This window comes from Glaciimonas sp. CA11.2 (genome assembly GCF_034314045.1).
Classification (GTDB): domain Bacteria; phylum Pseudomonadota; class Gammaproteobacteria; order Burkholderiales; family Burkholderiaceae_D; genus Glaciimonas.
The window spans coordinates 4552807-4783492 of the sequence record NZ_JAVIWL010000001.1; the positions used below are offsets into that span (position 1 = coordinate 4552807).

The following is a 230686-nucleotide window of genomic DNA, read 5'->3' on the forward strand; positions in this document are numbered from 1 at the left end:
TTGGTCGTAAGTCATGGTCTTGCGCATCGCTGCCGGCTCGCGGTTGAGCACCGCCGAGAAGCTGTCGACGACCGCTTTGGTGGTTGCGTTGTCCATCTTGGCGAGCACCACAAAGCCGGTCGTGCGCTCGACCAGCGTGCCCACCGATGAGCGGTTGCCGGCACCCTTGATCAAGTCCCCTTCCCAATGGCCGGGAATGAGGCGGTCCTCGACCTCTGGAGGCCGGATGTGGATGCTCTGCATATCTGGGATCTGACCCCGGCGATCGGTGCCACGGCTGCGTGGCTTACGGACCTGGTTGTGGTGACGCAGGCAGGCAATCAGCTCACGCTTGAGTTCGCCGCGTGGGTGCAAGTAGATGGCGTTGTAGATGGTCTCGTGGGACACAGATTTCTCAGAATTGTCGGGCCAAAGGGCCCTGAGTTTGCGCGCTATTTGCTGCGGCGACCAGAGGAGTTTTAGCTGATGCCGGACGACCTGGAACAAGGCCCCGTCCGCGTGCAGTTTGGGAAGACGTCGCGGCAGGACACGACGCGCCTGGCATTGTGCGTGGGCCAGATTGGCATCGTAGACGCCGGCACCGCTGGTGCGTTTGAGTTCGCGGCTAATCGTGCTGGCTGAACGGCAAAGGCGTTTAGCAATGGATCGGGTGGAGCACAGGTCGTCGCGCATGGTCATGACGACGGCGCGTTCCTGAGTAGTTAAATGTTTGTAAATTTTCGCCATGGCGGCACCTTACAGCAGAAGGTGTTGCACTTGGTCTTTGAGAACGCCAAGGTATGGCAGAAATAAGCTCTTTGATTCATTTGTTTGATCAGATACTCGAAGAAAACAATCATGCGAACTTACATTAGGATCAACTTAGTGCCGATTACATCCGCTTCCTCATTGAGCAATATCTCGCTTCAACAATTTTCCGCTAATACCCCAGTTAGCGAAGGACGTTCAAACGCCCTGTTTATAAAAGCACTGGTTTCAGTCACGAATTCCCCAGTGATTCTTAATGCATATCAAACGCCCTCAGACGGAACGCAGGTAGATTGTCCAAGGATCGCAAACTATCCAGATTCTAGTATGGCCCGCTACGTTTGGGAGGTCGAAGTGAGTAACAGCGCACCACGCATCGTCACAAAAAAAATACTTAGTGAACTTTTGATGGCCGACAAAGCGATTCGGTTGACCCAGGTAGCCTTACCTTTTGGATCAACAAACCAAGTTGCCGACGTATGGCGAACGAATGCAGAGAATATTCTGAGGCGACGTATCAGGTTGTTAGCGGAAGATGGACAATCACTAAAAGCTATCGTCACATCGGGCGTAGGCAATTGTTCAGAGCACTCAAAGGTAACCGCCGCGTTATTACTATCGGAGCCCACGAAAAGTCCCCTATTTCGAGTCGCCGCTGAAGGGATGGATCATAATTTTGTGCTCATTGGAGACCAGCGTGAAATTGATTCCAGTGAGGTGGTCGTCGCGGATTCGTGGGTCAAATTCCCTATCGCCCATACCCTTGATGAGGGGAAATTTTCTCCAGGGAATGTACTTGAGCAATTCGCTCCGACCTCCAAACCGGATCCGCGTTTCACCATTGACCAATCCTGTTTTACTAAGCTACCCGCAGACTCTGGCGGCGACAAAAAAGCCAAGGAATATCTTACGGAAAAAAGGGAATCAGGTGGTGTTATGTATCAATATTGGACATCATCTGCATCGGTCGGCAGAAATGTTCGTACTGAGGGATCCCCAAAAACCTATTCGTTCGATAGATTTCCTCGGCAGCAAATAGACGAAATGACGGAAACTTTCAACGCCTACTATGAATGGTATCCCAAGGAGGAGGATGATTCTGAATAGCGATCACAACATAATATAATAAGGCAGAACGCGCCCTGCACAGCATAAAAGATATGAACCTGATTGAAAAAATTGATCTAATACGAATAAAAAAGAATTTCAACAACATTCTCCGTATTGACAAACAAATCAACTGCCAATCAGCCACCGACGGTTACTGATTGGCAGTTGACTCGCTGCAGCGTAGACTACGCCCTCTGTCTGCTTTAAGACATCCGTCGCTTAAGCCCCACAATTACCATGATTTCTTCCCCACATTCAAGCATCCCAGCAGTCGTCATTATTGGCGGTGGCCCGGCCGGGCTGATGGCGGCGGAAACATTGTCTTCCAACGGTGTTCCGGTAGCCGTTTATGATGCGATGCCATCAGTCGGTCGCAAATTTTTGCTAGCTGGCAAAGGCGGTATGAACATTACGCACTCCGAGCCTTACACGGATTTTTTATTACGTTACGGCTCCCATGCGAACGACATGGGGCCGCTGCTTCAGGAATTTGGCCCCGATGCCGTACGCAAATGGGTGAAGAATTTAGGCATTGAGACCTTTATCGGATCGTCCGGACGCGTGTTCCCTTCCGACATGAAAGCTGCACCGCTGCTACGCGCCTGGTTGCATCGTCTGCGTTTAGCGGGTGTGCGATTTCACATGCGGCATCGTTGGACAGGCTGGAATGCTGAAGGTGATTGTTCGTTTTCAACACCAGATGGTGTCCTGACGGTCAGAGCCAATGTAATATTATTGGCACTTGGCGGAGGAAGTTGGGCACGCATGGGTTCTGACGGTGCGTGGGTTCCATTATTGGCTAGCCGAAAAATCTCCGTTTCGCCGTTATTGCCGTCGAACTGCGGCTTCAATGTTGAGTGGAGTGATTATTTTAAAGAGCGATTTGCTGGTCACCATTTAAAATCAGTCGCTATCGCGCTACCGGATTTGAACGACGACGTACATCAAACACCTCCTTCGAACAATCAAAATATACCTTTCTATAAACAAGGGGAGTTCGTGATCAGTGCTGACGGCGTCGAAGGTAGCCTGATCTACGCCATTTCTGCACGTTTGCGCGATCACATTGGACGCCACGGCAGCGTCAGGTTCCATCTGGATTTATTGCCAGACTGGTCCCATGAGCGCGTCCTTACAGAAGTGACACACCCTCGCGGTTCCCGATCATGGTCAAGTCATTTACAAAGTCGACTTGGACTCAAAGGGGTAAAAGTCGGCTTACTAAGAGAGTGCGCATCAACGGCATTTACTGATGCAACCAAACTCGCGCTTGCCATTAAAGCACTCCCCATATCGTTGGTATCAGCAAGGCCGATTGATGAGGCAATCAGCAGTGCCGGCGGCGTTATGTTTAATGAAGTTGATAAGAACATGATGTTACGAGCTATTCCAGGCGTATTTTGCGCTGGTGAAATGCTTGACTGGGAAGCGCCTACTGGTGGTTATTTGTTAACCGCATGTTTTGCATCCGGTCGAAAAGCAGGCCTCGGTGTGCTGGACTGGCTAAAAAAGTAGCGTCGTAAATGATGCGCGAGAGAAGACAATACTCGCAGAAGGTTTGTTCGGACCGGTCTTGCTGATTGCGCGGCTTACGCTTTTTCTCAATTAAATATGTTGTATCTGAATCAGAATCGTAGTCAGAGCCAATCGTCAACGGCATACCCATTTGCGCTTGAAAACGTTTAAAATTCAATAGGTTGCAAACAACGTTTCGCATAATTGAAATAAATAAATTGCAACAATCCTATCAAGCCGCGATGGCAAGAGTAACGGTAAAAGCGCTTTGTATTGAAAGAGAAAAATGTTTAACGCAGTAAACAATAGATTAATTGATGTGCGAGTGATAACCGGATGACTGTAGAAAAGTTAAAAATTTCCCCCGGCACTGCCCAGTATCTCAGCATAAAAGCAGATTATCCGACCACGCTCGTTTTCTTCCGCATGGGCGATTTTTACGAGCTGTTCTTTGAAGACGCAGAAAAAGCCTCGCGCTTACTTGGTATCACGCTGACCTCTCGCGGTACTTACAATGGCGCACCGATCAAGATGTGTGGCATCCCCTTTCACGCCGCCGACCAATATCTGGCCAAGCTGGTCAAAGTCGGTGAATCAGTCGCACTTGCCGAACAAATCGGTGATCCAGCGACGAGCAAAGGGATCGTCGAGCGTAAAGTATTACGCGTCGTAACGCCTGGCACACTCACAGACTCAAACCTGCTGCCAGAAAAATTGGAACAACCGTTATTGGCCCTTTCCTTTACCCAACACAAGCAACGTAAGACCGCAACAGTTGGATTAGCCTGGCTTACCATGGCTAGTGGCGCGCTAAAAATGATGGAATTCAGCGGCGATATTAAAGCGCTGGAGATACGCCTTAAACAAGAACTGGAACGCATCGCAGCGGCAGAGATCTTGATGGGCGAACTTGTCAGCCCTTTATTAAACACTTTGCACGGCCAGACGTTGATTAATAAAGCGACGACTGTGCCGGACTGGCACTTCGATATTCCAAATGGTGAAAAAGCGTTGCTTGACCAACTGGCTGTCAGCACATTAAGCGGCTTTGGCGCCGAAGGTCTAAGCACCGCTGTCGGCGCCGCTGGCGCACTACTACGCTACGCACAGTCAACACAGGGAAAAGGCTTGCAGCACGTCCGCGCCTTGACCGTAGAAACTGAAAATGAATTCATTGGTCTGGATGCTGCCACCCGCCGTAATCTGGAGCTCACTGAAACCATCCGTGGCGAGGATTCTGCGTCCGGTGCACCAACCCTATTTTCATTATTGGATCATTGCCGCACCGCAATGGGATCCCGACTGTTGCGTCATTGGCTACACCATGCCAAACGTGCGCAATCCGTAGCGCAAGGACGGCACGTGGCGATTGGCGCGCTGCTCGCCGCCGAGACCGGAAAAGACTTGTCAACCACACTCGCTGAAGTCCCTGATATCGAGCGCATTACCACACGCATCGCACTGCTTTCTGCGCGACCACGTGACCTAGCCGGGCTGCGGGATGGTTTGCAGCAATTGGAAGCGATCCGCGTCAATGTCGCGCTTTGTGACGGTGTTAGCGAGGGTGATGTTAGTAAAAATGGGGCGCACGCAGTCGAGCAGACCGAATATCCAATACCGTTGTTACGCACGCTATATCAGGCATTAGCAACCCCGGTGGCATGCCTCACATTGATGCAGCGTGCAGTGGCCGCCGAACCAGCAACCATGGTCCGCGATGGCGGCGTCATTGCCGCCGGATTTGATGCAGAGCTAGATGAGTTGCGAGGATTATCCGAAAATGCCGGACAGTTTTTGATCGATCTGGAAACCCGTGAACGCGCACGTACCGGCATTGCCAACCTACGTGTTGAATATAACAAAGTACATGGTTTTTATATCGAAGTGACACATGGTCAAACCGACAAAGTGCCAGATGACTATCGCCGCCGTCAAACACTGAAAAACGCAGAGCGTTACATTACTCCCGAATTGAAAGCGTTTGAAGATAAGGCATTGTCTGCTCAAGAGCGCGCACTCATTCGAGAAAAAGTATTATATGAACAATTATTACTCGATCTGGCACCACACATAGCAACATTACAAACGATCGCTCAAGCGCTGGCCCAAATCGACACCTTGGTAGCATTAGCGTCGCATGCAGCACGTCACGATTGGTGCGCGCCACAATTGACTACCGAACCGGCGATCCAGATCGAGCAAGGCCGGCATCCGGTAGTTGAAAAGCAAATTGAACACTTTATTGCCAACGATTGCATGCTGTCTGCAGAGCATAAATTGCTATTGATTACTGGCCCTAATATGGGCGGCAAATCAACCTTTATGCGGCAAGTCGCGCTCATTACTTTGCTGGCCTATGTCGGCAGTTATGTCCCTGCCACCAACGCAATAATAGGTCCGATAGATCGCATATTCACGCGTATTGGTGCAGCTGATGATTTAGCAGGCGGCCGCTCTACCTTTATGGTCGAAATGACCGAATCCGCAGCCATCCTTAATGGCGCAAGTGAAAGTTCACTGGTTTTGATGGATGAGGTCGGACGCGGCACATCGACGTTTGATGGACTGGCGCTGGCTTGGGCGATCGCCAAACAATTAATTGACGTAACCCGCTGTTTTACGCTCTTCGCCACCCATTACTTTGAACTAACCCAATTGCCCGATATCCACGCTACAGCAGCGAACGTGCATCTGTCTGCGGTTGAGCATAAAGACAGCATTGTATTTTTACACGCTGTCCAGCCCGGCCCTGCATCGCAGAGTTACGGCTTGCAAGTGGCGCAACTGGCGGGCGTGCCAACGGCAGTCATCAAAGCCGCCCGCAAGCATCTGGCACTTCTGGAATCGCAGTCGGTCCAGGCCACGCCGCAATTCGACTTGTTTTCAAATGCGCCAGCGAATTATCAGGATAGTGGCGACGAAGCGCTTGATTCAATTCAGGTTCAGGATCAATCACTGGAAAGTGAATTGCTTGATGCGCTAGCGGTCATTGACCCAGACACCTTAACCCCGCGCCAGGCATTGGATCACTTATATCACCTGAAGCATTTGAGCAAAGCAGGGCCCAATGCTGCGTCATCCGAGAAAACACCACCAACTGCCCAAGCGGTCAGAGTCGCATGAACGAGGTGTGCTTGTGGGCTAGAACAATGTCCGGTCCTGTGCCAGTAGCACGATCCCAAAGCATGGCCAGTACGGGGATCGTCGCGGCGTTTATACTTACTATCGGCTGGTTATCTGGCGCTGCTCTTGCTACCGACCAGGGAGAAACCAGCAGCTTTAGTTTTGGCGTTATTGGTCATCCATTCCGAAGCACTTCTGATGAAGTCGCAGTGCGCACGGCTATTAGCCAGACTGATGACGAAAATCTGGCATTCGTTGTCACCAATGGCATAAAATCGGAAAAAGAGCCTTGCTCAGATAAACTGTACCAAGAACGTAAGGCGCTCTTGAATAGCGCAAAAAATGGCATGATCGTTTCACCCTCCGCTAGCGATTGGGTCGCATGCAAAAATGAAATCGGACGCTCTACTTCGTTTGAACGTCTCAACCGACTCCGTGAATTATTTTTTTCGGATGATTTTTCGTTAGGTGAAACCAGAATCCCGCTGAACCGCCAATCCACGTCACCAAAGTTTCGCACATACGTTGAAAATGCACGTTGGGAGATTGGTAATGTAACGTTTGCCACCGTCAATTTGCCTGCACGAAATAACCACTATACGTCTGAAGGCGGCCGCAACAGCGAATTTGAAGATCGTTTAATTGCTAACAAGGAATGGTTGCAACGAATCTTGAACATTGCTGAGCAAAATAAATCAGATGGTATAGTTTTATTTTGTGACGGTGATCCACTCGCCGTGCAGCGAAGACGCGTATTTGATTTTAATGTAAAGCGCGATGGCTTTGTTGAGATGCGTCACGCCATTACCGCACTGGCAACTAAATTTTCGGGTAAGGTCTTAATTATTCACGGACCCCCTTCCAACAGCGCGCCATCCACTACTGACGTTGTCTGGAAAAAGAATCTTGGCGATATGGAAATAGCATCCTCGTGGGCGAAAGTAACGGTAGACACGCGCAATCCGCACTATTTTGCCATCGACAAAACCCGCAACTAACGATAAAAAATGGGTATTTAAATCATTTTTTTATTTTTCTTGCAACGCAGTAACAATTGCAAGAGGAATAGTAATAAATAATATTGAATAAATAATATTGAATAAATAATATTGAATAAATAATATTGAATAAATAATATTGAATAAATAATATTGAAAATTTTATGTTATTTAATTGACATAACATAATCAATATCAAAAAATAAATATCAAAAACCGTAAGCGCTGAATGATTCAACGCTTACGGCTTTTTTATTGATGGCTGCCAATAGCAATCGCCAAATGCGTACTATCTTAATGAATCGGGTGGCTACGGAATTCGTCCGCAGACTCATCATCCAAATCATCATGATGACCATGACCGTGTGCGCCATGGACGTGTTGATGAACAATTTCCTCGTCCGTTGCTTCGCGCACTTCTCCTACTGTCAGATCGAAACGCAGCGCGATGCCAGCTAGTGGATGGTTACCATCCAGCACAACTTTATCATCGGCAATATCAGTCACTGTGAAAACTAACGCTTGCTCATCGTCATCTTCGCCGTCTGGCGTTCCTTCAAACTGCATGCCCACTTCTAGTGGTGTTGGTAGACGGTTGCGTGCTTCGATCTTTACCAGATTCGAATCATATTCACCAAAGGCATCATCCGGCTCCACCTGCAATTCAACATTGTAGCCAACTTCCTTGCCATCCAGCGCTTCCTCAATCTTCGGCAGTGTGCCTTCGTAACCACCATGCAAATAGATCATCGGCTGGCTACTCTCTTCGATCAAGTTGCCTTGAGCATCTGACAATTTGTAGTGGACCGTCACTACGGTATTCTTGGCAATCTTCATGATCATTCCTTTCATATAATATGCGCTCAGATTATACCCGCCGAATTCATCAGGTCTGCGTAACGAGAAAAATTTATCCGAAGGGCTTGATACTGATAAAGCCACCCTGCAAGTCGTTAAGACAATTTACTGAGTATTGATTAACAAAAATAGTGCAAATAACAGAAAATTGTCGAAGTCTGCGACCAAGTGTTCTTTAAGAAACATTTTTCACCGTGCCAAATCAGTTAATCGATAAACTTGGAAGTATTTGCGTACGGTGTAGCAGGTGGAGTATGGAACCCTATCCAACCCGATATAATGCAGCCTATGAAAAATTTTACGTTGTTGGGCGGCCTTTCGCCTGCGCAATTTTTGCGCGATTACTGGCACAAAAAACCTTTATTGATTCGCCAGGCTTTGCCGGACTTCAAACCACTGCTGTCCTCAGCAACATTATTTGAAATGGCATCGCGAGATGACGTCGAATCGCGTCTAATCAGCCATTTTAAGCAAGAGTGGAAAGTTGAAAATGGGCCGTTTAGCACCTTGCCGGAGGCCGATAAAAAGGATTGGACTCTGCTTGTTCAAGGCGTCAATTTGCACGACGATACAGTCGATGCCTTACTCCGACAGTTTCGCTTCATTCCCGATACACGCCTTGATGATCTGATGATCAGCTATGCAACTGATACGGGCGGTGTCGGGCCACATTTTGATTCTTACGATGTCTTTTTACTGCAAGCGCATGGACAACGTCGCTGGAAAATCGGCGCAGCACAAGATTTGACACTGGTCGAAGGAAGTCCACTAAAAATTCTTAAAAACTTCGCACCAGAACAAGAATTTGTACTTGAACCTGGCGACATGCTCTATTTGCCACCGCAATATGCCCACGAAGGCAATGCAATCGGCGAATGCATGACTTATTCAATAGGATTTCGTGCACCAGCGTTTCAAGAGCTTGGGGAAGCCTTTTTGCAGTTCATGGCTGAATCTATCGACCTACCCGGCCGATACGCCGACGCCGACCTGGCTCCCACCAAACATCCAGCAGAAATTAGCCGCAACATGCTATCGCAGGTTTCGGAGGCACTTAATAAAGTGCGCTTTACCGACGATGACATCGCGATTTTTATGGGCGAGTATTTGTCGGATCCAAAAGCGACCGTATTTTTTGAATCTCCAAAACGCCCTTTGACACTATCGCGGTTCACGGCATCGATCGCCAAACGGGGCGTAAGCCTGTCGCGCAAGACACAAATGCTTTATCGTGGCAAACATGTGTTTATTAATGGCGAGTCGTTCGCTGCCGGTCGCGAAGATAAAGGCTCTTTATGTGCGTTGGCTGATCAGCGTAAATTGGATGGCGATGCGGCTAGTATGGTTTCAACCGACGTACTTGAGGCGCTATATACTTGGTACGAGGACGGCTGGATTACATTGGGCTAGTTTGAAAATAACAATTCCAATAATGAATTATTATTATTTAAACAATGCCGTATAACAAAATTTTCAGAGAAACCACTAGTTTCCCTATGGAAATCTAATAAACGTTAATTAAAGGGCAAAAGGAGTGAATTAAAGGATGTTAGTTTGATACAAATGCTTACTAAAAAGAAAACCTACAGTATCATATTTGACAAAATCCGCTATAATTCGCAGCTGGAAAGTTTTTATTGTTGTAATGCACGTATTTAGTGCAAAGCACTGCAAAAGCATCCTTAGAGCGATAATTACCGGTAATTATTCATCGCACAAAATTTTGATTACTACTGAAGGAATATCCATGAAAAAAACACTATTGATCGCTTCCCTGTTGGCTTTGGCTTTGGCTGCTTGCGGTAAAAAAGACGAAGCTCCTGCTGTTGATACAGCTGCTTCGATGACTGCTCCTGCTGCTTCGACACCTGACGCTGCTGCTGCTCCTGCTGCTTCGACACCTGACGCTGCTGCTCCTGCTGCTTCGACACCTGACGCTGCTGCTCCTGCTGCTTCGACACCTGACGCTGCTGCCGCTCCTGCTGCATCCAAGTAATATTTGGTTGCTTTAAAAAAAGCCGACCTTAGGGTCGGCTTTTTTGTTGTAATAATACAAAAATATGCTGCATTCAACATCACTGGATTCAATTTTCTTATCCTATTTGTAACCATATGTAATAGGGCTTAGTAAGACTTAAGTCAAAACCTGCTCGGCTACAAACCTCTATGGATACTCTTCATTTTTAACAAATGTCGATCCAATCGAATCCGTCTTCCTGACAGGCAATCGTTAATTCAATATCTTGATTTTTTCTGCCGCGATTAAGCGCTGCCAGTGCGAGTTCGCGAGTGTTATTACGCAGACTTAAATGCGCGCCGATTACTTTACGCAAAACCGACTGATCTAACGCAGCCAAGATGTCTGCAGCAACATCATTTGAAAGATGCCCATACTCACCGCCGATACGACGCTTAAGTGAAGGTGGGTAAGCTGAATCGAGAAGCATCTGACTATCATGATTGCACTCTAAAACAAGTGCGTGACAACCGTTTAGAGCGCGAATCAAGTGATTTGTGGATTTTCCAGCATCGGTTAACACGCCAAGCCGTAATGTGCCATCACTAGCAACGTATTGCACCGGCTCTCTGGCGTCATGAGGAACGGTATAGGGCGTCAATTCCAAATCTCCGATAGTCAGAACTTCACCATCGCGACAAAAATGCATCTCAACCGCACTACGCGTTTTAAGTGATTTTGAGATGGCAGCAAAGGTGCCATGCGTCAGCCATACGGGTAATGCATAACGGCGAGCTAGTTTGAAGACACCACCAATATGATCCTGATGCTCATGTGTGACAACAATAGCAGATAAATCAGTGGGATCGAGACCTAACCTAGCCAAACGACGTTCGGTCTCTTTAATGCCAAAGCCACAATCCAACATAACGTTGGTTGTGGCTTTGGTTTCAGTAGAAGGGGTAGCAGAAGCGCTGGAAATCAATAAGGCATTACCTTCGCTACCGCTTCCGAGGCTGGCAAATTTCAACGACTAATCCTAAGATGCAATTGCCTCGCAGCACTAACTGCGACACAATTGCAAAAACAACACTACAAACAATTACTTAAGTTGCTCGTTCAACAAAGTCAGGATTTTGTCTCCCGCTGGCGACGTTTCTGGTTGACCTGCGTTATTCTGCACTGCAACCTGACTCGCCGAACCGGAAGCCTTTACAACGACCCGATAGCGGGCAGCCTTTTTATCGTCCTTCTTAGAACTTGTGAACATTTTTGAGAAGAAACCAGCTGATTTCTTGTCTTTAGCCTCTTCATCTTGATCGACGTATCGGACAAAATAGACACCTTGCGTGCGATCACGATCTTCTACTGTGAAGCCGACGCGATCAAGCGCCAAACCAACACGTCGCCAAGCGCGATCAGAACTTTCGTCTACTTCAACGTAACTCGTCCCGAGAGCACCCTTTACAAGCTTAGAACGCGCTTGTAACGACGGTGAATTAGCCACCGCCGCTTTTGCCTTCACCTGATCCGCACCGAGGCGAGACATCAAACGCGACAAAAACTCAGCTTCTAACTGTGGATCTTCTGGGCGCGAAGTCCAGATACTCGTTTCTTTTGAAGCGCCAGTAAGCACCTCTTCCGCGCCGCGATGACTGATATAAACTTCGGTCGTACCGTTTGGCCCACGTTCAAGGCGCGTACGGAACTTGTCACGTTCCCCCGTCGAATAGATTGAATCGAATACTTTACCCAGCGTATTACGCAGAAAATCTTGTGGTATCTTGGCCCGATTTTCGGCCCAATCGGTTTCCATTACGCCAGTATCAGGATTTTCGGTATTGATCAAAAATCCTGAATCTTGCCAAAAGTCTTTAATCTTTGGCCACAACTTCTCTGGAGTAGTTTGCACCACTAACCAGCGCTGCGAGCCATCACGTTCGATATGCATATCCGGCGCACCGTTAGGCGCAATCACGGCAACATCAGCTGCGGGTTTAATACCTTGTTGAAGGTTATAACCTGAAGCAGTGGCTGTTCCTTGATTTGAATCTGGAATAGCATAGCGATTTTCCCGCTGCAATTGCGTCAAATCAGGTGGAATATCAAGCTTTGGCGTTTTTACTTTATCAGCGCTTTTGTAATCGATACGATCCGGCTCCATCATTGAATTGATAGAGGAGCAACCTGCCAAGCTGGTTAATGCCAGAGTGAAAACAAGATTACGTTGAATAGCACTGCGTGATGTCGAAGGAATGTTCTTGCGAATAGTCATGTGAATACAGAATGAATGGAACGAGAAAAATTCTAGAGAAAACGCCTGTCAGCGCAGCTTATTTTAATACACCTGATTCGCGCAATGCTGCTCGGACAGGTGCGTGAAATTCCGGTGACAACGGCACCAGAGGCAAACGTATTCCTGAAGGGATCATTCCCATTTCGCACAATGCCCATTTAGCCGCAATCGGATTTGGCTCAATAAATAATTGAACGTGCAACGGCAGCAACTTATTATTTATCCGAATGGCTTCAGCTACGTCACCTTTGATCGCTGCGACACACAACAAATGCATATCCCGAGGCGCGACGTTAGCAGTGACTGAAATATTACCTTTGCCACCGCAGAACATAAGTGCCATCGCGGTCGCATCATCGCCGGAATATACGGCAAAATCTGCCGGTGCCAAACGCAGTAAATCAGTAACACGTGCAATATTACCAGTCGCATCTTTAACCCCGATGATGCCGGGAATTTGCGCCAGACGCAAAATCGTTTCATTGCTCATATCCGCTACCGTACGGCCTGGTACGTTATACAGAATGACCGGCAGATCAACAGATTCCGCAATTTTCTTAAAATGCTGATACATGCCTTCTTGCGTCGGCTTATTGTAATAAGGCACAACTTGCAAAGAGGCATCTGCACCAACCTCTTTGGCATAGCGCGTCAAATTGATTGCCTCAGCGGTAGAGTTGCCACCAGTGCCAGCAATGATCGGAATACGTTTTGCAGCATGCTCCACTGCAACTTTGATTAATTCACAATGCTCTGCTTCCGGGAGCGTTGGCGATTCACCTGAAGTGCCGACGATAACAATGGCGTCAGTACCTTCGGCGATGTGCCAATCTATCAGATTACGTAAACCTGGCAAATCAAGGCTGCCGTCCGAATGCATGGGAGTGATGATTGCAACGATGCTACCTTGGATCATGATAGTCAATACGAAAGAGATAAAAACCTGATTGTAGCGGATCGCCGCCAATATGGGGAAATTCCACCTGCAATTCAAATCAAATAACAAATTAAATTACTAAATTGATACCTAAGTAATTTAACGCTTAAAATCTATCTTTGAAATTATTGAAAATACAGAATCAAAAAACAAGCTTGGCTCAGATAATATTTTAATCTAGCCGTAGACCGCTAACGGAACTAGCAGTTCCTTTTATCGCGAAAATCCGCTGAATCATGGCTGGCTTAGGTCGCTCAACAAAACCTTCCTCAAACGCGACAACATGCCAGACATTCTCGCTATCAGCCTCCAACCACCGCAACAATTCTCCATGTTCCAGCAAAAAATCGGGGTTACTGGGTCTGCCAAACTGTTGATTACCTTCAGCAAAGGTCTCGTATAACAAGATGCCTTGATTGGCAATGCTATCAAGCATTAAGGCAACTAGCGGTCGATATAAATAGTTCGTCACCACCACACCAGAGAACCGCGCCGGTTGAAACAATTCGGCAAGCGCATCGTCGTCGCCAGTTTCTAAATCAATCTGGTATGTGGCAATTTGTGTTGCCGCAATACCGGCGAGCAGGTTCGGATTACGATCAACCGCCAACATATCCTTGCCCGACGTCGCCAAAAATAGACTGTGGCGCCCTTCACCGCAAGCCAAATCGAGAACCTGTCCGGCTGGAATGGCTGACGCAAAACGACTAACCCAGCTGGATACAGGCAACGCTGTGATCGTCATCGGTTTAACAATCATCGTGTCAGGCACCCATACATGATTAGACAAATAAGGAGACTATCAATCAACTGTAGCTCAAACCCATCGCCTCACGCACGTCGCGCATCGTATCTTGCGCCAATTTGCGGGCATGATCTGCGCCATCGGCAACAATGGCGCGCACCAGCGAAGGATCATCCAGATACTGTTGCGCTCGCTCGTGCATAGGCTCTTGCTCGCGGACGATGGCATCAATCACCGGTTGCTTGCACTCCAGACAACCAATGCCAGCCGAGCGACAGCCTTTTGCCGCCCACTCCTGCGTGGCAGTATCGGAATACACCAAATGAAACTGCCAAACAGGGCACTTGGCCGGCTCACCCGGATCAGTGCGTCGCACGCGTGCCGGATCAGTTGGCATCGTGCGCACCTTCTTGGTAACGACGTCTTTGTCATCGCGCAAGGCGATCGAGTTGCCATAGCTTTTCGACATTTTTTGGCCATCCAGGCCTGGCAAGCGAGACGCATCCGTCAACAGCGCTTGAGGCTCGGAAAGAATCAATTTGCGACTTCCTTCCAGAAATCCAAATAGACGTTCACGATCAATCATTGACAGATTTTGCGCATCGTCCAGCATCGCTTTGGCTTGCTCGAGAGCCTCTTCGCTCCCCTTCTGCTGAAAATCAACGCGCAGTTCGTTGTATAACTTGGCGCGTTTGCTACCTAATTTTTTGACGGCATCTTGCGCTTTTTCTTCAAAGCCTTTTTCTTTGCCATATAGATGATTGAAGCGACGGGCGATCTCTCGCATCATTTCGATGTGGGGGACCTGATCGTCACCGACCGGCACTTGCGTGGCACGATAAATCAGCACGTCAGCTGCTTGCAACAACGGGTAACCAAGAAAACCGTAGGTAGCCAGATCGCGATCAGCGAGCTTTTCTTGCTGATCCTTATAAGTCGGAACACGTTCCAACCACCCAAGTGGCGTCGCCATTGATAGCAGTAAATGCAACTCGGCGTGCTCCGGCACTTTCGACTGAATAAACAATGTCGATTGTGAGGGATCAACACCCGCAGCAAGCCAATCAATCAACATATCCCACGTGCTTGTTTCGATCTGGCTTGGATCGTCATAGTGAGTGGTCAGCGCGTGCCAGTCAGCGACAAAAAACAAACAAGGCAGTTCGGATTGCAACCGAACCCAGTTTTTCAAAGCGCCGTGATAATGGCCAAGATGCAATGCGCCAGTGGGGCGCATGCCAGATACAACGCGATCAGGATACATAGTTAATGTGAGATGTCAGAGTAGCAAGATGAAAGGGGAATGCTGTGTCAACGCAACAGCATCAGTAGCGGTGTCACGATCCATTGTAGAACAGTCGACGCGATATGCATCAATGGCGTAATCCACACGACGTACAAAGTAGGTTGATCGCCAAATTGCGGTAACTTGATCAATAACAAAGCTAATACGATAAAGAAACCATATGGCTCAATCTTGGCAAGTTTAAACGCGTATGTATGCGGCAACAAACTAAACAGAATACGACCGCCATCCAACGGCGGCAGCGGAAACAAATTAAGCGCAAATAACACCAGATTTATCCGGATACCGGCTTGTGCCATCATTACAAAGAAATCCTTGGCTTCCGATCCAGAGGCAGCCAACCCGATCCATAACAACATCCAACCGAGTGCCATTACCAAATTTGCGGCTGGCCCGGCCAAGGCCACCCATGCCATGTCACGTTTAGGTTTGCGCAACTGACCAAAATTGACCGGTACAGGTTTTGCATAGCCAAAGAGGAATGCGCCACCAGTGGAAAAATACATTAACAACGGAATCAGTACAGTGCCAAAAGGATCAATGTGCTTGACAGGATTGAGACTCATGCGACCCAACATGTAAGCTGTGGAATCACCAAAATACTTCGCTGCATAAGCATGTGCCGCTTCGTGCAAGGTAATGGCGAAAAGCATGGGTAACGCTAGTACGGCAATAGTTTGAATTAGTTCATTCATTAGCAGAAGTTTAACAGAGAGGCCCAAAAGCCCGGCAAATTCGGAACAAATGACCAGTTAAAATCATTCGCTAAAAAAGAGTAACACGAATTAATTGTATTTTGGCATGACTATAAGCCAAACATCTGGATATCGCCGCGTCCCTGACGAATTAGCATTGGCTCATCTGCGGTCAAATCAATCACCGTAGTTGGCTCAAAACTACACGCGCCACTATCGACAACCAATTCCACCTGTTTCTCCAGTTGATCGCGAATCTCATCGGCTTCAGTCAACGGCAATCCGCTACCCGGCAGAATCAGCGTAGTACCAATTAATGGCTGACCTAACTCTTCCAATAAAGCTTGCACGACCACATTTTCAGGCACACGCAAGCCGATCGTTTTGCGTGATGGATGGCTCAACCGGCGTGGCACTTCCTTTGATGCGCCCAAAATAAAAGTATAAGGCCCGGGCGTGCCACTTTTTAAAAGACGAAATTGCCGATTATCAATCTTGGCATATTCCGAAATTTCGCTCAGATCTTTACATAACAGCGTCAAGTGGTGTTTGTCATCCACGCCGCGAATCCGGCGCAATCGCTCGACCGCATCTTTATTATCCAACTGACACACCAAGGCATAACAGCAGTCGGTTGGCAACGCAACGATTCCGCCGGATTGAATAATTTGGACCGCTTGTTTAATCAACCGAAGTTGGGGGTTATCGGGATGAATGTGAAAAAACTGGCTCATAGTTCTAACTCTCTAAATATAAAAACGGCGATAGTCAATAGACTACCGCCGCCCTGCTACATCCCTTCAACGGTGGTTTTACACCCTATTTTGAATGATTACAGTGCTGTAACGTGAGGATTACGTAACGCTGCAATCCGTTGTTCGATCGGTGGATGGCTTGAAAATAGCGCCATAAATCCAGGCTTGTCGTTAATACCCATCGCTGCCATCGATTCCGGCAACGAAGCTGCCTGGCCGCCACCGAGACGAGCCAGTGCGTGTTGCATTGGCAGACTACTGCCCATTAATTTAGCCGAACCGGCATCAGCCCGAAACTCCCTGTGGCGCGAGAACCAGGCTACGATCATTGAAGCACCAATTCCCAACACCACTTGCGTAACGATCACGGAGATCATGTAACCAATACCGGGACCATCATTGTTACCACGTGACATGGCGCGATCAACCGCGTAACCAATGACACGGGACAAAAACACGACGAAAGTGTTCAAAACGCCTTGGATGAGTGTCATCGTCACCATGTCACCGTTCGCAATGTGCGCGATTTCATGCCCAAGCACCGCCTCAACTTCTTCTTTCGTCATGCTTTCAAGCAGGCCGGTCGAAACCGCCACCAATGCAGAGTTTTTAAAAGCCCCAGTCGCAAATGCGTTAGGCTCGCCTTGGAATACTGCGACCTCCGGCATACCGATCCCTGCGCGTTGTGCCAACTTGCCGACCGTGTCGACCAACCAGACCTCGGTAGAGTTGGACGGCGAAACAATCACGTGCGCACCGGTAGAGCGTTTCGCCATCCACTTGCTGATCAATAGCGAAAAAATTGAACCTGCGAAGCCAACTATCAGCGAAAATACCATTAATTTTGGTATATCGAGGCCACTGCGCGTCAGAAAACGGTCCACGCCCAGCAACGATAGGACGACGCTCAACACCAGCATTACTGCAATATTTGTGGCGAGGAACAGGAAAATACGTTTCATGCGCAGGACTCCTAAGTGATGGATGTAACATAAATGAGACTGTTATTACTAATTTCAAGGTACGGCGCTTTGACAACGACCTTATAACAACGTTCTCTATTTTTAACACTCCAGCCTTAGTTTTCCCCAAATACGCGATTTTGCCAGAAAATTTTATGGGGAATCGGCCTAAACGCGGCCGAAACATGTTTGCACTCTCGCAGAAATATCGGTTCTTGTCTGACGAATTGAATGGGTAATCCGTTAGGCAAGACGCGGGCCCGTTTAATTTTGTTCTTGTAAAGCCCAATCGTGCCAGACCGGTATCACATTATCAGGCAATGGCGGCAAGGCGCCAAGATCGACACGGGATTCGCCAGGACTATGAAAATCTGACCCGCGTGATGCTAGAAAACCGTAGGTCGCGGCCACTTTTGCATATTCAACATATTGATCTGGCGAGTGACTTCCGGTGTTAACCTCTATCGCCGTACCACCCAATTGCTTAAATTCATCGAAGAACGCACCAAATGCGACATCACTCAGATGATAGCGCCCCGGATGGGCGACGATTGCAATGCCGCCGGCACCGCGAATCCAGTTAACCGCCTGCGCCAGACTAGCCCAACGATGCGGCACGTAACCTGGTTTACCTTCAGTCAAATAATTGCGAAAGACTTCGTGGGTATCGGCGCAACGTCCAATTTCCACCAGATAGCGCGCAAAATGGGTCCGGGAAATCAAATCCGGATTGCCCACATGCTTCAGTGCTCCCTCAAATGCATACGGAATACCGATTGCCGCTAATTGAGCAGCCATGTCACGCGCACGCCGCTCACGTCCACCACGCGTTGCGGCCAGACCGTCGAGCAGCGCCTGATTGGTTTCGTCGATTTTTAGCCCAACGATATGAATCGTGTGACCGGCCCACGTAATCGAAATTTCGACGCCTGTCACAAACTGCAGATTGAGCACGCGCGCGGCGGCCCGCGCTTCGGCTATCCCACTCACCTCATCGTGATCGGTTAAGGCCCAGACGTCAACGCCGTTAGCTTTGGCACGCGCAGCCACCGCCGTCGGCGTTAACATTCCGTCGGAAATATTCGAGTGACAATGGAGATCTACATTCAGCATTAAGAAACAGTTCAAAAGTCGCTATCAATCTATGATTGTACGCGCGATACGCCCCCTTTGCTGCGGCTGCACAATAATATGACTTACGCAAACTGTTCCAAGCAAGGCGTGCCGACGAAGACAGTACGCGCCAACACGGCTAGGAAAGCACAACCCCGCTGGGAACAGTTTGCGTAAGTCCTATTTGGGACATATTGATGTCGGCGTTTATCGATTTGGCGATCAAATCTTCACAAACCGGACTAGCTTGATTTATACTCTTCCCGTCCCCAATAAAAAGGGGAACGGGTTTAGTCGCTCGACATGTACAAGGCGCACGAACGGCTCAATGCCGCTTCTTAAGTGTGGCTCTTCCTTCGCTTGTCCTCAATGGGCGGTGGTGGTGGGGATACCTTCGGGTATGCCGGTAACCTTGTACGCTGGTCGACTAACCCCGCCATTTGCCGCCCACCCGTTTAGTCGCGGGCGCGGTGTAACCGTACAAGGAAAAAATAATGCGAAGCACGATCACGTCCAAACCTCCCCGCTTCCAAACCTTCGAAGGCCAAACTAATCTGTCTAACGCATTAGTAGCGTTCGTTGGTGTATTCGAGCCAAAATCATGAACAAGCAAACCAATCCTCCACAATCGCCGACTTCTGAAATCGAAGCATTTCATAAATCATTTTCCTGGTTGCTTCCTCAACATCGCGGTGATCGACATGCACAATTTTATGCCCTGACGGTCGATGTTTGCCAAGGTATAAAAACATGTATTGATCTGGCCCACTTCAGTAACACTGATCGAGACAACGGGACGATGCCAACGCTGGATATTATGGACACCGAACACTTGTTGCGCCTCGCTATTTCGTCGTCTCATATGCTGGCGGAAATGGCAGCGGGTCGGATTGATCGGATCAATGACACCACGGTTTTTATGCGTGGCGACGACAAACCTTCATGATGGATGATCTTTAGCATTCGCGTGATTTTGTGAGGGATAGACATTCCGATACTTATCACGCGCTCTCGATGCATCCGAGCGATCAGGATTCATTCAGATGCAACGAGCATAGGAAGCGCTATTGGCTCAGCCAAAAATTCCTCGATCGTCGCGGCCAGCAATTGGGGCTGATCGTGATGCATCATATGTCCCGCATCGGCGATTGAGACAAAGCGAACGTCATTAATGCACGCCATGCGCCGGTCAATTTCTGCGCGTATCGCTTCCTTGCCACCCCAAGACTGCCAAATAGCCGTCTCTGCGGCCTCCACACACAACACCGGTGCGGTGATGCGCCGCCAACAAGCCAGTAACTCTTCGACTTTCGGTAATACTGGATTCACAAGCCTGTGAGCCGGATCGCCTGCAATTTCCCATTTCCCAGGACTGGTCTCAGAGGCCCAATAACCAGAAAGAAAATCGGCACGCGCATTCGTTAGCCGTGGATTATTCTTTTTTAAACGCGCAGCAACTGCCGCCTGCGTGGGGTAAGTCTGCATGGTGGGCTTGAGCTGTAACGCATCAAGCCAGTTAGCGTAACGCAGAGGTGCCTGTTCTGGCTGCGTTACGCCAAGACCGAATCCCTCCAGATTAATTAATTTACGAATCCGCTGTGGTCGCACGCCAGCATATAGTCCTGCGACGTTTCCACCCATGCTATGACCGAGCAAGTTGACCGGTTCATCTCCCGCATAATGCAGCAAAATAGCGTCAAGGTCCGCCAGATAATCTGGAAACCAATACACATCGGCCGGCCCGTATTGGGTTAGACCAAAGCCGCGCCAGTCGGGTGCGATGACTTGCCAATCTTGCGCAAGTTGATCAACGACAAATTGAAAAGATGCTGAGACATCCATCCAGCCATGCAACATAAATAACAACGGTGCATCGGGTGATCCCCATCGCCGAATGTGATAACGAAGGCCGCGAATGTGAATGAAATCCGATTGGGAAGTCTTCATGGTTGAGTCATTGTTTGATTCCTGCTACTTTAATCGTATGTTTGATGGATGGATGTGCTGTTGAATTATAGACTTATTCACAACTACTTAAACTGAGCTAGTAATAATGGCTACTTCGATTGGTGCTCATGGAAGAAATTGATCAATATCAAAGGAAGAACGTCGACCCAGATCATCAAATTTTCCCGCCAGCCAGATACCTGCTTGTTGACGACCAGCATCGCGCAATGCGTTGATAAAAGATGCCTTTATGTTGAGTTTGCTGGAGACACTTAAATGGCTCATCAAATCGTCTGCATCGATTAAATGCATATTGAGATTTTTGAGACGCTGCTCAAGTTTACCGCTGGCCTCCGGATCATCCTCAATATTGCGTCTGGCAAGCGCAATACCACCTAATTCAGTAAAAAAGGCGGAACTAAAACTGATTTCCGTCAGCCTCTGCCCGATTTCATCGGAGGTGGTTGGCGTTTTGGGACGTCGGAAAGGATGCAACAAAACGACCATAATATCTGGCGAGGTGCATAGATGCAGTAACGGAAAAATAGGCGGATTAGCGGTAAGCCCACCATCCCAATATGCTTCACCATCGATCTTTATCGCATGATGCATGGACGGCAGGCAAGCAGACGCCAACAATGCGTCCAGACTGAGGTCGTGATTGCGAAATATTTTTAATGTGCCGGAGCTGACTTGTGTCGCGGCTACAAACAGTTTGATCGTTCCATGCGAACGCAGTCGATCAAAATCAATCTGCTTTACCAGAATGTCGCGAAGTGGATTAAGATCAAAAGGATTAAATTGATACGGGGAAAATAACCGCATCATTGAAAAAAAGCCCTTCATGACGGCAGTCGAGGACGCTTGTCGGGCAATTGCTCTGTCGCTTAACGCATGATGCGGCATGAAGGTGAAAAGGTCGTTAGTGCTGACACTATCCCAAAAGTCGGATAAAGCCTGACGCGCACCATCCCGACCTCCAACAGCGAAACCATGACTCATCACGACCGCATTCATAGCCCCCGCACTGGCACCGCTGACGCCCTCAATTTCGACCCTTCCATCTTCAAGCAGTCGATCCAATACTCCCCATGTGAAGGCCCCGTGCGATCCTCCTCCCTGCAATGCCAATGTGACAGTTTTGTTTTGCATGATTTAAGGATCCTTGAGTAGTCTTATTAGGTAAACTATTGGTTAATAGCGATTATTGCAAGGCACTATTCTGAGTTCGTCCATATCCAATCGCACCAATCGCTCGCCATGTTTATCAGCGGCACGCAGTATACTAAGATCCTTTTATATCTATAGCCGTTTCCGGACAGACAAGATCATGATGACTTTACCAGTATGCCCAAAATGCAATTCCGAATTTACCTACGAGGATGGTGCGCTTTACATCTGTCCGGAATGTGCACATGAATGGCCGGCAAATGCCAACGCGGAGTCGATAGAAGAGAATGACAAAGTCTACCGTGACTCGGCAGGAAATATTTTACAAGACGGTGACACGGTGAGCATCATCAAGGATTTAAAACTAAAAGGCTCCGGTGGAACACTCAAGATGGGAACCAAAGTAAAGAATATTCGCCTGGTCGATAGCGACCATGACATCGACTGCAAAATTGATGGTTTTGGTGCCATGAGTCTAAAATCAGAGTTTGTTAAAAAGGTGTAAGTTTGTGACGCGTGGACGAACTAACCGTCAGCAAGTTTGGCCCATGATTAACGCTCAAATTATCATAAGCAGGATTTTTAATATAGCTCTTACGAACTAACCCGTTGAAGATCATGGTCAATTGACGCCTGATTAAAGCCAAATGATCTATAACAAGGTCAATCAATCAAAGCCTTTAGAATCCGATAGAGCATTTATATTACACATCTACCGGGGCGTCTGCCGCTTTTCTGATTAACATAAAATATGTCGTCAAACGTGTCCTAAAATGCATCAAATGTAGACTTTCTGACTTACTGGATAATTTAGGAAAATAGGCTATGTCGGGAATCATTGTTTCACAACAACGAAACATCACATAAATAGCTAAAAGAACACAAAAAAAGCCTATATAAACATGATTTTACTTTCTGTTTAAGTAGCTTAACGGAAACACTATACAATCTTTAACAGCTTATATGCAGAGTTGTGTTGTTCACCTGGTATAGAAATTTTCGGAAAGAAAAATCATGGAACAAAAGGTGCCACGCCGTACAAGGGAAAAAATTCTGGAACTGTCGTTACGGCTTTTCAACGAATTCGGTGAACCCAATATCACGACCACTATCATTGCCGACGAGATGAAAATTTCGCCAGGAAATTTGTACTATCACTTCCGCAATAAAGACGACATCGTCAATTCGATTTTCGTGACGTTCGAGGAAGAAATGAGTCGTATGCTGACCGTACCGCCAGGCGGTAGGCCGACCATGCAGAACGTCTGGAAGTATCTCCATTTAATGTTCGAACTGATTTGGCGCTATCGATTTTTTTATCGTGATCTAAGCGATTTATTGTCACGTAACCGCACTTTAGAACTCCAGTTCAAAGTGATCTTCGGCCATAAAATTAAGGTAGTAAAACAACTTTGCCAAGGCTTACAGCAAGAGAACACCCTCGCAGTCAACGCTATTGAAATCGATACTCTCTCGACCAACATGGTCGTCACCGCCAGTTACTGGTTGTCCTATCAATATGTATTGAATCCACGTAAATATACCGAGCAAGCGGTTGTCGAAAAAGCACTCGCCAGCGGTTGTTATCAGGTTCTGTCTTTAATGCATCCGTATTTGCGTGGTGAAACCCTTCAGCAATTTGAAGAGCTCACCGCGAAATATTTGAAGGAAAATGGTGACGTTCCCCCACCTTCTTAATAAAAAAATAGTCTCTCTTTTACTAACGATCAAAAAATGACATCACTTCGGATTAAATCACTTTGCATTTATTGCGGCTCTTCACCGGGATCATCTCCTCTTTACGCACAAGCAGCGCGTTCGCTTGCGCAACAAATGGTCGATGACAATATTGCGTTGGTATATGGCGGTGGCAACGTGGGATTGATGGGCGTCATCGCTGACGAAGTAATACGGCTTGGAGGCGTTGCCACCGGCGTCATTCCAATGGCCTTGATGGAGAAAGAACTTGGACACACAGGCCTGACAAAACTACACATTGTCAAAGACATGCACGAACGCAAGGCGATGATGGCAGAGTTATCCGATGGTTTTATCGCGATGCCGGGCGGAATTGGTACGCTGGAAGAATTATTTGAGGTCTTTACTTGGGCGCAACTAGGCTTTCATCAAAAACCGATCGGTCTGTTAAATGTAACCGGCTTTTACGATGGCCTCATCGCATTTATTCAGCATATGGTATCCCAACGCTTTCTTAAAGCAGAACAGGCAGACATGCTCATCAATGCACCTGATGGCGCTGCATTGTTGGCGCGTTTTAAGGCATTTGTTCCAACCAATGTGCCAAAGTGGTTGGACCGCACGACGATTTAGTCACCGCTTCCAATGATCAAAAAGAGTGCACGCTGATTGCGAAAATTATCAAGGCAAACGGCAAAGATTCATCCATAAAAAAAGCCACGAAACCTTATTGGTCTTGTGGCTTTCAGCCTCATAGCATGAAGACAGTTTTCAGCATAAATAGTGAAAAGACGATTAGTGATCCAATGCCTGCTTAAAATCAGCCACTAAATCTTCCGTATCTTCAATCCCAATCGATACCCGAATCAACGACTCTGAAATTCCCATCCGCGCACGTGCTTCAGGGCCCATTTCATAAAAAATTGTATGCGCAACAGGCAACACCAAGGTGCGATTATCACCTAAATGTGTCGCAGAAATACCCAATTTCATACGATTCAGATATTCAAAACAATCAATCTCAGGCTTCAACTCAAAGCTAAGCAAGTAACCAAAGGAGCGAAACAATTCACTTGCAAGGGCATGTTGCGGGTGAGATTTCAAGCCTGGATAATGCACCACTGCAACCCGTGGATCGGCCTCCAACATTTGGGCCACGGCTAGTGCGTTCGCGCTACTGCGGTCCATTCGCAGTGCCATGGTTTCCGCACCGACGGCGATGTGATGGGCTGCTTCCGGACCAATTGCAGCACCGAAATCACGTAAACTCTTTGCCCTGACTTGCGCCATTCCCCACTGCGCCGGGGGGAGTTTTTTATAGCTGGCCAGTATGTTCGGATATTGACTCCAGTCGAATAAACCAGTGTCAGTTAATGCGCCACCTAAAGCGTTACCATGACCACCGATCGATTTGGTCAACGAGTTAACCACCAGACTCGCTCCAACGATCTTTGGCTGAAACAGGTACGGCGAAGTCATCGTGTTATCAACGACAAACAGAATCCCCCGAGCACGGCATAGCTCGCCGATGAGCTTTAAATCTGCAATCTGGGTACGTGGATTGGCGACTGTTTCAACGAACACCAGGCGCGTATTAGCGGTCAGCGCGGCTTCAACCTGCGCAACAGCGGTGACGTCAACCATCGAAACATCAATGCCCTGCCCTTGAATCGTTTGCCATACGCTAGCAGTATTGCCGAACAAAAATGCCGTCGATACCACATGATCACCCGCACGCAGCAAGCTTTGCGCAACAGCGCCAATCGCCGCCATGCCAGTGGCGAAACAGATGGTGGCGAAACCACCTTCCATTAAGTTGACTTTATCTTCCAACGCAGCGACGGTAGGATTGCCCTGCCGACCATAGCGATAACCTTGTGCTCTGCCTTGAAAAACTTCGGCTAACTGACGCGCATCCTGGTAGCCGTAGGTCACTGAAGTATGTACCGGCTTATGTAAAGAACCATGCTCTATGGTTTTTTGCCGATCCCCATGAACCACCGTAGTGGTAAACCCATAGGCATTTTTTTGCTCTGTTTTAGTCATGATCTACAACCATTTCCAGTTTATTCTCGTCACCAACATGGACAAACAACATCTGTCCGCCCATTGCGAACAGATTTTTTGTCTGTATTAGTCGAAATTGGCAAGATTCAGTTGGGAACGCACACCATCTTCGATTTCCGCTTTTGGATTGTTACGCACAAATTCAATATGATCCAAATAGTCACGAGAGATATCGCCAGTAATGTAGTGACCGTCGAAACAGGAAGCCTCGAAATTTTTCAGCGCTGGATTGACATCTGAAATTGACCGCTTGAGTGCGTCAATATCCTGATACACCAAAGCATCCGCAGTAATTTCGCGACAAACTTCTTCGTCTGTACGACCATAAGCGATCAACTCGCCACGGGTCGGCATATCAATGCCATACACGTTTGGAAACTTTACCGGTGGCGCTGCTGAAGCAAAAATGACGCGCTTTGCACCAGAATCACGTGCCATTTGTACGATTTCGCGACTAGTAGTACCGCGCACAATAGAGTCATCGACCAACAGCACAGTTTTGCCTTTAAATTCAGACCCGATGGCATTGAGCTTTTGGCGCACCGACTTCTTGCGAATCGCTTGTCCGGGCATCAAAAAGGTACGTCCAATGTATCTATTTTTGATGAAACCTTCACGGTATTCAATGTTCAGTTTGAGTGCCAGTTGAATCGCCGCAGGGCGCGATGAATCAGGAATCGGCATAACCACATCAATATCACCGCTGGAAAATTCGCGTTTGATCTTGTCGGCCAGGTATTCGCCCATTTTCAGACGGGTCGCATAAACTGATGCACCATCAATGATCGAATCGGGACGTGCGAGATAGACGAACTCAAAGGCGCATGGATTTAAGGTTGGATTGTCTGCACATTGTTGATTGTACAAGTTTCCTTCTATATCGATAAATATCGCCTCACCCGGCACGACGTCACGCAAGAAGCGGAACCCCAAGCCTTCCAGCGCGACTGATTCGCTGGCGATGACGTATTCAGTGCCTTTTTCTGTCTCATTGATCCCTATACATAATGGACGAATGCCATAAGGATCGCGGAATGCCAACAGGCCATGCCCGGCAATTTGGGCTACTACCGCATAAGAACCACGAACCCGTTGATGAACAATAGCAACGGCTTTAAACAGCGCGTCTGGGTCAAGAGAGTATCCGATAGTCGCTTGCTGTATTTCATGCGCAAGCACGTTCAGCAAAACTTCCGTGTCAGAATCGGTGTTGATATGACGACGGTCATTTTTGAACATCTCAATTTTGAGTTGTTCAGCGTTAGTCAAATTGCCGTTATGGGCCAAAATGATACCAAACGGCGCATTGACGTAAAACGGTTGCGCTTCTTCCGCGCTGGCGCTGCCAGCAGTTGGATAGCGCACTTGACCGATGCCGAAATTACCTGGCAAAGACCGCATGTTTCTGGTCCGGAAAACATCCCGCACGAGGCCGTTGGCCTTGTGCATAAAAAATCCGTTACCGTGATTAGTTGCGATTCCCGCTGCATCCTGACCACGATGCTGCAACAGCAGCAATGCATCGTAAATCAATTGATTGGCGGGGTTGTGAGAGGCGATGCCGACTATGCCACACATGGTGGACTCCTAAACAAAACATTTCGAGGAAGCAATACAAGCTATGCAAATAATACAAATAATACAAATTACAAATTCAAAATTGGTGTTTAAAATTTTACGTGCTGCGCAAATGCGACAGGCAAAAACGGTAAAGCAGTCATCGCAGTCTTTTCGGCATACGGGCTAAATATAGCGTCCCGCCAAAATAATTGTTTCGGAATCGCCGTGGTGCCGCAGACCAATACTACTGCCAATATGATTACCAAACCTTTGACCAGGCCAAACAGGCCACCTAAACTGCGATCTGCAATGCTAAGACCACTCGCATGGATCACGCCATCCAATGCCATGCTTAACAGCATCATGAGAAATCTGACGCCTATAAACAAGGCTATAAAGGCAACAATCAAGCGCGTCACCGTACCAGGAATGACCTCGGGTAGTAATGCTGCCAGACTTTCGCCATATGCGTTGGCAACGAAGAGGGCAATTGCCCAACTTGCAAGAGACAGGATTTCTTTAACCAATCCACGTAAAGTGCTAATGAGTACTGAACAAATCAGGACGAACAATATCAGATAATCAAAAATCGTCACGCTGCCTCTAAACCGGTTCAAAGATCGTTAGCCCGTAAATATATCGGGCATTTTGCGGTACCTTTCTGGTCAATCAATTGCAACCCTCATCTGTGTCGATCAACGGGGCGATCAATCGCACCAACATCATTCTCGCAAACGGATTTCAGGTCACTCTCACAGAGCAGCCTATATGAGGTTGCTTTGCATCAAATTCAAGCTGGTAACAAGCTGCCTGACAATCCCAACGGCACTAACTTTGCACGCGCCTTTTCGGCCTCTTCTTTGCTGGAAAATGGCCCAACCCGGATCCTGATTCGCTCTCCGGCAGCGGTCTTGACCTTTTGCGTGTAAGACCGAATGCCTGCATCGGTTAACTTTCCTTGCAACTCATCTACTTTTTCTTGCGACGCTAAGGCCGCTACTTGAATCACAAATTTGCCCTGTTTCTTTTCGGCTGAAGGAGCCGCGTTGCCGCCGTTTAAAATCGCTGCCGCACGCGCAGAATCGTCCTGTGATTCGTTTATTGTAGGGTGATCCTCTGCCCTTGCGTCTAGTTTAGGTTCCGGACGTGACTTTCGCTCATCCTTTGCTTCAACTTTTGGCTTGGTTTCTACTTTAGGCTTGGCGACAATTTTTGCTTCAGGCTTAGCCTCTGAAGTTACTGGCGCTACTGGCGCGACGTCAGCGTTATCGGCTGAAGGCAAAGACGGCATCACAGGCGATACACTCGTAATGGCACCCTTGTCCGAAACTTGCGGTTGACTTAAAGCAGAAATCGGCGCGCTTGCAGGTGTACTCGCTGGATCAATAATTTCCTCCTGCTTATCCAGCCCGCCGATCGTACCGGTCATACCAGACGAAGCAGATGATTTGGATGAAGTCGTAGCACGATTTGCCGGAGCATCCGCTGCGACTACTGCCGCAGGTTTGTCGCGTGAAGGAATCTGGATCGAAATATCGTCGGCTAGCGGTTTCGGTTCGGAATCCAATACCATCGGCAACACAATGACTACCGCCAACACTAAAGCTACTGCACCAACTAAACGACGTCGCGCACGTTTTTTTTCCGGCAGAACCGGATCGGCCGGATCATTGCTCTGATTACTGGAAATTTTGCGTTTCCTACTTGCACGGATGGCACTGGTGTCATCTTCAGCGCGCGAATGATAGGCGCTCTGCTCAGAGCTAGGCTGTTGTTTATTTTTACGGAAGAAAGAGAACAAACCCATGCGATATCTATTTAATTTTAAAAAGCAATACTAAAATATGGACTGAGTTTGCACCACACGTTGCAGCGCATATTGTCAGTGAAATCCGGATTTCCTTGCCTTCATTACATCAGCAACTGTCAGGAAAGATCCGAAAACCACAATTCTATCATTCTCGCCTGCTCTACTCAGTGCATTTGCATAGGCTTCTGCGGGAGTACTGAAATTTTGAATGGTAGATTCTGCTTTTGGCCCTTCTTGCGCTTCGACTCCAGCATCTTGCAAGCATTGCCGAATTTGCTCTGCTGTCGCGGCACGCGGTAACGGCAAATCAGTGACACACCAATGATCAATTCTGCTTTTTAACTGGGAAACGATACCTTGGATATCCTTATCGAGCATCACACCAAATATGCCAAAGGTGTAAGGATGAAAGCCCATGTTCTCTAGATTCTGACCCAATGTAGCGGCTGCGTGAGGATTGTGTGCCACGTCTAATACCACGAGTGGTTGTCCTGGCATCACTTGAAAACGCGCCGGCAACTCCACAGTCACAAGTCCGGTTCGCACCTCTTGGGCACTAACTGGTAATTGGTAACGTAAAGCCTCCAATGCTGCTAATGCTGCGGATGCATTCAACAATTGATTGGCACCGCGAAGGCTTGGATAGCCTAGAGAGTTGCGACGCTGGGTGCGTCCACCATAGTTCCACTGCTGCTTATCCCCAGTGTAGTTAAAATCACGACCCAGTAACCAAAGATCAGCGCCGATTGCAATGGCATGGTCAATAAGTGATTGAGGCGGCACTGGATCACTACAAATAGCGGTTTTTCCAGCCCGGAAAATACCCGCCTTCTCAAAACCTATTTTTTCCCGGGTATCACCAAGGTAATCAGTGTGATCGATATCAATGCTGGTCACAATGGCGATATCTGCATCAATCACATTGACAGCATCCAGACGCCCGCCCAGACCAACTTCCAATATCACCACCTCTAGATCGGCAGAGGCAAGCAAATGCATAATGGCAAGGGTCGTAAATTCAAAATACGTTAGCGAAACATCTCCACGTTGCGCTTCAACAGCTTCAAAACTGGCAATCAGCACATCGTCAGAGGCTGACTCGCCGTTTAACTGCGCGCGTTCATTGAATTTCAAGAAATGTGGCTTGATGTACAGCCCTACTTTGTAGCCAGCGCGTAATAGCATTGACTCCAACATCGCACATGTTGAGCCTTTTCCGTTGGTTCCAGCGACCATGATGACAGGACAAGAAAACCTGAGGTTGAGTCGTTCTTTTACGAGCTTGACACGATCCAAGCCCATATCAATGGTTTTAAAGTGGCGCGACTCGAGCAGTTCAAGCCAATCGTCTAACGTGGTGGGATGGCTTGCTGCGAGTGGAGAAGTTAACGATGTAGGCATAAATTAGTCATTTAACAAAACAATAGCCCGAACAGAAAGCGATTCGGGCTATCAGATTTTGAGTAATATCAATCAGGCAATTTCTGTAACCAAATGTCGATCATCAGCTCAGATCAAAAAAAACACATCAAGCGAGCGTTTCGGCTGGTTGATTCTGCAATAAGGCTAGCAAACGCGCGATCTCTTCGCGCATCTTGCGTCGATCGACGATCATATCGACTGCGCCTTTAGTGACTAGAAACTCAGACCGCTGAAATCCTTCAGGCAGTTTTTCGCGCACAGTATTTTCGATCACGCGTGGACCAGCAAAACCAATTAACGCTTTCGGCTCCGCGATCACAACATCACCCATAAATGCAAATGACGCAGATACCCCACCCATGGTCGGATCAGTTAAGACGCTTATATACGGTAATTTCTTTTCCGACAATTTAGTTAGCATTGCTGTCGTTTTTGCCATTTGCAATAACGACAACAAACCCTCTTGCATACGCGCTCCACCGGTCGCTGTAATGCAGATAAACGGTACTTTTTGCTCAAGCGCAGCTTGTGCACCGCGAACAAACCGCTCACCGACAACAGAGCCCATTGAGCCACCCATAAACTCAAACTCAAAACAGGCGACCACAACAGGCAACGTCATAATAGCGCCACCCAACACGATAAGTGCGTCGGTTTCACCGGTAGCTTCCATCGCCGCTTTGAGGCGATCCGGATATTTTTTACTATCTTTAAATTTAAGCGTATCAATAGGCAATGTTTCCTGGCCAATTTCATAGCGTCCACCAGCATCCAGAAGCGCATCCAGACGGTCACGCGCGCGAATACGCAAATGATGGCTGCACTTTGGGCAGACATGAATGTTGGATTCCAGGTCAGTCCGGTATAACACCGCTTCACAGGAAGGGCATTTAACCCACAGTCCTTCCGGGATCGATTTGCGGGTTGCCGAGTCACTGCGCTGGATACGGGGCGGGAGTAGTTTTTCAAGCCAACTCATAGAGCGACCTCCTTCATATTTTTTACTTGCCGAATTGTACCTTCAACCAAAAAACAGCGATAGTAAATCGCTGTTTCTACACAAACTTAGTGATTGAAGATTAAATGCCAATTTAGCAAATTTTTGTTAACGCCATTAACCAGGCCTGCGCGAGTACGACGGAAATTATTCGTCCAAAGCTTTCCGAATACCGCTGATAAATGTTTGCACCGCTGCAACAGCATGCTCACGCGGGGTATTTTCAAGTTCCTGAATAATGCGACTTCCGATGACAACTGCATCCGCTACTTGCGCCACTGCTTTAGCGGTAGCTGCATCGCGAATACCAAAACCGACACCAATAGGCAACTTAACGTGCTTGCGAATTGCTTCGATGCGCTTCGTGACTTCAGCGATATCGATATTAGCCGAACCCGTCACGCCCTTAAGCGATACGCAATACGCGAAACCACCGCCAACTTCGGCAACCTGCTTGATCCGCTCTTCAGTAGAAGTCGGCGCGAGCAGGAAGATAGGATCCATGCCATTGAGGCGCATCTTATGCGCAAACTCTTCACACTCCTCGGGTGGATAATCGACAACGATGGTGCCATCAATGCCCGCTTCTTTTGCAGCACTAATAAAAACATCCACGCCCATCCGTTCGAGGGGATTAGCGTATCCCATCAACACGACTGGCGTATGGGTATTGGTCTGCCGAAAAACCCGTACATACCCTAACACGTCATGCAGGCTGACATTGAATTTAAGCGCGCGTTCGCATGCCCGCTGGATAACAGGGCCTTCGGCCATTGGATCAGAAAATGGGACACCCAACTCAAGAATGTCGGCACCGCCAGCGACCAGAGCGTGCATCAATGGTACGGTCAACTCTGGATCTGGATCACCAGCGGTGATAAACGGGATCAGACCCTTTTTGTTATTTGCGGCCAGTGCGGCCAACGTAGTCTGGATTCGTGACATGGTTGTCTTAGAAAAATTTTCGTGAGCTATTGATTAAATTAAGCAGAACAAGCTCGGCCTAACAAGTTGTTTGAGATAAATCGCTTAAAATCTATCCATCGAAATACATTCAGTCTGCGTTCGGCAAATCATGATCATGTAGATCAGAGCGTATCGCCACCAACGGGTTTCCCCATGGTGGCGATTTTGTATTAACGCTATGCCGACTTCAACCGCTCAGCCACAGTATGCATATCCTTGTCACCACGACCAGACAAGTTTGCCAAAATAATTTTATCTCTCGGCAAAGTCGCTGCAAGTTTGGCAGCGTAGGCTAACGCATGACTGGATTCCAGAGCGGGAATAATTCCCTCAATAAGGCAACAGGTGTGAAATGCATCAAGCGCCTCATCGTCAGTGATCGTCTCATAGGTCGCACGACCACAGTCCTTCAACCATGCGTGCTCAGGACCAACGCCCGGATAGTCCAGGCCGGCAGAAACCGAATGCGTTTCAATAACTTGACCGTTCGCATCTTGGAGCAAATATGTTCGGTTGCCATGCAAAACACCGGGTGAACCAGCAGTCAATGAGGCTGAGTGCTTGCGGCTTGCCAATCCTTCACCCGCCGCTTCAACACCGATCAAACGGACGTCATGATGGTCTATATAAGGATAGAAAATACCCATTGCATTTGAACCGCCGCCGACGCACGCGACCACATAATCCGGTTGGCGACCGATCATTTCCGGCATCTGTATCAGGCACTCTTCACCAATGACAGACTGAAAATCACGAACCATCATCGGATAAGGATGTGGTCCTGCAACAGTGCCGATGATATAGAACGTATCCTCAACATTCGTCACCCAATCTCGCATCGCTTCATTGAGCGCATCTTTCAATGTCTTTGATCCTGATTCAACAGGCACGACTGTGGCACCTAGCAGATTCATTCGGTAGACATTTTGTTTTTGACGCTTGATGTCTTCACTACCCATATAAACCACACATTCCAAGCCAAAACGGGCACAGATCGTAGCTGTTGCGACACCATGCTGTCCCGCACCGGTTTCCGCGATCACGCGAGGTTTACCCATGCGCTTGGCCAGCAATGCTTGTCCGATCACATTGTTAATTTTGTGGGCGCCTGTATGGTTCAAGTCTTCGCGCTTGAAATAAATTTGTGCACCGCCCATTTGCTCAGACCAGCGTTTAGCGTGATATATCGGACTTGGGCGACCAACGAAATGTTTCAGTTCACTTTCATATTCAGCAACAAATTCCGGTTGATACTGGTAGTGCGCATAAGCTTCCGTCAATTCTTTGAGGGCAAGTGTCAAGGTTTCTGACACAAAGCTGCCGCCATACATACCAAAGTGACCCCTTGCATCAGGCAAATTGTAATGTGCAGCTTGCTGTAAGGTCGCGGTGGCGGGTGGTTGGCGCTCAGCAAAGTGCTCAAGCGGATTTAATTCTTTCATCTTTTTCTTTCTGAAAATGGCTGATTGACTGCTGATTGACTTTTATTGAGGGCATTTAGTCACCTCAAAGTGCGCAAAAAATACTGAGCACTATCAATAGATCTCGTCTTAAACCGTAGCCAACAATCTGCAGTTAATACTGCTGGCAAATATAGCACCCACAATGCACTAAAGATAATAGGACTCGCCGCACCATGCACCGCAGAATTCGCGCGGTTCAGTGGATTGCGAACAAAACTTACTCAGGCACTGTATCTGCTTGACGTACGGCTTCGATAAAAGCACGGATCTTTGCGGGATCCTTTACGCCCTTTTCTTGTTCGACACCACTGCTGATATCGACCGCAAAAGGACGAACACGTACCACCGCGTCAGTCGCGTTTTGTACGCTCAAGCCACCACTTAAAACGACCTGAGGCGCGAGTTCTTTTGGGATGAGAGACCAATCAAAAACCTTTCCGCTACCACCATAACCATCTACCAAGGTATCGAGCAACAAACCGGCAAATAGCCGACCATCAGATCGATATGTACGATTGTACTCTATCAAATCGCTGGCGACTGTTGCAGCACCTACACGCATTGCGCGCAAAAAAGGGCGATTGACACGTTTAGCTGCTTCATTGCATTGCAAAACCGATTCGTCACCATGAAATTGCAACAAAGACAACGGGGCCACATCAACTGTCGCAGCGACCTCATCGGCCGTCGCATTGACGAATAATCCTACCGCAGTAACGAACGGTGGCAATGTAGCAATTAGTTGCGCTGCTCGTTGAGGCGAAACAAAACGTGGACTTTTTGCATAAAAAACAAAGCCTATAGCATCCGCGCCAGCAGAAACCGCTGCCGCAACATCTTGCTCACGTGTCAAACCGCAAATTTTGATTCGGGTACGCTGGATCATGTTTATAGAGGTAATAATATGAGTAAAAATAGATACGAATCATCTATTTCGCAGAGATTCACACAAAACTTAGCAAAGGAGTGCTTTAGGCATCCACTTTATTCACTCTGAGCTCCAATGACGAACCTCCGCAAATAACGTCAATATTGGCCATAAATATTGATCTGTTTTGACTATATACGGATTATAACCAAGGTAATATTTTACTTTGTTGCTGCGGTAGTTTCCATTTTTGGTCGTATTCAACTTTCGCCAAATATAAGCCGTCCGGCATAAACGTTGGCGCGGCCCGACTCCGATCTTGCTGTAAAAGTAAGTCCGCTATCCATTCAGGGGACTGTTTTCCGATGCCAACGAAAATTAATGAGCCGATCATATTACGCACCATATGATGCAAAAATGCATTTGCGCGTAGGGTGAAGACAACCAGATCACCACTGCGGGCAATATTTACCTCATGCATAGTACGAACAGGAGAACGTGCCTGGCATTCGATGGCTCGAAAAGCTGAAAAGTCGTGCGTGCCAACAAAGTGCTCTGCGGCCGCCTGCATTAACGCCAGATCAAGTGGGCGAAAAGCCCACCCCACCTTATTCACCAACAAGGGCGATCGAATTGGATGGTTGTAAAGTAAGTAATGATAAGTACGCGCAGTTGCGCTAAAGCGTGCATGAAATTGTTGGTCACCATCAACGTGGTCGGTTACTTCAGCATGCGGTACTTCGCAAGCCCAACGTACCGCGATGGATGGCGGTAAAAAAGCATTCAATCCACGTACCCAAGACGATGCGTCTCGCGCCAATGGGGTATCAAAATGCACCACCTGTTCAAGCGCATGAACACCTGAATCAGTACGCCCAGCGCAAATGGTCGAAACTTTACCCTGCGTGAATTTTTGCAAGGCAAGCTCTAACCGATCCTGAACGGTCTTGCCGCTAGGTTGCGTTTGCCACCCCTGCCAAGGAGTGCCATCATATTGCACGCCGAGAACGATTCGCCTCACACCAACTCCACTTAAAAAATATCGCCATTAAAAGACAAAAAAGGCCATAACAATTTGGACTAGGAACCCATCGCAAAAAAAAACACTGCGTTTAAACACAAACGGGCGCCAGCATAACGCTGCGCCCGTTAATTGCCAAATATTATTAGCACTTCAAATTAAAAAATGCTCACCAACATTTTTACGTAAGCTTTACCAATAACGCTTTCGCCGTTGCTATCTGCCCCACATCACCGCCCTTTAATACCTCTTCTAGTAATTCGCGCGCGCCTTCACTATCACCAATTTCCTGATAAGCAGCAGCAAGATCAAGCTTAGTCGCCATTTCCGTGTTGTTCATAACAAGAGGAGCCTTCAATATTTCCTCTGACAAACTATGCTTATCAGCCACATTGACAAGATCAAGATCCATAGCTGAAAACTCGAACTCCAGGGGAGCAGCCATCACGAAGGTTGATGCTACATTCGATAGTGGAATAACAGGCTCCAGAAGAGTTGGAACCCCACCTGATACCTCTACAGTCGGGTCTGATGGAATATGTTTATACTGTACGCCAGTTTCAGCAGACGAACCCGTGACGCTAAAATCAGAGCCTGTCAACGCTTTGTTTTCAAGATCAAAATCCAGAGATTCCAGAATCGCCTTAGCGGATTCAGGTGTCGTCATCGTGATCGCCGAATGATGGCTCTTATCGACAGGGTCATCTAGGGGCGCAAAGTCAAAATCCAGATCTGGCTTGTCGTCTGGTTCCAATATATCTTTAAGTGGATCAGCATCTACATGCGACGGAGTGAGTAATATCGGAACTGCCACCTCCTCGACATCCAGTATTCGACTTTGTGTATTCAAAGGTCCAGGAATAACTCGCGGCGCATTAAATTCAAGTCCTTCCATTGGTTGCGTAGGAGCAGTTATCGATGCTGCTTTACTAACTACTTGCTCTGGCAAATCTCCTCGCCCATACAATGGATTAGTAGGGTCTATCGTCACTCCTAACGCCGCCGCTTGCTGCCAATCCTCCCCCTTCCCGACTGTTAGACTGTAGAGTTCGCTAGCTAGTATTTCGAAGGCCCGCACATCCTTACGCGCCGCATAAATTTCTAATAATTTAACGCGAATCGCATCACGCGTTGGCTGTCCGCGTAACGCTTCTTTTAAAATTTCTTCTGCCTGCAAGTCACGTCCATAAGCGATATAAACGTCCGCTTCAGCTACAGGATCGACATTCGTATCAAGATCGCTAACCGAAGGTACGAAATTAGAATTAAATACGCTATTTTTAGTATCAGTGCTCTGCCCTCCAGCCGCACCAAATAATGTGCTCGACTTGATCCCCGAGGTGCCCTGCGACCTTCCACCATTAGCTAAAAACACCTGCTGCTTGTTGCGACGCAGTCTGCTGATACCAAGGGCTGCTAATAGCAATGCCAACACGCCGACACCAGGTAATAGCAAAGGATTATCCGCTAAACCGCTTAAGGTGCTGGACTCAGGAGAGGGTGTTGCCAACTTCGGAATCTGCTTGGGCTGAGTAGGCTTGGGTGGCGAAGCGTCAGCTACCGCCGCAACTGATAACACAGGAGTAATAGAAGGTGCATTAGGGGCGACACCTGCCACAGTGGGCATCATCGAAGACGGTGTTGACCCAACTACGAGGGCAGCTTGAGGAGATGCACCAACAGATGGGGCAGCCGAAGCTTTTCCAGAGCTATCCGCTTGCTTTTGCAACTCCTCTAAATTCTTATTTTTTTGATCTATGACTTTTTGTAAGTCGTTAATATTTTTTTCTAGTTCCTTGACCCGAGTATTTGCTTCAACGTTTGTTTTTTCATGGGCAACTTGCTCTTCAGTCGCTGCAACCAATTTCGCATCCGCTTTAGAGGTGCCGCCAGCGCGTGATAGTTTCAGTTTGTCTTTGGCGTCGTTCGTAGGATTTGCCGGCTCTTCCACTTTCGCAGTGATTTTACCGCCACCACTCTGTTTTGCCTCATCGCCAGCACGCGGCGTTGCCGTGAGCAACTGACCAGCCAGCGTATTGCGATATCCGTTAAAGTCTTTCGACATTGCCAGAATTACACTTCTAGCTTCTGCTGAAGAAACGGTACGTGCGTTGTCCGCATCGGGAATTGAGAGAATCTGACCGCTACGCAAACGATTAATATTTTTATTGATAAATGCATTTTGATTGCCGCGATACAGGGCGACCAACATTTGATCAATTGACACGCCGTCCGGCAAGTTGGTATCCGCAATTTGATAAAGCGTATCGCCTTTCTTTACCCGGTAATCTCCAGCGCGTTTTTTATCACCCGTAGCAGCGGGAGCTGATGTTTTGGCTGTGCGAGATTCAGTGTGATCAGGTTGAGCTATTTTTTTTCACTATAACGTGGAAACGAGCGATCATTTCTCGCGCCGGGCAAAAACGCGGCAGCGTCCGCACCAGATGGCGCAGACGCTATTGTGGGACCCACTGCTGATGGGCGAACTGGTACAGTAATTTGTGCACTTTGCGCCACGTGAGAACTGGCGGGATCGAGCAAGACGTTATATTCCCGCACAACGCGCGTATTCGTGCCGCCCAACTCCATTAACACTGCAACAAATGGCTCGTTAATTGGTTGCGTAGAAGTTACGCGTACGAATTTACGCACTCCACGCTGATCTATCGAAAATTGGAGAGATAATAATGCGGGATTAAAATCGATATTGGCCTGTTTGTATGCATCAGCAGACGCTAATTTTGCAACTAATTGCGACTCCTCATCCTTGGCCACGGAAGTTAATTCAATCTCAGCACGCAGTGGTTGGCCTAGCGACGACAAGATCGTTAACTTACCAAACCCAGCGGCATGTGCTCCGGCCATCATTACCATGGAAGAAATGACTGCTGATGTAATTGTCTTTAAACCAACGGACATTAATTTGCTCGATGAATGTAAACTCTTGTTTAGTGGCATTGAAGACATTCCGTTGGCGTAAGTTAGAAGACAAATCTTGCGTTTTATCAATGTTATTTCCTGAGTTTTAAAACATTAATATTGCCCAAAAAGTCGAGCTAGGCCGATTCATTAGATATTTAGTAGATTACCAGTCTGGCAACAAATCACGAATAGTATTGGTCGCATTAAAATTACCAATAAAACAATGCCATGAAAATCTATCGTTGGACAGGGATGAACATCAACAATTGTATTATTCCGTCCTTAAGCCGCCTCTTGTAGACAACAAAAAGACGGAAGTCGCAATTGAACTAGTTCGCTTTTTTATTTATCCAACACAATTCGCAGCATGCGGCGCAGAGGCTCTGCAGCTCCCCACAGTAATTGATCACCAACAGTAAATGCCGAAAGATAATCACCACCCATTTCCAGTTTGCGTAAGCGGCCAACTGGAATCGTTAAGCTACCGGTGACTGCAGCTGGCGTCAGGTCACGCATTGAGGCCTCACGACTATTCTCGACAACCTTTACCCATTGATTGTTACTAGCGATGATGTCGTTAATTTCGTCAAGCGGCACATCTTTCTTCAATTTGATGGTGAGAGCTTGCGAGTGGCAACGCATGGCACCGACACGGATACATAACCCATCAACCGGAATAGGTTTTTTCCCACTGCTAAATCCTTCACCACGGCCGAGAATTTTATTCGTTTCTGCGCCGGCTTTCCACTCTTCTTTAGACATTCCGTTACCGAGATCCTTATCGATCCATGGAATTAGATTTCCGGCAAGGGGTACGCCGAACTGCTTGGTTTCGTCTGCAGAAAAACTATGCTGCTTAGCCAATACTTTACGGTCAATTTCAAGAATCGCTGCCGCAGGATTGTCGAGCAATGATTTGACTTCTGCATTGATTGCACCAAATTGGGTCAACAATTCACGCATATGTTGCGCGCCACCACCAGATGCTGCCTGATAAGTCATCGAGGTCATCCAGTCAATCAAATCATGCTGAAACAATCCACCCAGGCCCATCATCATGCAGGAGACGGTACAGTTGCCGCCTACGTAGTTTTTAATACCCCGCGTCAGTCCATCTTTAATGACATTCAAATTGACAGGATCCAACACGATGATGGCATCGTCTTTCATCCGCAAAGTTGATGCTGCATCAATCCAGTAACCGCTCCATCCGGACGCACGAAGTTTTGGGAAAATATCACTAGTGTAGTCACCGCCTTGACACGTAATAATGATCTCGCATTTTTTTAACGCCTCAATGTCATTAGCATCTTTTAATGTTGTTTCATTTTTTGCCAATGCAGGCGCAGGTCCGCCTGAATTTGAAGTTGAAAAAAATACCGGTTCAATATGGGCGAAATCGCCCTCTTCCTGCATTCGCTGCATCAGGACCGAACCAACCATGCCACGCCAACCGACTAAACCAACCAGCTTCATCATCATTCCCTAAAACATGAACGGGGAAACGCCCGTAACGTCAATAAATACTAAGAAAACATAAAATACAATGAAAACACAAAAGAAGGGTTCTACACCTTCTTAGTCGCGTAACTTAAGCCAAAGCCTTACATACGGCTTGACCCATTTCAGTTGTACTGACTTTTGTTGTCCCCGCTTCGTAAATATCACTCGTCCTCAAACCTTGCGCCAGGACCTTCTTTACTGCCGCCTCAACGCGATCAGCCTGTTCTGCCTTATTCAAGGAAAACCGCAGCATCATCGCAGCCGATAAAATGGTAGCTAATGGATTAGCAATGCCCTTACCTGCAATATCAGGCGCTGAGCCGTGTGAAGGCTCGTATAAACCTTTGTTATTGGCATCCAATGAAGCGGATGGCAACATGCCAATTGAACCGGTCAGCATCGCCGCTGCGTCCGACAGAATGTCTCCGAACATGTTGCCCGTGACAATGACATCGAATTTTTTTGGTGCGCGGACCAATTGCATCGCTGCATTGTCCACATACATATGCTCAAGCGCGACGTCCGGATATTCTTTATGGACGTCCGTTACAATGTCACGCCAAAACTGAAAGGTTTCAAGAACGTTCGCTTTATCGACACTTGTTAAACGCTTATCGCGTTTTTGTGCCGTCTGAAAGGCAACGTGCGCAATCCGACGAATTTCTGTCTCAGCATAGCGCATCGTATCAAAACCTTCGCGCTCGCCTTTGAATGCACCATCAGGGGCCGTACGTACGCCGCGCGGTTGACCAAAATAAATATCGCCGGTCAATTCACGAATGATCAAGATATTTAAACCTGATACGACTTCGGGCTTCAGCGTTGAAGCACCGGCTAATTCTGGGTATAAAATCGCAGGACGAAGATTGGCAAACAACCCTAAGTTCTTACGCAAACCAAGAATTGCCTGCTCAGGACGCAACGAACGTTCTAGTGAGTCGTACTGATAATCACCCACTGCGCCGAATAAAATGGCATCCGCCTCTTTTGCTAATTTAAGTGTGCCTTCTGGAAGAGGATGGCCGTGTGCGGCATAACCAGCTCCGCCAACAGAGGCTGTTTCCATTTCGAAACTTTCACCAAGTACCTTAAGAACATTCACCGCTTGCTCTATGATTTCAGGACCAATACCATCGCCCGGTAAAATTGCAATTTTCATGTTTTGTATTTAAATAAGTTCAAAGAAACGTTGAAATAATAACGCGCAGTCGATGGATATATTTTTATCGCCCTAGCCATTCAGGATAGTCGCCAAGCGCAAGCCAAAAAAACCATCTACATAAGATACTACTGTGCATATTTAGAATCATTGCATAAACGCAACTGCATCAAATCGTATTGGCTAACCATGGTTGCTCAAACAAATGACGATCTTCAAATTCGTGAATTTTGTCGGCCTGACGCAGTGTCAGTCCAATGTCATCCAGGCCATTTAGTAGACAATACTTACGAAACTCGCCCACTTCAAACGGATAGCTCACGCTACCGTTCGAGGTCGTCACTAATTGTTTTTCGAGATCGATAATCAGGCGGTAACCAGGAAACGCCTTCACTTCATCAAACAGGCCGTCAATCTGCGTTTCCGGCAAAACAATTGGTAGCAAACCGTTTTTGTAGCAATTATTGAAGAAAATATCGGCAAAACTTGGTGCGATTACAACGCGGAAACCATATTGATCCAGCGCCCACGGCGCATGTTCACGCGACGACCCACAGCCGAAGTTCTTGCGCGTTAAGAGAATCGAAGCGCCTTGATAGCGCTCCTGGTTCAGTACGAAGTCCGGATTAAGCGGTCGTTTTGAATTATCCACTCCTGGCTCGCCATGATTCAGATAGCGCCATTCATCGAACAAGTTCGGCCCAAATCCGGTACGCAAAATAGATTTCAAAAATTGCTTCGGTATGATGGCATCGGTATCGACATTAGCACGGTCCAACGGTGCCACCAAACCATCCAGTACAGTAAATTTATTCATCACATTTATTCCAAATAAAGCGCTTCAAGCTAGCGACAAAGAGACAATAACAACGTAAAACACAGTGCAATTAAACACATAATCGCTACTGAAAATTACTTGCCTTGCATTTTTTCGCCCACATGTTCGACATCTTGGCCGAAACCGTGAAATGTATTACAACCAGCCATTGAAGTAGAAATAGCAGCAAGAAGACATAAAGCAATAATTTTTTTCATATTTACGAAATCAAAGGTACAAATAAACGTTCTATAGGGATCGTACATCAACAAAATGACCTGCGATTCCCGCTGCAGCGGCCATTGCCGGACTTACCAGATGTGTACGCCCACCATTACCCTGGCGACCTTCAAAATTGCGGTTTGAAGTTGATGCACATCGCTCACCTGGCTCAAGGCGATCGGCGTTCATGGCCAGACACATTGAACATCCTGGCTCGCGCCACTCAAAACCAGCATCTTTAAAAATTTTATCCAGGCCTTCGCGCTCAGCCTGTTCCTTAACCAGACCAGAGCCGGGAACAACCATCGCCAGCTTCACATTTGATGCACGGAATTTGCCGCGAACCACTACCGCTGCTGCACGCAAATCTTCAATACGAGAATTAGTACATGAGCCAATAAACACTTTGTCGATGCGAATATCTTCCATCGCGGTATTTGGCTTCAGCGCCATGTAAGCCAACGCCTTTTCCATGCCATCGCGTTTGGTCGGATCTTTTTCTTTATCGGGATCCGGCACGCGGCCATCAATCGGCACCACCATCTCTGGTGAAGTGCCCCAAGTCACTTGCGGCTTAATTTCGGCAGCATTCAGTGTAACCACCATGTCAAATTTGGCGCCGACATCAGAGTGCAGCGTACGCCAGTAACTAATAGCCCGCTCCCAATGTGGTCCAACTGGTGACAATGGTCGCCCTTTGACATAGTTGATAGTGGTGTCGTCCACGGCAATCATGCCAGCACGCGCACCTGCCTCAATCGCCATATTACAAACTGTCATTCGGCCTTCCATCGACAAAGAACGAATTGCTGAACCACCAAATTCAATCGCATAACCAGTTCCACCAGCAGTACCGATCTGGCCAATTACCGCTAGTACCAGATCTTTAGCAGTGACGCCGTTCGGTATCACACCGTCGATTTGTATAAGCATCGATTTGGATTTTTTGGTCAATAGCGTCTGAGTTGCCAATACGTGCTCTACTTCAGACGTCCCAATACCTTGGGCCAGACAGCCAAATGCGCCATGCGTTGATGTATGCGAATCGCCGCAGACAACTGTCATCCCCGGCAAGGTGGCACCTTGCTCAGGTCCAATCACATGGACGATACCTTGACGTAAATCGTTCATGGCAAAATAAGTCAGGCCATATTTTTTGGCATTGGCATCCAAAGTCTCGACCTGAAGACGCGAAACTGGATCAACGATCCCATGGGCGCGATCAGTAGTGGGAACATTGTGATCGGCCACAACTAGATTAGCAGGAACTCGCCAAGGCGTGCGCCCGGCTAGCTTAAGTCCGTCAAAAGCTTGAGGACTCGTCACCTCATGCAGTAAGTGACGATCGATGTAAAGAATTACCGTGCCATCTTGTTCAGCATGGACCACGTGAGATTCCCATAATTTGTCGTAGAGCGTTTTTAGCATGATCAATCGCGTATCTGGACGCGCTAAACAGTGAAATTAGCCTATGATTATGCCATAGTTGGGGAGTTCAAATTTAGCTGAAAAGCGCCACGGTGTCATAAAAACATCACTCATGTGCGGAAACCGTTTGTAAATAGAAAATTCTGCGGGTGATGTTTGAAATTTTTAAATTTTTTCAAACCATCCGGCAAAATCTTATTTATTGACTATTTTATAATTATTTTTTTGATATTAAATACAGTAACTACCGATCTCATCACTCGATAAATACAAATAATTCGTTCCTTTTGCATTATCACGACTGAAACATCATTATTGAACACCCTTCCTCACTCAAGAGGAGGAGTTTATTGAAAAAGTTCAAAGCGATTCGAGAGAAAATACAAATAAGCTCAAGCGCAGCTTCCTTCTAGGTCGACAGGAAGCTGCGTCAAAAACGAACTGTTAGCTTACGAAAGTCAATTCGGCGTGATAGCCGGGCTGAACCCACAATGTGTTGCGGTACTGACTTTTGAGCGTCGTAAAGGCATCTTTGCCGATCATCTCACCTGCGCGCACCGCGTCAAATGTTCCGTTGATGAAGTCTGCCAGATGTTTAGGCCATTCATAATGCCCGTTCGCACCCGCTGTCACTGCAAATGATTTTTGCGAGTGATGTCCTTCGGGATCGGTAAGCGAAATAAGAATATGGCTACCTACCGCCAAGTCACCGGTTGAGATAATCGCGCTAACCGTTTTCCAGGTTGGAGCGTCCCCGGTAGCCGGCTTAATTGTCACCGTTATTTTCGCATCTTTGGATTGCGACCAAATCATGTTGAGGTACTGGCTATATTGCGGTGCAAACGAACCATCTTTTTGTTCGACACCAGCGCGGAACAACGTGGTGTTATTGAGTTGATCAGCCACGTACTTAGGCCAGCGATAATGGGTATTACTACCGCTCGGCAAAGTGATGTCGATGCTCGTTGGTTTAACGTTCGGCTTAGTCGCAGTAACGGTCACCGTACTGCCGACAGGCAAATCGCCGGTTGCATTGATCTGGCCAGCTTTAATCCAGGAAAGACTAGCCGCCGGTTCCCCGATACTTTTTGAGACCCGTCCTGTATTAGCAGCGTCGCCTCGTGCCTTCGGCCATGGGCCCTTAGCCAGAGATGTGCCATCGCCCTTGATCGCCACAATGCAAGTATCATCGCAGGCAATCGCGTAAAGAGTGCCGTCTTTGCCTATCGTTAATTGAGAGGCGTTACGATTTTCAGATGATTTCCATTTTTGCTCGCCCGTTGCAGCGTCAATCGCATACAGCGCTTCTGTTGTGCCAACGTAGAGAAGTCCCCCAGCGCTAACTGCAGGCGTTGCGGTAACGCGTTCTTTATAATGATAGGTTGTACTTTCTCCAAATGGAAAAGTCCAGCGCGGGACGTGGGAATTATCGTCCAATGTGAGTGCAGAAAGCGCGTAACGTGTTCCGTTGACTGCGGAGTCGGCGAAATAAATCGAGGAGCCAGCGATCACCGGCTCCGTTAACAAGCCCCCCATATATCGTCTATCGGACTTAAAGCTATAAAGTAAATGAGCCGGTTGATCAGGATACTCTGCATTAAGAGAGTAAAGACCATATTCTGTTTGCGTAGAGTTATAGTTGGCCTGCTTGTATCCAAGTGTATAAATTACACCGTTGTCACCCACTGCCGACTGCAGCGAGCGCATAGGTAATCTGACTCCCTTAGATGCATCACCATTTTCTGCGACGGTAAAGTTGGCGCCGTTGAAATGCCCTTGTTCCTGAGTAGAAATATGCGCTACACCGGCTGCATCAATGACAGGAGAAAAAACCTCAAAATATTCGTTAAACTGCGGTTTAGTACAACCGACACCTTTTAATTGTTTTTGCCATTTTATCAAACCATCGTTAAAACCAACGCCTAAAAATTCATGTTCAGATACGGAACTTGATACCGCATTGCATCGATTGAAATAAAGCGTCCCATCCTCTCCCAATGCCGCTGTGTCTACATGCTGGGTTGACATCTTGGACAAAGGCTCAAGTGGGGTCGTCCTTAATACATTTCCAGTACGCGTGTCCACAAATATCAGCAAACTACTATCAAATAGTCTTGCTACGACCGTGTTATCTTTAACAATTAACCCTGTAAAGCTTCTGTACCGATTGTGATAATAAGGGACTTCCAAATTGTGGCCGGTAGGATATTCGGTCAAATAATCTAGACTCCACTTAAGCTTAAATTGATCTTCTACATCGCTGAACCCGAGCATACCGATGTGTCTTGCTTTAGCGCTATGATTGGTTCGGCCAGCATATACATCACCCCCTGCATCTAATGCCAAGTCAAAGAACTTATCTCCCGGTGGCTGGTATTTCCATTTAAGTTGTGCCACATCAGACCCCGCTGTTTCGGCGGACATAGCTGCTTGTGCAGAGGTGAAAAATAGCGCGCTAACGGCTGCACATATTATTAATTTTGGCAATACTTGTTTCATTGGATTCTTCTTTTCTATTATTAACTCAGCGAATCAGATGAAAGCGATACCAATTCATCCGGCTAGCCAAATCGATACAACGTGGGGCAAAAAAATTTAATATTATCTAATGTTAATTAATTAAATATTAAATATATGTATTATTACAACAATCAATCGATATTTTATAAAATTGCATTATTGATTATTGGTAAAATTAATTATTTTAAAAATTGTTGAAGTGATATGAATGCTATTGTTACCGTTTATAAAGATAGATTCTAATTTATTTCTATATTGATCGCAAACACCATTAATCTTTACATCAATGAAAAAATGTAATTAAGAAAATAATTATTTATTTATTACATAACTATTAATAAAATTACAAAGATAATTCTTAGTTCTAAAGGGTTGCATCGATAAGAAAAATCTGTATTTAATATTTGTACTTAATTCTAATTAAGGGCATGCCTAAATTGATTAAAATAATATCTAGCCCTTACTATTAAACATTAATGACGGTGATCTTTATGTTCCCATAATAATCATAAAAATATAAGATGTCGGATAGAGTATCCATCTGAGATATATCTTGGAATTGTTATTTTCAGCGCCTAAGAAAAATCTAATATTTATATAGATTTTTCTATTTTTCTAAAGTGTTGAGGTGCAGAACCTCAACAACTTAAGTGACAAGCGTTTTGAGGGAAATTTATCGCATACGCGACTTGGCTACCATCTAAAAATTGCCAAATGGTATTGATGCGCCTGCACATCGTTTGCGTAGGCATGGTCACGGCTTACTTGTTAGGCGCTCAAACGCACAAGGCCAACGTCGCAAAATATGTCAATAGACTTCGAAGACGCCGCACCACGGTGACTTAACAGCAATGATTGCTTGTCCTAAGCCCCTCGCATTGCAGTCGCGATAATTTATTTTGGATTCTCTTGTTCAGGAGGTGAGATATTTGTCAGTCCAACTTGAGAATTGAGCTGAAAAAGTTCAGCGTCGTTAGCGCAGGCCAGCTTCTGCATACCCGTTCGTTTCTGATTGCTGATGGTTTTGCTGCTGCGTCGAAAATGATCGGCAATTGCCTGGACCGACATACCGCCCAAAAACATGCGGAGAACTTCCAGTTCTTTTTTTGAGAGCAAGGCGATTTTATCAACTTCGGGACGAGTGCTTTGTTCGGCAAGACTCGCAGTGAGACTGCGGCTTAAATATTTATAGCCGTTGCCCACACGTTTAATCGCTAACGGTATTTCGTTCAGATCGCTACTTTTGTTGAGCAGACCGTGCACGCCAAGCTGCACAATCTTGCTCAGCAACGCTGGATTGGTCAACACCGTCAAGACGATTAAGGTAACCTTGGGAAAGCGACTTTTTAGACGACTCAGCATTTCCATACCGTCACCGAAAGCGCCGCCAGGCATCGCGTAATCAGTCAATACCATATCGACTTGTTGGCTGTTGAGTATCGCAAATAATTCAGTCGAATTAGCGGCGGTACCAACCAGATTCACGTTTGAGAGACCTTGCAAAAGTGACTGCACTCCCAACAAAACGACTGGGTGATCGTCTGCTAACACCAATTTTACTTGTCGAACATGCATGCGCTTATCCCGTGAAATGTGTCACTTTCGCACTTCATCATATCGGCAATAATGTCGCCAACTATTCAAGTAGATTATAGCGCGTAGTTACACAAGAGAAACAAAAACGCATAACACATACAAAAAAAAATTAATTAAACATGCAAACACTAATGAATATTCTCCTCAAAAAGCCGGACTTGCGATCTACATTACGTCTAGACTAATTCCACTCATTTGTCCCATCTATTGCTTGCAAACCGCCGGTGACGCTGGCGCTACAGCGCTTCCCCTTGCAGTAAACTTCCAATCGGAATACTGAGATTTTCCATCAAAATCCTTACGACCTTTAGAAAAACCATTTTGTTTGAACGGCTCCATTTGGCTTTTACTAAAGACGCCCATGATATGGTCGCTTTCGTTCATGATTAAACCCCATCCACCATTGCCAATTGTTTCAATATCATCCTGGCTACTGGATTGTCCCTCTGTGCGCATGTGCATCGGATCAGGAAACATTTTCCGCAAATGTCGCATTACCCGCAAATCCCGACGATCTTCAAGCAATACATCCAGATTTGGCGGATAGCAACCACGCACTGGTCCACTTTCGTAGTAACTCTTAATCGCTTGGGCGATCTGATCTCCGTTGAATAGCAAATCTGCCTCTTTCTCTCTCATCAAACGCACTGACAAATCACCCGACAGTTTTAGTGCCATGATGCTCATAACGGCCACAATGATGAGCACCGAGAGATAGGCAAATCCCGGTTGTTTACCATTCCGCATAGGCCCCTCCTCCGAGGGAGGTACCTGGCGCACCACTACGAACCTCCTGAATTTCTGAGTCTTCGTTCAGTTCAGTCAACCAGGTATCACGGCGTCCTGTAACAGGGTCAAGCGGGACCTCTTTTAAATAACGCCGACTGACCAGATCTTCGAGCGCCTGAGGCCCTGCAGTGAGATCTTGACGATAGTTGTCAATTGCTTCGCGCAGACCGCGAATGTTATGTTGCAGTACCACCTCTTTGGCACGCTCAGTTTGTTTGAAATATTTCGGCGCTACTAACGTCATCAGCGTGGCAATAATCGCCATCACCACTAATAACTCTATTAAGGTAAATCCTTTTTTACCATTGGTTATACGGAATGCCATTGAGACCCTCTTTTGTATTCATTGACGACATGGGTATTCTGGCCGATCGTGACCACCGATTCTGGTCTATCGTGACCGACCATTCTGGCGCATCGTGACCGCTCATTCCGGTCTATCGTGACCGATTTCAAGCCCGACCAGAATCGGCGGTCACGATAGCAGAATCATCGGTCACGATACCGGAATGGTGTCGTACAGCACCGTGATGATGTTACGCATAGAGCAACCGAACGGGTACGCTTCCAGTTTGTCTGGAGACAACGTGCCCGTACAAAGGATCACTATGCGTAAGATAAAAGACGTATTACGTTTAAAACTGGATGCCAAACTATCGCACCAGCAGATTGCCGCAGCACTGGGGATTTCAAAAGGAGTCGTCACCAAGTATGTCGGCCTGGCCGCCGTTGCCGGTTTGGACTGGTCGGCGGTGCAAGATGTAGACGACACCGAGTTGGCGCACCGGCTTTTGGTCACGCCAGAACGGACCCGAGACCATGTCCAGCCAGATTACGCCAGGCTGCATCACGAACTGCGGCGCAAGGGGATGACGCTGATGTTGCTATGGGAAGAGTATCGTGCCGATTATGCCCAGCACCAGACCTATGCCTACTCACAGTTCTGCGTGAATTACCGGCAGTTTGCCAAACAGCTCAAACGCTCTATGCGCCAGATTCACCGGGCTGGCGAGAAACTGTTCATTGATTATGCTGGTCCGACTATCGGTCTCACTGATGGTAGCCGTGCCCACATCTTCGTCGCTGCTCTGGGCGCATCGAGCTACACCTATGCCTGTGCTACGCCGCGTGAGACGATGGCCGACTGGCTCACTTCGACAGCGCGTGCGCTGCGCTTCTTCGGCGGGGTACCGCAGTTGATTGTTCCCGATAATCCGAAGGCTATGATCGCCGACGCCAATCGCTACGAACCACGCAGTAACGACACCGTACGCGATTTTGCGCGCCACTACGGCACCTCCATCTTGCCAGCCCGTCCGCGTCATCCTCAGGATAAAGCGAAGGCCGAATCAGCAGTGCAGATCGTCGAGCGCTGGATCATGGCGCGTCTGCGACATCAGCAATTTAGCAGCGTCCACGAGGTCGATGTCGCCATCGCACCGCTGCTGAGCGTACTTAACGATAAGCCGTTTCAGAAGCTACCCGGTAGTCGCGCCAGTGCGTTTGCCCAACTCGATGTCCCGGCGCTACGGCCTTTGCCATTGCAATGTTATGAGATGGCGCATTTCAAGACTGTCAGGGTGCATAACGATTACCACGTTGAGATCGGCCGCCATCACTACAGTGTGCCGCAAGCCCTGGTCGGTCAGGTGCTGGAAGCCCGGATGACAGCGACGACAGTGGAAATCCTGCATCGCGGTCAACGTGTCGCCAGTCATCCGCGCAACAGTGGCGAAGGCGGGTTCACCACCGACACCCTGCATATGCCGGTGGCGCATCGTGCGCAATTGGAATGGACGCCACAGCGACTGATTCACTGGGGACAGACCATCGGTACGGCGACAGCGGAGGCGGTGACGCGTCTGATGGCCGAGAACAGACATCCCGAGCACGGCTACCGTGCCTGTCTTGGTCTGCTGTCATTGGCCAAGCGCTACGGCAAGCCACGTCTTGAAGCAGGATGCATGCTGGCCTTACAGCTCGGTGCCTGCCAATACCGCCACGTCCGTGACATTCTCAAAAATAACCGTGATCGCACACCGTGTGCCCCAGTTGGCGATTGGGTCAGTCCTGACCATGCCCATGTGCGTGGCCCTGATTACTATCAATGAGGATGTCAACGATGATGATGCATACCACTCTGGCCCAATTGCGGACCTTAAAACTCGATGGCTTAGCGACCGGACTGGAGGAACAATTGACGCAGGCCAGTATGGCGGCGATGAGTTTCGAGGAACGTCTGGCACTCTTGGTTGATCGCGAAGTCCATTGCCGCAATGACCGCAAGCTCCTGCGCCTGCTTAAGAACGCCCACCTGAAATACGCACAAGCGGCGATTGAAGACATTGATGCCCGCTCGGGGCGTGGCATCGACCGCCGTGAAGTGATGAGTCTGGCGCTGGGAGATTGGGTCAGTGCTGGCCACAGCATTCTCATTACCGGACCGACCGGTGCTGGCAAATCGTGGCTGGCCTGCGCACTGGCACAGTACGCCTGTCGGCGCGGATACTCTGCTGTTTATCAACGCGTACCCCGTCTACAGGAAGAACTACGCATCCGGCACGGCAGCGGCAGCTTTGGGAAATGGCTGCTCCAACTCGCCAAGATCGATGTCTTGGTACTTGATGACTGGGGCATGGGCGCGATCGACAGCACGACCCGTTCCGACTTGCTGGAGATGATTGACGACCGGGCGGCAAACAGAGCGACGATTATTACCAGTCAACTTCCTGTTGACCATTGGCATGCCTGGATTGGCGACGCCACTATTGCCGACGCCATCCTGGACCGCATTCTGCAGCGCAATCATCGGCTGACACTGACCGGCGATTCACTGCGTGGCGCAGAACGACCTAAAACCAGCAAAAAGGAGAAAACTATCGACCCATCGTGACCGCAGACATTACAATTTAACCGCGTAACAACATCGCAGGCGCAGCGGTCACGATCGGCCAGAATGAGCGGTCACGTTGACCAGAATACGCAACGACACATCGAAGACATCGGCGCCGGCTTGCGGCGCATCGAAAGCACTATCGTAACTACGTAGTTGCCAGGTTTCAGCTGCCGACGTATCAGGACAATTGCAGGTAGGATCACGTGGCAATCTTCGCAAAAAATATCGCTTTCCACCGTTAATATTTTTTTTATCTGCGACTCCGGTCTGGAGCACTTCCAAATCTGGTGGGTAACCGGTAGCACCTACTACTTTTGCTATATCACCGTCATCTGATGCCTGTTTGTAGGCGTCGATAGCACTGCGAATTTTACGTAATCCGTCCTTGAGAGTTTGCTCTTGGCTACGCCGCGCCATTAGCTCTGTCATTGGCAATAACGCTGCTGCTAGAGATGCGAGTATTGCGAGCGACACCATGAGTTCTATCAATGTGAAGCCGTTCGATTTAGTAATTTCTACGGTAGCGCCAGCACCATTCTTCACACGCCTTAACCTAACCGTCATGTTAAATCCGGCTTCAATTCTCTATTCGCCAAGTAGGAAGACATGCCTGCCACAGTCGCTTTAGCTAAGGATTGAGGATTTGCAGCTGGCTGGGAATACCCGACTGTATTTGGCCTCAAAGGCGGCGGCACTGAAGCGGGCACTCCCTTATCAACCGGAACTCCTTGATCAATTGGCAACTCAAGGTCGGGTAGCTCCTCAGTCTCTTTTTCCTCTCGGCGAGTCTGCTCCTCGACCTGTGGTGTTGAAACCGAAGCGGTACCACCACCAGCCGTCAAACGCGCGCCTTCCGTATTGCGCAATATCAGACTATCCTGGCTTACACGTGATTCAGTACCAGAAATGAAGGTAGTTACATGTGCTCCTGGCAATTCAAGTTTACGTTCGATGCGTGGCGTAATGACCAACACCAGTTCTGATTTTGAATTATTACCTTCACGGCTGCCAAACAGACGGTCAAGTAACGGGAGTTGACTAAGGCCGGGCAAACCGGATTTATTATCTTCGCCTATACGATTTATTAACCCGGCCAGAATTTGTGTTTCATTATCTTTGGCGGTTAACGTCGTCTTTGTCTTACGCTGATTTATTCGATAATACTTTGCGCCTTTTGGGGAGACTTCTGAAGCGCCCAGGCTTGATACCGTCAAGTCAATATCGACACTAATCTCGCCATCAAGACTGATCGTCGGCAAGACGTCAAATTTAAGACCGACATCCAACATTTCGACTTTTTCTGAGGTCGCGCCAGAGTCTGTCATCAGGTTGGTGATGACTGGGATTTTCTGACCAATCTCAATTTGTGCTTTCTTACCATTTTTGACCCGAATTTTAGGATTCGCTAACACTTGCATATGTGTCGCTTTCTGCAACATGTTTAGTGTCAAGCCCTTTTTTCCACCTAGATCGACAAACAGATTATTTTTGGTCAAGCTCGACAACACATTCAATGGAATATTGGTACTTCCATCAACACCGCCGTTAATTCCGACACCAATCGACCCTGGATATTGAACACCCAGATTGAGCAAATCATTGCTGCTAATTTCAAGTACCTGCACATCTAAGGTGACTTCAGCCTCTGGGCGATCAAGCGCCTGCACTAAGCGACTCGCGAGTTCCAGGGTTTCTGGAGCGTCACGAACAACAATGGCGTTGATCCGCTCATCGATATAAATGTCTCTGGTTTTTAAGGTCATTTTCAACGCGCTACTAACCGATTTTGCATTCGCATGACTCAGAAAGAAGGTCTTTACTGCCATGTCCCTATATTCCTTGTCCTTGCTGGCGCTAGCTGGATAAATCAGTAACGTGTTGTGATTCAACACCTTTTTCCGCAATCGATTGGTCGCAAGTAATAAATTGATAGCATCTTCCGCTGTCGTTTTCTTAGCCGAAATGCTGGCGGTTGCAGACTTCGATACGTCGGCGTCAAAGATAAAGTTAACCCCGGCAAGCTTAGAAATAGTATCGAAAATACTAATTAGGTTATGCGAACGGAATGTCAACGATATAGGCTTCTGTAGCGAAGTACCTAGCGCTGGGGATAGCGTTTTAGATTCTGCAACACGGCGCATCAAAGTATCGCGTAATTTGATTGCATCGGGCAATGCAGGATTCTCTTCCAATACTTTCCAGATTAGCTGAAGTGCATCATCTGGGCGGCTTTCTGCAATAAGGCGCGCTTCAATCAGAGATTCTTTTAAATGTTTACGGCTGCCAATCTGGTCGATAGCCTGACGTGCCCGCATATTTCCGGTATCGTATTTCAGGACTGTCTCAAAGCGCTCAAGCGCGGTCTTTTCATCATCCGCTGCAAGTGCGCGCTCTCCTTCTTGATAATAACGTCCGACTAGTTTATCGACCTGTTTAAACATGGCACTATCAAGACGCATGTCCTCAGGATTTTCTTTTTTTGCCTTTTGCAAAACATCGATTGCTTCTTCCAAATGACCTTGATTTGACAGCTCTTGGGTCGTTTGAACGGCGCGAGGCACAGCACATCCCGTTACTATCGACGCAACCGCCACCATCAAAAAACTTTTTGCCATACGGCATTTTAAATTTGACATAATTAATTTCCTGTTCCGCTTAGGGCTTTGTCGAGATCGACTATTTGTTCAAGCTTCAACGGTAAATAAGTAAAAGTGATGCGTTCGTTTTCAATTTTTTCGAGGCGGTAATTACCGTCAATTACATCGCCGATAGCCGGACTTGCCAACTTATCGCAACCACGACAAAGAATGATGGTTTGATCGCCTTTGGTAAGAATGATCTTGCGTTGGGGGCCGTCGACCCATATGCCGCTAACTCGAAATGGAAAAGGAGGAGCGCGTACCGGTACCGGCGCCAGCGCCTCGTTTTTTGTACCCAAGCTTGCCGCTTTATCCGAAACGGGCGAGATGGCAGGGGCGATTAAAGGTCTACCTTGATAAGGAAACAAATTCCGCTTCTCTACCACGGCCAGTTGTGGTGCTGTTTGCTTCTTTTCGACCGAATGCACTTGGCTAACTTTGACGGAATGAGCGCGAACAGCTGTGGATTCGTCTGTTGTCGAATCAGTCCACATCGCGTAACCACAAGCGGCGATAGTAAGCGGCAGAACTATGCGTAAATAGAAGGGAATCTTCATTTGGGCCTCCCTGAAAGGGCGTTCTTTGCCACTTCCTTAGATTTACTTGCTTCCAGAGCGACATCCTTAGCGACAGACAATCGCATTTCGATTGCAAGCATCTCGTCCGACGGCATTTTTCTGGTCAGAGAAAATGTTTCAACTCGGCCACTTGGCATCGTAGATAACTCTTCCATCATTTCTCTGAATTGCGGGTAACTCCCGACTGTCGGCAGGTTGATCAAAATACGCCCTTCTCGCTGGACATCTTTTCCGCGCTGCATCTGCTGATACTTCACCTCCGGCGCATCCAATTTAAATTTTCTCGCGAGTTCCAAAATATCTTCTTCTCTGACTAAAAAATTGGTTGTTGGCTGAGAAGTAACGAGCAAATTACTTTTTATTTCTTTTGCACGGGCCGCCTGAAGCGCAGTATTTTTGGTCAATGCATCATTTACACGACTGATCGATGGCAACAGGAAGGCCGCATGCATAACAAGCCAGACGACCAATAATGCACAAGCAATCAAACCAGGCAATCCAATGGCCCCAGCGATGCGATACCACTCCCATTGAAAGCGCATCAACATTTTATTTATCCGTATTGTTTGGATATTCATTTCCACCCCAATGCCACACTTGCATCCAATAGCCAATCCTGATCATTCGACGCATTTTGTCCGTGTCGCTGTAAAAAAACGTTATTCCCAAATTGTTGCTTGAGACGCTCCACAAAACTGAATAACCCCTCGCGTGACTTAGCATTAATATGCAATTGCATACTGCCTTTGGTCAGATCCGTTTCCACACGTAACAGACTGATATCATCTGTCCATGCTGCCTCGAGTCGTGTAAGCACAGCGATCGCAGGTTCAGGTGGCGAGGCGCCCTGTGGCATTTTTTTTGCCAACTCTAATTTGATGGCTTTTTTTTCCTTATCAGCGCTGCGCTGCAAAGCCGCCAGACGTGTATCTTCAATATTTAGCTTCGCGGTTTGTAGTCTCAACTCCCCAACGTCTTGCAGCAGCAGATATCCAGCCGTAAAGGCAATAATCAAGGCGACAACGATGAATACAGGACGGAAGCGATCAGTGGCGATGACAGGAACCGCATTTCGTTTAAATAGACGCATGCGTGCTCTCCTGCGATACGATTACTTCAATTTGAGATGAGTGCGTAACTGCACGTGTGGGTGCAATCACTGGCAATTCTGAAGTCACCGTATAATCACTTGAGTAGACATTCTCGGGAAAAAAGTTTGCCAATATGGAAGCCGACAAGATGCAAAGTGCAGGTTCCTGGCCTACTCCCGGCAAAGTGAAGGCATTGCGCCAAATGCCATCTTGCCTGAACGCAAATTCATAGCTCTCCGATTGACGCACAACAAATACTGCGTCTGTATGCAACACGCCAGGATGACGGTTGATAGTGTCGGACAACAATGTTTGTATACGCTGTAGCCTTATTTTTTGCTGTTTACAAACGACGATAATTTCGTCCACGATGTCGCGACGAATAGCGCTGGCAATTGCAGGACAGCCGAACTTTTCCTGTGATATCTCGCAATACCAATCGGAGCGAATGATGCCGTAATGTTGCTCTAACATTGACTCCGCATATGCGAGACGATCTGCAGGAGAGATAATTTCATCTTGCCATGGCAAAATCATATGGTTCACATAAGGATAACTAAGCGCTATCTCGATCACGTCGAGCATTGGTAATTTACTACGTGGTAAAGTAGCAATCAACGTATCAAAGGTCGCACAACACTCTTCAGAATTGCTGGAAGACGACAACGCAAGTTTATGCGTTTGCGCTATTGGATTATCTGATAGACGTATAGCGACTTCTGCGCCGATTACGGCAATATATTTATTCCATCGCAATGACACGTTGCACCTCCGATAATGTCGTTTTTCCTTCGATTACAGCGGCTATCGCCACGTCGCTCATTGAAACAAATCCCTCTGATTTGGCGATAGCCTTCAGTGCTCGCATCGGGACTTTTTGCATCACGGCATCCTTAAAACTCTCGCTGCAACGTAGAATTTCCGCCAATGCGATACGGCCATGAAAGCCGGTAAAACGACATGCATCACATCCCGCACCAACCATAAAATGTGCGGTATCAGTTCCATTTGGAAAGCGATCCGGATTCAATTTTTCTATCTCCTGACGCTCAGTGTCGGAAACCGGATGAGAACATGTCGGGCAATTACGTCGGACCAAGCGCTGCGCCACGACACCGTTCAACGCCTCAAGCAAGCTCGCTGGCTCAACGCCCATATAAAGAAAACGTTCAAGCACACTAAAAACACCATTGGCGTGGACTGAAGACAGCACTAAATGTCCTGTTAGTGCTGCCTGTACAGCGATACCCGCAGTTTCCGTATCGCGTATTTCACCGACTAAAATAATGTCGGGATCATGCCGCAAGATTGAACGAAGACCTTTCGCAAACGTTAGTCCCTTCTTGTCGTTCACAGGAATTTGCAACACGCCTTGTAATTGGTACTCAACCGGATCCTCAATCGTAATGAGCTTCTCTTCGCCGCTATTGAGTTCCGAAAGCGTGGCATACAATGTAGTCGATTTTCCGCTACCGGTAGGACCGGTTACTAACACCATACCGTGTGGAATTTTCACCAGACTACGAATGCGATCCAAGGTATGGATATCAAAGCCAAGCGTCTCAAGTTTGATGGCCTGATTCTGACTGGATTTATCCAATACGCGTAATACGGCATCTTCGCCATGAATACTTGGCATCACCGATACACGGAAATCAATATTCCGAGACTGTATGCATACCTTGAAACGACCGTCCTGAGGAATTCTACGTTCGCCGATATCCATCCCACCCAGCACCTTGATACGCGAAATCGTCTGTTCTGCAAAATCGCTTCCCTGCACTTGCGTAATCGCTTGCAATACACCATCAATACGATATTTCACCACAAGGCCATCATCAATACTTTCCAGGTGAATATCACTTGCGCGTGATTGCAGCGCGTCGAAAAGCGTTGAGTTGAGTAGCTTTACGACCGGGCTTTGATCCTGTGAAATAGTGCTTAATGAAATTTCGGTTACGTCATCAGTCTGACGCTCAGATTGTTCCTGTTGAAACTGGTCTATAGCGCGTTCCTGCGCCTCTACCATCTTTAGCCGTTGTTTTACTGCATCTGGTATGGTGACCGCTAACACAGCAGTGTGTTGTTGACCCAAGAGTTGGATCCAGTGCTGTCCCCAATTTCGAGCGGAGATGGAACCAGGGCGTCCCATCACCAGATACAAAAGTCCATCAACACGAATAGGCAAAATCTGCTTATCCAATACAACCGCCAATGGCATGATGTCGAAATCACAATCAGCAGCCAGCACGATATCGCTCGAGATTGAGCGCAACCCAATAAGAGCGGCGATCTCGTCGATTCGCTCTGGCTGTGTATTTAGCATGTGTTCGATGGCGGCGTCACCATGTTCTGCCATGGAAGCAGATAGCCAGGCCGGCATATCGATATCCTTGCCAAGGTTATTGGTCATGTTATCGATAATGTTATCGATCATATTCTCAGTCATATTGTTGGTCATGAAACGCTTCCCGCCAACTCAAAGATCGGCATATACAAGGCGGTTTCAAATACCAAGCGCAACACTGGGTTAATTAACAGTGTCAGTCGGATGTTGTAGCAACGCGATGTGCTGAGTATAAACGACGAGTGGCGACTCATAATCGAGCCTTGCTCTTGGACGCGTATTGAGCGACAAGGCGATGGCGTCGAGTTCGTCCTGAGAGTAGATCGACAGGTCCGAACCCTTGGGCATGTATTGGCGCAACAAGCCGTTGGTATTTTCATTTGACCCGCGCTGCCAAGGGCTGTGCGGGTCGGCGAAATAGATCTGAACACCGGTGCGCTCGGTGAGGATTTTGTGGCCGTGCATCTCGCGCCCTTGGTCGTAAGTCATGGTCTTGCGCATCGCTGCCGGCTCGCGGTTGAGCACCGCCGAGAAGCTGTCGACGACCGCTTTGGTGGTTGCGTTGTCCATCTTGGCGAGCACCACAAAGCCGGTCGTGCGCTCGACCAGCGTGCCCACCGATGAGCGGTTGCCGGCACCCTTGATCAAGTCCCCTTCCCAATGGCCGGGAATGAGGCGGTCCTCGACCTCTGGAGGCCGGATGTGGATGCTCTGCATATCTGGGATCTGACCCCGGCGATCGGTGCCACGGCTGCGTGGCTTACGGACCTGGTTGTGGTGACGCAGGCAGGCAATCAGCTCACGCTTGAGTTCGCCGCGTGGGTGCAAGTAGATGGCGTTGTAGATGGTCTCGTGGGACACAGATTTCTCAGAATTGTCGGGCCAAAGGGCCCTGAGTTTGCGCGCTATTTGCTGCGGCGACCAGAGGAGTTTTAGCTGATGCCGGACGACCTGGAACAAGGCCCCGTCCGCGTGCAGTTTGGGAAGACGTCGCGGCAGGACACGACGCGCCTGGCATTGTGCGTGGGCCAGATTGGCATCGTAGACGCCGGCACCGCTGGTGCGTTTGAGTTCGCGGCTAATCGTGCTGGCTGAACGGCAAAGGCGTTTAGCAATGGATCGGGTGGAGCACAGGTCGTCGCGCATGGTCATGACGACGGCGCGTTCCTGAGTAGTTAAATGTTTGTAAATTTTCGCCATGGCGGCACCTTACAGCAGAAGGTGTTGCACTTGGTCTTTGAGAACGCCCAATAAAAAGACGATGGTCCCGATCAAGCCGCCCACAATGAGCATCAAAATCGGTTCAAATACTTTGCTAAACAACTCTATGGCGCGGGCCAGCGCTTCGTCATGGAACTGTGCAATACGTTCACACATACCAGCCAGGTCGCCACTTTTTTCGCCGACGCGTAGCAAACGGGCCGCAACAGGAGTCGTCAAATTGGCGTCTACCAATGCACCGGCAACTCCGCGCCCTTCTTGAACGTGTTGAAGAACTTGTTGCAAATCAGACTGACGGTCTGCAGGAAGTAACTTTCCGGTCAACGTCAATGCATCAACTACTTGCATGCCACCGAGTAATAACAAACCGAATGTCCGATAGAAACGCGCCAGAACAAACAACACACGTTGTTCGTTAAGACGATTAACGCTCCAGACCATTTTCCATAGTCCAGCCTTCACTGTTTTAGTGCGCAAAGCTAATACGCCGGCGATAACGCTGGCAACAAGGGTGAGAAGAAGTTCTCCCCCGTGCTCGGTGACCATTCCAGCCCACCACACCATCAATTGTGCCGTGCCATTGAGATCCTTCATGCCACTGAAGACGGTGGCAAATCTCGGTATGACGAACACGACCAAAAATCCTAAAATCAATGCACCGACCGATACCACGATGAGCGGATACATCAGCGCGCTCCAGACTTTCTTTTTCAAAGCAGCAATCTGTACTTCGTAATGATGAAATCGACGCAACGCCTGTGGTAATTGACCGCTATGCTCGGACGACGCAACACTGGCAATTAGTAATGTTGGGAAAATCTCGCTCTGTTGCTCCATCGCCTGTGAAAGTGGCTGCCCCCGATATAAATACGTTAACAGTCCATCTAGTACTTCCTTATGCTCTTCATTTGCCGACTTCTCTGCCAAAGCTTCGATTGCTTCAACTAATGCCAGGCCCGCGTCAAGAAGCGCGATCAGTTCCTGAATAAACAGACCAAGTAGAAATTTAGTGCGACGTTTTGCGCGTAGTCGGACTTCCTTAACGCGCAAGACATGTCCCTGTTTTGCACATTGATTGCTGGCATCATTGGCATCTTTGGCCTGTATTAATTGATGCTCTGCATTGCCGCCACGCATGACGAGTACGTCGAACTGCTTCATTGCGTAGCCGTATTAAGCTGCACAAACGAGCGGGTGGATTTTCCTGAAAGAACCTTGGCAACGTGAGTTCGTTTTTTTGTCTGCATTTTTAACGCTCGATATTGTCCAGCTACTTTCTTGATATATCGGTTGCGCGCATGTTTTCGATGTATGCTTGTTCCAGCGTTATAAGCCCCAACTGCAGTCCAGTTATAGCCAACGCGTTGAACAAATTCTGCCAAAATCCACGCACCCACCATCACCGAAGTACAAGGCTCCGCGATCAAACGTTTTTCGGTAATACCGAATGTAGCAAGTCGCGGGAAATGCAACTTATTAATTTGCATTAAGCCTACGTCATAGGAGCCATCATTGTTATAGTTACGAGCAGCAGCATTCATACCCGACTCCACATGCGCCATAGCCTGAAGCAATATTGGGTCAATGTTGTAGCGAGCGCCAGCTTCGTCCCAACATGCGGCTTGCGACGAAGTTGAAACCGCCAGACACATAGTGACCGCAATCAAAGATATTTTCATAACTCAAAATCCCCTCGTAATATCTTTATTTTTTCCTGAGCCACCCAGCTGTCCATCAGCGCCCAAAGACAAAATTTCAACTTCATGCGTAGCATCGGCATCACGCGCTGGGTTATGCCAGACGTATGCGTTTTCCCATGGATCCTTCGGCAAACCACTATTTAAATACGGCCCCTTCCAATTATTTTCACCAGCTGGCTGTTCTATCAAGGCTTCTAATCCTTGCTCTTCAGTTGGGTAGATGCCCGTATCAAGCCGGTACTGACCAAGTACATCGGCAAGCGTTTTCATTTGTGCCGCTGCTGCACTTTCTTTAGCTTGTTCGATTTTTCCAAATAACTTTGGCCCGACATACCCAGCTAACAACGCGGTAATCAATAGAACCACCAGTAATTCGAGTAACGTAAAGCCACGTTCAGATTGGGATTTTGGGTTCATCATTTGTATTTCCTTGGTTAGAGTTGGGGCTGTTGCGCCGATACGGACTTCATTACTGATTTATATAGTTACTTAGCTGACCGCTGACTTCGTTACTGAAATCGACGAATACGCCACAACTTACGTCTGATTTTGAGGTGATTTGATAACATCTATATTTTTTTCATTACTTGCTCTAATTTTTTTTCAATCGTTTCGGCAGAAATAAAACCACTAATGCGGGAGCCATCGGGGAAAATCAGAACTGGCGTTCCACGAATATCGAAACGCCGCCCGACATCGAGAAGTTCTTGTAATGTTGAAGCGCAAAGGGGATTTTTTACAGGCGCCTTGCCATGCAACATCCATTCCCCCCAAACGGCAGAAGGATTTTTTGCGCATAAAATATTGTTTCCCTTTTCTCTTGAATTTTCAGACAAAAAAGGAAAAATAAATGTATGTACGGTCACGTTGTGGAGCTTCGCCAGTTCTGCTTCCAAACGTTTGCAATAGCTGCAGTTAGGATCTGAAAAAACCGTAACATGACGCTCACCCAAACCTTCAACTCGCTTAAATGATTTTTCCATTGGTAAGCTATTCCATAGATTATTATTTATAGCTTGATCACCAACGGATGGGATCGATTGAACCGACAATCTATTCCGACTTTTTTCAAGTAGTCCATACTGGGCTGAAGCCTGCAAACCGATTGCGCGCTTGCTATCGCTTTTTTTCAGTGCTCCAAAATTCCCCAGCTGTTTTGTATCATCATGCTGCAAGCCAACAGCGACGTTCGATCCCATTGCATACGGCATCACGCTAAACAGAAAAATTGCTGACACGGTGATAAGTCGATTGATGCGCATTTTGTAAGGCTCCTGTTGAGGTGAGCGATGATGAGGATGAGTGCTTCTACATCAAACTCGTTTTGCTCTGATTAAGTTGATGAGATGCAGTTTTACAGAGAAGCGATATTGGGAACATGGGATTTATCCCAAATGTGGATAGTATTTATAAAGTTGATTGCCTGTTCGCTGCATAGAATAGATACCATTTCCATATCCCAGCCAAAAACCACGCTTCCTTTATGAGCGCCATTTACTTCAAAAAAAAGCCAGAAAATACCTTCGAATATTCAACGCTTATTTTTTGTGAAAATCAGGTGTACAAGGAAGGATAAAAATTTGCGAATGGTTCTTGATTCGTCACTACTTAAACAACCTTAAGCACTCACAAGCAGCACCAAGCAACAGACAGAAAGTGGTTTTTGTATTGACGAGAAGAAAAAATGTATCGTCATCTATAGATGTCCAACTCTAGAAAATTGATGCTATTTTTTTCGTTTAAACTTTTCATTACAAGCTCTTCATCCTGTCTTCAAAAACAGTTAAGAGGATAGTAAATTGCGCGACAAAAAACAATGCGAATACTCTGGAATCTATCTAAGAATATTCTATAAAATCGACATTCAATTTTCAAAATAATTAAATTAACTTTTACTTTGTGATATCAGAGGGCGATTGAAAATTTGTATTTCGTTCTCATCCATTCCTATTTTCATCTCTAAAAGTTGTGTTCTTATCGAGGTTTCCACCATCTTTCTCAATAAGATTTTTCTGCTAAAGAATTAGAAAAGTCTTAACCATATCTAGTACTTATCCCGTGTTTTAAATTGGTAAAAGTGTCCACACTGTGTAGTACCAAATCTATAAAACGGATAGGAACCTCTCAGCGTTGTCAGCGGGCGGTTTTGATAAATGCTATTTAAACCAGAGTAACTGTGCGCAATACTTGTCTTGACGGTTCGGCGTCTTCGCTAATGCCGGCAGACATCGTCGCGAGTCACTTATCAACCATTCATCCCAATATGACGAATTGTTTCAAACTCACGCCGATTGCCTTAGTTTTGGGCGCTCTCTTTATGGCTAACGTTCACGCCCAATCGATAGATCATGCAATCATTGCAAACCTGACTATCCCCCTTCCAGAAGTCGTTGTAACCGCACCGCAAATGTCGGCACCGCTCATCGTCGTTACCGATCCAAAAGCACCGCGCCAACCCGTTCCCGCACATGATGGAGCTGATTACCTAAAAACGATTCCAGGATTTTCTGTAGTGCGCAAAGGTGGCACTGATGGTGATCCTGTCTTCCGTGGTATGGCGGGATCACGGCTGAATATTGCAATGGATGGACAGCAAATTTTAGGTGGTTGCGGTGGTCGCATGGATCCACCGACCGCCTATATATTTCCAGCGGAATATGACCGCATTACCTTGATTAAAGGACCGCAAACGGTTCTTTATGGCCCCACTAGTTCTGCAGGAACTGTATTGTTCGAACGTAGTACCGAGCGTGTAGCGCCAGGATTGAAACTCAACTCCAGTATTATGGTGGGTAGTTTTGGGCGTCATGACGAGGTCTCTTCCGCCCGTTATAGCCTGTCCGGATTTTATGCTGAAGCAGGCGCGACCCGATCACATTCCGATGACTATCGCGATGGCGAAGGACATCCTGTACATTCGTCTTATACCCGCTGGAGTAGTCGTGCAGCGTTTGGGTGGACGCCCGATGACAATACCTTGCTGGAGCTATCTATTGCCAAAAGTGACGGTCAGGCCGCCTACGCTGACCGTGGGATGGATGGTGCGCGATTCGCTCGCTCGACTATAGGACTCAAGTTCCAAAAGCGTAACTTGTCACCAATGGTCAAAAAAGTGGAAGCCCAAATTTACCGAAATTACATTGACCACGTAATGGATAACTACAGTCTTCGCTCCCCTACAGCGGGTAGTATGTTGAAGGCAATGAATCCGGACCGCACCACACAAGGCGGCCGCGTCGCCATCACGCTCAATCTGAGTGATACGACGCAACTAGTAACCGGTTTTGATATGCAAGGCAATGTGCATACATCACGCATGGGGATGGGAATGAATCCTGGGAGCGTGTCGTATCAGGACAGTCCACGGGTGCCCGATGCACGTTTTCAGAATATTGGTTTGTTTGGCGAGCTAACGCAACATCTCGGAAAAAGCGAAAATAGCCGCATTATTACCGGGTTGCGCACAGATTTTTGGCAGGCCAGAGATGAACGAAAATCGACCACCAGTTCGGGTAATCTCACACGCCGAAATGACACGTTACGCAGTGGTTTTACACGCTATGAGCACGACCTTACGGGAAGTCCAACGACGCTTTATGCGGGTGTTGGAATCGCAGAGCGATTTCCTGACTATTGGGAGTTGATTTCAAAGCAAAGTGTGGATAGTGTGAGCGCTTTTGGTACCAGGCCAGAAAAAACGACTCAACTTGATATTGGTGTCCTATATCATTCAGGCCCATGGAATCTAACCGCTTCAGCCTTTTATAGCCATGTAAATGATTTTATCCTGATTGAGTCAAACGTGAATAAGGGAGCAAAGACCGGCATCTCCATTACACGTAATATAAAGGCGTCGACGTGGGGCGGTGAAATCGGCGCAACGTATGCGATCAATCAACTATGGAAACTCGATGGTTCGATTAACGGGGTTCGCGGTAATAACCTGACCGACAAGACACCCTTAGCACAAATGCCACCATTGGAAAGTAAATTTGGTCTTACCTTTGACAATCACACCTGGTCTCTAGCTTCTATGGTGCGCTCAGTCGCCTCCCAGAAACGTTTTGATCTTCATAAAGGTAACATCGCGGGACAAGATTTGGGGGCTAGTTCTGGGTTCACCATATTTTCGATTAATGCTGGCTGGAAGCCTCGCAAAGATGTATTGATTACATCCGGCGTCGATAATATAACCAACAAAGTGTACGCCGAACATCTTAGTCGCAGTGGCACGCCATTGCCCGGTTATGACCAAACCACACGCATCAACGAACCCGGTCGAATGATTTGGGTGAAGGCGCAATTTGAAATAAAATAAACTTGCCAATGACGCCATATAAGCGGCGTTAAGCGGGAGAACATATTTCCCACAAAAGGTGCCGACATTGTCCGCACCTTTTTTGTATCATCACTTCCTTTGGTGTAGAGCAGTAACACTAAAACGTACGGCTTGAATCATCAAGCCCAACTCAAATACAGACAATTCTTAACCGGTTAAGCGTTTTTCTTATTTAATCCCCGCATTTATCAGGTGTTGTGCGTTAGTTAAAAACTGGAAAATGAATCCCATCAACAGTAGGAATGCAGTGCCACTGAGCACGCAGCATCAACTCACTATTGAGATTCAGAATTCATGCAGTACTAACGATTTTTTACATACACTAACAAAGGGTATTAACCTATATGTCTACATCCACATCAACAAAAACAATCGGTAAACTATCGCTCGGTTTAACACTGGTACTTGGTTCGCTGGTCGCTCAGCAAGCATCAGCACATGGTTACATCGAATCGCCAATGAGCCGGTCGCTGTCTTGCTACCAAGGCGTCAACGCCAACTGCATCGCTCCCTACGAACCACAAGGTGTTGAATTCGGCGGTGGCGGCGGTGCTTTCGGCGTTCTGCCACCCGGCAACGAGGCTTTCCCGTTCAACGCTCCCGCTGACGGCGATATTGCAGCAGGCGGCCTCACCAGCAAATACGGTAACCTGAACGAACAGACAGCAACGCGCTGGCATAAAACCAAGGTCAAAGCGGGTAAAAATACGTTCAAGTGGAAATATACGGCAGATCATATTACCGCTTACTGGCAGTTCTTTATCACTAAAAAAGATTGGAACCCCAATATGCCTTTGTCACGCAGTTCGTTTGAAGCAACGCCAATCGGCCAACAAATACATAACGGCACCAAACCGAATAATGGCATCATGAATTCTTCGCATAGTGTTGATATTCCGACCGATCATAGCGGCTATCATGTGGTGCTGGCTACATGGAAGACATCAGATACTTCCGCTACGTTCTATCAAGTAGTCGATGTCGATATTCAGAATGATATGATCGCACCATCAAAGTGGTCAGAAATTGGATCAATTCAACCGAGTCAAACCGATTTAAAAACGGACACGGTCATCACCGCTCGCGTGATGGTTGCTGGTCAGGAGGATGTTTCAAAACAAACCGTACTCACCATTCAGAGCGACGAAGAAGGTAAGAGTACCCAATGGCCACATCAATTAGCCACCAAAATCAACGCCGACAATCTGGGTTACAAAGCAGGCCAATTGAATAAAGATGATGAAGTGAAACCAGCCTATGGCCCAAACACTGCTTACGTCCAAAAAGACAGCAATGTTTCAGGTCTGATCATTGATATTCAGCGCGCAAATCCTATTTTCTCGATGGAAGTCAGCGGCGTAAAATCGACGTACAAAATCGAAAACGGCAAAGTCACACTCCATTTTGACGTGAAAGCTCTGGGCGATTCCAGTAAGGTGCAAAACATTGTCTACAACGCGCAAAAAGAAGAAGTCGCTCGTGGCGAAGCAGATATAAACGACGGCTCAGAACACTTTACGATAGATATCGATAAAGCTGTAGCCGGTAGCTACGATCTGGTGACTATTGGTAAAGCAAAATCGGGCGCGCTGGTGCAAAAAACATCGAACTTCAAAATGGTAGGAGGCGATGTAGCTGACCCGACTCCACCGGTTGTTGATCCAATTCCGCCAGTCGTTGATCCGATTCCTCCTGTAAATGTCGACTATGACTTTACGTACCCGAATGATCGCACAGCGTATAAACCAGGTAACAAGGTATTACAACCGAAGGATGGCAATGTTTATGCATGTAAGCCGGTTCCTCATGGTCTGTGGTGCAAACAGTCTCCACAGCATTATGCTCCGGGAACTGGTAGTGACTGGTCGGATGCGTGGACGAAGGTTAGCAAGTAAATCATTATCTACAAACGAATTTTGGCTATCCGGTGCCAACGAACAAAATAGGTACCGGACCAGATACTAATAAAAACGCCTCGGATTACGGGGCGTTTTTTTGAGTAGTCAGGAAAAATTAATTCGACTTTACAAGGGATTTTATAGTTCTGGCGATACTTTCTTAATTATCCATAGCAGCGTTACTCAGTGATTTTGTACCGGTATGTTTGTTGAGTTTTTTTTCAGTGCAATCGATATCGCGATTTTTGGGATAAACCCTATTTTCAATGAGAGTCGATAAGAATATTCTTTGTTTCAACAAGTCAGGACCAATCCTTATCGCATGGCAAACTACTCTCCGTTAAATATCGACGTTGAGGAACGGTGAAGATGTTCTGTGGACAATCTGAATAAACGGAGCTTTTTTCATGCCTATCAACATTATTATCGTCGAAGATTCCACTTTAGTCCGCAAGGGGTTGGTCTCCATAATCAGCAATTTTTCAGCTCCAAATGCATCGCCTCAGACATCTACTGAACAAACATCCTATAACGTGGTCGCAGATGTGGCATCGCCTAAGGAGTTATTGGAGGCGCTGAAGACGCATAACCCGGATCTGCTCCTACTAGATTATTCATTACAGACTGACAGTACCGATCCGCATCCGCTCCACGCACTCGACGGTCATAACTTGATCAAGCATATCCGCAAGAATTACAGCACCAACATACTTGTGGTGTCGCATCATCATTCGCCAATTATCATCTGCGCGGCATTGGAAGCAGGCGCGAATGGCTACATCAGTAAAAGCGCCAACGAAGAAGTACTGTGGCAAGCAATTCAGGCTGTTATCAAAGGCGATACGTTTGTTGAGCATCACTTGTTGAAAGCGATGCTGTATCGCAATCCTGAAACTGCTGTTATTAGTCCTAAAGAAATAGAAGTACTGCGCTTGATGGGCAAAGGTAGTCGTCTCACTGATATTGCTCAATGCATGAGTCTCAGCATCAAAACGGTGAGTGCGCACAAACTGCGTGCAATGGAAAAATTAAGTATACGCAATGATTCTGAGCTATACCGAGTGATTGCCGGGATGGCGCTTTGAGTGACCCGGTTTTTATCGAGAGCATGCGAATTTATTTTTGGTAAAAGAGATTTTTTACCGTGACAAGATGCACCTCCGATTCGACGTTTTTGTACGAATCAATCACATTTCCCCATTTTAAAAAATAATTTTTTAGGTGAGCGTGAAACGGCGTTTTAGTCACTTTGCGTTTTTAACTCTTCTTTACACCTGACAACACTATTTATAAGGTTATTTATGGCAACGATTATTAATCATTTTTCACAGAGAAATCAGCAGCACAATCGTTATGACGTCTTTACGCGACGGGTACATTGGATTGCTGCGGGCTTGATCATTTATACAATGATTGCTGGTTACTCGCTACATTTTTTGATCGACACACCGTATTTTTCATTTTTTTCGGTATTGAATATGTCTATTGGAACTGTCGTGATACCGCTTACGGTTGTAAGGTATTTATGGAAATTCTTTAGACCGTCAGTTCCCTACCCGGCCGACCTTTCAGGTCCCAAGAAAAATATTGCACATCTGGCGCATGAAATGTTTTACCTGGTAATTTTTGTCATGTTATTAAGCGGCGTTTTAATGCTGACACATAGTTACAGATTTTTTTGGTTAATCGACATTCCCAACCCTATCAACGACGCATCGATTAACGGATTCTTTTTTGACGTACATCGTGCTTCCTGCGCTGGCGTAGCAGTAATGTTAATTCTGCACCTTGCGGCAGTAGCGAAACATCAACTCATCGACAAACGTAACATTATTAGCCGGATGCTTTGATTGCCTGTAGATTTAGGTCAATGAATGATGGGACGGCTTTAGTACTTAATCCTCATCCGGATTGATATCTTCTCGAATTTGTTCAAGCATTTCCAACAGGATAGGTGCAAGTCGGAACGCCTCTTCTTGCCACTCGTACTCTGCACTTTCTTCGATCGCGCGGCACAGCGAGATGGCAGGTCGCATATCGAGGGCCGCCATACCGCCGTGAATCCGATGCGCGATTGCCCCAAGGTGATCAAGATCAGCTAAGGCAATAGCGACAGCCAACAGTGCCATATCCTCCGTCATACTATTAACCGCAGCTTTTAACATTTCCGGCTGCCACATCTGTGATGCGACCACAGACGCTTCCGCGATCGCTTTATCACGATCGGATTCGTCGATCACCATAGCGTTAGACACGATATGTGGCAGTGCCTTGCCCAAGCCAATAAATCGCTCCAACAGCTTTTCCAAATCATCCATCGCAAACGGTTTAATCATATAGCCGTTCATCCCGGCGGCCTGCCCGCGTTCGCGTTCGCCCGCTAACAGGCTTGCAGTAACGGCAATGATAGGGCAAAGCACTTCATGTGCACGCAAAGCCAGTGCCAACTCATAACCGTTCATTTCTGGCATATTCAGATCAGTCAAAATCAGATCAAAATGTTGACCGTCCTGAATCTGTCGTAATGCTTCCCGGCCACTCTCGGCTGCGCTGATACGGCAACCAAAAAACGTTAATTGTTTTTCCAAAAGAAGTCTGTTAATTGCCTGATCATCAACAATCAACACATGCGCATCAGTTTTACGAGGGCTTCCCATCATTGCTGGCTGGATTGCTTCCTCCGCGGCTTTGCGCCCAGCCACCATCAATAAAGCATTTATTACGGCTGATCCGGAAAGAGGATTGGCATAACCTTGATTACCCTTCAAAAAGGGCTGATAGGGCAAAGATAAGTCTAGAAACACAACCCCCTGGTGCGCCGCTTCTTCAAATTCACCGGTTTCGCTATGCCCTTCAACGCCATGCCCTGCCGTATCGACAGTCACATCAATTCGCGCTGAATACGGCTCTCTATTGTCAGGATCATCACGCAGTTCAAGGATTACACCGGATTTCGACGTTATTACCGAGGATAAATGTGTTCCGTGTTCCAGGCTGGTATTAATTGCGAATGTAAGACCGCTCAAACTCTCATCAACCGCTATTCGTTTAGCTTGGCTTAATGTAATCGTCACAACGAAAGTCGCACCTTGACCAGGCTCAGAATCTAAAGCAATCGTACCGCCCATCGCAGCGACGAATTTTTTACAGATAAAAAGGCCCAAACCCGTACCAGAAAACTGCTGTCTCGCCACCGGTCCGCTAGCCTGACCAAATGGTTGAAAAATACGTTCCGCATCTTCTTCGTCAATACCCGGTCCGGTATCACGGACAGAAAGGCCTATGCGTGATCCATTCGGTCCCGTCGTAAGTAATTGCCCTATTACCGTGACATTTCCGTGCATCGTAAATTTCACCGCATTATTGATCAAGTTATTAAGCACTTGTGTCAACTTAAGGGAATCACCCCACCACAAGCCCTCGAGTGCAGGATCAATGAAGCAATTCAGTTGCAAATTCTTTAACGATGCTCGCGACCAAAATCCCTGCACCACTGTCTCCAACTCTTTCGCTAAGTCGAACTCTTGACGATCTAGCTCATCGGCTTCCGTTTCACCCTTGGTGAAATCTAAGGCGTCATTTAATACGTCTTTGAGCGTTCTGGCAGAACCATCCATTGTGTGGGACAACTGGCGTTGTTCATCATCGAGTCGAGTTTTGGCCATTAGCTCGATTGAAGCCAGCATTCCATATAAAGGCGTGCGGATTTCATGACTGATTGTTGCCAGAAAAAGGCTTTTCGAAGCGCTAACCGATTCGGCAACAAGCTTGGCTTCTGCCAGCGTTTGCTCCGTACGTTCGCGATCAGTCATATCGCTCAGCACACAAATATATACTGGCTCATCCTCGTGCATTGCTGAAGCAATGCCGATTTGGTAAAAATGTCCGTGCTGTGCATCCTCTAAAAGTAACGTGCTGTGCTGCTCTTGTTTTCCTAGTTGCTCCAGAGACGCTAAGATCGGCAACACATCGCCAGATATTAATTGATCAGTCGCATCAAATAACCGCCACCGCTCAAGCGGAACAAACTGCCCGTTACGCAATACGACACTGCCGTCACGCACCCTTAAAACTGCCAATCCCACAGGCGATGTTTCAATGATAGTCCGATTAAAATTTTCACTGTCAGCCAGTCGTTTTGCCTGCCTTTCTGCAGGACCTATTACTGCACGTTTGATGCGCTGCGTGCCAAGCAGAACTCCGGTAACGGCCAATAAAAACAATAAAATTCCGACCACGATCAGCATCATTTTTTCACGCAGCATCGTCCACAAACTGACTGCATACACCACACGCCATTCGATATTTGGTACCGCGTAGCTCACTTGGAGCATGGCATCTTTCATCCGAAACTGTAAAGAGCTACGGTGAATTTTGTAATCTTGCTCGCTATCCAGATTTCGATAAAATGCGACTTCCTCGGTAGTCGGTTTACGGCCATCAATCAACATCAATCGACCTGTGTAGGCATAAATCAATACGAGTCCAGATCTTTTTTGGAAAGCAGTCCCAGTGACCTTCGTGCGGATTAATACAGTATCCGGTGAAACGTCGGTCGAAGCGTAACCAAGAACAGTGCCATGACTATCTCGATACGGCATGAAGCAGGTAAATACCGTACGCCCAGAAAAAGGGTCGGTCATCGATTTCGTCCAATAAATACCATCCGCATTGTGCGAATCTGGATAATCGCGCAATATGCGCTCAAACTCCTCGCGCTTCTGAAGCAAAAATAACGCAATTTTTTGGGTATCTGGCTGCGACTTCAATCCTGACCGGGTGAACATTGCAAGAGAGCCATCAGCATTCATTAAGACTGATTGGTCACTACTTACCCGATAACCCCAAAAGACCTTATGAAAATCCGCGAGACGCCATCCAAGCGCCTGCCATTCTCTCAGTTGCAATTCGTGCTGTGGCTCAAGGAAAGTTGATGGACCCGCCCCGATAGGACGGCGAAGTATCCAAAATTCCTCAACCAGTGGAGAGGTCTGACCGGGAACCGATAAGCGTGCAGTCGGGTCAACCGGCTTTTTACAAGGCGACGTCATGCCACAAATATAATCTGGCACCACCTCCGAAAACTTACCAATGAAATATTCCTGTCGCGATATTTGCCGCAACAGATCTGCATAATTTTCATGCGCCCATTCACTCCGGTCCCATAGCATAAACAGAAGCAAAAAACCGATAAAAAGGGCAAGCAAAAGCGACAATAAAGCGATGATCAAATAGGTTCGCGCTTGCAAAAATCTGCGTGAAATCGTCGTTATGCGGTCTGATAAAGCAGAGTAAGCCATAAGCGCCTGTCGAGGTATTCCATCGCAGCATAGCATCGCCCACTAAGAATAATCTTTTTATCTCGGAATATTCTCAGACGTTTACAGTTATTTCCACATCAAAAAGAGATGTCTCTTAATTCAATTGCCACCAATTATTGAGATAATTCTATCTGTGTCGCGGGATTTCAAGGCTCTCAAAAATATGTTCACGCGATCGCCGCCATTTTTGTGTGGAATAGAAAGATAAGGGAAATATTATGTTTGAAACCCAGCAGCAATTTGAAAATATCCACACCAACGAGACATGCGACATCATAGTCGCAGACGATCATCCCATTTTGTTACATGGGGTTGAAAAAATATTGGCAACAACCAAAAACGTCCGTATTGTAGCAACCGCGCAAACGGTGTCAGACACGTTCAAAGTGCTTGAGATTTATCCATGTGACATTCTGATATGCGATTATTCTTTCTATGGCGATGAGTTCCCTGATGGCTTACCAATGATTAAAAAGATCCGACAGATATACCCTGATCTTAAAATTATCATCCTTTCTGCTCGGGATGATCTGGGAACAGCCCGTAATACGCTGGAATGTGGCGTATATGGATTCGTCCGTAAAAATAGTGACATGCGTAACGTGATCAACGCTGTGCATGAAGTCAGATCCGGCAATAAATTTACTGACTCTGCCACCACGCAGGACATGTTAAAAAATCTCTTATCTTTAGGAAGAAACGAACGCTCACCAGCAGTCGGACGTGTCTCATACACACCTAAAGAAATTGAAACTATACGTCTACTCCAACGCGGGTTGACTCTTACGGAGATCGCGGAGTTGACGAGTCGCAGCGTCAAAACAGTCAGTGCACATAAACAGTTGTTGATGAAAAAGCTCGGCACCAAAAGTAACATTGAGTTTTTCCATACGCTCAGTAATGAACAACTGATGTCCTCCATCACCTCGCAATGATCAAACATGACGAGAACAAACCGTTCTCGACACATTGTTCACAACCAGGCTCACCCAATGGAACCAGCTCCGTTCAACTTTTAGGTCAATACTATCAATGGATACTCTACGGCGGTGCCACGCTGTTTACCTTTGTCGCGCTAGTGGCAGGGTTAATCGCAGTGGCAATGTACACAGAAAATTTTGTCCACGCGCAACGACTTCTATTCGATGACGAACAGCGTCAGGTAGAAATCAGGGTCATTACAGCAAATGCAAAAATGCGCCAAGCTATTGTAAGGCAAGAGTTTTTGCATAAGCAACGGCAATCGGACGTGGCGGGAAAAGCAACAGCTAATTTAATTCCGCTCGAACGATTTAGTTTTATTCAACATACGGCGCGCAACATAGCCATCAATGCAGCGATTGATGCCGCCGTTGACACCGCGGTCAGCAAGTCGGACATCACATCGGGCACGCAACCTGCCGTGACTTCCGAAATTGCGGCTAATGCCGTTAACAACGGCCCCGCCAAAGCATCAACAGAAATGCTGGTGCTAACCGCGTTGAACGTTGCCAAACCGTCTGCAAAACTGGCAACGCTTCTGACACAATTTTACGATGTCTCACCTAATGTCGTCATGAATACCTTACCGGCGGTTGAGGGTTCGTACGTCATGCTTTATGATAAAAAGAAAACTTTTTTGGGCTTGCATGCACCGCAGACGGAGATGTCGGCTAAATCGCTTCAATCTTCACATCGAAATCCAATGGAGATTCGCGCCGCAATTGTTAAGGCCGTCGCACCTGTTGAGGCCGCACTGCAGACAATACCAGCCGCAAAACTACGCGCAGGTAAGACCATCTGGATCGCGCCCTATAAAGACCCTTTAAGCGGAAAACTGATCATCAGCCGGGCGGCCGTGACCTTTCATGGCGATAGCGCTTTTTCAGTGCTGGTCATTAGCACACCGGTTGATCTGTTCGACCAACACTTCCTATTGCAACCGCTACCAGCAGGTTTTGGCGTAATTGCGTCAAACGGAATCGTACTTTCAGGGGCGGTCAGCGATGATGCTGGCAAACAGTCGCCCTATCAACAAAAGACATCATCATCCAGAATTGAAAAATATAGCGATACTTTGAAAGCTTTTTTCGACGGACGCGCCACGCTTGTCACCTTAAGCCACCCTATCAGAGACACTGGCTGGACTATGGTATACACATTCAACTGGCGTATGTTGTGGGACGTACTTCACCACAAAATTTATTTTGCGCTCGGCGTCGCCTTAATGCTCAGTATCATTTTATGGACTGCCGTCTTTTTCTTCAATCGCCTGGCATTCATTCCCGTCATTCGAGAAGCGCTACGAGTGCATGACAGCGAAGCGTTTAACCGCGCTATGATGGGCGTGGCGCCATTGGGATTTTTTGTACTAAATTATCCGACAGGAGAACTCATACTGGCCAATGAACAAGCACGACATATCGCCAGTCAAAGTCACGCCTTCGATGAGATAACGTCGTTCCATCAACGCCTGATGGCATGCTATAAAAATCAAGGTCAGTCAGGTGCAGGCGATCAGACACTTGCCCATGATGTATTAGAGTTGTCCGCAGCGGACGGAACATGCACCTTTGCGCTGGCGGCTTTTACCCGCACACGTTACTTGCGCAATGACGTGCTGTTATGCTGTCTTAGCGACATCACCTCCCAGAAATGTGCGGAACGTGCTCTGCAGCGTGCAAAGATAGAAGCCGACCAAGCAAATAAGGCCAAATCCATGTTTTTGGCATTAATAAGCCATGAGATAAGGACGCCTTTGCATGGCGCCACTGGCCATTTGGAGTTGCTGGAAATGGCGCCTTTAGCATCATCAGAAAGAGAACTCGTGCAAACGATCCGTGGTTCGTTTGAATCGCTCCTGCGCATCATTAATGACATATTGGATATCTCAAGAATTGAGGCTGGCAAATTATCTCTGGAAATTGCGCCTTTCAATCTACGTGACGCAGTGGCGTCATGTACGCACTTGTGGACACCTGCCCTCGAATCCAAATCTGTTGACTTTCAATGTCGAATCACATCTACGGTTCCGGAGAATCTGGTCGGTGATGCTGGGCGAATCGCGCAAATTTTAAATAATTTACTATCAAATGCAGTGAAATTCACACATGTTGGTAACATTATTCTCGACATTTCCGGCTCATCGCATCCGGATGGATATACGTTGCAGATCGGTATTCGAGATTCTGGCATCGGCATTGCGACTGAGGATCAAAAACGGCTATTTACACCCTTCAGCCAGGCGAACTCTAGTATCGCACGCGAGTTCGGTGGCACCGGTCTGGGTTTATCATTGTGTAAGCAGTTAATCGATGCGATGCAGGGAAAAATCACCATTCAGAGCGAATACGGTGCGGGGACCATTGTTCTGGTGACGCTAGTGCTGGGCCATGCGGCCGTTAATGCTATCTCACAACCAATCGATCTCAGCGCCCTTAAACATTGGCGCATAGGTAATGCTATACCCATTACCGCGATTCGCTATATGCCGTCGATCTCGCTGTCCCAAATCCATGCACAGCCTCAGGAGCCGATCCCATCGACTGTGTTACGGGTACTCGTGGTAGAAGATGATCCTGTCAGTAAAAAATTGCTGGAGAGGCAACTATACTCATTGGGACAGAGTAATGTCGATTTTGTCGATAATGGGAAACTGGCATTAGCGCTGGCAACCTCAGCGCCGAGCGACTATCCGTATGACTTGATATTGACCGATATGAACTTACCGCACATGAGCGGGTACGAACTCATTTCATCTTTACGGCAGCATGGATTGGATACGCCAATTATTGTCACCAGCGCAAGTGGTGAAAATGATCAGACAGTGGTTATTCGGCCTCAAATTGACGCTTATCTGACCAAGCCGATTTCTTTGGTTGATTTAAAAAATGCTCTGGCACGCTATTTTTTTATTAATAGTTCATACGCCCCACAATCTACTGGGACGAAAAGAGGCACTTCTGCTTTCGAGGCATCTATTAATCAAGCCGAGACTTTGGCAGCCACCTTCAACGACAACCTTGGTTCATCTATAGTCGATGATGACATTGCTAAGATTTTTTTGGACACGTACCGACAAGATTTACGTTCACTACTACTTGCCTTCCAGAATAGGGAGTTTGGAGCCCTCGATGGGGCTTTGCATCGGCTCAAAGGCGCACTATTGGCAATACAAGAAGATGGCTTAGCCCAACTATCGGAACAAATATGCCATGACAGTCATCGCAATCCTTGTGTCCCAACGGTAATTGATTTGCGAAAATTCGTGAAAAATCTGCTGAAAGTCGTCCGCAATCTTCGTACGTCCCTAAACGCGAATGATCTGAAAAATGAATGAGTTACACCAACCGTCCTGGGCATTACTGAACATTAATGAGGCCCAATCAGACTTAGTCAGCCTCGTATCCATCTGAGAGCAGGCCATAGGGCGGAAGGCAGCAAGAGTCGAACTTACGAGGGAACGGCTGACGCCCCCTACCGGGTTTGAAGCCCGGCCGCACCACCGGATGCGGTTGCCTTCCAAGAAAACTGTACGCTGCGGAATGGATTATTTCCCATTGCCGCTTGTTCCGTATTGCTCAATAGGTACAGCTCATTAAGCACTACTTAACAGGTATCGCTGGATACCAATACTCTTTAATACTATTCAAAGATACTATTCAAAAATACCACCTGAAGAATCCAAAAACCGTTACAACATAACGTCGCTTCCCCACAAAGCGTTTGGCCGCAGGATGTGCGTGTCTTTCAAGCGCCGAGTATAGCCGACCCGATCAAAAAATTCCAATAATTGAATGGCCCGTTTTCGCCCGATACCGGTCGCATCCCGAAACGCGGCAGCGCTGACTAGCCGTGCTTTTGCACCGGTTGAAGCGACGCAGCCTGCTTCATCGATATCGTTTGCAAGCACTGCGACTATCCTCGCCAGGTCATCAATCTTTGAGGGATGATAAAACAGATCCTTCACAATTTGACTTACTTCAGCCCGCTTTGCTAGCTTACATAAAAGATCGCGGACCTCCGCTTCGCCAGCGCCATGCTCACGCGCCAGATCGCGCACCCAAGGCGGACTAAATCCTGCGGCCTCAAGTGAGGCTAGCAACTGAATCGCTAACGCTAGCTCATCTGCGCGCAGTTCCACGGTATGCTCAGGCAAATGCAACCATGGACCTTGTTGTACCAACATTCCGGTCGCACATAACGATGCCACCAGCGCACGCCAAAGCGACTCATCCATATCTGGTTCAACGATACGTCTTAAACGGCCAATTTGCGGACCAATATCATCGGGTGTACTCGCGTGAAAAGTCCGCAATCCTTCGATCGTGCGCGCAGCAAGTGCATCCCAGGCAGCCCGTGAAATAAGTACTGCATCACCATCCCTGATCGAAATCGATCGCGTATCGATGGGAAGAACTAGCCGCTCGGGTGGCAACTGTGATAACCGCACCAGCCCAGAACGATAAAGACCAAGCGGATTGCAGTCAAGAAGCGCGGCGCTATCGCCAGAGTCCACAAAAGCAGCAAGTGCATCGCGCCATGCATGACGTGCAGCACTGCGCCGCTTGGTCGCAGGTCCGAATGGATCAAGTACACGACCGCCGCCAATGGTGCGGGATGCTTGTGCGTTACGGATCACAAAGCGATCGCCCGGCACCGCGTGGAGAGGCGCATCAAACACAAGCTGCACCCTACTCTCCTGCCCCGGCACTATCACATCGCCATCAAGCAGCACCACGTGCGCGGTGCGATGTGCGGCACCGAGGTGGACATGCACGGGAGACCAGGACTTAAGAGAAAGTCCGGCATCGGACAATAAGCGCAGCGCACCATCAATACGCTCGGAACACTCAGCCAGTGCTGGTGACAAAATCCAGTCGCCACGACTGATCTGCTCACGTGGAACACCCACTAGATTCAACGCTAATCGCTGACCGGCATGACCGCTTGCTGATGGACGATTTTGCGCGTGAATACTGCGCACCCGCACACGTTCGCCGCTCGGCGCCAGTATCAAAGTATCGTCAACAGCCACGTGTCCAGCCAAGGCGGTTCCAGCGATGATTGTTCCGTGTCCAGCCAACGTAAAGACACGATCTATCGCTAATCGGAACAAGCGCTCGTCCGGCATGGAGGAAGTCGCGAGCGTGGCATCGGCAATTTGCGAAATATTTGCGTTAGTTTGGTTAGTTGCAAGGTTAACAGCTGTACCGTTCACATTATTTGCACTGAGCGTCAAGTAGGCAAGTAGCGCCGCTACGCCTGGATCGCCAGCAATATGTGCCTGAGTGCGAAAAATCTGCGCACCAGAAAATGGCGTTGATGCAAGAAGCACGTTGATATCCTGCTCGACAGCAGCCATGCGATCGCTATCGACACGATCAATTTTGGTCAGCGCTACCGCACCCCGCTTAACGCCCAGCATGGCCAATATCGCCAGATGTTCACGTGTTTGCGGCATGATGCCATCGTCGGCGGCGATCACCAACAAAGCAAAATCAATTCCACTAGCGCCTGCGGCCATGGTGTGAATCAATTTTTCATGACCAGGAACATCAATCAGGCCCAGAACCTCACCATTGGGCAAAGGCAAATAAGCATACCCAAGCTCAATCGAGATCCCGCGTTCTTTTTCTTCTTTCAGGCGGTCAGTATCCACACCCGTCAAAGCACGCGTCAAGGTCGTCTTACCGTGATCGATATGTCCTGCGGTACCAACAATCATGATGCTAGTACTAGCGTGGATAGTTGCGCAATGAACTGTGCTTCGTCCGCAGTTTCAAGACAACGCAGGTCCAACCACAACGTATCATTGGCGATGCGCCCAATCACTGGACGCGGCAAGTTACGCAGCATCTTTTCAATTTTTCCTAGCCCGCGGCCACGCCGCTGCGGCGCATTAATACGTAGCGAGAGGCCATAACTTGGCAGCAAATCAACCGGTAACGCACCGCTTCCGATCTGGCTAAATAATGGTTCGGCGGTCACGACAACTGTCGGTCCCAATGCCTGCTGAACTATCGGCATGAGATTTTCAGCTTGTAACCGCATCGCTGACTGCTGACGCGTCAACAAACGCAAGGTTGTCAGTCGCTCAGGCAGAAGCTCAGGGTTACGATATAGAGCAAGCACGGGCTCCAGCGCAGCTAATGTCAGTTTTCCAACCCGTAGCGCACGCTTGAGAGGATGACGTTTGATTTTTTTGATGAGGTCGGCGCGCCCCACAATCAAGCCAGCCTGTGGACCACCAAGCAATTTGTCGCCACTAAAGGTCACCAGATCGGCACCGGCTTCAATGGTCTCGCGTACCGTTGTCTCGTGCGGCAATCCATATTGAGAAAGATCAACTAGCGTACCGCTTCCCAAGTCGACCACGGTCGGTACACCATGCGTTTTGGTCAGTTCGGCGAGTTGCGCTACTTCGACACTTTTAGTAAATCCCTGAATTGCATAGTTGCTGCAATGGACCTTCATCAGTAACGCGCTACGCGGGCCAATCGCATCCGAATAGTCAGATACATGGGTGCGATTAGTGGTTCCGACTTCGTGCAGTTTTGCGCCCGCACGCATCATGATGTCCGGAATACGGAACGAACCACCAATTTCGACCAATTCCCCGCGCGAAACAATGACCTCGCGGCGAGGAGCCAGCGCACTCAACATCAGCAAAACGGCGGCGGCATTGTTATTAACAACCGTAGCCGCTTCAGCCCCGGTTAACTCACAGAGCAAGTCTTCGACCAAATCATCGCGGTCGCCGCGCTTTCCGGTCGCCAGATCAAACTCCAGATTCATCGGAGAACTTAATGCTGCAACCACCGCATCAATCGCCACATCTGGTAACAATGCTCGGCCCATATTGGTATGCAATACCGTGCCAGTAAGATTGAATAGCTGTTTCATTGACGGAATCGCAGCCGTCGCCAAACGCTCAGCAAGTACCGAGGTGAGGCCAGCGAATGGGTTTTCTCTATCTTGCAGCTTTGGCCGATTAACCGCGGTACTAGCATCCGCAGCAGCGCTCGCCACGCCGCGCACGATTTCCGCCCGCAACTCGGCAAGCAACGCGCGCAGCGCCGCCAGAGTTTGCGTGCGACCATATTTTTCGATCAACGGAACACTGGATGCATCCGCAAGAACACTTTCGACGGAAGGCAAGCGAGCTGCAAAAACGACCTCGCCACCGGCAACCGATGTGGCCGCTGAAGTTGCTAGTAATCCCGCCGCCGATCGCAGGTCTGTCATGCGGGGCCGCTAAACCACAGTAACGGATTCATGCTTGCCCGCGTATAGCCGGCTTCGGTGACCAACACATCCAGCGTCAAACTGGCCAGATCGTCTGCCAAAGGCTCAACTTCGTAGTCGTGCTCCTGATTGACGATTTTGCGATAGGTGTGACAATCGTCGCAGGTCTCGGCCCGAATAACCTTTTGAGGATTGTTCGCCTTATTAGCCTTGATCGACGTTGAGATATTCTTCGACCCGGTAGCAGTGTTTGAAGTATCAATGTCCGCATCGCCAAGTGCGTCCAGGCCTTGATAGGCGATGTGAGCATTTTTTTCGCAATGGGAACACTTCACACGCACCATGTGCCATTCACTCGCACAAAGCTCACAATGCAGATAACGGTAACCCTGCGATTGACCGCCGATACGCACCACGCTGGCTACTGGATGCGAACCGCAAACAGGACATAACGCAGCCGTTTCCAACGTCGGCACGTCCTTCAGCGATAACTTGCTGGCACTATGGCTCCACAACACTTGTAACGCGGCAGCAATAAATGGTGCTTGGGCTGGATCGACATCTTCCGTACGTTGGGCTAAGACAGCATCCGCCAATGTATCCAGTGATGTCTGATCAAGCGCCTGCAAAGCTGCCAATACAGGACCCAATTGAGGCCGCGTCGATACGACTGGCGCCAAAAAGGCCAGCAATCGCTGGAAAATCAACTGCCATACAACAGGTCTTGGACCAGACGCTGGCAATGGTGGCATCGCGTGCTGAAGCCCGATATCGAGTACCTCCCGATCAGGCAATGCTGCATCCGCATCGGTCAGCGATACAAATACCGCGTTCTGCGCTTCGACCAACTCTGCCATCAACAGTAAATAGCCACTTAACTCTGCACTAACCGGCGTGCCTGTTATTTCATTCGCTGCCAACTTGCGCAAACGTGCCGCGCGCGCTTTAAACACGCCTTCCGCGGACGGCAAGCATAAGCGTGGGATCGTAATGTGATCGAGGGATTCAATTTCCCCGCGTTCAAGAATTCGCTGCACTGAAACTCCCTGTAAATAATACTGTAGAACCTGATCACGATATTACCGCGCAGGCGGGATTGATGTCAGCATACCACTCAACATCACCCTTTGATCTCATGCAAGCTTATCGGCGGCAGACGCACCCAACTGACGCCACGTCGGCGTAGTTGAGCGCAATATCCATTTGCACATACTGAGGATACATTAACAGTTCAAATTGAAAAATCAACGTAAGTCGATATCAATCACCATAACACCTCACATCATGGTTGCTTTTTGACGCTTTCCTTAAACCAACGCGGGTGATGCTTTTTTGCCCAGCCGTAGGTGACCGTACCACGCACCATTGCACCCATCGAACCCTTGATCCAGAAACCTGCATAGATGTGAATGATGATACCAATGATCAGAACAAACGCACAAACAGCGTGCAATAACGCTGCTGCACGAATGACTGGGATCGGAAAGTAAAATGCAAAATACGCGCGCCAAATCACGATTCCGGATGCCAGCAAGCCTAGCATGCACACCACCAGTGTGAAGAATAACAACTTCTGCCCAGCGTTATAGCGACCGATTTCGGGCAGCTTGTCCTCGCGATTGGCGAGGACATCGTCAATTTGCTTCAACCACTGGACATCACCCTCTTCAAAGAAGTTGTGATGCCAAAAGCGCAATACAAGGAAGGCAAATGATACAAACATGACAACGCCAACAAAGGGATGCAGAATCCGCGTCCACTGCCCGCCTCCGAACAGTTCAGTCAGCCAAAACATGGCTGGATGAAACAGGGCCAATCCGGAAAGAGCCAGCAAAACGAACGTAATCGCTGTGATCCAGTGATTACTGCGTTCGTTGGGTGTGTAACGAAGGATCAGAGGCGTGGGCGTCTTGTGATCTTTCAACTCGTTCAACTCGGGATTCATCTTGGCTCTCCTTGCTGCTGCTCTTCCTGTATTTTACGAGCGGCTTCCTGGGCCTCGCGCTCTTCTTCCTCAGTCACTTCGGCAGGGCCGACGCGCGTGTAGTGGAAGAAACCTGACAACGCAGCCAGTGCGAGACCGGCAACAGCCAACGGTTTGGCGATACCCTTCCATAACGACACCATCGGACTAATGCGCGGATTGTTGGGCAGACCATGATAAAGAGACGGTTGATCCGCATGATGCAATACATACATCACATGCGTACCACCGACGCCAGCAGGATCGTACAAACCGGCCTTGTCGAAACCACGCGACTTCAGATCTTCAATGCGCTCTTCCGCATGCTGCTTCATGTCTTCTTTTGTACCGAACACAATGGCACCAGTCGGACAGGTTTTGACGCATGCAGGCTCTTGACCGACCGCAACACGGTCAGAACATAAAGTGCATTTATAAGCACGATGGTCCTGCTTCGAAATGCGCGGCACATCAAACGGACATCCCGCAATACAGTAGCCGCAACCGATACAATTTTCCTGATGAAAATCGACGATACCGTTGGTGTATTGCACGATGGCGCCAGGTGCCGGGCAAGCTTTCAGACAGCCCGGATCCTCGCAGTGCATACAGCCATCTTTACGAATTAGCCACTCAAGATTTGCATCCTGATTTTCATATTCCGAAAACCGCATCACGGTCCACGATTTATCGGTCAGATCACGCGGATTATCGTAAGTACCGCTCGTATCGCCAATTTCATCGCGCAGATCATTCCATTCCATACATGCGGTCTGACATGCTTTGCAACCGATGCATTTAGAGACATCGATCAGCTTTGCGACAGTTCCTGTGACGGGTTCCCGCACCGACGGCGGCTGTACCGTCGTCGCCGACAAGCGCCGGATATCAAGTGATTGCATTGACATCTTTAGTCTCCTCTTTCAGCACACGCTAGTAGTTTGCTCATGCTTTTTCCACTTTCACCAGGAAAGATTTGAATTCCGGCGTCTGGGAATTCGCATCACCGACTGACGGTGTCAGGGTATTGATCAGATATCCGGGCTTTGCAAGACCCGTAAATCCCCAGTGAATCGGGAGTCCGACTGTGTGCATCTTTTTGCCTTCAATCATCAAGGATTTGATACGTTTGGTCACTACAGCTTTGGCAATAATGTGTCCTCGCTTCGAACTGACGCGCACGCGCTCACCTGCTACGACGCCTACTTCTTTCGCCAGGTCTTCACCAATTTCGACAAATTGCTCGGGCTGAATAATCGCATTCAGCTTGGCATGCTTAGTCCAGTAATGGAAATGCTCGGTCAATCGGTAACTGGTTGCAATATGCGGATAATCCTCATGTTTTCCCAATTGCGCACGGTCCTGTGGAAAGACCCGTGCAGCCGGATTGCTGGTCGCCAACGGATTTTTCGGGTGCATCGGGTTATAGCCGAGCGGATTTTCAAATGGCTCGTAATGTTCTGGGAAAGGACCTTCCGCCATCGCACCTCGGGCAAAGAACCGCGCCACGCCCTCACCTAACATAATAAACGGACCCATCCCGTTTTCCGGTGGTTCGTCAGCCTTGAAGTCAGGGATATCAGGACCATTCCAAGCGGTGCCATTCCAGCCAATAAGTTTACGTTTGGCGTCAAATGGCTTGCCCTTCACATCGCAAGAAGCACGGTTGTACAACACCCGACGATTGAGCGGCCAAGCCCAAGCCCAGTTAAGGGTCTGGCCAATCCCGGTAGGATCGGTGTTATCACGGCGCGCCATCTGATTGCCCGCCTGCGTCCACGCACCGCAGAATATCCAGCAACCACTAGTCGTCGAGCCATCGTCACGCAACATGGCGAACGACGGCAATTGCTCGCCTTTCTTCGCCAGTAGCTTGGTCGGATCTTTTAGATCATACAAATCGACCAGCGCTTTACCGTTAAATTCCTTGGCCAGTTCTTCCGGCGTCGGACTTTCAGGATTAGCATAATTCCATGTCAGATTCACAATCGGGTCAGGAAACTTGCCGCCATCGCGTTTATACATCGTGCGCATGCGCAAAAATATGCCAGACATAATGTCCAGATCGCTGCGGGCTAAACCCGGTGGTTCCGATCCCTGCCAATGCCATTGCAACCAGCGCGCTGAACTGACCAGCGATCCACGCTCTTCCGCGAAACAGGTAGTTGGCAAACGGAACACTTCAGTTTGGATTTTAGCCGGATCGACGTCATGGAATTCGCCGTGTGGTTTCCAGAACTCAGCCGTTTCCACCGCAAGCGGATCCATCACCACTAGCCACTTCAGTTTAGACAGGGCTTCAGTAACTTTTTGCTTGCTCGGCGCAGAAGCAAGCATGTTAAAGCCCTGCGCGATGTAGCCGTTCATCTTGCCCTGATGCATCAACTCAATGGCCTGCAATAAGTCGTACGGCTTATCAAGCTTAGGCAAGTAATCGTAAGCCCAGTTATTTTCCGCAGTAGCGGCGTCGCCCCACCAGGTCTTCATAAAACTGACATGAAAACTGCGGTAGTTTTTCCAATAACTTAACTGATTAGGACGCAACGGTTTCGTCGCACGGGCAGCAATATAAGCGTCAAAATCCTGTTCTTTCTCGCCGGGCAACGTCATGTAGCCTGGCAAAAGGTTCGACATTAACCCCAAATCGGTCAGACCCTGGATGTTAGAGTGACCACGTAACGCATTCATTCCGCCGCCAGCGATACCGATATTTCCCAGTAATAGCTGGACCATTGCACCGGTACGAATAATTTGTGCGCCGGTCGAGTGATGCGTCCATCCCAAAGCGTACAAAATAGTACCTGCGCGATCCGGGGTGGCGGTCGAAGCCAATGCTTCGGCTACTTTATGAAATTTATCCGATGGCACACCGCAAATACGCTCCACCATTTCTGGTGTATAGCGCGAGTAGTGCGTTTTCATCAATTGATAAACGCAACGTGGATGCTGCAAGGTGGTATCGATTTTGGCAAAGCCATCGCTACCCATCTCGTAATCCCACGTGCTTTTGTCCGGATACCCGCCAGCCTTTTCGCTGTAACCGGAATACAAACCATCTTTGAACGCAAAATCATCACGCACAATGAACGGCATGTCGGTGTAATTGCGAACGTACTCGTGCTGAATCTTATCGTTCACCAACAAATAGTTGATGATTGCGCCAAGGAACACAATATCCGTACCGGTCCGGGTCGGGACATGATAGTCCGCCACTGACGCGGTGCGGGTGAAACGCGGGTCAACCACGATCAATCGCGCCTTGTTATGCGCTTTAGCTTCTGTTACCCATTTGAATCCGCAAGGGTGTGCTTCAGCGGCATTGCCGCCCATTACCAGGATCACATCGGCATTCTTGATGTCGACCCAATGATTCGTCATCGCACCACGGCCAAACGTCGGGGCAAGACCTGCCACCGTCGGTCCGTGTCAAACGCGTGCTTGATTGTCGAACGTTAACATTCCCAAACTACGAATTGTCTTGTGCGTCAAATAACCAACTTCGTTACTTCCCGCTGATGCTGCCAACATACCGGTGGTCAACCAACGATTGACGGTCGCACCTGCGGCATTTTTTTCAATAAAGTTTTCATCGCGATCTTTCTTCATCAGACCAGCGATTTTATCTAGCGCGTCGTTCCATGATATTTTCTGCCATTTGTCGTCGCCAGGAGCGCGATACTCTGGTGCAAGCAACCGACTCGGGCTATGAATAAAGTCAATCAGGCTTGCGCCCTTTGGGCATAACGTGCCGCGATTGACCGGATGATCCGGATCGCCTTCAATATGCAGAATGCTCGAGGAGACATTTTTTGCTCCGTCGCCCAGACCGTACATCAGAATGCCGCAGCCAACCGAACAGTACGGACATGTATTACGCGTTTCCGTGGTGCGAGAAAGCTTATATTGTCGAACTTCCGCCAACGCCGCAATTGGCGCAAAGCCAAGCAAAGCGAGACTGGAACCCGCCAGCGTCGAGCCAGTAACTTTAAGAAACTGGCGCCTTGATAGTTGAACCATGGTGAATGCCTCTAAATGGTTTCAAAAAAAAAATATGTACACAGGAAATATAAAAAAATATATCACGCTTTCACGGAACAGCGCGGGTCTTACGATAAATTGAAAAAGTGCGCTTTTATCCACGCGACAACGTAGGAAAAAATGCTATAAAGCAATGTTTTCCAAGAAAAATGTTTTCTTTTATGGAACAAACTGACAACAGAAAAGATTGCAAAAAGGTTGTCTGGAGGAATAACGTCACGCAGTACTGCACATTCCCCATTGATCTCTCAAATTGGGTGGAGCGCATTATATCCCTACAAGCCAAAGTAAGTATTTTTTCAACGTAAACGCCGAATTCGTTTGTTAGTTGCAGAGTACAACGCCTAAATTGCGGCTATCGCCCCGCTGTTTGTCGTTTTTTTAAACTATTTAATTAAACCCCTGTCTATTTTAACAATTCCCAACAAATTCACGACGGTTACGCCAATGTGCGTCCGTCGAGCTCTGTTAGTCACTCTTCGTTTTTAAATCTTCGCCTATTAGCGCCATTCAACCCATCAAGGAGCAGCTAAATGTCCTCAACATTTTCAGAAGTCGACGAGGCGTGTGTTAATACAATCCGTTTCCTGGCGGTCGATGCCGTGCAACTTGCCAATAGCGGTCATCCCGGCTTGCCACTCGATGCGGCACCGATGGCGTATGTTCTCTGGTCACAATTTCTCAAGCATCATCCAGCCAATCCCGATTGGTTCGACCGGGATCGTTTTGTCCTTTCGGCAGGGCATGGATCGGCACTCCTGTATAGCCTGATTCATTTGACCGGCTACGATCTACCGCTTGAACAAATGAAAAGGTTTCGCCAATGGGCCAGTTCCACGCCCGGCCACCCTGAACGCGGCGTCACGCCAGGCGTCGAGATGACAACCGGACCCCTCGGTCAAGGCTTTGGCAATGCCGTCGGCATGGCAATGGCCGAAGCACATTTCGCAGCTCACTATAACCGCGACGGCTATGAAGTCATCAACCACTACACCTATGGAATTGTGAGTGACGGCGACCTGATGGAAGGCGTGACATCCGAGGCTGCCTCTTTGGCTGGTCATCTGCAATTAGGCAAATTAATCTATTTGTATGATGACAACAACATGACGCTGTCCGCCAGCACCGAGATGACCTTCAGCGAGGATCGGGCGCAGCGCTTTGAGGCCTATGGCTGGCATACGCAGATCATTGCGGACGGCAACGACCTTTCAGCTATCGCGCAAGCACTCGCTAACGCTCGCTCAGAAACCCATCGTCCCTCCTTGATACTGGTGCGCACTCATCTTGGTTATGGCTCGCCCAACAAACAAGACACCTTTGAGGCGCATGGTTCTCCACTCGGCACCGAAGAAGTCCGCCTGACCAAACGTAATCTGGGCTGGCCCGAGGAACCAGCGTTCTACGTTCCCGATGCCGCCCGCGCACACTTTAAAGAAATAAATGATCGCGGCGAAAAGCGTGAAGCTGATTGGAACGCGACAATATCAGCCTATACAAAACAGTTTCCCGACCTAGCACAAGAATTACACCAACGTATGTCGGGCGGCGCAGGACAGCTTCCCGACGGCTGGGATGCCGCTATTCCACAGTTCCCCGCAGATGAGAAAGGAATGGCCACCCGGATCGCATCGGGCCAGGTAATGAACGCGATTGCTACACACTTTCCGGCATTGATTGGCGGCTCGGCAGATTTGGATCCATCGACCATGACGGCATTAAAAGGCTTCGGAGATTTTCAACCAGGTGGCGTCAGCGCTCGCGACCGACAGGGTTCGAACGGCGGGGGTTGGAGTCCTGATGGTCGCAATCTGCACTTTGGTGTGCGCGAACATGCCATGGGCGCGATCATGAATGGTATGGCAGGACATGGCGGCACAGTGCCATTTGGTGCGACATTTCTAGTTTTCTCCGATTACATGCGGCCATCGATACGCCTTGCCGCGCTATCAGAGTTGCAGGTAGTTTTCGTCTTTACCCACGATAGCATCGCGCTAGGCGAAGATGGGCCGACCCATCAGCCGGTGGAACAGCTTGCCAGCTTGCGTGCCATACCGCGGCTAATCGTGATTCGTCCAGCCGACGCGAACGAAACGGCTCACGCATGGCGCGTTGCAATCCAGTCAACTGATCGGCCCGTGGCACTCGTATTAACCAGACAGAATTTGCCAACACTCGACCGGATCCGGTTTGCTGCTGCCGAAGGCCTGCAACGCGGCGCTTACATTCTGGCCGATGCGCCTGACGGCCATCCCGACTTAATCCTGATCGCTAGCGGTTCGGAAGTAAAACTGATCATTGCCGCGCGGGAAGAATTGATGAAACAAAACATTCAGGCACGCGTGGTGTCGATGCCCAGTTGGGAGTTATTCGACGCCCAACCGCAGGAATACCGCGATACCGTCTTCCCGCCATCAAAGCCAAGACAACCAAGACTCGCGGTGGAGGCTGGCGTGGCACAGGGTTGGCATCGCTACATCGGTGATGACGGCGATATCATCTCGGTAGACAAGTTTGGTGCATCCGCAGCCGGAGACGTGGTGCTGCGAGAGTATGGTTTTACCGTCGAAAACGTCTGCCAGCGGGCCTTGGCTCTACTTCAACGTTAAGCCGGATTGCAATCTGTATGACCAGGATGGAAATGTGAAGCTAACCTCGCAAAGACGGGAAGCGTCAATTCACTTGTCCGAAAAAATCAATTCCCCATGTTGATAATCCAGCGCATTGATCAGATCACCAATACACTCAACCGTCAAATTCGCCGCCGGATAATTGACGATGTTTTCGGGGTCCAGAGCGTAATGACCTTGCCGCGGAAAGATAGTCGTTAATTGATTTTTCATGACGTTTTTCATGGCTGCCAGAATTCGTAATTTATCATCGATCATGACATAGTGCTGGGCCGGATAACGTCGTTGAAGGTCTTCCAGCATTTCCTCTTTATGAATATAGATCAGCACGCGACCATCGACAGCATCCCATAATCCTGAGCGTTGAATTTTGCGCGGCTGAAAAACCACGTCGCCATCCGAAAGAATGACAGTCGGTCCCCATTGCCCAACGTGGGCGATAGTCTCCAGCGCATTCGGATATAGGCGCGTGGCAAATGGATAGTCCACCAGAAATGCCGACATTTGTAAAAGACGCGGGTCATTCATACCGCCTGTTCGATAGCGTTGCAATGCCCCCAAATAGTCTGCGTATCCCAACTCGGTTCGCAACTCTTCAAAGATTTGCCAATAGCGGATACGGTTTGCTGCACCGAACTCTGCCTCCAGATGCGTTTGGAGATCAAACTGCACGCGGTCATTATCGAGCAACGTATTGTCGCAATCGAACAGGAAAACAATCTCACTTGGCGTTGTCATGGCAGCATGTCCTTAGATGTTGGGTTATGCCATTGATCGCTACCGGTCATCATTTTTTGCGCTGCATCCGGCCCCCATGTGTTCGACTCATAGACATCTATTGGTGCGGCATTGTGACTATTTTGTTCCGTCGCACTCTCCAAAACAGGATCAACGACGCGCCAGGCGGCCTCGACCATATCACCCCGTGTGAACAAGCCCGCATTGCCTTGAAGCGCATCGCCCAGTAGCCTTTCATACGGCGTCATTTCATCACCTGGATGGTGATGCGCGACCAATGCTGTCGCTGTGCCAATCATCGCTTCGCCGGGTAGTTTGGTCCTCGCTCCTAATGCGATCTTCATATCAGGGCCGAGTCGAAAAATGAAATAATTTGGGTGATTTGACCCAGTTTTGTCGAAGACAGTTTTCGCCGGTGATTTAAGTTCGATCATCACTTCAGTGCACGTCACCGGCAATTCCTTACCAGCGCGAATATAAAACGGCACGCCCGCCCAGCGCGGATTATCGATATGCAAACGCAGGGCTGCAAACGTCTCAACCTGAGAGTTCGGCGCCACGCCTGGCTCATCCAGGTATCCGCGGAACTGCCCTTTTATTACTTCCGACGGTTCTAATGGACGCATCGCGCATAATACCCGCAGCTTTTCATCGCGGATGGCATCCTGCGCAGAATCGGCGCTGACGTCTTTCACTTCAGTTAGGTCGTTTTCCGGCACTTCCATCGTCAACAACGCCAACACTTGAAGCATGTGATTTTGCACCACGTCGCGGATGGCTCCTACTTCTTCGTAAAAAGCACCACGACCCTGGACGCCGAATTGTTCGGCCATCGTGATTTGGACGCTGGCCACATAATCGCCATGCCAGATCGGCTCAACAAATGTATTAGAAAATCTAAAATACAGCAGATTTTCGACCGGCTCTTTACCCAGATAATGATCAATTCGGAAAATGGCCTCCTCAGCAAAGGAAGCCAGTAATGTCCGGTTGAGTGCTTGCGCTGACGCAAGATCGCGTCCAAATGGTTTTTCGATGATCACACGCGCATTATTAGCGCCGCCCGATTTGGCAAGCCCTTCAGTAACCGGCCCGAACATACTTGGCGGCACCGCAAGATAGTAGAGCGGCCGCACCGCTTTACCCAACACCTTACGTAGTTGAGTGTACGTCGCGTCGTCTTGGTAATCGCCGCTGATATACTGAAGGCGGGCCGATAGTTTTGCGAAGGCATCGGCATCGAAACTGCCATTTTTTTCTATACTGTCACGCGCGCGTTCACGTAATTGATCGTCAGTCCAGTCGGACTTAGCTACGCCGATAATCGGAAGGTCGAGATGACCATGCTTAATCATCGCTTGCAAGGCAGGAAAAATCTGCTTGTAGGCAAGATCACCAGTAGCACCGAAAAAAACAAACGCGTCAGAATGCGATACTGTCATCATTCCTCCTGCCGCTTATTCGACACGATTTTTGTGATGCCACGCTTGGCGGCGGATGTCTCTGCGGCGGTCGATGGCTTTTCAATATGGCCGCCGAACCCCTGTCGCATCGCCGACAACACCTTATCGGCAAAATCGGCTTCGCCACGCGAACTGAAGCGCTCAAAAAGAGCGGCACTCAGTATCGGGGCCGGCACGGCTTCATCAACCGCTGCAGTAATCGTCCATCGCCCTTCCCCAGAATCAGAGACCCGACCGGCATAATTTTCTAGTGCAGGATCAGCGACGAGTGCACTTGCCGTCAGATCCAATAACCACGAGCCGATAACGCTTCCACGACGCCATAATTCGGCGATCTCAGGAAGATCTATCTCATATTGATAATATTCGGGATTGCGTAGCGGTGTAGTCTCGGCGTCGACATCGCCCTTTTGCAGCCCAACGTTCGCGTGCCGCAGAATATTCAAGCCTTCTGCGTACGCGCCCATGATGCCGTACTCGACACCGTTGTGGACCATCTTGACGAAGTGGCCCGCGCCTTGCGGCCCGCAGTGCAAATAACCTTGTGCCGCAGTGCTGTTTGCATTGTCGCGCCCAGGTGTGGGAGAGGCAGCAGCCGAACCCGGCGCGAGCGTCGCAAAGATCGGATCAAGATGGATGACGATTTCTTTTTCGCCACCAATCATCAAACAATAGCCACGATCTAAACCGGCCACACCACCGCTGGTCCCAACATCCACATAATGAATCTGTTGTGATGTCAACTCTTTCCCGCGTCGGATATCGTCATGGTAGTAGGAATTGCCGCCATCAATGATAATGTCACCGGCATCGAGTAAAGGCGCTAATAACGCAAGATCCTGATCGACCAAAGCCGCCGGAACCATCAACCAGATAACCCTTGGCTTCTGTAATTTGGCGACCAGATCGTCAAGCGACGATGCCCCGCTGATGCCAGGGCTTAAAAGATTGTTGATCGCCTCTTCCCTGACATCGTATACCACGCATTCGTGATCACCTTTTTGCAGCCGCCGCACCATATTGGCGCCCATGCGTCCCAACCCAATCATGCCAAGTTGCATTGTGAACCTCCTTATTTAAAGGACCGTTCAGCGGAATCTGCAGGTATTTTATGATCGATGGGCGATGGTTGATGTCCACTCTTCAACCAACCTGCCTAATCGGCTACCGATTGCCCCGCTGGCAAATCCAAATTGGCTAATGTTTCAAGAAAAGTATTGCACCACCAATGTACGTCCTGTTCTTTGATGCGACGTAGCAATACTTCGTGTCGATTCTGACGTTCCTCCAGAGGCATTTGCAAGGCTTGTTGAATGACTTGCGCAGTGTGCTCAATATCATAGGGATTGACCATCAAGGCTTCTTTAAGTTGCTCTGCCGCTCCGGCAAATCGCGACAAAACCAATACCCCCGGATCTGAGGGATCCTGGGCGGCAATAAATTCCTTTGCGACCAGATTCATGCCGTCGCGCAACGGTGTGACCAGGCCAACACGACTGGCGCGATATAAGCCAGGCAACCGTTTGCGCGCAACCGTACGATGGATGTAACGAATCGGCATCCAGTCCAACTCACCAAAATCACCGTTAATGGAACCGCACAAATTTTCCATTTCCGTGCGAATATTGGCATAAGCATCAACATCCTCCCGACTTGGCGACGCAATTTGAATCAACGTCGCGCTGTTCTTATTCTCAGGAAATCGTGTAAGTAGTTCGCGGAATGCGCGAATACGTTGTGGCAGTCCCTTGGAATAATCCAGTCGATCAACGCCGACCAATAATTGGCGGCGAGAATATTCCTCTCGCAATCCGCGGAACATTTGATTACCTTCTTTGGTTTCCGCCATACGAGTCAGCTCACCGACATCGATACCAATCGGAAATGAGCCCGCTTGTACCGTACGATCAAAGGCGCGGTAACGTCCATCGGACAACACTTCTGCGTGTGCTTCACTTTGCACATAGTGGGAAAAATTTAAAAGATCGGCGTCACTTTGGAAACCCAACAGATCATAAGCAAAGAGCGTACGCATCAACCATTCCTGATGCGGAATTGCCGCCGTAATAAGTGGTGGTGGCATGGGAATATGCAGAAAAAATCCCATACGATTGCGGCATCCCATAGCGCGTAAATTTGCCGCTAGAGGAATAAGATGATAATCGTGTACCCAGATTTGATCGTCCGGTTTCAGCAATGGCAGCAACTTGCGCGCAAACAATTCGTTTACCCGACGATAGCCCTCTGCGAAACCCGGTTCATAATTCCCCAGATCCAGCCGATAATGAAACACTGGCCACAACACACCGTTAGCGTATCCAAGATAATACGCATCGTGATCCTTACGACTCAAATCAACCGTCACCAGCGTGATATTGCCTGCTTCCTCTGTATGGAGCTTACCTTCCCCCTGAACTCCGCCCTCAGCTTCTTCGATTATTTTTCCGCTCCAGCCAAACCAGAGAGCGCCAGTTTGTTTCATACTTTCCCCGAGCGCTACCGCTAGGCCTCCAGCAGCAGGCTTACGCGGATCGGCAACCCGATTTGAAACAATAACGAGACGTGACATAGTTTTCCTTAGAGGCTTAAATTGCAGTATCCCATGGAGCAGAAAGCCGCACAGCACAGTTAATCAGTCCTACCATTGAGTAGGTCTGAGGAAAATTTCCCCACATTTCACCAGTAACCGGATGCGTATCTTCAGACAGCAATCCCAAATGATTGCGCGCCTTCAGCATCGTTTCAAAAATTTCACGCGCCCGCTCTTTACGGCCAATCCGCGCCAACGCGTCAATCCTCCAAAACGTGCAAATATTGAATGCAGTTTCAGGTTTCCCAAAATCGTCCGGTGCCTCGTAACGGCGCATATAAGGACCATCGCACAAAGAGCGCTCCAAAGCGTCAACGGTAGCGATAAATCGCGGATCCATCGGATCGATAAAATTCACTTCGGCCATCAGCAAAACGCTGGCATCCAAATCACGTCCGCCCAGACTTTCGGCAAAAGCCTGCCGTTCTTCGCTCCACGCATCGCGCAATAGGTGTTCACGAATAATCGTGGCACGCGCCTCCCAATGTGCAGCGCGCTCGGTCAAACCAAGCGCATGCGCGATTTTGGACAGTCGGTCGCAGGCGGCCCAACTCATCAATACCGACGAGGTATGTACCCGCGCACGGGAGCGTAATTCCCACATGCCGGCGTCAGGCTCGGCATAGACTTTAAAGGCTTGTTCGCCAACTGCCTCAAGATTGATAAACTCGGCAATACCTGCGCGATTGAACAGGCGCTGATCGAGAAATGCCTGAGTCGCCCCCAAAATGATATTGCCGTAAACATCGTGTTGATAATGTTCCTGCGCCTGATTGCCAACACGAACGGGTGTATGACCACGATATCCTGGCAAATGATCGACGATCAACTCTGGCAGCATCTCTTCCAGCCCGATTCCGTACAACGGCTGAATATGACCACCTTTAGAACGCGCCACAACGTTGGTCAGCCAGCGCATGTAATCTTCCATCGTGCCAACTTCGGACAAACTGTTTAGCGCGCGCACGACAAAAAATGCATCGCGCAGCCAGCAATACCGATAATCCCAGTTACGACTGCTTCCTGGTGCCTCGGGAACGCTGGTCGTCATGGCTGCGATGATCGCACCAGTATCCTCATATAACGACATTTTGAGCGTGATCGCCGCCCGAATAACAACGTCCTGCCATTCCAATGGCACAGCAAGGCGTCGGCTCCATGTACGCCAATAACGAATCGTTTCTTTTTCGAACATGCGCGCAGTATCTTCGATCCCTTCCGCCAATGTCTCGTCAGGGCCAAGCAGGAAGTTTGCGGTTTGATCCAGTACAAAAAACGATTCTGTCAGGATGTAACTGAGTGAAGTGTCGGTATTGAGGCGCAGTGTGGTTGCGGCCCCGACATAACGTATGTGATGACTACCTTGCGTGACGGTGGGTATCTGCCTTCCCCAGTCAAAACGTGGTCGGAGCCTCACTCTAATGCGTACTGCGCTATCTAACGGACGCACGCGACGAACTAACATGAGTGGTCGATACATGCGATCCCGACTCATAAAACGCGGCGCTACGTCCGTGATTTCGATGCCGCGCCCGTCAGTATCGAATAATCGGGTGTGCAACACAGCGGTATTTGGTTCGTAGAATTGCTCGGATCGGGCAAAATTCTCGATTTCAATACTCCACAAACTGCCATTCTCGGATTCATCAAGCAAAGCGTTAAACACCGGGTCACCGTCAAAGCGTGGGAGACAACACCACACCATGCGCCCCATCTCATCTACCAATGCGCTTAACGCGCAATTTCCAACAACCCCGCAAGCAAGCGTCGATGTACTGCGTTTTGGATCATTGATGGGCGCTGATGATTCAGCATAATTTTTTGTCATATCAACATCCTTTGGATAATATCTGAGCCAATTGCGCAACACTGGCCAGCTCGGCACGCAATGCGCGGGGTGACGCGATGCGATAACGTGCGACGCTGGCGCCTTCGCCTATTTTGATTCCTATCCCGCCCACTTGTTGTACATAGGCAAAGCCAATCTCGTCAGTTGTATCATCGCCGGCAAACACCGGACGCGTGCCAGCAAAAGGCGACTCGGTCAAAAAATCGCGAATGGCAGTGCCTTTGGTGATGGTTGCAGGTTTCACCTCAAACACCATTTTTCCATGCAACAAAACCATGCCAGGACAATCGCGAAGCGCAAAGAGCAGTTCTGATTCACAGAGCGCCTCAAGCTCGGGGGCTTGACGATAATGCAATGCAAGAGTCCCGCGTTTTTGCTCCACACGCAACCCTGAATAACTCGCGGCGAGACGCACCGCGCAGGCCTGAACGGCAGAAAATGTGGGAGTAGTCGCGTAATGTAAAACGCCGTCAGCATCGCGACGTTCTATGCCGTGTACACCTGCGACTGGTAATATTAACGGTGCGAGCATCGCATCAATCTGCGAAATAGGACGGCCTGACACAATCGCCAAGCGTCCATCGAGATGATCACGGATATGCTGTATGGAATCAATTAATTCTGGTATGACAACGACTTCTTCTGGCGTGGGCGCCAGATCGACAAGGGTGCCGTCGAAGTCGAGAAAAAGAGCGCATGCGCCCAGATTGCCTAAGTTAAATGTTGATTGCGTATCTATAAGTTCCGTAGGATCTGCGTTTTTCATTTCTGGATGATCCCAGTGAATAGAGCGAAAATGGTAACCCTTGTAACGTGGTTGCGGTTAAATGGAATTGCCTGAAGCTGCGCTGAACTGCGCGAAGCAAATTGCTATTTTCGTTAAAAAACCACATCGGCGATGCTTGTTCGCTAAAAAAATATGCAAATTACATCACTTCAGTTCGAGCAGCTTTTTGATAGTTTAGTTCACAATTATTTTGGAACGGCTGCTAACAGCGGATAAAAAGAGAAAGACAAAGAGAAAAAACATTGCTGGCCCTTGGTCTAGCCAGACACTTGCCGATTGAGAAGCTACTTCATTAAATAGAGTGCCAGCGAACAGAAAGCGCTAACCACATTTGCGAACTACGATGCCATAAGGATACCGCAGGAAGCAACAAAGTGCTGGCCACTCACTATTTAAGATAAATCGATTAGGCGTGCGGTAGAAGTGCGCGCCAACAATCTCGGTAGTCTGCCAATCCAGCCAGTTCCGTCGAAAGCGGCGTCGACTTGGTTACCGTTCCGTCAACAATATCCAGCGTAGAAGGCCAATGTTGCAACATCCATCCGCCGCACGTCGTACCGCTGGAATCCTCTGAAAAAGACACTGCTTGTTGTGGGCGTAATATCCCAAGCAAGGCCGAGAAGAAGGGGTTATCAGTAAAACTGCCCTCCACCACTATCGGCCCCGCAGATTTCAGCGCGTCCAAACAATAATCCGTCATCAGCACGCAATACAGCGTAGCAAGCGCATAGCGCTCTTCATCTGACTGTGGCAAGGTTCCGCAGATGGTGCCGTTCTGCCCCGAAAAAGGGCCGCCGGACTCCGCAAAACAAGGCAGCGCCAACGTATTTTGGTTGAGCAGATGCTGCAAGTCATGGAGGCTGCATAATGTCGGTTCTGAACCAGCAATTGCAGAAAATTCGCGGCCGCCCATAAAGCGCATACAGGCCACGGGATCGCCTAACGCGTTGACATTGGCCAGCATGTCGGATCGCTCATTCAAACCATCAAGCGACGCACCCAAGGCGGCAACAATAACCCACGTGCCAGTTGATAACACCGATCGTTGCGTTGTATCCCCCACTGCTCCAAAATACCGCAACAGCGATGCATTGCTATCATGGATGCCACACAGAATCTTGCAATCGGTCGGCAAGCCAGTCCGCGATGCCAAATCGCCATGCAATGGGCCGAGTGCGGTCCATGCATCACGCATCGGCGGAAAGCGTTTTTCCCAACCTAACCGCCTAACCAGCGAGGAATAACCACCCGCTAACGGTTGCCACAAATCAGTGTGACATCCAAGCGACGTTATTTCGCTTGCTGCGATACCAGACAATCGCCACGCCCAATATTGCGGATAATTCAGGATGTAGCGTGCGCGAGCAAACTCAGCCGGATAGCGACGTGATAACCAAAATAGTTGACGCCCCAGATTTAATCCTGCGCCCAGATTAGGTGAAAACGTTTCGGAAAAAGGCGGTCGTACGCTCTCGTAGTGCCAATCACATTCCTGCGGCAACACAGACTCATAATCCAGCACCGGCAACACCAATCCAACGGCGTCGACTAGCGCAGCGGTAGCACCATGGGTAACGGGGACGATAGCGAGAATATGTGCGGTGTGGGAAAATACTTGCAACGTATTGAGCAACCAATCCCAGATGCGCTCAGTGTCATGGTGCGGATAAGGCCCACTATGGACGATGGCATTGGCACAACGTTGCTCAGCGAGTGTCTTGCCGCTGGCATCCAGCAACGTCAATTTGACATTGGTTTTGCCGATGTCCAAAACAACGGTTGCGTTGTTGATGCGCTTAAAAGGCTTGATGAGATTGTCGGAAGGCATAGTTCAGGACAATAAAGATGCTGTAATCGCGCATACAAGCATTGGATAACAATACTATCAACTCAGGCCAGATCGAGTCATGGCGGCGTTTGTATTCGCGGACATTTCCAACCTTGAACTGCATTTTGAAGGCAATTATTTCCATCGATTGTTAGTAATTTTATTTGCGCAGCAAGCGCGGCAATGCAATGGTGATCAGCAGCAGCAGGCCGACAACGATTGTCATAATAATCCCAGGAATATTGGCTAATGCCAACCCGTACGTGACCATACCAAGTGTCAACACGGCTAGAAACACGCCGCCAATACTACCCGCGCCACCAGCGATACTGACGCCACCCAAGATCACCATAGTAATGATTTCAAGCTCCCATCCAAGCGCAATGTTGGGGCGCGTGCTGCCAATCCGTCCAGTCAACAAAAAACCTGACAGACCAGCCATTGCGCCCGTCAACATAAACAACGCCAAACGGTAACGATTCACAGCGATCCCAGAAAATCGTGCGGCAACCGGATTATTACCGATAGCGTACATTTTCCGTCCCCAACTGGTGGCATGTAGCAGGACCGCAAACACTATCGCGAAAACAAGTAACACCACAAACTCACGCGGAATCACCTCGAAGAAATATCCTTGTCCCCAATCCACCAACAATTGCGGATAACCGGTAAATGCCTGATCACCCAAAATTACACTGGACAAGCCGCGAAACAGAGATACAGTCCCGATCGTGACCACAATGGAGGGCAACGCAAAGCGGGTAACCAAAAATCCATTTAACAATCCACACGCTGTGCCAGTCGCAATAGCGACAAACAGCAATCCCGGCGCTGGCATGCCATAGTGATGCGCAAGACCCATTGCCACTGACGACAAGGCGAGTATGCCCGAGACTGAAATATCAATCTCCCGACAGATGATGAGCAACGCCATCGGCAATGCAATCAACGCCTTCTCACTAAAATTAAACGTACTATCTGCGAGGTTATAAAAATCAAAGAAGTGCGGCAACAGAAAGCTATTCGCAACAAATACCACAACAAACAGGATCGCTAACAGCGTTTCCCAGCGCGCCATTACGCCGCCTATCCTAAAGCCTTGTCGGTCCTGGATGGTGTAACGGGATGTCGCTGTCGAAGGCAATGGCGCCGTGTTCATCGTACTCACACTGTTTCCCTTACTGTCGATTGGCCGGATTGAACGGATGGAGGCGGTTGCCGGGAAGGATCAAGCGACTGCAGCGACAATATCTGTCTACCGTTTTTGGTATTGCCACGGGCATTGATCACCACGGCGGTCAGAATCACGATACCGGTCAATGCGCTCTGCCAGAACGGCGATATCTTTACAATCGGCAAAGCGTTATTGATCACCGATAGGAATAAGGCACCCAACACCGCACCGGCGACACTACCGACACCGCCCGCAATACTGATACCACCAATTACACACGCTGCAATAACGGTGAACTCAAATCCATAAGCGATTTCGGTATACGCTACGGCATAGCGCGCAACCCACAAATATCCGCACAGACCGGCCATCATGCCCGAGAGTCCGTACGTCCAAAGTAAGCGTTGAGAAATCGCAATACCGACGTAGCGCGCAGCCACCGGTTGATTGCCGATGGCATATAAGTCTCTTCCAAAATGTGTGTAGCGGGCAATAAACCACATGACGATAATCGCAATCGCTGCCAACCAAACCAGATGCGAGACACCAAGAAAATGGGTCAGTGGAAACGCGATAAACGCTGCGGGCATTTGCCGCGACGACACCCATGCACCGCCGGAAAGCACGAATACTAGGCCACGATAGACGCTCATCGTGCCTAAAGTAACGACAATCGGCGGTAGATTCAGATAACCAATCAGCCAACCGTTAATCAAGCCCAGAAACAGACCAATACCAAGTGCCACCAGAATGATCACTGCCACCGACAAATCAGGGAATTTGGACGCCAACAGTGCCGTCATCATTCCCGATAGCGCAAGATTTGACGCAATCGACAAATCAATACCACGCGTGACAATGACGAACATCTGGGTCAACGCCAGCATCACCAATAACGTGCTATCGGTCAGCAGATTAGACATGCTCGAGGCACTCAGGAATATCGGCGCACGCAACCCGACCACACCAATCAGTAACAAGATCAGCAACGCCAGCAGCGCTTCACGATTTTTTAGTAAGCGCATACAGTTTCCTCTGCGGAATACGCACTACCGGATGCAGTGGCAACCACGTTTTCGGGTGTCGCTTGGGCCCTCGTAAATATTTTTTTGATGTGACCTTGGTGCATGACCACAATTCGATCAGCCATACCCAGTACTTCCGGCAATTCAGACGAGACCAGAATCACCGATAATCCCTTCGACACCAGTTCACTGATAAAAGTATGGACCGCTGCTTTAGAACCAATATCAATCCCCTTGGTCGGCTCATCCAGAATAATCACCTTTGGATCGGTCGCGAGCCATTTTGCCAGCACCACTTTTTGTTGATTGCCACCGGATAGTTCCGATACCATTTGGGTAAAATGCCCCGCCTTCAATTCCAGCTGTTCGCTAAAATGACGTGCAATAGCCGTTTCTTTGGCACGTCGACCCGACAGAAAAAAACCAATTTTGGATAGGATCGGCAATGTGATGTTGTGGACAATTGGAAGCGATAAATGTGCGCCCTGATGCTGCCGATCCTCCGGTACATAGGCGATTCCATGGGCAATAGCGTCGCTGGTGGAATGGATAGTAATCGCCTTTCCGTGCAGCTTCACCGTACCGGTAACCTCAGGCGTCAGTCCAAATAGCGCCTGCATGACTTCAGAGCGCCCGGCACCCACCAGACCATAAAAACCGACAATTTCACCTTGTTGCACCGAAAAGTTCACTCCGTTAAATTCGGTCGGATGACAAAAATTTTCCACCTCAAGTATTGTCGGACCTAGCGCAACTTCAACTTTTGGAAAGACCTGATGAATCTCACGGCCGACCATCAACGCCACCAATTCCGGCTCGGCAATATCGGCAAGCGCGCCCGCAGCCACAAAATGGCCGTCACGTAATACCGTGTAACGATCAGCCACTGCGAAAATCTCATCAAACTTATGGGAGATAAAAATAACCGCCGTTCCGGCATCGCGCAATTGCCGGATGATCCGATACAGTTCGTGAATTTCGCGTTGCGACAATGACGCAGTGGGCTCATCCATAATGACTACACGCGCGTTTTGCGAGAGTGCACGGGCGATTTCAACGAAATGGCGTTGTGCAACGCTCAAATCTTTAACGCGAGCGCGCACCGGCAAAGTGACTTCCAGACGTGCGAATAATTTTTCCGCTTCTGCCTCAATGAAAGCCCAATTAATCCGGGGTGGGAATCCATGTTGCGGCTGACGACCAATAAAGATATTTTCCGCCACAGTGAGTTCATCGAACATGACGGTTTCCTGATGAACCGCTGTGATACCTGCATGCATCGCCGCCTGGGGATTGGCAAACGAAACCAGTTTTCCAGACAGATGGATCGTGCCGCCATCGGCTTGGTAAATCCCGGTCAACGTCTTCACCAGCGTCGATTTTCCAGCACCATTTTCACCAATCAGCGCCATCACGTCTCCGGCGCGGACCGTTAGTCCTACATCATCCAGCGCAACAACGCCATGAAAACGTTTGCAGATACCGGATAACGTCAGCACCGGCGGTGTATCGGACGACGTCAGATCGGATCGCGTCAGATCGGATCGCGCCAGATCGGATGGCGCGGGATAAGTGTTTGGCGCAGCGTTCAAGGGCATATTCATTTCATAAATAATAGGGAACAAGCGCCGCGCCTGATGCAACTATGCGAGCGTTTCGAGCAGCGCAAGACAATCAAACCTCATCCTGTGAACGTAGTTGCAGCTAATACTGCAACCACTGTTCAGAAACCCCTACACTACGACGTTATTGCATAATATTGATGCGCACGGCAAAATCGATAAGCCCGATTTGATTGTCAAAATATTTTGGCAAACTTGTCGACGTTATCTTTATCGTAGGTAAATGGCGGCGCTAACGCAGCTTCATTGTTAACATCAAGCGTAATCTTACCCATCCGTCCGACCGCGATACTCGCACCCGGTTTAGAAACGGCTTTTCCCTTGACGAAATCGTAAGCAGCATAGGTCGCCGCATAACCGAGATCAATTGGGTTCCAGATCGCAAAGCTTTTCACCGCCCCACTCTTCACATGACCAGCCATTTCAGACGGCAAACCGAGTCCTGTGACAAATACCTTGCCAACCAAATGTTCATCCACCACGGCTTTACTGGCTGCATTGATACCAACGGTAGTCGGGGCAATAATCGCCTTCAGATTTGGATTGCTACGCAACAAGCCAATTGCTTCTCGATAGCTCTTGTCTGATTGGTCATCGCCATAGACGGTCGCAACCAGCTTTATCTTCGCGTACTCGGGTTTCGCCAAGACCTTTTTCATTTCGCCAATCCAAATATTCTGGTTGGTTGCCTGAGCGGTGGCCGACAGAATTGCCACTTCACCGGCTCCGCCAATCGCGTCAGACGCCATCTGAATTTGTTTCAAACCGATCAATTGCGCATTGGATGGATTGAGTTGCATCAACCGCCCATCTTTTGCGATACCGCTATCAAAAGAAACCACTTTGATACCGCGTTGCATCGCTTTTTTAGTAATCGGCACCAGCGCGTTGGCATCATTGGCTGAGATCACGATAGCGCTTACTTTTTGGCTGATCAGAGAGTTGATGATCTCAATCTGGCCTTCCGCTGTTGGCGTGGTTGGGCCGGTATAAATAATCTCAACATCCCCAAGTTCTTTCGCGGCCTCTTTTGCGCCCTCATGGGCAGCGTCAAAAAAACCATTGCCGAGGCTCTTTACCACCATCGCGATCTTTATTTTTTCGGCCGCCTGGACGCTGTTCACCAAGCCGCCGATCATGCCGACGGTCAACGCGGCGAGCAATATTTTTTTTAGTTTCATTGCGATGTCTCCTGTGATAAATACGACTGTGGACCGAATGTCTTCCAGCCTTGTTAAATCAATGTTTTTTGGGGCAATTTTGTTGAATCAATCCTGCATTGCATTCATCGGTACTTTTTCCGGCGTCACGGTAATCACCTTCACACCCGCCTGTTCCAGCATCTGGATCGCGGCATCTGACGCGCCCGTATCGGTGATGACGCAAGCCACGCGGTTAAGACCGCATAAGATCAATCCTGCTTTGCGTGCAAACTTTGAACTGTCGGCCAGTACAATCAATTCTTCGGTCTGACTGATCAGGCGCTTTTCGGCCTGAATCAAAAGTGGATCGACCTCCATCAAACCCAGCATCGACAATCCGTAGACGCCCATGAACATTTTTGCCGCGTAGTGATGTTGGGTAATATCGTTATCGAATGGACTAAGGATGACGTTTTGCTCACGGTAGACCTTGCCGCCCGGCAGAATGATTTCATTTTCGCTCGACATTAATAGGCGCTCTGCCATCAAAAACGAATTAGTCAAAATTTTCAGGCGTTTTTCGGCAAGAAATTCCACCATCATGTAAGTCGTTGTGCCGCCATTGATAATGATGGTTTCGCCAGCGGCGCACATGTTTGTGGCATATCTGGCGATAGCGCGTTTTTCTGCGGAAAAACGTTCTATATTGTTTTGAAAGGTTTCGCCAGACAAGGCAAATGCACGTTTTTTTTGCGGCAGATTCTCTGCCCCGCCACGGGTTCGGGTCAACAGATTACGTTCAGCAAGCCAGGCGATATCGCGCCGCACGGTCGCTGGCGACGAATTCAGCCAATCAACCAATTGCTCTACGCTGACCGTGTTGTGCTCGGCGAGTAACTTCAGCAAGCCTTTACGGCGCTTGTGGTTCACCATTCACGCACCATCGCTGATCGGCCACAGCGCATCAGCGCATTTTGGTATCGCCAACTTATTCACCACTTTGTCTCCTGTTTGGACTCATCTCTTTTGATTGCTACATCAAGTTGCAATCAACAGGACGATCTCTTTGTCGGTAAAACAGACTAAGCATTTGAGAAATGTCTGTCAATCACCAATCAATCAACTCGATGATTATTTACACTTCAGTCAAACCATTGATTACATTCCCGACAACTTCATGCCAACATCAATCAACATCGTGATTAATTCAACTTCAATCACCATTTTGAGCGCCAAAAGATTGACAGTGATTAGTGCCTGCTTTCTACTAGTCGTCATTGCTCATCCCCTTTGCATTTTTAAAAAATCGATGTGATCAGAGCCTAATACATTAATAAATAGGCGTTACGCAGAACAGTCCCTTCAACGAGCTTGCGAACGCTGCCGACGCAGACAGTACGCGAGTACCAAGCCACGTTGGCGGCCAAGAAAGCACAACGTTGCTGGGGCGACTTTGCGTAACGCCTAAAGTAATAACAATAGATGATGGAGACTGTATGACTGAATTGATTGCCACCACGCCGCAAGGCCCGATCACCCCGATGTGGGATGATGCCACCGCTGCGACGCTCAGCGCGCCCGAACTCCTGTTATACCGCTCGAACCTGCTTGGTTCTGACATGCGCATTACCAACTTTGGCGGTGGCAATACCTCCGCCAAGATTGATATGACTGACCACCTTACCGGCGAGCAAGCCGAGGTTTTGTGGGTCAAAGGATCGGGCGGCGATTTGGGAAGTATCAAGCTGGACGGATTTTCCACACTCTATATGGACAAACTGCGTTCTCTCAAAAATCGTTATCGTGGCTTGGCGCTGGAAGATGAGATGGTCGCCTATTTGCCGCATTGCACCTTTAACCTGAATCCACGTGCGGCCAGTATCGATACGCCATTACATGCCTACATCGACAAAAAACATGTTGATCATATGCATCCGGATTCTGTGATTGCGATTGCCGCCTGTGCCAATAGCCGAGCACTGACTCTCAAAGTCTTCGAGGGTGATTTGGGTTGGTTGCCATGGCAGCGGCCCGGTTATGATCTCGGGCTAAAGCTAGAGGCGTTATCAAAAGAACAGCCGCACCTAAAAGGGATCGTTCTGGAAGGACATGGTTTATTTACGTGGGGCGATACATCTAAATCCTGCTACGAGATTACCTTAGCCATCATCAAACGCGCAGAAGACTGGTTGGCAGCCAACAGCAAACAACCGGCTTTTGGCGGTAGTAAGTTCACGCCACTTGTGGCCTCCGAACGTGCCGATCTGGCAGCGCGTCTGATGCCGCTTTTGCGCGGCAAGATTAGTCAGGATGAATATAAATTAGGCCATTTTGACGATAGCCGGACTGTGCTCGATTTTGTGTGTAGCACTGATTTGTTGCCGTTAGCAGCGCTCGGAACGTCATGCCCGGATCATTTTTTGCGCACCAAAATCCGCCCGTTTGTGGTCGATTTTGACCCAGTCAATCCCAATTTTGAGCGATTATTGGCTGGTCTGGACGATGCATTGTGCGCCTATCGTGCCGAATACCTCGCCTATTACGCCCGCTGCAAACGCGATAATAGTCCGGCAATACGCGATGCCAACCCAATCATTTATTTGATTCCTGGGGTTGGTATGCTGTCCTTCGCCAAAGACAAAGCCACAGCCCGCATCGCTGGGGAATTTTATGTCAATGCCATCAACGTCATGCGCGGCGCAAATGGGGTCGACACTTATGTCGGCTTGCCAGAGCAGGAAGCCTTCGATATCGAGTATTGGTTACTGGAAGAAGCCAAGCTGCAACGCATGCCCAAACCAAAAAGTCTCGCGGGACGCATTGCACTGGTCACGGGTGGTGGCGGCGGAATCGGTCAGGCGGTTGCGCGCCAGCTGTTACAAGAAGGCGCTTGCGTCATGCTGACCGATATCGATGCCGAGGCGCTGACACAAGCCGAACAAACACTGATCAAGGTCGCCGGACGCGATTACGTCGCTAGTATCTGCGCGAATATCACTAGCGAGCAAGATATTGATATCATCCTCAGCAGCACGGCGCTCCGCTTTGGCGGCATTGATCTGCTGATCTCTAACGCGGGAATCGCTTCATCCGCGCCGCTAGAAGACACTACGCTGGAAATGTGGGAGCGCAATCAATCGATTCTGGTGACAGGCTACTTTCTGGTTAGTCGCAGCGCTTTCCGCATGATGAAAGAACAAAAATTAGGCGGCAGCATGGTATTTGTCGCCAGCAAAAACGGCTTAGTGGCATCCGCTGGCGCATCGGCATATTGCACCGCCAAAGCAGGTGAAATCCATCTGGCGCGTTGTATTGCACTGGAAGGCGCTGCGCATGGTATCCGTGTCAATGTCGTCAATCCTGACGCCGTGATCCGTGGCTCGCGGATCTGGGATGGAAAATGGAAAGAAGAGCGTGCCGCCTCGAACAAAATTGAATCAGGCGATGTGGAAGAATTCTATCGACAACGCAGTATGCTTAAACGCAGCGTCCTACCCGAAGATATCGCCGAAGCAGTGTATTTTTTGGCCAGCGATAAATCGGCCAAGAGTACCGGCAACATCATTAACGTTGACGCGGGAAATGCGGCGGCGTTTACACGATAAGGTAATAAGGCGAATGCGCCCGAATCGCCAGCATATTAAATATACATAACCAGCAGCAGGCGCTAATAATTGTTGCCTCGGTGCTGAAAATCAGGAGACATGATGAATGCAATGATCGATACCGGCCGGATTGCCGAACACAATACCAACATACAAAATAATCTTCAAGCTGACTATGAAGCACTCGGTGGCATGCTGGCACGGCGCGGACAAGACATTGAAAAATTGACCGCATTAGCCCAAACTTTTGCAGTCGCGTTACCGAGTTGGGGCGTAGGCACCGGCGGTACGCGTTTCGCACGTTTTCCAGGAATTGGCGAGCCGCGAAACGTGTTCGAAAAGATGGAAGACTGCGCGGTGATCCATCAATTAACGCACGCTACACCGACTGTATCACTGCATTTTCCCTGGGATAAAACGACTGATCCTGCGGCTCTGCGAGAAATCGCAAGCGGATATGGCTTAGGTTTTGACACCGTTAATTCGAATACATTTCAGGATCAGGCCGGGCAAGCGCATTCGTACAAAAATGGCAGTCTGACAGCAAACAATCCTGCCGCACGCGCTCAAGCGATTGCACACAATATCGACTGCATTACGTTAGGGCGGGCCCTCGGTTCTAACGCGCTTACAGTCTGGATCGGTGATGGCGCAAACTTTCCCGGCCAGCACAATCTACGCGGCGCGCTCGAACGCTATCTGGATAGCATGCGCGAAATCTACAGCGCATTGCCATCCGACTGGTTGGTCTATATTGAGCACAAATTATTTGAACCGGCTTTCTACGCCACCACTATCGCCGATTGGGGTACTAGTTTTGCATGCGCGACCGAACTGGGACCGAAGGCAAAATGCCTTGTCGATCTGGGTCACCACGCGCCCAATACCAATATCGAAATGATCGTTGCCCGCCTTGCACAGTTTGGCAAATTGGGTGGTTTCCATTTTAACGATAGCAAATACGGCGATGACGATCTGGACTCGGGCAGCATCAATCCCTTCCAATTATTTTTGATCTTCAACGAGTTGGCGGATGTTGCGCAACGCGAGGGGGCATCGTTTAAACCATCGTATATGCTCGACCAGTCACACAACGTAACCGATCCGATTGAAAGTTTGATGAGCAGCGCCATTGAAGTACAGCGGGCGTTTATTCAATCTGCCATCGTTGACCGCACGGCGTTGCAGCATTATCAGGAGCAAAACGACGTACTCCAATCGGCACAAACCTTGAAACATGCATTCCGTACCGACGTCAGTCCTATTCTGGCAATGGCACGGTTCCGCTCGGGCGCGACAATCGACCCCATCGGCTGCTACCGTTCAACCGGATATCGCGCACAAAAAGGCCAACAACGACCACCGAAGGCAGGGATCAGTAGTAGCGGTATTATTTGAGGCTCTAGAATTCAATCCCGGCATCAGGTTCCCAGGTTCGCAACCCCGCAGCGCCTCTAATGTCCTGCCTCAGCGTATAAAACCAGGCGCGCGGTAACGTCCACGAGGAAAGCTAAAGGTCGGTCAACGGTTTGTTACTCTAACCTGAAGCCAACTTTGATCGTTACCTGATAATGAGAAATCTTGCCATCCACAATATGACCTCGGGTTTCAACGACTTCGAACCAGTCCATATGTTTAACCGTCAGCGCCGCCTTGGTAATCGCATCACGTATTGCATCATCGCTACCAGTTTTTGAGGTCCCGACCAACTCGACCAGTTTGTACGTATGGGTAGACATGGTAATTTCCTGTATTGACTATGGTTGAGTTGGGATATGACATTCGCTCGCATATCGCTTTAGCTTCCATCATAGTAGTCAAATGATTCATTTTCCATAAAAATCATAAAACTTAATAGTTCCTCAAACTTTCGCCGCGCCGATACTTCACCAGCCTTACTAGCAGACAGGCCTAACCATTTACTTCGCGCTCTTTATCCCATCCCTCTATTCGCTGAACAGCGTTCGCATCGCCACCTCTCAAACCAACCGGTCGGCTAACGACTGGGGGTAACCCGCCATACGACATTGCCAACGTCATCAGCGACCAAAAGCGCGCCCGTGCGGTCGACCGCCACGCCAACCGGGCGGCCCATCGCATCACCCTGCGCAGTTACAAAACCGGTAAGAACGTCTTCAGGTGGACCAGCAGGATTTCCGTCAATAAAGGGGACAAAAATCACTTTGTAACCGCTCCTGGGCTTGCGATTCCAAGAGCCGTGCTGGCCGATAAACGCTCCGCCAAAAAAATGCTTCGGCAATAAATTACCTTCATAGAAAGCAAGCCCAAGGCTGGCCGTATGCGCACCTAGCGCATAATCTGGCGCAATCGCTTTATCCACCATATCAGGCCGCGGCGGCTTCACTCTCGTATCCACATGCTGGCCATAATAACTATAAGGCCATCCATAAAAACCGCCGTCCTTCACCGAAGTCATATAGTCCGGCACCAGATCGCTGCCAAGTTCATCGCGTTCGTTGACCGCCGTCCACAGAGCACCACTGTGTGGTTGCCAAGCTAGACCATTCGGATTGCGTAAGCCCGAGGCGAAGATGCGCGAGCGACCTGTTTTGGCATCAACTTCCAGGATGGCGGCGCGGTTGACCTCGTTTTCAAGTCCGTTTTCGGCAACATTGCTATTCGAGCCAACCGTTACATATAGATGCGAACCATCCCGACTTGCGATCACGTTTTTTGTCCAGTGATGATTGATCGGCCCTCCGGGTAAATCAATCACTTTTACACCTGGCACCGTAATTTGTGTTTCGCCAGTGCGATAGGGAAAGCGCCATAGGGCATCAGTCGTAGCAACATACAAATCGGTGCCAACCAATGTCATGCCAAAGGGAGAATTCAATCCTTGCAGGAACACCGTTTTTGTGGCGACCACGCCGTCGCCATTTGTATCGCGCAACAGGGTGATGCGATTAGCGCTCGGTACGCCAGCACCTGCCCGTTTCATGACAAGCCTCATGATCCAACCCTTAATACCTTTGCTATCGTCGGGCTTGGGCGGAGCGTTGGTTTCTGCCACCAGCACATCACCATTGGGGAGTACATACAACCAACGCGGATGATCAAGGCCGGTGGCAAGTGCTTTCACTGCAAGGCCAGCGCCGGCCTGCGGTACTAGGCCAGCAGGCCAACCCGTAGCTGGCGCTATATTGACGGTGGGCAATAGCGTCACATGCGGTGCCGGGATTGTCGGATGTGGCCCCATATCCGCCTGTTCCGGCAATGTCGCCACCTCGCCACAAGCGCTAAGATGCATGACTAAAACACAAATGGTCGAGGGTGCAATAAAAGGATAGCGCATGTAAAGTCTCCAGGTATCTGTAGATTCTATCAAAAAATATTTTACTGCAAGGTTTGCATGTATGCGGTCAGTATTTCGATGAAAAACGCGATAAACCTGTAAGACAGGACCTGATGTACAAGGAGAGCGAGGAGGTCTATATCGATCCGGCTCTTTGTTCCGCCTGCATTACTACGCCAAACGGTCATAAAAACGTTATAACCTGGACCCGATAAAGAGCGCACAATAAGGACCATGACTTAGTTGCAATAATGCTGAAATCTCATCTGTTGGAGGCGTTTATGTTCAATAAAATCCTGGTCACTTACAACGGCACGCCAGACAGTCGCTCGGCCTTATACGAATGTATTCAACTCCATCCGCCTGCTTCGACTGAAGTCCATTTGCTGGCCGTCATCGAACTGTCGGCGCATGGAATGGCGGGAGGTTATTGCCCGGAAGTGGCTTTTGCAAACAGGACTCAGGTCATTAAAGAAGAATTGGAAGCGGGTAAAGCATTAATGGTCGCCGCTGGACTGCGTGTGGCAACTCACCTTCAGACTGGCGAACCGATTGATGTGATCGGCTCAATGGCAGAAGCGTTAAAAGTCGATCTTGTGATCGTCGGGCACTCTCGCCGCAAAGCGTTTTCCGCCCGTTGGTGGCGCGGATCGACGGATGCTTTGCTCGTCGAACGGGTCAAATGCAACGTGTTAGTGGCTGTTCAAAGCGCCCTATAAAACCCTAAAGCACATTTTTATTTTTATTTTAAAATTAGGTTGTGACGCTCGAATGACTTAGCTTTAAGTTAGAGCAATAAACCCGAAACACTAAAGCCAAATCATAAGGCTTATTTTTTCTTTCAGCGATACCATCATGGACCATCGCTGTGCGTCTCAAACGTCGGTTAACGTCCACTTCAACCCACTAGGTGAATGAACTTATCCTTTGCCTTAACTTTAGGCGCCGCGCGCTATATCTGCAATGATTTCATATGACCGAAGCCGTGCGGCATGATCGAAAACGTCCGAGACGATCATCAATTCGTCCGCACCAGTCATTGAAATTAACCTTTCCAACCCTTCGCGTACAGTCTGTTTCGAGCCGACAACCGAAAAAGCCAGCATATGCGATGCTTGCGCTTTCTCTGCACCTGACCAATAAGTCTCAATATCATCGATTGGTGGCTTGCTCAAACCTCGGGCACCGCGAAACATGTCGGTAAAAGACATTTGTTGCGTCGTCGCCAGACGCTGCGCTTCGGCGTCGGTCTCGGCGGCAATAATATTGATACCCACCATCGCATGCGGCGATGCCTGTTGAGCAGACGCATGAAATTGCGCCCGATAAGCTTGGAGCGCGGCCTCAAGTGAATCCGGCGCAAAATGCGATGCGAATGCATATGGCAAACCCAGTTTGGCAGCAAGTCTGGCACCAAATGTGCTCGATCCCAAAATCCAGAGAGGCACTTCTGTGCCTACGCCTGGTACCGCGACAATGCGTTGGCCCGGTTCAGCTGGCGCGAGAAAAGCCTGAAGTTCGAGTACATCCTGCGGGAATTCTTCAGCGCTCGCAGAATCGCGGCGCAGCGCACGCGTAGTAATCTGATCAGTGCCCGGCGCCCTTCCCAGTCCCAGATCAATGCGCCCCGGAAATAATGATGCAAGCGTTCCAAACTGTTCGGCAATAAGGAGTGGAGCGTGGTTTGGTAGCATGACGCCACCAGCGCCCACGCGAATCGTGCTGGTTCCAGCGGCAACGTGCGCAATCGCGACAGCTGTTGCAGCACTGGCAATACCAATCATATTGTGATGTTCGGCCATCCAAAATCGGCGGTAGCCCCAACCTTCAGCGTGGCGTGCGAGATCTCGCGCATTGTCGAGCGCGGTGCGGGCGGTGCTACCTTGCGTAATACGGACCAAATCGAGGATCGAAATGGGGATCATGGGTGTGTCCTTATCTAACTGCTTATGCGGTCTTTGAGTATAACCTTTCTGCCGATTTTGATTTGGCGGAGGCCAGTCTTATGGGCTGATAGCGCGGCAGATCAAGTCAGCGCTTACACTTAAAAAAGAGGTTGGTTCAAAACACTTACAAAAGTGTCATGCGACATCGCTCGAGTAATGGAATTGGGTAAAGAATGACGTCCACGCCGCTTTCAACCTGTGATATCCGCGCTATTTGCGTCTGATGTTCTAGCGCGAGGACATCCATTGAGGATTAGGCTGAAGTTGCGCTCCTCCCTTAAAAACTCGATGCCGTCAAAATTACTTCATCGACGCCCATTTCAAGCTCTTTAAGGGCTACCGCTCGAATTAAGGGTTTGTTATCCAAAAAGGCGCTGACCAATTGGTCTCGAGTGAGACTACTTGCCGGATTTTTTGTTAAATGCCGTAACGCCTCGGCTAGCACCGTACATGTCACTGTTCCTCCCTCAAATGGCACAGCGAACGTAATCTCGGTATTTTTTCCATTAACTAGCATATAGCCCGCTTCTTGAAAAATTTCTATTCACTCATCAAAAGCAACCTGAATTATGGATTCGATCGCCTGAACGCATACAAGACAAATACAACTATCGTATTTAAATATTAAGTGAACGTAGAGAGGTCAAGTTGGATGTCCGCTTTAGCGTTTTCGAGGGCTGCATGGTTTGCAGTGCCGTGAGTGGGCAGTCCTTCCGCAATATTTGCCCGAGTCCACGATATTTTTGTTTCACCATCTTTACTGATTGAATATTCAGCTGCCCAAACGTCACCAATAGGCACAGCACGCGTATGTATCTCATAACCTTCGTAGTTAGTGGTTGTAATGGCGCTCATATCGCTCTCCTTAAAAGAAAAATACACTCGTTTGTATTTTTTTAGATAACGTAGTTATCAAACAATTATTTTCAACAGTATTTACTATTACCATAAGGAGAATACTCGCAATACGCAAAGCCTCTCAAACTAGTGTCAATTATGGATTCCCTTAGAATAAGGCCTGCCAAAAGAAAACATCTTTCAATAAATTTTAATTGGGACTTGCCCAAATCCATTCCGAATATTCAACAATAAAGAGAATCAAACCTAGTCTAAACACGTTTGAGATGTAACAATATAGGGCTGTTTTATTTCATTTTGAAGAGGGCTGGATCCGCTTTTTTATGAATCTAGCTTATTGGCAGAGACAGGATTACCGGCGCACTGTGAACGGCTGGCGCCAGGCAAAATGCGGGTTTCATCGTCAAGCATGACTAAACTACGGAAAAGTATGAAAGAAAACGGCCAGAGCAAAGCCATACTGGGCGCCATCCTAGGAGGAATAACAGGATTGGTTTTAATTTCAAGCGCGGTTGCACAAGACTCGACCACGTCTGATGTTGATGAGTTTCCTCAGCGCATAATGGGTGATTTAGGCGTAGGTGTGTACGAGGCACCCAGCGAAATACACGGAGAAATACGTGGTAAACGTAGTTCAACCCTGATATTGCCGTACGCCTATCTTGACTATGGCCGGTTATTTGCGCGGGTCGATACCTTCGGCATAAAAACGGTCAAAATGGGGTATGGCTATCTGGAACTCACTGGTCGTGTCAGTTTTGATGGTTTTAAAACTTCCAACTCAACGCTAAGAGGTTTGACCGAACGCAAAAATGGGATTCCCTTAGGTATTGGCACTTTTCAGGAAACTCCGGTTGGTGCGTTCTTTCTGAACGCTTTTTACGACGTCAACAAATCGCATGGCACGTTGCTGGAAGCCATCTATGCAGGTGAAATAAAGGCTGGCCCGGTTAACTTTTACCCACAAATCGGTGCTGAATATCGCAGTGCAAATTTCGTTAATTATTACTACGGCATTACACCAGCCGAATCTGCCGCTAATAAACGTTACGCTGCCTATCAAGGCAAAGGCACAACAAATCCACTCGTGGCACTACAGGTCGAAATTCCTATTAATGCAACCTGGGTTGTCAACGTATACGGGCGCTATAAGTGGCTCGGCAATGGCATCACCAACAGTCCCATCGTCGACAAGAGGACGGCTCAAAGTTACTTTGTATCACTAGCTTATCGATTTAAGTAATTGCAAAATATAAAGGCAACTTAATCGCGTAGTTTTAAAACGCACAAGGCGGTTTATCAGATCGCATTCCTTTAGATAGGTTGACGAAAGCGGCACTCCGCTTAAGTCAGCTATCATCAATAGTAGAAAGTAAGCCTCTATTTTTAAAGCTCCCTTTCAACATTAGCAGTCTTTTTTTGGAGAACGATCATGACTAAGCAAATAATTGGTGTAATTGGATTGGCCGTAATGGGTCGTAATCTTGCACTAAATATTGAAAGCCGAGGCCATTCGGTCTCCGTCTATAACCGTAGTGCTGAAAAAACTGATTCGCTGGTCGCAGAATTTCCAGACCGCAATCTTGTTGCAACGTATTCTCTCAAAGAGTTCATCGATTCGCTCGAGAAGCCGCGCCGCGTCCTGTTAATGGTCAAAGCCGGTTCGGCGACTGATGAGACGATTGCTGCCGTCAAGCCGTTATTGGATAACGGCGACATCCTGATCGATGGTGGGAACACGCATTTTACCGATACCATTCGGCGCAACGACGATCTGGCCAAATCGGGTATTCACTTTATTGGCACCGGCGTATCCGGTGGCGAGGAAGGTGCGCTTAAAGGCCCCGCCATTATGCCGGGCGGGCAGCGCGAAGCTTACGATCTGGTCGCACCGATACTGACCGAAATCGCTGCCAAAGCGGCGGACGGCGTGCCCTGCGTAGGCTATATCGGCCCCAATGGCGCCGGACATTTTGTGAAGATGGTCCACAATGGGATTGAGTATGGCGACATGCAACTCATCGCAGAAAGTTACGCGGTCTTAAAAAACGTCATTGGCCTATCGAATCAAGAGCTAAGCCAGGTATATTCAGACTGGAACAAGGGTGAACTCAATAGTTACCTGATAGAAATCACTTCCCAGATTTTTGCAAAAAAAGACACCGATACCGATAAAGATTTGGTAGACGTCATCCTGGATCGGGCTGCACAAAAAGGCACCGGAAAATGGACCAGCCAAAATGCGCTGGATTTAGGCGCGCCGCTACCTCTTATCACTGAAGCAGTTTTTGCGCGCGTCTTATCGTCGCTCAAAGACGAACGAGTAGCAGCAAGCAAAAAACTGTCAGGACCGCTGCAACAAACCTATAACGGTGATCGCAAAGCACTGATTGACGCTGTGCAACGTGCGCTGTATTTCAGCAAAATCATTTCATACGCACAGGGCTTTGCACAGTTGCGTGCAGCATCGAATGAATACAAATGGGATCTGGACTACGGGAACATCGCTAAAATTTTCCGTGCCGGTTGCATCATCCGCGCCAGTTTTTTGCAAAAAATTATGGAGGCGTACGCTACTAACAAACAGTTGGCTAATCTGCTGCTGGATGACTACTTTTCCGAGATCGCAGAAAAATACCAATCCGCACTGCGCGAGGTTGTGATCGCTGCACTCAACGCTGGTGTGCCGGTCCCCGCGTTCTCGTCCGCGATTGCTTATTTTGATGCGTATCGAACCGAACGGCTTCCGGCCAATCTAATTCAGGCACAACGCGACTTTTTTGGCGCGCACACGTTCGAGCGGATTGATAAAAAGGGCAGCTTTCACGCTAGTTGGCCTTAATACACAAGAACGCACCAACGGTGACCTGTCGTCTCTTTATTTTTATTTGGTTTGTTTGCAATCGGCACAACTATGATTTAACTCATCGAACAAAACCTGTTTTCGGCCCATTAATCTGGCGCATTAATGTGCACCTTAATGCGCCTGTACAGGTTAAATAACGAAAGAAATGTATGCCAGTGATAAAAAAAGCAGCGGAAGAAAAAAAACAGCAACAATTAACAGAAATGGTGAAGTTCGCACACGACAGACTTCCACCCGACGTTTTTGCTACGATGCAGCCCTTTATGGCAAATTACTATTCTCAAGTTGGTGAGGAACAGGTACAAAGTCGCAATATCAGTGATCTGTATGGTGCTGTAATGTCCCACTGGCAATTTGCACGACATTTTAAAACAGGCGCGCCCCGCGTGCGTATTTATAATCCCCAAATCGATGAGCACGGCTGGGAATCAGCCCATAGCGTCATCGAAATCGTCAACGACGACATGCCCTTTCTGGTGGACTCGGTAACCACCGAAATTAATCGCCTTGGACTCACGTTGCACGCTGCCATCCATCCGGTATTCCGTGTCTGGCGTGATGCTTCCGGCCAGGTCGAAAGAATTCAGGCTGCTACTGACATCAGCGCAAAAATCGATGAGCAACACAACGCACCAAAGCTGGAATCCTACATACATTTTGAGATTGACCGGTGTACCGAGCCTCATAAGCTTGAAGAAATTTTAACTGGCGTCAAAAAGGTACTAAGTGATGTACGGGCAGCAGTTGAAGATTGGCACGGCATGATGACCAGCGCCACGGCCGCAGTCACTGAACTAAATGATCAGCCCGGCAAGGATGACACGCAACAGGCCGAAATCGACGAAGGCCGCGCTTTTCTGGAATGGATGATCAATGATCACTTCACGTTTCTAGGCTGCCGCGATTATGAGCTAGTCATCAACGCTGGTGAAAATTATTTGCAGGCAGTTGCGGGCTCAGGTCTCGGAATATTGCGCGATTCACTGCGGGATACCACGCGGTCGTCGGATAGCGCTGACATGACTAAATTACCAAGCGGCGCGCAAGCGATTATCGACTCTCCTTCCCCTGTTTTTATCACCAAAGCTGATTCTCGCGCTACCGTGCATCGCCCCGGCTATCTGGATTACGTCGGTGTCAAACGGTACGATACTGGAGGCAAAGTGATCGGCGAACGGCGCTTTGTCGGCCTTTATACCTCAACCGCGTACATGGTTACTACTAGCGATATCCCGATCATACGGCGCAAGGTGGCGAAGGTGCGGGAGCGTGCAAGCTTTGTACCAAAGGGGCATCTGGCAAAAACGCTTACGACTATACTTGAACAATATCCACGCGACGAATTGTTTCAAGTTGATGAAGACAATTTGTACGATACCGCCATAGGTATTCTCCGGCTTGAAGAGCGCCAGCGCACACGCCTATTTGTACGCCGCGACGCATTCGGCCGTTACGTATCCTGCTTGGTGTACGTGCCGCGTGACAAATTCAATACAGAACTACGCGTCCGTATCCAAACTTTATTGCTCGACGCATTCAATGGCTTGAGTATCGAATTCACTCCATTGTTGTCCGATTCCGTATTGGCACGTATCCAGTTCACAGTGCGTACCGAAGCTGGTACGGTAACTAATACTGATATTAGCGAACTTGAAACCAAGATTGTGCAAGCCACACGCCGCTGGCAGGACGATCTAGCCGATGCATTGCTGGAAAACCGTGGTGAGGAACATGGCAACCGATTATTGCGCCGTTATGCGGCTTCATTTCCGGCTGGCTTCCGTGAGGATTATGCAGCGCGTGCCACAGTGCGAGATATCGAATTAATGGAACTGGCACAACAGCGGGCCGGACTGGCGATGAATCTATATCGCCCTATCGAAGCTGCTGCTTCGTCCTTACGCCTGAAGATATACCACTCCGGCAAACCAATCGCCCTCTCGCAGAGCTTACCGATGCTGGAACATATGGGTGTTAAGGTGCAGGAAGAACGCCCTTATCGGATTGAAGTGCAAGATGCGGCTCCCGTATGGATTCATGATTTTGGTATGCAAACTGCAGATGGCGGGGAGGTCGAGATCGACCGCATCAAAGACATATTTGAAGATGCATTCGCCCATGTATGGAATGGCGAAGCCGATAATGACGACCTGAACCGACTGGTATTCGGCGCCCAACTCAATTGGCGCGAAGTGACGATATTACGTGCTTACGCACGCTATTTACGTCAGGTCGGCTCAACCTTTAGCAATGCGTACATCGAACAAGCTTTGACCGGCAATCCGTCGATTGCCCGCAAATTGGTAGAGCTGTTTATCGCGCGCTTCGATCCCGCAGCTAACATTAAGGGTGGTCGCCCTGACCAAGTCCGCATAGATACCCTTTTGCAGCAGACCGAAGAGGCGATGGATCAGGTTCCTAACCTGGATGAAGACCGCATTCTAAGACAATTTTTAGGGGTCATTCAAGCGACGTTACGCACCAATTATTTTCAGCGCGACGTCAATGGTAAACCGAAACCATACTTATCATTCAAGTTCGACCCAGCCAAGGTCCCGGGACTACCGGCTCCGAAGCCGATGTTCGAAATTTGGGTCTATTCGCCGCGTTTCGAGGGCGTCCATTTAAGAGGTGGCAAAGTGGCCCGCGGTGGATTGCGCTGGTCGGATCGACGCGAAGACTTCAGGACCGAAGTATTGGGACTGGTGAAAGCGCAAATGGTGAAGAACGCGGTCATTGTGCCAGTTGGATCAAAAGGTGGGTTCGTACTGAAAAATGCGCCGCCAGCCTCGGACCGCGAAGCCTATTTAAAAGAAGGTATCGCCTGCTATCAGAATTTTTTACGCGGCTTGCTTGATCTGACCGATAATTTAGTTGGTGGCAAAGTCGTACCACCCACGGACGTCGTACGGTATGACGCGGATGATCCTTATCTGGTCGTTGCCGCAGATAAAGGCACGGCGACTTTTTCCGATTTCGCCAATGCTATTTCTGCCGAATATGGATTCTGGCTCACTGACGCGTTTGCCTCCGGCGGCTCCGTGGGTTACGACCATAAAAAAATGGGCATTACGGCCCGCGGTGCGTGGGAAGCGGTCAAACGCCACTTCCGCGAAATTGGTGTCAACACGCAAGAACAGGATTTTACTGTTGCCGGGATCGGGGATATGTCGGGGGATGTGTTTGGTAACGGAATGCTGTTATCCAATCACATTAAACTCGTGGCTGCTTTCGATCATCGTCATATATTTCTCGACCCTAACCCGGATACTGCTGCAAGCTTTGCCGAACGCGCACGCTTATTCGTCTTGCCGCGCTCCAGTTGGGCAGACTATGATGCCAAATTGCTGTCCGTCGGCGGGGGCATTTATCCCCGGTCGTTGAAGACCGTTCCGCTCTCGCCGGAAGTCCGCGCTGCACTTGGGGTTACCGCTACCGAGTTGGCACCTACCGATTTAATACATGCCATTCTGGTCGCTCCGGTAGACATGCTGTACAACGGCGGTATCGGCACTTATGTCAAAGCCGGTTACGAATCCCACGCACAGGTCGGTGATCGTGCCAATGACGCCATCAGGGTTAACGGCGCGCAACTACAATGCAAAGTGGTGGCTGAGGGCGGCAACTTGGGACTAACCCAATTCGGGCGCATCGAATTCGCCCAAAAAGGTGGACGGATCTGCACCGATGCCATCGACAATTCCGCTGGTGTTGATTGCTCAGACCATGAAGTCAATATCAAGATTTTGCTGGGACTAGTGGTGACCGAAGGCGAGATGACCGAGAAGCAACGCAACAAATTGCTCGCCGAGATGACCGACGAGGTGGGCAAACAGGTGTTGACCGACAACTACTACCAAACCCAGGCCCTGTCTGTCGCCGGTCGTTGCGCCGCATCACTACTTGAACCGGAAGCACGTCTGATCCGTTATCTTGAGCGCGCAGGACGACTTGACCGTACGGTCGAATTTTTACCCTCGGAGGAGGCTATCGCCGAGCGCAAGACTGCCAAGCAAGGACTAACCACGCCTGAACGTGCTGTGCTGATGGCCTACAACAAAATGTGGTTGTACGAAACCACGCTGGCCTCGGATTTACTGGATGATCAGTTTATTAGTCGCGCACTGGCACAATACTTTCCGCAACCATTGCGCGAACGTTATCCTGACGTGATGTCGCGTCATCCGCTGGCACGCGAAATCATTGCGACTTACGTGGTGAATACGTTCACCAACCGGGTCGGGACCACTTTTGTGCATCAACTTAGCGAGGAAAGTGGCGCCAGTCCAACCGATGTGATCAGAGCCTCCATCATCGCGCGCGACGTTTTTGGTTTCGAGGACATCTGGAGCGATATCGACGCACTGGACAATGTCGTACCCGACGCGCTGCAAGCTCAAATGTTTATTGCGGTCGGCCGCCTTATCGAGCAAGCCAGCTTCTGGTTCTTGCATCGTCATGCCACCGCAGAGACGATTGAAGCCATGGTCGCCCGTTTCCGCCCTGCCGCGGATCAGCTTGGCCCTATATTGGTTTCATTGCTGACAGCCACAGATGCAGAAGCGCTAAAAGCGAAACAAGCGGCATTGATGCAAGCAGGCGTATCGGAAACGCTGGCGCGGCGCGTAGCAAGTGCTGAGCTGATCGGTGCCGTACTCGATATAGCAGAAGTGGCTACCGTGACGGGTCGTAGTCTGGAGCTTGTGGCGCAAGTTTATTTCGCCCTCGACCTCAATCTTAACTTCGGATGGATGCGAGAGCGTGCGGCCACACTACCGGTCGATACGCATTGGCAGACACTTGCCCGCACCGCTTTGCAAAGTGATTTAACCACGCTGCAACGCGCCCTGACGGCAAATGTTATCCAACTCTCGCCTACTCTCGACCAATCCCCGGAAATGGTCGAAGTCTGGCAATCTGCCAATCGTCCACAATTAGAGCGCTACCGTCGCCTGTTGATCGATTTTCAGTTGGGGGGAAATGTCGATTTGGCGATGCTTTCTGTAGCAGCGCGCGAGATGCGAGCGATAGAAACGAAATAAGGCTGTCCACAAAAAAACAAAGACTGCCAAAAGCAGTCTTTGTTGAATGTTCCCCATCATCAGGATATCTTCTTCACCCTTTCACACTTTCACGCTAAATAGCTCCCGGCGATCAACCTTTTTCAGCGCCAGAATGAGGATGTATAAAAGATCGCCTTCGATCTCACACTAATCTTCTTCCATTGCCGCCGAGTAAGTCCCCAAAACTGCTGCACTATTCAAGCGGGCGCGTCGGTACAGCGCCTGTTGCGCGACCTCCTTATTCGCAAGTTCGCCTGCCCACGCCTGAATCGCCGTCGATTGCAGCGCTCGACCGTAAGAAAAGCTGACATTCCAAGGGTGCTTTATCTGAGCATTCATCGCATTAAGATTCGCTGTCGCGGCTGCGTCCGTTTGGCCGCCTGAAAGAAAGTTAATACCCGGCACTGCTGCCGGGACGGTACGGCGAAAACAGGTCAGCGTTGCCTGAGCAATTTGCTGTGGCGACGCTTGCACTTTACAGAGTGAACCCGGCACCACCATATTCGGCTTCAAAATCATCAATTCAAGCATGACCCGCTGGGCATGCAGAGCGTGAAATACGGTGTGTAAAACACGTTCAGTAATACTGCCACATGTCTCCAGCGTATGATCGCCGTCCATCAATATTTCTGGCTCAACAATCGGTACCAAACCGGCTGACTGGCAAATGGCCGCATACCGCGCCAAAACATAGGCGTTGGCGGCAATCCCTTGCGCCGACGGAAGCCCTTCATCGATCGTTAATACGGCCCGCCATTTAGCAAATCGCGCACCTAAATGCTTGTAGTCATTTAGGCGCTTCGCCAAGCCATCCAAACCTTCCGTGATTTTTTCTTCGGGAAACCCGGGTAATGAAACCGTACCGATGTCGACCTTAATACCGGGTATCATGCCCTGTGTTTTTAATAAGTCCGGCAGTGGAACGCCGACGGTATTTTTTTGCTTCAGCGTCTCGTCGAAAAGAATCACGCCACTGATGAACTCACTTAACCCAGGCGTAGAAAACAATAGCTCCCGATAATCGCGTCGACTTTCTTGCGTGGAAACCACGTTCACGGCTTTAAAACGCTTCTCGATAGTACCAACACTCTCATCAGCGGCGAGAATCCCTTTACCCGGCGCGATGAGTGCTGCGACCGTGCTTTCAAGATCGTGTTCAAGAATCGACATACTGCCTCCAGTAATTTTATCAGCCGTGTTCTTCACTTATAAAATACGTTAACGTTGCAATGTAATCTGAGTGTGGCCTGAAATTAAAATCAATTTATCGCATCGACCAATGTAAGCTTGCTTACGGTTACTCTCCGGGCGCGACACCTTTTATATTGGCCAAAATAGTAAAGATATCCATCGGCACCGGGAAAATAATAGTCGAACTTTTATCTCCGGCAATAGCAGTTAATGTTTGCAGATAACGCAACTGCATGGCTTGTGGCTGTTGCGCCAGCATTTGCGCCGCTTGCAGGAGTTTTTCCGAGGCTTGTAACTCGCCTTCCGCATGGATAATTTTAGCTCGCCGTTCGCGTTCGGCCTCAGCTTGGCGTGCAATGGCGCGAATCATCGTTTCATTGATATCTACGTGCTTTATCTCGACAGTTGACACCTTGATGCCCCATGCATCGGTTTGCGTGTCCAGCACTTTCTGGATGTCGAGGTTGAGCCTTTCGCGTTCGGATAACAGTTCATCCAATTCGTGCTTACCAAGCACCGAACGTAACGTTGTCTGCGCTAATTGACTAGTGGCGTCGAGAAACTTGACCACCTGAATTACCGACTTCTCTGGATCAACGATACGAAAATACACCACCGCATTAACCTTTACGGAAACGTTATCACGCGTGATGACATCCTGCGGTGGCACATCAAACACCACCGTGCGTAAATCTACCCTCACCATTTGCTGGACTACCGGAATCAGTAATACTAACCCTGGCCCCTTCACTTTCCAAAACCGTCCCAACATAAAAATCACACCGCGTTCATACTCACGCATGATGCGCACTGACGTAACGAGCAATACCGCGACGATCAGAAATACAATGCCACCGAATCCAAATCCGAGTGTCATATCAACTCTCCTGGTTCCACCTCATTGATCGGCACCACCGCCAATATCAGGCCAGTGCGGGAAACCACCCGCACCCGCTGCCCTTTCGCCAGTGTCACCATGCTTTGCGCCCGCCATTGCTCGCTGCGAACCCGCGCCCAACCTTCACTAATGACGCCATCAGATTGCATATCATTGAGCATGATTCCGGTACTGCCCAGCAATTGTTCCGCTCCGCTGACCACCGGCCGTCGTCGTGATTTCAGCACCGCGTTAGAGACGAAATAGACAAATAACGTGGCGACAATGGCCAACGCGACAATCAAAGACAACGGAATGCCAAAACCTGGTTGATCCGTGTCGATCAACATCGTAGCGCCGAATCCGAACGCAATCAGGCCACCGATTCCGACGACGCCAAACGTAGGAAGGAATACTTCCGCCACCAAAAATCCCAGGCCAAGCAGAATGAGTCCCAACCCGGCGTAATTTACCGGCAACATTTGTAAGGCGAATAAACCAAGCAATAAACAAATGGCACCGATCACACCCGGCAGTACGATTCCTGGATTAGTGAACTCAAAAATCAACCCGAAAATTCCCACCATCAATAACATGAGCGCTGTTCCTGGATCGGTGAGAACAGCCAGAAATCGCGTTCTGTCATCCAGCTTTATCGTCTTAATGTCCGCACCGACGGTATGCAAAACGTGATTACCATCAGCAGTACTGACCTGGCGCCCATCCAACTTGTGTAACAGATCCGGCACATCCTGAGCGATGAGGTCGATCACTTTTTGCGTCAGTGCTTCATTCGAGGACAGACTGACCGCCTCGCGCACCGCACGCTCCGCCCATACCGCATTGCGACCACGCAGTTGCGCCAGACCGCGGATATACGCTGCTGCATCATGCATTTGCTTTCGATGCAACGTACTTTCATTATCGGACGGCAACTCCGTCTTAGCCGTACCGGCCCCTAAATTACCAGCGTCTTGTTTGGATTTTTGCTGTTGCGGTGGTCGCGTACGGTCCGGTATACCAACCTGAATCGGGCTGGCTGCACCAAGATTTGTACCGGGTGCCATCGCTGCAATATGACTGGCATAGAGAATAAAAGTCCCTGCACTTGCCGCACGTGCCCCGCCGGGCGCAACAAAACTCGCAACTGGCACTGGCGAAGCCAGTATCGTCTGAATAATCTGCCGCATCGATATATCAAGGCCGCCGGGTGTATCCATTTGCAGGACAATTAATTGCGCACCGGATTTTTGCGCTAGCAGAATGTGTCGATCAATAAAATCCGCACTTGCCGGTCCGATCGCTCCATTGACCGGAATCACCACCACAGCAGACGTCGCAGCAGACGTCGCAGCAACGCCGCAATGAAGGGCAAAGCCGAAACCAATAACGAGAATCGTTTTCAGAAACTTCAGCATAATGACGCGAAGTATTGTTGAAAGATTGTTAGAAAATGGTTTGTATGTAAGCTGTTATAAGACCATCTAAAACAAAAAAATATCCCCAAACCTGCGATTTATTATCAAAAAAACAAAATTTATACAGAGAGAAGTTAGTTTCTGCTCCATTTTTATGCATGCCGCTTGTTGCTTGTCCTAACATTCAAGGCACGCATAAAGGTCAGCAATCCCTGACAACGGTAAGTTATGTGGCTAGTGGCTAGTGGCTGGAGGCTGGCCGTTAGCCAAGCCAACGAAAAAAAGATTACGCTATCGGCTCTGAAACGCATCCGTGGTGGACGGGTCTTAACATCCCCAACCCACGGAATACCTAAAATTTGCGGTTACGTTGCCATTTTGCAATTTTCATTGCAGCAGTAGCGGAAATCCAACGTTAAGACGCGTCTTTTGGAATAGAAGAAAATATCCCCTCCGATTGTGCATCTGCATGATAAGACGAGCGCACCATCGGCCCCGACGCCACGCGTGAGTAACCTAACTTTAGCGCTACGACTCGCAAAGCCTCGAACTCTGCCGGAGTGACATACCTTGCGACCGGCAAGTGATGCGGGCTGGGTTGTAGATATTGTCCGAGAGTTAGCATATCAACCTGATGATCTCGCAAATCCTGCATCACGACTTCGATCTCTTCAATCGTCTCGCCCAAGCCCAACATTAGCCCTGATTTTGTTGCGACATGCGGATGGCGTTGTTTAAAACGCTGCAGTAATTCTAGCGAATTACGGTAATCTGCACCGGGACGCGCTTCACGGTAAAGACGCGGGATTGTTTCGAGGTTATGATTAAAAACATCGGGCGTGGCCTGCCCAAGGATTTCAAGGGCTACATCAACCCGTCCACGAAAATCGGGCGTCAGAATTTCAATCTTTATACCTGGACTCAACGCTCTGGTATGTTGGATGCAATCAACAAAATGCGCTGCACCGCCATCGCGTAAGTCATCCCGGTCAACCGACGTAATGACGACATAAGATAATCCCATTGCCTTGATTGTTTGCGCCAGATTTTTCGGTTCTTCAACATCCAGCGGATTGGGGCGACCGTGACCAACATCACAAAACGGGCAGCGTCGGGTACAAATATCACCCATGATCATAAAAGTCGCCGTGCCGCTTTTAAAGCATTCTCCAATATTAGGACAATTCGCTTCTTCACAGACTGTGTGCAAGTGGTTTTCGCGGAGTATCTCTTTTAAGCGCAACACTTCACGGGTGCCAGTAAACTGCGCCCGAATCCACGCTGGTTTGCGCAAGTATTGCGCCGGTTCAGTCGGCACAATCTTGATTGGAATGCGCGCCATCTTTTCTGCACCGCGAAGTTTTTCGCCCGCCTCTACCGGCCGCCGTGCTACATTGGATTCACGGATGATGATGGGTTCACGCATTACTTCTCCTCTTTTCGATTTGTCCGAATTCTGCTTTGCCTCTGATTTTCCTTTGCCGGACTAAAAAACTTGTTCATCCGCTTTATTCATCCGCTTTACATTACCTCTCAGAAGATTTAATCCATCAACCGCGGTAGTAACGTTGCGGAACGAAAGGTGTTTTCGCAACCACAACCGGTATCGGTTTGCCGCGTACGATGGCGTGTAACGTCGTGCCGACAGTCGCATGCGCCGACTCAACATAGCCCATTGCGACCGGACCGCCTAATGTCGGTCCAAATCCGCCGCTGGTCACTTTGCCGACAATCTCGCCGTTTGCATTGATAACCTCGGCCCCTTCACGTACTGGCATCCGGTCTTGCGGCAACAGCCCAACGCGTTTCCGCGCAACGCCTTCTGCAAGCTGACGCAGGATGATCTCGGCGCCAGGATAACCACCTGCGCGTGGTTGGTCAGCGCGACGTACTTTCGAGAGCGCCCATGCCAGACTCGCTTCCACCGGCGTAATATTGGCATCCATATCGTGGCCATACAAGCAAAGCCCTGCTTCTAATCGCAAAGAATCGCGTGCGCCCAGACCAATAGGCGCGACCTCCGGTTGCGATAACAAAACACGTGCGAGCGCTTCTGCGTGATGGTTTGGTACCGATATTTCAAATCCATCCTCACCCGTGTAACCGGAACGACTAACAAAGCAATTCACGCCCGCCAGCATCACAGTGGCGGTCTGCATAAATATCATTTGGGCAGTGTTGGGAGCAAGCCGGGCCAAGACCTTTGCTGCTAGCGGTCCTTGCAACGCGAGCAATGCTCTGTCATTCAATTCTTCAACGCTGCAATGTTCGGATAGGTGTTTTTGCAGATGCGCCAAATCTTGTTGTTTGCAGGCAGCATTGACGACCAACAGTAAATGATCCCCCGAATTCGCCACCATCAGATCGTCGAGAATGCCGCCGCTGGCGTTGGTAAACACGGCGTAGCGCTGCGTATTGACAGCAAGATCAATGATATCAACCGGCACCAGAGTTTCCAGCGCCGCCGCCGCATGTGCGCCACTCAGTCGCACTTGCCCCATATGCGAAACATCAAACAAACCTGCTTGCGTGCGAGTATGGGTATGTTCTTTCAAAACACCAGTTGGATACTGCACCGGCATTTGATAGCCAGCAAACGGCACCATCTTCGCGCCCAACTCAAGATGCAGGTCATACAACGGCGTACGTGCCAGAGATTGTGAATTGGACTCCATAAGATTTTCCTTTTTTTAGAAAAGAGCGTATCGCCTTGTTAACGACGTACCGAGAAAGCGGATCAATATGGTCAGAAGTGGCCCTTGAACAGCGCGCAATTTAAGGACCGTGAACACCAAAGTGCAAGCAACGTTCAATCATTTGGTCAACAGTTAATCTGCACTTTCAGCACTCAATAACATTCACGGCAAGCCCGCCACGTGATGTTTCCTTGTATTTTGTTTTCATATCCGCGCCGGTATCGCGCATGGTCTTGATCACATTATCGAGCGAAACATGGTGTCGTCCATCGCCTCGCAAAGCCATCCGCGCTGCATTAATTGCCTTGACGGAACCCATCGCATTACGCTCGATACAAGGGACCTGGACCAGTCCACCAATTGGATCGCAGGTCAACCCGAGATTGTGTTCCATCCCAATTTCTGCCGCGTTTTCAACTTGTGCAGGGCTACCGCCCATCACTTCCGCCAACGCGCCCGCAGCCATCGAACAAGCGACGCCGACTTCGCCCTGACAACCGACTTCAGCCCCGGAGATGGATGCGTTTTCTTTGTACAGAATACCAATCGCGGCAGCTGTCAGCAAAAAACGCACAACACCGTCGTCATTTGCACCGGGTACAAAGCGCGTGTAGTAATGCAGCACCGCTGGAATAATGCCCGCCGCGCCGTTGGTCGGTGCCGTGACTACACGTCCACCGGCAGCGTTTTCTTCATTGACCGCCAACGCGTAAAGATTAACCCAGTCGAGTGTCGTTAATGGATCGCGCAGACTACGTTCTCCTTGCGTCGACAACGTGCGGAACAACTCGGCGGCCCGGCGTCGTACTTGCATCGGGCCGGGCAGAACGCCTTCTTCCTGACAGCCACGTTTGACACAATCCTGCATCACCTGCCAAATATTCATCAAGCCAGCACGGATTTGTTGCTCGGAGCGCCATACTTTTTCGTTTTCCAGCATTAGCTGACTAACCGATAGTTGATTACGCTGGCAGTGATCAAGCAATTCTGCGCCGCTATGGAACGCATAAGGCTGAACCGTAGTGTCGGACACAATCCGATCCTCGCCGGCGGCGTTTTCATTGACCACAAAGCCGCCACCGACGGAGTAATACACCTTGTTGACTATTTCGCTACCATCACTATCCAATGCTGTAAAGCGCATACCATTTGGGTGATACGGCAAGGTGCGCTGCCGATACATTAATAGATGCTCTTTTTCAACGAAAGCAACTTGCTTGATACCGAGTAAATCAATACTTGCCGCGCTGCGAATGTGCGCAAGCTTAGCGGCGATGGTATTAATATCGACCAGATCGGGCGTTTCTCCCAGCAAGCCTAACAGTACCGCCTTGTCGCTGCCGTGGCCCTTACCTGTCGCACCGAGCGAGCCGTATAGCTCAGCTTTGACCGTGGCGGTGCGATTCAGCAAACCGTTGGCTTGCAGCCCGGTGACGAACAACGCAGCCGCACGCATCGGTCCCACTGTATGCGAGCTTGAAGGACCGATGCCGATTTTAAATAGTTCAAATATGCTGATAGCCATCTTGATTTACTCGTAATCCGACAGCGGCGGGCAAGAACACACGAGATTACGATCACCGTATACATTATCAACTCGGCCAACCGGCGGCCAATACTTGCTGGTCTTTTTCAGTGATGCTATTGGGAATACGGCCTGTTCACGTGTGTACGCACGATCCCAGTCTTCTGTCAGATCCAAGGCAGTGTGCGGTGCATGCCTGAGTGGGCTACTTTCAGCAGTCATGCGTTCATCCTCAATCTCCTTAATTTCATGCCGAATCGCAATCATTGCCGCACAAAAACGATCCAGTTCTCCCTTTGATTCACTTTCGGTGGGCTCAATCATCAACGTTCCTGCTACGGGAAACGACATCGTTGGCGCATGGAAGCCAAAATCGATAAGACGTTTCGCCACATCGTCGACGGTCACCCCCGTTTTATCTTTCAATGGCCGCAAATCGATGATGCACTCATGCGCCACGATACCGTCTCTGCCAGCATACAAAATCGGATAATGCGGCGCGAGACAATGGGCGATATAGTTGGCATTCAGAATCGCGATTTGACTGGCTTGTTTAAGACCGCGACTTCCCATCATCGTGATGTAGGCCCAACTGATCGGCAGAATATTGGCACTGCCCCATGGCGCAGCGGCGACCGGCGCAATACCTGTTTCGAGCAGTCCATGCCCAGGCAAAAATGGCGCAAGATGGGCCTTCACGCCGATGGGACCAACGCCCGGGCCACCACCGCCGTGCGGAATACAAAATGTTTTGTGTAGATTCAAATGCGATACATCACCACCAAAATGGCCCGGTGCACACAAACCGACCATAGCATTCATGTTCGCACCGTCAATATAGACCTGACCGCCATGTGTATGAATAATGTCGCAGATTTCGCGGATAGCTTGTTCGAAAACACCGTGCGTCGATGGATACGTAATCATTAACGCAGCCAGCTCAGCCGCATGCAAATCGGCCTTGGCCTTTAAATCAACGACATCAACGTTGCCATTATCGTCGCAACGCACGACGACCACTTTCATACCCGCCATGTGTGCCGTGGCAGGATTAGTACCGTGTGCAGAACTTGGGATAAGGCAAACATTACGTTCGCCTTCACCGCGACTTTGGTGATAAGCGCGGATTGCCAGCAAGCCCGCATATTCACCTTGCGAACCGGCATTTGGCTGTAACGACACTGCGTCGTAACCAGTACAAACGCATAGCATTTGTTCCAGCTCCGTCACCAGTTGCTGATATCCCTGCGCCTGTTCGAGCGGCGCGAAGGGATGAATGGCACTGAACTCTTTCCATGTGATCGGAATCATTTCCGTGGTGGCATTCAGTTTCATCGTGCATGAGCCAAGCGGGATCATAGTGCGGTCAAGCGCCAGATCCTTGTCAGCCAGTGTGCGCAGATAGCGCATCATCTGGGTTTCAGAGTGGTGGCTATTGAATACCGGATGCGTCAAGAAATCACTGGTTCGAGTGTGCTCTGACGGAAGTCGATCATCAACCTCAGCTTCAACTTTTGCAAAGGAAAGCGTTGGATGGTCCTTGCGCGAAAAAATCCGCCACAACGTCTCGACATCCTCAGCCGTTGTCGTTTCATCAAATGAAAGGCCAATCTGATCAATCGCAGCTATCCGCAAGTTGATAGACTGCGCGCGCGCCGCTGCGTGGATCGCCTGGGTATGTCCGATAGTGCGCACGGTGAGTGTGTCGAAAAAATGAGGCGTCACCACCGCATAATCCAGCTGATTTAATCCCGCCGCACAGGTCGCTGCAAGACGATGGACCCGTTGCGCGATGGTCTTCAATCCGTGCGGCCCGTGATAGACCGCGTACATGCTGGCAATATTCGCTAACAACACCTGCGCAGTACAAATATTGCTGGTCGCTTTTTCACGCCGGATGTGCTGCTCCCGCGTTTGCATCGCCAGACGATACGCTTGGTCGCCACGGCTATCGATGGAAACACCGACAACGCGCCCCGGCATCATGCGTTTGTGTGTGTCCTTAGTTGCGAAGTACGCTGCATGTGGGCCGCCATAACCTAACGGCACGCCGAAGCGCTGGGACGAGCCAATGGCTACATCGGCACCAAATTCACCGGGCGGCGTCAATAAAGTTAACGCCAGCAAATCGGCGGCAACGATCACTAACGCGTCCTTACTGTGCGCGATGTCAACAGTTTTTGCGTAGTCGTGTATCTCACCGCTGAGGCTTGGATATTGCAATAGCAGGCCGAAACAATCGAGATCATTTAACGCCGTCAGATGATCACCTATCACGACATCAATATCTAGCGGCGCGGCGCGGGTTCTGATTACATCGATGGTTTGCGGGAAGCAGTCCTGGGATACAAAAAACGTATTGCTTTTGCTTTTCGATACGCGCTGGCAAAAGGTCATGGCCTCCGCCGCTGCCGTGGCCTCATCAAGTAATGACGCATTGGCAATCTCTAGCCCAGTCAAATCGGATACCATCGTTTGAAAGTTTAGTAACGCCTCCAAACGGCCTTGCGATATCTCTGGTTGATACGGCGTGTAAGCCGTGTACCAACCCGGATTTTCAAGTAAATTGCGTAGAATAACCGTAGGCGTATGGCAGTTGTAATAGCCCATCCCAATATAGGTTTTAAATACATGATTTTTAACTGCAATACTGCGTAGCGCCTCTAACGTCTCGACTTCATTGAGCGCACTGCGCAGATTTAATGGCGCGTCAGACAAAATAGCCGCTGGCACGACATTCTTTATCAACGCGTCGATCGACGTGTAACCCAGCGTCGCCAACATCCGTTGTTGGTCAGTCTCATCGGGGCCGATGTGCCGACCAACAAAATCCGTATGCTGCAATAAATCTTCAAACGTCGGCCGTATCTGAGTCATTGTATTCTCTCGCAATAGTTACTGTTCCATACATGCGCTTGCATCGTCCCAACCGATACAACTTGCGTGACGATACTCAACCCAATCCTGCTACAAATGCTTTATAACCATCCTCATCCATCAGTCCAGTTATACCGGCAACATCATCATTTGCCTGAAACCTGAAAAACCATCCATCACCCAATGGGTCTTCATTCACCTTGCCGGGTTCGTCGGCCAACAATGCGTTGATTTCAGTGATTACGCCCGCCATTGGCATCATGATTTCGCTCGCGGTTTTGACTGATTCAATCACGGCAGCTTCTGCGCCTTTGTCTATTTGCTTGCCGACTTCCGGTAACTGGACGTAGACCAGATCACCCAAATGATCTTGCGCAAAATCAGTAATGCCGACCGTCACCAAACCGTTGTCGTCGATTTTTAGCCACTCGTGCTCTTCCGTATATTTCGTCGTACTCATTGTGCGTCTCCCTTTAACAAGTTGGTATTACGCGCCAACTACAATCCCGGCGATTGTGCGCATACAGTCATTTTCCCTGTACAAAATTGTAGAGTTTTCAAGAATGCTTTTGCAATCAATTTCTCAGTTAAACAAGCTAAAAAAATCAATAGAAGACTACTTTGTGTTCAAAAAATTAAATTTAATTTCATAATATTCGAAAAAACAAAATTGTAGGAGGCGCAGTCCTGAATAACCACAGAACAAGCCATTACAAAAAAACAATCGCGCGTTTTAGTCGCTATTGCCGATCAAGTCAATTACTACCGCACGTCGTCCCGCGATCAATACTAACGCTTAAAAAAAACGCCGTGATGCATAAAATAGATATTAAAAAAACAGATTTCATAAAAAATGCGCTCCCTTACAACGACGTTTCCTCATGGGGAAAAGTACGCTTAGCACTACATCAATGAAGTAAAAAAACACCCGAAACCGCGCATCATTCGCAATATGTCCCGTCAAAATTATCATTTTAAGTAACGCAATTCAACGTAGACTTTGTGTGTAATCACCTAAAAAGGATGCATTTCATGAACATTCATGGATTAATGGAGCGACTCGGTGTGCCACAGACGGCATTGGAAAATGGCGATCTTGAAGTGCGTAGCCCAATTGATGGCGCGTTGCTGGCAATCATCAAGACCCACAGTCCGGTACAGACAACCGAAACGATAGATCGTGCACACCAGGCATTTCTGACATGGAGGTCAGTTCCTGCGCCACGTCGCGGGGAGTTGGTTCGCTTGTTAGGCAACATTTTGCGAGAACATAAACACGATCTGGGCGCACTCATTACCATGGAGACGGGGAAAATCCTTCAGGAAGGCCTGGGTGAAGTGCAGGAAATGATCGATATTTGCGACTTTGCAGTGGGCTTGTCGCGCCAACTATATGGGCTGACCATTGCATCCGAGCGCCCCGGTCATCGCATGATGGAGAGCTGGCATCCTCTGGGTGTGTGCGGCGTCATTTCCGCCTTTAACTTCCCTGCTGCGGTATGGGCCTGGAATGCAGCATTGGCCTTTGTATGCGGTAACAGCGTGGTCTGGAAACCGTCAGAAAAAGCACCTTTGACGGGCCTCGCCTGCGCTGCCTTGTTTAATCGGGCCAGCCGTGCATTTGGAGATGCGCCGGATGGATTGTTGGAAGTGCTTCAGGGTAATCGGACGGTCGGCGATGCGCTGGTCAAAGATGCGCGCGTTCCGTTAATTTCAGCGACCGGATCAACCCGGATGGGACGCAAAATAGGTCCCCGTGTCGCCGAAAGGTTTGGTCGCAGTATTCTTGAGCTTGGCGGCAATAACGCCGCTATCGTAGCGCCCAGCGCTGACTTGTCATTGGTTGTGCGCGGCGTCTTATTCTCAGCCGTAGGAACCGCAGGGCAACGCTGCACAACGCTACGCCGACTGATTGTGCATAAAGACATATATGACCAATTGATGCCGCAAATACGCAATGCTTACAACAACATCAAAGTTGGCAATCCGTTAGAAAGCGAAACTTTGGTCGGCCCGCTGATAGACGTACGTTCTTTTGACGCAATGCAACAGACATTGGTGGCCGCGCGTGCCCAGGGTGGTCTGGTGGTCGGCGGTGAAAGGGTTGCGGTAAGCGGCTGTGCAGATGGCTTTTACGTCCGTCCAGCGCTGGTTGAAATGCCAGAACAAACGGACATCGTCTGCCTTGAAACATTTGCACCGATTTTATACGTCATGCGCTACGACGATTTCGCCGACGCCATCGCCCTGCAAAATGGTGTCCCGCAAGGGCTTTCGTCGTCGATATTCACGCTAAACATGCGTGAAGCAGAACTGTTCGTCTCTACCGTTGGCAGCGATTGCGGTATCGCGAATGTCAACATTGGTCCATCTGGCGCTGAAATCGGTGGCGCGTTTGGCGGCGAAAAGGATACCGGCGGCGGACGAGAATCCGGCTCCGACTCGTGGCGAGCGTATATGCGTCGGGCCACCAATACCATTAATTATTCCAATGCGTTACCGCTAGCGCAAGGAATCCAGTTTGACGTATGAATTGCAATCATTCCGGGCGGATGGCTAACGACGGCAAGCAACCTCGTCGTCAGCCATCCTTTTTGAGTGCTTTCTGCTTGCGCAGCGCCTGTTCTCTGATGCTGGATAAACTGTTGGTTGGTGTGATCACTTCAGGTGACAACCGAATTTCAATCACGGCCGGAAGCCCGGAAGCGCACGCCTGCTCAAACGCTAATGCAAAATCTTCCGTCTTAACAACTACCGCGCCAGAAGCGCCAAACGAACGGGCGTAAGCAGCAAAGTCGGGATTGGTCAACGTGGTGCCATGCACGCGAGACGGATATTCACGTTCTTGATGCATCCGTATGGTGCCGTAAATCCCGTTATTAACAATGATAAAAATCACTGGCAACGCATATTGCATTGCCGTCGCCAGTTCCTGACTGCTCATCATAAAACAGCCATCACCTGCGAAAGCCACCACCATCCGCTCTGGATACAGGGACTTCGCGGCAATTGCAGCCGGCACGCCATAACCCATAGCGCCACTCGTCGGCGCTAGTTGGGACTTAAAATGCCGATAGCGATAAAAGCGGTGAACCCAGGTGGCGTAGTTGCCAGCGCCGTTACAAACAATCGCGTCAGCAGGAAGTCGCTCGCGAAGTGTCTGCATGATCTCCCCCATCTGAACTGGCCCCTCCACTTGAGGTGGCGTGCTCCATGCAAGATATTGCGTGTGTGCGGCCTCCCCTTTACCAGACCACGCAATCCCGGTCTGCGGGACCAATTCCGCAAGCGCAGCGGCACATTCCGGCATGCTGGCGTTAATCAATAGTTCAGCGGCATAGACGGACCCTAATTCCTCCGCACCGGCGTGGATATGGATCAGGCGCTGTTGCGGTGTAGGAATAGCGAATAAGCTGTATCCGCTGGTCGTCATCTCACCCAGCCGCGGGCCAATTGCCAAAACCACATCCGCGTCCTTAATACGCTGTGCCAATGCAGGATTGATACCGATGCCAACATCGCCAGCATACAAAGGATGGGTATTATTAAACAGGTCCTGAAATCGAAACGCACACGCCATTGGCAATTGCCAGGCCTCTCCAAATTGACGTATATCCTCACATGCTTGCGGGGTCCAGCCACTGCCGCCGAGTATCGCAATCGGCTTTTTTGCAGCACCAAGCAAAACAGCTAATTGCTGTAATGATGTGGGCGTCGGTGCGCAAGCCACGCGCTTGTATGGAGGCGCGGAAAAAGCCTCCGCTATATCGGTCAGCATGTCTTCCGGCAACGCTAATACCACCGGGCCAGGCCTTCCGCTCACAGCGGTATGAAATGCCCTGCTAATATATTCAGGGATGCGTTTAGCGTCGTCGATTTGGGCAACCCATTTCGCCATATGTCCAAACACGCGTCGGTAGTCAAGCTCCTGAAATGCCTCACGATCCATACAGTCACGAGCAACTTGTCCGATGAACATAATTAACGGAGTCGAGTCCTGATGTGCCGTATGCAACCCAATCGCCGCATTCATCGCACCCGGACCACGTGTAACCATCACAATTCCAGGCTTTCCAGTTAGCTTGCCGTACGCCTCGGCCATATTCGCAGCGCCACTTTCATGGCGACATACACGCAAGGCAACCTTCTCTCTGACATCATAAAGTGCATCGAGTACGTTCAGATAACTCTCGCCGGGTACGCAAAAAACATGATCCACGCCATGTGTCACCAGACAACTCACCACAATCTGACCTCCACTTCCAGAAATAATCGCAGTGGTTTCCATTTTTTCTCCAGATGATTTAGTGGCGTTGATAACTGCTTTAGTGGCGTTGATAACTGCATTAGGGATTTTTTGTATTGACGAGTGACCAATAACCAACGCGCTACTATTGATACTAATACGGAGCCATTGATTGCCTATTTTATAATTTGTAATACGCTATGTAGTGAAACATAAAAATGAGCAGTTCGCTATTTTCAGTTCAGACCGACGGAATCAGATCGCACGGTGAGCGAGGTGTTTGTAATTCACGTTCATAGCAAAAAATACGGACAGGAAGAATTGTCATTCGGCATCATTGTTTCGACGCGTGACATTCATTTGAAATAAAAAATAGGTACTTGTTTGTTCATGATGGAGTTGTGCAATGGCATCCCCGACAAAGCGTGATCGGATCGAATCAGTGATGAGGCGAACGATAGCCGCTCTCCCCTTCGCTGATGGCTGTCAAGCGGCAATCGTCTTGTTGCTGATGCTTTGTATCAGCGTACTCATTTTTAGCGCTGCACCAAGTTTGCTTTTACACTTATTACAGTGGTTAGGGAAAGATTGTATTTGGTGTACGGTCGCCCCGATATGAATTTCATCAAGGCGAGTCATGATACAAAAATTGAATCTTTATACAGGTTTGATGTCCATTCCTATTAGATAACTGTTAATGAGGAAAGCAAAAAATCCCTCTGCCTCTTCCTTTTATTGACTTCACAATCAGACAATTTCTGTTTTGCAATTAAAGTATTGCAGAGCTATCGGATAAGGCCAATTAGTCATCATAATGTCGTAAAAAAGCATCAAGTTTATTTGCAAAAGAGATTCACTTTCACGTAGCTTAATCTCGCTGTTACCATATAAATGTCGACATCATAAGCAACCTAAAATAGTGACAAGGAACGGAGAAAAAGAGACTAAAACAGAGACAAAATTTAGGCACCTTCAAATGTTACGTCATGAATATTTTGAAGTAAAACCTGAAACTCATTACCCGAAATGAAGTACTGATTCTTTAATTGTCTTTGTACACGTAAAGGAGAAATCATGAACATACTGAAACGTTTGTTTACTCCCACACATCTCTCTATCGTCACTGATGAACTAGTGGCGGCCAGGCTGCAATTATTATCAGCAGAAAACGACCTTGAGCACGTTCAGGCGCAAGTAAACTTGCTCAATACCCGCATAGCAAGACTTGAGGGGAAAATGAAAAGCATTGCCGCTTATACGTCGACGCTTGATGCGCAAATTTATGCAACCCGATTACGCAGTACGATGTTCGCTGATCCTGCCGCTCGTACACAGCAAACTGAGCACGACATCTCAGAGTTACGGCCGAAGATCGCTGGAAAGTGAAATCTATGTCAATTTATTAGATTTCTAATCTTTTGGCAGCTAAACGATATGTCATCGCATCAAGCGATGACATATTTTGAATACTCAATGACATAATCATGGATGCGGCAGCGTGTTCAGACTGCGCTAATTTAAAAAATGAATTACCGATAAAAGCAGAGGTTGTTGTCACCAATAAATGCGATTGGTGCACTGGCTAATCAGCTATCGGAATTTTCTGAATTCCAGAAAAGGAATTTTTCCGCAAATGGTTAGAACAAGGTATTTAGACGGCTATTTTAGCTATGCTCGCTTCATCCTTCCGCCGATACCGAATACATCAAGTCTTTTTACAAAGCAGCGAGAATATGACGGACTGCCTCTTGCGCGACCGGATCACTCAACCCGAGATGACTTTTCGTTTCAACCAATCGATCCAGACACCATGCGGGCCAGCCGAATGCATCGTCGTCAATGGCGAACCAACTATCTGGTTTGCGTTGCTCGACATCATTCCAAATTTGCATCCCGCGCGGCATAATATCAAATTCACTTTGCAGCAATTTCGGGTGATGGAATGTCGAGCCAAGAACTCGTGCACGCAACTCTTCGCTCAATTCCTGGCGAGTAGCATCGAATCCTAGTGCCCGCACCCAACTTGTGGACAACACAATTTTTACATCCGGGTGCGGTGCAAGCAATTCTTCCAAAATTGGCATCCACTCAAAAAAAGAACGTTCTGGATTCGTAATGTACATGCCACGCTTGCGATTACGCATCACCATGCCATCGTGCAAAACACCGTTAAAGTCTAAGTATAAAATTTTCATTAAGTTTAATTATCAATGCTGAAATAAAATGTTGCGTGGCACTGATGTGATCGCCAATTCTAGCTATCCGACTCTTTTTATGCTCTTTTGAAAACAGCCAAAAATATCAGTTGCTCTTCACGTCCACCCATCAAGAATTGTTTTGGTTATCGTGTCATCAATCTGTTTTCCAAGATCGGGAAATTTTCATAAACTATCGTTTCCCCGCTTTACAAAAAGCAAGCCCGTTCCAATTGCCATCAACAGACCACCAAAAATCCTGTTTTGAATCTTGAACGCTCGCGCGTTTCGAAACAGATTTTGCATTGACCTTCCGGCTAATGCATAACCGTGCATAACAACTACATCGACTGTCACCGTGGTGAGCGCCATCACCAGCAGCTGCAATCCCAAAGGTCGATTCTGTATAACAAATTGCGGCAAAACAGCGACCATAAAAACGATGCCCTTAGGATTTGTCATGTTGGTAAAAAGTCCCGCTGCGTAACGACGTCGCCATGTAAACACCTCAGGCAGGCCTTTCTTCGGCGACATAAATCCAGTCGATTCAGCATTTGGTACCGCACTGCGCCACTGCGAAAAGCCTAGATACACAAGATAGCCAGCACCTAGAAATTTTACAATATTGAATGCCACCTCAGATGCGACAAGCAACGAGCCCACACCGGCACCAGCAATCAGCAGGATTACCACTAAACCGCACTCAAGGCCAAGAATCGTTGCGCCAGTGCGCCTTACTCCAAATCGTACTCCATGACTCATTGATAGAATCGCACCCGAACCAGGTGAAACGGCGATAAGAACCGACGCAAATAAATACGTTGTCCAGAGATTAATATCCATACTAAGGTTAAATTTATTTGATAGTCCGTTATTTTAACGGCGTACGCGGAATGGGTGTCGGTGAAAGTTGTCCGCTCTTTAAAATGCTGCTTCAAAGACACGTTATTAAGCAACGCGTTGACGCTAATCAATCACTTCCGCAAAATACTGAACTTGCGATCTTGCTGATTTAACGCTGAATACGCCTGATTTTGAGTCTGACTTGGCGATCACAAGACATCAAAAGGAGTAAGCAGATAACAACTTAACGACGTTGTATATTTCCCTCAAATAACTCTGCAGTTGAAAAATCCGCGTTCAGGGCATCGTTTTTAACTAACCGACCGGTCTGGTCACACATCTAGCACCGTTAGTTAGTATTATATTAATTTTTACTACTCAGCGGCATTTCTTGCATACTCAATGCGTCGTGCCTGGTCTGACTCTATTAATAATTGATACCGTGTTTCCGATACTCGTTGCAATAAAACCGCAGCATATCGCTCACGCTGCAACCATTCGATGATCCAAGAAGAAAGCAAAATAATAGTTGCATAAATAATAATTATATACAAATCTTTTACAGCTATCGCCTCAAACGAATAATAGGGTTTTCTAAAGAAGAAAAATGCTGTCGGAAAACTAATTATAAGAAGACCTGTTGAATGCCAGAACCCAAAAAAACATGCCATAACAATACAGTTTATGGCAAAAAACAACATAGACATTGATTGATCCAATATTGAATTCAGCACATATCGCAAACAAAATGTTAAAGCGAATCCTAATAAACAGATTCCTATCGAATTAAGACCACTTTGCTTCCAGGTTCTACTATTTTTTAATTTCATTGCAGTTTTCAGATAAAGAATAACAGGTCAGTAATAGCGAGAAATCGGCCAACGATCTCAGCCTTTATCCACGACGATCTTTTAACGGTGATTTATGCTGCAATTCCCTATAAGAAATATCTTTTAAGTGCATTTCTATATTTTTTTGTATGAACTGAACTGTTTCATTCGTCACAATTTCTCGCTCGTTATCGACAGTAATAATATGATAACAATCGCCTAACCAAATGACTTTTCGCATCTCGGAACTGACATGCTCCAAAATTAACTCGGGATTTTTAGGTGATGCGGTTTCATCATCGATTGCATGAATAACTAAAATATTCGTTTTAACTTGTTTGAGCGAAGAACGCACATATGCCATCATTTGATGCGCCCCACGAAGTTGTCGCGCCGGAATTGCAGCCGCTCCCACTGCAGCGACCCCATCTTTTTTGAGAGCATTAGCAACTCTTCTGCGCATATCAAAGTTCTTTATTCCAAATGGCTCGCCCTCTTTATGAGACCAATTTTTATAGCCCAAAAAGAAAGGTATCTGCATTAAATGTTGATACCAGGGTATTGACCATCCGTCATATCGCAAAACAGGAGACAACGCTACTATAGCAATCGCCTCACTGCTGCGAGACGCAACTGCCAAAGCCAATGTTGCCCCCATACTCAAGCCGCAGATAGACACTGTTTTAAAATTCATTTTCAAACGAGAAATCTCGCTATCCACCACTGCACACCAATCTTCCCAGTGCGGGGTAATTGTTGAATCAACGTGTCCTGCGGAATAATTAGGTATCAACAACTCAATGACTGCGCAGCCACTTTTTCGTAATGCCTTAGGTATAGACCCCATTTCAAGCGACGAACCGCATAATCCGTGCAATAAAATGACTGCATGGGTGATGGGTTGTTCATTGTGCATTTTTGAATCCATAGGAGATATTAAGCATTGCTTTAGAGTAACTCAAAACGACAACTTGTGAAGTTCACTTTGGGAAAACGCATCCCAATCAAGCTTTTAAAGAGGCAAATAGATCAATTGGTCATTTACAAATCGTTTCACACACTAGCATCAGCCAAGATTGTAGTCGATGCTCGTCTTATTGAAGCAAATACCGCTTAACAAATTATATTTTTAACAATTATGCCAGTAACTATCAGGACTGGCTTAACGGACACCACTGATAAGGATATTCGGCATCGCCAATGTATGCCCGATATGGCTTGCACAAGGATGCATTGATAAAGAAGCCATTTTGGGTTAGCCCTTTTTCTACGCTGGCAATGAACACCTTATTCTTGCCTTCAACATCCACAATATCGGAAGCTAGTACCTGGATCGCGCATTGTGCATTGTCAACGGGAGCATCCAACATGCTGACGCTAGCATGAAGCTTTAGACGCGTGATTATCCAGCGTAATCCCTCGCAACCACTTTTGGTTGATGTAACTCCTAAGCCAGACGCGATTTCACGGATTTTGGTGATCTGCGCTATCCGACTGGATTGTTTTTCGCCTTGGACAATGGCGAAAATAGGACCACCGCGTTTATTTACAATCTCATGAATACGGTTAACATAAGCCGGCATTGCTCCCGGAAAATTACCTTCTATCTGCGTAAAAGCAATATTGGGTGGAAACTGCGCGGCCAGCCATCCATAAGCCGGGTCACCATTCGCCAAAATGACGGTAGTTTTCTCCGGAGCAGCTATCGGCGGCAAATCGATACGGAACATTTTTTTCGCCCATGACGCATGCCCCCAAGTGGTCAGCCCCCCTAGAAGCACTACAGCCGTTGTTACCGCAAAAATAGTCATCGCGATTTTACGGGCTTTTTGATAGCTTTTTAACTGCATGAGTAAAATGAATACGACTAACGGCGCGCACATCTCAATCGGTATCAGATAACGCTGAATACTAAATAATTCCATCCAGATGAGATATCCAATGGCAACCACTGCAACGATATATTTCGCCTCCGGCAACATGCTACTTATCGTAGTGCGCGTCTTCCTTTTCAAGAATATTGCAGCAAGCCAGCACCAGAAAAGAACGTACACCACAGGCCAGATAATTTGATGGAGCGGAAGCTGCCCAACTCTTTTAGGATTCAATGAAAATAAGAATGGCCAAAATAGCGTTTCAAAATGATTTTTTGGTCGCCAAATCACATCGGCAACACTCACCGATCGCGTCAACGGATTTGGGAAATATGTACTGAATTGGGGGAAAAAAGGATTGCCGAAGGTGCGCCACATCTCAAAAAACCAATATCCCGAAGTGGCTGCTATACCAATTAACACGCCAACACCGAAAAAGAATGCCAGACGAAATCGCGTTATCCAATTAACCTGCACCGTGCAAAAGCTGAGACACAGAGCCATTGCAAATACAACATTGGTCAACTTTAAACCTGTTCCAAGACCAGCTACCGAACCAGCAAGTATTACGATAAGAATCGGCCGCACACCATTTTCAGAAAATTTTTCCCACCCATACAAAACGATGAGTAAAGAGCCAAGGATAAAAATGGAAGTCGAGGCATCCCCCATTGTATTTCCTATACTTGAGAGGAAATTCGCTGTGAGACAACCAACTATTGCCAGTAAAAGTGGTATGCGAAAACGATCTTCTGACGGAAGGTCGGGCAAAGTCTTGCGGCATATACCTGCCAGAAGAATAAAATTGATGCCATGTACTGCGCCCATCATGAAACCAACAAGCGGCGCAGGTAGATGCAAAGACAACCAATAATACGGCACATCCAAAATCGGATTAAAGTACGTTTGCATTCCAGCCGGACCCAAATCCGTATGTAACTTGCCGTTTAATAGCGCAAACGCGTTATAGACATGATAGTTTTGCAAGTCCCAGTTAAGGTCAGTTCCAAGCCATAAAGAAACCAGACCAAAAAATAATGGTGCAAGAAGACAAGCAATCAATAATGTCTTAGGCTTGTTCAGGTCGCAATGATTAAAGCTCGTTCGATTTAACGCGCACTGCAAAATATTCATTTCTTACATTTTTCCGAAAGTTTAAATACCCACAACCTTGCACTGAAATAGTTAATCACCATTCCTGCAAGCGAACCAACGGCGACAGCAAAAAAGGGAAGAAAAGGAATGTTTTGGCCCTGGACGATCACAAGACTATATGCCGCATAGTTAATCAGACCACCTAAAGACATCGCAGCGAGATAACGGATTGCTTCATTCAAAACCCCACTATTCGGCCTCGTAGAAAATGTAAAACGACGGTTGACCATCCAAGTAACCCACACAGCACAAAGAAATGATATTACGCGACCAAAAAAATATCCAAAACCGATATGAAGCGTCAAATATAAAATACCAACGTCGACCCCAAACCCGAGCGCCCCGACCATAGCAAAACGAATAAATTGTCGACAACTGTCCATTAGTTAGGATTCTTTGTGGCAGGCGCAGGATGGACTAGATAAGCAAATCGTTTTGCTTCAGTTCGACCCTTCGTAACGGTATTAAGCACAATCCCACAGGTCAGTAAAATGACGCCAAACAACATTAATGCAGAACATAAAACGGCAGTAGGATAACGGGGCACGAGACCAGTCTCGTAATAAGTCTCAAACAAAGGCAGCGCCAAAAGAATGGCAATTAAGGTGCAAAAGAAAAAACCAAAAGAAAAAAACGTCAACGGCTTTTCGGATTTAAATAATCTAACGATCGTGACGAGTATCCGAAAGCCATCACGATAAGTATTTAACTTACTTGAAGATCCCTGTACCCTTGATCCATAGGTCGTATTCAACTCTGCGACAGGCATCCTTAGCTGTAATGCATGGATCGCAAGCTCAGTTTCGGTCTCAAAACCCCGGGATTGCGCGGGAAATGACTTGACATACCGACGTGAAAAAACGCGATAACCCGATAACATATCGGTAAAAGTTCTTCCAAAAAGGAAGGCAACAAAACGAGTTAATACCGCATTACCAAGGCGATGCCCAAACCGATAGGCTTTTTGCTCCTTTGTAACCCGGACACCAACCACCATATCCAGGCCTTCGGTTAATAGCTTATTAATCAGCCGCGGTGCCACCGTTGCATCATAGGTATTATCGCCATCGACCATAACATAGACATCTGCATCCACATCTGCAAACATCCGTCGGACCACGTTTCCCTTTCCTTGCAGCGGAACTGAGCGCACTGTCGCTCCAGAGAGCTTAGCAACGTCCATAGTCCGGTCTGTCGAGTTATTATCGAAGACGAAAATTTCTGCAGTCGGAAGAGCGAGCCTAAAATCCTGTACAACTGATGCCACTGCAACTTCTTCGTTATAGCAAGGAATGAGAACGGCTATCCGTTGCAGGGTGAATATTGATTCATTAAGATGCTCATTAAATTCACACGCAGTTTCATTCATACTTTTCCAGTTAAAGTTACTCCCTGCACCCATAAACTGATCCCAGGCACTGATCTATTTTTCGTTATTATACGGCGTCATTTTATGTGGACTTTTATTGTTTTAAAAAAATCCAGACGCTTAGATAGATTCGGGCAAGTCAATCATAAGTGCCACGGAACCCAAATAACGCGAAAGCTTACAATCAACCAAAGTATTTAACAGTCTGATGCAACTTAGTTTAAGGCGGCATAAAGTAAGCCCAAGCAGTCGTCATTTGGAAAAAATATCCGGTTAGCAGAAACCCGGGGCTGACCAATATTCAGGCCCGACCTCCTATCAAACAATAGGACAACTCCCTATTTAAAAACAAATATGACAGATGTCCTGGAAAAATGCGTGCTGGAAAAAAGTAATATGCGCCACTTTTTTACCAGAACACGACTTCGCGCTACTAAGTAGCTAATATCCAGTCATAATTGACAGGATGAACGCACGTCTCGTTAAACTTTCTAGGTACTGATAGCTTTTTTGATGTAATTTGCACAGATTCCAGCCGATACGATCATTTCGTATGTGTGCTCCACTAATACTTTTAAGATGAACCGTTTTGTCTATTTCAACTAAACCAAATAGTCCTAATCGATTTTTGCAACTCGATTCAGACTTCGACCCTAAGGTGAGTTTGAAGTTTGAGTTGCAACCGATCATCCAATTTCAACGCAGCGCGACGATAGAATGTGAGTTGCTTTACCGCGGGCCAATCCCGGCGCAATGGTTAGACATTGATCGCAGTGTATTGAAGCACCTGGGTTCTACGCGGCTGGCAGAAGCCATTTTGTTCGTCAATATCGCCAATGAATCACTACTTGCGTTACCTAGCGAACTGTTCACTCTCGCTGCACAAAAAAATAACGTGGTATTTGAAGTCAGCGAATCCTATTCAGACCCAAAGACATTTGACCTGATCACGGCCAAGATCAATAGCCTGTCATTACTCGGGTTAAAATTTGCCATTGACGATTTCGGTAATGGACAAGATGGATTCAAACGTCTTTACGCCATTCATCATTGCACGCACATCAAAATTGACGGTATTTTTTTCAAGACGGCTATGACGCGAGATGACGCAGCAACGATGCTGAAGATACTCATTCAGCAATGGCAATCCCGTGGCATTCGCGTGATTGTCGAATGCGTCGAGACCGTGGCACATTTCATATTTGCTAAAGAGTTAGGATTTGACAAGGCGCAAGGCTGGTTTGTCGATAAGTTGGTGAACGACGTGCCGGAGGGAGTTGTAACGGTCAGTATGTAAATTTATCTGAATGGTCGATTCACACACTGACGATATGAACTGTAGCAATTCCGGTTAGCATCTCGGCACATAACAATTCTCTGAGCAACTCTCAAAAAATAGAAACGCCCCCAATCCATTTGATTGAGGTTAAATTTTATTAGACGCCTTGCCGCTTTTATCGTTTAGATCATCAAAGTGTCTCGCTGCAATTTCCGCAAGCATCTGAGATGATGACGACGCCAGGCGCATCAGGCGCTCAGTGTGAATAGTACTCAACGTTGGCATCGCATCGCTGCTTCTGTTCAGGGTCCTGAAGTGAGTAACCTCTAGGCATGTTTGAATACCACGACAGACATCTACCGCCAGTGCACGAAACTGCGTGTGTTTATCAGTTTGATGATCTACAGGCAGCCACGAAAACGCCTTATGATATGCCTCTTGTTCTGGCATCGGCAGGATTGGCTCGCTCATGAGAGCGCCCTCCCAACGACATCGTCGAAGACTATCGGCGCACCGTAGATAAATAACGACGGATTTTGGCTCGTATAGTGAGCGGTAGTTGAAGTAAGAACATTAAACATCAATTGATTCCTTGTACGATTAGGCCGCGCCCCGATTCCAAGCGGGCTCGGCGGGAAATGGCAGGTCGGAAAACCGATTTACGAGGCGCTACCGGCAAGCCGAAGCTTTCCCATCATTGCCAAGCCGCGAAGGCTTAACAAAATAAACGCACATTAAAAACCGCATTGCGATTTTTGTGAACCTTGTACGTTGCGTGCTTCTAAGCACGGTTCCTTTTTTTCAGGCATACATTTAGTATAAAGCATCAGCGTACATTTTATAAAGCCCGGATTTCCGCCCGTTAGAACGTTAATTCCGTGCAATCTGTTCCTATGGCTTACTCGCCTGGATGACAGTGAATATTAGGAACATTTTCTTGTGACACGCTGCGCGAGTGGACCAGATAGTGATGGACGTCATGAACGCCATCGAAACGGCGTATGGCGATGAATGGGACGGCAACAAACATATCGAGGCGATGATGCGCCGAAAGTCAGCCTGGTATTTTTGCCATTCGGCTGACGGTAAGCCATCCGCCATATCTTGGAGCCCACCGGCGAGACTTCCAAATACATGCCCCGTCTGCTAAAGTGTAGGCCTTGTCCTTTGGTTTGGCGCTTTTGACTTGAATATCCGTGAGGGGGGTGGCGAGTTTGGGCATTTTTTCATCCAAGTCAGTTTTAAAGTGCATCCATGTGCCCAAATATGGATGCAAAAACCGTGAATGTAAATGGACAACGCTGGACGACAGGCCACAAAAAACCGACGTCTGCACTATGGCGGAGGCCGGTTATTGAACTTCTACGAACATTATAAACGCTGTCTTGGAGGAGAAGGTGGGATTCGAACCCACGTTACAGCGAAACTGTAAACCAGATTTCGAGTCTGGCGCATTCGACCACTCTGCCACTTCTCCTAATTGGTCATTTTGCTGCGTGGTCTGCAGCAAAGCACAAGATTATAGCAGAATATTTTAGCTGCCAGACACCTTTTTAACTCGTGTATTACAAATACCAATCTAACATATTTGGAATACTGACCAATCATAACGACGCACACTCCGCGTCGCCAATTCCGCGCTTAAATTATCACGTCTAAACCGTCGGTGTTAGCCGCGTAATACCGCCCATGTATGGATGTAATACGGCTGGTATTTCAACGCTTCCATCGGCTTGCTGAAAATTTTCCAGCACTGCTACCAGTGTTCGTCCGACCGCTAAACCTGAACCGTTGAGCGTGTGCAGCAGCTCGGTTTTGCCTTGGGCATTGCGGAAACGTGCTTGCATGCGACGTGCCTGGAATGCTTCCATATTGGAGACTGACGAAATCTCGCGGTAGGTATTTTGTGCAGGCAACCATACTTCGAGATCATAGGTTTTGGCCGCACCGAAGCCCATGTCGCCGGTACAGAGCGAGACGACGCGGTATGGCAAGCCGAGTTTTTGTAGAATCACTTCGGCATGACCGACCATCTCTTCGAGTGCTTCGTAAGATTTTTCAGGGTGCACAATCTGTACCATTTCCACCTTGTCAAACTGGTGTTGGCGGATCATTCCACGCGTGTCACGTCCGTAGCTTCCAGCTTCTGAGCGGAAACATGGTGAGTGCGCAGTCATTTTGAGTGGTAGCTTTTCACCGGCAATGATTTCGTCGCGTACCAAGTTGGTCAAAGGTACTTCGGCAGTTGGAATCAGATAGAGCGCTGCGCTATCCGCGCCCTGCTCACCTTCTTGTCCACCCTTTTTGACGGCAAACAAATCCTCTTCGAATTTCGGCAACTGACCAGTGCCGCGCAATGAATCCGCATTGACGATGTACGGCGTATAGCATTCAGTGTAGCCATGCTCTGCGGTGTGCGTATCGAGCATGAACTGCGCCAACGCGCGATGCAAACGCGCGATGCCGCCCTTCATCACAGAAAAGCGTGATCCGGTGAGTTTGGCGGCAACATCAAAATCCAGACCGACGCCAGCGCCCACGTCGACGTGGTCGCGCACTTCAAAATCAAACACCGGCAACGTGCCTGATTTGCGGACTTCAATATTACCCGACTCATCAATACCGCTAGGCACAGATTCATGCGGTAAATTGGGGATGACTTCCAAAAATTTGCTGAACTGGTCTTGCACCTGATCGAGGCGAGTCGCGGAAGTTTTTAGTTCTTCGCCGATACCGTTCACCGCTTCCAGGACGGCCGTTGCATCTTCCCCTTTGCTTTTGAGCATGCCGATTTGCTTTGACAGCGTATTGCGCTGGCTTTGCAGCTCTTCAGTGCGGGTCTGAATTTGCTTGCGCTCTGCTTCCAACGAATTGAAGGCGTCGACGTCAAGCTGATATTTGCGCGCAGCTAAACGGCTGGCGACGGTGGCGATGTCTTTGCGGAGAAGTTGGATGTCGATCATGGAATGTGCGGACCTATAGTTAAGTCACCAATAAATAAGCTGCCATTGTACCAAGGTCAACGGAATTTCGATAATTGTCGAAACGGGTAATTGGGGAATCACTTATCGACTTTTTGGGTAAAACTTAGTGAGTCCATGCGTAATTTGCTGGATAAGTTGATCAATATGTTGCTAAATCTAATTAAGGACGAAACAACTGCTCAATAGAGAGACTGAATTGGTGATTCTGGCAAGTTGTAAAAAATCTGCTAAACCGCCAAAACCCAACAAATTGCGCTTTAACTATGCGTCCGGTATGAGTGTGCTCATCACACCGAACGACTTTTTGAAACCCAAGATGACGCCAGCAATGACGATTAGTTAATTTCTGCAACCCGATGGCATGCGACCAGACGACCTTCAAATTCAGCCAGTTCAGGTACTTCTTGCCGACACCGTTCAATTGCGTGCGGGCAACGATTATTGAAACTACAACCTGGCGGCGGCGCAAGTGGCGATGGCAATTCGCCCGGCAACATCAATTTTTCTTGACGCTGATTGGGATCAAGCCGTGGCGTGCTGGCGAGCAATGCTTTGGTGTAAGGATGTAATGGTCGACTAAAGATATCTTTTTTGTCGCCATGCTCAACCGCTTTACCCAAATACATCACCAAAACTTCATCAGCAATATGTTCTACCACCGATAGATTATGCGAGATAAACAGGTACGCGACACCACTTGCATCCTGCAAATCCATGAGCAAATTCAGCACTTGCGCCTGGATCGACACGTCCAGGGCCGATACCGGTTCGTCGGCAACGATCACTTTTGGATCGAGCATTAAAGCGCGGGCAATTGCCACGCGTTGGCGCTGACCACCGGAGAACATGTGCGGAAAGCGGTTGTAATGTTCTGGACGTAGTCCGACCTTGGCCATCATCGCCTGGGCTTTTTCTGCACGCTGCGATTTGCTGAAGTTTGTATTGATGATCAGCGGCTCTTCAAGCATGCTGCTGACCTTCTTACGCGGATTAAGGCTGGCGTAGGGGTTCTGAAATACCATTTGGACCAAGGGACGCACGCGCTTGAGAGTCGCACGATCAGCGTCGGCGATGTTGGCCCCGTCCATCCATAATTCGCCACCGGTCGGCGGTTCAATCATGGTGATCTGCCTTGCAAGTGTCGATTTTCCACACCCTGATTCGCCGACCACGGCCAGCGTCTTACCAGGAATGAGTGTGAACGAGACACCGTCAAGTGCTTTGGCGGTCGCTTTAGGCTTTAGCCAGCCTTGAGAAACGTTGTAATGTTTGCGGAGATTTTTGGCTTCCAACAAAATAGTGGGTTGGGTGATCGTTGGCGTAGTGCTCGTCATGGTGCCGTCCTGCTGGCTGTATTACTTTCTGGATTACTTACTGACTTATTGGCGGTCATATTATTCACTAATGCTTGCGACTGAACCGGCGGTGTCCAGCCATTGGTCGGCTGACCGGTACTATCGAGCGGAAAATGGCAGCGCACCTGCGATCCGGCTGCGCCCTTGAGAAGCGGACGCTCCTCAATACAGCGCGCGACGGCATAACGGCAGCGTGGACTCAACAGACAACCGGTCGGCCGATCGTAAAGACCGGGGACGACGCCAGGAATAGTCTGCAAGCGATCACGACCGATATTGTGTTCGGGCAGCGCGGCGAGTAGTGCTTGCGTATAAGGATGTTGCGGCGCCTGAAAAATCGTTGGAACCAATCCAGTTTCCAGCACTTGTCCGGCGTACATCACAACAACACGTTGCGCAGTTTGTGCCACCACGCTGAGATCATGGGTGATCAACATTAAAGCCATGCCACGATCACGCTGCAACTGAAGCAACAATTCCAACATTTGTGCCTGAACGGTGACGTCCAACGCGGTGGTCGGCTCATCGGCAATCAATAGGCGCGGATTACAAGCAATGGCAATCGCGACCATGACACGCTGACTCATACCACCGGATAGTTGATGCGGATAGGCGTCAAGGCGGCGTTCAGGATCAGGAATATCAACCTGCTTGAGCAACGCTAATGCGCGTTCACGCAGTTCTTTTTGCGAGCCGCCTTGATGCACGCGTAACGTTTCGATCAGTTGATAGGCGACGGTAAAGGATGGATTCAGGCTTGTCATCGGGTCCTGAAAAATCATTGCGATGTCTTTGCCTAACAGCTTCCGGCGCTCCTTTTGCGCCATCTTCAACAGATCACGGCCATCAAAAGCCATCTGCTCGGCATTTACACGCCCTGGATAATCGATCAGGCCCATCAATGCTAACGAAGTGACACTTTTGCCGGAACCGGACTCGCCGACGATACCGACGACTTCGCCGGCTTCAATCGTCAGATCAAGCCCATCGACGGCGGTGAATGGTGAACTGGTTGATCCGAACTGAACACTAAGATTTTTAATTTCTAGCAATGCCATGGCTACTCGCTTTGTTTGGTTTGTCATCAACGCTTCAATTTTGGATCGAGCGCATCGCGCAACCCGTCACCCATCAAATTGAACGCAAGCACCGAGACCAGAATGGCTAATCCGGGGAAGGTCACAACCCACCATGCGCTTTGAATAAACTCCAGCGCACTAGCAAGCATCGATCCCCATTCCGGGGTCGGTGGTTGCGCACCGAGCCCGAGAAAGCCCAGTGCCGCAGCATCAAGAATAGCCGTAGAAAATCCTAAAGTAGCTTGTACGATGAGTGGCGCAGCACAATTCGGCAACACGCAATTGAACATGATGCGCGCGGTTCCTGCACCAGCAATACGCGATGCGCTGACATAATCTTTAGATAGTTCACCAATGACAGCGGCCCGCGTTTGGCGCGCATAGTGCGGCAACATGACGATCGCGATCGCATACATGGCGTTCATCAATCCGGGCCCAAGAATGGCGACCACCGCGACCGCCAGCAGCAAACTGGGTAACGCGAGCATGATGTCCATCAAACGCATAATCGCCACTTCGACTACACCACGGAAGTAACCCGCCATCAGGCCGAGAACAATGCCGAGCACCAATGACAATGAGACCGAGACCAGTCCAATCACCAACGACAAACGCGCACCGTGAATCAAACGCGACAACATATCGCGGCCTACCGGATCGGTGCCGAGCAAAAACTTGGCAGACCCACCGGCTTGCCACACAGGCGGTACCAAAGTCGCGTCACGAAATTGTTCGATGGGAGAATGCGGTGCGATCACGTCGGCAAACAGGGCCGCCAGTATGATAATGAACACAACAGCCAAGCCGATGACTGCGCCGCGATTTTGGCTGAAGTAACCCCAAAATTCTCGCAACGCATGAGGAGGCGCGGTGATTGTCTCTTTTTTTGGCGCTTGCGCCGGAAGAGTGATCGAATTAGTGGTCGTCTCGTTCATGAGTTGTGCCGTATACGAGGGTTGATCACGCCGTACAACAGGTCGACGACCAGATTGACGATGATAATAATGGTAGCGGAAAGCAAAATCCCGCCTTGGACTACCGGATAATCACGACGCTGAATAGCGCCGACCAGCCACTTACCAATACCTGGCCAAGAGAAAATAGTCTCCGTCAAAATGGCACCGGCCAGCAGCGTTCCGACTTGCAGGCCAATCACGGTCACAACCGGAATCAATGCGTTTCGCAACGCATGAATGCCAATCACGCGCCAAGGTGACAACCCTTTTGCGCGTGCGGTGCGAACATAATCCTCACGCAAAACTTCCAGCATCGCTGAGCGCGTCATACGCGCAATCACTGCAAGCGGAATAGTACCGAGAGCAATCGTCGGCAATATCAGATGCGACACCGCTGATTTAAACGCACCGGGATCACCCGCCAACAAACTATCGATCAGCATGAATCCGGTCACCTGCGGAATATCGAACAACAGATCGATCCGCCCAGAAACCGGCGTCCAGCCTAACGTGACAGAAAACAGCAAAATTAATAGTAACGCCCACCAAAATACGGGCATTGAATAACCGGTGAGCGACGCGCCCATGACGGAGTAATCAAGCACGGTATTGCGTTTGACTGCGGCAAGAATGCCAGCCGGAACGCCAATCACAAGGGCTAACAACATCGCGCAAGTGGAGAGTTCCAGCGTTGCAGGAAATAAGGTCAAAAATTCGGTGAGTACAGATTCATGTGTAGTGACCGATATGCCGAGATTGCCATGAAACACCTGTCCCAGATAAGAAAAATATTGCACATACAATGGCTGATCGAGACCGAACTCTTTCATCATCTGTGCGTATCGAACGGGGTCCATCCCACGCTCACCCGATATCGCTTCGACGACGTTACCGGGGATCATGTGAATCAATAAAAACACAAGCAGCGTGATGCCAAGAAAGGTCGGAATGACCAAACCTGCGCGCCGCAAGAGAAATCCAAACATAGGAAATACCTATTCAATAAAAAGACAACCGCTTAAAAGTGCGTAAAGACTTGTGGGTTTATGCCACCTTTTTCTGGCCTATGCAGCCTCTTTGGCCTAAGTGCCCTATTGTGACCACCCAGAAAAATATGTAAAGAAATACTAACCGGTTAAAAACAGATTAGAAACAATAAAAGAATCAGACAATGAATAAAAAAGGTAGGCTCAATCTTGTCTGGTTCGGGCGCGGATCAACACGTAGACGTTTTTTGTGAAACGACCAAATGGAAATCCGCGCACATTGACGCTACAGTTTTTTTAAATCGCTTTAAATCGTTTTAATCGCTTTAATGGTCTTACTTGACGATATCAACTTTATCAAAAAAGAAACTATATGGCGTTGCCGGAATCTTAAAACCAACAACATTCTTGCGAACGGGTACAAATCCAACCGAGTGAGCGATGTCGATCCAAGGTGCCTCTTCGTGCGCAATCACCTGGGCTTTTTCATATAAAGTAGCACGATCGCTCTGCTTTGAAACCAGCTTGGCCTTTTGAATCAACGCATCAAAATCTTTATCGCACCAGCGTGACGCGTTGCCGCCACCTTTGACGCCATCGCAACTCAACAAATTGCCGAAGAAGTTATCCGGATCGCCGTTATCACCCGACCAGCCAAACATCATCGATTGTTGATCGCCCTGCTTGCTGCGCTTTAGATATTCGCCCCATTCATAAGTCGTCAGTTTGACTTTGACGCCGATTTTTGCCCAATCTGCCTGGATCAATTCACCGATACGTTTGCCATCCGGATTATAAGGACGCTGGACCGGCAAATACCACATCTCGATTTCTGCACCATTTGGATAGCCTGCCTTTGTCAGCAGCTCTTTAGCTTTTTTCAAATCGTACGGGTAATCTTTAACCTTGTCGTTGTAAGACCACAGGGTTGGCGGAATCGGATTTTTTGCTACCTGACCAGCACCTTGGTAGACCGTTTTAAGGATTGTTTCCTTGTCGATTGCCATGCTCAAGGCTTGCCGCACGAGCTTGTTATCGAAAGGTTTTTTCTCAACATTAAAAGCAATATAACCAATGTTCATGCCTGGTTTTGAAATCAGATTGATATTTTTATCTGCTTTCATTGAAGCCAAATCTGCCGGTTTTGGGTAAGACATTACCTGACATTCATTGGCCTTCAGCTTGGCATAACGTACCGATGCATCAGGCGTGATCGCATAAATCAGATTGTCAATTTTTGGACGTCCGCCCCAATAAGAATCGAAGGCTTTGTAGCGAATAACGGCATCTTTTTGATATGACACAAATTCAAATGGTCCGGTCCCAATCGGCTCGCGATCAAGAATTTCACGGGTACCGGCTTTTTGCAATTGCGCAGCATATTCTTCTGAATAGATTGAGGCGAAATACATGACCAGATCGGCGAGGAATGGCGATTCAGGATGCTTGAGTTTGAAGCGGACGGTGCTGTCATCAACCTTTTCAACTTTGTCGATGATGTTGTTGAGGCCCATGTCGAGGTAATAACCAAAAGTCTGACCGCGCTCCAATGTGTGAAATGGATTTGCAGGATTGCCCATGCGATCAAAAGTGAACACGACGTCGTCAGCATTGAAGTCGCGCGTTGGTTTAAATTTAGCGCTGCTGTGAAACTTCACGCCTTTACGTAGTTTAAAGGTGTAAATAGTACCGTCATCCGAGATGGTCCAGGACTCTGCCAATGCTGGTTTAATGGTGGTCGTTCCCATTTCAAATTCAACCAGGCGATTAAACATGGGGCTAGCAGAAGCGTCAAAAGTGGTGCCGGTGGTATACAACTGCGGACTAAAACCTTCTGGGCTAGCTTCAGAGCAAAAGACCAGTGTTTTTTTGGCTTGCGCTGAAGCCAATCCCGCACAAACGCTTAGCACAGCGACTAAGCTGAGTTTGGCAACAAATTTTCCATTTTTCATTATTCATCTCTTCCAAGGTTAATAGTGCAATGTCGTAACATTGACAGGATGCTGCTCGACAAATAACAGGTGTTCAACGCCTATTGTTTTTTATTTACATCGCCATGATGGCTTCCACTTCTTCGCAAGTTTTAGGAATTGCCGGGCCCAATACACGCGAACCAGTTGGCGTCACCAAAACATTATCTTCAATTCGGATACCACCAAAATCCATGTATTCGACAAAACGATCATAATTAATCAGATCAGCATAACGTCCGTCAAGGCCTTCTGCCCTCCACTGTTTGATGAGCTCTGGAATAAAATATATCCCAGGTTCAACCGTGACGACCATGCCAGCGACCAACGGTTTTGCCATACGCAAATTGCGCATGCCAAACAACTCGCTGCGGATCACACTGGCATCGTAACCGACTGCCGTCTCACCCAGCCCTTCCATATCGTGTACGTCCAATCCGATTTGATGACCAAGGCCATGCGGGAAGCAAATCGCATAAGCGCCAGAATCCACGATTTGATGCGGATCACCTTTAAAAAATCCAAGTGTCGACAAACCCGTGACGATCTCCGTTGCCGCTAATTTGTGAAGCGCAAGATACGGCACACCGGGTCTGATCGCTTTGATGGCACTTACCTGAGCGGACAAAACGATCTCATAGACGGCCCGCTGACGTGGGCTAAACTTTCCGCCTACGGGGATAGTTCGGGTGATATCCGAGGCGTAACCCAATGCGCTGGAGACACCTGAGTCGTTCACGACTAAATCACCTGCAGCTAGTTTTTGCGCATGATCGCGACTGTGCAGTATCTCGCCATGTCGCGTAAAAATAACGGGATAAGCGCCGAGCAAATCAACTCCGCGCATGATGCCTTCGATCGTGCCGACCACCTGATATTCAAATATGCCCGGCTTGGATTGCTGCATCGCGGCGATGTGCATTTCTTTGGTAATGACTAATGCACGCTCCATTTCGGCAATTTCTTCTTCTTCTTTTATTTCGCGCAAACCAATAATCGCAGCGATCAGACTTGATGATACACCGGCACAAATCTGGTCAGGCGTAAGGTCGAGCAGACGCGACATCATCAACGTGGACTCGCCGCGATACGGCGGCAAATAATGAATGGTTTGCCCCTTGCTGCGTGCCTCGGCAATCATGGCATGCAGCGCATTGGCTGGTCTTACGGCCTTAATAGCGTCGGTGGCGTTGCTGAAGATAATGCCGACGGTGGCGGCGAGCGCGACCAACGAAGGCTGCTGGCCTGTCCACACGACTTCTTCGATATCGGGGTCATCACCGAACAAAAAGTCCACGCCGGAATCGATATCAATCACGCCGACCAGATCAGGCTGATCCAATCCAAAAAAATAAGAGAACGAAGAGTCCTGCCGAAACGCGTAATGATTATGCGGATAATTCATGGAGGCATTGGCATTTCCCGGCAGCAAAAGCAAACCAGACGAAAATTGTTGCCGTAACTTTTGTCGCCGCGTAGCGTATTGGGTACTTTCGAACATGCTCATCCTTGATTTTTTTTAATAATGCCACGGGTAACGGAGCAAAATCTATACCTGGCTAAGAAAATTCTGTGCCTTTGAGAAACCTTTCGTGATTTCCCTGTTTTTCTTCTACGACATTGTCGCTTTCGTCATCAAAGAGTTGTGCGGTGCCAACCCATAACAATTCAGCTTGCTTACTTTTGTGCATGAGCGCCTCGATAGTGTGCGGAATGTTGCCGTCGAAGTGAAGGCTGTCTCCGGCGCACAGCACAAAATGCTGCAACCCAACCGTATATTCCACCTGACCGCTCAGCACAAAAACCATTTCATCGCCTTCGTGCGAGACCATTTCTGACTTGTATCCTGAAGGCATGGTGAACTTGACCGAATGCACGCGACTGCCGGGAAAAACAGTCGATAGCCGCTCATACTTTACCGGCCCACTAGCAACTCTGTAGGTCTGCCGTCGATCTTGATAGGAGTCCGGCTGTATTTGTTCTGGCTGCTTAATCAGGTCGCCAATCAGTACGCCGAGCGCTTTTGCGATAACAACTAATGAGGTGATTGATGGTGTAGTCAGGTTACGCTCAACCTGCGAGATAAAGCCTGCAGTCAAACCGGTCTCGACCGCGATTTGCATGAGTGTTTTTTTCACCGCATGACGCCGCGTTCGAATGGTCTTTCCTAATTGTGGCATTGTCATGGAGGTCCCCGCTGATTTATCTTTTCATTGTTAGCGCGTATTTTTTTGGTATTTGCTCGTCGGCAAAGTGAAAGAAATTATAGCTATACTACAATTTCAGTCAAGTGCAAATTGTAGTCAGACTATAATTTTTACTTCTTAGCATGGATGAAAAACGACTATTCGTACACTATTAAGCAGATTTTTCGGATGATGTTTCCTCATACCGGCGACTTCCTGATACCGATCAGCTGGCAAAGTAAAGAGTGAAGCGGTAAAAGAAGAGTTTGTGGCTTCGCGTCACAATAGAGGAGTCACTTTTACCCAACGCACCCTCAATAACCGCCTATCACTCTTCCCGCGCCTTCTTGTCAAGATCGCGTAGCCACGTCAGTTTGTCACCAATTTTTGCCTCCATGCCCCGCGGAACCGGTGCATACCAACCTGGCTCTGGCATATCGTCGGGCAAGTACGTCTCGCCCGCTGCGTAAGCGTGAGGTTCATCATGCGCATAGCGGTAAGCATGACCGTAGCCGAGTTCTTTCATCAGTTTTGTTGGCGCGTTACGCAAATGGACTGGGACTTCTCGTGATTTATCTTGCTTCACGAATGCCATTGCCTGATTGAATGCGTTGTAACCGGCGTTGCTTTTGGCTGCAATTGCTAGATAAATAACTGCCTGACCGAGCGCTAACTCCCCTTCCGGCGAGCCTAATCGCTCATAGGTATTGGCGGCATCGTTCGCAATCTGGATCGCCCGGGGATCGGCTAAACCAATGTCTTCCCATGCCATTCGAACGATACGACGCGAAAGATATTTAGCATCCGCCCCGCCATCCAGCATGCGACATAACCAATACAACGCAGCATCCGGATTCGAACCGCGAACCGATTTGTGCAATGCGGATATCTGATCATAAAAATTGTCCCCGCCTTTGTCGAACCTGCGGGCGTTGAGAGTAAGTGCGTTTTGAATGAACTCTGCCGTGATTCTATTAGTCTGTGCTGCACTCGACGCAGTATTAGTCTGCTCCAGCAAATTGAGTAACCGACGCGCATCACCATCGGCATATCCGACCAAGGTATTGATCGCGGCTTCATCGAAAAGCAGATGCGGCAAAACAGAGGTTTGCGCTCTGGCTAACAACTGCTTAAGCTCCTCGTCCGTGAGCGACTTCAGTACATAGACTTGTGCCCGTGATAGCAGTGCCGAATTGACTTCGAAAGACGGATTCTCTGTCGTGGCACCAATGAGTGTCACAAGTCCAGATTCTGCATAGGGCAATAGTGCGTCTTGTTGCGACTTATTGAATCGATGTATCTCATCGACAAACAGAATGGTATGTTTGCCCATTGCTAGATTTTGCTCTGCCCTTTCCATCGCAGCGCGAATGTCTTTCACGCCGGAGAAAACCGCGGACAGCGCGATGAATTCACAGGCAAAGGCATTCGCAGTCAGACGGGCCAATGTCGTTTTACCGACTCCTGGCGGCCCCCATAAAATCATGGAATGCGGTTTGCCCGAGTCAAAGGCCAGACGCAGCGGCTTCCCTGGGCCGAGCAAATGGCTTTGCCCAATCACGTCATCGAGTTTGGCTGGACGAAGGGCTTCGGCTAGCGGGGGCGTGGGCTCGACCTTAAAGAGATCAGACATGGGAGAAAATACTCTGCAAAAAAGATAGACTTGTTAAAAATGTTGACCGGTAAATACATACTGCGCCTCAGTCTAACGCATGCTGCGCAAATTGCAGTGATGATGCAATCTGATGCTGAAATGCTGCTGCTGTAATAATGCTGCTGAAATACGCTGATTTCACACTACCTATGTGACATTGCATATCTAACTCCGGCACCGTAATACGCATGTTGGAAAGACTGCCGATACCAGTCCCGCTAACGATTCATCTAAGCGTTCGTTATCAGGATGGGAGCTAAAAGTTTTCAAAACCTGTCAAGGACAGACAGAAAAGGGATGATTGTGAGAAAATCCGGCTGGAACCAAATAGTAACTGGCGAATGAGTAGCAACTCAGCAATGAATAACCGCCCAATAACTACCCATAACCGCCGACCGCCGCACGCTTGCGTACATCGTCTACATTCAATAAAAACACGCCAATTCTTTACTATGCCCTTCGTCGTCACTGATTCCTGCATCCTCTGCAAATACACAACCTGCGTCGACGTTTGTCCGATGAACTGTTTCCGGGAAGGTCCGCAATTTCTTGTAATTGCGCCCGACGAATGCATCGATTGCTCGTTGTGCGTGTCAGAATGCCCAGTGGGAGCGATTTACTCCGACAGCGATTTGCCAGCGCATCAACGCCACTTCACAAAGCTTAATGCAGAACTGGCGGCGCACGCCGACTGGAAGCGCATCACGCGGTCAAAAGCCCCGCTACCAGATCATGACGCGTGGCGCACTGCATCCAAAAAATTAGATTTATTGGATGACAATTTACTTGCGCCCCGCAAGGAAACTACAATCAAATAAAACAGCGAGGTCTGCGCTCCTCACTGTCGCATCATGATGCTGACATAGAAGCGCGCCGAAATTAATCAGCGCCTCCTCGCGCCACATTAATTATTAAAAACGTCAGCACCTTTTGGCACGACAAACTTAAAGCCGCCGCTAGGTGGCGCTGGATTTTTAACGAAATTCTTGAACGACAACATCGAAGTCTGCCCAAACGAATCTCTCAATTCCATCGCCTCAGGCAAACCATTCCGTAAGCCAACGCCGATGTGATCGAACGTTGTATCCTTGGCTTTTGGCGTCACTTCCAGCCATTCCAAACCATCCTTAGGCGTCCCCTCTTTGAGGGTAAAATTCTTTTCCAAATCGTTGCTGCCAAACAGGATCGCTGCCGGCGACGAGCCCAGCGCATTGCCAAGTTTTTTGGTCGTTACCTGATTCAAATCTTTGTCATAAATGAATAGTTTGTCGCCATCCGCTTGCAACACTTGCTCGTATGGCTTGGTATAGGTCCAAATAAATTTACCAGGACGCGCAAAAATAAAAGTGCCAGAAGAGGTCGTCGACACCTTTGGTTTATTTGTCCCGCTATCGGTTGTCACCAAACGTTGCGTGAACTCGCCCTTGGCAGATTGCGTACTGCTAACAAAGGACTTAAATTGTTCGAGCGCAGTTGCACTTGCCATGCCCGGCAGCAAAGCCGCGGACAGGGCTAGTATGCACATGACTTTGCGTACCTTGCACGGCGCTCCAAACCCACTACTTGCCGATTCTTTTGATTTATTCATCACAATGTTGTTACCTTCGATTGCTTGCCGGTTTTGAATCACAATAACTTTCATTTCAGAGTCACTATGGCAAAGACAATCACCACCGATCATCGTTGCAGAAGTTTGTTTGAGATAGCCACTTATCCATAAAGGCCCTGAACATTTTACGGCGTTCTATCTGTCCATCTTCAGCTATCAATATTTCCAATTTGAATGGTTTTGGGATAATCGCATTATTGGACAACCTTTTAACAACCCACCTAGGCCGCATCAACCGCTTTTACCCTACCATTCGAATTTACTCCGGATTGCCAACCGGCACCAAAATCTCACGATTTCCGTTTGATTGCATGGTCGAGACCAATCCACTTGTTTCCATTTGTTCAAGCAAGCGGGCCGCGCGGTTATAACCGATGCGTAAGTGTCGTTGAACCAGCGAAATCGAGGCACGACGATTCTTGAGCACGATAGCAACTGCCTGATCGTATAACTCGTCGCCTTCAGAACCACCGGCTGCCACGCCACTGCTACCGTCGACACCATCCTCCATAACGCCGCCTTCCAAAATACCTTCGACGTAATTCGGCTCGCCTTGTTCCTTCAAATAATCGACCACCCGATGCACTTCTTCATCTGACACAAAAGCACCATGGACCCGAATCGGCAAACCCGTACCGGGCGGCATGTACAACATATCGCCCATCCCGAGCAATGCTTCTGCGCCCATTTGATCAAGGATGGTACGAGAATCAATCTTGCTGCTGACCTGAAACGCGATCCGGGTAGGAACGTTGGCCTTGATCAAACCTGTTATGACATCTACAGATGGACGCTGTGTCGCTAAAATCAAGTGAATACCGGCCGCGCGCGCCTTTTGTGCAATCCGGGCAATCAACTCTTCGACCTTTTTACCCACAACCATCATCAAATCAGCCAACTCATCGATAATCACAACGATGGTGGGCAATTTTTCAAGCGGTTCTGGGGCGTCTGGTGTCAGGCTAAACGGATTTGGAATCTTGTCTTCGCGTTTGTCAGCATCGATGATCTTCTGGTTATAGCCAGCAAGGTTTCGTACACCCATCTTAGACATCAACTTGTAGCGCCGCTCCATCTCATTGACGGCCCAGTTCAACGCATGACCGGCCTGCCGCATATCGGTCACGACTGGCGCGAGCAAATGTGGAATGCCCTCGTAAATGGATAATTCCAGCATTTTTGGATCGATTAAAATCAATCTGACCTGCTTGGGATCGGACTTGTAAAGCAACGATAAAATGGTGGCATTAATACCCACCGATTTACCTGATCCGGTTGTTCCCGCCACCAGCAAATGGGGCATTTTGGCCAAATCAGCGACTACCGGATGACCGCCAATATCCTTACCCAAGGCAATCGTCAGACTAGAGACGCCATCGTTATAGACTTTGGAGCTCAGAATTTCAGTCAAACGCACAATTTGGCGCTTTGGATTTGGCAACTCCAGACCCATGAACATTTTGCCGGGGATCACTTCCACTACGCGTATTGATGTCAGCGACAACGAGCGTGCAAGGTCGCGCGCCAGGCCGACAATCTGGCTACCTTTGACGCCGGTTGCCGGTTCGATTTCATAGCGCGTAATAACGGGACCGGGATAGGCCGCGACTACTTTTACCTGTACGCCAAAATCCGAGAGCTTTTTTTCAATCAGGCGGCTTGTAAATTCCAGGGTTTCAACGCTGACCGTCTCCTGCACCGGTGGTGCTTCATCAAGCAAAGACAAGGGCGGCAAGTTGGTATCTGGGAGGTCCTGAAATAGCGTCGTTTGCCGCTCTTTCTCGACCCGCTCGGATTTTTGTACATTCACAATTTGCGGCTCAATCCGGATCGGTGCTGCCTCAACGGTTTTGGCGCGCTCCTGCACGACTACTTCTTCTCGCTTGACGGCGGCGACATGGCCGACCTTGCGATCTTCACGGGCGGCGATCAAATTTCTAAGCCAGAGAATGGCGCCTTCAACCCCGTGGCCGATACGTTCCGCGACAGTTAGCCACGAAACATGAAAAAACAGACTGACGCCGAGTGCAAACAGCAATAGCAACAATAACGTAGCACCGGTAAATCCCAGCGCGCTTTGTGCATTACCGCCTATTAAACGGCCTAATACACCTCCCGGCGCACGTGGCAGCTGCATGTGCAACGAATACATCCGCATATATTCGATACCCATACTTCCGACCAGTATCAATACGAAACCAACGCCACGCAAAATACCTTCGTATGGATGTTCTTCTTCGCGATCAACGTCTACCTCAAAACGATGTGATATGCGCTGATAACCACCCCACAACGAACGTAATAACAAGACACACCACCACCACGCCGACGCGCCGAAGACAAACAGCATCAAGTCTGCCAGCCATGCACCTAAGTGTCCGCCCCAATTATCGAGATGCGGCACGACTCGCGCCTGCGACCATCCCGGATCTGCTTTGGAATACGTTACAAAAATGATCACTAAATAGGCGGTCAGGACCGCAAAGATGATCCAGCGTGCCTCAGATAGCAGGCGAACCAGCCGATTCTGTGTTGGAGGCGCTGGTTTCGGTTTAGCGCTGCGGGTATAAGCTTGCGTTGTTCTAGTCATAAATCCAATTGGCAATACTAATACTGGTTAATACTGAAAATACTGATTGAAACGCTTCGACCAAACGCTGATCGTCCATCATTCATTGCTTACTTCCACTTTGACGGTCAGTAAGAACCAAACTGATCTCTAACTTGCTCATTTTTGCACCGTCAGACGCTTGCAAGTCTATGAAAAAGCAGGTAATAGACCTCCGTACCTTTTCAACAATTGCCCTACCACTACATTAACAATGTGAAATTATGCACTGTAATGGGCCTCGAATGATGGAATGGTATGCATCCTTTGATGCAGCGCGGCAAATTGGTTCTCGCTATCAATACAATTAGTTTGTTCCACACGTCAAAGTCGCTGCTTCGACTATAATCTTAACCAGTTTTGAGGCAACATTTGGATACATCGAGAGAATATTTACGTTTTATCAGGGATTGCCAACTTTATACCAGTCCCTGTGTAGCCTGTTGAGGTAGCTTGAAATCCACACCCAACCTCCCCATGTTAGAAAATATGAAAGAACGACGGTCTTTTTGCAGCGCTTTTGCCCGTTATTTACCCCGCTGAGACATCGGGAGGCTTGATTTGTTAGCAAGATAGCCGCTTGCATCCGATGCCCACGACAATTTCACTGAGATTATTTTATGACCACCGAAAAAACCATTAAGCACGCCAAAGTATTGATTCTTGGCTCTGGCCCCGCCGGTTATAGTGCTGCGGTCTACGCAGCACGCGCCAATTTGAATCCCGTGTTGATTACCGGCATCGAACAAGGCGGTCAGTTAATGACCACGACCGACGTCGAAAACTGGCCGGGCGACCACGGCGGCGTCCAGGGTCCTGATTTAATGCAACGTCTGTTAAAGCATGCAGAAGAATTTAAAACGGAAATCATTTTTGATCATATCCACACCACTAAATTATCAGAAAAACCGTTTCGCCTGATCGGTGACTCTGGAGAGTACACCTGTGATGCGCTGATCATCGCCACCGGCGCATCAGCGCAATATCTGGGCTTGCCTTCGGAAGAAGCCTTCATGGGTAAAGGCGTATCAGCCTGCGCCACATGCGACGGTTTCTTTTACAAAGGTCAGGAAGTGGCAGTGGTCGGCGGCGGCAATACCGCAGTTGAAGAGGCACTATATCTCTCCAATATCGCCACTAAAGTCACCCTGGTCCACCGCCGTGAAAAATTCCGCGCCGAGCCTATTTTGATCGACCGCCTGATGGCGAAAGTTGCCGAAGGTAAAATTGCCATCGAATACAACCATACATTGGAAGAAGTCACTGGCGACACCAGCGGTGTTACCGGCATGAACATTAAATCAACCGTTGACGGTACGGTCAAGCCAGTAACCTTACACGGTGTATTTATCGCTATCGGTCACAAACCGAACACGAGTATTTTTGAAGGCCAACTGACTATGCACAACGGCTACATCAAAACCAAAACCGGCCTTGAGGGCATGGCGACGGCAACAAGTGTACCGGGCGTATTTGCCGCTGGCGACGTGCAGGATCACATTTATCGTCAAGCGATTACCAGCGCCGGAACCGGCTGCATGGCTGCGCTGGACGCTCAGCGCTTTTTGGAAGAATAAAGACCATGCCGTTGCCATCTCTGGTCGGCAACGGCGTTATTATGAGTACGTTGAGAACCACGCATTAAGCACGTTCGCTTGCGACCCCGTTTGTAGTCCATCTGATGTTTGCCATTGCATACAGACGCAGCGGATGGGCTTAGCAGAACACCCTCCCGAAGGAAGCCTCATGCCCGCCCCAATCAAAGACTTTAACGATCTTAAGTTTCTTCAACAAAAATTGAAGGCGGAAGAAGAAGTTCGTCTGGTCGAAGCAGCCGAACGCAAGCAACTTGCCGAGCAAGCTGATCGCGACGCCAATGTTTTTCGAAAGAGTGTTGGCAACATCCAGCCACTCGTATCGCCGTCAAAGAAAAAATAATCCGAATTTGAGACCACGTACATTTAAACCACGCTATGTCTGGCCCAATCAAAGATTTTCGCGCACTCAAACCGCTACGCAAAGAACTGACAGCGCAGCACCAGGCCCGACAAGAAGCTGCCGCTGAAGAGCTGCGCCAAAAACAACAACTAGAGCGTGAGAGCGAACAGTTTAGTCAAAAAGTAGGACCGGTCTTCCCACTGAAATCATCCAGCAACGCCCCACCGCATCAGCACCATCCAAAGCCCTTCCCCCGCACTAGCCAACACTTTACGCATCTGGACGCATCGTCACAGAACTCAGCTATTCTGGAAGCTTCGCTTTCAGATCAATTTAGTATAGAAAACCTGCTCGACTCGGACGATCATCTGCGCTTCGCCCGCGATGGCGTCGGGGCCGACGTGCTGACAAAACTCCATCGGGGACATTGGGCTATACGGCAACAGCTTGATTTGCATGGCCTGCGTACCGATCAGGCCCGCGACACACTGGCCGAATTTCTACAACTAGCCATTAAACGGCGTTGGCGCTGTGTGGCGGTCATTCATGGCAAGGGGTTCGGTTCTGTGAATCAAGTCCCCGTTCTCAAGGGCAAAGTGCGTGACTGGTTGGTGCAAATCAATAGCGTGGTAGCGTTCTGTCAAGCCAGCGATGCCAACGGTGGCTCAGGTGCAATAGTGATTTTGCTCAAAGCGCAATTGCGCGATTAAGCCGATCCGCCCAAGACCGGAATTCACCATGTCTTAGCGCTTATCCGGGTCACAATTAGACCTACAAGCTGACCGACGAATGCAGATCAGATTCGCGTCAATCACCAATCGTATCCCTCGACAGTAAGCGGTACGTTCCCCGCATCCCGCTAAAAGAAAGTTGGTAGAAGAACGTAACGGCTACGCGGCGCAAGTTCACCCGTCATACGAATCGTGCGTTGCCATGCTTCCTTTGCGCCAGTAGCCTGAAGCGCGGATCATTTTAGGATTAGCGGCGCACTCCGTCACCAGATACGCGCGCAAGGCTTTCGCCTGGGCTGACTCACAGCCGATCCATGTATGGAAAATACCGGGCGATATCTGCACATCATGCAATGCATCCAGTAGCGGCGCATCACCTTGGGCGGCATCACTACGATGTACCCACACAATGTCAAACTCGGCGGCACTTTCAAACGTGATGTGATCGGCGGGTCCGTCCACCTCAAGTAAAACCGTAGCCTTGGCGTTTGGCGGCAGTTCAGCAAGTCGCCTCGAAATGGCAGGCAAAGCCGTATCGTCGCCAATTAAAAGATGCCAATCAAAACCTGTTGGCACGATGAACGAACCTTTGGGTCCGCCAACGCCTAATTGTTGACCCGGACGCGCTTGCTCAGCCCACAACGTAGCTGGTCCAGCGGTATGCAAGGCGAAATCGATGTCCAGAGTACGAGCAGCGGCGTCAAATCGGCGTGGAGTGTAATCGCGCATAATCGGTTTTATACCTTCAGGCCAAATAAGACCGTCTGGGCCCATCGTCGGGATCACTAGTTTGCCGGTCAATGGATCCGGGAAAAACAACTTAACGTGATCGTCAAATCCCAGGCTAGAAAATCCTTCCAACGCGTCGCCTTCGAGCTTTACGCGCACCAGATGTGGCGTGATTCGCTGCACTTCACGCACCTCGAGCACGCGAAAACGCATTGGATAACGCACACGCTGCGGGGCAAGTGCAGACGCCCGATCAGACGCATGCTGCGTTATTGAGTCGGCCTGTTCGCAAAGGCCATTGGAAAATGTGTTATTAGTCGAGGTATTCATTAAATTTGCTCCAGTTGTTGCGCCGCATGATCAAGCACAGCAGCGAAAGCGTTGGCTTGCTCCGATGTTAGCGCATCACGCGAGAGCCGCATACGCATCGCCAGCTTAAGATTTTCAATCGCCCGCATTACCTGATGCGGGCGACCACCACGCGGACCAGCGCCATCAACGCCACCTTGCATACGCGCCAGCATCGCGTCCACGGTTACGCGGTTTTCCGCAAGAAAAGCCCGGCCGGCATCGGTGATGCAATAGCGCTTACGTCCTCCTGCATCGGCTTCTTCAACCTGAAGATAATCTTGCTCTTCCAGCAATGTCAGCGTGGGATAGACGGTACCCGGACTTGGGCTGTAACTTCCACCGACGCGATCCTCGATCAGTTTGATCAATTCATAACCATGGCTGGGCTTGTCACTGATCAGTTGCAGCAGTACGAAGCGCAAGCTGCCGTGACTAAAAATCCGGCCTCCTCTTGGACTGTGGACACCCCTTCCGCGATGCTCGCCAGCCGATCCCTCGCTATGACCGCCATGACCGCCATGATCATCGTGACCGTCGCGGCTTATGTTGCATTGAAAATCTCTGAAATATCGCATGACTATATCTCTTTAACTTATTTAGATTTAATTAAGATATATCTAAATAGGGTCTAAGTCAAGATTCTGTTTTATTGATATGCACTTGGCAACTGCCGACATTTCCCCAAGTTGGCATTCATGTCTTCCAAGTCAGCTAACGTATGACGTTGGCTTTAAGATTAAGACTGACGCCACTTTTTCTGAGTTCTCCGCAAAATAAGCGTCATGGTCTATTTTAAAAAAAGGGCTTTTGTAGCTATCAATCGACACTACCAATACAAACCGCAGTCCCGACAAACCAAACAGCGTATTGCCTATTGAACTATTGTTTAGTGGGAGACCGTCCCCCATATTGCTCACTAGGGCACCCACTTATTAAAAAAATGATAATCTACTTTTAGGAGTAGCCCTGCAAACTGCACAATCGTGCTCGCTTTCAAGGAATTGGTATGCGTACGTATGACAAGTTGATTGCTGTAATTCGTGTTGGTCAAAGGAGCGGCAGCTTGCGCTCATCCTTTGGCCGTGACATTGAAGATAGTGCAAATGCACCGTCCGGCAAGTTCAACGCATCACACTGCTACGAACACCCCCAGATATATTGGGAAAATACAACTTGAAAAGGCACTATCATGACCCGCAAGACCCCTATTGAGCGGTATCGGAATATCGGCATTAGCGCGCATATCGACGCTGGCAAAACCACCACCACAGAACGCATTCTTTTCTACACCGGCGTCAAACATAAAATTGGCGAAGTCCACGATGGCGCAGCCACCATGGACTGGATGGAGCAAGAGCAAGAACGCGGCATCACAATTACATCAGCCGCCACGACTGCTTTCTGGAAAGGCATGGGCGGCAATTTCGCCGAACACCGCATAAACATTATCGATACGCCCGGACATGTCGACTTCACCATTGAAGTCGAACGCTCCATGCGCGTGCTCGACGGCGTCGTCATGGTCTACGACGCTGTTGGCGGTGTGCAACCGCAATCCGAAACCGTATGGCGACAGGCCAATAAATATGGCGTGCCGCGCGTCGCGTTTATCAACAAGATGGATCGGGTCGGCGCAGATTTTTTCCGCGTTTATCAACAGATACAGGATCGCCTTAAAGGCCATCCAGTGCCGATACAGATTCCTGTCGGTGCAGAAGATCACTTTCAAGGTGTGATTGATCTCGTCAAGATGAAAGCCATTATTTGGGATGAAGAAAGTCAAGGCGTCGTATTTGAATATCGCCAGATTCCGGATGACCTGCTTGGGTTGGCGCAAGAATGGCGCGACAAGATGATCGAGCAAGCCGCCGAAGCGACGGACGAACTCATGGAGAAATATCTCAGCGGCGAACAACTATCCGAAGCCGAGATCATCCATGGCCTACGTTTGCGCACGGTTGCCAATCAGATCGTGCCGATGCTGTGTGGCAGCGCTTTCAAAAATAAAGGTGTGCAGGCGCTGCTTGATGCAGTGGTTGAATACTTGCCATCGCCGCTAGACGTTCCGGCGATTCTTGGTCATGACGAAAACGATCAGGAAATAGAACGTCATCCTGCCGACGCCGAGCCTTTCTCTGCACTTGCCTTCAAGATCATGACCGATCCATTTGTCGGGCAACTGACTTTTTTCCGCGTCTATTCCGGCGTAGTTAATTCAGGCGACTCGGTATACATCCCAGTCAAAGGTAAAAAAGAAAGACTGGGTCGCATCTTGCAGATGCACGCTAACGAACGCAAAGAAATCAAGGAAGTCTATGCAGGCGATATTGCCGCGGCTGTTGGATTGAAAGACGTGACGACCGGCGACACATTATCTGATCCCGACCACGTGATTATCCTTGAGCGGATGATTTTTCCGGAACCGGTTATTTCGCAGGCGGTGGAACCAAAGACCAAGCCCGATCAGGAAAAAATGGGCCTTGCCTTAAATCGACTGGCGCAGGAAGACCCGTCGTTCAGAGTGCACACCGATGAAGAATCCGGCCAGACGATTATCTCCGGCATGGGAGAACTGCATCTCGAAATTCTGGTCGACCGGATGCGCCGCGAATTTGGCGTAGAAGCCACGGTTGGCAAACCGCAGGTGGCATATCGCGAGACGATTCATAAAGCCGTTGAAGATGTCGAAGGCAAGTTCGTTAAACAATCCGGTGGACGTGGTCAGTATGGTCACGTCGTGCTGAAGCTAGAACCGCTTGCACCGGGTAAAGGCTATGAATTCGTCGATGCCATCAAAGGCGGCGTGGTTCCGCGTGAATATATTCCCGCAGTCGATAAAGGCATTCAGGAAACCCTAAAGAGCGGCGTGTTGGCAGGTTATCCCGTGGTTGATGTCAGGGCTACACTGACATTTGGGTCCTATCATGACGTCGATTCAAACGAAAACGCCTTCCGCATGGCAGGCTCCATCGCATTCAAAGAAGGCATGCGTCGCGCCAACCCGGTCCTGCTGGAACCGATGATGATGGTCGAGGTCGAAACGCCGGAAGACTTCATGGGCAACGTCATGGGCGATCTATCATCGCGCCGCGGGATGGTACAGGGCACCGACGATATCGCTGGCGGCGGTGGCAAAACTATCCGTGCAGAAGTGCCGCTGGCAGAGATGTTCGGCTACTCTACAACCCTGCGCTCATTGAGTCAGGGACGCGCCACCTACACGATGGAGTTCAAGCATTATGCGGCCGTACCGAAGCATATTTTGGATCATATCAAAGTCGCAAAATGAGAGGGATTTAATTGATGGTATGAAGCGCTACCGACCTCAAACATTCAGGGCTTGAACCCGCGCCGGCCATTTGACTTTAGGAAGTTCAAAGTTGAAGGTTATCAAAACACCGTAAGACATTTTTAGATGTCTTGCGGTGTTTTTTTGTCAGCTTGAATAATTGATTCGCACCGTAACCCCAATCACGCAATGCGCGGTTGGCTAACTGGTGCGTCCCCCGGCATTCTACAAGACGATTAAACGCTGGTTTCTATAACGATGACCAATGGCTTCAGACAGCTAAACCGATAGTGAATATAAATTGTTTTTTAAAATTCAATTAAAAACTCACATCAATTACTAGAATCTTCTTAGAACTATTCGTGGCAATTAGCGCTTAGTATGTCGGCAGAGTTTCTCACCTCTGCGATTTTATTAATCGTCCTCACAGTCGTTACGGAAGGCCTCCCCCCGTTTTAAGAAGTCGCCATTTAAGCGCATATTCGAGCGCTATTCCAACACGCCTGAAGCGATCTGCTTCGTTCGCAATATTCCCCTTTAGCCATATCGACCGGGATCCAAACGGCAACCGGGAAATCGATAAGAAAACGGCGGCTCCACATGGCACGGTCCCCATTCCAACCAATCTGAAAAAAACATATGATCTATTACGGCCTTGACCCACAGCATCCCGCATTATGCAGTCAGATCGAAGCAACCTTGGCTGAAGTTCATAATAAACATAGACGCCTTTCAACCTACCTGTTGATCAATGGCACATTTGATGATGACTTCGGTATCGAAATGTGGAAAAAAAGTCGAAGCGAAAACAGTGATGTTGTCTCGCTGTACGACAAGACGGTGTTAAGCGAGCTGGAAGAATGTGCACCCTTCCTGATCGCCATCACCGCAATGAATTTATCCGGTGTACTAAAAAATTGTGAGGGCAAGCCGATGCTCAGCATTATGCAAAGCCCGCTCACCATCCATGCGCTACAACGTCACTTCGCGCCATTCCTACAAATCCGCACACCATCTGACGGATTGTGTTTTTCGCTGCCATTTTCGGACACTATCTGCAGTGAAGATATTCTGTACAGCTTCGATGCCGCACAACGTAAAGCATTTTGTTCCGGCTTTGCCAAATGGCACTTAATCAACCGCAAAGGCACGCTGACGACCATCGACGGAACATGCATTGATACAGCATCCTACGTACCTTCAGCAGTGGGCGAATCAAACGCCTTCGATATTACCGACAAGCAATACGCATGGTTAATCGATAGCGGCGAGGCAGATTATATTTTGCGCCATTTCGCCCAAAACATACCTGCGATCACCGCACAGCGAAAGCCATCACAACTGTACGCGATGATCACTGATCTCATCACGGGCTTGAACAGGCGTGAAATTCTGAACGATCCAGAGCGCAGAAAGTTGATCGCTCACGCATTGGTGATGCCAGATCGGGAGCAAGCCATGGCGTTATTGGACGAAGCCCAAAAACACGGAACCGAGATTGCCCTTTTACGTTTCGCTTGATCTCTCCCCCGAATTTCCTACCTAATCTCAAGGATCAACCAATGCGTCTAAAAAGCACCTTATTCATTGCAGTAACAATTTTGCTAACCGCTTGCTCGACAGCGCCAACAAAACCCGCTCGCCCGTCAAAAGCTATTCCGTATGTTGATATACCAATGGCACCCGTATCGTTAGGTTGTCTAAGTCATGACGGTGCGCCCTCCATTTCTTCATTCAGGGTGCAGGAATTTTATAGCAAGCGCATGGTAGGCGGACTGAGTTGCGGCGGAATCGGTGCATTCGGCTACATGCTGCCTCTGCAGTGGCAACCAGGTATGAAAGTTAAAGTGCGCTGGAAACCGAATGCACGTGACTGGATGGAAAAAATTACCACGATTAAACGGTATAAAAAACCAGGAACGCTCTATGTACATTTTTTTCAGAACGATGAAGTCCGGGTGGTTTCCTCTCCGTTGGCCGGGGCACAAAGCCCTCAACATCCTATTTTGAACAACGCAACAATCGCCCCGCCGGAGGAAGAATAATGGACGCCCTCATCCAATCCGCGCCGCTGATTATTTCTGACCGCATCGAAAATGAAATGGCGATGTCAATCACCGAATTATGCGCGGTCCAGGCTGTCGATACACGTCTTGCAAAAATTGCCAATCCTTAACGGCACGTCACCACACAACCGCTTCAACTATCGATCCAAAGGTTCAATCAATGCGACTAAAAAGCACCTTATTTATTGCAATAACAATTTTACTCACCGCCTGTTCGACAGCGCCAACAAAACCCGCTCGCCCGTCAAAAGCTATTCCTTATGTTGATATACCGATGCGGGCGGTAGATATGGGATGCTTAAGTCATGACGGTGCGCCATATATTTACTCCTTTAGGGTGCAGGAATTTTATAGCAAACGCATGGTAGGCGGCCTCAGTTGCGGCGGAAGCGCCGCCCTCGGCTACATGCTGCCTTTGGAATGGAGACCAGGAATGAAGGTTAAGGTCCGCTGGAATCGGCCCATCAAAGGCGAAGATTTTTGGGTAGAAAAGTTTACCACGATTAAACGGTACGAAAAAGCAGGAACACTGTATGTACATTTTTTTCATAACGATGAAGTCCGGGTGGTTTCTTCTCCGTTGGCCGGGGCACAAAGCCCTCAACATCCTATTTTGAACAACGCAACAGTCGCCCCGCCGGAGGAAGAGTAATGGACGCCACCGTCCAATCCGCACCACTGATTATTTCTGATCGCATCGAAAATGAAATGGCGATGTCAATCACCGAATTATGCGCGGTCCAGGCTATCGATACACGTCCGGCCAAAAACGGACCTCCGTGCCAAGTTGTAGTCAAGATTGGTTTATTCTTCGACGGAAGTAACAATAATAAGGAGCGGGATGAACCCCTGAATGGTCATACCAATATCGTGAAATTATTCAATGCCCATAAGGACGTCGATGAAAAAAGTGCGCTACAGGTTCCTTATCACTATAAATTTTACGTGCCCGGTGTAGGAACCCGCTTTCCAGAAAACGTCGAATGGCGCGAATTGCAAGGCGGTAAGGCTTTCGGCGATGGTAGTAAGGCTAGAATTTTATTTGGATTGTTACAGGTTTATAACGCAGTATTTCGAACCTTTAACAAAGATAACAAAATGCTTGATCTTGAGGAAATTACAGCCAAACTGAAGCAATACGGTGCAGATAAAGATCCCACCGATCCACTAGCCGATAGACATGACTCGCGTCCTGACCGGCACAGTTGGTTGGCCGAACTCACTGAAAAGCTACGTGCAGCGCGCAAATCGCGTCCGTTGCCGGGAATTGACCATATCAGAATTTCCGTATTCGGGTTCTCACGCGGTGCGGTAATAGCACGCGCTTTTTGCTATTGGTTTAACGACGTATTGGATGCAGATGGCACGTTTGCAGGGATGCGAGTCAGTATCGATTTTTTGGGATTGTTCGATAGCGTAGCAAGTATCGGGTTACCAAACTCTGCGAAGGAAACCATACCCGTGGTGTGGTCTGACGGTCATAAGGATTGGGCAGGAGAAGTCCTCAAACCGCTCCCGGACTGTGTCAGGCAGACCGTTCATTACATCGCCGCGCATGAGCAACGGCGCAGCTTTCCCCTTACCCGTGTGAAGGGAAAGAATGTGTCCGAAGTGATTTATCCCGGTGTTCACTCTGATGTCGGTGGCGCTTACAAACCCGGTGATCAGGGGCGCGGCATCTGGAATGGGAAGGGTGAGATGGGCATGTTGGCATCGCAAATCCCTTTGGCACACATGCATCGGGCCGCCAGCAAAGCGGGTGTGCCGCTCGCGGCTTACTGCGTGATGGATGAGCGCCTGAAGAAAGACTACATCATCAGTCCCAAATTAGCGCTGGCCTGGAATGATTATATGGCGGCCGGTAAAGCCGAGTTTGTTGGTGTGCCGGGCGACAAGATTGAGCGCAACTATCACAGTATTGTGCGCAAACACATGGCGTTGTATTACGCTTTTCGGCGGCTACGGCTGAGTGGTTTGGAGGAATCTTTCGGCTATAGTCGCGCCAATCCGCAAGATCAGGAGGATTTGCAAAGCTATAACGATCTGCTCAGAGGCGACGTGGCGGTGCTCAAAGAGCGTGCGCATTTAGCGAGAACGTCGGTTAGTCGCGACACTGCTGTCAGAGCGTTTGTCAGATTTTCAGATATGGTGGATGGCAGCGCCAATGCATGGCAACTCCGATTGGCGATACAGGGCTCCCCTCCGGGACCAGATGAGTTATGGGCCCTGGAAGAGATGACAAAAGTCGCGGCATCACAAAAGACCCCATTTTTAGTCCTGCTGGAAGGCTATCTGCATGACTCCTTAGCGAGCTTTTCTATCGCAGGATACGGCTCTGATGAGGATAAAGCGGAGGCATTACTTGAGATGGCGACAGCGTATGATAAAACCGGAAAATCGCCATCAACATCGTATAACGGTCAGGTATGGAGAAATTATCAACGTGCTATCGCGGTCAGCCCAGAGTTGAGCGACATACTGCAAAGCCGTATCGATACGATGAAGCAGGCCGATAAGGCACCCGGCTATCGGGCAGACCAAATCAGGGCTATGGAGAGCGCCAAAAAACAAACGGTTTTTGCTCCCCATGAACAGGCTGCACTCGCTAAGTTTTTTCCCATACAGACCGATGCTGATGCACCTGAGTTGCGCTCCGTCTTTATTCGCACGCAAACCAAAACGCGGCGTGAAGGCAGTGGATACTTACGACAGCGCCATGTGTTTGAATAAGAAATAATCGAATAATCGATAACGATCTACTCGCGTAGATAAAATCAAATAAAGATAAATTTGTACGCATCACAACGACTATTTTGTCACTGCGATGCGTACTTTTTTAGCGCCACCTTAAGTTTTAAGCGCGTGACTTACATTCCAAAGCGGCATTACGTAGCGATCGGGAGGCAACCCACACACCGATTATATCGCTGACTTTCTATCGCCGGATTCAGACCTCAGGATCAGGACTCAATCAATACTATTTAAGCTTCAAAGTCCAATCCTGTAACGCCACGAGCATTGTTGCCATAAATTCACGCGTTGGCTCGTGTGTTAGTTTGCCTGCGCTATCAAAACGATCGCCAGCCCCGCCAATCATCACCTCCGGCTTATTCAACACTTTCAAGTCAAGAAATACCGCAATCTGACGCAAATGATATTGTGCACGCGCCGTACCGATTACACCGGGACTAGCGCCCATGATTGCCGCCGGTTTACCCGCGAATGGTTGCTCCGGTGGACGCGAGGCCCAATCAATGGCGTTTTTTAATACGCCGGGAACCGAATAATTATATTCTGGCGTCACAAATAGAAGCGCATCGGCGTCGCGAATTTGTTGCCGAAATCGTTCCACTGAAGGTGGTCGGCCTTGGGCATTAACGTCTTCGTTGTAGAGCGGAATATCCGAGATATCGGCTTCGATGATGGTGACGCCTTCCGGTGCCAATTCGATAGCGGCGCGTAACGCTGCTGTATTAAACGAGCCCTTTCGTAAGCTGCCCGAAATGCCCAGTATTTTGATAGGTGGTTTAGCCATTTGAAATTCCTTTTAAATTACATCATCGACCTCAAAATAGTTCGCGCTAATGCTCAAATAACGTGCTTACTCGCCTAACAATTCTGCAATCGGCGACATTCCTTCTACATGTTCTGCGATAACTTTAATGATCACCACAATCGGAATGCCAACCAGCAGTCCGGCAATTCCCCACAGCCAGCCCCAAAATAATAAAGCCACAAAAACAGCCGAAGGATTCATTTTAGCTATTTTTCCAGTCATCCACGTAGTGACAAACGTGCCGACAATCGCCGCGATCCCGAGAGAAATACCAGCCAACAAAAACATCATCGAAAAGGTTCCAAACTGCATAAACGCCGCCACGCTAGTTGCAATGGCGATTAACAGCGAGCCGAAATAGGGAATAATATGCAGAAAACCACCCGCGACCGCCCAAGCCCCGGCATTTTGTAGGCCAATCAGACGAAATGCTATCCACATCAATAACGCCAGCAAAATATTGGTGACCAGCAACATAAACATGTAATTCTGTATCGACGTATTAATCTGATCCAGAATCTGCACGGTGACCTTTTTGCGACTCAATGAAGGACCGGTCAACTTCACCAATTTTCGCTTAAATGTATCTCCCGACTGCAAAAGGAAAAATACCAGGAATAGAACGACCAGCGCCTGTCCTAACAAACCAATCGCACCTAGCGATCCGGCCAGCAACCAGTCACTCAATCTGGAAGCCGACGATGATTCGCGTGCGGAGGGTTGCCCACCCGTAGCTTTTGCAATTTCATTAGCCGCGGCTTGCATTTGCTGCATGGTCGTTGGCTGACCGTCACGCAACTTCGCTAGTCCTCGCGATAACTTATGCGAAGCCTGTGGCAATTGTTCCAAAATAGACTGAAATTCTCCCCGCAAAGCATCTGTCACCACTGCGCCACCACCCAAAATGGCTAGCAGGACGATGCTGGTAGCGACGACGCGGGGTAGCTTTAATCGCTGCAACCATACGACGACAGGATTGAGGGTGTAGGCAATGAAAATTCCAAACACCACGGGTGCCAGAAATTTTTGCGCCCATTGCAGCGCAAAAATAAAAACCACCGTGGCGATAATTGCCAATGCCGCGCCACGAGCGTCAACATGCAGCCGGCTGGCAAGCGGTTCGCGCGCCCGCGTCGAAGTCAGAGCGGAAATCGGATCGCCAAAATGTGCAGGTTCGGGATTGGCTTTGGCGCCAGCGGTCCCCAATCCGCTTTCCGCTGAGGGTGGCATCGCGTCAAGGGCCATATCGGTTTTTGATTCAAGTCGCTGGCTATTTTTGGGTTGCATAATATTGCCTATCGGTTGCCTATCTTAAATCGTCACTCAACTATGGCGATAGTATATTTGTCCAATTCGCATCTATCGTGCACAAATATATCTTATCCTTCCTCGACCATAAATGGTTAAGGTTTAGCTTCAAGAAGGCGATTTTTAGACAATGCAATGCTAACTTTTAAGGGAATGTTACTCGTGACGCAAGGACTGCGATCAATTCAAGGTATGATTCTGGTCGCTCCTTTGGAGGTGCGCTGACCACGTTGCAGGTTAAACAAGATGTAATGTTCATCGGGTTATTGTTAAAAGCAGTTGGATTTAATTGAGTAAAATAGTGATACCACAAGAATTACTGAAACCAGCAACAAGACAAATAGTCGTCATTGGCGGCGGTATTATTGGCATGTCGACCGCTTACTTTTTGGCGCAAGCAGGACATCAGGTGGCGCTGATCGAGCAACACCGCAATGTCGCCGAAGTGTCCACACTGGGAAATTCGGGGATGCTGGCAACGGCCTCAACCACGCCGTGGGCAGTCAACGGGATGCGAAAGCGTATCTTTTCTGGCCTGTTCAGCCAGGAGGCCTCCACTATCTTAAACGCGCGTCTTAGCCCATCGTTATGGCGCTGGTTAATGCGCTGGACCTCAAAACCCGAGTTACAACGCTATCAATTACACAGCGAACGCATGCACCGCTTAGCCCGTTATAGTCAGCAAATTTTGCTTCAGCTTCAGCTGGACTATCAACTTGATTTCGAACAAAGTAGCGGCTTGCTACAACTATTTCGTACAGAAAAAGAATTAGCCGCAACCGCCCCGCTTCAAGCTTTGCTGACGGAACGAAATGTTGCCCATCGATTGTTGGATGGAGCGGGTGCACAAGCGCTGGAACCAGCCTTACAGACCGCCCGCAGCGTTGCTGGAGGATTATACTTTCCAGAATTGTCGTCAGGCAATTGCACCTTATTTACCAAACAGCTAAAAGCCATTGCGCAGGCGAGCGGCGTACAATTTCACTTTGATGTTCGCGTCGATGCCATTGATCCACATGATGGACGGGTGGCACTAAAAATTGGTGATGATGTGCTGCAAGCCGACGCTGTGGTCGTTGCTGCAGGAACAGGAAGCGCCCGCCTTCTGAGGAAAATTGGCTTAAAAGTGCCCTTGCAGGCCGTCAAAACCTACACTATAACGGCAGCAATTAAAAATTATGAAGTTGCGCCTAAACTGGCGCTGCAAGATGATGCCTATAAGGTCACCATGGCGCGCCTCGGCGAGCGCATACGCGTAGCCGGAATTGCGGAACTGGGCGCGCGCGACACTGGCATCGACGACAAAGCACTGCGCACACTATTAAAGGTCACGCAGGACTGGTATCCCGATGCCGCCAATTATCACAATGCACAAATGTGGACCGGCAACATTCCTATGTTAGCCGACGAAGTACCACTCATTGGCGCTACCAGCAGCAGCAATGTATACATCAATGTCGGTCATGGCGGCAGCGGTTGGAGCATGGCATTGGGTGCCGCTAAAATTGTAGCAGACCAACTATCAGGTCGTCTGCCCGAGATTGATATTGACGGACTGACATTGGCGCGCTATCGACGCTAACAGCACGTCATCTATTGGGCGGCTTTTTTTACCCCAACATAGAATGAGGCAAAATTACCATGACGGCACTTTACGCAAGCGCAGAAATTCGCCGTATCGAACAAGCGGCTCAAACTGCGTTACCGGCCTATACGTTGATGCAGCGCGCCGGTCAGTCCGCTGCGGATGTTGCGCTGCGCTTATTAACGGGAAGTCCGCATAAAGCACGTATTCTCGTGCTGGTCGGCCCCGGTAATAACGGTGGCGACGCACTCGAGGCGGCGACGATCCTCACGCAGGCTGGTGCGGACGTTGTTGCGTTGTTGCAAGCTGAAGTCAACAAGTTACCGCCCGATGCGGCCAGCGCCCTTGCCCGCGCCAATCGTGCCGGTGTCCACATGATGCCACCTGAACAGTTTGCCATTATCGACAGCATCGCCTGGACGCTGGTGATAGACGGATTGCTGGGAATAGGCCTGACCCGTCCGCTGGACGGCCCTTTACGCAGCTTAGTCGCGACCATTAATACGCTGTCTTGTTTAGTCCTGGCACTCGACGTACCAAGTGGACTCAATGCAGATACCGGTATGGTGGTCGGTCCCGATGGGATCGCCATAGTTGCCGACCATACCGTCACCTTTATCGGCGATAAAACCGGATTACATACTGGCGATGGCCCTGACTACGCCGGTCAGGTCACCGTTGCCGGACTCGGCCTGCCAGAAAACTCTTCGGTTCCGGCAAGATCATGGTTGAATTCAAGCGATCTATTCGCGCGTAACCTGCAACCACGCGCACGGAACTCGCATAAAGGCAGCTTCGGTAGCGTCGCGGTAATTGGTGGTGCGGAAGGCATGGCTGGTGCGCCAATCCTTGCGGGACGCGCTGCTGCCAAATCTGGCGCGGGTAAAGTATTTATCGGCTTTCTCGATGCTGCACCTGCCTACGATAGCGGTCAGCCAGAGTTAATGTGTCGCCGTGCGGCTGACCTTGACCTGACATCGGTGACATTAGTGGTCGGTACCGGACTTGGCGCATCCCAAACAGCACACGACTTGTTGGTAAAAACGTTAATGGCACCCGGCCACTTGCTGCTGGATGCGGATGCGTTGAATTTGATTGCCGTTGAGCCCGCATTACAGCAACTCGTGGCGCAACGGCGTCATTCAGGCCTTGCTACCGTCATGACACCTCATCCGTTGGAAGCAGCGCGACTACTTGGCATCAGTACCATTGAAATCCAATCCGACCGTTTGGCAGCAGCACGCAGATTGGCGCAGCACTTCAATGCGGTAGTGGTGCTTAAAGGCGCAAGCAGCATCATTGCTCGGCCTGATGGTTCTGCTGTGATCAATCCGACTGGAAATCCGGCGTTAGCGACGGGCGGCAGCGGCGACGTATTATCTGGTATTTGCGGGGCTTTATTGGCGCAAGGTTGGTCTGACTGGTATGCAGCGCTCGGTGCTGTCTGGTTACATGGCAGCGCAGCGGATTTGCTGGTATCGCAAGGATGTGGGCCAATTGGCATAACTGCGGGGGAATTAATTCCTGCCGTGCGGAGCTTATTGAATGAACTGGTCGATAGTCAGTCGGCCAGTTAAGAAAATCGCAGAATCGCATGCATATGTCCATGCATCTCAACGATGCAAAACGCAATGCAAAAAAAAATCGCAAACAGACTTAATAAGTCGGTTTGCGAAATACATATCATGAACGTTTTTACTAAAACCAACTACCTCAATTCACCCTTCGCAGCACGGCCGGAAGCGCGGATCACGCCGATCACGCAGCGTAGAGTGAATAGGCAGGTTAACTTACGCTGCCAGCGCAGGATAGTCGGTATAACCTTCCAACGTTGCGGCATAGAAAGTTTCTGATTTTGGTGCATTCAATGGTGCGTCAAGTTTCAAACGACGCGGCAAGTCTGGGTTAGCGATAAACAACTGACCAAATGCAACAGCATCTGCCTCACCTTTTGTCAGTAGTTCTTCTGCCGCGGCTTTTGTAAGCTGTTGGTTGGCGATATATGTTCCACCGAAAGCTTGTTTAAGTTGCGGCCCCAGACGATTTGGCGTTTGCGGTTCACGTGCGCAGATAAACGCGATGCCACGTGCGCCTAATTCGCGCGCCACATAGCTAAACGTTTCCAGCGGATTAGCATCGCCCATCGAATGGGTGTCGCAAGCTGGTGCCAAATGCATGCCAACGCGTGCAGCACCCCAGACGCTGATACAAGCATCCGTAATTTCCAGCATCAAGCGTGCGCGATTTTCTAACGAACCGCCATACATATCGGTACGTTGATTGCTACCGCTTTGTAAAAATTGATCCAGAAGATAACCGTTCGCACCGTGAATTTCAACGCCGTCAAAGTTGGCAGCTTTAGCATTTTCAGCGCCCTTGCGGAAGGCTGCAACTACACCTGGGATTTCAGCAAGATCCAAAGCGCGCGGCGTGACAAAGTCACGTAACGGACGTAGCAGACTGACGTGGCCTTCGGCTGCAATCGCACTTGGCCCAACCGGCAATTCACCATTCAACAAGCTTGGGTCCGAGATACGACCAACATGCCACAATTGCAGGATGATACGACCACCAGCAGCGTGCACGGCCGAAGTTACGTTTTTCCATCCGGCGACTTGCTCTTCAGACCAAATACCTGGCGTATCAACATAGCCGACACCCTGTGGTGTCACGGCAGTCGCTTCACTGATGATCAGTCCTGCTGAAGCGCGCTGAACGTAATACTCAGTCATCAAAGCGTTCGGTACGCGACCTTCGCCGATGGCACGCGAGCGCGTCAGTGGTGCCATGATGATACGGTTAGAAAGTTGGATATCGCCAATTTTGATAGGATCAAATAATGTAGTCATGGTATGCGTAGTCATTTCAATAAAAAAGTAAATAGAAAAATCAAAGTGGTAAAAGTCAAAATTTAAAAAGCCAAAAGTAAATTTTTAAGCGCAGAACTCCTATGCGCAAAACATAAAGCGCAAATAACCTCCTGATACTTAAGGAAAAAAATACTTCAAAAAAATGGGGTCAGCCCATCGCTGGAGAAACTATTTTGGTCGTTGTGACCGATTTTTCTGTTTTAGCTAAACGAATTGATAACTGCATCGCCAATACTGCGACCAAGGCAAGTGCACCCGCCGCGATCGGTATTGCTTGCAATCCAAGGCCATGCGCGATCACCATTCCGCCAACCCACGCACCGAGTGCGTTACCAACGTTAAAAGCGCCAATGTTCAGTGTGGCCACCAAATTTGGCGCAGCCTTACCAAAAATCATGACATTGATCTGAAGCCCAGGAACCGCTGCAAAAGCGACCATTGCCCATATGAACAAATTCACTTCTGCCGGTATCAGCGCCACGCTAGTCCACCTGATCGTCGCAGTCGCCAAAGCCAACAGCATAAAAATAGCGGTCAACGATGCGCCCAAACGCCAATCAGCCAATCGACCGCCGAGGTAATTGCCCAGCGTCAAACCGAGACCGATCAAAAACAACGTCCAGGTCACGCCACGTGGCGTCACTTGCGTTACCTGCTCAAGTAATGGTGCGACGTAGGTAAATAACGCAAACATCGCTGCCGAAAAAAACGTCGTTGTCGCCAGCGCTGCCCAAATACCGGCGCTGCCCAATTGTTTGAATTCGCTACGCAGATCAGTTTTTTTCTCATCTTTTTGCGAAGGCAGGATGCGCGCCAAACCAACGAACGCCAGCACGCCCAATACTGCCACAGCCCAAAATGGTGTGCGCCAACCGGCAAACTGACCGAGTGCGGTACCCAACGGCACACCCAACACATTGGCCAGGGTCAATCCGGTAAACATCAATGCCACGGCAGATGCTTTACGATTTTCTGGCACCAGACTGGCGGCAACGACTGAGCCAATACCGAAGAAAGCACCATGACAAAGCGCCGTCACCACCCGTGCAAACATCAAAAAGCCGTAATCGGCAGCCACCGCACACATCAGATTGCCAACAATAAATACGCCCATCAATATCAGCAATGCGCGTTTACGTGGCAACGCGGCAGTCGCCACGGCCATAATCGGTGCGCCGATCGCGACGCCCAGCGCATATCCACTAATTAACCAACCCGCGCTTGGAAGCGATACAGCAAGGCTACGCGCGACGTCCGGTAACAAACCCATGATGACAAATTCAGTGGTTCCGATGGCAAAAGCGCTAAGCGCCAACACAAGTAGAGCTAAAGGCATGACAAATCTTTACAAAAATGGATAGAACGATTCAACAGCATTTTGGGCGGAAGCCAAGTTACGGCATCTCTATCGATATCCACTAATGTGGTCCCGATACCAAACCCTGACAAAGGTACTTAACCCTGGTTGTTACGGGAAATACCTATCAGAGATCGCCATTCATATGTGCAAGAAAACCTTGAATGGTGTCTTCGTTGCGTCGATAAAAAACCCATTGCCCGACCCGCTTTGTGGTCACCAGTTCGGCCCGCTGCAAGGTGGCTAAATGCGCTGAAACGGTTGATTGCGACAATCCTGTGCGCTTATCAATCAAACCGCAGCACACGCCGATATCGAGCGGATATTCCTGCTCAGAAAAATACTCTCCGGGCGTTTTAAGCCACTGCAGTATTTGGCGTCTAACTGGATTAGCCAGCGCTTTATGTATAAGGTCGAAGTTCATCTTTTTGGCCGAGACACGTATTTCGTTTTTAATAGAATTAAATATTGGGATTTTCAGAACTTAATATCGCTATATTACGATACATTCAAAAAGTCCGCTCGGCGTCTGCCAAAATGCTTGTTTAAATTATTGAAAAAAAAAGAGTCCAAGCCACGTGCAGGCACGAGAAATTAAGACGTAAGCAGCCTTACAGCAAGAAACTAACCGCAGCTACCACTTCATGAGCCGAACCATATCGCCTCATAGAGGTAGCTTGCAGTCAAATGGGATCAATACAGTACGGGACAACCATTTACTCGGTTACTTTTACCCCCTTCCAAAACGCTACGCGTCCGCGAATTTCCTTTGCGGCATCCTTCGGTTCTGGGTAGTACCACACTGCATCAGGATTCATTTTTCCGCCTACTTCCAGAGTGTAATAATTCGCAGTGCCCTTCCAGTGGCAATTTGAGGTTGTTTCGCTGGGTTTCAACAAGTCGGAATCAATCGACGTGCGTGGAAAATAATGATTCCCTTCAACAACAACGGTATCGTCAGACTCCGCAATAACCATGTCATTCCAAATAGCTTTCATTTTTTCTCCTTGATGTGGTTGGCGCTAAGAGAGACTAGCGTTTTCGCCAGATTGGCGAGCGTAAAAAAGATCGCGTTGATAGATCACAATAAACTATCAATACGGTGATTAATAAATTGACTGATGTGCGCGTTAATACTATTGCAATAAAAAACCGTTTTAATCAAGCAATAGCAAGCTATCGCTCTATTGCTCTATCGCACCATATCGCGACATGTCGCCCTGTAGAGTCATCCACACTTAAGGGTGATTGTTCGTCAAACTGAACTGCTCTGGTCCAGGCAAGTTTGTAAAGTGAAGCAGAAATGCGTAACTTAAACGAGGCGTCAACATGTGTGGCTTAACATTTGTTTGAGTTCGCCTCCCATTTTGCAGATTTTTTTAGCATTTTCACCACCATGTCATCAGAATGCCATATTCGGTTGGTAACGTGCCGGGGTGCGTAAAAAAATATATCATATCGATCTAAAACAGCTTTGAAAACTATGTCAAACGTATACCTAACATTGCCTGAGCATTGCTTGAACTTTATAGTCATCTCCCGACAAATTTAACATAGTCACCGGGCCATTTGCCCTTGAGGAAGGAAAAGGTATTAGACAGAACGCGAAATATCACCGCCGCGCTCAACCTTTACGACATTTATCACTTAGGTAATCAGGAATTCCAGGTATGACTTCAAACGTTCACGCATTACCTTTGTCAAAAAGACTCACCCCTAATCGTTGGGACTTTCTGGTTTTTCCGTTGGTTATAGGCATCATTGCCTTTAGCGGTATCGGCGTCAAAGATACCCTCGCCCCGCTCTCAAGTCTAACTGCAAACGTCGTCACGCTAGACCCGCACAATTTGCCTGAATATGCCTTGCGCACAACTTTGCGTATGTTGGCCGCGATGGTTGCATCGCTGATTTTCACCCTTGTTTATGCGACTGTTGCCGCCAAGAGCAAGCGTGCCGAGAAAATTTTGATTCCGGCACTAGATGTATTGCAATCCGTACCGGTGCTTGGCTATATCTCGTTCACCGTGACATTTTTCATTGCACTTTTCCCTGGGCGCGTTATTGGTGCCGAACTGGCGGCGATTTTTGCCATTTTCACCAGTCAGGCATGGAACATGACATTCAGCTTTTATCAGTCATTGACTACCGTTCCTGATGATTTACAGGAAGTTTCGCGAAGCTTTCATCTTTCTGGCTGGCAACGTTTTTGGAAACTGGAAGTCCCCTTCGCGATCCCGGGCCTGATCTGGAACATGATGATGAGTATGTCCGGCGGCTGGTTTTTCGTCGTGGCAGCTGAGGCGATTACGGTCGGGAATAAAAGCATTACGTTACCCGGGGTCGGTTCATATCTGGCGCTGGCGATCAGCGAGCACAATCTAGGTGCGGTCGGATGGGTCATCGTCGTCATGACCGCCGTCATTATTTGTTATGACCAGTTACTCTTCAGACCACTCGTGGCATGGGCGGACAAATTTCGTATGGAAAATACGACAGCGCAATTTTCGCCCTCGTCATGGCTTCTTAATCTGATCCAGCGGACGCGTCTGATTCAAGCGATATTATCGCCATTCAGCATGCTGTTTCGCCGCATTATCACGGCACCTTTACGCTTCAACCAAAGCAAAACGAAGCCAAAGAAAACCAACGATGTATCAAATAAGCTAGTCGATTTTGCATGGAACGCGACGCTCTTGGTATTGGGTTGCTGGGTAATGTGGCGCGTAATCGCCTTTATCGGATCAGAAGTAAGTATCGGCGAAGTCGGTACCGTCCTTTTACTGGGCTTCTACACGTTACTGCGCGTGATGCTGCTGATTGCTATTGCCTCCGTGATATGGGTACCGCTCGGCGTGCTGATTGGCTTACGTCCGCGTCTGGCTGAAAAAATTCAGCCCTTGGCGCAGTTTTTGGCGGCTTTTCCAGCCAATCTGTTATTTCCCGTATTTGTCATTCTGATTGTTCGCTTCAATGGCAATCCCGACATTTGGTTAAGTCCCTTAATCGTGCTGGGTACGCAGTGGTACATCTTGTTTAATGTAATTGCTGGCGCAATGGCGTATCCCAACGATTATCGTGAGGTCTCGGCGAATTTCAAAATCCGCGGTTGGCAATGGTGGCGTAAAGCGATGTTGCCAGGTATTTTCCCTTACTACGTGACGGGCGCCATTACAGCGTCTGGTGGTGCATGGAACGCCAGTATTGTGTCTGAATCAGTATCTTGGGGCGATACCAAACTCAACGCCCACGGCCTTGGCTCTTATATTGCGCAGTACACCGCTGCTGGTGATTTTCCCCGCATCATCCTGGGAATTGTTGTGATGTCGTTATTTGTGGTGTTATTCAATCGCCTGCTTTGGCGACCGATGTATCACTATGCAAATAACAAACTGAACGCCACTTAGGACTTCATAGAATTCAAAGATTGATCAAGGATTACGATGCAAAAAATAACTGAAAACGAAATACTTAACGTCAATCATGTGCGCCGTGGTTTTGCCAAGGCGCAAGGCGAGCTCTTAGTTCTTGATGATGTCAGTTTGACGTTGCATGAAGGCGAAATCGTTGGCCTGCTAGGGCGTTCAGGCTGCGGAAAATCATCTTTGTTGCGCATCATCGCCGGATTGATTCAACCCACTGGCGGCGACGTCAGCTACCGTGGCCATCCAGTAAATGGACCTGCCGATGGTGTCGCAATGGTATTTCAGACTTTCGCGCTCTTTCCGTGGTTGACCGTTTTAGACAACGTTGAAGCAGGTCTCGAGGCGCTTGGCACACCGCCTGCCGAACGCCGGAAACGTGCGTTGGCAGCGATTGACCTGATCGGTCTCGATGGTTTTGAAAATGCCTATCCGCGTGAGCTTTCCGGCGGGATGCGGCAGCGAGTTGGTTTTGCCAGAGCGCTAGTGGTTGACCCGACTTTATTATTGATGGATGAGCCTTTTTCTGCACTCGATGTATTGACCGCCGAGACGTTGCGCACCGACCTGCTCGATCTATGGAACGACGGCAGATTGCCGATCAAATCCATCTTGATCGTCACCCACAACATCGAAGAAGCGGTGTTCATGTGTGATCGCATTCTGGTTCTCTCGTCCAATCCCGGTCGTATCATTGCAGAGATCAAGGTCCCCTTCCCGCATCCGCGCAACCGATTAGATCCTGCGTTCCGGCAACTGGTGGATGATATCTACGCCAAGATGACAGCCAGATTGCAGCCAGTGTCGAACCGCAGCAATCCCGGTCTGGAACTCGCCAGCCGCCTTAATCCGGTATCGACCAACTCAATGGCAGGTTTGTTAGAAACCGTGGCTGCCGCGCCGTATAACGGACGCGCAGATATGCCGGATATTTCCGCACGTCTTCACCTGGAGATCGACGATCTTTTCCCCGTCGCCGAAGTCCTGCACTATTTGGGGTTCGCGGAAATGACGGAAGGTGACATCACACTCACGACGTTAGGTCTGGAGTTTGCCGATCATGGCGTGCAACAACGTAAACAAGTCTTCGCACAGCAACTGCTGCGCCAGGTACCATTGGCAGCCCGAATCAAGGCAATATTGCAGGAAAGGCCAAACCAACGCGCCCCGCGTGCCCGCTTCCAGCAAGAATTGGAAGACCATTTAAGCGACGATGCTGCAGAAGAAACAATCGACGCGATTATTCGCTGGGGTCGTTACGCTGAAATTTTTTCATACGACGATAAAAGAGAAATCTTCAGCCTGGAAGACATCGCAAGTTAGCCAAACCACGAGCGATCAGCTTCAATGGAAATTCCAAAAGCCCGAATCTCGAGCTTTTTTTCACGTCAGCCCCGCGGGTATTTACGAGGCTTTACCCCTTGCCATCATCTTGAGTAAGAACCTGGCTTAATAGAAGAAGTTACTCCCAACATGCGCCTTGATATTGCAGATAACGTTGTCCAAAAACGCAAAACTAGGGAAGATGGCTTGGTGACGTATAGCAAGGCGGGTTGGCGGGCATGTATAGAATACCAACCAGAGCGCGGCGCAATCCACTCACCGCTTCCGTCCAGCCCCATTTCTTCTTTCCATCCATAGCAATCCATTTGCATATTATTGACCGTCACGCATACATTCCCCTCCCGTAAAATCACGCCAGTGCCGGAGCTGGCGTAAAAAGTGGTTGTTTGTCCTGTCATCAATTTGCAAGTTTCCATGGCGGTGGCGCATAAGCAGCGCAGACGTTGTTGAGTGATATTGCAGAATAAGCCGCCAGCAACGGTAGCGAAATAGACAGCCCCACACAATCTGTATCGCATCACATGCAAATTGAATCATCTGTTATGGTTTGGTTTCATCCCTTCTGTCTATATACGCCCACGAACATCCGTAGGATCATCACGCATGGATAACAAAATGCTTCAACCGCCCGTACCTCAACAGTCGCTCTATCGCCAACTCGCCACGCATTATCTGGAGGCGATGAAAACGCGGGTTTTGCATCCTGGTGACAAAATGCCATCCGTTCGGGCGCTGGCGCGGCAACACGCGCTCAGTCTCTCCACCGCTTTGCAAGCCTGCCGCTTTCTGGAAAGCGAAGGCTGGTTAGAGGCACGACCTCGTTCGGGGTATTTCGTCAAATCGCAGAAGCGAACCGAGATAATGGCGGTCACCGAGCCGGATATGAGCCGACCACACGATACCGCCCAGTTCATAGGTATTCACGAAAAAGTATCCGAAATCATCTCTATGGGACAGCGGAAGGTACGTATTAATTTAGGGCGAGCCGCAGGAGCGCCCGAACTCTATCCGGGCAAGCAACTGAATGTGCTCGCCACCAGAGAATTGCGCTGCCATACGGATATGTTTTCGAAACAAAGCCGCCCTACCGGAAATGTCATCTTCAAGGATGTACTCGCAAGGCGCGCGCTGGCTAGTGGCATGATGCTCAATCCGGATGACATTTTGGTCACCAATGGCTGCATCGAAGCGCTCAATCTTGCGTTGCGCGCTGTGGCGCAGTCGGGCGATGTCATTGCGGTCGAGTCACCCACTTTTTATGGTTTGCTTCAGGTGATGGAAAGTCTGGGTATGCGTGCGCTTGAAATTCCCACCAGTGCGCAAACTGGTATCTCGCTTGAGGCGCTGGAACTCGCGATCCAGACTTACGACAATATCAAGGCGGTCGTTGTCGTTCCGCATCTACAAAATCCACTAGGTAGCATCATGCCGGAAGCACACAAAAAACGTTTGGTGCAGCTATGTGAAACGTCGCACATCGCCTTAATCGAGGATGATTCGTATAGCGCTTTGGTGCATGATGGGCCGCCTTTGACATCGCTAAAAGCCCACGATATGACCGGCAATGTCATCCACTGTGCATCGTTGCACAAGATCCTCGCTCCCGGACTTCGGCTCGGATGGATGGTGGCTGGCCGCTGGCAAGCCCGTGTCAATATGTTGAAGTATGCACAGACACGTTACAACGATGAATGGTCGCAAACAGTTGCAGGGAAATTTATGGGTTCGCCAGCTTACGACAGGCATCTGCGTAAGATACGCAGTGCGCTGCGCGTTCAACGTGATCTGACAGCCGAAGCCATCTCCAGACACTTTCCGATCGGTACGCGTTGTAGTCTGCCAAACGGTGGCGTCTCGATATGGGTCGAGTTGCCCGCTGGCCTCTCATCCAGGAAAATCTTCGAAGCAGCGCTAGTGCGCGAAATACTGATCTCACCCGGTATGCTCTTTTCTAACTCACAACGTTTTGATCATTTTATTCGTCTCAATTGTGGGATGCCGTTCTCAGATGAAGTGAAGCAAGCCTACGCTGAATTGGGCGCGATCATTCATACACAACAAACATAGAATTCGACAAGCGAGGAACCGGCCTCGTTTAGATAAATATCTGAACGGTCAATTTTTACAGAGCGTTCAGTTTTACATTCCCCATACTTCTGGTGCGGAGATGCTGCTGTAAAAAAACCTCGAACTGTTCAATCAGCAAAGGCCGGCTAAACAGGAAACCTTGATAAAAATGACAGCCGTGGCGGGCCAAAAATTCACGCTGTGCTTCGGTCTCCACGCCCTCGGCAATCACCATCAGGCCAAGGCTTTCCGCCAACGCGACGATGGTGCGCGCAATGGCTGCATCATTTGGATTAGTCATAATGTCCCGGACGAAAGACTGATCAATCTTTAGTTGATCAAGCGGCAAGCGCTTGAGATAATAAAGTGACGAATAACCGGTCCCAAAATCGTCTAGCGAGAAGCGTACGCCCCGATTTTTTAGTGCGGTCATTTTAGCAATGGTCGAGTCCATATTATCGACCATCAGACTTTCGGTAATTTCCAGCTTGAGTCTTTCCGGATTCGCACCGCTCCGATCTAACACTTCATTCATCAACTCCACGAAGTTAGCATGACGGAACTGACGAATACTCACGTTAACAGCGATCGTTAGTTGTGCCGTTTCTGGACGCTCTGCCCATACCACCAACTGCATGCACGCAGCCTCCAAAATCCATTGGCCCAATGGCAAAATCAGCCCTGTCTCTTCCGCCATCGATATAAAATCGACAGGCAGAACCAATCCGCGCCGCGGATGCACCCATCGCAACAAGCCTTCTGCGCCAGTCACGCGGCCTTCGCCGTCCATCTGTGGTTGGTAATAAAGAAGAAACTCTCCGTGCAGCAAAGCTTGCCGCAAATCGACCTCCAAAGCAGCGCGACTCGTCACCGCCGCCTGCATTTCCACGTCAAAAAATCGCATCGCGTTACGACCCGCCGCCTTACCTTGATACATCGCCAGATCGGCTTGCTGCAATAACTCCCCAACAGTATCTCGCTGATCTCGGAATTGCGTAATCCCGATGCTAGCGGTGCCGTGATGTTCTATGCCGGCAATTTGATAGGGCTTGCTGAGTACCGCCAGAATTTTTTCTCCAACAAGCTTGGCTTGTGCAACAGCCGAATCAGGCTCAGCTTCAAGTCCGAGCAGCATCACCACAAATTCATCACCGCCAAGGCGAGCCACTGTATCACTCGCACGCACGCATATTGCGAGTCTTAACGCAGCTTGCTGCAACAGAAGATCACCTTTGTCGTGACCTAACGTGTCGTTGATCGTTTTAAAGTTATCCAGATCGATGAACAACAACGCGCCCGAATGTCGCCCACGAACATTCGCCGCCAACGCTTGCTGGAGACGATTAATTAATAGCAAGCGGTTCGGCAGCAAGGTGAGTTGATCGTAAAAAGCCAGGTGTTGTATCTCAAGCTCAGAGGCCTTGCGTTGGGTAATATCCGTATCAATCGCCAGAATGGACTGTGGTTGCCCATGGTCATCCCGGACCAATGTCCACCGACTTTCTACAGTCAGCGTGGCACCGCTCTTGCACCGTTTTGCAATTTCCCCACTCCACTCCCCGCTATGCATTATTTTCTTTTTTGCATCCTCAAAGATAACGGAATAATCAAATGGAAGGTCTTCAATCGGAATACCGAGTACTTCGTCCTGAGTCCAGCCATAAAGCCGTTCTGCACTTTTATTCCAAAACATGATGCGATGATCCATACCGCGCACAATGATCGCGTCCTGCGCTTTATCGAGCAACGATGCCTGATCTCGAATGCGTACATCGGTTTCCTGTCGCTCCATTTCGGAGGCCACCCGCGCAGCAAATATCTGTAATGTAGATGTAATGAAATCGAGGTTTTTTAGAGGCTTGCGAAACAAAATAAAGAGAAGACCGACAGGCTGATTAGCCGCGTTATCGAGTCGCCAGCCTATTGATGCTTGCGTCCCCAGCGACTTTAATGCCGGTGAACGGGAAAAGTCCATTGACACTTTATTTGATATTAAAAATTTATCCGCATTAAACACTTCTTCGTAGCTGTCCCATGCAACGACATAGTCAAAATTTTCCGTCACCTTCCCATCAATCACGGCCGCTAGGACGCGACTGGTCACTGGTTCACCGGGTAACAAGCGTGTAACAAAGCCCGCACTCGCCCCTAAAGCTTCCGCCATATTACGGGCTACTTGCTCAAAAAATACCGTGCCAGTACTCGCCGAAACGCCTACGGCAATCTTTAAGACTGCTGCCTGAATTTGGCGTTGTTGTTGTTGAGCCCGAATGCTTCTTATGCCAAATGTCAGATCACCAGCCAATTCCGTCAGGAGATTAATTTCATCGACAGCCACTACCATCATCTCTTCAGAATATAACGTCAACAATCCTAAGGTTCCGTCCTTGTCATGCAACGGTAGATAAATTCCACCCCGATAACCATGAAGCTGGATATCAATCAACCAAGGAAAAACACGCGGATCGTGCGCCATATCCTCAATCACGATAGGCTTCCCGCTACGAACCGAGCGCCCGGCAGGGCCGCGGCCGAAAGGGCTGTCCTCTGACCAACTAACCTGTAAATTATCGACAAAGGCCGCGTCGTTATCAATCCCCGCATGAGACTCAATCGTAATCGACCGGGCTTCGTCGCCCTGCGCATAACCCACCCATGCCATGCGGTATCCACCGATGTCTACCGCAACGCGACATACTTGAGAAAGCAAATCGCGTTCATTTTCAGCTCGGATAACAGCCTCACTACACCGGCTTAACATTTTCAATGCTCGATTAGTACGCGTCAATTCCAGTGCTGCTTTTTTTCCCTCTGTGATATCAACAATTGCACCGGTCATCCGTATCGCGACACCACGATCATTAAACTTAGAACGTGCACGCAGGCGTACCCATCGCAACTTGCCGGAGCGCGTAACGATACGAAACTCTATGTCATACGACGATCTATCGTCTAAATGCTTTTCTATTCCTGCCCGCACTAGCTCTTGATCCAGGGGATAGATGTATTTCAGAAAGTAGCGCGATGAATATGACAAACCATCGTCGGGCTGCTCCAACAACGCCAGCAAACGTGCTGAACAAAATACGCTATTTTTTTCGATATCCCAGTCCCACAACCCATCGCCGGTACTTTGTATCGCAAAGTAAAGACGCTCTTCACTGATGCCGAGGGCACGTTCCACGCGTTTGGTTTTGCTAAGTATTGAGCGTGAAATAAGTGTACCGATGGCGATCAACAGCGCACCGATTAAAAGGGTTCCCAGCAACAACAATCGTTGTAACTGGCGCGAAGTGTCCCCAAGGCTAAATGAAAAATCTGCCTCAAGGCGGTCAAGCGATAGGCTAATTGTCCTAATTCTTTCTTTCGCGGCTTGCGAGGAAACGCTGTCATAGACACCGGAAATCGTCTCCTTGTGCAGCTGTTGTGCCTCAGTATTCAATGCGGCTATCTGTCGATCCGCTTGCGCCCAAATGGAAGTCACGGGACTCATCAAATAAGAGTGACTAAAATGAAGAAACAAGCCGACCATGTCGTTGAAATCATCTGGGTGATTCTTACCCTGCAAAAATCCTTGATGCACGATCGCCATATCAGGCGTGGCCTTCTCAAGCTCAAGCCGCGCCATCCGATCCCCCAACGGTATCGCAATGGCGTCCGAAAAGGCCTGATATTGCAAAGAATCGCGTGTATCAATATATGCAAACAACTGCATGACTGCAACACGCTGCGCTTTAGAGTAGCTGTTTTCACCCGCGACAAACCCGCGAACCGAGGACAAAATATTGATACTAAAAGTCCCAAACGCCACCAAGAGTGCAGCCGAAATAATAAGCGACCACATCACCTTTAGCCTATGCAAATTGAATTCAATTTTCAAAAGCGTTTTTAGTCTATACATAGAAAGACGTTGGCATAAAAAAGCGAATGAAGAAACTGGTCTTAATAACCTCTGAATGTAAAGGGATTAAGCAATACTGTGGCTTAACTGATCATAGTTTTAATGATTTTATAAGTGTAATTTTTATAATATCTCTGAAGCAATAAAAAAACTCAAGCCCGCACATGGTCAGCGTCGCTTCGGGTTTTAAAGTTTGATGGCTCACTATTTTTAAACTTTTTCCCTCTACACACATTAACAAAATCCAGGCGGTAAAAACAATCTGCACATTTTCCGCTGTATCCCATTCTCTGCGTTGTAAGTTTCTGTAAGTTTCAAGCAAGATTTGCGTAAGGTTGTGGTCGCACACTCCGTTGGTCTAAACGCTAATTAAAAGCGGACATACATACTATTTGGGTATCAATACCGACATGAGAACGCCGTCGGAAGCAGATCGCAAAGAGTGCATAACAATATTAATATTCAAGGAGACAGTCATGGCAACCAGTATTGCTGCAGGAAAAGTTGCTTCACGCGGCATCACGCCCGAAGAAAGAAAAGTCATATTTGCATCATCACTCGGTACCGTATTTGAGTGGTATGACTTTTATTTGTACGGCTCGTTGGCTGCGATTATCGCTAAACAATTCTTCGCTGGTACGGACCCAAATACGGCCTTCATTTTTGCGTTGCTGGCATTTGCTGCGGGCTTTATTGTGCGGCCATTTGGCGCTTTGGTATTTGGTCGTTTGGGTGACATGATTGGCCGCAAATACACCTTTTTGGTGACCATTCTTATTATGGGTGCGTCGACATTCATCGTTGGCATTTTGCCAAATTACAATTCCATCGGGATCGCTGCACCAATCATTTTGGTGGCGTTACGGATATTGCAAGGTCTGGCACTGGGCGGCGAGTATGGCGGTGCCGCCACTTATGTCGCTGAGCATGCGCCGAATGACAAACGCGGTTCGTTTACAGCATGGATTCAAACCACAGCAACGCTGGGCTTATTCCTATCATTGCTAGTGATTTTGGGCGTACGTACAGCCGTGGGTGAAGAAGCATTTGCTGACTGGGGCTGGCGCATTCCGTTCCTGGTGTCGATCGTTTTGCTTGGCGTCTCGGTCTGGATTCGTTTATCCATGAGTGAGTCCCCTGCTTTTGTAAAAATGAAAGCAGAAGGCAAAGTCTCTAAAGCACCGTTGACCGAAGCATTCGGCCAGTGGAAAAACATGAAGCTAGTCATTTTGGCTTTGTTTGGTTTGACTGCCGGTCAAGCTGTGGTCTGGTACACGGGTCAGTTTTATTCGCTATTTTTCCTGACACAAACCCTCAAGGTTGATGGGCCAACAGCCAACATTCTAATCGCACTGGCTTTGCTGATTGCTACGCCATTTTTCCTGATTTTTGGCTCGTTGTCGGACAAGATTGGTCGCAAGCCAATTATTATGGCGGGCTGCCTGATAGCGGCGCTCACGTACTTCCCCATCTTCTCGGGGCTGACGCATTATGCTAATCCAGCACTCGAAGCAGCACTCAAGAGCGCACCGGTCATCGTTACGGCAGATCCAGCGACTTGCCAGTTCCAGTTCAATCCGACTGGTACCAAAAAGTTCACTTCTTCCTGTGATATCGCGAAGGCAAAGCTGTCTGCGATGTCGGTTAACTATGAAAACGTCGCTGGTGCGCCGGGTTCAGTAGCAACGGTCAAGATCGGCGATAAAACGCTGACTTCGTACGATGCAAATGGTCTCTCGAAAGAAGATGCAACCGCCAAAGATAAGGCTTTCTCTACTGAGTTGACCGCTGACATTAAGGGTGCAGGCTATCCAAGCAAAGCGGATCCTGCTCAAATGAATAAGCCAATGGTCCTGTTATTGCTATTCATTCTAGTGCTGTATGTGACGATGGTGTACGGACCAATTGCGGCGATGCTGGTCGAAATGTTCCCGACCCGTATTCGTTATACCTCAATGTCATTGCCTTATCACATCGGTAACGGCTGGTTCGGCGGTCTATTGCCCACTACGGCGTTTGCACTGGTTGCCTACAAGGGCGATATTTATTATGGACTGTGGTACCCAATTGTGATTGCCATCGCGACCTTTGTCATCGGTATGCTGTTTGTCAAAGAAACGATCCACAACGATATCTACGCCGAAGAACGCTAGATTTAAAGGGAAGTCGGCTTCAAAGCTTAGCTTGATGTCGACAACCCAATTCCTTCAGCGATTTGAGCCGATCAGGTTACCGGACCTGATCGGCTTTTTTGTTTCTGGCACGCAATATTCAAGCCTTCCGGTCTAGTAATTCCTTTTTGTACGTGCATTTTTTCGTATATTTACCACCTTATTTGACCGCCTTTTTCATCGCAAAATGCTACCCTTTGGCAGTTCGCTTGACTAAATAAAACTGCGCAACTACGCCTCACTGTCGTTTCTGAGGCAATCTGTCCTCTTAATCTGCATCTTGCTTGCTATTGCTTAAATTTGCTTGCAAAATTTGACATTTATGGCTGTCCAAAACCCCCAAGATTTGCTATCGTCGTTAGCCATCTACCCACTTACGAGAATATGAAGCCACCTGTCAGAATTGGTACTCCGCTTTCCCCATCCGCAACTAAAGTCATGCTGCTGGGTTCGGGCGAACTTGGCAAAGAAGTCATCATTTCACTACAACGTCTTGGCGTTGAGGTCATCGCGGTTGATCGTTATCCGAATGCTCCCGGCCATCAGGTTGCGCATCGTTCGCATGTCATCAATATGACCGATGGTGCGGCACTGGAAGCGCTGATAGCGTTGGAAAAACCCGATCTGGTCGTGCCTGAAATTGAAGCCATTGCAACCGAGACGCTAGTTGCATTGGAAGCCGCTGGAAAAATTACCGTGATTCCGACTGCACGCGCGGTATGGTTGACCATGAATCGCGAAGGGATTCGCCGCCTCGCCGCAGAAACGCTGAGTCTTGCGACATCTCCCTATCGGTTTGCCAACAATCTGGACGAACTTAAGGCAGCCTGTGATGCCATTGGATTCCCTTGCGTGATCAAGCCCGTCATGTCATCGTCCGGCAAAGGCCAATCCAAGATCGACAGCATCAATGAAGTAGAAGCTGCGTGGGCGCATGCCGCGGCTGGTGGTCGCGTAGATGCCGGGCGTGTCATCGTTGAGGGCTTCGTTGATTTCGACTATGAAATCACCCTCTTGACGGTACGTGCGCTTGAAGCAGATGGCAGCATCAGAACCCATTTCTGCGAGCCAATCGGCCACGTTCAGGTGCAAGGCGATTACGTCGAATCCTGGCAACCGCATCCGATGCATTCCGAAGCATTGGTCCGCGCTCGCGATATCGCAAAAAAAATCACTGATAATCTTGGCGGCCTTGGTGTCTTCGGCGTCGAACTGTTTGTCAAAAACGATATGGTCTGGTTTTCTGAAGTTAGCCCTAGACCACACGATACCGGCATGGTCACCATGGCCAGTCAACTACAAAGCGAGTTTGAGTTGCACGCAAAGGCGATATTAGGCTTGCCTGTCAATGTTGCACTCAACAGCCCGGCGGCATCGGCAGTGATTTATGGCAAGCACGACGCTAAGGGTATCGCCTTTGAAGGTGTCGCCGATGCGTTGCGGGAACCGGGCGTCGACATCCGTCTATTCGGAAAACCAGAGTCTTTTGAGCGCCGCCGTATGGGCGTGATACTCGCGATTGCGAACGACGTCGAAAGCGCCAGAGTTCGCGCCAAACAAGCCGCCGCCAAAATAAAACCTGTGATTGTCGCTTAACCTCGGCTCAACAGCTTTAGCAAGCGGTTTGGCAAATCGCTTGCTAAACCGCTTGCCAAATATTTGTAGCTGAGTCTGGCTCGGTCTGGCTGACTATTGGAGCGACTTTAGAAAGCCAGTGAGACAGCCAATTAGCGCAATTAGCCGAACCTATAGACGCGTAAGCGGATTAGTCGCTTTGCATCCAAAGGGGCGCGCATCACTCCTCGCCCACTCCTTTATGCATCCAACAACCCAGCAGTTAACTCCTACGCACACCGATGTGGGTATGGAGATCAAACCAAGTATGCGGTTCAAAACATGCTTACGCAGACCCGTTGCATAGTTGACCAACAGATGGCGTCGACTTCCCTCTTGCGAAAACCTACAGATAGTCGACAGCACGACGTGGCTGCTTGCGCTACACTATCCCACTTTGTTAGCCTTTTATTCTCTTTTAGAGCAATCAGCATTTCTACATTCACCTATTCACTATGAAATTCGATGTCGCTATTATCGGTAGTGGTTTGGCCGGCCTGTCAGTTGCCCTCCATCTTGCAGAACAAAGAAAGGTGGTTGTCATCTCCAAGCGTGCTCTGCTTGACGGGGCCAGTAACTGGGCACAAGGCGGCATCGCCGCGGTGCTTGATTCCGGTGATAGCTATGATGAACATATCTCCGACACGCTGATTGCCGGTAGCGGATTATGTGATGAGACGGCGACACGTTATATCGTCGAACATGGCCGCGAAGCAATCGAATGGCTGATCGAGCAAGGCGTACCATTTACGCCCGATGCCAGCGCCGAGTTGGGGTTTCACCTTACCCGAGAAGGCGGCCATAGCCAACGCCGCATCATTCACGCCGCTGATGCAACCGGGCATGCCGTACAAGTGACGCTGGAACAAAAGGTACGCTCACATCCGAATATTACGTTGCTTGAAGACCACTACGCCATTGATCTGATTACCTCTAAAAAAATTGACGGAAAAGGGGTTTCACCGCAGTGCCTCGGTCTATATGCCAAGAACGTAAAGACCGGTAAAGTCCTCACCATCAGCGCTGGTCATACTGTGATGGCGACCGGCGGCGCAGGTAAAGTCTATCTTTATACCACCAACCCTGATACCGCTACTGGTGACGGAATTGCGATGGCGTGGCGGGCCGGATGCCGCGTTGCCAATATGGAATTCATCCAGTTTCACCCGACCTGTCTATACCACCCGTACGCCAAATCTTTCCTCATCACCGAAGCGATTCGTGGCGAAGGTGGCTTATTAAAGCTTCCCGATACAGAAGGTCAAGATGCAGGTAGACGCTTTATGCCAGACCACGACGAACGTGCGGAATTAGCGCCACGCGATATCGTTGCGCGGGCAATTGACTTTGAAATGAAAAAACGTGGTTTGGATCATGTTGATCTCGATATCAGCCACAAATCACCCGATTTTTTAAAAGAACACTTTCCGACTATTTATTCACGTTGCCTGGAACTTGGTATCGACATCACCAAACAACCGATCCCGGTCGTGCCTGCGGTCCATTTCACCTGCGGCGGTGTGGTCACCGATCTGAGCGGACGCACGGATCTGCCCGGTTTATACGCAGTCGGCGAAACAGCTTATACCGGTTTGCATGGTGCTAATCGCCTCGCTAGTAACTCACTCCTTGAATGCGTTGTGATTGGCCGTGCCACTGCCAAATACATCGAGCAACAAGCCAAACCAAAATCGAGACCGCTCCCGGCCTGGGATGAAAGTCGGGTTACCGACGCCGACGAAGAGGTCGTCATCGCCCACAACTGGGATGAGTTGCGCCGCTTTATGTGGAACTATGTTGGGATAGTTCGAACCAATAAACGGCTTGAGCGCGCCCAGCACCGCATCCGATTATTGAAGGAAGAAATCGATGAATATTACACACACTTCCGCATCAGCCGTGATTTGCTGGAACTGCGTAATTTGGTGCAAGTAGCGTCTTTGATTGTGGAAAGTGCGCTGTCAAGACGCGAAAGCCGCGGGCTGCATTACAGTCAGGATTATCCTGAAACATTGGCAAAGGCCTTGCCAACGGTATTGACGCCTGACAGGCATTAAGTTATCGGGTCTGACGGTGCCGCAGAATGGCAATTTTTCAGATATTACCTCTAAAGACTGATTGTTTCTACGCCCTACTTCTGCGTCATCATCAATCCCAGGAAATCAAGATCACCATCCTGGTTCTTGATTTCCTGTTTTTTCGGGAAGCTTACCTTTAGCGACCCATCTTAATCGAGTACGCGCAGTGAATAATCTGCTGCGCGGATATCCTTGGTCAGACTGCCAATCGAAATCCGGTCAACGCCAGTCTCAGCAATCGCCCGAACGGTTTCCATATTAATGCCGCCAGACGCTTCCAATAGCGCCCTGCCCGCAGTTAACTTGACCGCATCCCGCATTGCATCAAGGGTAAAATTATCGAGTAGAACCGATGTTGCACCGGCATTCAGCGCTTCATCCAACTCCACCAAATTTTCCACCTCGACCTGAATCGTTACTCCAGCATTCAGGTTTTGAGCGGCACGCATTGCCGCGCTGATTCCACCAGCGGCGGCGATATGGTTTTCCTTGATCAAGATACCGTCATACAATGCCAGCCGTTGATTATGACCGCCACCCACACGAACCGCGTACTTTTGCGCTAAGCGTAAGCCCGGCAACGTTTTACGGGTATCGAGTATTTTCGCGTTAGTGTCGGCAATCAGGTTGACGTAACTGCGGGTCGCGGTGGCAACACCGGACAGCAACTGCAGAAAATTGAGCGCACCGCGTTCAGCGGTCAGCAAACCGCGTGCTGGTGCAGCAATATCGCAGACTTTGCTGTCGGCGCGCATTACATCACCTTCGGCGTAATGCCATTCAATCTGAATGCGGCTGTCGAGCCGTTGCATGACCGCCTCAAACCAAGGCGCCCCACAAAGAACCGCTTCCTCGCGCACGATCACGCGCGCTTTTACCATGGCATCGGCCGGTACCAACATACCGGTGAAGTCTCCACTGCCGACATCTTCAGCAATACCAGTATTAATATTATTTTCAAATGCCGCTTGCAATGCCTGATCAAACGGTGCGAAACGGTTTTTCAATGAGCTATTTGCATTGTTTACATTACTGATAGGGAGACTCATGCGGGACCGATTCCTGAAAATAGTGTTTGTTCTTGTGCCAGATCGCTGGACGGACGGGTATTGGCTTTGCGCTCCGCTGCAAAGTCGAGCATGCGGTCAATACAGATCACTGCCTTGCGGCTGACTTCAGTATCAACGTGAATTTCGTTGCTACCAGACTCTAATACGTCGGCCAGATTCTGCAATCCGTTCATCGCCATCCAGGGACAATGCGCACAGCTTTTGCAAGTAGCGCTGTTACCGGCAGTGGGCGCGTCAATGAAGCGCTTGCCAGGTGCGGCCATACGCATTTTATGCAAAATACCGTTATCAGTCGCAACGATAAACTCATCCGCATCCAACATCTGCGCAGCAGCGATCAACTGAGAAGTGGAGCCAACAACATCGGCCTGATCCACCACATCTTGCGGTGACTCCGGATGCACCAACACTTTAGCTTTCGGATGCTGCTTGCGCAACAGTTCAAGTTCAATCCCCTTAAACTCATCATGCACCAGACAAGAACCTTGCCACAGCAACATGTCAGCGCCGGTTTTTTTCTGAATATATCCACCAAGATGCTTATCTGGTGCCCAAAGGATTTTTTTCCCTTGTGCGTGCAAATGGGCGACGATATCCAAACCGATTGACGATGTCACCATCCAATCAGCACGCGCCTTCACAGCGGCGCTGGTATTGGCATACACGACCACAGTACGGTCTGGATGGGCGTCACAGAACGCACTGAACTCGTCAGGAGGACAACCTAAGTCCAACGAACAAGTAGCGTCAAGATCGGGCATCAAAACGCGTTTGTGGGGGCTAAGAATTTTAGACGTTTCGCCCATAAACTTCACACCAGCAACCACCAACGTCTGGGCTGGATGATCGCGACCAAAACGCGCCATTTCAAGCGAGTCCGAAACACAGCCACCTGTTTCTTCTGCCAGATCCTGCAAATCTGCATCGACGTAATAATGGGCGACCAATACTGCTTGCTTTTCTTTTAACAAGCGTTTGATACGCGCCTTTAATTCAGTTTTTTCCTGCTGTGTAGGGTTGGCAGCGACCCTAGCCCAAGCTTGCGCGGTACAACTGCTGCCTTGCGCCATTTGCGGGCGCTCGAATTCAATAGTTTTAATAAGTTGCGATGGCATAACGATAATGAACCTGAATCTAGTGAAACGCCAATAAGAACTGAAACCAAAAAAAATCTGGCCTCAGCCGGTAGGAGCCTAATTTTAACGCCAACGCCGATTCAATGCTGCGGTATAGTTTTATTGCTTCTGTTAAAAATTTCACTTACTATCAATTTAACAAGAATTAGAGGCCTGACAGGGATGACACTTTTTGACAAAACCACCCGTGGAAGAGCAGAAATCGCCATCCGTGGAAATAATTTATCACCACGCTTGCGTACCTTGTTATTGCTCGTCGATGGCAAAACGGACAGCGATAAGCTGCTGACCAAGGTCGCTGGCTTGGGGTTGTCAGCTTCGCATCTGGAAATACTATTAGAGTCGGGACTCATTGAAGCCCACGTTACTGTTATCGCGCCGCTGACAGTTGCCCCCTCAACTAAGCCAGCAATCAACACGGATACTTTCAATGCGTCGGTAGCGTCACCACCTTCCGCTGCCCCTGTCTTCGGAATACCACAAACGCAAACAATTCTACCAATAGGAAAAAGTCAGTTCGAATGCGTTTATCGGTTTTACAACGAAACGATCAAGAGCATGATCGGTTTGCGTGGATATAGTCTGCAACTGAGGGTCGAACGGGCTAGTTCGATTGATGATTTCAAAGAAATAAGACAGCTTTATCTCGAAGCCATATTTAAGTCCAAAGGCAAAGAAATCACCCGCAGCCTGCGCGATCGACTCGATCAGTTACTTTATCTTGGCGAACCGGGGCCAAATTCTATCAATTTGGAATAGCACTTTAAAGAACGCCACTAAAGCGCAAAAAAAAGTGCACCTAAAACGTAGGGTGCACTTTTTTGACATTCACGAAGACAACCTCTTCACCAGCCACCTAAACCACCAGTCAACACTCGCAATCTAGCATAGAGAAGCAACTCCGCACCCATGTTGACTGCACTAGAATAGCCAATAACTGATCGTCAAATCAGTTACTCAATACCTTGGCTAGTCAGATAATCTTCATAATTGCCGCGGAAATCAACTATTTCAGTCTCTTTGACTTCTAAAATACGTGTTGCCAGAGATGATACAAATTCCCGGTCATGAGAGACAAAAATCAACGTACCGGCATATTTATCAAGAGCAATATTGAGCGATTCAATAGACTCCATATCCATATGATTGGTTGGCTCGTCCATTAACAAAATGTTATGGCGGCCCAACATCAATTTGCCATAAGTCATTCGTCCCTTTTCACCACCCGATAATACTTTGACAGATTTCTTGACGTCATCGCCACTGAACAACAAGCGACCAAGAATCGAGCGAACCGCCTGATCGTCGTCACCTTCCTGTGTCCATGCGCCCATCCAGTCAGTCAGCGTAATATCCGCGGCAAAGTTTTCAGTTGGGTCTTGCGGCATGTAACCTGGATTAGCGTTTTCTGCCCATTTCACCAAACCCGTATCTGCTTCGAGCCCGCAAATATCTGTGCCGCCTATGCTACGAAGCAAAGTGGTTTTACCCGCGCCGTTGGCACCGATAATCGCGATACGCTCGCCAGCTTCAACCATGATGCCAAAATTCTTAAACAGCGTACGGTCGTAACTCTTGGTGATGCTTTGCACATCCACAGCCAGTCGATGCAATTTTTTCTCGCCATCAAAACGAATAAACGGATTGGCGCGGCTGGATGGCTTAAGGTCTTCAACCTTAATCTTTTCAATTTGCTTGGCACGGGATGTCGCCTGACGCGCTTTAGATTTATTCGCCGCAAAACGACGCACAAAGTCTTGCAATTCAGCGACTTTATCCTTAGCTTTTGCATTGACTGACAACTGCTGCGCACGCGCTTGTGTGGACGCCAGCATATAGTCATCGTAGTTTCCGGGATATACCTTCAATGTGCCGTAATCCATATCGGCCATGTGAGTACACACCTGATTCAAAAAGTGACGATCATGGGAAATAATGATCATGGTCGAATTGCGCTGATTTAATACATCTTCAAGCCAGCGAATGGTGTTGATATCCAGGTTATTCGTCGGCTCGTCGAGCAACAGAATGTCAGGATTAGAGAACAGCGCCTGCGCCAACAATACGCGCAATTTCCAACCCGGCGCGACATTGCTCATTGGACCTTTATGCTGGTCCATCGCCACGCCAACTCCCATCAACAGTTCGCCCGCGCGTGATTCAGCGGTATAACCATCGTATTCTGCGAATTTGGCCTCAAGGTCGGCGGCCTTCATATAATCGTCGTCGGTCGCCTCAGGATCGGCATAAATTGCATCGCGCTCGGCCATGGCAGCCCACATTTCAGTGTGGCCCATCATGACGACATCAAGCACGCGCATTTCTTCGAATGCAAATTGATCCTGACGCAGTTTACCTAAACGCTCGTTCGGGTCCAACATCACGTTTCCGCCAGACGGATCAAGATCACCGCCCAAAATTTTCATGAAGGTCGACTTGCCGCAGCCGTTGGCACCGATCAAACCATAGCGATTGCCATCGCCGAATTTGACCGAAATGTTTTCAAACAACGGCTTGGCGCCGAACTGCATTGTAATATTTGCTGTGGATAGCACGGAAAAAAGCCCTTAGAAACAATATGGAATAACCTTCTATTTTACCATTTTGCTGCGACGTGTTCAGTCACGACCAAAAATAGGGTCGTTTTGCTGCTTAAATATCATCAAAAAAGTACTAGCAACCAACATTTAATGCATCTAAACCAAACTCATTCCGCTTAGAGTGAACATCGACATAATTAGTCAAACAACATTGCGCGCACCCTAATTCGGCGAATGTCGTACCGATATTAATCTCACCAATCAAGGGAACCTTTTCTGGAGGAAGACTTTCCTATAAGCCTCAATTCTACGCAGCGCGTCGCCATGGGCCTCGCAAATAAGGCGATCCAGTAGTAACAATACTTAATTTTTTTACCCGCAAAACAGGAAACACGTATGCGAACTCAATCGCCACATAACAATCCCACCATCGCTGCCGCTTCAAACCAGGAAGCCGGTCATCATCTTGCAGTTGCGACAGCCGGTGAGGCTGGAAATTACGGCGTCAATTATGTCAAGGAACGGGTCAACGACAGCGTAGTGTTGGAAATTCTTCGAAACGGAGCATGCCCTGAGGACCTAAAGAAGCAGCAACGCATCATGCAGCAGTCAGCAGGAACTTTCGGAAAAGCGATGAATAGTTTCACTTCGGAAGATTTTATTAAACTTACTAACGCAGTCAAACTTTATGCAATTGGAAATTGTGCTGATCTATGCATGCTCGCGGCACGCGCAATCGTTGAAAATGGCTATCCCCATACTGTTGAACTTTGCGGAATATCAGGCGAATTAAATGATTATTTCTTAGACCATGCTTTTTTAAGCATCCATTGTGATCCACAAAACGAGAATGCACGCAGCCATGTTATCGATCCACTCGTAGAATTGCTGAGTCCATCCGATCAAAGTCATTTTCTTGGCGCCGTTCAGCCGAAGACGTTTGAACAGCAACATTCTTATCGACATTTATTCTGTTACGCTATCCATCAAATAACTGGTGCCGCACAATTTGTGTCATTAGCTGATATTTCCAATCTGGAGAGACTTTCTATCGGGACATTTTCTTACACTCCCGATAGCCAGCTTCAATTCAATCCAAGCACAAGTTAGTCCTGATGTGAAAAGTTAACGCACAATTAACTCAGTAATGACGCGTGCCCAAAACTTTACAACATGTCCATCCGTATAAAAAGATAAATTAAGGCCGCGAGACCGTGTCGAGACCAAGAACGCTGGCATCCTCCGCGCCATATCCTGCTGAAATGAGCTGGTCCATTCTCACGGCAATCGAAGGCAATGCCGCCATCGGCCGATCACCTGTTGTCTCCAACATCAATCGAACGTCCTTGCGCGCCATCGCCAGTTCAAAACTCGCAGTGAAGTGTCCCTTGGCCATGCTTAGCCCTCGCCCACCAACCATGCCGTTCAGATCAAGCAGACCAAGCAATTTGATAGCATCTTCACCGTCAACACCGCTGGCTTGCGCGAGTGTGAGAACGTCCGCCATCACCGCGGTGAGGCCAATAATCATGGCATTGCCAAACAATTTGTTCGCTGCGGCAAGATCGGCGCGCTCACCCATATATTGGAGACGCTTGGTCATTTTGGCGAGATCCGCCTCGACGGATTCGAAAAGCGCCCGTGGCCCCGCAACCATCATCGCCCCTTGAGCATTGCGCGCAGCAGGTGGCCCCATAAAGACCGGACAGTGTAAATATTTCACACCAGCCGCATGTAATCTTTCGGCCCGCTCAGCAGTCAGCGTCGGTAATGTTGTAGTGTGATCAATCAGGATCGCATCAGGCAATAATCCACTGCGCGCCGCCGCAATAACCTCTTCAACTACTGCGTCATCCTTCAACACAATGTGAACTCTTGAAGCACCTTGAACCGCTTCAGCAGGCGTCGTTGCTGCCTTCACGCCAAACTGCGCCAGAGCGACAACTTTATCCATGGAGCGATTCCATGCAGTAACAGAATCACCACGTTTTGTAGCCGCCTCAGCGAAGGCGGCTCCGAGTAAGCCAGTACCAAGAAAAGCGATGTTTGCCATGACGTATCCTTTTAAAATTTAAGCTGAACAACAGAATGCGTAAATATAACACCGGTGCAATTTGGCAGATTACGACTGAGGGCTTTATGGCGGCTAATCAATACTCATCGACTTCACCACGATGCTCTACTTTCGCTCCACAAACGGCGCAATGCCGTTTTTTATGTTTATCTGCTTCGTACGATCTTCAATAGGCGACGGCAATAGATAAGTCTCGGGCTTGCTGGTTTTTGTATGCCAATCTATCAACACTGCTATTTACAGCCCACCCTCTTGTCCGCCGCGCTTCGCAAATCATCCAGCTTATTTACACAAAGCTGTCCGGTCTTTAGAAGAAATCAGAGGAGCTGTTTACACTTTATTCGCTATATTCTCTAGAATACAGCGCTAATAGCAAAATAATTGCCGACAACAGATCCCCGTTTCATCGCGAGGTGATGCCTCCCCACTTACGAGCACCGACCGAATTGATGCGCGAGCGAATTAAGCAATGGCACGTTTCCGTTTGGCCCTCTACGAAAAGGGTTAAGACATCGCTGGGACTAAATTTTGATATTGATCAAGACAAGCTCTATAACGTCGCCATTGTTGCCAACATCGACAAATGTGAAGACGGGTGACGTAAAAACATTCTATGAAAAGACAAGCAAAATGAACCACCACAAAACATGTATCAAATACGTAATTTTTTCCTTCGCTTTAGGTACGGGCGCTGCAAATGCTGCATCGGATGCCCAGGCACCAGTCAGAGTATTTGCTGCTAGCAGCTTAACCGGTGCAATGACTGCCGTCGCCAAACTCTATTCTCAGCAGACCGGGCAGCAGATCGAAACGGTATTTGGTCCAGCCGGATTGTTGTTGGACCGTATCGAAAATCGCGAACCGGCTGATATCCTTGTGTCAGCTAATATGGAACATCCGCAGAAACTTGCGGACGATGGATTTGCCACGCAACCTGTTGTTTTGGTACGCAACAGATTGTGCGCGACAGCGCTGCCTAACTCCAACCTCACCACGGAAAATTTGCTGGACCGCTTGATGGATCCGCGCGTCAGGTTAGGCACCTCGACACCGAAGGCCGATCCCGGAGGCGACTACGTTTGGATGATGTTTGCGAAGGCGGAAAAAGTACGGCATGGCGCACAAGCCGTTCTGGAAAAGAAGGCACAGCAACTGGTGGGTGGCACGAACAATCCACCTGTTCCTCAAGCAAAGGATGCAGTGAAATATTTCTTTGCACAAAAGAAAGTGGATATTTTCCTCGGTTATTGCAGCTCGCGTCAAACCACTCCTGACCCCGAGTTAACGTCTGTCGAACTGCCGGAAGCACTGTCAATCACCGCCGACTATGGTTTATCTGTCGTGACGCGGGAGCCGAAATCTCATATCGCTGCATACCGATTTGCGCTGTTTCTTTTAAGCCCGCAAGCGCAAAAAATAATGAGTCAGTATAAATTTACGGCGGTGGCGATCTCCTCAGCTAAATAGATAATCATGCTATCTGTATTTGGCCGAGACTATTTTAATGGTCGTGCGTTTGCTTTCTTATCGATAAATATCACAATGGCCTAGCCAAAACGAATGCCTTTTCAGGACAACACAGACGATTCAGTCACTTGTCGATGACGGAATAATTAAGCCCGTCGATGCAGAGGCTATGGCGCGACTTATCAATGGTACTGCCCATATTGGCGCTCTTTGAATTGCAGCTTCTGATGCGTCATCAACCATGTTAGTCAAAGCAGTCGACGCATTTCGCCCAGCTTGCGTCGGAACTACTGAAGGCCAATGAAGGATAGCACTGGACGCTTACATGACGCGCTTGTCAACCTTTTGGATCTTGTGGCTTGGCCGTACCCAAATACGCCAAAAAGTAAGAGTATTCATGGACTTCTTTGTCGAAAGATTTAATGCGGAACTCAACGCTAGTCTCGATGGAAACGTACGCCGCGCAATTGACATACACGAAGGAGAGGACATGAACGAGTCCGCCTTTAGGGCGCTCGTTAACCAAGCGGTTGCTCTTAACGGCTCTGGCAAGGCAAAAACTGCAAAAAAATAAAGTAGTGAAGAATTCCGCCATAGAAAATACCCGACAACGCGCGATTTTTACGAGCGCAGAACTGACCAGATTTCTCGTTAGAATTCTGCCGTGGTGATCGATAGCAGGCCATTGCAAAGGCGAGCCTTGGGATTGATGCTTCGGCGCACCTCTCCCTTCAATCTGATGGCCTACCTCTTGTACTTACCTCTTGTACTTGACGCAATCAGGCGAGAGACTATTATTGGGTGTGGCCTTGGCTTTTAACTTTTTCAATACCGGCCTTATTCAACTCAGTCAACTCAGTCAACTCAATCACGCCAACTTACTTCCTGGAATCATTTAGTCGCCGATTTAAAATATGCCGCTTCCGCGACAACAAATCGAAAGGAAATGATCATGCAAACCAAAGGTATCATCCGACTTCATCGTGTGCTACGTGCAAATCCAGAACGCATCTATCGTGCATTTTTACACGCTGACGCAATGACCAAGTGGCTTCCGCCATACGGTTTCACCTGCAAGATTCATCACATGGATACAACAGCTGGCGGCACTTACAGGATGTCGTTCACAAACTTCGCAACCGGCCAGGAGCACTCCTTCAGCGGAGAATATCGTGAACTGGTACCGTTCGAAAAAATTCACTACACGGACAAGTTTGACGATCCGAACCTTCCAGGAGAAATGCAAACAGTGGTGAGCTTGAAGGAAGTGCTGTGCGGAACCGAAATCAGTATCGTGCAAGAGGGATTGCCGGAAGCCATTCCGCTGGAGATGTGTTATCTCGGTTGGCAAGAGTCGCTCGCGCAACTTGCCAAACTCGTCGAGCCAGAGATTTCGGGGTAGCCAGGCAAGGCACGTTCTGGTCTGGTGTGGCGTTCTCAAAGACCAAGTGCAACACCTTCTGCTGTAAGGTGCCGCCATGGCGAAAATTTACAAACATTTAACTACTCAGGAACGCGCCGTCGTCATGACCATGCGCGACGACCTGTGCTCCACCCGATCCATTGCTAAACGCCTTTGCCGTTCAGCCAGCACGATTAGCCGCGAACTCAAACGCACCAGCGGTGCCGGCGTCTACGATGCCAATCTGGCCCACGCACAATGCCAGGCGCGTCGTGTCCTGCCGCGACGTCTTCCCAAACTGCACGCGGACGGGGCCTTGTTCCAGGTCGTCCGGCATCAGCTAAAACTCCTCTGGTCGCCGCAGCAAATAGCGCGCAAACTCAGGGCCCTTTGGCCCGACAATTCTGAGAAATCTGTGTCCCACGAGACCATCTACAACGCCATCTACTTGCACCCACGCGGCGAACTCAAGCGTGAGCTGATTGCCTGCCTGCGTCACCACAACCAGGTCCGTAAGCCACGCAGCCGTGGCACCGATCGCCGGGGTCAGATCCCAGATATGCAGAGCATCCACATCCGGCCTCCAGAGGTCGAGGACCGCCTCATTCCCGGCCATTGGGAAGGGGACTTGATCAAGGGTGCCGGCAACCGCTCATCGGTGGGCACGCTGGTCGAGCGCACGACCGGCTTTGTGGTGCTCGCCAAGATGGACAACGCAACCACCAAAGCGGTCGTCGACAGCTTCTCGGCGGTGCTCAACCGCGAGCCGGCAGCGATGCGCAAGACCATGACTTACGACCAAGGGCGCGAGATGCACGGCCACAAAATCCTCACCGAGCGCACCGGTGTTCAGATCTATTTCGCCGACCCGCACAGCCCTTGGCAGCGCGGGTCAAATGAAAATACCAACGGCTTGTTGCGCCAATACATGCCCAAGGGTTCGGACCTGTCGATCTACTCTCAGGACGAACTCGACGCCATCGCCTTGTCGCTCAATACGCGTCCAAGAGCAAGGCTCGATTATGAGTCGCCACTCGTCGTTTATACTCAGCACATCGCGTTGCTACAACATCCGACTGACACTGTTAATTAACCCAGTGTTGCGCTTGGTATTTGAAACCGCCTGTTTTAATCTCTTCTTGGGAAAGCCTTATTTTCCATCGGACGGCGGATACTCGTCGCCTACGCAGGATGTTGAACCAGAATCCGAACGAAAGGCTTTCAAATGGCGCAGCATCGATGCTTGCGCCAACGCCCTGCTTTTCCCGTGGACGGCGCGATCCGTGACGCACTACTCAAATCCCTATTTTTGAGCGTCACTTACGTATTTGCTTCAAAACGAAGGTAACGATTAGGATTACGTCGCGGGTTTGATCCGCAAATCTATCACGCTCAAAAAATCATAGGCAGTGAAAATGCTTTTGTTTGCACAGGGCGGCTGTGCGTTTGAGCTAAGGCACACGGTATTTTTGGCAACTACATGGTTTCATGTTTAGTGTCGATGGGGCCGAATTATTTCCCACACACAAAGACAGGGTTCACGCTCGAATACGGCATATCCAATCGGGGGGATTTAGTAGAAAACAGAACGCAAGCACCTACGCTGGATACACAAATCGCATACCTACACAAATTGTGAGAGGCACTATAAAGATTATGTTTTTTAACGGTGAAGAAAACGATTAGACCACCGACTGCGATCACCAACTCTCGGTTTTATTTGTCGAAAAATCTTACACAATGCGAGATGCGATATGTCATATTTTAGCTAACCTATTGATTAGGTTGATATTATTAATATGACATGTTTTATGCTTACCTTCTATTGCCTTATTTTCTCTCACAATAAAAAGAAATATATCCAATTGGAGTTCTTGATGAAACATAGCACTTTTCGCGGTTTAATGGTCACGGCAGCTTTAATTGGCGTCAGTTTTGTAGCTCAAGCCAATGTATTTACACAGCCAAGTTACACACAAAATACGACATTTACCGACGCAGATCCCGGGACGACCATGACGCTTGCCTGGGATGGGGTAAATTACTATACGGCATCAGGTGGCTCTCAATCTAGCCCCTATTCAAAGTACGCTGCTAATGGCACTTTAATCGCTTCGGCATCACCTTCGCCCGGAATTGACTTCCGCTCGGTGTTCACCAATTCTTCAAATAATTTGCTAGCGCGCGGCTATGGCAGCAATGTTATTTACCAACAAACCTCATTTGGTCATTTTACGAGTTTGGTAACGTTGAATGGCGGATCCTTGGATTCTCAGTCTGCCGTTGTAATGAATAGCGCGGGCACCGAATATTTGGCACAATCCGCGGGTCAAGTCCGCTCCTGGGATCTAACGGGTAACTATCTTGGAGCCATCACTTTAGCGGGTTTTAGTGGATCTCAGGCTAGCTATCCACAAGGCCGTGGATTGGCTATCGTTGGCAATGATTTATTGACCTACTACAATGGCACTGTGAATGCATGGAGTATGACTGGCCAAGATCTTGGCTCGGCAACTCTGATATCCGGCGGCACTAGCTTTGATTCTAACTTCAGTTATAGCTATGCGAACGATCAGTTCTGGGTAGTGGATCAAGCTAAAGGAACATGGCGTGGTTACGATATTGGTTTGACAGGTGGCCAAGCGGTGCCGGAGCCTGCAACCCTGGCATTGCTAGGTTTGGGACTGTTTGGTATCGCTGTAATGCGAAAAAAACGTTTAATGTGATTTTCAATTAACTGATCTGCGATGAGGTATTCCTCAGCTTTTTTGGCGCTATAAATGCCATTCAAGGCAAGGAATAACTCACCACCGAGGATGCTGCCGGCATGGCGCGTCCCCGATGTGACCAAGTGAATCTTTTCAATGGTAGCAAGAAACATCTGTTGGCATAGAGCTGATCAATGCAATCAAAGGCCGCAAACAATCGCGCCCGACAACTAAATTCGTACGGCAGACATTCCGTCGATATTTATCAGTCAAATAGGCCAGCCTAACCAATGATCATTTCAGGCGTCCAAGTCGTGCCGTAAGCAAATCAAAAAAACCCTGGGCGTCACCGTTTTCGATCCAGAATGCATTTTTGTTTTGGTCAAGCGTGCCATACCAATCGGCGACAGTCTGACCAAAACCTATTCCCTCTCGGCTATCGATGTCAACGTGGATCTGCTTGCCGCTGAACAGCTCTGGCTTCAGCAACCACGCTATAACGCTGGCGTCATGTACCGGACCGCCAGACAAACCGTAATGCAGCATGTCGGCGGGAACATAGGCGTTAAGTATGTCGCTGACCAGCGTACCCGCCTGATTGTGTAATCCGGCAATCTGATTGAGCCGCTGCGGACTGGTCAGAATCTTGTGGGTGACATCGAGCGGTATATAAGTCAGCTTGACACCGCTTGCCAACACCACCTGCGCGGCCTGGGGATCAGCGAAGATATTAAATTCTGCGACTGGTGTAATGTTGCCGCCGTTGAAATGCGCGCCACCCATCACCACGACTTCCTTAATGCCGTTGGTAATCTCCGGTGCCTGCATCAGTGCCAGCGCGAGATTGGTTTCCGGCCCGAGCATGGCGATGGTGATGCTATGTGGTTTGGCCTTGCTCAAGGTATTGATCAGATACTGGACCGCGTTACCGGAAGCCAACCCTTGTTTCGGCTCATGCACGGTCACCCCCGGCAACCCTTCTTTACCGTGGATGTTCTCCGCATAGATTGGCGTCCGCATCAGTGGTTTTGGCGCTCCCGCATACACGGGCACGTCTTCACGCCCAGCCCATTCGCGCGCTAGCCGGGCATTACGTGAGGTTTTATCGAGACGGACATTGCCTGCTACGGTGGTGATGGCCAACACATTGAGCTCTTGGGGCGATGCCAGCGCCAGAAGTAACGCCACTACATCGTCGGCGCCCGGATCGGTATCGATGATGAGATCGCGCTTTTCGGCCGCGTGAGCGGATGTTATGCTCAATAGCGACAACAGTAATAAGCCTCGCAGAAGCTGCCTACAATAAAGATTGAAACGTTGCATAAGTAAATTCCTTGTCCTATGTGGAGGATATGTGTGGAGATGGCAGCGATAAGCCAGACAACAGTGGATATTACCGCAAGGTTGATAACGTCCTTTTAATTCGGCGAGGGACGGATAGCGGGATTTGCATATGCAACTTGTTTTGGACGGGACATAAAATGGGACCGGACAAATAAAAAAGTCTCGCCGAATGTCATCGTGGGAGACTTTTCTTGACCAGGTAGCGGAAATCACCTAATCAGCGGACCATGGAAAAAATGAGGAATCAGCCTCTGGTATGCTTAGTTGCTTTGCGTCGTGAAGCGACGAAGCCTAAGATTCCAAGACCCAACAAAGCCAGCGAAGTCGGTTCAGGAACGGCGGAGACACGGACATTATCAAAACCCTCGGTTGAAATGAACCCACCATCGGTGAATGTCTGGATTGATGCAGTGGTAAATGATTCGCCAGCGCTAGCAATAACACCAAAAAAGCCACTCGATTTGTAATTGAAAACTACCGTAGTCAAGGCATTGACTTTCAATGAATAGCTATCAGTAACATCCGTATCGAACCAATCGAAACCAAGCGCCTGAACCGCACGACCAAAACTAAAGGTGGTAGTAGGACCGACGTTACCTTGAGTTCCCTCCCCCCAACCATAGAAATTTTGGCCGGAAAAATTTGCCGGAATCGCCGTATTGTCACTGCCACTAATAGATCCGGTCGAAATGCCGCTCTTGTTACCGTTCGCTACGCTGGACAGCGAAAAACCGTTAAAGGTACCGGCAAAATTATTGCCAGATACGTTGGGGGTAGCAGTGCTAAAGGTTTCTAGAGAGGTTGCACCCGCAGCAGCCTCAAATAACGCCAGGTTAGTGTAAGTTGTGAGGGTTGCCTGTGCCGATACCGAAAATAATGTTGTGACGGTAACGGCAGCAACGAAAGCGATTTTTTTAATATTTTTCATAACTTCCCCGTTAAATAATTACCCTAAAGTCGCTGCCGTTGATTACATAGCTTTAGTTGCGCACCTTAGACATGAAATAGATTTTCCAATGACTAAATAGCAATAGTTATGCCACATATACTATTTGTTTTAAATCATGGACTTATGATTTTTTCAAACCTATCTCACGGCAAGAGTGTAAAAAATACTGACAATTTGATCTGCGTCGACCAGGAAAATACAATACGTGAGGCACCGGCTGCTCTCCCTATCGCCATTTTTTTAATTTGTAATTGGCTAAGGGGTCACCCAAACGCTTTGGATCATCCGCGAACGCATCGCGTCTAATCACTTTTTTATCAACTGAAAATCAAGACTTCACAGATTTTACCGTCTTGCTTTATGCTCTTTTCGTCCCTGATAAAAAGGAAACCAGGTTTGAAAGCCTGAAAACACAAAATCGCACAAAACGATCTAGTGCCTTTTTTTATGTGCAATCATCTCTCTTTGCCTCAAAGGGCGGCTGTGGCGGGCAAGTCTTCGTGCTTGCTGGTTTGCTTTTGTGCGCCAGTCTTCCAACTCTACCATTTGCCGCCCACCCGCTTGGAAGCGGGGCGCGGGTTTAACCACACACAAAAGAAAACATCATGCCTTATACCCTTTCGCTTTCAGCCTGCCCTTAACTAATCCACCGGCGTCTTGCTAGCCAAGTCAAAACACTCCAAAAATGACAGCCAGGTAAGCGAAACTGCCACTCGGCATTTGTAATATGATCAGAACACCTATTAAACTCGGGATTTTTACCGTCATTGCCCATGCCTTATGATTATCGCGATATCGGCGGTTTGCAAGGCTCTCTCAACACTCACTATGCGGAGTAAGCAATGAATTCAACATTGAAAGAACTTTTGGACGAGTTGGAAGAGTTCGGTCACGCGAATGACGATTTGATGAGGGATCGACCAGGCCGCATGTTGAACATTACGCGTGACACGGGCGATTTTTTGTCTGTACTGATAAAAATCATGAGCGCTAAACGCATTCTTGAAATCGGCACTTCTAACGGCTACTCAACCCTTTGGTTAGCTGATGCTTCACGGACTTTTGATGGCAAAGTGACGACTGTTGAGATGTCGGCATTTAAAATTGCAATGGCGGCAAAGAACTTCGTCCGAGCGGGCTTGGCCGACCATATCACCCAAATTGAGGGAGATGCTGGCGCCGTGTTGAGCGGTGCGGCAGATGCGGCCTTCGATATGATTTTTCTGGATTCAGACCGCTCTGAATATGGTGGATGGTGGCCGGATTTGAAGCGTGTGCTGCGTCGTGGTGGATTGCTGGTGGTGGATAACGCCACGTCTCACGCTAAAGAGATGGCGCTATTTATCAACATAATTCAAGCAGATGGCGATTTTGTGACGAGCCTGGTTCCCGTAGGGAAAGGCGAATTTCTTGCAACAAAGGAAAAATGAAGTCGCAATATTCCTACAATTATGCCGTCGCTTTCCCGCGCGCCTTTCCACCAATCGCCAGCAAACGTTGCGCCAGGCAAAATATAAACAGCAATGCGCCGATGACGATCTTGGTCCACCACGAGCTCAGTGTGCCGTCGAATGTAATCAGTGTTTGAATGACGCCGAGGATCAATACGCCCGATAGCGTGCCCGCAACATAGCCGTAACCACCGCTCAATAACGTGCCGCCGATGACAACTGCTGCAATGGCGTCGAGCTCTGCGCCTTGGGCGTGTAAGCCGTAGCCGGACAGCATGTAAAGTGAAAACAGAATCCCGGCCAGTGACGCGCAAAATCCGCTGAAGGAATAGATCAGTATTTTGGTACGGCCAACCGGCAAACCCATCAGCAATGCCGATTCTTCATCACCGCCAATGGCGTAGACGGCGCGACCAAAACGGGTGTAGTGCGCGAGATAGATCGCCACCCCCAGCATGACGAGGGCAATCATGACGCTGGGAGAAATGAACGCACCGAAAAACGTCAATCTGGCCTGCGATAGCGACACGTAGAGCGGGTTATCGATGGTGATGGAATTGATGCTGATGAGGTAGCATAAACCGCGCGCAAAAAACATTCCCGCGAGCGTGACGATGAAGGCCTGCAATTTAAAGAAATGAATCAATGCGCCCATGAATGCGCCAAATAGCGATCCGATCAGGAGTACGCAAATCATGACAAATAACGGCGGCCAATGCAGGCTTTCGAGCAAATAGGCCGAGATCATTGTGGTCAGCGCTAATACTGAACCGACCGACAGATCAATCCCGCCGGACAGAATCACAAAGGTCATGCCAATACCGATGACCAGCAAATAGGCGTTATCAATCAGGAGATTGAAAAATACTTGCACTGAAAAAAATCCAGTATAAGAGAAGGAGCCAAGACCGAACATGATGGCAAATAACGCCACCGTAATCACGGAGGTGAAATAAGGTGAATTAAATAATGAGCGGGTCTGCGATGCAGCAGACTTGGGCAATGTCAGTGATTTGGGAAGGTTTTGTATGGCGTTCTTCATTATTTGGTCGCCGCAAAAAAATGTTTGAAACTGCGTATTCCGGCAGCAGAAAAATGCCAGCGAAATTGCGACGATTGTGACAAACAAACGATGAATACGACGATGGACTTGACCACCATGTTTACCTCAGGTGGAACGCCAATTGAATAGATGGTGTAGGTCAGTGTCTGAATAATTAATGCGCCGATGATGCTGCCAACCAAACTGAATTTACCACCGGCCAAGGATGTACCACCCAAGGTCACGGCCAGGATTGCGTCGAGTTCCATCAACAGACCGGCGTTGTTGGCGTCGGCACTTTTGATATTGGCGCTAATCATGAGACCCGCCATCCCTGCGCAGGCGCTGCAAAACATATACACGAAAAAAATCAGTGCCGAGGTTTTAATACCAGCGAGTCGGGATGCAACCGGATTAATACCGACAGCCTGAATAAAGAGACCAAGCGCCGTTTTACGCATCAGCAACAATAGTAAGCCACCGACCGCCAGCACAATAAATAACGAGAACGGCAGACCGAATAAATAGCCACTGCCGAGAAAGAAAAACGGTTTGTAATACACCGTGATGATTTGTCCGTCAGTGAGCAATTGCGCTAAACCGCGCCCCGCCACCATCAGGATTAAGGTGGCAATGATGGGCTGCAAACCCAAGGTGGAAACCAACAATCCGTTCCAGACGCCGCATAGCAACGCCGCGCCCATGGCGATCAAGAGCGCAAACACCATCGGCATTTTGCTGACGTATTCTGGTGCGCCGTTGATCATCACCATATCGCCGCCGATCAGTCCCGCAGCGACCGCGCCAGAGATCGCCACGACTGCACCGACCGAGATATCGATGCCACGTGTGGCGATGACTAATGTCATGCCAAGCGCTACCAGCATTAACGGCGCTGCACGATTGATGATGTCGATCACGCTGCCATAGAGATGTCCATCTTTGATTTCTAATCGAAAAAATCCGGGGATCATGATCAGGTCGATTAGCAGTAAAAGGGCTAACGCTGCCGTGGGCCAGAATAAGGGATGTTGCATCCAGCTGGATTGGCTTGCAGTTGGTAAGGCTAATGCAGTCGAGGCAGTCGAGGCATTAGCTGCGATTGCAGATTGTTCTGTTGGCATAGCCGCTGATGGTTTCAGTTGTTTATCGACACTCATGCTGCATCTCCGGCAATGACTTGCAGGACTGATGCGTCGTCCAGCTCACCGCGCAAATACTGGCCGCACGCTTTGCGGTCCCGTAACACCAGAATGCGGTCGCTGCAACGCAATACTTCGTCAATTTCAGATGAGATGAACAGAATTGCCATTCCTTTGCGACAGAGTGAAACGACATAATCCATGATTTCCTGCTTGGCACGCACATCAACGCCACGTGTCGGTTCGTCCAGAATGAGCATTTCGGGATCGGTCGCCAGCCAGCGCGCCAACAATGCTTTTTGCTGATTGCCACCGGATAGCTTGCCAATGGGGGTTTCTGCGCTGGGCGTTTTAATACCAAGCCATTTAATATAATTATTGGCGATTTCCTGCTGGCGCTTGCGACCGATGACATGCATCAGTCCTGCCCGCGCTTGCAAGGCTAGAATAATATTCTCTCGCACGCTGAGTTCAAGAATCGCGCCTTCTTCTTTGCGATTCTCTGACGAGAATCCAATACCGGCAGCAATCGCGTCACGTGGCGAATTAAATTTGTGAATCTTACCTTTGATGGCGATGGTTCCCGAGTCTGCTTTATCTGCGCCGAACAATAGACGTGCCGCTTCGGTCCGCCCGGAACCCAATAAGCCACATAAGCCAAGTACTTCCCCACTGCGACATGTAAGATCCAGTGGTGTCAACGCGCCTTTACGCCCAATTCCTGCTGCCTCCATGTAGGTGGCGCTGCTGGCTGAGTTTTGGTCCACCTCGGTTAATGGCAATGACTGCAAATTTTCTTCACGCGCGTTGCTGAGCGCAAGCGCTTCTTCAGCGCTGACGCCAACCATTTTGTTGACCAGGTCGTAGCGGGATAAGGCGTTGACGAGGTATTCGCCTTCACGGATGCCATTACGTAATACGGTGATACGATCAGAAATATCGAATGTCTGTTCTAGGAAATGTGTCACAAACAAAATGGCCAGCCCTTGTTCACGCAGGCGTCGCAATACAGTGAACAGCATTTGGACTTCATTGTCATCAAGACTTGAAGTTGGCTCGTCCAGAATTAATACTTTGGCTGAAATGCTGAGTGCGCGTGAAATGGCGACCATTTGCTGCACCGCCAGCGAATAGCGTGATAACGGCGCGGTCACATCGATGTCAACCTGTAATTCGGCCAATAATGTTTGGGCATTTTGTTTCATCATCGGCCAATCGATGAAACCATTTTTCATCGGATAACGGCCAATAAAGATATTTTCAGCAACCGATAGATTGAGACATAAATTGACCTCTTGATAAACCGTGCTGATTCCAAGATTTTGGGCTTCCAGAGTTGAACGCGGTTGCACCGGTCGACCGTTTAACAGGATACGTCCGCTATCGGGTTTATAAACACCGGTCAATATTTTGATGAGTGTTGATTTTCCAGCCCCATTTTGGCCCATCAACGTGTGCACTTCTCCCGGAAATAACAGGAGATCGACATCAGTTAATGCCTTGACGCCGGGGAATGCTTTATAGATGCCACTGAGTTCTAACACCGGCTTCGAGCGATGTTCAGGACTAGAAAATGGGGTCGATAATGGCGTAGTAATGGATGTCATCATGGGCAAAAGACTTCCCGAAGAATCCCATTACCGGCACAAAAAAGTTAAGATGCGCGCAGCAATGGGATGAGATGCATTAGCCATACAACAGAACAGTGAATGACTGAGCGTCAGAACCGTCGCCCTTTGCACACTTGCGTCTACTCCGATTCTGTTTTGCAAATCGGGAGCAAACGCTAAGGTCGTGCACTAAGTTTGCTCCGGTCCTGGACTAGGCGTCAATCATTGTCGCTCGTGGTTGCTCGTGATGTAGCGCCAACCGTTTAGTGTCAATACTTACGGTTTGGAAACTCTTTAGCAGCGATTTCGGCTGGGAACACGCCCTCCACCGTGGTGATCCGTTTTGGCACTGATTTACCAGCAACGATGTCTTTGGCAACTTGCATCAATTGTGGTCCCAGCAATGGACTGCATTCGACGGTGACGTTCAACTTACCCGCCATCATGGCTTCGAATGCGCCTTTCACACCATCCACCGAAATGATGAGGATGTCTTTACCTGGTTTAAGACCGGCTTCTTCGATTGCCTGAATTGCTCCAATCGCCATATCGTCGTTATGCGCGTACAAGACATTGATTTTCTTGCCTTCAGCTTTAAGGAAAGCTTCCATCACTTCCTTGCCTTTGGCACGCGTGAAATCACCTGTTTGCGAGCGGATAATTTTGAGACGTGGATTCGTGGCGATCTCTTGCTCGAAACCGGCTTTGCGGTCAATCGCCGGTGCAGACCCTACCGTGCCTTGCAATTCAACGATATTGATATCACCGGCTGGCATGGTCTTGGCGCGCTCTAGCAACCAGCGACCAGCACGGTGTCCTTCTTCAACAAAGTCAGAACCAATAAAGGTGACATAAAGCGATTTATCTGTGACGTTGACCGCGCGATCCGTGAGGATAACTGGAATTTTTGCGCTTTTGGCTTCTTTTAGGACAGTGTCCCATCCTGATTCCACTACTGGAGAAAATGCAATTACATCCACTTTTTGGGCGATGTAGGAGCGGATTGCTTTGATCTGGTTTTCTTGCTTTTGCTGTGCATCCGAGAATTTAAGCGTGACACCGGCTTTGCCCGCGGCGTCTTTGATCGACGCCGTATTGGCGGTGCGCCATTCACTTTCAGCGCCTACCTGCGCAAAACCCATTACTAGTGATTTGTCTGCGAATGCAATCGATGCAATCCCAAAATCTAGTCCTAAAAATAATGCGGACGCTAATATTTTTTTGCTGGTTAATTTCATTTGTCTTCTCCTTGGAGCTGGTTTAACACGCTGTTTGCGGATCATGCGACGCATAACGCGCCGATGTTTGTTTTACTGTTCTTTGATTCCGCAATGCTTCGCCTTGCAACAATTCGCTGTTCTGATTGTTCCAAACCACTTCATATCCTAGAAGAAAGATTGATATTTATCCAATGAATTTTTTGCTGTAAGCGATAACCATTTAGGTATTGAATCAAATTCAACATCGAATAGTTATTTTTTTAATATTTATTTAAGAGATTTGAGTATTGCTTATTCGAATTATTTCATCATTGAAAGCTTTATAGTCGATTAAGATCATTGCATAAACCTATCAGAATACTATTCCAATATTAAATATATGATAAACCCGAAACCATCAGGAACGACCTCTTCTGCCATCCGCGTAGTTGAACTCCAATCGGCGACACAACGGTTGCAAGTTCTACCGACCTTGGGTGGAAGTATTGCTGCATGGGATTGGAAGTTGAAAGAACAATGGAGTCCTCTTTTGCGGTCATGGGATGGAACCTCAAAGGATCGCTATGCCATGGCCTGTTTTCCGCTGGTTCCATGGTCGAATCGGATTACTGATGGCGGGTTCACCCATCAAGGACGGCACTATCCAGTTCTTGAAAACCGCGCGGGCGAGCCATATCCGATTCACGGGGATGCGTGGCTGCAAAAATGGCGGGTTGCCAACCGAACCCCAAACAGTATTCAATTGACGCTAAAATCGGATTGCTTTGATGGCAATCCACACAGTTATCGTTGCAGCCAGACTTTGACGTTAACGGACGATGGGCTATCGATAGCGTTATTAGTAACCCATTTGGGAGCCGAATCCTTACCTTACGGCCTCGGATTACATCCCTACTTTCCACGAAATGAGGCGACGCGATTTAGTTCGCGGGCCGATGGCGTGTGGCTTTCGGATAGCGATCAGATCCCGACTGCTCACACGAAGGCCTTTCCACAGACCTGGAATTATAATCATCCAGCCGCATTGGAAGGACCATTGATTGATAATTGCTTTACGGGATGGGATGGAAAGGCGCTGATTAGCTACCCTGACCGAGGGCTGGAACTGTCAGTGACAATGGATAACTGTAGTAGCTATAGTTTGATGTATCGGCCACCGAAGCATGACTATTTTTGCTTCGAACCGATTACGCATCCAATTAATGCATTCCACGTAACCGGAAAACCAGGTTTGGTCACGCTAGCACGTGGACAAACTCTCTCGATGAAGACCCATTTTCAGGTCAGCGTAATGTAAGCGTACTGTAGATCCTGAGCTGAAATCCGGCTGGTCCGGAAATCAGCCTTGCCTGACCGCCAATCGGCAGCGTGACTTTATCGCGCACATGACCGAATGGCAAGCCGGTCAAAATTGGAACAGATATGTTCGAACGCAAATAGGCCAACATGGCATCAAAATCGTAGCCGTTGTCGTGGGCCGCCAAGCGATAATGTGAAAAATCGCCCAGCACTATCGCCTGTTGGCGCTCTGCAATTCCGGCGTATTGAAGTTGTAAGATCATCCGTTCGATGCGATACGGATGCTCACCGATATCTTCAAGAAATAAAATGCCACCATCAACTTGCGGCAAATAGGCCGTTCCGATAAGGTGATTGATCATCGCCAGATTGCCACCCCACAAAGTGCCGGTGACATCAAGGTCTGGATTTCCGTTGGTCTCCACATCGAGCGTTTGCTCTGCTTGACGCAGGCTTTGCCAGAAATGAGACATGGTGAATTGACTCAGTTCCACGTCACCAAAGTCACTACATAACATCGGTCCGGCAAAGCTTTGCAATCCGGTTTGCGCCAACAGGGCCAGACTGAAAGCAGTGAAATCGCTATGGCCGACGAAGAGCTTTTTACTTGCTGCGATCCGCTCAAAATCTAACAACGGTAACAAGCGCGACATGCCGTAACTGCCGCGTACTGCCATGACAATTTGCACTTGTGGATTATCAATCGCTGCGTATATTTGTGCCAACCGCCCTGCTTCGGTGCCGCCAAATCGCTGATATTTCTGCGTCCCGTCGTAGTAGTTATAAACGACGCAACCTTGTTGTTGCAGAGCCAGAATGCCACGCCCAAGCACCTGCTGATCCAGCGCATAACCGCTTGGCGCGATCAACGCAACGCCAACTTTTTTGGCAAATAGCGCAAGCTCTGGTGTTTGCAAATCGGCTGGCAAATCGGCTGGCAAATCGGAATTTTCTAGATCCACTGATGCGTCCTGGAAACGTTTTACAATAATTCAGGTTGATTTTTTTGCGCCAGACGACGCTCGGAAAAAAACTGTTTAAGCAGTGTGCCACATTCGTCGGATAGGACACCACCGGTTAACGCGGTGTGATGGTTCAGCCTTTCTTGCTCAAAGACGTTGAGCACAGAACCGCCAGCGCCAGTCTTTGGATCGCTAGCGCCATAAATCACGCGTGAGAGGCGCGCGTGCATCATTGCGCCTGCGCACATCAGGCAGGGTTCCAGTGTGACATAGAGTTCACAACCGGGTAGACGATAATTGCCAAGTAACGTCGCGGCAGCCCGCAGCGCCATTATTTCGGCATGCGCAGTTGGGTCATGATTGCCTATCGGATGGTTAAATCCGGAGGCGATAATAACGCCATCTTTCACCACGACTGCGCCGACCGGCACTTCACCCAATGCCCAAGCGTTGTGTGCTTGCGCTATTGCTTGCCGCATGAAAATGTCATCGGTTGAAGCGGCGTCTATTGGATGAGAAAGATTATCCATACGGTGAAATTTATCAGAACAACTAATAATGCATGGAAACGAAGAGAATTGCGCAACCGTTGCGCTGACCATTCAATCATATAAATGAACTTTGCGCGCTTGAGTTGAAGGTCCGGTAACTGACCTCAAGGCGTATTAATCAACGATCTTCAGAAATCTCCGCCCAGCAATTTGGGGTTTCGTGCAATACCAATTTTTGTAAATGCAAACCTGTACCGTAGTGATCCTTGTAAGCGGCCTTGAGGATGTCATAGGCAGCGCGGGCAAGATTTTCGACAGTCGGAATACGATCAATGATTACGGTCTTGTGATCTGGCAAAGTCGCCAAAAAAGCGCGCACGACGGTGTCTTTTTCATAGACCAGAAATGCATGGTCCCAGACATCAACCAGATGCTGTTTAGCCAGCGTCTTGATATCCGAAAAGTCCATAATCATGCCATTGTCGGAGCTTCCCTCGACTTCAATAATGGCACCGACCAACGTAATTTCAAGCGTATAACGATGGCCATGCAAGTTGCGGCATTGGCTTTTGTGATCGGGGATGCGATGACCGGCATCGAACTCTAATTTGCGAGTAATGGTTAACATAATTCATTTTCAATTAATACTGATCAACTATTTGATCTAAAACGAGTCCAAATCATCAAACCCGAAGCGCTTTAAGGACAGTATTGAATCACAGCTTAGCAATGGAACTTTGCAAGGCAGACTTCAGAAGCAGTACAAAGGCTTAAAGACGCCAATGGTATAAGTTTAGGGAATCTGTAAAAGTTTGTGCGTTTGCAAGCTCAATTTCCACTTCGGATTGCGCTTGCAGGTTTCAATTGCGCGTTGCAGATTATCCGCCAACAACGGACCATCCATCGCCTGCAAATAGAAATGATCGAAATCAAGCGTTTCATATGTCGCCAGCGCTTGTCCGAGTTGGGGAATGACGACTTTGAGCTCATTTCCTTTGTGGACTTTAAGCACCGATCCCATTTTTGGGCTGACGCAGATCCAGTCTACACCGGCTGGCACGTCGATTGTTCCGTTGGTTTCTATGGCGATTTCAAAACCGGCCGCGTGCATGCTGTCGATCAATGCAGCGTCCAGTTGTAAAAGAGGCTCGCCGCCGGTGAAGACGACAAATTTGCTGGCGGTATACGATTCCGGCCACAACGCGTTGATCGTACTGGCCAGTGCGTCAGCAGTCTTGAATTTGCCGCCGCCTTCCCCGTCCGTCCCGACAAAATCGGTGTCACAAAACTGGCAAATGGCTTTGCTGCGATCTTCCTCGCGTCCGGTCCACAAATTGCAACCGCTAAAGCGACAAAATACCGCGGGGCGTCCGGCGTGCGTGCCCTCGCCTTGCAGTGTATAAAAAATTTCTTTGATGCTGTATGTCACGGTGCTTCTCACAAATAACTGAAAATGAAATCAACCTAGCATTTTAACGTACAAAATGGTATTTCCTGCTGTGACCGACTTTAGTCAGAATGACGATATAAAACTGACACTCATTTATCGAATACGATTTCTATTATATCGAATCAATTAAGTGATCAATAAGGCAATCATTTCAACCAAATAAAGTCCTGATCGCAAAATGCGGAAAATCGCCTTAGAATGCAAGCCAGCCCGGCAAAACTTGAGGAGCCCCACTGAAAGCACGATAGGGAAAACCACGATTGAGCTCAGCAGTTAGAATGGGTTGATTAAGTGTGCAAAGCAAAATCCACAGCCCAGCCTATAATATTCCATGGCTACCCCATGCACCGCCACCGCTACCGTTAATATGTGGGAGTATTTTCATCCTGCTGTCTCGGCTTGGTTCCGCAGCACTTTTAAGAGTGCCACGGAGGCGCAGCAGCTCGCGTGGCCGTTAATTCGCAGCGGTCGTCCTACCTTGGTCGCGGCACCGACCGGATCCGGCAAAACCCTGACGGCTTTTTTGGCGGCGATAGACGCGCTGGTAAAAGAGAGTGTATTGCGCAATGGCATCCTGCCGGATGTGACTTCAGTGATTTATGTTTCTCCACTGAAAGCGTTGTCTAATGATATCCGTATTAATCTCGATGCACCGCTAGAAGGCATTGCGCGCGAACTGGCGCAGATGGGCTTGCCCGACCACGGCATACGAGCCGCTGTGCGCACTGGCGACACGACCACTGCCGAACGACTGGCAATGCGCAAACGCGCACCGCATATTCTCGTCACCACGCCGGAATCCTTATACGTCCTGTTATGTTCCGATAGTGGTCGGGCGATGTTGGCTGGCACACGGACGGTCATTGTTGATGAGATTCATGCAGTTGCTGGCAGCAAGCGCGGCAGTCATCTGGCGCTAAGTCTGGCGCGGCTTGATGCGCTTTGCGAACAGCGTCCCACCCGGATTGGCTTGTCCGCGACGCAAAAACCACTGGATGCAGTTGCGCGATTTCTGGTGGGACGTTACGACGATGGCACTGAAACAATGGTCAACGACTGCGCTATCGTCGATGTCGGCCACATCCGTCGACGCGATCTGGCGATTGAATTGCCACCCGTTCCGCTCGAAGCCGTCATGGCCAATGACGTATGGGAACGGGTTTATGACCGAATGGCAGAACTGGTCTCCATGCATCGCACGACGCTGGTATTCGTCAACACGCGGCGCATGGCTGAGCGTGCCGCCCGCCATTTGGCTGAACGTCTGGGAACCAGCGCGGTCGCCGCGCATCACGGAAGCCTTGCCAAGGAATATCGTTTAGATGCTGAACAACGGCTTAAACGCGGCGACCTGCGCGTGTTGATCGCCACCGCGTCGCTGGAGCTGGGTATCGATATCGGTGATGTTGATCTGGTTTGTCAGGTTGGTTCACCTCGCAGCATCGCGGCCGTTTTACAACGTGTCGGGCGTTCAGGGCATCAGGTTGGCGGCATGCCCAAAGGCCGCCTGTTTCCGACATCACGGGATGACTTGATTGAATGCGCGGCGCTGTTGGATTGCATACGGCGCGACGAACTCGATTTGCTCCACATTCCAAACGCCCCGCTAGATGTTCTGGCCCAGCAAATTGTTGCCGAGGTGGCTTGTCAGGAGTGGACCGAAGATGAATTGTTCGCGCTGGTTCGGCGTGCTGAACCTTATGCAGCACTGGCGCGCGGGCAATACGACGCGATCCTTCGCATGCTGACTGAAGGCTATACGGGGCGAAATGGTGTCCGTGGTGCCTATCTGCACCGCGACACCGTCGCTGGCACATTGCGGGGGCGAAGAGGCGCGAAGCTGACGGCTGTCACATCCGGCGGTACGATACCCGATAATGCAGATTACACTGTATTGCTGGAACCGCAGGGACATCCGATTGGGACGGTGCACGAAGATTTTGCGGTCGAAAGCATCGCGGGCGATATTTTCCAATTAGGCAATACGTCTTACCGGATTCTGAAGGTTGAAACCGGACGGGTTAGGGTTGAGGATGCGCATGGCATGCCGCCGAGCATCCCTTTCTGGCTCGGCGAAGCACCCGGACGAAGCGATGAACTGTCGGTCGGGGTCGCACGTTTGCGCGCCAGAGTTGATCAGCTTCTATCGAGCACAACTGGCATTCTGCGGCTACATAACGTCAAGGATGCCGATTCCGACAGTACGGTCACATTTAGCGGTGAGACGCCCACTCTGTCGGCGGCTATTGACTGGCTGGTTGAACAAGTCGGCCTTGACGATAGTTCGGCGCGCCAGATCGTCGATTATCTCGCGCCTGCCCGCGCTGCATTAGGCGCACTTCCAACGCAAGATACGCTGGTGATGGAGCGTTTCTTCGATGAATCTGGCGGTATGCAACTAGTGCTGCATTCACCGTTTGGCAGTCGCATTAACCGCGCTTGGGGGTTGGCGCTACGCAAGCGTTTCTGCCGCACCTTCAACTTCGAATTACAGGCCGCAGCCACCGAAGATGCCATCGTTTTATCACTTTCAACCAGCCAGAGCTTTGCCCTGGATGAAGTCTGGCGCTATTTAAAGTCCGGCAATGCCGAACACGTATTGATTCAGGCGCTGCTGGATGCACCGCTATTCAATGTGCGTTGGCGCTGGAACGCGACGGTTGCACTGGCGCTGCCACGCTATAGCGGCGGCCGTAAAGTCGCGCCACAATTGCAGCGGATGAAAAGCGACGATCTGTTAGCCGCCGTATTCCCTGATCAGGCAGCATGCCTTGAGAATGTGGTTGGCGAACGTGAACTACCCAATCATCCATTGGTGATGCAAACCATCGACGATTGTCTGCATGACGCGATGGACACCGTCGGCTGGATTGCACTGCTACGCCGTATTGAGCAAGGTGATGTGACGCTCATTGCCCGCGACTTGCCAACGCCATCGCCGCTGGCCATGGAGATACTGAATGCAAGGCCTTACGCTTTTCTTGATGATGCACCATTAGAAGAGCGCCGCACTCAAGCCGTACAAAGTCGTCGATGGACCGATCCTACTTCGGTTGACGATATGAGCGCACTGGATGTTGACGCCATCGCAAGCGTCGTCGAAGAAGCATGGCCACGCGTACGAGATGGTGACGAAATGCACGAAGCACTGATGAGCCTCTCGTTCGTTACCAACACCGAGGCAAGGCGGTATGAAGGCTGGAGGGACTGGCTGCAATCGTTGGCGCTGAGCGGACGTGCAACACTTATGTCAATTTACCCGGACGCTACCGACGGTATTTGGATTCCACTGGAACGCATCGCTTGTTTTCAGGCGGCTTACCCGCAAGCAGTTTCCACCCCGCCCTTATTCAACCGGCAAAAAGCGCACAGTGATGGGGAGCGCAACTGGAACCGCGATGAGGCAATTGTTGAGATTCTGAGAGCGCGGCTTTCTGGTTTCGGGCCGCAATTGCTAGCGGAGCTAACGCAGACCGTCGGCTTACCAGCGATGACCCTTACCTCCGGGCTGGTTCGGCTTGAGTCAGAAGGTTATGTCATGCGCGGGCGCTTTACACCCGGCATCGCCGAGGAAGAATGGTGTGAACGGCACCTGTTGGCGCGTATCCATCGGTACACAATCAAGCGTTTGCGACGGGAAATTGAACCGGTCGAACGCCAGGATTTCATGCGATTTCTGTTCGATTGGCAGCATTTAACACCAGATACACAATTAAAAGGACCAAATGCGTTGTCATCCGTTATCGCCCAATTGGAAGGATTTGAAGGGGCTGCGGCAGGCTGGGAAAGCGCGATCCTTCCAGCACGATTGAGCGACTATTCCCCGCAGTTGCTAGATGATTTATGTCGTAGTGGCAAGGTGGTGTGGACCCGTATTGCAGCGCCGTTACGCGCTGGGGCCGGTCCGCTGCGTAGTACCCCAATCGCACTTCTGCAACGTCGCCATTTGCGTATCTGGAATGCGCTTCAACCTACCAATGAGCAACCCGAAATATCACCGCGCTCAGAACGTGTCCACATGGCGTTGCTACGCCATGGCGCAATGTTCTTCGATGAACTACTCACTGATACACGTTTGCTGCCAACAGAGTTGGAAAATGCACTTGGTGAATTAGTTTCCGCTGGCCTGATCAATGCTGACAGTTTTGCAGGATTACGGGCATTGTTAGTGCCAACAGCGAAACGCGCCGAACATTCCCGCCGCCGTCATCGGGGCTGGCCCATGACAACTATGGACGAGGCTGGGCGTTGGGCTTTGGTGCGCCCTATTGCCTCAAATATCGACCCAGACCGCGATCCAGACCGAGACCCAAACCTTAATATGACACCAACAACCATTTCGGGCAGAAAACCACGAATCGATCCATTGGTGCTGGAACACATTGCTATGGTGTTATTGCGGCGCTATGGGGTTGTTTTCTGGCGGTTACTTGAACGCGAAGCCAATTGGTTGCCGCCATGGCGTGATTTGCTCCCCATCTTCCATCGTCTTGAAGCGCGGGGAGAACTACGGGGCGGCCGTTTTGTCGGCGGTTTATCGGGCGAACAATTCGCCTTACCGGAGGCCATTCCACTGCTCCGTGATGTGCGTCGGCGGCCTGGTTCCGGTGATCTGATTTGCATCTCTGGCGTCGACCCTCTTAACCTCTGCGGAGCCATGCTGCCCGGCGAAAAAGTCCCTGCATTGAGCGCTAACCGCGTGCTATTCCGGGACGGACTGCCTGTTGCAACGGTGATTGCGGGAAAAATAAGCTATCTCATTGCGCTTGAGTCAGGCGACCAGGAGCCTATCCGTAAAGCGTTAACAGGTCTTCATTAACCTTCGTCATTGCGCGTCATCTAAAGGCAAGTTCCTAGACGCTTCCCAAGAGAAATAACACCGCGTTGGCGTTGGCCTAAAAAAAGCCCGCATGACCTTTCGGCTGCGGGCTGAATCCAAACCTTAGGAGGTGTTGGAGGAGACAGATTCAATATACCGTTTCACAAACAATCGACGATGCCTCTTTACAAACTATTACATTCATACAGAGTTGGCGCTCATCCACGTCGATGACATTGGAATATTTTATATTTCCCTAAAGAAATTAATATGGTGCAATAATTGCAGACTTATCCGCACCAGCATAGCAATTACGAGATGTGATTATTTGCCTGATCAGCATTTTCACATGGCAACTTGCGGTTAGGCCCGCGTGGTATTTCGCTGCGATATTGCGCGTCCCACTTTCACTCTGGACGAAACGATCACTGAGATCAGGCAGCCGCCAGCGACGCGACATGCCCAATTTTTAGTCGAATACGCAAGGCAACGGCGTTACCCGATGACAACCTTGCACCGCTGTTAAATTGCCCAGCCACCGCCATAAAATACT

General features: G+C 49.0%; 182 protein-coding genes, 2 tRNA genes and 1 pseudogene (2 of these 185 running past the window's edge). 58 read left to right on the forward strand and 127 right to left on the reverse strand.

Going from position 1 to position 230686, the window contains the following annotated elements; translation table 11 throughout:
• On the reverse strand, positions 1-726 hold the 5' portion of the coding sequence (locus RGU75_RS19830) for an IS30 family transposase (RefSeq protein ID WP_322234666.1). It extends 291 nt beyond the left edge of the window; the window shows 726 of its 1017 coding nt (coding positions 1-726); its start codon is at positions 724-726; its stop codon lies off the left edge, out of view.
• Between the two features lie 111 nt (positions 727-837).
• Between RGU75_RS19830 and RGU75_RS19835 the strand changes: the two genes are divergently transcribed.
• The 4 genes from RGU75_RS19835 to RGU75_RS19850 all read left to right on the forward strand — a co-directional run bounded on the left by RGU75_RS19835 (position 838) and on the right by RGU75_RS19850 (position 7493).
• Positions 838-1854 (forward strand): hypothetical protein, encoded by a 1017-nt coding sequence (locus RGU75_RS19835; RefSeq protein ID WP_322238925.1) that lies wholly within the window; start codon positions 838-840, stop codon positions 1852-1854.
• 240 nt (positions 1855-2094) lie between these two features.
• A complete protein-coding gene (locus RGU75_RS19840) occupies positions 2095-3372 on the forward strand; it encodes a TIGR03862 family flavoprotein (protein WP_322238927.1) in 1278 nt (425 codons plus the stop codon).
• Positions 3373-3708: 336 nt separating this feature from the next.
• Positions 3709-6495, forward strand: coding sequence for a DNA mismatch repair protein MutS (mutS, locus tag RGU75_RS19845; RefSeq protein WP_322238929.1), 2787 nt, complete (start codon positions 3709-3711; stop codon positions 6493-6495).
• A gap of 26 nt (positions 6496-6521) precedes the next feature.
• On the forward strand, positions 6522-7493 hold the full coding sequence (locus RGU75_RS19850; RefSeq protein WP_322238931.1) for a hypothetical protein: 972 nt from the start codon (positions 6522-6524) through the stop codon (positions 7491-7493).
• Between the two features lie 294 nt (positions 7494-7787).
• Here the strand turns inward: RGU75_RS19850 and RGU75_RS19855 are convergent, their stop codons facing one another.
• Positions 7788-8330: a peptidylprolyl isomerase gene (locus RGU75_RS19855; protein ID WP_322238933.1), complete on the reverse strand. Its 543-nt coding sequence runs from the start codon at positions 8328-8330 to the stop codon at positions 7788-7790.
• Between the two features lie 309 nt (positions 8331-8639).
• Between RGU75_RS19855 and RGU75_RS19860 the strand changes: the two genes are divergently transcribed.
• Together RGU75_RS19860 and RGU75_RS19865 are read left to right on the forward strand one after the other, a co-directional pair.
• On the forward strand, positions 8640-9761 hold the full coding sequence (locus tag RGU75_RS19860; RefSeq protein ID WP_322238935.1) for a cupin domain-containing protein: 1122 nt from the start codon (positions 8640-8642) through the stop codon (positions 9759-9761).
• A gap of 337 nt (positions 9762-10098) precedes the next feature.
• Entirely contained in the window at positions 10099-10347 is a 249-nt protein-coding gene (locus RGU75_RS19865; protein WP_322238937.1) for a hypothetical protein, read from the forward strand.
• Positions 10348-10534: 187 nt separating this feature from the next.
• Here the strand turns inward: RGU75_RS19865 and RGU75_RS19870 are convergent, their stop codons facing one another.
• From RGU75_RS19870 to RGU75_RS19910, 9 genes are all read right to left on the reverse strand, one after another.
• On the reverse strand, positions 10535-11338 hold the full coding sequence (locus RGU75_RS19870) for an MBL fold metallo-hydrolase (RefSeq protein ID WP_322238939.1): 804 nt from the start codon (positions 11336-11338) through the stop codon (positions 10535-10537).
• Positions 11339-11410: 72 nt separating this feature from the next.
• Positions 11411-12583: an outer membrane protein assembly factor BamC gene (bamC, locus tag RGU75_RS19875; RefSeq protein ID WP_322238941.1), complete on the reverse strand. Its 1173-nt coding sequence runs from the start codon at positions 12581-12583 to the stop codon at positions 11411-11413.
• A 58-nt stretch (positions 12584-12641) separates the two neighbouring features.
• Positions 12642-13520, reverse strand: a complete 879-nt coding sequence (gene dapA, locus RGU75_RS19880; RefSeq protein ID WP_322238943.1) for a 4-hydroxy-tetrahydrodipicolinate synthase — start codon at positions 13518-13520, stop codon at positions 12642-12644.
• A gap of 193 nt (positions 13521-13713) precedes the next feature.
• Complete coding sequence (locus RGU75_RS19885; RefSeq protein WP_322238945.1) at positions 13714-14331, reverse strand: class I SAM-dependent methyltransferase; 618 nt, start codon at positions 14329-14331, stop codon at positions 13714-13716.
• Positions 14332-14347: 16 nt separating this feature from the next.
• Positions 14348-15550 carry a tryptophan--tRNA ligase gene (locus tag RGU75_RS19890; protein WP_322238946.1) on the reverse strand — a complete coding sequence of 401 codons (1203 nt, stop codon included), beginning with the start codon at positions 15548-15550 and terminating at the stop codon, positions 14348-14350.
• A gap of 47 nt (positions 15551-15597) precedes the next feature.
• Entirely contained in the window at positions 15598-16287 is a 690-nt protein-coding gene (locus RGU75_RS19895) for a site-2 protease family protein (RefSeq protein ID WP_322238948.1), read from the reverse strand.
• Between the two features lie 110 nt (positions 16288-16397).
• Positions 16398-17021, reverse strand: a complete 624-nt coding sequence (locus tag RGU75_RS19900; RefSeq protein ID WP_322238950.1) for an L-threonylcarbamoyladenylate synthase — start codon at positions 17019-17021, stop codon at positions 16398-16400.
• Between the two features lie 98 nt (positions 17022-17119).
• Positions 17120-18004 carry a protease HtpX gene (gene htpX / locus RGU75_RS19905; RefSeq protein ID WP_322238952.1) on the reverse strand — a complete coding sequence of 295 codons (885 nt, stop codon included), beginning with the start codon at positions 18002-18004 and terminating at the stop codon, positions 17120-17122.
• Positions 18005-18268: 264 nt separating this feature from the next.
• Positions 18269-19117: a 3',5'-nucleoside bisphosphate phosphatase gene (locus RGU75_RS19910; protein ID WP_322238954.1), complete on the reverse strand. Its 849-nt coding sequence runs from the start codon at positions 19115-19117 to the stop codon at positions 18269-18271.
• 601 nt (positions 19118-19718) lie between these two features.
• Here RGU75_RS19910 and RGU75_RS19915 point away from each other — a divergent pair.
• Entirely contained in the window at positions 19719-20063 is a 345-nt protein-coding gene (locus RGU75_RS19915) for a hypothetical protein (RefSeq protein WP_322238955.1), read from the forward strand.
• Positions 20064-20152: 89 nt separating this feature from the next.
• Here RGU75_RS19915 and RGU75_RS19920 read toward each other — a convergent pair whose 3' ends face one another.
• Together RGU75_RS19920 and RGU75_RS19925 are read right to left on the reverse strand one after the other, a co-directional pair.
• A complete protein-coding gene (locus RGU75_RS19920) occupies positions 20153-21064 on the reverse strand; it encodes an alpha/beta hydrolase (RefSeq protein ID WP_322238957.1) in 912 nt (303 codons plus the stop codon).
• Between the two features lie 126 nt (positions 21065-21190).
• Positions 21191-22216: a patatin-like phospholipase family protein gene (locus tag RGU75_RS19925; RefSeq protein ID WP_322238959.1), complete on the reverse strand. Its 1026-nt coding sequence runs from the start codon at positions 22214-22216 to the stop codon at positions 21191-21193.
• Positions 22217-22394: 178 nt separating this feature from the next.
• On the opposite strand from RGU75_RS19925, the gene RGU75_RS19930 reads away from it, so the two are divergent.
• From RGU75_RS19930 to RGU75_RS19940, 3 genes are all read left to right on the forward strand, one after another.
• Complete coding sequence (locus RGU75_RS19930; protein WP_322238961.1) at positions 22395-22739, forward strand: zinc ribbon domain-containing protein YjdM; 345 nt, start codon at positions 22395-22397, stop codon at positions 22737-22739.
• A 509-nt stretch (positions 22740-23248) separates the two neighbouring features.
• Positions 23249-23932 carry a TetR/AcrR family transcriptional regulator gene (locus RGU75_RS19935; protein WP_322238963.1) on the forward strand — a complete coding sequence of 228 codons (684 nt, stop codon included), beginning with the start codon at positions 23249-23251 and terminating at the stop codon, positions 23930-23932.
• A 51-nt stretch (positions 23933-23983) separates the two neighbouring features.
• Positions 23984-24565 carry a TIGR00730 family Rossman fold protein gene (locus RGU75_RS19940; RefSeq protein ID WP_322240677.1) on the forward strand — a complete coding sequence of 194 codons (582 nt, stop codon included), beginning with the start codon at positions 23984-23986 and terminating at the stop codon, positions 24563-24565.
• A 162-nt stretch (positions 24566-24727) separates the two neighbouring features.
• Here the strand turns inward: RGU75_RS19940 and RGU75_RS19945 are convergent, their stop codons facing one another.
• The 21 genes from RGU75_RS19945 to RGU75_RS20045 form a co-directional block, all read right to left on the reverse strand.
• The gene (locus tag RGU75_RS19945) at positions 24728-25978 is read right to left on the reverse strand and encodes a cystathionine gamma-synthase family protein (protein ID WP_322238965.1); all 1251 of its coding nucleotides are present in this window, start codon (positions 25976-25978) and stop codon (positions 24728-24730) included.
• 87 nt (positions 25979-26065) lie between these two features.
• Positions 26066-27577 (reverse strand): amidophosphoribosyltransferase, encoded by a 1512-nt coding sequence (purF, locus tag RGU75_RS19950; RefSeq protein ID WP_322238967.1) that lies wholly within the window; start codon positions 27575-27577, stop codon positions 26066-26068.
• 89 nt (positions 27578-27666) lie between these two features.
• Complete coding sequence (locus RGU75_RS19955; RefSeq protein ID WP_322238968.1) at positions 27667-28155, reverse strand: CvpA family protein; 489 nt, start codon at positions 28153-28155, stop codon at positions 27667-27669.
• Positions 28156-28349: 194 nt separating this feature from the next.
• Positions 28350-29366, reverse strand: a complete 1017-nt coding sequence (locus RGU75_RS19960) for an SPOR domain-containing protein (protein ID WP_322238971.1) — start codon at positions 29364-29366, stop codon at positions 28350-28352.
• A gap of 75 nt (positions 29367-29441) precedes the next feature.
• On the reverse strand, positions 29442-30770 hold the full coding sequence (gene folC, locus RGU75_RS19965; RefSeq protein ID WP_322238973.1) for a bifunctional tetrahydrofolate synthase/dihydrofolate synthase: 1329 nt from the start codon (positions 30768-30770) through the stop codon (positions 29442-29444).
• Between the two features lie 127 nt (positions 30771-30897).
• A complete protein-coding gene (accD, locus tag RGU75_RS19970) occupies positions 30898-31770 on the reverse strand; it encodes an acetyl-CoA carboxylase, carboxyltransferase subunit beta (RefSeq protein ID WP_322238975.1) in 873 nt (290 codons plus the stop codon).
• Between the two features lie 165 nt (positions 31771-31935).
• On the reverse strand, positions 31936-32733 hold the full coding sequence (gene trpA / locus RGU75_RS19975) for a tryptophan synthase subunit alpha (protein ID WP_322238977.1): 798 nt from the start codon (positions 32731-32733) through the stop codon (positions 31936-31938).
• Between the two features lie 197 nt (positions 32734-32930).
• Complete coding sequence (gene trpB, locus RGU75_RS19980; protein ID WP_322238979.1) at positions 32931-34196, reverse strand: tryptophan synthase subunit beta; 1266 nt, start codon at positions 34194-34196, stop codon at positions 32931-32933.
• Positions 34197-34434: 238 nt separating this feature from the next.
• Positions 34435-35103, reverse strand: a complete 669-nt coding sequence (locus tag RGU75_RS19985) for a phosphoribosylanthranilate isomerase (protein ID WP_322238981.1) — start codon at positions 35101-35103, stop codon at positions 34435-34437.
• A 184-nt stretch (positions 35104-35287) separates the two neighbouring features.
• Entirely contained in the window at positions 35288-36106 is an 819-nt protein-coding gene (gene truA, locus RGU75_RS19990) for a tRNA pseudouridine(38-40) synthase TruA (RefSeq protein WP_322238983.1), read from the reverse strand.
• Between the two features lie 181 nt (positions 36107-36287).
• Positions 36288-38477 (reverse strand): FimV/HubP family polar landmark protein, encoded by a 2190-nt coding sequence (locus RGU75_RS19995; protein WP_416186883.1) that lies wholly within the window; start codon positions 38475-38477, stop codon positions 36288-36290.
• The gene (locus tag RGU75_RS20000) at positions 38474-39025 is read right to left on the reverse strand and encodes a hypothetical protein (protein ID WP_322238987.1); all 552 of its coding nucleotides are present in this window, start codon (positions 39023-39025) and stop codon (positions 38474-38476) included. Before RGU75_RS20000 ends, RGU75_RS19995 begins: the two co-directional genes overlap by 4 nt.
• A gap of 345 nt (positions 39026-39370) precedes the next feature.
• Entirely contained in the window at positions 39371-40504 is a 1134-nt protein-coding gene (gene asd, locus RGU75_RS20005) for an aspartate-semialdehyde dehydrogenase (protein ID WP_322240679.1), read from the reverse strand.
• Between the two features lie 115 nt (positions 40505-40619).
• Positions 40620-41690: a 3-isopropylmalate dehydrogenase gene (leuB, locus tag RGU75_RS20010; RefSeq protein ID WP_322238989.1), complete on the reverse strand. Its 1071-nt coding sequence runs from the start codon at positions 41688-41690 to the stop codon at positions 40620-40622.
• 169 nt (positions 41691-41859) lie between these two features.
• Positions 41860-42507 carry a 3-isopropylmalate dehydratase small subunit gene (leuD, locus tag RGU75_RS20015; protein ID WP_322238990.1) on the reverse strand — a complete coding sequence of 216 codons (648 nt, stop codon included), beginning with the start codon at positions 42505-42507 and terminating at the stop codon, positions 41860-41862.
• A gap of 95 nt (positions 42508-42602) precedes the next feature.
• Positions 42603-42773 carry an entericidin A/B family lipoprotein gene (locus RGU75_RS20020; RefSeq protein WP_322238991.1) on the reverse strand — a complete coding sequence of 57 codons (171 nt, stop codon included), beginning with the start codon at positions 42771-42773 and terminating at the stop codon, positions 42603-42605.
• Positions 42757-44157, reverse strand: coding sequence for a 3-isopropylmalate dehydratase large subunit (gene leuC, locus RGU75_RS20025; protein WP_322238993.1), 1401 nt, complete (start codon positions 44155-44157; stop codon positions 42757-42759). The genes RGU75_RS20020 and leuC overlap by 17 nt, the downstream gene beginning before the upstream one ends.
• A gap of 444 nt (positions 44158-44601) precedes the next feature.
• The gene (locus tag RGU75_RS20030; RefSeq protein ID WP_322238995.1) at positions 44602-46656 is read right to left on the reverse strand and encodes a PQQ-binding-like beta-propeller repeat protein; all 2055 of its coding nucleotides are present in this window, start codon (positions 46654-46656) and stop codon (positions 44602-44604) included.
• A 915-nt stretch (positions 46657-47571) separates the two neighbouring features.
• Entirely contained in the window at positions 47572-48252 is a 681-nt protein-coding gene (locus RGU75_RS20035; protein WP_322238997.1) for a response regulator transcription factor, read from the reverse strand.
• Positions 48253-48477: 225 nt separating this feature from the next.
• Positions 48478-49020: a type II secretion system protein gene (locus RGU75_RS20040; protein ID WP_322238999.1), complete on the reverse strand. Its 543-nt coding sequence runs from the start codon at positions 49018-49020 to the stop codon at positions 48478-48480.
• The gene (locus tag RGU75_RS20045) at positions 49007-49387 is read right to left on the reverse strand and encodes a type II secretion system protein (protein WP_322239001.1); all 381 of its coding nucleotides are present in this window, start codon (positions 49385-49387) and stop codon (positions 49007-49009) included. The genes RGU75_RS20040 and RGU75_RS20045 overlap by 14 nt, the downstream gene beginning before the upstream one ends.
• 262 nt (positions 49388-49649) lie before the next feature.
• On the opposite strand from RGU75_RS20045, the gene istA reads away from it, so the two are divergent.
• The gene (gene istA, locus RGU75_RS20050) at positions 49650-51173 is read left to right on the forward strand and encodes an IS21 family transposase (protein WP_322240175.1); all 1524 of its coding nucleotides are present in this window, start codon (positions 49650-49652) and stop codon (positions 51171-51173) included.
• A gap of 11 nt (positions 51174-51184) precedes the next feature.
• Positions 51185-51955: an IS21-like element helper ATPase IstB gene (gene istB / locus RGU75_RS20055; RefSeq protein WP_322232626.1), complete on the forward strand. Its 771-nt coding sequence runs from the start codon at positions 51185-51187 to the stop codon at positions 51953-51955.
• 48 nt (positions 51956-52003) lie between these two features.
• On the opposite strand, the gene RGU75_RS20060 is transcribed toward istB, so the two are convergent.
• From RGU75_RS20060 to RGU75_RS20115, 12 genes are all read right to left on the reverse strand, one after another.
• Positions 52004-52522: a type II secretion system protein gene (locus tag RGU75_RS20060; RefSeq protein ID WP_322239003.1), complete on the reverse strand. Its 519-nt coding sequence runs from the start codon at positions 52520-52522 to the stop codon at positions 52004-52006.
• Entirely contained in the window at positions 52519-54594 is a 2076-nt protein-coding gene (locus RGU75_RS20065; protein WP_322239005.1) for a secretin N-terminal domain-containing protein, read from the reverse strand. The genes RGU75_RS20060 and RGU75_RS20065 overlap by 4 nt, the downstream gene beginning before the upstream one ends.
• Before the next feature lie 2 nt (positions 54595-54596).
• A complete protein-coding gene (locus tag RGU75_RS20070) occupies positions 54597-55154 on the reverse strand; it encodes a hypothetical protein (protein ID WP_322239007.1) in 558 nt (185 codons plus the stop codon).
• Positions 55151-55672: a hypothetical protein gene (locus RGU75_RS20075; RefSeq protein WP_322239008.1), complete on the reverse strand. Its 522-nt coding sequence runs from the start codon at positions 55670-55672 to the stop codon at positions 55151-55153. Before RGU75_RS20075 ends, RGU75_RS20070 begins: the two co-directional genes overlap by 4 nt.
• Positions 55673-55749: 77 nt before the next feature.
• Entirely contained in the window at positions 55750-56265 is a 516-nt protein-coding gene (locus RGU75_RS20080) for a hypothetical protein (protein WP_322239010.1), read from the reverse strand.
• Complete coding sequence (locus RGU75_RS20085) at positions 56252-57028, reverse strand: hypothetical protein (RefSeq protein WP_322239012.1); 777 nt, start codon at positions 57026-57028, stop codon at positions 56252-56254. Before RGU75_RS20085 ends, RGU75_RS20080 begins: the two co-directional genes overlap by 14 nt.
• Positions 57009-58727 (reverse strand): GspE/PulE family protein, encoded by a 1719-nt coding sequence (locus RGU75_RS20090; protein ID WP_322239014.1) that lies wholly within the window; start codon positions 58725-58727, stop codon positions 57009-57011. Before RGU75_RS20090 ends, RGU75_RS20085 begins: the two co-directional genes overlap by 20 nt.
• A gap of 69 nt (positions 58728-58796) precedes the next feature.
• Positions 58797-59813 carry an IS30 family transposase gene (locus RGU75_RS20095; protein WP_322234666.1) on the reverse strand — a complete coding sequence of 339 codons (1017 nt, stop codon included), beginning with the start codon at positions 59811-59813 and terminating at the stop codon, positions 58797-58799.
• Positions 59814-59822: 9 nt separating this feature from the next.
• Entirely contained in the window at positions 59823-60995 is a 1173-nt protein-coding gene (locus tag RGU75_RS20100; protein WP_322239016.1) for a type II secretion system F family protein, read from the reverse strand.
• Positions 60992-61513, reverse strand: coding sequence for a transglycosylase SLT domain-containing protein (locus RGU75_RS20105; protein ID WP_322239018.1), 522 nt, complete (start codon positions 61511-61513; stop codon positions 60992-60994). Before RGU75_RS20105 ends, RGU75_RS20100 begins: the two co-directional genes overlap by 4 nt.
• A 3-nt stretch (positions 61514-61516) precedes the next feature.
• Positions 61517-61951 (reverse strand): type II secretion system major pseudopilin GspG, encoded by a 435-nt coding sequence (gene gspG, locus RGU75_RS20110; protein ID WP_322240681.1) that lies wholly within the window; start codon positions 61949-61951, stop codon positions 61517-61519.
• 152 nt (positions 61952-62103) lie between these two features.
• A complete protein-coding gene (locus tag RGU75_RS20115) occupies positions 62104-62796 on the reverse strand; it encodes a DsbC family protein (protein ID WP_322239020.1) in 693 nt (230 codons plus the stop codon).
• Between the two features lie 1055 nt (positions 62797-63851).
• On the opposite strand from RGU75_RS20115, the gene RGU75_RS20120 reads away from it, so the two are divergent.
• The 4 genes from RGU75_RS20120 to RGU75_RS20135 all read left to right on the forward strand — a co-directional run bounded on the left by RGU75_RS20120 (position 63852) and on the right by RGU75_RS20135 (position 69621).
• Positions 63852-65852 (forward strand): TonB-dependent copper receptor, encoded by a 2001-nt coding sequence (locus RGU75_RS20120; RefSeq protein ID WP_322239022.1) that lies wholly within the window; start codon positions 63852-63854, stop codon positions 65850-65852.
• 365 nt (positions 65853-66217) lie between these two features.
• Positions 66218-67768, forward strand: coding sequence for a lytic polysaccharide monooxygenase (locus tag RGU75_RS20125; RefSeq protein ID WP_322239024.1), 1551 nt, complete (start codon positions 66218-66220; stop codon positions 67766-67768).
• A gap of 410 nt (positions 67769-68178) precedes the next feature.
• Positions 68179-68856, forward strand: coding sequence for a response regulator transcription factor (locus RGU75_RS20130; protein ID WP_322239026.1), 678 nt, complete (start codon positions 68179-68181; stop codon positions 68854-68856).
• Between the two features lie 216 nt (positions 68857-69072).
• On the forward strand, positions 69073-69621 hold the full coding sequence (locus RGU75_RS20135) for a cytochrome b (RefSeq protein WP_322239028.1): 549 nt from the start codon (positions 69073-69075) through the stop codon (positions 69619-69621).
• A gap of 45 nt (positions 69622-69666) precedes the next feature.
• On the opposite strand, the gene RGU75_RS20140 is transcribed toward RGU75_RS20135, so the two are convergent.
• On the reverse strand, positions 69667-73071 hold the full coding sequence (locus RGU75_RS20140; RefSeq protein WP_322239030.1) for an ATP-binding protein: 3405 nt from the start codon (positions 73069-73071) through the stop codon (positions 69667-69669).
• Positions 73072-73310: 239 nt separating this feature from the next.
• On the opposite strand from RGU75_RS20140, the gene RGU75_RS20145 reads away from it, so the two are divergent.
• Both RGU75_RS20145 and RGU75_RS20150 read left to right on the forward strand, forming a co-directional pair.
• Complete coding sequence (locus tag RGU75_RS20145) at positions 73311-74027, forward strand: response regulator transcription factor (protein ID WP_322239032.1); 717 nt, start codon at positions 73311-73313, stop codon at positions 74025-74027.
• Positions 74024-77410, forward strand: a complete 3387-nt coding sequence (locus tag RGU75_RS20150) for an ATP-binding protein (protein WP_322239034.1) — start codon at positions 74024-74026, stop codon at positions 77408-77410. The genes RGU75_RS20145 and RGU75_RS20150 overlap by 4 nt, the downstream gene beginning before the upstream one ends.
• Positions 77411-77501: 91 nt before the next feature.
• Here RGU75_RS20150 and RGU75_RS20155 read toward each other — a convergent pair.
• The 7 genes from RGU75_RS20155 to fdnG form a co-directional block, all read right to left on the reverse strand.
• A tRNA-Sec gene (locus tag RGU75_RS20155) sits at positions 77502-77594 on the reverse strand.
• A gap of 170 nt (positions 77595-77764) precedes the next feature.
• Positions 77765-79798 carry a selenocysteine-specific translation elongation factor gene (gene selB / locus RGU75_RS20160; protein ID WP_322239036.1) on the reverse strand — a complete coding sequence of 678 codons (2034 nt, stop codon included), beginning with the start codon at positions 79796-79798 and terminating at the stop codon, positions 77765-77767.
• Positions 79795-81318 carry an L-seryl-tRNA(Sec) selenium transferase gene (gene selA, locus RGU75_RS20165; RefSeq protein ID WP_322239038.1) on the reverse strand — a complete coding sequence of 508 codons (1524 nt, stop codon included), beginning with the start codon at positions 81316-81318 and terminating at the stop codon, positions 79795-79797. The genes selB and selA overlap by 4 nt, the downstream gene beginning before the upstream one ends.
• Positions 81315-82355 carry a formate dehydrogenase accessory protein FdhE gene (fdhE, locus tag RGU75_RS20170; RefSeq protein ID WP_322239040.1) on the reverse strand — a complete coding sequence of 347 codons (1041 nt, stop codon included), beginning with the start codon at positions 82353-82355 and terminating at the stop codon, positions 81315-81317. The genes selA and fdhE overlap by 4 nt, the downstream gene beginning before the upstream one ends.
• Before the next feature lie 245 nt (positions 82356-82600).
• The gene (locus RGU75_RS20175) at positions 82601-83263 is read right to left on the reverse strand and encodes a formate dehydrogenase subunit gamma (protein ID WP_322239042.1); all 663 of its coding nucleotides are present in this window, start codon (positions 83261-83263) and stop codon (positions 82601-82603) included.
• Positions 83260-84189: a formate dehydrogenase subunit beta gene (gene fdxH / locus RGU75_RS20180; RefSeq protein WP_322239044.1), complete on the reverse strand. Its 930-nt coding sequence runs from the start codon at positions 84187-84189 to the stop codon at positions 83260-83262. Before fdxH ends, RGU75_RS20175 begins: the two co-directional genes overlap by 4 nt.
• A 37-nt stretch (positions 84190-84226) precedes the next feature.
• Positions 84227-87298: a formate dehydrogenase-N subunit alpha gene (gene fdnG / locus RGU75_RS20185; protein WP_322239046.1), complete on the reverse strand. Its 3072-nt coding sequence runs from the start codon at positions 87296-87298 to the stop codon at positions 84227-84229.
• Between the two features lie 554 nt (positions 87299-87852).
• Here fdnG and tkt point away from each other — a divergent pair.
• On the forward strand, positions 87853-89928 hold the full coding sequence (gene tkt, locus RGU75_RS20190) for a transketolase (protein WP_322239048.1): 2076 nt from the start codon (positions 87853-87855) through the stop codon (positions 89926-89928).
• A 69-nt stretch (positions 89929-89997) separates the two neighbouring features.
• Here the strand turns inward: tkt and RGU75_RS20195 are convergent, their stop codons facing one another.
• From RGU75_RS20195 to RGU75_RS20255, 13 genes are all read right to left on the reverse strand, one after another.
• On the reverse strand, positions 89998-90687 hold the full coding sequence (locus tag RGU75_RS20195) for an HAD family hydrolase (protein ID WP_322239050.1): 690 nt from the start codon (positions 90685-90687) through the stop codon (positions 89998-90000).
• Positions 90684-92132: a glucose-6-phosphate dehydrogenase gene (gene zwf / locus RGU75_RS20200; RefSeq protein WP_322239052.1), complete on the reverse strand. Its 1449-nt coding sequence runs from the start codon at positions 92130-92132 to the stop codon at positions 90684-90686. The genes RGU75_RS20195 and zwf overlap by 4 nt, the downstream gene beginning before the upstream one ends.
• A complete protein-coding gene (gnd, locus tag RGU75_RS20205; protein ID WP_322239055.1) occupies positions 92129-93211 on the reverse strand; it encodes a phosphogluconate dehydrogenase (NAD(+)-dependent, decarboxylating) in 1083 nt (360 codons plus the stop codon). Before gnd ends, zwf begins: the two co-directional genes overlap by 4 nt.
• 95 nt (positions 93212-93306) lie before the next feature.
• Entirely contained in the window at positions 93307-94719 is a 1413-nt protein-coding gene (gene otsA, locus RGU75_RS20210) for an alpha,alpha-trehalose-phosphate synthase (UDP-forming) (RefSeq protein WP_322239057.1), read from the reverse strand.
• A 16-nt stretch (positions 94720-94735) separates the two neighbouring features.
• Positions 94736-96568, reverse strand: coding sequence for a glycoside hydrolase family 15 protein (locus RGU75_RS20215; protein ID WP_322239059.1), 1833 nt, complete (start codon positions 96566-96568; stop codon positions 94736-94738).
• Between the two features lies 1 nt (position 96569).
• Entirely contained in the window at positions 96570-97355 is a 786-nt protein-coding gene (gene otsB, locus RGU75_RS20220) for a trehalose-phosphatase (RefSeq protein WP_322239061.1), read from the reverse strand.
• Positions 97356-97782: 427 nt separating this feature from the next.
• The gene (locus RGU75_RS20225; protein WP_322239063.1) at positions 97783-99204 is read right to left on the reverse strand and encodes an FGGY-family carbohydrate kinase; all 1422 of its coding nucleotides are present in this window, start codon (positions 99202-99204) and stop codon (positions 97783-97785) included.
• Positions 99173-99349, reverse strand: coding sequence for an L-rhamnose mutarotase (locus RGU75_RS20230; protein ID WP_322239065.1), 177 nt, complete (start codon positions 99347-99349; stop codon positions 99173-99175). Before RGU75_RS20230 ends, RGU75_RS20225 begins: the two co-directional genes overlap by 32 nt.
• Positions 99350-99364: 15 nt before the next feature.
• Positions 99365-100363, reverse strand: a complete 999-nt coding sequence (locus RGU75_RS20235) for an ABC transporter permease (RefSeq protein WP_322240683.1) — start codon at positions 100361-100363, stop codon at positions 99365-99367.
• Positions 100364-100368: 5 nt separating this feature from the next.
• Complete coding sequence (locus RGU75_RS20240) at positions 100369-101403, reverse strand: ABC transporter permease (RefSeq protein WP_322239067.1); 1035 nt, start codon at positions 101401-101403, stop codon at positions 100369-100371.
• Entirely contained in the window at positions 101391-103001 is a 1611-nt protein-coding gene (locus RGU75_RS20245; RefSeq protein WP_322239069.1) for a sugar ABC transporter ATP-binding protein, read from the reverse strand. The genes RGU75_RS20240 and RGU75_RS20245 overlap by 13 nt, the downstream gene beginning before the upstream one ends.
• 200 nt (positions 103002-103201) lie before the next feature.
• A complete protein-coding gene (gene rhaS / locus RGU75_RS20250) occupies positions 103202-104206 on the reverse strand; it encodes a rhamnose ABC transporter substrate-binding protein (RefSeq protein ID WP_322239071.1) in 1005 nt (334 codons plus the stop codon).
• 87 nt (positions 104207-104293) lie between these two features.
• Positions 104294-105100, reverse strand: a complete 807-nt coding sequence (locus RGU75_RS20255) for a DeoR/GlpR family DNA-binding transcription regulator (RefSeq protein ID WP_322239073.1) — start codon at positions 105098-105100, stop codon at positions 104294-104296.
• Between the two features lie 563 nt (positions 105101-105663).
• Between RGU75_RS20255 and RGU75_RS20260 the strand changes: the two genes are divergently transcribed.
• Positions 105664-107772: a bifunctional rhamnulose-1-phosphate aldolase/short-chain dehydrogenase gene (locus RGU75_RS20260; RefSeq protein ID WP_322239075.1), complete on the forward strand. Its 2109-nt coding sequence runs from the start codon at positions 105664-105666 to the stop codon at positions 107770-107772.
• Between the two features lie 102 nt (positions 107773-107874).
• Positions 107875-109170, forward strand: a complete 1296-nt coding sequence (gene rhaI, locus RGU75_RS20265) for an L-rhamnose catabolism isomerase (RefSeq protein ID WP_322240686.1) — start codon at positions 107875-107877, stop codon at positions 109168-109170.
• Between the two features lie 134 nt (positions 109171-109304).
• Here rhaI and RGU75_RS20270 read toward each other — a convergent pair whose 3' ends face one another.
• A complete protein-coding gene (locus tag RGU75_RS20270) occupies positions 109305-109511 on the reverse strand; it encodes a dodecin (RefSeq protein WP_322239077.1) in 207 nt (68 codons plus the stop codon).
• A 257-nt stretch (positions 109512-109768) separates the two neighbouring features.
• On the reverse strand, positions 109769-111088 hold the full coding sequence (locus RGU75_RS20275; RefSeq protein WP_322239079.1) for a sorbosone dehydrogenase family protein: 1320 nt from the start codon (positions 111086-111088) through the stop codon (positions 109769-109771).
• A 281-nt stretch (positions 111089-111369) separates the two neighbouring features.
• On the opposite strand from RGU75_RS20275, the gene RGU75_RS20280 reads away from it, so the two are divergent.
• Positions 111370-111807 (forward strand): universal stress protein, encoded by a 438-nt coding sequence (locus RGU75_RS20280; protein ID WP_322239081.1) that lies wholly within the window; start codon positions 111370-111372, stop codon positions 111805-111807.
• A gap of 219 nt (positions 111808-112026) precedes the next feature.
• Here the strand turns inward: RGU75_RS20280 and RGU75_RS20285 are convergent, their stop codons facing one another.
• The 3 genes from RGU75_RS20285 to RGU75_RS20295 form a co-directional block, all read right to left on the reverse strand.
• Positions 112027-113013: an LLM class flavin-dependent oxidoreductase gene (locus RGU75_RS20285; RefSeq protein ID WP_322239082.1), complete on the reverse strand. Its 987-nt coding sequence runs from the start codon at positions 113011-113013 to the stop codon at positions 112027-112029.
• A gap of 298 nt (positions 113014-113311) precedes the next feature.
• On the reverse strand, positions 113312-113551 hold the full coding sequence (locus tag RGU75_RS20290; RefSeq protein ID WP_322239084.1) for a DUF1488 family protein: 240 nt from the start codon (positions 113549-113551) through the stop codon (positions 113312-113314).
• Positions 113552-113658: 107 nt separating this feature from the next.
• Positions 113659-113889, reverse strand: a complete 231-nt coding sequence (locus tag RGU75_RS20295) for a hypothetical protein (protein ID WP_322239086.1) — start codon at positions 113887-113889, stop codon at positions 113659-113661.
• 433 nt (positions 113890-114322) lie between these two features.
• Here RGU75_RS20295 and RGU75_RS20300 point away from each other — a divergent pair, with 433 nt between their 5' ends.
• The 3 genes from RGU75_RS20300 to RGU75_RS20310 all read left to right on the forward strand — a co-directional run bounded on the left by RGU75_RS20300 (position 114323) and on the right by RGU75_RS20310 (position 121800).
• Entirely contained in the window at positions 114323-115135 is an 813-nt protein-coding gene (locus RGU75_RS20300; protein ID WP_322239088.1) for a MipA/OmpV family protein, read from the forward strand.
• 189 nt (positions 115136-115324) lie between these two features.
• Entirely contained in the window at positions 115325-116734 is a 1410-nt protein-coding gene (gene gndA / locus RGU75_RS20305) for an NADP-dependent phosphogluconate dehydrogenase (RefSeq protein WP_322239089.1), read from the forward strand.
• A 182-nt stretch (positions 116735-116916) separates the two neighbouring features.
• Positions 116917-121800, forward strand: a complete 4884-nt coding sequence (locus RGU75_RS20310; protein WP_416186884.1) for an NAD-glutamate dehydrogenase — start codon at positions 116917-116919, stop codon at positions 121798-121800.
• A 168-nt stretch (positions 121801-121968) separates the two neighbouring features.
• On the opposite strand, the gene RGU75_RS20315 is transcribed toward RGU75_RS20310, so the two are convergent.
• The 8 genes from RGU75_RS20315 to gcvH form a co-directional block, all read right to left on the reverse strand.
• Entirely contained in the window at positions 121969-122991 is a 1023-nt protein-coding gene (locus RGU75_RS20315; protein ID WP_322239093.1) for a class I fructose-bisphosphate aldolase, read from the reverse strand.
• Positions 122992-123118: 127 nt separating this feature from the next.
• Positions 123119-123889 (reverse strand): slipin family protein, encoded by a 771-nt coding sequence (locus RGU75_RS20320; RefSeq protein WP_322239095.1) that lies wholly within the window; start codon positions 123887-123889, stop codon positions 123119-123121.
• The gene (locus RGU75_RS20325) at positions 123886-125307 is read right to left on the reverse strand and encodes a nodulation protein NfeD (protein WP_322239097.1); all 1422 of its coding nucleotides are present in this window, start codon (positions 125305-125307) and stop codon (positions 123886-123888) included. Before RGU75_RS20325 ends, RGU75_RS20320 begins: the two co-directional genes overlap by 4 nt.
• Positions 125308-125722: 415 nt before the next feature.
• Complete coding sequence (lipA, locus tag RGU75_RS20330) at positions 125723-126733, reverse strand: lipoyl synthase (protein ID WP_322239099.1); 1011 nt, start codon at positions 126731-126733, stop codon at positions 125723-125725.
• Between the two features lie 124 nt (positions 126734-126857).
• Positions 126858-127982: a glycine cleavage system aminomethyltransferase GcvT gene (gene gcvT, locus RGU75_RS20335; RefSeq protein WP_322239101.1), complete on the reverse strand. Its 1125-nt coding sequence runs from the start codon at positions 127980-127982 to the stop codon at positions 126858-126860.
• Between the two features lie 166 nt (positions 127983-128148).
• Positions 128149-129528: an L-serine ammonia-lyase gene (locus tag RGU75_RS20340; protein ID WP_322239103.1), complete on the reverse strand. Its 1380-nt coding sequence runs from the start codon at positions 129526-129528 to the stop codon at positions 128149-128151.
• A 6-nt stretch (positions 129529-129534) separates the two neighbouring features.
• A complete protein-coding gene (gene gcvP, locus RGU75_RS20345) occupies positions 129535-132405 on the reverse strand; it encodes an aminomethyl-transferring glycine dehydrogenase (protein WP_322239105.1) in 2871 nt (956 codons plus the stop codon).
• A gap of 76 nt (positions 132406-132481) precedes the next feature.
• Positions 132482-132865: a glycine cleavage system protein GcvH gene (gene gcvH / locus RGU75_RS20350; protein WP_322239106.1), complete on the reverse strand. Its 384-nt coding sequence runs from the start codon at positions 132863-132865 to the stop codon at positions 132482-132484.
• A gap of 572 nt (positions 132866-133437) precedes the next feature.
• Between gcvH and RGU75_RS20355 the strand changes: the two genes are divergently transcribed.
• Positions 133438-134937, forward strand: coding sequence for an aldehyde dehydrogenase family protein (locus RGU75_RS20355; RefSeq protein WP_369124726.1), 1500 nt, complete (start codon positions 133438-133440; stop codon positions 134935-134937).
• Between the two features lie 49 nt (positions 134938-134986).
• Here RGU75_RS20355 and RGU75_RS20360 read toward each other — a convergent pair whose 3' ends face one another.
• Complete coding sequence (locus RGU75_RS20360; RefSeq protein ID WP_322239108.1) at positions 134987-136693, reverse strand: thiamine pyrophosphate-binding protein; 1707 nt, start codon at positions 136691-136693, stop codon at positions 134987-134989.
• 1032 nt (positions 136694-137725) lie between these two features.
• Between RGU75_RS20360 and RGU75_RS20365 the strand changes: the two genes are divergently transcribed.
• Positions 137726-138037, forward strand: coding sequence for a hypothetical protein (locus RGU75_RS20365; protein ID WP_322239110.1), 312 nt, complete (start codon positions 137726-137728; stop codon positions 138035-138037).
• A 329-nt stretch (positions 138038-138366) separates the two neighbouring features.
• Here RGU75_RS20365 and RGU75_RS20370 read toward each other — a convergent pair whose 3' ends face one another.
• The 7 genes from RGU75_RS20370 to RGU75_RS20400 all read right to left on the reverse strand — a co-directional run bounded on the left by RGU75_RS20370 (position 138367) and on the right by RGU75_RS20400 (position 144917).
• A complete protein-coding gene (locus RGU75_RS20370; protein WP_322239112.1) occupies positions 138367-138846 on the reverse strand; it encodes an HAD domain-containing protein in 480 nt (159 codons plus the stop codon).
• Positions 138847-139032: 186 nt separating this feature from the next.
• The gene (locus tag RGU75_RS20375; RefSeq protein ID WP_322239114.1) at positions 139033-139689 is read right to left on the reverse strand and encodes a LysE family translocator; all 657 of its coding nucleotides are present in this window, start codon (positions 139687-139689) and stop codon (positions 139033-139035) included.
• Positions 139690-140063: 374 nt separating this feature from the next.
• Positions 140064-140519 (reverse strand): DUF4118 domain-containing protein, encoded by a 456-nt coding sequence (locus tag RGU75_RS20380; RefSeq protein WP_322239116.1) that lies wholly within the window; start codon positions 140517-140519, stop codon positions 140064-140066.
• Positions 140520-140583: 64 nt separating this feature from the next.
• Entirely contained in the window at positions 140584-141435 is an 852-nt protein-coding gene (locus RGU75_RS20385; RefSeq protein WP_322239118.1) for an alpha/beta hydrolase, read from the reverse strand.
• A 235-nt stretch (positions 141436-141670) separates the two neighbouring features.
• Positions 141671-143527, reverse strand: a complete 1857-nt coding sequence (locus RGU75_RS20390; RefSeq protein ID WP_322239120.1) for a hypothetical protein — start codon at positions 143525-143527, stop codon at positions 141671-141673.
• Complete coding sequence (locus RGU75_RS20395; RefSeq protein WP_322239122.1) at positions 143524-143931, reverse strand: GtrA family protein; 408 nt, start codon at positions 143929-143931, stop codon at positions 143524-143526. The genes RGU75_RS20390 and RGU75_RS20395 overlap by 4 nt, the downstream gene beginning before the upstream one ends.
• On the reverse strand, positions 143931-144917 hold the full coding sequence (locus RGU75_RS20400; protein ID WP_322239124.1) for a glycosyltransferase family 2 protein: 987 nt from the start codon (positions 144915-144917) through the stop codon (positions 143931-143933). The genes RGU75_RS20395 and RGU75_RS20400 overlap by 1 nt, the downstream gene beginning before the upstream one ends.
• 589 nt (positions 144918-145506) lie before the next feature.
• Between RGU75_RS20400 and RGU75_RS20405 the strand changes: the two genes are divergently transcribed.
• A complete protein-coding gene (locus tag RGU75_RS20405; protein ID WP_322239126.1) occupies positions 145507-146214 on the forward strand; it encodes an EAL domain-containing protein in 708 nt (235 codons plus the stop codon).
• 129 nt (positions 146215-146343) lie between these two features.
• On the opposite strand, the gene RGU75_RS20410 is transcribed toward RGU75_RS20405, so the two are convergent.
• The 12 genes from RGU75_RS20410 to RGU75_RS20460 form a co-directional block, all read right to left on the reverse strand.
• Positions 146344-146667 carry a hypothetical protein gene (locus RGU75_RS20410; protein WP_322239128.1) on the reverse strand — a complete coding sequence of 108 codons (324 nt, stop codon included), beginning with the start codon at positions 146665-146667 and terminating at the stop codon, positions 146344-146346.
• Positions 146668-147173: 506 nt separating this feature from the next.
• Entirely contained in the window at positions 147174-147332 is a 159-nt protein-coding gene (locus tag RGU75_RS23995; RefSeq protein WP_323507525.1) for a hypothetical protein, read from the reverse strand.
• A 250-nt stretch (positions 147333-147582) separates the two neighbouring features.
• A tRNA-Ser gene (locus RGU75_RS20415) sits at positions 147583-147673 on the reverse strand.
• A gap of 178 nt (positions 147674-147851) precedes the next feature.
• A complete protein-coding gene (gene serS, locus RGU75_RS20420; protein ID WP_322239130.1) occupies positions 147852-149159 on the reverse strand; it encodes a serine--tRNA ligase in 1308 nt (435 codons plus the stop codon).
• Positions 149160-149515: 356 nt separating this feature from the next.
• Positions 149516-150514 carry a peptide ABC transporter ATP-binding protein gene (locus tag RGU75_RS20425; RefSeq protein WP_322239132.1) on the reverse strand — a complete coding sequence of 333 codons (999 nt, stop codon included), beginning with the start codon at positions 150512-150514 and terminating at the stop codon, positions 149516-149518.
• Positions 150511-151593 carry an oligopeptide/dipeptide ABC transporter ATP-binding protein gene (locus RGU75_RS20430; protein WP_322240690.1) on the reverse strand — a complete coding sequence of 361 codons (1083 nt, stop codon included), beginning with the start codon at positions 151591-151593 and terminating at the stop codon, positions 150511-150513. Before RGU75_RS20430 ends, RGU75_RS20425 begins: the two co-directional genes overlap by 4 nt.
• Positions 151594-151619: 26 nt before the next feature.
• Positions 151620-152549 carry an ABC transporter permease subunit gene (locus tag RGU75_RS20435; RefSeq protein WP_322239134.1) on the reverse strand — a complete coding sequence of 310 codons (930 nt, stop codon included), beginning with the start codon at positions 152547-152549 and terminating at the stop codon, positions 151620-151622.
• Positions 152546-153556, reverse strand: coding sequence for an ABC transporter permease subunit (locus RGU75_RS20440; RefSeq protein ID WP_322239136.1), 1011 nt, complete (start codon positions 153554-153556; stop codon positions 152546-152548). Before RGU75_RS20440 ends, RGU75_RS20435 begins: the two co-directional genes overlap by 4 nt.
• Positions 153557-153891: 335 nt before the next feature.
• The gene (locus tag RGU75_RS20445; RefSeq protein ID WP_322239138.1) at positions 153892-155508 is read right to left on the reverse strand and encodes an ABC transporter substrate-binding protein; all 1617 of its coding nucleotides are present in this window, start codon (positions 155506-155508) and stop codon (positions 153892-153894) included.
• 94 nt (positions 155509-155602) lie between these two features.
• Complete coding sequence (locus RGU75_RS20450) at positions 155603-157027, reverse strand: aminopeptidase P family protein (protein ID WP_322239140.1); 1425 nt, start codon at positions 157025-157027, stop codon at positions 155603-155605.
• A 58-nt stretch (positions 157028-157085) separates the two neighbouring features.
• Positions 157086-157712 carry an XRE family transcriptional regulator gene (locus tag RGU75_RS20455; protein ID WP_322239142.1) on the reverse strand — a complete coding sequence of 209 codons (627 nt, stop codon included), beginning with the start codon at positions 157710-157712 and terminating at the stop codon, positions 157086-157088.
• Between the two features lie 328 nt (positions 157713-158040).
• A complete protein-coding gene (locus RGU75_RS20460; RefSeq protein ID WP_322239144.1) occupies positions 158041-159345 on the reverse strand; it encodes a replication-associated recombination protein A in 1305 nt (434 codons plus the stop codon).
• A 473-nt stretch (positions 159346-159818) separates the two neighbouring features.
• On the opposite strand from RGU75_RS20460, the gene fdxA reads away from it, so the two are divergent.
• A complete protein-coding gene (fdxA, locus tag RGU75_RS20465; protein ID WP_322239146.1) occupies positions 159819-160184 on the forward strand; it encodes a ferredoxin FdxA in 366 nt (121 codons plus the stop codon).
• Between the two features lie 86 nt (positions 160185-160270).
• Here the strand turns inward: fdxA and lolA are convergent, their stop codons facing one another.
• Together lolA and RGU75_RS20475 are read right to left on the reverse strand one after the other, a co-directional pair.
• Complete coding sequence (gene lolA, locus RGU75_RS20470) at positions 160271-160891, reverse strand: outer membrane lipoprotein chaperone LolA (RefSeq protein ID WP_322240693.1); 621 nt, start codon at positions 160889-160891, stop codon at positions 160271-160273.
• A gap of 343 nt (positions 160892-161234) precedes the next feature.
• A complete protein-coding gene (locus tag RGU75_RS20475) occupies positions 161235-163565 on the reverse strand; it encodes a DNA translocase FtsK (protein ID WP_322239148.1) in 2331 nt (776 codons plus the stop codon).
• Between the two features lie 638 nt (positions 163566-164203).
• On the opposite strand from RGU75_RS20475, the gene trxB reads away from it, so the two are divergent.
• The 3 genes from trxB (at position 164204) to RGU75_RS20490 (ending at position 166231) form a co-directional block, all read left to right on the forward strand.
• Positions 164204-165160: a thioredoxin-disulfide reductase gene (gene trxB, locus RGU75_RS20480; RefSeq protein ID WP_322239150.1), complete on the forward strand. Its 957-nt coding sequence runs from the start codon at positions 164204-164206 to the stop codon at positions 165158-165160.
• Positions 165161-165329: 169 nt separating this feature from the next.
• The gene (locus RGU75_RS20485) at positions 165330-165521 is read left to right on the forward strand and encodes a hypothetical protein (RefSeq protein ID WP_322239152.1); all 192 of its coding nucleotides are present in this window, start codon (positions 165330-165332) and stop codon (positions 165519-165521) included.
• A gap of 35 nt (positions 165522-165556) precedes the next feature.
• Positions 165557-166231: a Smr/MutS family protein gene (locus tag RGU75_RS20490; protein WP_322239154.1), complete on the forward strand. Its 675-nt coding sequence runs from the start codon at positions 165557-165559 to the stop codon at positions 166229-166231.
• Between the two features lie 195 nt (positions 166232-166426).
• Here RGU75_RS20490 and RGU75_RS20495 read toward each other — a convergent pair whose 3' ends face one another.
• Together RGU75_RS20495 and RGU75_RS20500 are read right to left on the reverse strand one after the other, a co-directional pair.
• Positions 166427-167311, reverse strand: coding sequence for a siderophore-interacting protein (locus tag RGU75_RS20495; RefSeq protein ID WP_416186834.1), 885 nt, complete (start codon positions 167309-167311; stop codon positions 166427-166429).
• The gene (locus RGU75_RS20500) at positions 167311-167907 is read right to left on the reverse strand and encodes a PadR family transcriptional regulator (protein WP_322239156.1); all 597 of its coding nucleotides are present in this window, start codon (positions 167905-167907) and stop codon (positions 167311-167313) included. The genes RGU75_RS20495 and RGU75_RS20500 overlap by 1 nt, the downstream gene beginning before the upstream one ends.
• Before the next feature lie 431 nt (positions 167908-168338).
• On the opposite strand from RGU75_RS20500, the gene RGU75_RS20505 reads away from it, so the two are divergent.
• The 7 genes from RGU75_RS20505 to RGU75_RS20535 all read left to right on the forward strand — a co-directional run bounded on the left by RGU75_RS20505 (position 168339) and on the right by RGU75_RS20535 (position 175417).
• Positions 168339-168509, forward strand: coding sequence for a hypothetical protein (locus tag RGU75_RS20505; protein WP_322239158.1), 171 nt, complete (start codon positions 168339-168341; stop codon positions 168507-168509).
• Between the two features lie 12 nt (positions 168510-168521).
• Positions 168522-170621 (forward strand): elongation factor G, encoded by a 2100-nt coding sequence (gene fusA, locus RGU75_RS20510; RefSeq protein WP_322239160.1) that lies wholly within the window; start codon positions 168522-168524, stop codon positions 170619-170621.
• A gap of 639 nt (positions 170622-171260) precedes the next feature.
• Positions 171261-172142 carry a DUF4123 domain-containing protein gene (locus tag RGU75_RS20515; protein ID WP_322239162.1) on the forward strand — a complete coding sequence of 294 codons (882 nt, stop codon included), beginning with the start codon at positions 171261-171263 and terminating at the stop codon, positions 172140-172142.
• 41 nt (positions 172143-172183) lie between these two features.
• The gene (locus tag RGU75_RS20520) at positions 172184-172666 is read left to right on the forward strand and encodes a DUF3304 domain-containing protein (RefSeq protein ID WP_322239164.1); all 483 of its coding nucleotides are present in this window, start codon (positions 172184-172186) and stop codon (positions 172664-172666) included.
• Entirely contained in the window at positions 172666-172797 is a 132-nt protein-coding gene (locus RGU75_RS20525) for a hypothetical protein (protein WP_322239166.1), read from the forward strand. The genes RGU75_RS20520 and RGU75_RS20525 overlap by 1 nt, the downstream gene beginning before the upstream one ends.
• Before the next feature lie 50 nt (positions 172798-172847).
• Positions 172848-173339, forward strand: coding sequence for a DUF3304 domain-containing protein (locus RGU75_RS20530; protein WP_322239168.1), 492 nt, complete (start codon positions 172848-172850; stop codon positions 173337-173339).
• The gene (locus RGU75_RS20535) at positions 173339-175417 is read left to right on the forward strand and encodes a DUF2235 domain-containing protein (RefSeq protein WP_322239170.1); all 2079 of its coding nucleotides are present in this window, start codon (positions 173339-173341) and stop codon (positions 175415-175417) included. Before RGU75_RS20530 ends, RGU75_RS20535 begins: the two co-directional genes overlap by 1 nt.
• Positions 175418-175664: 247 nt before the next feature.
• Here the strand turns inward: RGU75_RS20535 and RGU75_RS20540 are convergent, their stop codons facing one another.
• Positions 175665-176222, reverse strand: a complete 558-nt coding sequence (locus tag RGU75_RS20540; RefSeq protein ID WP_322239172.1) for an NAD(P)H-dependent oxidoreductase — start codon at positions 176220-176222, stop codon at positions 175665-175667.
• 66 nt (positions 176223-176288) lie between these two features.
• Positions 176289-177530, reverse strand: a complete 1242-nt coding sequence (locus RGU75_RS20545; protein ID WP_322239173.1) for an AI-2E family transporter — start codon at positions 177528-177530, stop codon at positions 176289-176291.
• 310 nt (positions 177531-177840) lie between these two features.
• Between RGU75_RS20545 and RGU75_RS20550 the strand changes: the two genes are divergently transcribed.
• A complete protein-coding gene (locus tag RGU75_RS20550; RefSeq protein WP_322239175.1) occupies positions 177841-179133 on the forward strand; it encodes an FAD-dependent oxidoreductase in 1293 nt (430 codons plus the stop codon).
• Between the two features lie 59 nt (positions 179134-179192).
• Positions 179193-180713, forward strand: coding sequence for an NAD(P)H-hydrate dehydratase (locus tag RGU75_RS20555; RefSeq protein WP_322239177.1), 1521 nt, complete (start codon positions 179193-179195; stop codon positions 180711-180713).
• 213 nt (positions 180714-180926) lie between these two features.
• On the opposite strand, the gene RGU75_RS20560 is transcribed toward RGU75_RS20555, so the two are convergent.
• The 4 genes from RGU75_RS20560 to RGU75_RS20575 form a co-directional block, all read right to left on the reverse strand.
• Positions 180927-181985 carry an alkene reductase gene (locus tag RGU75_RS20560; protein ID WP_322239179.1) on the reverse strand — a complete coding sequence of 353 codons (1059 nt, stop codon included), beginning with the start codon at positions 181983-181985 and terminating at the stop codon, positions 180927-180929.
• 169 nt (positions 181986-182154) lie between these two features.
• Positions 182155-183342, reverse strand: coding sequence for an MFS transporter (locus RGU75_RS20565; RefSeq protein ID WP_322239181.1), 1188 nt, complete (start codon positions 183340-183342; stop codon positions 182155-182157).
• A gap of 148 nt (positions 183343-183490) precedes the next feature.
• A complete protein-coding gene (locus tag RGU75_RS20570; RefSeq protein WP_322239183.1) occupies positions 183491-183787 on the reverse strand; it encodes a metalloregulator ArsR/SmtB family transcription factor in 297 nt (98 codons plus the stop codon).
• A gap of 292 nt (positions 183788-184079) precedes the next feature.
• A complete protein-coding gene (locus RGU75_RS20575) occupies positions 184080-184361 on the reverse strand; it encodes a DUF427 domain-containing protein (protein ID WP_322239185.1) in 282 nt (93 codons plus the stop codon).
• 672 nt (positions 184362-185033) lie between these two features.
• Here RGU75_RS20575 and RGU75_RS20580 point away from each other — a divergent pair.
• On the forward strand, positions 185034-186767 hold the full coding sequence (locus RGU75_RS20580) for an ABC transporter permease subunit (protein WP_322239187.1): 1734 nt from the start codon (positions 185034-185036) through the stop codon (positions 186765-186767).
• 36 nt (positions 186768-186803) lie between these two features.
• The gene (locus tag RGU75_RS20585) at positions 186804-188105 is read left to right on the forward strand and encodes a nitrate/sulfonate/bicarbonate ABC transporter ATP-binding protein (RefSeq protein WP_322239189.1); all 1302 of its coding nucleotides are present in this window, start codon (positions 186804-186806) and stop codon (positions 188103-188105) included.
• 104 nt (positions 188106-188209) lie between these two features.
• Here RGU75_RS20585 and RGU75_RS20590 read toward each other — a convergent pair whose 3' ends face one another.
• Positions 188210-188524: a hypothetical protein gene (locus tag RGU75_RS20590; protein WP_322239191.1), complete on the reverse strand. Its 315-nt coding sequence runs from the start codon at positions 188522-188524 to the stop codon at positions 188210-188212.
• A gap of 205 nt (positions 188525-188729) precedes the next feature.
• Here RGU75_RS20590 and RGU75_RS20595 point away from each other — a divergent pair, with 205 nt between their 5' ends.
• Positions 188730-190193, forward strand: coding sequence for a PLP-dependent aminotransferase family protein (locus tag RGU75_RS20595; RefSeq protein WP_322239194.1), 1464 nt, complete (start codon positions 188730-188732; stop codon positions 190191-190193).
• A gap of 55 nt (positions 190194-190248) precedes the next feature.
• On the opposite strand, the gene RGU75_RS20600 is transcribed toward RGU75_RS20595, so the two are convergent.
• Positions 190249-194037: an EAL domain-containing protein gene (locus RGU75_RS20600; RefSeq protein ID WP_322239196.1), complete on the reverse strand. Its 3789-nt coding sequence runs from the start codon at positions 194035-194037 to the stop codon at positions 190249-190251.
• A 533-nt stretch (positions 194038-194570) separates the two neighbouring features.
• On the opposite strand from RGU75_RS20600, the gene RGU75_RS20605 reads away from it, so the two are divergent.
• The 3 genes from RGU75_RS20605 (at position 194571) to nadB (ending at position 199936) form a co-directional block, all read left to right on the forward strand.
• Positions 194571-196247 (forward strand): MFS transporter, encoded by a 1677-nt coding sequence (locus tag RGU75_RS20605; protein WP_322239198.1) that lies wholly within the window; start codon positions 194571-194573, stop codon positions 196245-196247.
• Positions 196248-196649: 402 nt separating this feature from the next.
• On the forward strand, positions 196650-197861 hold the full coding sequence (gene purT / locus RGU75_RS20610; RefSeq protein WP_322239200.1) for a formate-dependent phosphoribosylglycinamide formyltransferase: 1212 nt from the start codon (positions 196650-196652) through the stop codon (positions 197859-197861).
• 473 nt (positions 197862-198334) lie between these two features.
• The gene (gene nadB, locus RGU75_RS20615) at positions 198335-199936 is read left to right on the forward strand and encodes an L-aspartate oxidase (protein WP_322239202.1); all 1602 of its coding nucleotides are present in this window, start codon (positions 198335-198337) and stop codon (positions 199934-199936) included.
• 170 nt (positions 199937-200106) lie between these two features.
• Here the strand turns inward: nadB and nadC are convergent, their stop codons facing one another.
• Positions 200107-201006: a carboxylating nicotinate-nucleotide diphosphorylase gene (gene nadC / locus RGU75_RS20620; RefSeq protein ID WP_322239204.1), complete on the reverse strand. Its 900-nt coding sequence runs from the start codon at positions 201004-201006 to the stop codon at positions 200107-200109.
• Entirely contained in the window at positions 201003-202142 is a 1140-nt protein-coding gene (gene nadA, locus RGU75_RS20625) for a quinolinate synthase NadA (protein ID WP_322239206.1), read from the reverse strand. The genes nadC and nadA overlap by 4 nt, the downstream gene beginning before the upstream one ends.
• Positions 202143-202325: 183 nt before the next feature.
• Between nadA and RGU75_RS20630 the strand changes: the two genes are divergently transcribed.
• Entirely contained in the window at positions 202326-202922 is a 597-nt protein-coding gene (locus RGU75_RS20630) for a hypothetical protein (protein ID WP_322239208.1), read from the forward strand.
• Between the two features lie 194 nt (positions 202923-203116).
• Here the strand turns inward: RGU75_RS20630 and RGU75_RS20635 are convergent, their stop codons facing one another.
• Entirely contained in the window at positions 203117-204718 is a 1602-nt protein-coding gene (locus RGU75_RS20635; protein ID WP_322239210.1) for an ABC-F family ATPase, read from the reverse strand.
• Positions 204719-205099: 381 nt separating this feature from the next.
• Between RGU75_RS20635 and RGU75_RS20640 the strand changes: the two genes are divergently transcribed.
• Entirely contained in the window at positions 205100-205813 is a 714-nt protein-coding gene (locus RGU75_RS20640) for a hypothetical protein (RefSeq protein WP_322239212.1), read from the forward strand.
• A gap of 88 nt (positions 205814-205901) precedes the next feature.
• Here RGU75_RS20640 and RGU75_RS20645 read toward each other — a convergent pair whose 3' ends face one another.
• Positions 205902-206756: an NAD(P)-dependent oxidoreductase gene (locus tag RGU75_RS20645; protein ID WP_322239214.1), complete on the reverse strand. Its 855-nt coding sequence runs from the start codon at positions 206754-206756 to the stop codon at positions 205902-205904.
• 651 nt (positions 206757-207407) lie between these two features.
• Here RGU75_RS20645 and modA point away from each other — a divergent pair.
• The 6 genes and pseudogenes from modA to RGU75_RS20670 all read left to right on the forward strand — a co-directional run bounded on the left by modA (position 207408) and on the right by RGU75_RS20670 (position 212372).
• On the forward strand, positions 207408-208244 hold the full coding sequence (gene modA, locus RGU75_RS20650; RefSeq protein ID WP_322239216.1) for a molybdate ABC transporter substrate-binding protein: 837 nt from the start codon (positions 207408-207410) through the stop codon (positions 208242-208244).
• A 67-nt stretch (positions 208245-208311) separates the two neighbouring features.
• Positions 208312-208458 carry a hypothetical protein gene (locus tag RGU75_RS24000; protein WP_416186885.1) on the forward strand — a complete coding sequence of 49 codons (147 nt, stop codon included), beginning with the start codon at positions 208312-208314 and terminating at the stop codon, positions 208456-208458.
• Between the two features lie 219 nt (positions 208459-208677).
• Positions 208678-208818: pseudogene (locus RGU75_RS20655) on the forward strand (DUF1801 domain-containing protein); the annotation flags it as partial.
• A gap of 378 nt (positions 208819-209196) precedes the next feature.
• Complete coding sequence (locus tag RGU75_RS20660; RefSeq protein WP_322239218.1) at positions 209197-209646, forward strand: SRPBCC family protein; 450 nt, start codon at positions 209197-209199, stop codon at positions 209644-209646.
• Positions 209647-209722: 76 nt separating this feature from the next.
• Positions 209723-210739, forward strand: coding sequence for an IS30 family transposase (locus tag RGU75_RS20665; protein ID WP_322234666.1), 1017 nt, complete (start codon positions 209723-209725; stop codon positions 210737-210739).
• Positions 210740-211457: 718 nt separating this feature from the next.
• Positions 211458-212372, forward strand: coding sequence for a PEP-CTERM sorting domain-containing protein (locus tag RGU75_RS20670; RefSeq protein ID WP_322239220.1), 915 nt, complete (start codon positions 211458-211460; stop codon positions 212370-212372).
• Between the two features lie 276 nt (positions 212373-212648).
• On the opposite strand, the gene RGU75_RS20675 is transcribed toward RGU75_RS20670, so the two are convergent.
• Both RGU75_RS20675 and RGU75_RS20680 read right to left on the reverse strand, forming a co-directional pair.
• Positions 212649-213677: a nucleoside hydrolase gene (locus RGU75_RS20675; protein WP_322239222.1), complete on the reverse strand. Its 1029-nt coding sequence runs from the start codon at positions 213675-213677 to the stop codon at positions 212649-212651.
• Positions 213678-213942: 265 nt separating this feature from the next.
• A complete protein-coding gene (locus RGU75_RS20680; RefSeq protein WP_322239224.1) occupies positions 213943-214626 on the reverse strand; it encodes a PEP-CTERM sorting domain-containing protein in 684 nt (227 codons plus the stop codon).
• An 863-nt stretch (positions 214627-215489) separates the two neighbouring features.
• On the opposite strand from RGU75_RS20680, the gene RGU75_RS20685 reads away from it, so the two are divergent.
• A complete protein-coding gene (locus RGU75_RS20685; RefSeq protein ID WP_322239226.1) occupies positions 215490-216077 on the forward strand; it encodes an O-methyltransferase in 588 nt (195 codons plus the stop codon).
• A gap of 19 nt (positions 216078-216096) precedes the next feature.
• Here the strand turns inward: RGU75_RS20685 and yjfF are convergent, their stop codons facing one another.
• From yjfF to RGU75_RS20705, 4 genes are all read right to left on the reverse strand, one after another.
• On the reverse strand, positions 216097-217140 hold the full coding sequence (gene yjfF, locus RGU75_RS20690) for a galactofuranose ABC transporter, permease protein YjfF (RefSeq protein ID WP_322239227.1): 1044 nt from the start codon (positions 217138-217140) through the stop codon (positions 216097-216099).
• Positions 217140-218177, reverse strand: a complete 1038-nt coding sequence (locus RGU75_RS20695; protein ID WP_322240697.1) for an ABC transporter permease — start codon at positions 218175-218177, stop codon at positions 217140-217142. The genes yjfF and RGU75_RS20695 overlap by 1 nt, the downstream gene beginning before the upstream one ends.
• 119 nt (positions 218178-218296) lie before the next feature.
• A complete protein-coding gene (locus RGU75_RS20700; RefSeq protein WP_322240699.1) occupies positions 218297-219889 on the reverse strand; it encodes a sugar ABC transporter ATP-binding protein in 1593 nt (530 codons plus the stop codon).
• Positions 219890-220161: 272 nt separating this feature from the next.
• Positions 220162-221130, reverse strand: coding sequence for an ABC transporter substrate-binding protein (locus RGU75_RS20705; RefSeq protein WP_322239229.1), 969 nt, complete (start codon positions 221128-221130; stop codon positions 220162-220164).
• A 361-nt stretch (positions 221131-221491) separates the two neighbouring features.
• On the opposite strand from RGU75_RS20705, the gene RGU75_RS20710 reads away from it, so the two are divergent.
• Entirely contained in the window at positions 221492-222409 is a 918-nt protein-coding gene (locus RGU75_RS20710) for an aldose 1-epimerase (RefSeq protein ID WP_322239231.1), read from the forward strand.
• Here the strand turns inward: RGU75_RS20710 and ldcA are convergent.
• From ldcA to queE, 4 genes are all read right to left on the reverse strand, one after another.
• A complete protein-coding gene (gene ldcA, locus RGU75_RS20715; RefSeq protein WP_322239233.1) occupies positions 222396-223373 on the reverse strand; it encodes a muramoyltetrapeptide carboxypeptidase in 978 nt (325 codons plus the stop codon). The two genes, RGU75_RS20710 and ldcA, sit on opposite strands and share 14 nt — an antisense overlap.
• Positions 223374-223393: 20 nt before the next feature.
• A complete protein-coding gene (gene tadA, locus RGU75_RS20720) occupies positions 223394-223903 on the reverse strand; it encodes a tRNA adenosine(34) deaminase TadA (RefSeq protein ID WP_322239235.1) in 510 nt (169 codons plus the stop codon).
• Positions 223904-224042: 139 nt separating this feature from the next.
• On the reverse strand, positions 224043-224492 hold the full coding sequence (queD, locus tag RGU75_RS20725) for a 6-carboxytetrahydropterin synthase QueD (protein WP_322239237.1): 450 nt from the start codon (positions 224490-224492) through the stop codon (positions 224043-224045).
• 165 nt (positions 224493-224657) lie between these two features.
• On the reverse strand, positions 224658-225293 hold the full coding sequence (gene queE / locus RGU75_RS20730; RefSeq protein ID WP_322239239.1) for a 7-carboxy-7-deazaguanine synthase: 636 nt from the start codon (positions 225291-225293) through the stop codon (positions 224658-224660).
• A 352-nt stretch (positions 225294-225645) separates the two neighbouring features.
• Between queE and RGU75_RS20735 the strand changes: the two genes are divergently transcribed.
• Positions 225646-230133 (forward strand): DEAD/DEAH box helicase, encoded by a 4488-nt coding sequence (locus RGU75_RS20735; protein WP_322239240.1) that lies wholly within the window; start codon positions 225646-225648, stop codon positions 230131-230133.
• A 522-nt stretch (positions 230134-230655) separates the two neighbouring features.
• On the opposite strand, the gene RGU75_RS20740 is transcribed toward RGU75_RS20735, so the two are convergent.
• Positions 230656-230686 carry the final stretch of an NCS2 family permease gene (locus RGU75_RS20740; RefSeq protein WP_322239242.1) on the reverse strand. 1400 nt of this gene lie beyond the right edge of the window, so only the last 31 of its 1431 coding nucleotides appear in the window; the start codon falls outside the window, past its right edge; it ends in the stop codon at positions 230656-230658.

Bases quoted from the DNA above. Each gene is read 5' to 3' on its own strand.
- gcvT (WP_322239101.1), bottom strand. From the start codon at position 127,982: ATGGAGTCCAATTCACAATCTCTGGCACGTACGCCGTTGTATGACCTG.
- RGU75_RS20535 (WP_322239170.1), top strand. From the start codon at position 173,339: ATGGACGCCACCGTCCAATCCGCACCACTGATTATTTCTGATCGCATC.
- lipA (WP_322239099.1), bottom strand. From the start codon at position 126,733: ATGCGTGAACCCATCATCATCCGTGAATCCAATGTAGCACGGCGGCCG.
- RGU75_RS20600 (WP_322239196.1), bottom strand. From the start codon at position 194,037: ATGTGGTCGCTTATTATTTCGGCTGCACTCTTGGTGGCGTTTGGGACT.
- RGU75_RS19985 (WP_322238981.1), bottom strand. From the start codon at position 35,103: ATGATCCAGCGTACCCGAATCAAAATTTGCGGTTTGACACGTGAGCAA.
- tkt (WP_322239048.1), top strand. From the start codon at position 87,853: ATGTCCTCAACATTTTCAGAAGTCGACGAGGCGTGTGTTAATACAATC.
- RGU75_RS20505 (WP_322239158.1), top strand. From the start codon at position 168,339: ATGCGTACGTATGACAAGTTGATTGCTGTAATTCGTGTTGGTCAAAGG.
- RGU75_RS20080 (WP_322239010.1), bottom strand. From the start codon at position 56,265: ATGCGTCTATTTAAACGAAATGCGGTTCCTGTCATCGCCACTGATCGC.
- RGU75_RS23995 (WP_323507525.1), bottom strand. From the start codon at position 147,332: ATGTATTTGGAAGTCTCGCCGGTGGGCTCCAAGATATGGCGGATGGCT.
- RGU75_RS20340 (WP_322239103.1), bottom strand. From the start codon at position 129,528: ATGGCTATCAGCATATTTGAACTATTTAAAATCGGCATCGGTCCTTCA.
- RGU75_RS20135 (WP_322239028.1), top strand. From the start codon at position 69,073: ATGGCAACGATTATTAATCATTTTTCACAGAGAAATCAGCAGCACAAT.
- RGU75_RS20695 (WP_322240697.1), bottom strand. From the start codon at position 218,177: ATGCAACATCCCTTATTCTGGCCCACGGCAGCGTTAGCCCTTTTACTG.
- RGU75_RS20245 (WP_322239069.1), bottom strand. From the start codon at position 103,001: ATGCCCTTGAACGCTGCGCCAAACACTTATCCCGCGCCATCCGATCTG.
- RGU75_RS20000 (WP_322238987.1), bottom strand. From the start codon at position 39,025: ATGTCCGTTGGTTTAAAGACAATTACATCAGCAGTCATTTCTTCCATG.
- RGU75_RS20325 (WP_322239097.1), bottom strand. From the start codon at position 125,307: ATGCTGAAGTTTCTGAAAACGATTCTCGTTATTGGTTTCGGCTTTGCC.
- tadA (WP_322239235.1), bottom strand. From the start codon at position 223,903: ATGGATAATCTTTCTCATCCAATAGACGCCGCTTCAACCGATGACATT.
- purF (WP_322238967.1), bottom strand. From the start codon at position 27,577: ATGTGTGGCATAGTCGGCATCGCCTCTCACAACCCCGCCAATCAATTG.
- RGU75_RS20735 (WP_322239240.1), top strand. From the start codon at position 225,646: ATGGCTACCCCATGCACCGCCACCGCTACCGTTAATATGTGGGAGTAT.
- RGU75_RS19840 (WP_322238927.1), top strand. From the start codon at position 2,095: ATGATTTCTTCCCCACATTCAAGCATCCCAGCAGTCGTCATTATTGGC.
- gspG (WP_322240681.1), bottom strand. From the start codon at position 61,951: ATGAACCCAAAATCCCAATCTGAACGTGGCTTTACGTTACTCGAATTA.
- RGU75_RS20090 (WP_322239014.1), bottom strand. From the start codon at position 58,727: ATGACCAACAATATGACTGAGAATATGATCGATAACATTATCGATAAC.
- yjfF (WP_322239227.1), bottom strand. From the start codon at position 217,140: ATGAAGAACGCCATACAAAACCTTCCCAAATCACTGACATTGCCCAAG.
- htpX (WP_322238952.1), bottom strand. From the start codon at position 18,004: ATGAAACGTATTTTCCTGTTCCTCGCCACAAATATTGCAGTAATGCTG.
- RGU75_RS20585 (WP_322239189.1), top strand. From the start codon at position 186,804: ATGCAAAAAATAACTGAAAACGAAATACTTAACGTCAATCATGTGCGC.
- RGU75_RS20070 (WP_322239007.1), bottom strand. From the start codon at position 55,154: ATGAAGATTCCCTTCTATTTACGCATAGTTCTGCCGCTTACTATCGCC.
- RGU75_RS20320 (WP_322239095.1), bottom strand. From the start codon at position 123,889: ATGACACTCGGATTTGGATTCGGTGGCATTGTATTTCTGATCGTCGCG.
- RGU75_RS20670 (WP_322239220.1), top strand. From the start codon at position 211,458: ATGCTTACCTTCTATTGCCTTATTTTCTCTCACAATAAAAAGAAATAT.
- RGU75_RS20120 (WP_322239022.1), top strand. From the start codon at position 63,852: ATGGCTAACGTTCACGCCCAATCGATAGATCATGCAATCATTGCAAAC.
- RGU75_RS19865 (WP_322238937.1), top strand. From the start codon at position 10,099: ATGAAAAAAACACTATTGATCGCTTCCCTGTTGGCTTTGGCTTTGGCT.
- nadC (WP_322239204.1), bottom strand. From the start codon at position 201,006: ATGAGTCTCCCTATCAGTAATGTAAACAATGCAAATAGCTCATTGAAA.
- RGU75_RS20145 (WP_322239032.1), top strand. From the start codon at position 73,311: ATGTTTGAAACCCAGCAGCAATTTGAAAATATCCACACCAACGAGACA.
- RGU75_RS20065 (WP_322239005.1), bottom strand. From the start codon at position 54,594: ATGTCAAATTTAAAATGCCGTATGGCAAAAAGTTTTTTGATGGTGGCG.
- rhaS (WP_322239071.1), bottom strand. From the start codon at position 104,206: ATGAAACTAAAAAAAATATTGCTCGCCGCGTTGACCGTCGGCATGATC.
- otsB (WP_322239061.1), bottom strand. From the start codon at position 97,355: ATGAAAAACGCAGATCCTACGGAACTTATAGATACGCAATCAACATTT.
- selA (WP_322239038.1), bottom strand. From the start codon at position 81,318: ATGACAGACCTGCGATCGGCGGCGGGATTACTAGCAACTTCAGCGGCC.
- RGU75_RS20365 (WP_322239110.1), top strand. From the start codon at position 137,726: ATGAACATACTGAAACGTTTGTTTACTCCCACACATCTCTCTATCGTC.
- RGU75_RS20475 (WP_322239148.1), bottom strand. From the start codon at position 163,565: ATGACTAGAACAACGCAAGCTTATACCCGCAGCGCTAAACCGAAACCA.
- RGU75_RS20700 (WP_322240699.1), bottom strand. From the start codon at position 219,889: ATGACATCCATTACTACGCCATTATCGACCCCATTTTCTAGTCCTGAA.
- RGU75_RS20370 (WP_322239112.1), bottom strand. From the start codon at position 138,846: ATGAAAATTTTATACTTAGACTTTAACGGTGTTTTGCACGATGGCATG.
- RGU75_RS20460 (WP_322239144.1), bottom strand. From the start codon at position 159,345: ATGTCTGATCTCTTTAAGGTCGAGCCCACGCCCCCGCTAGCCGAAGCC.
- RGU75_RS19930 (WP_322238961.1), top strand. From the start codon at position 22,395: ATGATGACTTTACCAGTATGCCCAAAATGCAATTCCGAATTTACCTAC.
- RGU75_RS19850 (WP_322238931.1), top strand. From the start codon at position 6,522: ATGTCCGGTCCTGTGCCAGTAGCACGATCCCAAAGCATGGCCAGTACG.
- RGU75_RS20530 (WP_322239168.1), top strand. From the start codon at position 172,848: ATGCGACTAAAAAGCACCTTATTTATTGCAATAACAATTTTACTCACC.
- asd (WP_322240679.1), bottom strand. From the start codon at position 40,504: ATGAAGCTGGTTGGTTTAGTCGGTTGGCGTGGCATGGTTGGTTCGGTC.
- RGU75_RS20280 (WP_322239081.1), top strand. From the start codon at position 111,370: ATGTTCAATAAAATCCTGGTCACTTACAACGGCACGCCAGACAGTCGC.
- RGU75_RS20375 (WP_322239114.1), bottom strand. From the start codon at position 139,689: ATGGATATTAATCTCTGGACAACGTATTTATTTGCGTCGGTTCTTATC.
- dapA (WP_322238943.1), bottom strand. From the start codon at position 13,520: ATGATCCAAGGTAGCATCGTTGCAATCATCACTCCCATGCATTCGGAC.
- zwf (WP_322239052.1), bottom strand. From the start codon at position 92,132: ATGATGACAGTATCGCATTCTGACGCGTTTGTTTTTTTCGGTGCTACT.
- RGU75_RS20430 (WP_322240690.1), bottom strand. From the start codon at position 151,593: ATGGCATTGCTAGAAATTAAAAATCTTAGTGTTCAGTTCGGATCAACC.
- fdxA (WP_322239146.1), top strand. From the start codon at position 159,819: ATGCCCTTCGTCGTCACTGATTCCTGCATCCTCTGCAAATACACAACC.
- modA (WP_322239216.1), top strand. From the start codon at position 207,408: ATGAACCACCACAAAACATGTATCAAATACGTAATTTTTTCCTTCGCT.
- RGU75_RS20410 (WP_322239128.1), bottom strand. From the start codon at position 146,667: ATGAGCGAGCCAATCCTGCCGATGCCAGAACAAGAGGCATATCATAAG.
- RGU75_RS19920 (WP_322238957.1), bottom strand. From the start codon at position 21,064: ATGAAGACTTCCCAATCGGATTTCATTCACATTCGCGGCCTTCGTTAT.
- RGU75_RS20240 (WP_322239067.1), bottom strand. From the start codon at position 101,403: ATGCGCTTACTAAAAAATCGTGAAGCGCTGCTGGCGTTGCTGATCTTG.
- trpA (WP_322238977.1), bottom strand. From the start codon at position 32,733: ATGTCACGAATCCAGACTACGTTGGCCGCACTGGCCGCAAATAACAAA.
- lolA (WP_322240693.1), bottom strand. From the start codon at position 160,891: ATGTGCATACTAGCCCTGTCCGCGGCTTTGCTGCCGGGCATGGCAAGT.
- RGU75_RS20500 (WP_322239156.1), bottom strand. From the start codon at position 167,907: ATGCGATATTTCAGAGATTTTCAATGCAACATAAGCCGCGACGGTCAC.
- trpB (WP_322238979.1), bottom strand. From the start codon at position 34,196: ATGAAAGAATTAAATCCGCTTGAGCACTTTGCTGAGCGCCAACCACCC.
- istB (WP_322232626.1), top strand. From the start codon at position 51,185: ATGATGATGCATACCACTCTGGCCCAATTGCGGACCTTAAAACTCGAT.
- RGU75_RS20060 (WP_322239003.1), bottom strand. From the start codon at position 52,522: ATGACGGTTAGGTTAAGGCGTGTGAAGAATGGTGCTGGCGCTACCGTA.
- RGU75_RS19855 (WP_322238933.1), bottom strand. From the start codon at position 8,330: ATGAAGATTGCCAAGAATACCGTAGTGACGGTCCACTACAAATTGTCA.
- rhaI (WP_322240686.1), top strand. From the start codon at position 107,875: ATGAATGCAATGATCGATACCGGCCGGATTGCCGAACACAATACCAAC.
- RGU75_RS19835 (WP_322238925.1), top strand. From the start codon at position 838: ATGCGAACTTACATTAGGATCAACTTAGTGCCGATTACATCCGCTTCC.
- RGU75_RS20560 (WP_322239179.1), bottom strand. From the start codon at position 181,985: ATGACTACATTATTTGATCCTATCAAAATTGGCGATATCCAACTTTCT.
- RGU75_RS20705 (WP_322239229.1), bottom strand. From the start codon at position 221,130: ATGAAATTAACCAGCAAAAAAATATTAGCGTCCGCATTATTTTTAGGA.
- RGU75_RS20300 (WP_322239088.1), top strand. From the start codon at position 114,323: ATGAAAGAAAACGGCCAGAGCAAAGCCATACTGGGCGCCATCCTAGGA.
- folC (WP_322238973.1), bottom strand. From the start codon at position 30,770: ATGCCTACATCGTTAACTTCTCCACTCGCAGCAAGCCATCCCACCACG.
- RGU75_RS20045 (WP_322239001.1), bottom strand. From the start codon at position 49,387: ATGGCATTCCGTATAACCAATGGTAAAAAAGGATTTACCTTAATAGAG.
- RGU75_RS20545 (WP_322239173.1), bottom strand. From the start codon at position 177,530: ATGCAACCCAAAAATAGCCAGCGACTTGAATCAAAAACCGATATGGCC.
- RGU75_RS20605 (WP_322239198.1), top strand. From the start codon at position 194,571: ATGGCAACCAGTATTGCTGCAGGAAAAGTTGCTTCACGCGGCATCACG.
- RGU75_RS20215 (WP_322239059.1), bottom strand. From the start codon at position 96,568: ATGACAAAAAATTATGCTGAATCATCAGCGCCCATCAATGATCCAAAA.
- RGU75_RS20230 (WP_322239065.1), bottom strand. From the start codon at position 99,349: ATGGAAATAATTGCCTTCAAAATGCAGTTCAAGGTTGGAAATGTCCGC.
- RGU75_RS20355 (WP_369124726.1), top strand. From the start codon at position 133,438: ATGAACATTCATGGATTAATGGAGCGACTCGGTGTGCCACAGACGGCA.
- RGU75_RS20455 (WP_322239142.1), bottom strand. From the start codon at position 157,712: ATGACAATGCCACAATTAGGAAAGACCATTCGAACGCGGCGTCATGCG.
- RGU75_RS20640 (WP_322239212.1), top strand. From the start codon at position 205,100: ATGCGAACTCAATCGCCACATAACAATCCCACCATCGCTGCCGCTTCA.
- gndA (WP_322239089.1), top strand. From the start codon at position 115,325: ATGACTAAGCAAATAATTGGTGTAATTGGATTGGCCGTAATGGGTCGT.
- nadA (WP_322239206.1), bottom strand. From the start codon at position 202,142: ATGCCATCGCAACTTATTAAAACTATTGAATTCGAGCGCCCGCAAATG.
- selB (WP_322239036.1), bottom strand. From the start codon at position 79,798: ATGATTGTTGGTACCGCAGGACATATCGATCACGGTAAGACGACCTTG.
- RGU75_RS20425 (WP_322239132.1), bottom strand. From the start codon at position 150,514: ATGACGAGCACTACGCCAACGATCACCCAACCCACTATTTTGTTGGAA.
- bamC (WP_322238941.1), bottom strand. From the start codon at position 12,583: ATGACTATTCGCAAGAACATTCCTTCGACATCACGCAGTGCTATTCAA.
- RGU75_RS19900 (WP_322238950.1), bottom strand. From the start codon at position 17,021: ATGAGCCAGTTTTTTCACATTCATCCCGATAACCCCCAACTTCGGTTG.
- RGU75_RS20490 (WP_322239154.1), top strand. From the start codon at position 165,557: ATGTCTGGCCCAATCAAAGATTTTCGCGCACTCAAACCGCTACGCAAA.
- RGU75_RS20400 (WP_322239124.1), bottom strand. From the start codon at position 144,917: ATGAATGAAACTGCGTGTGAATTTAATGAGCATCTTAATGAATCAATA.
- nadB (WP_322239202.1), top strand. From the start codon at position 198,335: ATGAAATTCGATGTCGCTATTATCGGTAGTGGTTTGGCCGGCCTGTCA.
- RGU75_RS19925 (WP_322238959.1), bottom strand. From the start codon at position 22,216: ATGCAAAACAAAACTGTCACATTGGCATTGCAGGGAGGAGGATCGCAC.
- RGU75_RS20570 (WP_322239183.1), bottom strand. From the start codon at position 183,787: ATGAACTTCGACCTTATACATAAAGCGCTGGCTAATCCAGTTAGACGC.
- RGU75_RS20660 (WP_322239218.1), top strand. From the start codon at position 209,197: ATGCAAACCAAAGGTATCATCCGACTTCATCGTGTGCTACGTGCAAAT.
- RGU75_RS20630 (WP_322239208.1), top strand. From the start codon at position 202,326: ATGACACTTTTTGACAAAACCACCCGTGGAAGAGCAGAAATCGCCATC.
- RGU75_RS20140 (WP_322239030.1), bottom strand. From the start codon at position 73,071: ATGGCTTACTCTGCTTTATCAGACCGCATAACGACGATTTCACGCAGA.
- RGU75_RS20525 (WP_322239166.1), top strand. From the start codon at position 172,666: ATGGACGCCCTCATCCAATCCGCGCCGCTGATTATTTCTGACCGCATC.
- RGU75_RS19895 (WP_322238948.1), bottom strand. From the start codon at position 16,287: ATGAATGAACTAATTCAAACTATTGCCGTACTAGCGTTACCCATGCTT.
- gcvH (WP_322239106.1), bottom strand. From the start codon at position 132,865: ATGAGTACGACGAAATATACGGAAGAGCACGAGTGGCTAAAAATCGAC.
- RGU75_RS20445 (WP_322239138.1), bottom strand. From the start codon at position 155,508: ATGAAAAATGGAAAATTTGTTGCCAAACTCAGCTTAGTCGCTGTGCTA.
- RGU75_RS20040 (WP_322238999.1), bottom strand. From the start codon at position 49,020: ATGCGGAATGGTAAACAACCGGGATTTGCCTATCTCTCGGTGCTCATC.
- otsA (WP_322239057.1), bottom strand. From the start codon at position 94,719: ATGTCACGTCTCGTTATTGTTTCAAATCGGGTTGCCGATCCGCGTAAG.
- RGU75_RS20275 (WP_322239079.1), bottom strand. From the start codon at position 111,088: ATGCGCTATCCTTTTATTGCACCCTCGACCATTTGTGTTTTAGTCATG.
- RGU75_RS20565 (WP_322239181.1), bottom strand. From the start codon at position 183,342: ATGCCTTTAGCTCTACTTGTGTTGGCGCTTAGCGCTTTTGCCATCGGA.
- RGU75_RS20485 (WP_322239152.1), top strand. From the start codon at position 165,330: ATGCCCGCCCCAATCAAAGACTTTAACGATCTTAAGTTTCTTCAACAA.
- RGU75_RS20175 (WP_322239042.1), bottom strand. From the start codon at position 83,263: ATGAATCCCGAGTTGAACGAGTTGAAAGATCACAAGACGCCCACGCCT.
- RGU75_RS19915 (WP_322238955.1), top strand. From the start codon at position 19,719: ATGAACAAGCAAACCAATCCTCCACAATCGCCGACTTCTGAAATCGAA.
- gcvP (WP_322239105.1), bottom strand. From the start codon at position 132,405: ATGACTCAGATACGGCCGACGTTTGAAGATTTATTGCAGCATACGGAT.
- RGU75_RS20150 (WP_322239034.1), top strand. From the start codon at position 74,024: ATGATCAAACATGACGAGAACAAACCGTTCTCGACACATTGTTCACAA.
- fusA (WP_322239160.1), top strand. From the start codon at position 168,522: ATGACCCGCAAGACCCCTATTGAGCGGTATCGGAATATCGGCATTAGC.
- accD (WP_322238975.1), bottom strand. From the start codon at position 31,770: ATGAGTTGGCTTGAAAAACTACTCCCGCCCCGTATCCAGCGCAGTGAC.
- leuC (WP_322238993.1), bottom strand. From the start codon at position 44,157: ATGCTAAAAACGCTCTACGACAAATTATGGGAATCTCACGTGGTCCAT.
- RGU75_RS20580 (WP_322239187.1), top strand. From the start codon at position 185,034: ATGACTTCAAACGTTCACGCATTACCTTTGTCAAAAAGACTCACCCCT.
- mutS (WP_322238929.1), top strand. From the start codon at position 3,709: ATGACTGTAGAAAAGTTAAAAATTTCCCCCGGCACTGCCCAGTATCTC.
- RGU75_RS20020 (WP_322238991.1), bottom strand. From the start codon at position 42,773: ATGTACGATCCCTATAGAACGTTTATTTGTACCTTTGATTTCGTAAAT.
- RGU75_RS20035 (WP_322238997.1), bottom strand. From the start codon at position 48,252: ATGCATGTTCGACAAGTAAAATTGGTGTTAGCAGACGATCACCCAGTC.
- RGU75_RS20130 (WP_322239026.1), top strand. From the start codon at position 68,179: ATGCCTATCAACATTATTATCGTCGAAGATTCCACTTTAGTCCGCAAG.
- RGU75_RS20115 (WP_322239020.1), bottom strand. From the start codon at position 62,796: ATGCGCATCAATCGACTTATCACCGTGTCAGCAATTTTTCTGTTTAGC.
- RGU75_RS20495 (WP_416186834.1), bottom strand. From the start codon at position 167,311: ATGAATACCTCGACTAATAACACATTTTCCAATGGCCTTTGCGAACAG.
- RGU75_RS20380 (WP_322239116.1), bottom strand. From the start codon at position 140,519: ATGAAATTAAAAAATAGTAGAACCTGGAAGCAAAGTGGTCTTAATTCG.
- fdxH (WP_322239044.1), bottom strand. From the start codon at position 84,189: ATGTCAATGCAATCACTTGATATCCGGCGCTTGTCGGCGACGACGGTA.
- serS (WP_322239130.1), bottom strand. From the start codon at position 149,159: ATGATCGACATCCAACTTCTCCGCAAAGACATCGCCACCGTCGCCAGC.
- RGU75_RS20680 (WP_322239224.1), bottom strand. From the start codon at position 214,626: ATGAAAAATATTAAAAAAATCGCTTTCGTTGCTGCCGTTACCGTCACA.
- RGU75_RS20595 (WP_322239194.1), top strand. From the start codon at position 188,730: ATGGATAACAAAATGCTTCAACCGCCCGTACCTCAACAGTCGCTCTAT.
- RGU75_RS20390 (WP_322239120.1), bottom strand. From the start codon at position 143,527: ATGAATATTTTGCAGTGCGCGTTAAATCGAACGAGCTTTAATCATTGC.
- RGU75_RS20235 (WP_322240683.1), bottom strand. From the start codon at position 100,363: ATGAACACGGCGCCATTGCCTTCGACAGCGACATCCCGTTACACCATC.
- RGU75_RS19860 (WP_322238935.1), top strand. From the start codon at position 8,640: ATGAAAAATTTTACGTTGTTGGGCGGCCTTTCGCCTGCGCAATTTTTG.
- RGU75_RS20195 (WP_322239050.1), bottom strand. From the start codon at position 90,687: ATGACAACGCCAAGTGAGATTGTTTTCCTGTTCGATTGCGACAATACG.
- RGU75_RS20675 (WP_322239222.1), bottom strand. From the start codon at position 213,677: ATGCAACGTTTCAATCTTTATTGTAGGCAGCTTCTGCGAGGCTTATTA.
- purT (WP_322239200.1), top strand. From the start codon at position 196,650: ATGAAGCCACCTGTCAGAATTGGTACTCCGCTTTCCCCATCCGCAACT.
- RGU75_RS20520 (WP_322239164.1), top strand. From the start codon at position 172,184: ATGCGTCTAAAAAGCACCTTATTCATTGCAGTAACAATTTTGCTAACC.
- RGU75_RS20555 (WP_322239177.1), top strand. From the start codon at position 179,193: ATGACGGCACTTTACGCAAGCGCAGAAATTCGCCGTATCGAACAAGCG.
- RGU75_RS20645 (WP_322239214.1), bottom strand. From the start codon at position 206,756: ATGGCAAACATCGCTTTTCTTGGTACTGGCTTACTCGGAGCCGCCTTC.
- trxB (WP_322239150.1), top strand. From the start codon at position 164,204: ATGACCACCGAAAAAACCATTAAGCACGCCAAAGTATTGATTCTTGGC.
- RGU75_RS20395 (WP_322239122.1), bottom strand. From the start codon at position 143,931: ATGGACAGTTGTCGACAATTTATTCGTTTTGCTATGGTCGGGGCGCTC.
- gnd (WP_322239055.1), bottom strand. From the start codon at position 93,211: ATGCAACTTGGCATGATTGGGTTGGGACGCATGGGCGCCAATATGGTG.
- RGU75_RS20385 (WP_322239118.1), bottom strand. From the start codon at position 141,435: ATGCACAATGAACAACCCATCACCCATGCAGTCATTTTATTGCACGGA.
- RGU75_RS20125 (WP_322239024.1), top strand. From the start codon at position 66,218: ATGTCTACATCCACATCAACAAAAACAATCGGTAAACTATCGCTCGGT.
- leuD (WP_322238990.1), bottom strand. From the start codon at position 42,507: ATGAATAAATTTACTGTACTGGATGGTTTGGTGGCACCGTTGGACCGT.
- RGU75_RS20105 (WP_322239018.1), bottom strand. From the start codon at position 61,513: ATGAAAATATCTTTGATTGCGGTCACTATGTGTCTGGCGGTTTCAACT.
- RGU75_RS20285 (WP_322239082.1), bottom strand. From the start codon at position 113,013: ATGATCCCCATTTCGATCCTCGATTTGGTCCGTATTACGCAAGGTAGC.
- RGU75_RS19960 (WP_322238971.1), bottom strand. From the start codon at position 29,366: ATGGGTTTGTTCTCTTTCTTCCGTAAAAATAAACAACAGCCTAGCTCT.
- RGU75_RS19945 (WP_322238965.1), bottom strand. From the start codon at position 25,978: ATGACTAAAACAGAGCAAAAAAATGCCTATGGGTTTACCACTACGGTG.
- queD (WP_322239237.1), bottom strand. From the start codon at position 224,492: ATGTTAACCATTACTCGCAAATTAGAGTTCGATGCCGGTCATCGCATC.
- RGU75_RS20685 (WP_322239226.1), top strand. From the start codon at position 215,490: ATGAATTCAACATTGAAAGAACTTTTGGACGAGTTGGAAGAGTTCGGT.
- RGU75_RS20260 (WP_322239075.1), top strand. From the start codon at position 105,664: ATGACTGAATTGATTGCCACCACGCCGCAAGGCCCGATCACCCCGATG.
- RGU75_RS20440 (WP_322239136.1), bottom strand. From the start codon at position 153,556: ATGTTTGGATTTCTCTTGCGGCGCGCAGGTTTGGTCATTCCGACCTTT.
- RGU75_RS20225 (WP_322239063.1), bottom strand. From the start codon at position 99,204: ATGCCTTCCGACAATCTCATCAAGCCTTTTAAGCGCATCAACAACGCA.
- RGU75_RS20100 (WP_322239016.1), bottom strand. From the start codon at position 60,995: ATGAAGCAGTTCGACGTACTCGTCATGCGTGGCGGCAATGCAGAGCAT.
- RGU75_RS20590 (WP_322239191.1), bottom strand. From the start codon at position 188,524: ATGACAGGACAAACAACCACTTTTTACGCCAGCTCCGGCACTGGCGTG.
- RGU75_RS20575 (WP_322239185.1), bottom strand. From the start codon at position 184,361: ATGAAAGCTATTTGGAATGACATGGTTATTGCGGAGTCTGACGATACC.
- RGU75_RS20295 (WP_322239086.1), bottom strand. From the start codon at position 113,889: ATGAGCGCCATTACAACCACTAACTACGAAGGTTATGAGATACATACG.
- RGU75_RS20710 (WP_322239231.1), top strand. From the start codon at position 221,492: ATGATAAACCCGAAACCATCAGGAACGACCTCTTCTGCCATCCGCGTA.
- RGU75_RS20435 (WP_322239134.1), bottom strand. From the start codon at position 152,549: ATGAACGAGACGACCACTAATTCGATCACTCTTCCGGCGCAAGCGCCA.
- RGU75_RS19935 (WP_322238963.1), top strand. From the start codon at position 23,249: ATGGAACAAAAGGTGCCACGCCGTACAAGGGAAAAAATTCTGGAACTG.
- RGU75_RS20515 (WP_322239162.1), top strand. From the start codon at position 171,261: ATGATCTATTACGGCCTTGACCCACAGCATCCCGCATTATGCAGTCAG.
- RGU75_RS20665 (WP_322234666.1), top strand. From the start codon at position 209,723: ATGGCGAAAATTTACAAACATTTAACTACTCAGGAACGCGCCGTCGTC.
- RGU75_RS20360 (WP_322239108.1), bottom strand. From the start codon at position 136,693: ATGGAAACCACTGCGATTATTTCTGGAAGTGGAGGTCAGATTGTGGTG.
- RGU75_RS20450 (WP_322239140.1), bottom strand. From the start codon at position 157,027: ATGTTCGAAAGTACCCAATACGCTACGCGGCGACAAAAGTTACGGCAA.
- RGU75_RS19890 (WP_322238946.1), bottom strand. From the start codon at position 15,550: ATGTATCCTGATCGCGTTGTATCTGGCATGCGCCCCACTGGCGCATTG.
- RGU75_RS20315 (WP_322239093.1), bottom strand. From the start codon at position 122,991: ATGTCGATTCTTGAACACGATCTTGAAAGCACGGTCGCAGCACTCATC.
- RGU75_RS20270 (WP_322239077.1), bottom strand. From the start codon at position 109,511: ATGTCTACCCATACGTACAAACTGGTCGAGTTGGTCGGGACCTCAAAA.
- RGU75_RS19910 (WP_322238954.1), bottom strand. From the start codon at position 19,117: ATGCTGAATGTAGATCTCCATTGTCACTCGAATATTTCCGACGGAATG.
- leuB (WP_322238989.1), bottom strand. From the start codon at position 41,690: ATGAAAATTGCAATTTTACCGGGCGATGGTATTGGTCCTGAAATCATA.
- RGU75_RS20030 (WP_322238995.1), bottom strand. From the start codon at position 46,656: ATGAAACAAGTATTGCCAAAATTAATAATATGTGCAGCCGTTAGCGCG.
- RGU75_RS20095 (WP_322234666.1), bottom strand. From the start codon at position 59,813: ATGGCGAAAATTTACAAACATTTAACTACTCAGGAACGCGCCGTCGTC.
- RGU75_RS20540 (WP_322239172.1), bottom strand. From the start codon at position 176,222: ATGGCTAAACCACCTATCAAAATACTGGGCATTTCGGGCAGCTTACGA.
- RGU75_RS20290 (WP_322239084.1), bottom strand. From the start codon at position 113,551: ATGCTAGTTAATGGAAAAAATACCGAGATTACGTTCGCTGTGCCATTT.
- RGU75_RS20255 (WP_322239073.1), bottom strand. From the start codon at position 105,100: ATGGTGAACCACAAGCGCCGTAAAGGCTTGCTGAAGTTACTCGCCGAG.